This window comes from Desulfomicrobium aestuarii, assembly GCF_055385525.1.
On the sequence record NZ_AP042427.1, the window covers coordinates 2,328,892 to 2,557,169 of the forward strand.

General features: G+C 62.4%; 206 protein-coding genes, 3 tRNA genes and 4 pseudogenes (1 of these 213 running past the window's edge). 128 read left to right on the forward strand and 85 right to left on the reverse strand.

The features are described 5' to 3' along the window. The first annotated feature begins 50 nt into the window (after nt 1-50). The gene (locus tag ACZ5AC_RS10500) at nt 51-266 is read left to right on the forward strand and encodes a hypothetical protein (RefSeq protein WP_464247570.1); all 216 of its coding nucleotides are present in this window, start codon (nt 51-53) and stop codon (nt 264-266) included. Between the two features lie 71 nt (nt 267-337). Here the strand turns inward: ACZ5AC_RS10500 and ACZ5AC_RS10505 are convergent, their stop codons facing one another. Both ACZ5AC_RS10505 and ACZ5AC_RS10510 read right to left on the reverse strand, forming a co-directional pair. Beyond that, complete coding sequence (locus ACZ5AC_RS10505; protein ID WP_464247571.1) at nt 338-1,255, reverse strand: sulfite exporter TauE/SafE family protein; 918 nt, start codon at nt 1,253-1,255, stop codon at nt 338-340. Nucleotides 1,256-1,498: 243 nt separating this feature from the next. Continuing rightward, nucleotides 1,499-1,987: a thermonuclease family protein gene (locus tag ACZ5AC_RS10510; RefSeq protein WP_464247572.1), complete on the reverse strand. Its 489-nt coding sequence runs from the start codon at nt 1,985-1,987 to the stop codon at nt 1,499-1,501. A 326-nt stretch (nt 1,988-2,313) separates the two neighbouring features. Between ACZ5AC_RS10510 and ACZ5AC_RS10515 the strand changes: the two genes are divergently transcribed. After that, nucleotides 2,314-3,921 (forward strand): ATP-binding protein, encoded by a 1,608-nt coding sequence (locus ACZ5AC_RS10515; protein WP_464247573.1) that lies wholly within the window; start codon nt 2,314-2,316, stop codon nt 3,919-3,921. A gap of 218 nt (nt 3,922-4,139) precedes the next feature. Further along, nucleotides 4,140-4,412, forward strand: coding sequence for an RNA recognition motif domain-containing protein (locus tag ACZ5AC_RS10520; protein ID WP_028576770.1), 273 nt, complete (start codon nt 4,140-4,142; stop codon nt 4,410-4,412). A 176-nt stretch (nt 4,413-4,588) separates the two neighbouring features. On the opposite strand, the gene ACZ5AC_RS10525 is transcribed toward ACZ5AC_RS10520, so the two are convergent. After that, nucleotides 4,589-5,275: a response regulator transcription factor gene (locus ACZ5AC_RS10525; RefSeq protein WP_464247574.1), complete on the reverse strand. Its 687-nt coding sequence runs from the start codon at nt 5,273-5,275 to the stop codon at nt 4,589-4,591. Between the two features lie 213 nt (nt 5,276-5,488). On the opposite strand from ACZ5AC_RS10525, the gene ACZ5AC_RS10530 reads away from it, so the two are divergent. From ACZ5AC_RS10530 to ACZ5AC_RS10565, 8 genes are all read left to right on the forward strand, one after another. Beyond that, the gene (locus ACZ5AC_RS10530; RefSeq protein WP_464247575.1) at nt 5,489-5,965 is read left to right on the forward strand and encodes a cytochrome c3 family protein; all 477 of its coding nucleotides are present in this window, start codon (nt 5,489-5,491) and stop codon (nt 5,963-5,965) included. Beyond that, nucleotides 5,958-7,520: an ammonia-forming cytochrome c nitrite reductase subunit c552 gene (locus ACZ5AC_RS10535; protein WP_464247576.1), complete on the forward strand. Its 1,563-nt coding sequence runs from the start codon at nt 5,958-5,960 to the stop codon at nt 7,518-7,520. Before ACZ5AC_RS10530 ends, ACZ5AC_RS10535 begins: the two co-directional genes overlap by 8 nt. 212 nt (nt 7,521-7,732) lie before the next feature. Continuing rightward, nucleotides 7,733-8,452 (forward strand): thioredoxin-dependent peroxiredoxin, encoded by a 720-nt coding sequence (gene prxU, locus ACZ5AC_RS10540; RefSeq protein WP_464247577.1) that lies wholly within the window; start codon nt 7,733-7,735, stop codon nt 8,450-8,452. A 370-nt stretch (nt 8,453-8,822) separates the two neighbouring features. Continuing rightward, on the forward strand, nt 8,823-9,524 hold the full coding sequence (locus ACZ5AC_RS10545; RefSeq protein WP_464247578.1) for a CerR family C-terminal domain-containing protein: 702 nt from the start codon (nt 8,823-8,825) through the stop codon (nt 9,522-9,524). Beyond that, a complete protein-coding gene (locus ACZ5AC_RS10550; RefSeq protein WP_464247579.1) occupies nt 9,521-10,495 on the forward strand; it encodes an HlyD family secretion protein in 975 nt (324 codons plus the stop codon). The genes ACZ5AC_RS10545 and ACZ5AC_RS10550 overlap by 4 nt, the downstream gene beginning before the upstream one ends. A 2-nt stretch (nt 10,496-10,497) precedes the next feature. After that, nucleotides 10,498-12,213 (forward strand): ATP-binding cassette domain-containing protein, encoded by a 1,716-nt coding sequence (locus tag ACZ5AC_RS10555; protein ID WP_464247580.1) that lies wholly within the window; start codon nt 10,498-10,500, stop codon nt 12,211-12,213. Further along, on the forward strand, nt 12,210-13,337 hold the full coding sequence (locus tag ACZ5AC_RS10560; RefSeq protein ID WP_464247581.1) for an ABC transporter permease: 1,128 nt from the start codon (nt 12,210-12,212) through the stop codon (nt 13,335-13,337). Before ACZ5AC_RS10555 ends, ACZ5AC_RS10560 begins: the two co-directional genes overlap by 4 nt. Nucleotide 13,338: 1 nt before the next feature. Beyond that, on the forward strand, nt 13,339-14,451 hold the full coding sequence (locus ACZ5AC_RS10565; protein WP_464247582.1) for an ABC transporter permease: 1,113 nt from the start codon (nt 13,339-13,341) through the stop codon (nt 14,449-14,451). Nucleotides 14,452-14,511: 60 nt separating this feature from the next. On the opposite strand, the gene ACZ5AC_RS10570 is transcribed toward ACZ5AC_RS10565, so the two are convergent. The 5 genes from ACZ5AC_RS10570 to ACZ5AC_RS10590 are packed head-to-tail and all read right to left on the reverse strand — an operon-like array spanning nt 14,512 to nt 19,576. Then, a complete protein-coding gene (locus ACZ5AC_RS10570) occupies nt 14,512-15,255 on the reverse strand; it encodes a DUF2238 domain-containing protein (protein ID WP_464247583.1) in 744 nt (247 codons plus the stop codon). Continuing rightward, a complete protein-coding gene (locus ACZ5AC_RS10575; protein ID WP_464247584.1) occupies nt 15,252-17,309 on the reverse strand; it encodes a hybrid sensor histidine kinase/response regulator in 2,058 nt (685 codons plus the stop codon). The genes ACZ5AC_RS10570 and ACZ5AC_RS10575 overlap by 4 nt, the downstream gene beginning before the upstream one ends. Next, complete coding sequence (locus ACZ5AC_RS10580; RefSeq protein WP_464247585.1) at nt 17,299-17,877, reverse strand: DUF1638 domain-containing protein; 579 nt, start codon at nt 17,875-17,877, stop codon at nt 17,299-17,301. Before ACZ5AC_RS10580 ends, ACZ5AC_RS10575 begins: the two co-directional genes overlap by 11 nt. Next, the gene (locus tag ACZ5AC_RS10585) at nt 17,874-18,893 is read right to left on the reverse strand and encodes a uroporphyrinogen decarboxylase family protein (RefSeq protein WP_464247586.1); all 1,020 of its coding nucleotides are present in this window, start codon (nt 18,891-18,893) and stop codon (nt 17,874-17,876) included. The genes ACZ5AC_RS10580 and ACZ5AC_RS10585 overlap by 4 nt, the downstream gene beginning before the upstream one ends. Next, complete coding sequence (locus ACZ5AC_RS10590; RefSeq protein WP_464247587.1) at nt 18,890-19,576, reverse strand: cobalamin B12-binding domain-containing protein; 687 nt, start codon at nt 19,574-19,576, stop codon at nt 18,890-18,892. Before ACZ5AC_RS10590 ends, ACZ5AC_RS10585 begins: the two co-directional genes overlap by 4 nt. Before the next feature lie 275 nt (nt 19,577-19,851). Here ACZ5AC_RS10590 and ACZ5AC_RS10595 point away from each other — a divergent pair, with 275 nt between their 5' ends. From ACZ5AC_RS10595 to ACZ5AC_RS10610, 4 genes are read left to right on the forward strand one after another with little or no spacing between them, the layout of a single operon-like run. Continuing rightward, the gene (locus tag ACZ5AC_RS10595; protein WP_464247588.1) at nt 19,852-21,021 is read left to right on the forward strand and encodes a BMP family lipoprotein; all 1,170 of its coding nucleotides are present in this window, start codon (nt 19,852-19,854) and stop codon (nt 21,019-21,021) included. Between the two features lies 1 nt (nt 21,022). Continuing rightward, complete coding sequence (locus ACZ5AC_RS10600) at nt 21,023-22,489, forward strand: ATP-binding cassette domain-containing protein (protein ID WP_464247589.1); 1,467 nt, start codon at nt 21,023-21,025, stop codon at nt 22,487-22,489. Further along, nucleotides 22,479-23,519 carry an ABC transporter permease gene (locus ACZ5AC_RS10605; protein WP_464247590.1) on the forward strand — a complete coding sequence of 347 codons (1,041 nt, stop codon included), beginning with the start codon at nt 22,479-22,481 and terminating at the stop codon, nt 23,517-23,519. Before ACZ5AC_RS10600 ends, ACZ5AC_RS10605 begins: the two co-directional genes overlap by 11 nt. After that, complete coding sequence (locus ACZ5AC_RS10610; protein ID WP_464247591.1) at nt 23,519-24,502, forward strand: ABC transporter permease; 984 nt, start codon at nt 23,519-23,521, stop codon at nt 24,500-24,502. Before ACZ5AC_RS10605 ends, ACZ5AC_RS10610 begins: the two co-directional genes overlap by 1 nt. Nucleotides 24,503-24,552: 50 nt before the next feature. Here the strand turns inward: ACZ5AC_RS10610 and ACZ5AC_RS10615 are convergent, their stop codons facing one another. From ACZ5AC_RS10615 to ACZ5AC_RS10630, 4 genes are read right to left on the reverse strand one after another with little or no spacing between them, the layout of a single operon-like run. Further along, a complete protein-coding gene (locus ACZ5AC_RS10615; RefSeq protein ID WP_464247592.1) occupies nt 24,553-25,047 on the reverse strand; it encodes a cytochrome P460 family protein in 495 nt (164 codons plus the stop codon). Between the two features lie 52 nt (nt 25,048-25,099). Continuing rightward, on the reverse strand, nt 25,100-25,534 hold the full coding sequence (locus ACZ5AC_RS10620; RefSeq protein ID WP_464247593.1) for a cupin domain-containing protein: 435 nt from the start codon (nt 25,532-25,534) through the stop codon (nt 25,100-25,102). Between the two features lie 54 nt (nt 25,535-25,588). Next, nucleotides 25,589-26,272 (reverse strand): Crp/Fnr family transcriptional regulator, encoded by a 684-nt coding sequence (locus tag ACZ5AC_RS10625; protein ID WP_464247594.1) that lies wholly within the window; start codon nt 26,270-26,272, stop codon nt 25,589-25,591. An 11-nt stretch (nt 26,273-26,283) separates the two neighbouring features. Beyond that, the gene (locus tag ACZ5AC_RS10630; RefSeq protein ID WP_464247595.1) at nt 26,284-26,988 is read right to left on the reverse strand and encodes a class I SAM-dependent methyltransferase; all 705 of its coding nucleotides are present in this window, start codon (nt 26,986-26,988) and stop codon (nt 26,284-26,286) included. Between the two features lie 325 nt (nt 26,989-27,313). Here ACZ5AC_RS10630 and ACZ5AC_RS10635 point away from each other — a divergent pair, with 325 nt between their 5' ends. Continuing rightward, complete coding sequence (locus ACZ5AC_RS10635) at nt 27,314-28,951, forward strand: fatty acid--CoA ligase (protein ID WP_464247596.1); 1,638 nt, start codon at nt 27,314-27,316, stop codon at nt 28,949-28,951. 53 nt (nt 28,952-29,004) lie between these two features. On the opposite strand, the gene ACZ5AC_RS10640 is transcribed toward ACZ5AC_RS10635, so the two are convergent. After that, nucleotides 29,005-29,970: a GlxA family transcriptional regulator gene (locus ACZ5AC_RS10640; protein ID WP_464247597.1), complete on the reverse strand. Its 966-nt coding sequence runs from the start codon at nt 29,968-29,970 to the stop codon at nt 29,005-29,007. A 127-nt stretch (nt 29,971-30,097) separates the two neighbouring features. Here ACZ5AC_RS10640 and ACZ5AC_RS10645 point away from each other — a divergent pair, with 127 nt between their 5' ends. From ACZ5AC_RS10645 to ACZ5AC_RS10660, 4 genes are all read left to right on the forward strand, one after another. Then, nucleotides 30,098-30,622 carry a cysteine hydrolase family protein gene (locus ACZ5AC_RS10645; protein ID WP_464247598.1) on the forward strand — a complete coding sequence of 175 codons (525 nt, stop codon included), beginning with the start codon at nt 30,098-30,100 and terminating at the stop codon, nt 30,620-30,622. An 83-nt stretch (nt 30,623-30,705) separates the two neighbouring features. Continuing rightward, on the forward strand, nt 30,706-31,692 hold the full coding sequence (locus ACZ5AC_RS10650) for a zinc-dependent alcohol dehydrogenase family protein (protein ID WP_464247599.1): 987 nt from the start codon (nt 30,706-30,708) through the stop codon (nt 31,690-31,692). An 83-nt stretch (nt 31,693-31,775) separates the two neighbouring features. After that, nucleotides 31,776-32,741: a zinc metalloprotease HtpX gene (locus ACZ5AC_RS10655; RefSeq protein ID WP_464247600.1), complete on the forward strand. Its 966-nt coding sequence runs from the start codon at nt 31,776-31,778 to the stop codon at nt 32,739-32,741. Further along, complete coding sequence (locus tag ACZ5AC_RS10660; RefSeq protein WP_464247601.1) at nt 32,723-33,013, forward strand: gamma-glutamylcyclotransferase family protein; 291 nt, start codon at nt 32,723-32,725, stop codon at nt 33,011-33,013. The genes ACZ5AC_RS10655 and ACZ5AC_RS10660 overlap by 19 nt, the downstream gene beginning before the upstream one ends. An 85-nt stretch (nt 33,014-33,098) precedes the next feature. Here the strand turns inward: ACZ5AC_RS10660 and ACZ5AC_RS10665 are convergent, their stop codons facing one another. Then, entirely contained in the window at nt 33,099-33,932 is an 834-nt protein-coding gene (locus ACZ5AC_RS10665; protein WP_464247602.1) for a TIGR02285 family protein, read from the reverse strand. 200 nt (nt 33,933-34,132) lie between these two features. Here ACZ5AC_RS10665 and ACZ5AC_RS10670 point away from each other — a divergent pair, with 200 nt between their 5' ends. Continuing rightward, the gene (locus tag ACZ5AC_RS10670) at nt 34,133-35,416 is read left to right on the forward strand and encodes a 4Fe-4S dicluster domain-containing protein (RefSeq protein WP_464247603.1); all 1,284 of its coding nucleotides are present in this window, start codon (nt 34,133-34,135) and stop codon (nt 35,414-35,416) included. Between the two features lie 36 nt (nt 35,417-35,452). Here ACZ5AC_RS10670 and ACZ5AC_RS10675 read toward each other — a convergent pair whose 3' ends face one another. The 6 genes from ACZ5AC_RS10675 to metX form a co-directional block, all read right to left on the reverse strand. Then, a complete protein-coding gene (locus ACZ5AC_RS10675; protein ID WP_464247604.1) occupies nt 35,453-36,988 on the reverse strand; it encodes an MltF family protein in 1,536 nt (511 codons plus the stop codon). Nucleotides 36,989-37,024: 36 nt separating this feature from the next. After that, nucleotides 37,025-38,128, reverse strand: coding sequence for a 6-phosphofructokinase (locus tag ACZ5AC_RS10680; protein WP_464247605.1), 1,104 nt, complete (start codon nt 38,126-38,128; stop codon nt 37,025-37,027). A gap of 161 nt (nt 38,129-38,289) precedes the next feature. Then, the gene (locus tag ACZ5AC_RS10685; protein ID WP_464247606.1) at nt 38,290-38,565 is read right to left on the reverse strand and encodes a DUF4242 domain-containing protein; all 276 of its coding nucleotides are present in this window, start codon (nt 38,563-38,565) and stop codon (nt 38,290-38,292) included. Nucleotides 38,566-38,838: 273 nt separating this feature from the next. Then, a complete protein-coding gene (locus ACZ5AC_RS10690) occupies nt 38,839-40,107 on the reverse strand; it encodes an O-acetylhomoserine aminocarboxypropyltransferase/cysteine synthase family protein (protein WP_464247607.1) in 1,269 nt (422 codons plus the stop codon). Between the two features lie 38 nt (nt 40,108-40,145). Further along, the gene (gene metW / locus ACZ5AC_RS10695; RefSeq protein ID WP_464247608.1) at nt 40,146-40,778 is read right to left on the reverse strand and encodes a methionine biosynthesis protein MetW; all 633 of its coding nucleotides are present in this window, start codon (nt 40,776-40,778) and stop codon (nt 40,146-40,148) included. Further along, nucleotides 40,768-41,901, reverse strand: coding sequence for a homoserine O-acetyltransferase MetX (gene metX / locus ACZ5AC_RS10700; RefSeq protein ID WP_464247609.1), 1,134 nt, complete (start codon nt 41,899-41,901; stop codon nt 40,768-40,770). Before metX ends, metW begins: the two co-directional genes overlap by 11 nt. Nucleotides 41,902-42,048: 147 nt before the next feature. Here metX and ACZ5AC_RS10705 point away from each other — a divergent pair, with 147 nt between their 5' ends. After that, on the forward strand, nt 42,049-43,608 hold the full coding sequence (locus tag ACZ5AC_RS10705; RefSeq protein WP_464247610.1) for a glycerol-3-phosphate dehydrogenase/oxidase: 1,560 nt from the start codon (nt 42,049-42,051) through the stop codon (nt 43,606-43,608). An 80-nt stretch (nt 43,609-43,688) separates the two neighbouring features. Continuing rightward, nucleotides 43,689-44,045, forward strand: a complete 357-nt coding sequence (locus tag ACZ5AC_RS10710) for a hypothetical protein (RefSeq protein WP_464247611.1) — start codon at nt 43,689-43,691, stop codon at nt 44,043-44,045. A 124-nt stretch (nt 44,046-44,169) separates the two neighbouring features. On the opposite strand, the gene ACZ5AC_RS10715 is transcribed toward ACZ5AC_RS10710, so the two are convergent. Together ACZ5AC_RS10715 and ACZ5AC_RS10720 are read right to left on the reverse strand one after the other, a co-directional pair. Continuing rightward, entirely contained in the window at nt 44,170-45,027 is an 858-nt protein-coding gene (locus ACZ5AC_RS10715) for a glycerophosphodiester phosphodiesterase (protein WP_464247612.1), read from the reverse strand. Nucleotides 45,028-45,174: 147 nt separating this feature from the next. Continuing rightward, on the reverse strand, nt 45,175-47,010 hold the full coding sequence (locus ACZ5AC_RS10720) for an HD domain-containing phosphohydrolase (protein ID WP_464247613.1): 1,836 nt from the start codon (nt 47,008-47,010) through the stop codon (nt 45,175-45,177). A gap of 339 nt (nt 47,011-47,349) precedes the next feature. Here ACZ5AC_RS10720 and mprF point away from each other — a divergent pair, with 339 nt between their 5' ends. The 8 genes and pseudogenes from mprF to ACZ5AC_RS10760 all read left to right on the forward strand — a co-directional run bounded on the left by mprF (nt 47,350) and on the right by ACZ5AC_RS10760 (nt 57,457). After that, a complete protein-coding gene (mprF, locus tag ACZ5AC_RS10725; protein ID WP_464247614.1) occupies nt 47,350-49,884 on the forward strand; it encodes a bifunctional lysylphosphatidylglycerol flippase/synthetase MprF in 2,535 nt (844 codons plus the stop codon). Continuing rightward, nucleotides 49,881-51,266: a virulence factor family protein gene (locus ACZ5AC_RS10730; protein ID WP_464247615.1), complete on the forward strand. Its 1,386-nt coding sequence runs from the start codon at nt 49,881-49,883 to the stop codon at nt 51,264-51,266. The genes mprF and ACZ5AC_RS10730 overlap by 4 nt, the downstream gene beginning before the upstream one ends. Before the next feature lie 216 nt (nt 51,267-51,482). Further along, nucleotides 51,483-52,058 carry a class I SAM-dependent methyltransferase gene (locus tag ACZ5AC_RS10735; RefSeq protein WP_464247616.1) on the forward strand — a complete coding sequence of 192 codons (576 nt, stop codon included), beginning with the start codon at nt 51,483-51,485 and terminating at the stop codon, nt 52,056-52,058. A gap of 801 nt (nt 52,059-52,859) precedes the next feature. After that, a pseudogene (gene rmuC, locus ACZ5AC_RS10740) lies at nt 52,860-53,195 on the forward strand (DNA recombination protein RmuC); the annotation flags it as partial. Between the two features lie 116 nt (nt 53,196-53,311). After that, nucleotides 53,312-53,770 carry a DNA recombination protein RmuC gene (gene rmuC / locus ACZ5AC_RS10745; protein ID WP_464250612.1) on the forward strand — a complete coding sequence of 153 codons (459 nt, stop codon included), beginning with the start codon at nt 53,312-53,314 and terminating at the stop codon, nt 53,768-53,770. A 486-nt stretch (nt 53,771-54,256) separates the two neighbouring features. Continuing rightward, a complete protein-coding gene (gene rnk / locus ACZ5AC_RS10750) occupies nt 54,257-54,670 on the forward strand; it encodes a nucleoside diphosphate kinase regulator (RefSeq protein ID WP_464247617.1) in 414 nt (137 codons plus the stop codon). Nucleotides 54,671-54,774: 104 nt separating this feature from the next. Beyond that, on the forward strand, nt 54,775-55,842 hold the full coding sequence (locus ACZ5AC_RS10755; protein WP_464247618.1) for a lipid II:glycine glycyltransferase FemX: 1,068 nt from the start codon (nt 54,775-54,777) through the stop codon (nt 55,840-55,842). A gap of 454 nt (nt 55,843-56,296) precedes the next feature. Further along, on the forward strand, nt 56,297-57,457 hold the full coding sequence (locus ACZ5AC_RS10760; RefSeq protein ID WP_464247619.1) for a tyrosine-type recombinase/integrase: 1,161 nt from the start codon (nt 56,297-56,299) through the stop codon (nt 57,455-57,457). A gap of 342 nt (nt 57,458-57,799) precedes the next feature. Here the strand turns inward: ACZ5AC_RS10760 and ACZ5AC_RS10765 are convergent, their stop codons facing one another. Next, nucleotides 57,800-58,804 carry a zinc-binding alcohol dehydrogenase family protein gene (locus ACZ5AC_RS10765; RefSeq protein WP_464247620.1) on the reverse strand — a complete coding sequence of 335 codons (1,005 nt, stop codon included), beginning with the start codon at nt 58,802-58,804 and terminating at the stop codon, nt 57,800-57,802. A 164-nt stretch (nt 58,805-58,968) separates the two neighbouring features. Here ACZ5AC_RS10765 and ACZ5AC_RS10770 point away from each other — a divergent pair, with 164 nt between their 5' ends. Then, nucleotides 58,969-59,874 carry a LysR substrate-binding domain-containing protein gene (locus ACZ5AC_RS10770; protein ID WP_464247621.1) on the forward strand — a complete coding sequence of 302 codons (906 nt, stop codon included), beginning with the start codon at nt 58,969-58,971 and terminating at the stop codon, nt 59,872-59,874. A gap of 149 nt (nt 59,875-60,023) precedes the next feature. Here the strand turns inward: ACZ5AC_RS10770 and ACZ5AC_RS10775 are convergent, their stop codons facing one another. Further along, entirely contained in the window at nt 60,024-60,302 is a 279-nt protein-coding gene (locus ACZ5AC_RS10775; RefSeq protein ID WP_464247622.1) for a hypothetical protein, read from the reverse strand. A 375-nt stretch (nt 60,303-60,677) separates the two neighbouring features. Here ACZ5AC_RS10775 and ACZ5AC_RS10780 point away from each other — a divergent pair. After that, nucleotides 60,678-60,953: pseudogene (locus ACZ5AC_RS10780) on the forward strand (integrase core domain-containing protein); the annotation flags it as partial. Nucleotides 60,954-61,033: 80 nt separating this feature from the next. Here the strand turns inward: ACZ5AC_RS10780 and ACZ5AC_RS10785 are convergent. Together ACZ5AC_RS10785 and ACZ5AC_RS10790 are read right to left on the reverse strand one after the other, a co-directional pair. After that, nucleotides 61,034-61,516: a molybdopterin-dependent oxidoreductase gene (locus ACZ5AC_RS10785; RefSeq protein WP_464247623.1), complete on the reverse strand. Its 483-nt coding sequence runs from the start codon at nt 61,514-61,516 to the stop codon at nt 61,034-61,036. A gap of 24 nt (nt 61,517-61,540) precedes the next feature. Beyond that, nucleotides 61,541-62,386, reverse strand: a complete 846-nt coding sequence (locus ACZ5AC_RS10790; protein WP_464247624.1) for a DUF169 domain-containing protein — start codon at nt 62,384-62,386, stop codon at nt 61,541-61,543. Nucleotides 62,387-62,517: 131 nt separating this feature from the next. On the opposite strand from ACZ5AC_RS10790, the gene ACZ5AC_RS10795 reads away from it, so the two are divergent. Then, nucleotides 62,518-63,402 carry a LysR family transcriptional regulator gene (locus tag ACZ5AC_RS10795; RefSeq protein ID WP_464247625.1) on the forward strand — a complete coding sequence of 295 codons (885 nt, stop codon included), beginning with the start codon at nt 62,518-62,520 and terminating at the stop codon, nt 63,400-63,402. 55 nt (nt 63,403-63,457) lie between these two features. Here the strand turns inward: ACZ5AC_RS10795 and ACZ5AC_RS10800 are convergent, their stop codons facing one another. Next, on the reverse strand, nt 63,458-64,342 hold the full coding sequence (locus ACZ5AC_RS10800; protein ID WP_464247626.1) for an AraC family transcriptional regulator: 885 nt from the start codon (nt 64,340-64,342) through the stop codon (nt 63,458-63,460). A 169-nt stretch (nt 64,343-64,511) separates the two neighbouring features. On the opposite strand from ACZ5AC_RS10800, the gene ACZ5AC_RS10805 reads away from it, so the two are divergent. From ACZ5AC_RS10805 to istB (ACZ5AC_RS10850), 10 genes are all read left to right on the forward strand, one after another. Next, complete coding sequence (locus ACZ5AC_RS10805; RefSeq protein WP_464247627.1) at nt 64,512-65,564, forward strand: alpha/beta hydrolase; 1,053 nt, start codon at nt 64,512-64,514, stop codon at nt 65,562-65,564. Nucleotides 65,565-65,707: 143 nt separating this feature from the next. After that, a complete protein-coding gene (locus ACZ5AC_RS10810; RefSeq protein WP_464247628.1) occupies nt 65,708-66,694 on the forward strand; it encodes a Gfo/Idh/MocA family protein in 987 nt (328 codons plus the stop codon). Nucleotides 66,695-67,632: 938 nt separating this feature from the next. Further along, the gene (locus ACZ5AC_RS10815) at nt 67,633-67,824 is read left to right on the forward strand and encodes an SHOCT domain-containing protein (protein ID WP_464247629.1); all 192 of its coding nucleotides are present in this window, start codon (nt 67,633-67,635) and stop codon (nt 67,822-67,824) included. 89 nt (nt 67,825-67,913) lie between these two features. Further along, nucleotides 67,914-68,456 (forward strand): periplasmic heavy metal sensor, encoded by a 543-nt coding sequence (locus tag ACZ5AC_RS10820; RefSeq protein ID WP_464247630.1) that lies wholly within the window; start codon nt 67,914-67,916, stop codon nt 68,454-68,456. 274 nt (nt 68,457-68,730) lie between these two features. Next, the gene (locus tag ACZ5AC_RS10825) at nt 68,731-69,090 is read left to right on the forward strand and encodes a recombinase family protein (RefSeq protein ID WP_464247631.1); all 360 of its coding nucleotides are present in this window, start codon (nt 68,731-68,733) and stop codon (nt 69,088-69,090) included. Beyond that, on the forward strand, nt 69,035-69,304 hold the full coding sequence (locus ACZ5AC_RS10830) for a helix-turn-helix domain-containing protein (protein ID WP_464247632.1): 270 nt from the start codon (nt 69,035-69,037) through the stop codon (nt 69,302-69,304). Before ACZ5AC_RS10825 ends, ACZ5AC_RS10830 begins: the two co-directional genes overlap by 56 nt. 119 nt (nt 69,305-69,423) lie before the next feature. Continuing rightward, on the forward strand, nt 69,424-69,825 hold the full coding sequence (locus ACZ5AC_RS10835; protein ID WP_464247633.1) for a Ros/MucR family transcriptional regulator: 402 nt from the start codon (nt 69,424-69,426) through the stop codon (nt 69,823-69,825). Nucleotides 69,826-69,927: 102 nt separating this feature from the next. After that, entirely contained in the window at nt 69,928-70,620 is a 693-nt protein-coding gene (locus ACZ5AC_RS10840) for an SOS response-associated peptidase (RefSeq protein WP_464247634.1), read from the forward strand. A 601-nt stretch (nt 70,621-71,221) separates the two neighbouring features. Continuing rightward, complete coding sequence (istA, locus tag ACZ5AC_RS10845; RefSeq protein WP_464247635.1) at nt 71,222-72,733, forward strand: IS21 family transposase; 1,512 nt, start codon at nt 71,222-71,224, stop codon at nt 72,731-72,733. Beyond that, a complete protein-coding gene (gene istB / locus ACZ5AC_RS10850; protein WP_464247636.1) occupies nt 72,720-73,457 on the forward strand; it encodes an IS21-like element helper ATPase IstB in 738 nt (245 codons plus the stop codon). The genes istA and istB (ACZ5AC_RS10850) overlap by 14 nt, the downstream gene beginning before the upstream one ends. Nucleotides 73,458-73,495: 38 nt before the next feature. On the opposite strand, the gene ACZ5AC_RS10855 is transcribed toward istB (ACZ5AC_RS10850), so the two are convergent. The 8 genes from ACZ5AC_RS10855 to ACZ5AC_RS10890 form a co-directional block, all read right to left on the reverse strand. Beyond that, nucleotides 73,496-75,007: a cobaltochelatase CobT-related protein gene (locus ACZ5AC_RS10855; protein WP_464247637.1), complete on the reverse strand. Its 1,512-nt coding sequence runs from the start codon at nt 75,005-75,007 to the stop codon at nt 73,496-73,498. A gap of 71 nt (nt 75,008-75,078) precedes the next feature. After that, nucleotides 75,079-75,825 carry a Fic family protein gene (locus ACZ5AC_RS10860; protein WP_464247638.1) on the reverse strand — a complete coding sequence of 249 codons (747 nt, stop codon included), beginning with the start codon at nt 75,823-75,825 and terminating at the stop codon, nt 75,079-75,081. Nucleotides 75,826-75,885: 60 nt separating this feature from the next. Continuing rightward, a complete protein-coding gene (locus tag ACZ5AC_RS10865) occupies nt 75,886-76,884 on the reverse strand; it encodes a DUF3150 domain-containing protein (RefSeq protein ID WP_464247639.1) in 999 nt (332 codons plus the stop codon). Between the two features lie 40 nt (nt 76,885-76,924). After that, entirely contained in the window at nt 76,925-77,206 is a 282-nt protein-coding gene (locus tag ACZ5AC_RS10870; protein WP_464247640.1) for a hypothetical protein, read from the reverse strand. 41 nt (nt 77,207-77,247) lie between these two features. Continuing rightward, nucleotides 77,248-77,502 carry a hypothetical protein gene (locus tag ACZ5AC_RS10875; RefSeq protein ID WP_464247641.1) on the reverse strand — a complete coding sequence of 85 codons (255 nt, stop codon included), beginning with the start codon at nt 77,500-77,502 and terminating at the stop codon, nt 77,248-77,250. A 92-nt stretch (nt 77,503-77,594) separates the two neighbouring features. Further along, nucleotides 77,595-78,581 carry an AAA family ATPase gene (locus ACZ5AC_RS10880; protein ID WP_464247642.1) on the reverse strand — a complete coding sequence of 329 codons (987 nt, stop codon included), beginning with the start codon at nt 78,579-78,581 and terminating at the stop codon, nt 77,595-77,597. A gap of 76 nt (nt 78,582-78,657) precedes the next feature. Continuing rightward, nucleotides 78,658-79,854 carry a hypothetical protein gene (locus ACZ5AC_RS10885; protein WP_464247643.1) on the reverse strand — a complete coding sequence of 399 codons (1,197 nt, stop codon included), beginning with the start codon at nt 79,852-79,854 and terminating at the stop codon, nt 78,658-78,660. Between the two features lie 70 nt (nt 79,855-79,924). Next, entirely contained in the window at nt 79,925-80,593 is a 669-nt protein-coding gene (locus ACZ5AC_RS10890; RefSeq protein WP_464247644.1) for an ERF family protein, read from the reverse strand. 339 nt (nt 80,594-80,932) lie between these two features. Between ACZ5AC_RS10890 and ACZ5AC_RS10895 the strand changes: the two genes are divergently transcribed. Both ACZ5AC_RS10895 and ACZ5AC_RS10900 read left to right on the forward strand, forming a co-directional pair. Further along, nucleotides 80,933-81,331 (forward strand): hypothetical protein, encoded by a 399-nt coding sequence (locus ACZ5AC_RS10895; RefSeq protein WP_464247645.1) that lies wholly within the window; start codon nt 80,933-80,935, stop codon nt 81,329-81,331. Between the two features lie 23 nt (nt 81,332-81,354). Further along, nucleotides 81,355-82,014 carry a hypothetical protein gene (locus tag ACZ5AC_RS10900; protein ID WP_464247646.1) on the forward strand — a complete coding sequence of 220 codons (660 nt, stop codon included), beginning with the start codon at nt 81,355-81,357 and terminating at the stop codon, nt 82,012-82,014. Nucleotides 82,015-82,307: 293 nt separating this feature from the next. Here ACZ5AC_RS10900 and ACZ5AC_RS10905 read toward each other — a convergent pair whose 3' ends face one another. The 9 genes from ACZ5AC_RS10905 to ACZ5AC_RS10945 all read right to left on the reverse strand — a co-directional run bounded on the left by ACZ5AC_RS10905 (nt 82,308) and on the right by ACZ5AC_RS10945 (nt 95,720). Further along, a complete protein-coding gene (locus ACZ5AC_RS10905) occupies nt 82,308-84,536 on the reverse strand; it encodes a hypothetical protein (protein WP_464247647.1) in 2,229 nt (742 codons plus the stop codon). A 119-nt stretch (nt 84,537-84,655) separates the two neighbouring features. After that, nucleotides 84,656-85,339: a DUF6946 family protein gene (locus ACZ5AC_RS10910; RefSeq protein ID WP_464247648.1), complete on the reverse strand. Its 684-nt coding sequence runs from the start codon at nt 85,337-85,339 to the stop codon at nt 84,656-84,658. Between the two features lie 111 nt (nt 85,340-85,450). Continuing rightward, entirely contained in the window at nt 85,451-86,329 is an 879-nt protein-coding gene (locus tag ACZ5AC_RS10915; RefSeq protein WP_464247649.1) for a DnaJ domain-containing protein, read from the reverse strand. A gap of 63 nt (nt 86,330-86,392) precedes the next feature. Beyond that, on the reverse strand, nt 86,393-87,709 hold the full coding sequence (locus ACZ5AC_RS10920; RefSeq protein WP_464247650.1) for an IS5 family transposase: 1,317 nt from the start codon (nt 87,707-87,709) through the stop codon (nt 86,393-86,395). A gap of 177 nt (nt 87,710-87,886) precedes the next feature. Further along, entirely contained in the window at nt 87,887-91,063 is a 3,177-nt protein-coding gene (locus ACZ5AC_RS10925; RefSeq protein WP_464247651.1) for a type I restriction endonuclease subunit R, read from the reverse strand. A 3-nt stretch (nt 91,064-91,066) separates the two neighbouring features. Continuing rightward, nucleotides 91,067-92,047, reverse strand: a complete 981-nt coding sequence (locus ACZ5AC_RS10930; RefSeq protein WP_464247652.1) for an S-4TM family putative pore-forming effector — start codon at nt 92,045-92,047, stop codon at nt 91,067-91,069. After that, nucleotides 91,977-92,846: an SMODS domain-containing nucleotidyltransferase gene (locus ACZ5AC_RS10935; protein WP_464247653.1), complete on the reverse strand. Its 870-nt coding sequence runs from the start codon at nt 92,844-92,846 to the stop codon at nt 91,977-91,979. The genes ACZ5AC_RS10930 and ACZ5AC_RS10935 overlap by 71 nt, the downstream gene beginning before the upstream one ends. 5 nt (nt 92,847-92,851) lie before the next feature. Continuing rightward, complete coding sequence (locus ACZ5AC_RS10940) at nt 92,852-94,147, reverse strand: restriction endonuclease subunit S (protein WP_464247654.1); 1,296 nt, start codon at nt 94,145-94,147, stop codon at nt 92,852-92,854. Next, on the reverse strand, nt 94,137-95,720 hold the full coding sequence (locus ACZ5AC_RS10945; RefSeq protein WP_464247655.1) for a class I SAM-dependent DNA methyltransferase: 1,584 nt from the start codon (nt 95,718-95,720) through the stop codon (nt 94,137-94,139). Before ACZ5AC_RS10945 ends, ACZ5AC_RS10940 begins: the two co-directional genes overlap by 11 nt. A gap of 279 nt (nt 95,721-95,999) precedes the next feature. Between ACZ5AC_RS10945 and ACZ5AC_RS10950 the strand changes: the two genes are divergently transcribed. Then, nucleotides 96,000-96,827, forward strand: coding sequence for a ParB/RepB/Spo0J family partition protein (locus ACZ5AC_RS10950; protein ID WP_464247656.1), 828 nt, complete (start codon nt 96,000-96,002; stop codon nt 96,825-96,827). A gap of 611 nt (nt 96,828-97,438) precedes the next feature. Here the strand turns inward: ACZ5AC_RS10950 and ACZ5AC_RS10955 are convergent. Then, a complete protein-coding gene (locus tag ACZ5AC_RS10955; protein WP_464247657.1) occupies nt 97,439-100,240 on the reverse strand; it encodes a DUF927 domain-containing protein in 2,802 nt (933 codons plus the stop codon). A 227-nt stretch (nt 100,241-100,467) separates the two neighbouring features. Between ACZ5AC_RS10955 and ACZ5AC_RS10960 the strand changes: the two genes are divergently transcribed. The 3 genes and pseudogenes from ACZ5AC_RS10960 to ACZ5AC_RS10970 all read left to right on the forward strand — a co-directional run bounded on the left by ACZ5AC_RS10960 (nt 100,468) and on the right by ACZ5AC_RS10970 (nt 102,305). Beyond that, nucleotides 100,468-100,698, forward strand: a complete 231-nt coding sequence (locus ACZ5AC_RS10960) for a hypothetical protein (protein ID WP_464247658.1) — start codon at nt 100,468-100,470, stop codon at nt 100,696-100,698. A gap of 485 nt (nt 100,699-101,183) precedes the next feature. Further along, a pseudogene (gene istB, locus ACZ5AC_RS10965) lies at nt 101,184-101,885 on the forward strand (IS21-like element helper ATPase IstB); the annotation flags it as partial. 96 nt (nt 101,886-101,981) lie between these two features. Next, entirely contained in the window at nt 101,982-102,305 is a 324-nt protein-coding gene (locus ACZ5AC_RS10970) for an ATP-binding protein (RefSeq protein WP_464247659.1), read from the forward strand. Nucleotides 102,306-102,441: 136 nt separating this feature from the next. Here ACZ5AC_RS10970 and ACZ5AC_RS10975 read toward each other — a convergent pair whose 3' ends face one another. The 3 genes from ACZ5AC_RS10975 to ACZ5AC_RS10985 all read right to left on the reverse strand — a co-directional run bounded on the left by ACZ5AC_RS10975 (nt 102,442) and on the right by ACZ5AC_RS10985 (nt 105,436). After that, nucleotides 102,442-104,916, reverse strand: a complete 2,475-nt coding sequence (locus tag ACZ5AC_RS10975) for an AAA family ATPase (protein ID WP_464247660.1) — start codon at nt 104,914-104,916, stop codon at nt 102,442-102,444. Between the two features lie 44 nt (nt 104,917-104,960). Next, nucleotides 104,961-105,146 carry a hypothetical protein gene (locus tag ACZ5AC_RS10980; protein WP_464247661.1) on the reverse strand — a complete coding sequence of 62 codons (186 nt, stop codon included), beginning with the start codon at nt 105,144-105,146 and terminating at the stop codon, nt 104,961-104,963. 86 nt (nt 105,147-105,232) lie between these two features. Beyond that, nucleotides 105,233-105,436 (reverse strand): helix-turn-helix transcriptional regulator, encoded by a 204-nt coding sequence (locus ACZ5AC_RS10985; RefSeq protein ID WP_464247662.1) that lies wholly within the window; start codon nt 105,434-105,436, stop codon nt 105,233-105,235. A 1,008-nt stretch (nt 105,437-106,444) separates the two neighbouring features. Between ACZ5AC_RS10985 and ACZ5AC_RS10990 the strand changes: the two genes are divergently transcribed. Next, entirely contained in the window at nt 106,445-106,600 is a 156-nt protein-coding gene (locus tag ACZ5AC_RS10990; RefSeq protein ID WP_118230672.1) for a (2Fe-2S)-binding protein, read from the forward strand. Between the two features lie 152 nt (nt 106,601-106,752). Continuing rightward, complete coding sequence (locus tag ACZ5AC_RS10995; RefSeq protein ID WP_225940604.1) at nt 106,753-108,108, forward strand: transposase; 1,356 nt, start codon at nt 106,753-106,755, stop codon at nt 108,106-108,108. A gap of 487 nt (nt 108,109-108,595) precedes the next feature. On the opposite strand, the gene ACZ5AC_RS11000 is transcribed toward ACZ5AC_RS10995, so the two are convergent. Further along, entirely contained in the window at nt 108,596-109,555 is a 960-nt protein-coding gene (locus tag ACZ5AC_RS11000; protein WP_464247663.1) for a hypothetical protein, read from the reverse strand. A 219-nt stretch (nt 109,556-109,774) separates the two neighbouring features. Between ACZ5AC_RS11000 and ACZ5AC_RS11005 the strand changes: the two genes are divergently transcribed. After that, nucleotides 109,775-111,166: an IS4 family transposase gene (locus tag ACZ5AC_RS11005; protein ID WP_464247664.1), complete on the forward strand. Its 1,392-nt coding sequence runs from the start codon at nt 109,775-109,777 to the stop codon at nt 111,164-111,166. 130 nt (nt 111,167-111,296) lie between these two features. Here ACZ5AC_RS11005 and ACZ5AC_RS11010 read toward each other — a convergent pair. Continuing rightward, a tRNA-Pro gene (locus tag ACZ5AC_RS11010) sits at nt 111,297-111,373 on the reverse strand. Nucleotides 111,374-111,467: 94 nt separating this feature from the next. On the opposite strand from ACZ5AC_RS11010, the gene ACZ5AC_RS11015 reads away from it, so the two are divergent. From ACZ5AC_RS11015 to ACZ5AC_RS11055, 9 genes are all read left to right on the forward strand, one after another. Next, nucleotides 111,468-112,247: an SAM hydrolase/SAM-dependent halogenase family protein gene (locus tag ACZ5AC_RS11015; protein ID WP_464247665.1), complete on the forward strand. Its 780-nt coding sequence runs from the start codon at nt 111,468-111,470 to the stop codon at nt 112,245-112,247. Then, the gene (locus tag ACZ5AC_RS11020) at nt 112,244-112,969 is read left to right on the forward strand and encodes an adenosylcobinamide-GDP ribazoletransferase (RefSeq protein ID WP_464247666.1); all 726 of its coding nucleotides are present in this window, start codon (nt 112,244-112,246) and stop codon (nt 112,967-112,969) included. The genes ACZ5AC_RS11015 and ACZ5AC_RS11020 overlap by 4 nt, the downstream gene beginning before the upstream one ends. A 204-nt stretch (nt 112,970-113,173) precedes the next feature. After that, the gene (locus ACZ5AC_RS11025; RefSeq protein ID WP_464247667.1) at nt 113,174-114,265 is read left to right on the forward strand and encodes an NAD(P)H-dependent flavin oxidoreductase; all 1,092 of its coding nucleotides are present in this window, start codon (nt 113,174-113,176) and stop codon (nt 114,263-114,265) included. Nucleotides 114,266-114,346: 81 nt separating this feature from the next. Then, complete coding sequence (gene fliJ / locus ACZ5AC_RS11030; RefSeq protein ID WP_464247668.1) at nt 114,347-114,790, forward strand: flagellar export protein FliJ; 444 nt, start codon at nt 114,347-114,349, stop codon at nt 114,788-114,790. After that, nucleotides 114,711-115,391: a MotE family protein gene (locus tag ACZ5AC_RS11035; RefSeq protein ID WP_464247669.1), complete on the forward strand. Its 681-nt coding sequence runs from the start codon at nt 114,711-114,713 to the stop codon at nt 115,389-115,391. The genes fliJ and ACZ5AC_RS11035 overlap by 80 nt, the downstream gene beginning before the upstream one ends. Before the next feature lie 2 nt (nt 115,392-115,393). After that, entirely contained in the window at nt 115,394-116,134 is a 741-nt protein-coding gene (gene truA, locus ACZ5AC_RS11040) for a tRNA pseudouridine(38-40) synthase TruA (RefSeq protein ID WP_464247670.1), read from the forward strand. Nucleotides 116,135-116,198: 64 nt separating this feature from the next. Further along, on the forward strand, nt 116,199-117,041 hold the full coding sequence (locus ACZ5AC_RS11045) for a flagellin (RefSeq protein WP_464247671.1): 843 nt from the start codon (nt 116,199-116,201) through the stop codon (nt 117,039-117,041). 137 nt (nt 117,042-117,178) lie between these two features. Further along, nucleotides 117,179-117,781, forward strand: a complete 603-nt coding sequence (locus ACZ5AC_RS11050) for a hypothetical protein (protein ID WP_464247672.1) — start codon at nt 117,179-117,181, stop codon at nt 117,779-117,781. A 70-nt stretch (nt 117,782-117,851) separates the two neighbouring features. Continuing rightward, a complete protein-coding gene (locus ACZ5AC_RS11055; RefSeq protein ID WP_464247673.1) occupies nt 117,852-118,610 on the forward strand; it encodes a DUF4197 domain-containing protein in 759 nt (252 codons plus the stop codon). A gap of 76 nt (nt 118,611-118,686) precedes the next feature. Here the strand turns inward: ACZ5AC_RS11055 and ACZ5AC_RS11060 are convergent, their stop codons facing one another. Then, entirely contained in the window at nt 118,687-120,039 is a 1,353-nt protein-coding gene (locus ACZ5AC_RS11060; protein WP_464247674.1) for a phosphohexomutase domain-containing protein, read from the reverse strand. A 242-nt stretch (nt 120,040-120,281) separates the two neighbouring features. Here ACZ5AC_RS11060 and ACZ5AC_RS11065 point away from each other — a divergent pair, with 242 nt between their 5' ends. The 5 genes from ACZ5AC_RS11065 (at nt 120,282) to ACZ5AC_RS11085 (ending at nt 126,520) form a co-directional block, all read left to right on the forward strand. Beyond that, complete coding sequence (locus tag ACZ5AC_RS11065; RefSeq protein ID WP_464247675.1) at nt 120,282-121,490, forward strand: MFS transporter; 1,209 nt, start codon at nt 120,282-120,284, stop codon at nt 121,488-121,490. A gap of 198 nt (nt 121,491-121,688) precedes the next feature. Further along, a complete protein-coding gene (locus tag ACZ5AC_RS11070; RefSeq protein WP_464247676.1) occupies nt 121,689-124,502 on the forward strand; it encodes an FAD-binding and (Fe-S)-binding domain-containing protein in 2,814 nt (937 codons plus the stop codon). 203 nt (nt 124,503-124,705) lie between these two features. Continuing rightward, nucleotides 124,706-125,296: a peroxiredoxin family protein gene (locus ACZ5AC_RS11075; protein ID WP_464247677.1), complete on the forward strand. Its 591-nt coding sequence runs from the start codon at nt 124,706-124,708 to the stop codon at nt 125,294-125,296. Between the two features lie 4 nt (nt 125,297-125,300). Further along, entirely contained in the window at nt 125,301-125,912 is a 612-nt protein-coding gene (locus tag ACZ5AC_RS11080; RefSeq protein ID WP_464247678.1) for a peroxiredoxin, read from the forward strand. A gap of 89 nt (nt 125,913-126,001) precedes the next feature. After that, a complete protein-coding gene (locus ACZ5AC_RS11085) occupies nt 126,002-126,520 on the forward strand; it encodes a nitroreductase family protein (protein ID WP_464247679.1) in 519 nt (172 codons plus the stop codon). Nucleotides 126,521-126,682: 162 nt separating this feature from the next. Here the strand turns inward: ACZ5AC_RS11085 and ACZ5AC_RS11090 are convergent, their stop codons facing one another. Continuing rightward, nucleotides 126,683-127,693: a sigma-54 interaction domain-containing protein gene (locus tag ACZ5AC_RS11090; RefSeq protein WP_464247680.1), complete on the reverse strand. Its 1,011-nt coding sequence runs from the start codon at nt 127,691-127,693 to the stop codon at nt 126,683-126,685. A 363-nt stretch (nt 127,694-128,056) separates the two neighbouring features. On the opposite strand from ACZ5AC_RS11090, the gene ACZ5AC_RS11095 reads away from it, so the two are divergent. From ACZ5AC_RS11095 to ACZ5AC_RS11140, 10 genes are read left to right on the forward strand one after another with little or no spacing between them, the layout of a single operon-like run. Beyond that, nucleotides 128,057-129,031 carry a sulfite exporter TauE/SafE family protein gene (locus ACZ5AC_RS11095; RefSeq protein ID WP_464247681.1) on the forward strand — a complete coding sequence of 325 codons (975 nt, stop codon included), beginning with the start codon at nt 128,057-128,059 and terminating at the stop codon, nt 129,029-129,031. Between the two features lie 25 nt (nt 129,032-129,056). Further along, nucleotides 129,057-129,476: a DUF1634 domain-containing protein gene (locus ACZ5AC_RS11100; RefSeq protein ID WP_464247682.1), complete on the forward strand. Its 420-nt coding sequence runs from the start codon at nt 129,057-129,059 to the stop codon at nt 129,474-129,476. Nucleotides 129,477-129,487: 11 nt separating this feature from the next. Beyond that, entirely contained in the window at nt 129,488-130,720 is a 1,233-nt protein-coding gene (locus ACZ5AC_RS11105; protein WP_464247683.1) for a sigma-54 interaction domain-containing protein, read from the forward strand. A 3-nt stretch (nt 130,721-130,723) separates the two neighbouring features. Then, nucleotides 130,724-131,077, forward strand: a complete 354-nt coding sequence (locus tag ACZ5AC_RS11110) for a NifB/NifX family molybdenum-iron cluster-binding protein (protein ID WP_464247684.1) — start codon at nt 130,724-130,726, stop codon at nt 131,075-131,077. After that, nucleotides 131,074-132,786, forward strand: coding sequence for a sensor histidine kinase (locus ACZ5AC_RS11115; protein WP_464247685.1), 1,713 nt, complete (start codon nt 131,074-131,076; stop codon nt 132,784-132,786). Before ACZ5AC_RS11110 ends, ACZ5AC_RS11115 begins: the two co-directional genes overlap by 4 nt. Before the next feature lie 4 nt (nt 132,787-132,790). Then, a complete protein-coding gene (locus ACZ5AC_RS11120) occupies nt 132,791-133,183 on the forward strand; it encodes a response regulator (protein ID WP_464247686.1) in 393 nt (130 codons plus the stop codon). Beyond that, complete coding sequence (locus tag ACZ5AC_RS11125; RefSeq protein WP_464247687.1) at nt 133,176-133,808, forward strand: hypothetical protein; 633 nt, start codon at nt 133,176-133,178, stop codon at nt 133,806-133,808. The genes ACZ5AC_RS11120 and ACZ5AC_RS11125 overlap by 8 nt, the downstream gene beginning before the upstream one ends. A gap of 4 nt (nt 133,809-133,812) precedes the next feature. Further along, complete coding sequence (locus tag ACZ5AC_RS11130; RefSeq protein ID WP_464247688.1) at nt 133,813-134,193, forward strand: response regulator; 381 nt, start codon at nt 133,813-133,815, stop codon at nt 134,191-134,193. A gap of 6 nt (nt 134,194-134,199) precedes the next feature. After that, the gene (locus tag ACZ5AC_RS11135) at nt 134,200-135,372 is read left to right on the forward strand and encodes a sensor histidine kinase (protein ID WP_464247689.1); all 1,173 of its coding nucleotides are present in this window, start codon (nt 134,200-134,202) and stop codon (nt 135,370-135,372) included. Further along, nucleotides 135,369-135,788 carry a response regulator gene (locus ACZ5AC_RS11140; protein ID WP_464247690.1) on the forward strand — a complete coding sequence of 140 codons (420 nt, stop codon included), beginning with the start codon at nt 135,369-135,371 and terminating at the stop codon, nt 135,786-135,788. Before ACZ5AC_RS11135 ends, ACZ5AC_RS11140 begins: the two co-directional genes overlap by 4 nt. Before the next feature lie 63 nt (nt 135,789-135,851). Here ACZ5AC_RS11140 and ACZ5AC_RS11145 read toward each other — a convergent pair whose 3' ends face one another. After that, complete coding sequence (locus ACZ5AC_RS11145; RefSeq protein WP_464247691.1) at nt 135,852-136,211, reverse strand: hypothetical protein; 360 nt, start codon at nt 136,209-136,211, stop codon at nt 135,852-135,854. Nucleotides 136,212-136,387: 176 nt separating this feature from the next. Here ACZ5AC_RS11145 and tnpA point away from each other — a divergent pair, with 176 nt between their 5' ends. From tnpA to tnpC (ACZ5AC_RS11160), 3 genes are read left to right on the forward strand one after another with little or no spacing between them, the layout of a single operon-like run. Beyond that, a complete protein-coding gene (gene tnpA, locus ACZ5AC_RS11150) occupies nt 136,388-136,714 on the forward strand; it encodes an IS66 family insertion sequence element accessory protein TnpA (protein ID WP_464247386.1) in 327 nt (108 codons plus the stop codon). Continuing rightward, nucleotides 136,708-137,058, forward strand: a complete 351-nt coding sequence (tnpB, locus tag ACZ5AC_RS11155) for an IS66 family insertion sequence element accessory protein TnpB (RefSeq protein WP_464247385.1) — start codon at nt 136,708-136,710, stop codon at nt 137,056-137,058. The genes tnpA and tnpB (ACZ5AC_RS11155) overlap by 7 nt, the downstream gene beginning before the upstream one ends. Before the next feature lie 47 nt (nt 137,059-137,105). Further along, the gene (tnpC, locus tag ACZ5AC_RS11160; protein WP_464247384.1) at nt 137,106-138,665 is read left to right on the forward strand and encodes an IS66 family transposase; all 1,560 of its coding nucleotides are present in this window, start codon (nt 137,106-137,108) and stop codon (nt 138,663-138,665) included. Nucleotides 138,666-138,680: 15 nt separating this feature from the next. On the opposite strand, the gene ACZ5AC_RS11165 is transcribed toward tnpC (ACZ5AC_RS11160), so the two are convergent. The 5 genes from ACZ5AC_RS11165 to ACZ5AC_RS11185 form a co-directional block, all read right to left on the reverse strand. Further along, nucleotides 138,681-139,088, reverse strand: a complete 408-nt coding sequence (locus ACZ5AC_RS11165; protein ID WP_464247692.1) for a NifB/NifX family molybdenum-iron cluster-binding protein — start codon at nt 139,086-139,088, stop codon at nt 138,681-138,683. A gap of 13 nt (nt 139,089-139,101) precedes the next feature. Next, entirely contained in the window at nt 139,102-139,977 is an 876-nt protein-coding gene (locus tag ACZ5AC_RS11170) for an ATP-binding protein (protein WP_464247693.1), read from the reverse strand. After that, entirely contained in the window at nt 139,970-140,839 is an 870-nt protein-coding gene (locus tag ACZ5AC_RS11175) for a 4Fe-4S binding protein (protein WP_464247694.1), read from the reverse strand. Before ACZ5AC_RS11175 ends, ACZ5AC_RS11170 begins: the two co-directional genes overlap by 8 nt. Nucleotides 140,840-140,848: 9 nt before the next feature. Next, a complete protein-coding gene (locus ACZ5AC_RS11180; RefSeq protein ID WP_464247695.1) occupies nt 140,849-141,541 on the reverse strand; it encodes a NifB/NifX family molybdenum-iron cluster-binding protein in 693 nt (230 codons plus the stop codon). Nucleotides 141,542-141,685: 144 nt separating this feature from the next. Next, complete coding sequence (locus tag ACZ5AC_RS11185) at nt 141,686-142,210, reverse strand: DUF134 domain-containing protein (RefSeq protein WP_464247696.1); 525 nt, start codon at nt 142,208-142,210, stop codon at nt 141,686-141,688. A gap of 389 nt (nt 142,211-142,599) precedes the next feature. On the opposite strand from ACZ5AC_RS11185, the gene ACZ5AC_RS11190 reads away from it, so the two are divergent. The 10 genes from ACZ5AC_RS11190 to ACZ5AC_RS11235 all read left to right on the forward strand — a co-directional run bounded on the left by ACZ5AC_RS11190 (nt 142,600) and on the right by ACZ5AC_RS11235 (nt 154,295). Beyond that, complete coding sequence (locus tag ACZ5AC_RS11190) at nt 142,600-143,253, forward strand: CBS domain-containing protein (protein WP_464247697.1); 654 nt, start codon at nt 142,600-142,602, stop codon at nt 143,251-143,253. Next, nucleotides 143,240-144,034: an ABC transporter ATP-binding protein gene (locus tag ACZ5AC_RS11195; RefSeq protein WP_464247698.1), complete on the forward strand. Its 795-nt coding sequence runs from the start codon at nt 143,240-143,242 to the stop codon at nt 144,032-144,034. Before ACZ5AC_RS11190 ends, ACZ5AC_RS11195 begins: the two co-directional genes overlap by 14 nt. Further along, nucleotides 144,035-145,930: an AMP-binding protein gene (locus ACZ5AC_RS11200; protein WP_464247699.1), complete on the forward strand. Its 1,896-nt coding sequence runs from the start codon at nt 144,035-144,037 to the stop codon at nt 145,928-145,930. Between the two features lie 10 nt (nt 145,931-145,940). Continuing rightward, entirely contained in the window at nt 145,941-146,828 is an 888-nt protein-coding gene (locus ACZ5AC_RS11205; protein WP_464247700.1) for a branched-chain amino acid ABC transporter permease, read from the forward strand. Further along, entirely contained in the window at nt 146,825-147,874 is a 1,050-nt protein-coding gene (locus tag ACZ5AC_RS11210; RefSeq protein ID WP_464247701.1) for a branched-chain amino acid ABC transporter permease, read from the forward strand. Before ACZ5AC_RS11205 ends, ACZ5AC_RS11210 begins: the two co-directional genes overlap by 4 nt. Nucleotides 147,875-147,926: 52 nt before the next feature. Beyond that, nucleotides 147,927-149,084, forward strand: a complete 1,158-nt coding sequence (locus ACZ5AC_RS11215; RefSeq protein ID WP_464247702.1) for an ABC transporter substrate-binding protein — start codon at nt 147,927-147,929, stop codon at nt 149,082-149,084. A 75-nt stretch (nt 149,085-149,159) separates the two neighbouring features. Continuing rightward, nucleotides 149,160-149,957, forward strand: coding sequence for an ABC transporter ATP-binding protein (locus ACZ5AC_RS11220; protein WP_156902436.1), 798 nt, complete (start codon nt 149,160-149,162; stop codon nt 149,955-149,957). 58 nt (nt 149,958-150,015) lie between these two features. Then, nucleotides 150,016-151,272 (forward strand): phenylacetate--CoA ligase family protein, encoded by a 1,257-nt coding sequence (locus ACZ5AC_RS11225; protein ID WP_464247703.1) that lies wholly within the window; start codon nt 150,016-150,018, stop codon nt 151,270-151,272. A gap of 9 nt (nt 151,273-151,281) precedes the next feature. Then, nucleotides 151,282-152,694, forward strand: coding sequence for a sigma-54-dependent transcriptional regulator (locus ACZ5AC_RS11230; RefSeq protein ID WP_464247704.1), 1,413 nt, complete (start codon nt 151,282-151,284; stop codon nt 152,692-152,694). Continuing rightward, on the forward strand, nt 152,691-154,295 hold the full coding sequence (locus tag ACZ5AC_RS11235) for a PAS domain-containing sensor histidine kinase (RefSeq protein WP_464247705.1): 1,605 nt from the start codon (nt 152,691-152,693) through the stop codon (nt 154,293-154,295). The genes ACZ5AC_RS11230 and ACZ5AC_RS11235 overlap by 4 nt, the downstream gene beginning before the upstream one ends. A gap of 125 nt (nt 154,296-154,420) precedes the next feature. On the opposite strand, the gene ACZ5AC_RS11240 is transcribed toward ACZ5AC_RS11235, so the two are convergent. Together ACZ5AC_RS11240 and ACZ5AC_RS11245 are read right to left on the reverse strand one after the other, a co-directional pair. After that, the gene (locus ACZ5AC_RS11240; protein WP_464247706.1) at nt 154,421-154,651 is read right to left on the reverse strand and encodes a hypothetical protein; all 231 of its coding nucleotides are present in this window, start codon (nt 154,649-154,651) and stop codon (nt 154,421-154,423) included. Nucleotides 154,652-154,661: 10 nt separating this feature from the next. Beyond that, nucleotides 154,662-155,153 (reverse strand): YajQ family cyclic di-GMP-binding protein, encoded by a 492-nt coding sequence (locus tag ACZ5AC_RS11245; RefSeq protein ID WP_464247707.1) that lies wholly within the window; start codon nt 155,151-155,153, stop codon nt 154,662-154,664. Between the two features lie 299 nt (nt 155,154-155,452). Here ACZ5AC_RS11245 and ACZ5AC_RS11250 point away from each other — a divergent pair, with 299 nt between their 5' ends. The 7 genes from ACZ5AC_RS11250 (at nt 155,453) to ACZ5AC_RS11280 (ending at nt 162,367) form a co-directional block, all read left to right on the forward strand. Next, on the forward strand, nt 155,453-155,857 hold the full coding sequence (locus tag ACZ5AC_RS11250; protein ID WP_464247708.1) for a Ros/MucR family transcriptional regulator: 405 nt from the start codon (nt 155,453-155,455) through the stop codon (nt 155,855-155,857). Between the two features lie 418 nt (nt 155,858-156,275). Then, a complete protein-coding gene (locus ACZ5AC_RS11255) occupies nt 156,276-157,913 on the forward strand; it encodes a glutamate synthase-related protein (RefSeq protein WP_464247709.1) in 1,638 nt (545 codons plus the stop codon). A 107-nt stretch (nt 157,914-158,020) separates the two neighbouring features. Then, nucleotides 158,021-159,166 carry a sensor histidine kinase gene (locus ACZ5AC_RS11260; protein WP_464247710.1) on the forward strand — a complete coding sequence of 382 codons (1,146 nt, stop codon included), beginning with the start codon at nt 158,021-158,023 and terminating at the stop codon, nt 159,164-159,166. Beyond that, nucleotides 159,153-159,821 (forward strand): response regulator transcription factor, encoded by a 669-nt coding sequence (locus ACZ5AC_RS11265; RefSeq protein ID WP_464247711.1) that lies wholly within the window; start codon nt 159,153-159,155, stop codon nt 159,819-159,821. Before ACZ5AC_RS11260 ends, ACZ5AC_RS11265 begins: the two co-directional genes overlap by 14 nt. A gap of 114 nt (nt 159,822-159,935) precedes the next feature. After that, nucleotides 159,936-161,243, forward strand: coding sequence for a hemolysin family protein (locus tag ACZ5AC_RS11270; RefSeq protein WP_464247712.1), 1,308 nt, complete (start codon nt 159,936-159,938; stop codon nt 161,241-161,243). Between the two features lie 560 nt (nt 161,244-161,803). Further along, the gene (locus ACZ5AC_RS11275) at nt 161,804-162,049 is read left to right on the forward strand and encodes a type II toxin-antitoxin system CcdA family antitoxin (protein ID WP_464247713.1); all 246 of its coding nucleotides are present in this window, start codon (nt 161,804-161,806) and stop codon (nt 162,047-162,049) included. Further along, nucleotides 162,050-162,367: a CcdB family protein gene (locus ACZ5AC_RS11280; protein ID WP_464247714.1), complete on the forward strand. Its 318-nt coding sequence runs from the start codon at nt 162,050-162,052 to the stop codon at nt 162,365-162,367. It begins immediately after the preceding gene. Between the two features lie 317 nt (nt 162,368-162,684). Here the strand turns inward: ACZ5AC_RS11280 and ACZ5AC_RS11285 are convergent, their stop codons facing one another. The 9 genes from ACZ5AC_RS11285 to ACZ5AC_RS11325 form a co-directional block, all read right to left on the reverse strand. Continuing rightward, a complete protein-coding gene (locus ACZ5AC_RS11285; protein WP_464247715.1) occupies nt 162,685-162,918 on the reverse strand; it encodes a hypothetical protein in 234 nt (77 codons plus the stop codon). Then, entirely contained in the window at nt 162,918-163,664 is a 747-nt protein-coding gene (locus ACZ5AC_RS11290; protein WP_464247716.1) for an N-acyl homoserine lactonase family protein, read from the reverse strand. The genes ACZ5AC_RS11285 and ACZ5AC_RS11290 overlap by 1 nt, the downstream gene beginning before the upstream one ends. A 38-nt stretch (nt 163,665-163,702) precedes the next feature. Beyond that, nucleotides 163,703-164,542 carry an MBL fold metallo-hydrolase gene (locus ACZ5AC_RS11295; protein ID WP_464247717.1) on the reverse strand — a complete coding sequence of 280 codons (840 nt, stop codon included), beginning with the start codon at nt 164,540-164,542 and terminating at the stop codon, nt 163,703-163,705. A gap of 13 nt (nt 164,543-164,555) precedes the next feature. Then, the gene (locus ACZ5AC_RS11300; protein ID WP_464247718.1) at nt 164,556-165,485 is read right to left on the reverse strand and encodes a P-loop NTPase; all 930 of its coding nucleotides are present in this window, start codon (nt 165,483-165,485) and stop codon (nt 164,556-164,558) included. Nucleotides 165,486-165,596: 111 nt separating this feature from the next. Beyond that, a complete protein-coding gene (locus tag ACZ5AC_RS11305) occupies nt 165,597-166,100 on the reverse strand; it encodes a NifB/NifX family molybdenum-iron cluster-binding protein (protein WP_464247719.1) in 504 nt (167 codons plus the stop codon). Nucleotides 166,101-166,245: 145 nt separating this feature from the next. Beyond that, on the reverse strand, nt 166,246-167,604 hold the full coding sequence (locus tag ACZ5AC_RS11310) for a sigma-54 interaction domain-containing protein (RefSeq protein WP_464247720.1): 1,359 nt from the start codon (nt 167,602-167,604) through the stop codon (nt 166,246-166,248). A gap of 95 nt (nt 167,605-167,699) precedes the next feature. Further along, on the reverse strand, nt 167,700-168,869 hold the full coding sequence (metK, locus tag ACZ5AC_RS11315; RefSeq protein WP_464247721.1) for a methionine adenosyltransferase: 1,170 nt from the start codon (nt 168,867-168,869) through the stop codon (nt 167,700-167,702). Between the two features lie 27 nt (nt 168,870-168,896). Beyond that, nucleotides 168,897-170,318: an adenosylhomocysteinase gene (gene ahcY / locus ACZ5AC_RS11320; protein WP_464247722.1), complete on the reverse strand. Its 1,422-nt coding sequence runs from the start codon at nt 170,316-170,318 to the stop codon at nt 168,897-168,899. Nucleotides 170,319-170,348: 30 nt separating this feature from the next. After that, the gene (locus ACZ5AC_RS11325; protein WP_464247723.1) at nt 170,349-171,284 is read right to left on the reverse strand and encodes an ArsR/SmtB family transcription factor; all 936 of its coding nucleotides are present in this window, start codon (nt 171,282-171,284) and stop codon (nt 170,349-170,351) included. A gap of 140 nt (nt 171,285-171,424) precedes the next feature. Here ACZ5AC_RS11325 and ACZ5AC_RS11330 point away from each other — a divergent pair, with 140 nt between their 5' ends. From ACZ5AC_RS11330 to ACZ5AC_RS11345, 4 genes are all read left to right on the forward strand, one after another. Next, nucleotides 171,425-171,904 carry a DciA family protein gene (locus ACZ5AC_RS11330; protein ID WP_464247724.1) on the forward strand — a complete coding sequence of 160 codons (480 nt, stop codon included), beginning with the start codon at nt 171,425-171,427 and terminating at the stop codon, nt 171,902-171,904. After that, nucleotides 171,904-172,536, forward strand: coding sequence for a DUF2927 domain-containing protein (locus ACZ5AC_RS11335; protein ID WP_464247725.1), 633 nt, complete (start codon nt 171,904-171,906; stop codon nt 172,534-172,536). Before ACZ5AC_RS11330 ends, ACZ5AC_RS11335 begins: the two co-directional genes overlap by 1 nt. A gap of 59 nt (nt 172,537-172,595) precedes the next feature. Then, nucleotides 172,596-172,669 (forward strand) — tRNA-Gln (locus ACZ5AC_RS11340). A 4-nt stretch (nt 172,670-172,673) separates the two neighbouring features. Then, nucleotides 172,674-172,751: transfer RNA gene (locus ACZ5AC_RS11345), tRNA-Glu, on the forward strand. Between the two features lie 135 nt (nt 172,752-172,886). Here ACZ5AC_RS11345 and ACZ5AC_RS11350 read toward each other — a convergent pair. The 4 genes from ACZ5AC_RS11350 to ACZ5AC_RS11365 all read right to left on the reverse strand — a co-directional run bounded on the left by ACZ5AC_RS11350 (nt 172,887) and on the right by ACZ5AC_RS11365 (nt 178,701). Next, complete coding sequence (locus ACZ5AC_RS11350) at nt 172,887-176,108, reverse strand: transporter substrate-binding domain-containing protein (protein ID WP_464247726.1); 3,222 nt, start codon at nt 176,106-176,108, stop codon at nt 172,887-172,889. A 303-nt stretch (nt 176,109-176,411) separates the two neighbouring features. Next, nucleotides 176,412-177,083 (reverse strand): ABC transporter ATP-binding protein, encoded by a 672-nt coding sequence (locus ACZ5AC_RS11355; RefSeq protein ID WP_464247727.1) that lies wholly within the window; start codon nt 177,081-177,083, stop codon nt 176,412-176,414. An 8-nt stretch (nt 177,084-177,091) separates the two neighbouring features. After that, on the reverse strand, nt 177,092-178,255 hold the full coding sequence (locus ACZ5AC_RS11360; protein WP_464247728.1) for an ABC transporter permease: 1,164 nt from the start codon (nt 178,253-178,255) through the stop codon (nt 177,092-177,094). Beyond that, on the reverse strand, nt 178,252-178,701 hold the full coding sequence (locus ACZ5AC_RS11365; protein ID WP_464247729.1) for a Fe-S-containing protein: 450 nt from the start codon (nt 178,699-178,701) through the stop codon (nt 178,252-178,254). The genes ACZ5AC_RS11360 and ACZ5AC_RS11365 overlap by 4 nt, the downstream gene beginning before the upstream one ends. 258 nt (nt 178,702-178,959) lie before the next feature. Between ACZ5AC_RS11365 and ACZ5AC_RS11370 the strand changes: the two genes are divergently transcribed. The 7 genes from ACZ5AC_RS11370 to ACZ5AC_RS11400 all read left to right on the forward strand — a co-directional run bounded on the left by ACZ5AC_RS11370 (nt 178,960) and on the right by ACZ5AC_RS11400 (nt 184,663). Then, complete coding sequence (locus ACZ5AC_RS11370) at nt 178,960-179,409, forward strand: DinB family protein (RefSeq protein ID WP_464247730.1); 450 nt, start codon at nt 178,960-178,962, stop codon at nt 179,407-179,409. 1 nt (nt 179,410) lies between these two features. Beyond that, a complete protein-coding gene (locus ACZ5AC_RS11375) occupies nt 179,411-180,277 on the forward strand; it encodes a bile acid:sodium symporter family protein (protein WP_464247731.1) in 867 nt (288 codons plus the stop codon). Next, complete coding sequence (locus ACZ5AC_RS11380; RefSeq protein WP_464247732.1) at nt 180,274-181,002, forward strand: hypothetical protein; 729 nt, start codon at nt 180,274-180,276, stop codon at nt 181,000-181,002. The genes ACZ5AC_RS11375 and ACZ5AC_RS11380 overlap by 4 nt, the downstream gene beginning before the upstream one ends. Nucleotides 181,003-181,149: 147 nt before the next feature. Further along, nucleotides 181,150-182,106 carry an ABC transporter substrate-binding protein gene (locus ACZ5AC_RS11385; protein ID WP_464247733.1) on the forward strand — a complete coding sequence of 319 codons (957 nt, stop codon included), beginning with the start codon at nt 181,150-181,152 and terminating at the stop codon, nt 182,104-182,106. Continuing rightward, nucleotides 182,107-182,889, forward strand: coding sequence for an ABC transporter permease (locus tag ACZ5AC_RS11390; RefSeq protein ID WP_464247734.1), 783 nt, complete (start codon nt 182,107-182,109; stop codon nt 182,887-182,889). Next, nucleotides 182,886-183,653 carry an ABC transporter ATP-binding protein gene (locus ACZ5AC_RS11395; RefSeq protein ID WP_464247735.1) on the forward strand — a complete coding sequence of 256 codons (768 nt, stop codon included), beginning with the start codon at nt 182,886-182,888 and terminating at the stop codon, nt 183,651-183,653. The genes ACZ5AC_RS11390 and ACZ5AC_RS11395 overlap by 4 nt, the downstream gene beginning before the upstream one ends. 95 nt (nt 183,654-183,748) lie before the next feature. Then, nucleotides 183,749-184,663 carry an AEC family transporter gene (locus ACZ5AC_RS11400; protein WP_464247736.1) on the forward strand — a complete coding sequence of 305 codons (915 nt, stop codon included), beginning with the start codon at nt 183,749-183,751 and terminating at the stop codon, nt 184,661-184,663. 110 nt (nt 184,664-184,773) lie between these two features. On the opposite strand, the gene ACZ5AC_RS11405 is transcribed toward ACZ5AC_RS11400, so the two are convergent. Both ACZ5AC_RS11405 and ACZ5AC_RS11410 read right to left on the reverse strand, forming a co-directional pair. After that, the gene (locus ACZ5AC_RS11405; protein WP_464247737.1) at nt 184,774-185,346 is read right to left on the reverse strand and encodes a 2-oxoacid:acceptor oxidoreductase family protein; all 573 of its coding nucleotides are present in this window, start codon (nt 185,344-185,346) and stop codon (nt 184,774-184,776) included. Nucleotides 185,347-185,356: 10 nt separating this feature from the next. Beyond that, nucleotides 185,357-187,219 carry a thiamine pyrophosphate-dependent enzyme gene (locus ACZ5AC_RS11410; protein WP_464247738.1) on the reverse strand — a complete coding sequence of 621 codons (1,863 nt, stop codon included), beginning with the start codon at nt 187,217-187,219 and terminating at the stop codon, nt 185,357-185,359. A gap of 107 nt (nt 187,220-187,326) precedes the next feature. On the opposite strand from ACZ5AC_RS11410, the gene ACZ5AC_RS11415 reads away from it, so the two are divergent. Together ACZ5AC_RS11415 and ACZ5AC_RS11420 are read left to right on the forward strand one after the other, a co-directional pair. After that, a complete protein-coding gene (locus ACZ5AC_RS11415; protein WP_464247739.1) occupies nt 187,327-187,689 on the forward strand; it encodes a carboxymuconolactone decarboxylase family protein in 363 nt (120 codons plus the stop codon). Between the two features lie 221 nt (nt 187,690-187,910). Beyond that, nucleotides 187,911-189,182 (forward strand): ATP-binding protein, encoded by a 1,272-nt coding sequence (locus ACZ5AC_RS11420; RefSeq protein WP_464247740.1) that lies wholly within the window; start codon nt 187,911-187,913, stop codon nt 189,180-189,182. A gap of 231 nt (nt 189,183-189,413) precedes the next feature. Here ACZ5AC_RS11420 and nspC read toward each other — a convergent pair whose 3' ends face one another. Genes nspC through speA form a run of 3 tightly spaced genes read right to left on the reverse strand, consistent with a single transcriptional unit; the run spans nt 189,414 to nt 193,773 of the window. Then, nucleotides 189,414-190,583, reverse strand: a complete 1,170-nt coding sequence (gene nspC / locus ACZ5AC_RS11425; protein WP_464247741.1) for a carboxynorspermidine decarboxylase — start codon at nt 190,581-190,583, stop codon at nt 189,414-189,416. Beyond that, complete coding sequence (locus ACZ5AC_RS11430) at nt 190,583-191,773, reverse strand: saccharopine dehydrogenase family protein (RefSeq protein WP_464247742.1); 1,191 nt, start codon at nt 191,771-191,773, stop codon at nt 190,583-190,585. Before ACZ5AC_RS11430 ends, nspC begins: the two co-directional genes overlap by 1 nt. A gap of 32 nt (nt 191,774-191,805) precedes the next feature. Next, the gene (speA, locus tag ACZ5AC_RS11435) at nt 191,806-193,773 is read right to left on the reverse strand and encodes a biosynthetic arginine decarboxylase (RefSeq protein ID WP_464247743.1); all 1,968 of its coding nucleotides are present in this window, start codon (nt 193,771-193,773) and stop codon (nt 191,806-191,808) included. A gap of 203 nt (nt 193,774-193,976) precedes the next feature. Here speA and ACZ5AC_RS11440 point away from each other — a divergent pair, with 203 nt between their 5' ends. Beyond that, a complete protein-coding gene (locus ACZ5AC_RS11440) occupies nt 193,977-194,537 on the forward strand; it encodes a manganese efflux pump MntP (protein WP_464247744.1) in 561 nt (186 codons plus the stop codon). 12 nt (nt 194,538-194,549) lie between these two features. On the opposite strand, the gene ACZ5AC_RS11445 is transcribed toward ACZ5AC_RS11440, so the two are convergent. After that, entirely contained in the window at nt 194,550-195,143 is a 594-nt protein-coding gene (locus ACZ5AC_RS11445; protein ID WP_464247745.1) for a hypothetical protein, read from the reverse strand. Nucleotides 195,144-195,297: 154 nt separating this feature from the next. Between ACZ5AC_RS11445 and ACZ5AC_RS11450 the strand changes: the two genes are divergently transcribed. From ACZ5AC_RS11450 to ACZ5AC_RS11495, 10 genes are all read left to right on the forward strand, one after another. Then, complete coding sequence (locus tag ACZ5AC_RS11450; RefSeq protein WP_464247746.1) at nt 195,298-197,241, forward strand: aldehyde ferredoxin oxidoreductase family protein; 1,944 nt, start codon at nt 195,298-195,300, stop codon at nt 197,239-197,241. Between the two features lie 132 nt (nt 197,242-197,373). Then, complete coding sequence (locus ACZ5AC_RS11455) at nt 197,374-200,643, forward strand: PAS domain S-box protein (protein WP_464247747.1); 3,270 nt, start codon at nt 197,374-197,376, stop codon at nt 200,641-200,643. Between the two features lie 77 nt (nt 200,644-200,720). Beyond that, nucleotides 200,721-201,809 carry an HD-GYP domain-containing protein gene (locus tag ACZ5AC_RS11460; protein ID WP_464247748.1) on the forward strand — a complete coding sequence of 363 codons (1,089 nt, stop codon included), beginning with the start codon at nt 200,721-200,723 and terminating at the stop codon, nt 201,807-201,809. A gap of 25 nt (nt 201,810-201,834) precedes the next feature. Then, complete coding sequence (locus ACZ5AC_RS11465) at nt 201,835-202,971, forward strand: FIST signal transduction protein (protein WP_464247749.1); 1,137 nt, start codon at nt 201,835-201,837, stop codon at nt 202,969-202,971. Between the two features lies 1 nt (nt 202,972). Continuing rightward, the gene (locus ACZ5AC_RS11470; protein ID WP_464247750.1) at nt 202,973-206,440 is read left to right on the forward strand and encodes an EAL domain-containing protein; all 3,468 of its coding nucleotides are present in this window, start codon (nt 202,973-202,975) and stop codon (nt 206,438-206,440) included. Next, complete coding sequence (locus ACZ5AC_RS11475) at nt 206,437-207,180, forward strand: UPF0280 family protein (protein ID WP_464247751.1); 744 nt, start codon at nt 206,437-206,439, stop codon at nt 207,178-207,180. Before ACZ5AC_RS11470 ends, ACZ5AC_RS11475 begins: the two co-directional genes overlap by 4 nt. A 439-nt stretch (nt 207,181-207,619) precedes the next feature. Beyond that, nucleotides 207,620-210,271 (forward strand): hypothetical protein, encoded by a 2,652-nt coding sequence (locus tag ACZ5AC_RS11480; RefSeq protein WP_464247752.1) that lies wholly within the window; start codon nt 207,620-207,622, stop codon nt 210,269-210,271. Nucleotide 210,272: 1 nt separating this feature from the next. Beyond that, entirely contained in the window at nt 210,273-210,473 is a 201-nt protein-coding gene (locus ACZ5AC_RS11485; protein ID WP_043775889.1) for a YnbE family lipoprotein, read from the forward strand. 10 nt (nt 210,474-210,483) lie between these two features. Then, complete coding sequence (locus ACZ5AC_RS11490) at nt 210,484-210,855, forward strand: YdbL family probable chaperone protein (RefSeq protein WP_464247753.1); 372 nt, start codon at nt 210,484-210,486, stop codon at nt 210,853-210,855. 209 nt (nt 210,856-211,064) lie between these two features. Further along, on the forward strand, nt 211,065-211,940 hold the full coding sequence (locus tag ACZ5AC_RS11495) for a DMT family transporter (RefSeq protein ID WP_464247754.1): 876 nt from the start codon (nt 211,065-211,067) through the stop codon (nt 211,938-211,940). An 83-nt stretch (nt 211,941-212,023) separates the two neighbouring features. Here ACZ5AC_RS11495 and ACZ5AC_RS11500 read toward each other — a convergent pair. Next, a pseudogene (locus ACZ5AC_RS11500) lies at nt 212,024-212,305 on the reverse strand ((Fe-S)-binding protein); the annotation flags it as partial. Between the two features lie 274 nt (nt 212,306-212,579). Between ACZ5AC_RS11500 and ACZ5AC_RS11505 the strand changes: the two are divergent. Next, the gene (locus ACZ5AC_RS11505; RefSeq protein ID WP_464247755.1) at nt 212,580-215,432 is read left to right on the forward strand and encodes a PAS domain S-box protein; all 2,853 of its coding nucleotides are present in this window, start codon (nt 212,580-212,582) and stop codon (nt 215,430-215,432) included. Here ACZ5AC_RS11505 and ACZ5AC_RS11510 read toward each other — a convergent pair. The 3 genes from ACZ5AC_RS11510 to ACZ5AC_RS11520 form a co-directional block, all read right to left on the reverse strand. Further along, nucleotides 215,395-215,913 (reverse strand): PaaI family thioesterase, encoded by a 519-nt coding sequence (locus tag ACZ5AC_RS11510; protein WP_464247756.1) that lies wholly within the window; start codon nt 215,911-215,913, stop codon nt 215,395-215,397. The two genes, ACZ5AC_RS11505 and ACZ5AC_RS11510, sit on opposite strands and share 38 nt — an antisense overlap. Before the next feature lie 85 nt (nt 215,914-215,998). Beyond that, nucleotides 215,999-216,265: a hypothetical protein gene (locus ACZ5AC_RS11515; RefSeq protein ID WP_464247757.1), complete on the reverse strand. Its 267-nt coding sequence runs from the start codon at nt 216,263-216,265 to the stop codon at nt 215,999-216,001. Nucleotides 216,266-216,352: 87 nt separating this feature from the next. Next, nucleotides 216,353-217,714, reverse strand: a complete 1,362-nt coding sequence (locus tag ACZ5AC_RS11520; protein ID WP_464247758.1) for an MFS transporter — start codon at nt 217,712-217,714, stop codon at nt 216,353-216,355. 149 nt (nt 217,715-217,863) lie between these two features. Between ACZ5AC_RS11520 and ACZ5AC_RS11525 the strand changes: the two genes are divergently transcribed. The 6 genes from ACZ5AC_RS11525 (at nt 217,864) to ACZ5AC_RS11550 (ending at nt 226,120) form a co-directional block, all read left to right on the forward strand. Continuing rightward, nucleotides 217,864-218,784 carry a bifunctional enoyl-CoA hydratase/phosphate acetyltransferase gene (locus ACZ5AC_RS11525; protein WP_464247759.1) on the forward strand — a complete coding sequence of 307 codons (921 nt, stop codon included), beginning with the start codon at nt 217,864-217,866 and terminating at the stop codon, nt 218,782-218,784. Continuing rightward, the gene (buk, locus tag ACZ5AC_RS11530) at nt 218,781-219,854 is read left to right on the forward strand and encodes a butyrate kinase (RefSeq protein WP_464247760.1); all 1,074 of its coding nucleotides are present in this window, start codon (nt 218,781-218,783) and stop codon (nt 219,852-219,854) included. Before ACZ5AC_RS11525 ends, buk begins: the two co-directional genes overlap by 4 nt. A 90-nt stretch (nt 219,855-219,944) precedes the next feature. Continuing rightward, nucleotides 219,945-220,340 (forward strand): bacteriohemerythrin, encoded by a 396-nt coding sequence (locus ACZ5AC_RS11535; RefSeq protein ID WP_464247761.1) that lies wholly within the window; start codon nt 219,945-219,947, stop codon nt 220,338-220,340. A gap of 102 nt (nt 220,341-220,442) precedes the next feature. Continuing rightward, nucleotides 220,443-221,834 (forward strand): efflux transporter outer membrane subunit, encoded by a 1,392-nt coding sequence (locus tag ACZ5AC_RS11540; RefSeq protein WP_464247762.1) that lies wholly within the window; start codon nt 220,443-220,445, stop codon nt 221,832-221,834. Continuing rightward, on the forward strand, nt 221,831-223,018 hold the full coding sequence (locus tag ACZ5AC_RS11545) for an efflux RND transporter periplasmic adaptor subunit (RefSeq protein WP_464247763.1): 1,188 nt from the start codon (nt 221,831-221,833) through the stop codon (nt 223,016-223,018). The genes ACZ5AC_RS11540 and ACZ5AC_RS11545 overlap by 4 nt, the downstream gene beginning before the upstream one ends. A gap of 3 nt (nt 223,019-223,021) precedes the next feature. Then, nucleotides 223,022-226,120 carry an efflux RND transporter permease subunit gene (locus ACZ5AC_RS11550; protein WP_464247764.1) on the forward strand — a complete coding sequence of 1,033 codons (3,099 nt, stop codon included), beginning with the start codon at nt 223,022-223,024 and terminating at the stop codon, nt 226,118-226,120. 469 nt (nt 226,121-226,589) lie between these two features. Here ACZ5AC_RS11550 and tnpC (ACZ5AC_RS11555) read toward each other — a convergent pair whose 3' ends face one another. Then, entirely contained in the window at nt 226,590-228,149 is a 1,560-nt protein-coding gene (gene tnpC / locus ACZ5AC_RS11555) for an IS66 family transposase (protein WP_464247384.1), read from the reverse strand. 47 nt (nt 228,150-228,196) lie between these two features. After that, a protein-coding gene (gene tnpB, locus ACZ5AC_RS11560; RefSeq protein ID WP_464247385.1) for an IS66 family insertion sequence element accessory protein TnpB crosses the window boundary here: on the reverse strand, nt 228,197-228,278 show its final stretch. Its footprint extends 269 nt past the window's final position; 82 of the gene's 351 nt are visible here — the last part of the coding sequence; its start codon lies off the right edge, out of view; it ends in the stop codon at nt 228,197-228,199.

Consider the following 228,278-nt stretch of genomic DNA (forward strand, 5'->3'; position numbering starts at 1 on the left):
TGAGAACATATTTTCACTATAACAAATACCACTTCAACCAGGGAGGCCCCATGAGCAGCTTTATTTTTGTACGTGAAAGACGCAAGGTCGAAAAGGGCGAAAAGCGCCCCCGCTTCCGCGTGGTCGGCACCACCGGCGATATCAAGATTCACGCGGAGCACGCCCGCAAATGCGAACTGGATGAGATCGCCCGGGTCAGCGGCGCGCGGATCGTCTATTTGCCGAGCAACGGGGATGGAAAGGAAGGTATGAAAAAGTCGGAATAAAAATGTCTCTGAGCCTGAGGCGGCCGAACCCGTCAGGCTCGGCCGCCTCCCAAACTGTATCTATTGGAAGTCTAAACGAAGAAACCGGCAACGTACTTGAGAGCCGTGCCAAGGATGATGACCGAGAGCATGGTCTTGATCAGACGAGCCGGGACGTGCTTTTGCAGGCGGGCTCCGCAGTACATTCCGCACATCCCGCCCAGGCCGAAGAGGAAGCCCAGCCCCCAATCGGGGGCGACGGACTGCCCGGCGTGAAAAATCGCCAGGATTTGGTAGAAAGCCACTCCGGCCACCGACGTGACCAAGGTGCCCATGAGAGCCGCGCCGGCCACGGTATAAACCGGCAGACCGCAGATGGACACGAAGAACGGCGCAACGATGGAACCTCCGCCGATACCGTACACGCCGCCAACCACGCCGACGACGAGGCTCATGACGAAGATGGTGGCGGTCGAAGTGGTGTAGGTTTCGCCCGCGAATTCGTAACTAATCCGCTTCATGGAACATTCGCGGATCGTGACCTGCCCTGCCGCCGCCGAGCCTTTGGAGTCCTTCACGGCCTGACGGAAGGTGCTCTCCGACTTTTTCTCCTTTCCCTTGATCAGATCACGGACCATGCGCGCCCCGATGTAGGCCAGCACCAGTCCGGCAAAGACCTTGAAGCTCTTCGGGTCCGGCAGATAGCTGACCCGGATCACCGCGCCGAGGATGACCCCGGGCAGGGTGCCGAGGATCACTGCCCAGGTCAGGGGCCAGACCATGCGTTTTTCCTTGAGATATCGATAAACTCCGCTGGGGATGGCTACGATGTTGAAAACCTGGTTCGTGGCGCTGACCGAAGGTGCCGTATAGCCCAGAAATGACATCTGGAAGGGCAGGAGAAGAAACGCTCCGGACACCCCGCCCATGGAGGTGAAGAGGGACACGACGAACGCGGCCAGTGGCGGAAGCCAGGGAGACACGTCTATTCCGGCTGTTGCGAAGTACATGTGCATCCTCCAACTTGTTAAAATTTGCAGTTCACCTGTCGTACTGGTTACCGTCCCGGGAATGGCAGTCACATTTCAAGCGATCCGGACCAGAACACGGGCATTGAGACACTTTTTTATTTTTTATCGTGTCAATATTTCACACACCCGATCATTGCTTGTCAAGACATGGCCAAATCAAAAAATCGTTCAGGCCGCCATGACAGCCCGAACGATTTTTGAATGAGGAAGCCAGCTCCTACGCTAAAAAATCGGGCAGCTCGGCGGCAGGTCCGGCACGCGCCCCCGGTCCAGGTACTGCTGAAGACCGTGCCACAGGCCCGCCCTGCCTTCCCTGGCCGCGACCTGCACGCCCATCCATTTTTCACAGGACGGAGACAGCCCGACCGGGTTGCTGACCCATGCGTACCCGGCCCGAACCATCTCTTCGTTGACGCTCATGCCGTCGATCCAGACCAGGCTGCGCATGCGGCCCAGCAGATCGCGCCCCACGTTGATGACGTGCACCGTCTTGTTCTGCACCAGCCCTGCAAAATACTGCGCACATTCATTGCCGAAATACTGGGACTTGCGCGGCGCCTCCACTCCGTACAAATGAATGCGTACGGTTTTCCCGTTGCAATTCATCACCTCTACAGTGTCGCCGTCCAAGACCTTGACGACTTGCCCCTGCCATGCGTCGACCCGTCCCGGCATGAGAATCAGCATGGCCAGCAGAAAACCCGTGAACACCACTGCACGCAGTACAACCCAGGGGCTCAAAGAAGAGGCTTGAGAGAGGCTTCCGATCATTCCTGAATGCCGAGTGATTCTGCTCACTTCACCCCCGAGCGATTTCGCCAAATTTTTGTCAAATTCATATGGATAAAAACACGAAACATCACAAACACATCAGACTGCTTCACCACAACGGGACGCTGTATTTTCTGCATCCCGACTGCAAACTCTTCCCGCCGACATGTTCGGAACGGCTCTTTGCAAACAACGGACCGAAACGAATGCCCGGGCATTGACGAACAGACGCTTCTCGGATCATTTGCATGGCCGGAGGGCTCACCATGCGCGCATTCAAGGGCTCGTTGCAGCTCAAGTTCGTTTCTGCCATCATCTGCATCGTCGTCCCGCTGCTGGGGATCATCTTCTTCTGGCAGGCCATGGCCGAGGAACGGCAGGCCTGGACCCAGATGATCAACCAGGCCCGCGTCCTGACCCAGCAGATCATCCTGACCAGACAGTGGGTGTCCGACAGCCAGGGCGTCTTCATCCGCCAGGACTCCCCCGGCGCCCGGGGCGGCGCGGGATTCTACTCCGACCTGCTTGAGACGGAGCGCGGCACCCTGCAGCGCTTCACCCCGTCCATGGTCACCAAACGCCTCTCCCTCTACTCCCTGGACCAGAACCTCTACCGCTTCCGGCTGGCGGGACTGGCGCCCATGAACCCGGAAAACCGCCCCGACGAGTTCGAATTGGCGGCCATCCAGAGCTTCGCCCAGGCCGGAAGCCGGGAGTATTACGTCCTCGACCGGCACAACGGGGAGGCCGTGTTCCAGTACTCCGCCCCCCTCTTCGTCGACGAGGCATGCCTGTCCTGCCACAAGAACTACACGCGCGGCACCATCAGCGGGTGCCTGAGCATCTACCTGCCGGCCCAGCACGTGCTCGATTCCCTCAGCCGCAGCAGGTCCCAACTCTTCCTCTCCGCCCTGGCCCTGATCGTGCTGACGGTCATGACCCTCTATTTCCTGGTCCGGCACCTGGTCTTGAGGCCCCTGGGACGGCTGGAAGCCATGGCCGACGGAATCAGTCGCGGCAAATTCCCCGGAGAGATGCACATCGGCAGCGGCGACGAGATGGACCGCCTGGGCCGGGCCCTGCAGGACATGAGCGGCAAGCTGGAGGAGGGCCGGAGCAGACTGGAGGAGAAGGTGCGCAGCGCCACGGGCGAACTGGCCAAGGCCAACGATGAACTGAAAACCCTGGACCGCCTCAAGACGGAATTCCTGGCCACCATGTCCCACGAGCTGCGCTCGCCCCTGACCTCCATCCGCGGCGGGCTCGACTACCTGCGGCGCACCGAGACCGCCGCCGACAGGCAGGACTACCTGCAGATAATGGACAAGAACCTCCGCCGCCTGGTGCATCTGGTCACGGACATCTTCGACATCACGCGCATCGAGGCGGACAAGGTGCAGTGGAACTTCATGAATGGGGATTTGTCCGAGCTTATTGGGGAGGTAATTGATATATTATCTCAGCAAGCAGAGGAACGCAACGTACACATGCGCCTCCCCGCAGCGGAACCCATGCGCGCGTGCATGGACATGGAGCGCATCGAACAGGTCCTCGTCAACCTCACGGAAAACGCCATCAAGTATTCCCCTCCTGGCGGAACGGTGGCCTTCGATCTCGTCCGCGCAGGAGGCGAAATTCATGTGCGGGTCACGGACCAGGGACCCGGCGTCCCGCCCGAGGACAGAGAGGCCATTTTCAAGAAGTTCCACACGGCGCCGTCGTCGGGCCGGGGGGAGAAGCCGGGGGGAACGGGACTCGGCCTGGCCATCTGCAGCCAGATCGTGCGCGCCCACGGCGGGAGGATCTGGGTCGAGGACGGCGCCGGCGGCGGAAGCGTCTTCACCTTCACCCTTCCGGAAACCTGCGAAGGATGATCCCGGCCAACGACAGTAGAGAACGCCGAGAAAATTTATCTGTTTTGGAGAAAGAAATATGTTGACTTCGGACACGGCCCAAACTAGGGACAACAGACTTTGTGCGCGGACGGAGTACTTGGCCCAAACCGACTTCCGCCTTCGCCATCCTGCTGGCAGCTGTTTGCAGCGGGAAAAGAGTACTTCTCTATTTACTTTTTTTCTTTGAGGTTATTGTCTTGGCTAAGAACATCTATGTTGGTAATCTGCCCTGGTCCACCACCGATGCCGATCTGCGGAACATGTTTTCCCAGCACGGTGAAGTCACTTCCGCCCACGTCATCGAAGACCGTGAGACCGGCCGTTCCCGTGGCTTCGGCTTCGTCGAGATGGACGAAGAAGGCGCCCGCAAGGCCATCCAGGCCCTGAACGGCGCTGACATGCAGGGCCGCGCCCTGAAGGTCAACGAGGCCCAGCCGCGCGAAAGCCGCCCGTCCCGTCCCCGTTACTAAGCCGCATCATCAGATCACGAAGAAGCCCGTCCCCGACGGGCTTTTTTTTGCCCGCCGCACACCCGGAATCCGATTCCCGGCCCCCTCTTTTCCAGCCTCTCCACAGTTCACGGGCGCCAGACGCCACGACCCTCCAAAGACATCGCGGCTGTCCGGCCCGAAGCGGACCTTCACCCCTATGTCGTCTCGAATCTGTACCCCACCCCGGGGATGGTCAGGATGAGCCGCGGCGTCTGGGGATTTTCCTCGATCTTCTTGCGCAGGCGCTGCACGTGCACGTCCACGGCCCGGCTGTTGGAATAGAGCTTGGAGTCCGCCCAGTTCTGGCCCTGGATGAAATCGCGCGACAGGGTCTCCCCGGCGTGGGAGACGAAAAGCTCCAGCAGGGCGAACTCCGTCCTGGTCAGGCCGACCTCCCGGCCGTGGATGGTGGCCGTGTGGTCGCGGTAGTTCAGGCAAACCTCGCCTGAACGGCACGGGGCCGCGGGCTCGCTGCGCCGCACGCGCCGCAGGACGGTCCGGATGCGGGCCGAGAGTTCCAGGGCGTTGAACGGCTTGACCAGGTAGTCGTCGGCGCCGCACTCGAGGCCGAGCAGCTTGTCGGCCACCGTGTCGCGGGCCGAGAGCATGATGACCGGGACATCGCTGTCCCGGCGCAGGATCTGGCAGACCTTGATGCCGTCGATATCGGGCAGGCCGAGGTCCAGCAGGACAAGATCCGGCGCCTGCGCTTCCACCGCCGCCAGGCCGGCGCCGCCGCTCGACGCGCTCCGCACGGCAAAGCCGTCGAGTTCAAGGTTGGCGGTCACGGTCTTGACGATGTCCTGGTCGTCATCGATGATGAGAATGCTCTGACGTGTCATGAAAACCCTTGAGAATCCGAACCGTTGAAGATTCAGGCCCGCCGACCGGCAGCCTCCGGCCATGTCCGATACACATGTTTCAATTTCGTTACAACTTTAACTCCCAAAACGGGATTTTTTGTGGTATCGAGCCTACATATTTGAAGCCCGACCAAGCTGGATGTGGTCGGGCACAGTGAAGGACCCGGTTCACGCACCTGTACAGGAGGGAGTATGACCCAAAAGAAAGATGCATCCCGTGGACGCGGATGGCGGCTCGCACTGCCCCCGGCCATCGCGGGCATCGTGGTAACGGTCGGGGCCGCCCTGGCCATGACAGCCACGGATCAGGCCATGTTCTGCGGCAGCTGCCACTCCATGGCCGAAGCGGCGCTGACGCACAAGAGATCCGTGCACGCCGAACTGGCCTGCAACGAATGCCACGCCCCGCACAACATCGTCGCCAAGATCCCGTTCAAGACCAAGGAAGGCACCAGGGACATCCTGGCCACCGTCACGAGCCAGATCCCCGACCTCATCCATCCCGGCGAGGAAACCAAGGCCGTGACCCAGGACAATTGCCAGCGCTGCCACAGCGCGACCACGTCCACCGTGGTCATGCAGAGCAAGAAGTTCTGCACGGACTGCCACCGTCACGTTCCCCACACTCCGAAAATCCCCGTAGCCAAAAGGAGCGCCGCCGATGCGTAGCACCAGAACACTTTTCATCATGCTGGCCGTGGGCATGTCCCTGGCCCTGGCCGCCTGTTCCGATGTTTCGGAACCCCAGCCTCCCGTCTTCAAGACCCAGCTCAAATCCGAAGAAATCAAGAACTCCGCCTTCAAGGCCGAGTTCCCGCTGCATTACGAAACCTTCCTGCGCAACAACGAGTCTGAGATCATGACCGAGTACGGCGGGTCAGTGGCCTACAACAAGCACGACGGCGTCAACCCCCTGCCTGAAGGCTACAAGCACGCCCAGCCCTACCTGAAGAACCTCTGGCTCGGCTACCCCTTCAGCTACGAATACAGGGCCGCGCGCGGGCACACCTACGCCATGAAGGACATCCTGCACATCGACCGGCTGAACCGCTACGACGAGAAGGCCGGCCTGCCCTCCACCTGCTGGAACTGCAAGACAGCCAAGATGAACGACTGGGTCAAGGAATACGGCGACGATTTCTGGGCCAAGGACTTCAACCAGTTCCGCGAGTCCGTCGATTTGGACGACAACACCATCGGCTGCGCCAACTGCCACGATCCGGCCAACATGGAGCTGCGCCTCTATTCCGTGCCGCTGCAGGACCACCTCAAGGCCGAAGGAAAGGACTTCAAGACACTGCCCCGCAACGAGCAGCGCGCCCTGATGTGCGGCCAGTGCCACGTCGAGTACTATTTCCAGGACAAGAGCTTCGGAGCGGCCAAGAAGCCCGTCTTCCCCTGGGCTCAGGGCAAGAACCCCGAAGACATGTTCGAATACTACAAGACCCACGGCGAATACAACGCCACCGGCTTCGAAGGGAACTTCGTCGATTGGGTCCACCCCGTGTCCAAGACCCCCATGCTCAAGGCCCAGCACCCCGAGTACGAGATGTGGGGTGACGGCACCCACGGCGCGGCCGGCGTGTCCTGCGCCGACTGCCACATGAGCTACACCCGTCTCGACGGCAAGAAGAAGTTGTCCAACCACCAGTGGACTTCGCCCCTCAAGGATCCGGACATGAAGGCCTGCCGCCAGTGCCATACGGACAAGACCCCGGATTTCCTCAAGCAGCGCGTCATCTTCAGTCAGAAGAAGGTCTGGGACCAGCTCATGATCGCCCAGGACATCTCGGTCAAGGCCCACGAGGCCATCCGCATGGCGTCCGAGTTTGAAGGCGAAAAGCCCGCCAACTACGACCAGCTCATGATCGACGCCCGCCAGATGTGCCGCAAAGGCCAGTTCTTCTGGGACTATGTGTCCGCCGAGAACAGCGCCGGCTTCCACAACCCGTCCAAGGCCCTGGATACCCTGGCCAAGTCCCAGCAGTACAGCCAGAAGGCCGTTGACCTCGCCATCCAGGCGGCCGCCTTCACCACGGCCCAGGCCCTGTCCAAGGACATCAAGGAACTGGTGCCTCCGATCATGAAACACAGCCGCGAACTGCAGATGGACCCTGAGCACATGGCCAGCCACGAGTGGTTCAAGTATCTGAAGGTCACGCCCAAGGCCGAAAAGATCTGGGAAGGCAACAAGCGCCTCGTCCCCAAGCCCGCCGCAAGCTGACAGCGGCCTGTCCGCGCAACTCACAACGGGACTCCGGCTCACGCCGGGGTCCCGTTCCTTTTTGCAGGCCGTGCCACTGGCGGGCCGCACGCACGACCCGCAACATTTTCCGCATCCCCTTGTCCTTTTCCCCCAAACAGGGTAATAAATATCTATGACTCTCGTTAAAAACTATCGTTATCATCAATAGCTTCAACCCGGAGGTCCGGCACATGGCAGAAGAAGTGGCAGCAGGCTGCACACGTCCCGCGGTCGAAGTGGAACAGGCACCGGCGGAAGCCCCGCAACCGGCGACAACCCAAGCACAAGGAGCGCGTCCGATGATCCAGGTAGGAAAGAAGGCCCCCGATTTCTCGGCCCCGGCGTATTTCAACGGGGGATTCGTCAACATCAAGCTGTCCGACTACCTAGGGAAATGGGTGGTCCTGTGCTTCTACCCAGGTGACTTCACCTTTGTCTGAGCGACCGAAATCTCGGCGGTCGCCGAGAAGCACGCGGAATTCGTCAAGCTGGGCGTGCAGGTCCTGTCCGCGAGCACGGACAGCATGTTCGTGCACAAGATGTGGGTCGACAACGAACTCTCGAAAATGATCACGGCCAAGACCGTGCCCTTCCCCATGCTGTCCGACGGCGGCGGCGGACTCGGCAGGATGTACGGCATCTACGACGAAGCCGGCGGCGTGGACGTGCGCGGCCGCTTCCTCATCGACCCGGACGGCGTCGTGCAGGCCTACGAGGTCCTGACTCCGCCCGTGGGCCGCAACGTCAACGAAACCCTGCGCCAGATTCAGGCCTTCCAGCTGGTCCGCGAGAGCAAAGGCACCCAGGCCACGCCTTCGGGCTGGCGCCCCGGCAAGCAGACCCTCAAGCCCGGTCCCGGCCTGGTCGGCAAGGTCTGGGAAGTCTGGACCGTGGACAAGGCCTTCGACTGACCCCGACACCTCCCTTCAACACGAAGCGCCCGCTACTCCGGGCGTTTCGTGTTCCCAGCCATCTTCATCTCCTTACGATCAACGAGCAGATCAAGCGGGCCCGTCGGTTCCGAGGCTGGGCCGTCGACTGTCCGACTGAGCCAAGGCATCGTTTGTTTTCCCGTCGCGAACCGCCCGAAGAGCAGATCTCGCTCCGGCAGGGGCGACGGGAAAACATTACGAGGCCGGCGATGGAGTTTCGACGGCCCAGCCCCGGAACCGACAGGCCCGCGGCCGCGCTGGCACAACACCCTCTTCAACAAACTTCGCATCTCACCAATATCAATCAATCGATTGATTAACACCCCCAATCGGTTTATAAACTATCCGCATGAACATCGACCTCCTTCACGAAACCACGCCCAGCCGGGCCGACACGGCCAAGGCCAGGCTGCTCGAAGCCGGCCTGCAGTGCTTCGCCGACCGCGGCCCCGACGGCGTGACCATCCGCGAGATCGCCCGCCTGGCCGGTCAGAACTCGGCGTCCATCGCCTACTACTTCGGCGGCAAGGAAGGCCTCTACCTCGCCGTGCTCGAAGCCGTCACGCGCTTCTTCCGATCCCAGGTCATGGAGGCGCAATCCGCCTGGGACGGGCAGCAGGATGCCGCCCTCAGCCGCGGTCAGGCCGTGGGCCTGCTCAAGCGCATCCAGCGCGCCTTCGCCCTGGGCATCCTGACCGACGCCAAGGCCGCCCAGTTCGCCCTGCTCATGGTCCGGGAGCAGACCCAGCCCACCTCCGCCTTCGAGGACCTGTACCGCGAGACCGTGGAACCCCTGCACCGCGTCCTGTCCCACATCCTGGCCCGCGTCACGGGCGACGACCCAGAGTCTCCCCGGGCGGTGCTGCGGGCCCACGCCCTGATCGGGCAGCTGCAGTCCTTCGTCATGGCCCGCGAGACGCTGCTGCGGCGCATGGGCTGGGACGGGTACGACGCCGCCCGTGCGGCCGAAGTGGCCGACATGCTCTCCGAAAACTTCGACATATTCGTGGCCGGCCTGCAAGCTGAGGCCCGTGAGGATACCCGCGCATGAAACGCATCGTCATCGCCCTGCTGCTCCTGGGCGCCGCCGCCGGCGGATGGTACGCCTGGAACGAATTGTCCGCGAAGGGCGACGCAGCGCCCGCCTTCCACGGCAACGTCGACATCCGCGAGGTGCGGCTGGGATTCCGGGTCGGCGGCAGGGTCGCCCAGGTCCTGAAGGAGGAAGGCGACCCCGCGGCTGCCGGGGAGGTCGTGGCCCGCCTCGACGCACAGCCCTACGAGAATGCCGTGAATCAGGCCGGGGCCCTGGTCGGGCAACTCGCCGCCCGCCTGGAGGAGCTCGAGAACGGCAGCCGCCCCGAGGAGATCGACCGGGCGAGGAAAAACTTGGCCGAAGCCGACGCGGCCCTGCGCAACGCCCGTCTCGTCTTCGAGCGCCAGCGCCGGCTCGTGGACGACGGGGCCGTGGCGCGGCAGGATTTCGATACCGCGAGCGCCGCCTTCCAGTCGGCCCAGGCGCGCCACGGAGCGGCCAGAGCGGCCCTGGATCTGCTCGAGGCGGGTGCACGCAGCGAACAGATTGCGCAGGCCGGGGCGGCCCTGGAAGCGGCCCGCGCCGCCCTGGCCCAGGCACGCATCCAACTGGCCGACACGGCCCTGGCCGCGCCCGAGGCAGGCGTGGTCCTGACCAGGGCCGTGGAGCCGGGAAGCATGGTCCAGGCCGGAAGCACGGCCCTGACCGTGAGCCTGGCCGAACCGGTCCGCGTGCGGGCCTACGCGCCCGAGCCCCTGCTCGGTCTGGTGCAGCCGGGCCGCCAGGTACTGATCTTCACGGACTCGCGCCGCGAGCCCTACCATGGGCAGATCGGCGACGTGTCCCCGAGGGCCGAGTTCACGCCCAAATCCGTGGAAACCGAAGAGTTGCGCACGGCCCTGGTCTACCGCTTCCGGGCCGTGGTGCGCGACGCGGACCGGCTGCTGCGCCAGGGCATGCCCGTGACGGTGCGGCTGGCGGAGTGACCATGGACGCCGCGACCCTGTCCGGCCTGACCAAGACCTTCAAGGGTCTCGCCGCCCCTGCCCTCTCGGACGTCTCCGGAACCGTTCGGTCAGGCGTCGTCACGGGCGTGGCCGGTCCCGACGGCGCCGGCAAGACCACGCTCATGCGTCTGATGGCGGGACTCCTTCGGCCCGACAGCGGCAGCCTGTCCGTCCTCGGCCGCGACCCTTCGACCCAGGGCGGAAACCTGCGCCTGCGGGTCGGGTACATGCCCCAGAAATTCGGGCTGTACGAAGACCTCTCGGTCCTCGAAAACCTGACGCTGCACGCGGACCTGCGAAACGTCACGGGAGACGCGCGGCGGGAAACCTTCGCCCGCCTGCTGTCCTTCACGGACCTCGCACCCTTCACCTCGCGCCTGGCCGGAAAGCTCTCGGGCGGCATGAAGCAGAAGCTCGGCCTGGCCTGCGCCCTGCTCGGCACGCCGGAACTCCTGCTCCTGGACGAACCCGGCGTGGGCGTGGACCCCATCTCCCGGCGCGAGCTGTGGCGGATGGTACGCGCGCTGGCCGGCCAGGGCATCGCCGTGGTCTGGAGCACGTCCTACCTGGACGAGGCCGAGGCCTGCGACGAGGTGCTGCTCCTGAACCAGGGCAGGCTGCTGTTCGCGGGGAGGCCGGCGGACCTGACCGGCAGGATGCGCGGCCGCTGCCTGCACCTCCGCGGCGTGTCGGGCCGCAGGCGCCGGGCCCTGTCGGCCCTGCTGCGCCGGCCGGAGGTGACCGACGGCGTCATCCAGGGCGCGAACCTGCGCATCGTGCTCAAGGAAAACGCGGCCCGGCCCGACCCGGCGGCCGCGGGCATAGAGGGGCGACCGGAGTGGAAGGAGGTCACCCCGCGCTTCGAGGACGCCTTCATCGATCTTTTGGGCGGCGGACCGGGAGGCGAGTCGGCCCTGGCCAACGCCGCGAACCCGCGACCGGACAGCCGCAAAAGTCTCATCGTGGCCGAGGACCTGACCAAGATGTTCGGGGATTTCGCCGCCACGGACCGGGTCAGCTTCGCCGTGCGCCAGGGCGAAATTTTCGGGCTGCTGGGTCCCAACGGCGCGGGCAAGTCGACGACGTTCAAGATGATGTGCGGGCTGCTGACGCCCACATCGGGCCGGGCCGAGGTCATGGGCATCGACCTGCGCCGCAGCCCGTCCCGGGCCAGGCAGCGCCTGGGGTACATGGCCCAGAAGTTCTCCCTCTACGGCAAGCTCACGGTCCGCCGGAACCTGGAGTTCTTCTCGGGCGTGTACGGGCTGTCCCGCTCCGTCGGGCGCCGCGCCGTGGAATCCATGATCGACTCCTTTCACCTGCAGCCCTTCCTGGACTCCGTCACCGAAGACCTGTCCCTGGGCTACAAGCAGCGCATCGCACTGGCCTGCGCCTGCATGCACGAACCGGACATCCTCTTCCTGGACGAGCCAACCTCGGGCGTCGACCCCGTGACCCGGCGCGAGTTCTGGAACCACATCAACGGGCTGGTGGAGAAAGGCGTGACCATCATGGTCACCACGCATTTCATGGACGAGGCCGAATACTGCGACCGCATCGGCCTCGTGCACCACGGCCGCCTCATCGCCCTGGCACCGCCCGACGACCTCAAGGCCGCGGCGGCCTCGACCGACCTGCCGGACCCGACCATGGAGGACGCCTTCATCGAACTCATCAACCGGCAGGAGGCGTCATGAGTCCCGTTTCCCCACGCAGGCTCAAGGCCCTGTGCGTCAAGGAGACACGCCAGATCCTGCGCGACCCGAGCAGCGGCATCATCGCCTTTGTCCTGCCGCTCATGCTCCTGGTCATCTTCGGCTACGGCATCAACCTCGACGCCAGCCGCATCCGTCTGGGCCTGAGCGTCGAGGACGGCGGCCAGGCCGCAGCCTCCTTCGCCGCCCAGCTGACGGGTTCGACCTACTTCGAGGTCTTCCCCGGCTCCCGGCCGGAACTCGACGCCATGCTGGAAGAGGGGCGCATCCGCGGCTACGCGGTCCTGGCCCGGGACTTCTCCCGCCTGCTGGAGGAAGGGCGGGACACGGCGCCCATCCAGATCGTGACCGACGGCGCCGAGCCCAACACGGCCAGCCTCATCGAGGCGTTCATGCGCAACGCCTGGCAGGACTGGCGCCAGGCCAGGGCCAGGGATCTCGGCCAAGACATCGCCCAGGGAGCGGACATCCGGGTGCGCTACTGGTTCAACCCCGCTGCCGTCAGCCGCCACTACCTCATCCCCGGGTCCATCACCATCATCATGACCGTCATCGGCGCCATGCTGACCTCCCTGGTGGTGGCCAGGGAGTGGGAGCGCGGGACCATGGAGGCGCTCCTGGCCTCGCCCGTGACCAGGACCGAACTGCTGCTCTCGAAGCTCCTGCCCTACTACGTGCTGGGCATGATCTCCATGGCCGTGGTGGCCCTGGCTGCCGTGCACTTCATGGGCGTGCCCTTCCGGGGCTCGGTCCCGGCCCTCGTCGTGGTGACCTCGGTCTTCCTGCTCAGCATGCTGGGCGTGGGCCTGCTGATCTCGTCGGTCATGCGCAACCAGTTCGACAGCGCCCAGACCACGCTGAACGCCGCCTTCCTCCCGGCCGTCATGCTCTCGGGCGCGTTCTTCGTCATCGCCAGCATGCCCGCGCCCCTGCGCGCCCTGACCTACCTGTTGCCGCCGCGCTACCTGGTCACGTCGCTGCAGACCATCTTCCTGGCCGGGGACGTGTGGGAGGTCCTCGTCCCCGACATCCTCTTCATGACCGGCACGAGCGTCCTCTTCCTGGCCCTGGCCGCCCTCAAGACCGCCCGCAGGCTGGACGAATGACATGAGCTGGGCCACGCGCATCCTGGCGCTCATCCGCAAGGAACTGCAGATCCTCCTGGCCGACCCCCAAAGCCGCAAGCTGGTGGTCATCCCGGTCCTGCTGCAGGTCATCCTCTTTCCACTGGCCGCAACCCTGGAGGTCAGGAACAACACCCTGGCCGTCCTCGATGAGGACGGAGGCCAGGCCGCCGCGGAACTGACCCAACGCTTCGCCCGCGCCCGGGCCTTCACGAGCGTCATCCACCTCGCCGGCGCCGGGCAGACCGCCGCGGTCATCGACAGCCAGAAGGCCATCGCCGTGGTCCGCTTCGGGCCGGACTTCTCACGCAAGGCGGCCCTGGGGGAGGCCGCACCCATGCAGCTCATCCTGGACGGGCGCAGGTCCAACAGCAGCCAGATCGCGGCCGGCTACATCCAGGACATCACCACGACATACTTCAACGAGCGCGCCGGGAACCAGGGCCGGCCTCCCGCCTCGGAGCTGGTCGTGCGGCACCGCTACAACCCGAACCTCGAATACCGCTGGTTCATCCTGCCGAGCCTGGTGGCCATCATCCTGACCGTCAGCGCCCTCATCCTCACGGCCCTTTCCATGGCCCGGGAGCGCGAGCACGGCACCCTCGAACAGCTCCTCGTCTCGCCCCTGACCCCGGAGATGATCATGCTCGGCAAGGCCTCGGCCGTCCTGCTGGTGGGGATCTTCCAGGCCTCGGTCATCATCGCCGCCGCCGTCCTCGTCTACGGCGTGCCCCTCTCGGGCTCCCTGGCCCTCATCTACGGCAGCGCCGTGTTCTACTTCGCGGCCCTTGCGGGTGTGGGGTTCTTCATCAGCGCCCTTTGCTCCACCCAGCAGCAGGCCTTCCTGGGCTCCTTCGCCTTCATCATGCCGGCCATCCTGCTTTCGGGCTACGCATCCCCCGTGGAGAACATGCCCGTCTGGCTGCAGCAGGCCACCTGGATCAACCCCATCCGGCACTTCATGGTCATCACCAAGAGCATATTCCTCAAGGACGTGCCCGCGGCCTTCGTCTTGGAGAGCGCCATCCCCCTGGCAGTCATCGCGGCGTTCACGCTGAGCGCAGCGGTGCTCATCTTCCGCAGGCGCTTCGGCTGAGCGGGGGCGTAAAAAAACCGGGCACAGGGCCCGGTTCGCGTTCCATCTTGGGGCGGGAGGCTACTTTTTCCCGCCGTCATCTTCCAACATTCTCGCGATCTCGTCCTCGCCCAGAGGCTCGGGGTGCTTGATGTCCAGGCTCCGGGACCACTCCCGGGCGAAGTCCTTCTGCAGGCGCATGTTGAGGCCCATGGTCAGACCCATGGCGATGAGGGCCCCGAGGCTGGCCAGGAGCATGTCCTTGTGCGCGTCCCAGACGTCGCCCTGGGTGCCCAGGTAGGCCGCGCCGAGCTCGCCGCCGAAGACCTCGGCCGCCGCCCACTCGATGAGTTCGTAGAGCATGGACGTGGACATGGCGAAATCCAGAGGCAGAAAATACCCCCAGAACCCGTCGGCGTTGGCGATGCGGAAGTAGATCTCGCGGATGGGGTAGGCCAGGAGCAGGCCGTATGAGAAATGCACGATGCGGTCGAAATTGTTGCGCTCCCAGCCCACCAGCTCGTTGAAGGTCGTGCCGAAGGCGGCCTGGAACCAGGCGTCGTAGGGCACTTCGGAGTAGGTGTAGTGCGCCCCGATCTCGTGGATGCCCAGGAAGATGAAGATGAGGGTGTAGGAAATCCGGGAGAACGGGAATTTTCCGGCGGACCAGAACAGGAAGACGAAGAAAACGAGGACCAGGACGTTCTCCAGCATCCAGTCCGTGCGGTGAAGCGGGCTGACGGCCAGGACGGCGAACTCGATGCAGAACAGGGCCGTCAGGAAGAGGAAATAGGACTGGTGCGGGATGGTTCTGATCCATTTCATGCGGTCTTCTCCGGATCGGCGGTTTCACCGGGGGACACCTCGGCGATGACGCGGGCCAGGGCGTCCATGTCCACGGGCTTGGAAAGGTAGGCGGTCATGCCTTCGGCCAGGAAGCGTTCCCGGTCCCCGGCCATGGCGTGGCCGGTCAGGGCGACGACGGGTATGTCGGCCGGGATGTCCGGGTGGACGCGGGCGCGGATGTGGTGGGTCGCCTCCAGGCCGTCCATGACCGGCATCTGGATATCCATGAGCACGAGGTCGAAGCTTTCGCGCTGCAGGATGTCGAGGGCCGCGCGGCCGTTGTCGGCCACCGTCGGGATGTGGCCGAGCTTGCCGAGCATCCTGGTCAGGGCCAGCTGGTTGATGCGATCGTCCTCGGCCACCAGAATGCGCCTACCGCTGACCGGGGACACGGACGCCTCCTCGCGCACCGGGCGGACACTGCCTCCGGCCATGAGCGGAACGGCCACCTCGATGGTCGTGCCCCGGCCGGGGGCGCTCTTCATGGCGATCCGCCCTCCCAGCATGTCCACCAGGCGCCTGACGATGGCCAGGCCCAGGCCCACGCCGCCGTGGGAGCGCACCGACGACCCGTCGACCTGGGTGAACGGTTGGAAAATGTCGCTCTGGCGCTCTCGGGGGATGCCCACGCCCGTGTCCGCCACGGAAAAAACGACCGTCATGCCGGAGGCCCCGTCCTCCCGCCGGGCCGAGATCCGGATGCTCCCCTTGGACGTGAATTTCACCGCGTTGCCCACCAGATTGAACAGGATCTGCCGCAGCCTCCCCTCGTCCCCGACGACATGGGAGGGAATGGCGTCGTCGATCTCGAAGGACAGCTCCAGCCCCTTGGCCTTGGCCGAAATGGCGAAGAGGTCCCGCACGGAGTCCCGCAGGTCGGCGAAATGAAACTCCGCCGTCTCCAGTTGCAGCTTGCCCGCCTCGATGCGCGACAGGTCGAGGATGTCGTTCAGAAGCTGGGTCAGGCGGCGGGAGGAACGGATGGCCGTGAAGACGGAGTTCTTCTGGTCCTCGTCCAGATGGGTGCGGCTCAGCAGCTGCAGCATGCCGAGGATGCCGTTCAGGGGGGTGCGAATCTCGTGGCTCATGTTGGCCAGAAACTCGGACTTGGCGCGGTTGGAGGCCTCGGCCTCCTGCCTGGCCCTGGCCAGGTCCGAAACGTCCGTGAGGACGCTGACGTACCCGGCGACATCACCTCGGCTGGTCTTGAGAGGCGCTCTGGTGGCCAGCATGCGCCGCATGCACCCGTCGTCGAGGAGGCATTCGAGCGTCGTCTGCTCCGCCGGCTCCACCGGAGCAGGCTCGATCACGAAGGACGACCCGAAAAGGATCTCCGGCTCGCCGACCAGCTCCTGCTCGGACCGGCCGACAAGGGAGCTGTAGGCGGGATTGCAGCGCAGAATGCGACCGTTCGCGTCCTGGACGGAAACCGGGTTGGGCAGGCCCGAGAGTAGCGACGAGAGAAAGGCATGCTGCTCCTCCAGGCGGTCCCGGGCTGCGCGCAGTTCCTCGGTGCGCTTCGCCACGGCCAGTTCCAGGTCGCGATACTGGTCGGCCTGGCGCATGATCAGAGCCAGGAGGGACGACAGGCGGTTCAGGCTGCGCACGATGATCTCGATGCCCGTCGTGTCCATGAGTCCGAGCAGCACCAGGGCCCCCACCATGTCCACGCCCACGCGGAGCGGGACCACGACGGACTCTCCAAGGCCCAGCGCCCGCAGGAGCTCGCCGGTCGGGCCCGGGTCCTTGGGGCTTGCGATCATGGCCTGGGGAGACGCGTGGCTCAGATGGATGAGCCGGTCGACCTCGGGCCTGAGCACCAGCTCCGCGTGCCGGCCCGGGCGGACGGCAAGGATGCCGTGCGGTGCGTGGTGTCCATGGCAGGCGGCCACGGCCACGGCACGGACCCCGAGAAGCTCACGGATCTGGTCAGCCACATGCTCGGCGCAGCGCACCGGGTCGTTGGCATGTTCCAGGGTGCCCACGGCCAGGTCGGTGAAAAGGTGGTAGTACGCGGGGGAATCAGCCTGCACGGATCTCCTCCAGAACGTCGGCGATGCTCTCCTCCAGGCGGGAGAGCCCCGTCTCGCGCACGGACATGGGCAGCCCGAGTTCGCGTGCGATCTCGTCCAGGGTGTCGCGCGGCACGGGGACGACACCCGTGTCCAGATAGATGAAGCGGTCGTGGACCTCGCGCAGCATCTCCTCCACGCCGCGCCCTCCCGCAAACCCCAGCTCGCGCTCGAAGACGGCCCGCCAGCGCCTGGTCCATTCCGGCAGGAAGAAGAACGCGCCGGCCTTGCGCAGTCGCCTGTAGTCCTCGCGGCCGAGGATGATCTCGCAGCAGTTGATGCCGCGGGTCTTGGTGAAGCCCGGCCGGCGGCAGAGCTCGACGATGCGCGGCGTGCAGTCGCCGTAGATGAAGAGCACCCTTTCCGGCCGACGGACCTCCAGAAGCTCGTCGATCCTGTCCTGCAGTTCACCGGGCCGCATGTGCAGCATGGAGTCGAGAAAAACCGGCCGCAGGCCCGGAAACTTCGGGCCCAGGGCCCGCAGCTCCTCCCGGAAGATGCCGCAGGTCACGGCCAGGACGTCCGTCACGTCACGGCTCCCGCGTCCAGGACGGCCTGGCGCACGGCCCGCAGGGTATCCGGATTCGTGTCGAAGGGCACGTCCGCGTGGCCCGAGGCCAGGATGAAGGCCCGGTCGCCGGCCCTCTCGGCCAGAATTTCCGAAGCCAGGGCCCGTGCCGCCTCCGGGGCGGTGCGCACCAGAGCCGGACCGCTCATGTTGCCCAGGATGAGCCGCCCTGGGCCCAGAATCTCGCGGGCGCGGGACAGGCTGTCGCGGGGGTCCATGACGAAACCCGGCACGTTGGGCAGGTCCGCGAAAAGACGGAGATGATCCTCGATGCGGTTGCCTCCGTGATGAAAGACGACTGGTCCGCGGCACAGGCCGAAGCAGCGGGCCAGGGCGGGCAGGATGGATTTTTCGAGCAGCCCCGGGGTGACCAGCCGCAGATTGGCGAACATGACGGGCGAGGCCACGAAGGTCGCGCCGGCGTCGAACAGGGCTGCGGTCAGGCGCAGGAAATGGTCTTCGGACAAGTCCATGAGGGCTGCGGCGCGTTCGGGGTCGAACAGCAGGATTTCGAGCCAGGTCTCGATGCCCAGCAGCATGGCCGGCAGGTCCACGGGGGCCGTGACCACGGCGCAGACGGGCTTGTCCGCCCCGAACTCCCCGGCCAGCAGGCGCGCGGCCTCCACGAGGTAGCCCACCCCCGGATCGAGCAGCAGACCCTCGCCCAGGGGTTCGGCCAGATCCGGGTCGCGGAACGGGGGTTTGCGCACGTTGGGCGCGAAGCGGTCCAGCCAGACCTCCTCGCCGCCGTAGGCCAGGGCCTCGAAAGGCAGGACGAACGGTGTGAAGAGAATGTCCGGGTCCAGCAGGCGCACCACTTCCCGCTGGCCTTCGAGGTATCGCCGCGGCACGGTGAAGTATTCCCGCACCGGGCAGCCCGTGAGGCGCGCGCCGTAGAGGCTCAGGGTCAGGGTGAAGGCCCTGCGGTCCGCCGGTTCGCCGCCCAGGGCGCAGAGGACGCGTTCCAGGCTGGTCATGTCCCCTCCCCTTCGGGCCCGCCGGCCCAGAGTCGATCGAAGAGCGCCGGGGCCTGGATGGCGCTGGCCGCGGTGCCGTCGCCGCCGACCTCCCGCACGAGCTCGGGCCGCAGCTTGAAGACGGCCCCGCCCACGGCCAGACGGATTCGCCCGGAAAGGCCCCGGGAGTCGAGTTCCGCCCGCACGGCCCGGATGTTTTCCGCCGTGGTCAGCATCATGGCCGAAACGCCGATGACCCGCGACCCGTGTTCTAGGGCCGCGTCGACAAAGGCCGCAGGCGACACGTCGTTGCCCAGGTCGACGACCTTCCACCCGGCGGCGCGCAGAAAGACGCCCACCATCTTGCGCCCGAGAGAGTGATAGTCGTCCTCGACGTTGCCGAGGATGACGGGGCCCTTGACGTCGAGCCGCAGATCGCCATGGGACGAGGCCGCGGCCAGCAGGACGTCCTCGGCGATCTTCCCGGCCACGTAGCCCTGGGCCAGGGAAATGCGCTCCCGGGACCAGTCCTCGCCCACGCGCTGCAGGACCGGCTCCAGCAGGTCGTTGACCGCGGCCTGGAACCCGCGCCCCCGGGCGAACCCGAGCAGCATCGCCACGGCCCCCTCGCGCTCGGCGTCGAGCATGAGGGAGAACAGGTCCTGCCTGAGTTTCTCGATGTCCGTCGTGTTTCCGCCCTTCATGTCCCCCTCCCGAGGTCGCTGGCATGTCGTGTGGATTGATCATATTTCCGGCGAGTTGGCAACGACGAACGCATCTTTTCCCGCCCCCTGCCCCGGCAATTTTCCATGCCTGAGCAGGCTGCGCCGCCTGTTGACTTCGCGGCCCATGGTGGCAAAGTCGGGGTTTACTTTTCCGGCCCGCACACCTATTTGACCCGGCTTCCGCAGGCGTCCGGCCGCGCGGAAGCCCACATCCCGGCACGGCCCCGCCGCGCCCGCACCCTTCGGAGGAAAGCATGAAGCGTCTGCTGGTTTCCCTGGGGCTTTCGGCCCTGCTCCTGTGTCCGTCCATGGTCATGGCGAAAGACCTGACCATCGGCCTCATCCTGGTCGGCCCCTATAACGACAAGGGCTACAGCCAGGCCCAGTACGAGGGCGGCAAGTATGTCGAGGAGAAGCTCCCCGGCGCCAAGCTCATCTACCTGGACAAGGTCAACCCGGCCGACCGACCCGGCCTGACCATCCCGCAGGTCGTCGACGACCTGGTCGAGAAGGGCGCGGACCTGATCATCGCCGGCTCCGACGACATGAAGGACGGCATCCGTGAGGCCGCAAGCCTCCACCCGGACAAGACCTTCATCCACATCTCCGGCGACGACGTACTGACCGGCAAGGCCCCGGCCAACCTGGGCAACCTCTTCGGACGCATGGAGTACGGCAAGATGATGGCCGGCTTCGCCGCCGCCCTGACCTCCAAGACCGGCAAGATCGCCTACCTGGGCCCGCTGATCAACGAGGAGACCCGCCGCCTGGCCGCCTCCGCCTTCCTGGGCGCGCGCTACGCCTGGACCGAGGTGCTCGGGCATAAGGCCGAGGACCTGCAGTTCAAGGTCAGCTGGATCGGCTTCTGGTTCAACATCCCCGGCGTGACCACGGACCCGACCCAGGTCGCCACGTCCTTCTTCGACGGCGGCTACGATGTGGTCATCTCCGGCATCGACACCCCCGAGGCCGTGACCGTGGCCCGTCAGAAGCGCGACCAGGGCCGCGACGCCTGGGCCATCCCCTACGACTACGCCAAGGCCTGCGAGGGCCAGGGCCCGACCTGCATCGGCGTGCCCTACTTCAACTGGGGCCCGGACTTCCTTCGCCAGGCCAAGGCCGTGCAGGGCGGCACGTGGAAGCAGGATTTCGAATGGGTCGCCCCCCACTGGGCCGACATCAACGACCACGACGCCTCCATTGTCGGCTTCATGGCCGGCGAAGGCCTGAGCGCCGAGAACAAGGCCAGGCTCGACGCCTTCGTCGCCGACCTCGGCGCCAAGAAGGTCAACCTGTTCAAGGGCCCGCTCAACTTCCAGGACGGCTCCGTCTTCCTGAAGGAAGGGCAGGAGGCCGCGGACGAGCAGGTCTGGTCCCTGCCGCAGCTGCTGCAGGGCATGGAAGGGCAGTCCAGCGCCAAGTAAGATGATCGTCCTCACCGACATCGCCAAGCAGTACGGCCGGGTCAGGGCCAACGACTCCATCAGCCTGACCCTGGAACCCGGCCGCATCTACGCCCTGGTGGGCGAGAACGGGGCCGGCAAGAGCACGCTCATGCGCATCCTTGCCGGCCACACCGTTCCCGACTCCGGGACCATCGCCGTGCGCGGCGCGTCCCACGCCAGGCTGACCCCTGCCCTGGCCGCGAGCCTGGGCGTGGGCATGCTCTACCAGGACCCCCTCGACTTTCCTGCCCTCCCCGTCTGGGAGAACTTCCGCCTGGGCGGCACGGCCCGCACCAGGGCCCAGGTGGTCGACAAGCTGGGCGAACTGTCCAACCACCTGGGCGTCTGCTTCCTGCCGGACGAGCCCATCGCCTCCCTGACCGTGGGCGAGCGCCAGCTGCTGGAACTCCTGCGCCTGCTGGACCTCGGCGCCACGACGCTCATCCTCGACGAACCCACCACCGGCATCACCCCCGAGCAGAAGCGCAGCCTCTTCGGCCTGCTGACCCGCCTGGCCCGCGAGGAGAACCACACGGTGGTGCTCGTGACCCACAAGCTTTCCGAGGCCCTGGAGATGGCCGACGCCATCTTCGTCATGCGCCAGGGCCGCCTCGTGTCGCGCCTGGAGACGCCCTGCGGCGAGGACGAGCTGGTGCGTCTCATGTTCGGCGAGGCCGTGGACCGGGCCGGGGACGTCCCGCCCGTGTCCGCCCCGCAGACGCGGCGGATGGTCCTGGACCGGGCCGTCTTCGCCGGGCCCAAGTACCATCTGGGCCCCCTGAACATCGCGGCCGCACCGGGCGAGATGATCGGCCTGGCCGGCCTCGACGGCAGCGGGCAGGAGCTCTTCCTGCGCGGCCTGTGCGGCCTGGACCGCCTGGCCGAGGGCGGGCTTGAGCTCGACGGCCGCCGCTTCGAGCGCAACGACTTCAAGACGCTGCACAAGGCCGGCGTGCACTTCGTCCCGGCCGACCGCATGAGCCAGGCCCTCTTCCCGGACCTGTCCATCCGCGAGCACATCCTCCTGGCCTTCCCGGACCAGGCCGGCCGCCTGGAGGACTTCCGGCGCGAACAGTGCGAGGGCCGCTTCAACCTGCGCGCCCACCCCGACACCCCGGCCAAGTCCCTCTCGGGCGGCAACCAGCAACGCCTCCTCCTGTCCCTGATCCCCGACGGCGCCCCCCTCCTGCTCATGGAGCACCCCACGCGCGGCCTGGACGCCGGCTCCTCCCTGCAGGTCTGGGAGCACCTGCGCGAGCGCTGCCGTGACGGCGCGACGATCTTCTTCTTTTCCCCGGACCTCGACGAGGTCATCGAACACAGTCACCGGGTCCTGGTCTTCTACGACCGCATGCTCGTGGCTGACGTGCCGCGCGCCCAGGCCACGGTCGAGACCCTGGGCGCCCTCATGGCCGGCAAGAACCTGGAGGCATGGCATGCCGCGTAGTTCCTGGCTGGAGCAAACCCTGTGGATGCTGGCCGCCCCGGCCCTGGCCCTGGCCCTGACGGTCCTCGTGGCCCTGCCCTCGGGCGCGCCGCCCCTGCAGACGCTGCAGGTCCTGCTCCTGGGAGGACTCGGGTCCATGTCCAAGTTCGGCCAGGTGCTGACGGTCTTCGTGCCCCTCATGCTCTGCGCGGCCGGCCTGCTCGTGCCCTTTACGGCGCGGCTGTGGAACATCGGCATCGAGGGGCAGGTCGTGCTCGGCGCCATCTTCTGCACCGGGGCCCTCATGCCCTTCGACCAGGGCGGCCCCGCGCACATCGCCCTGGCCCTGGCGGCCGGGATGCTCGGCGGGGCGCTGTGGGCCCTGCTGGCGGGGGTGCTGAAGACGTGGGGGCGGGTGCACGAGATCTTTTCGGGCCTGGGCCTCAATTTCGTGGCCATGGGCCTGACCATCTGGCTCATCTTCGGACCCTGGAAGCGCCCCGGCGTGGCCTCCATGAGCGGCACCGAGACACTCGACATGTCCCTGTGGCTGGACCGCATGGGCCGCCTGGCCTCCAGCTGGACGGCCCTGGCACTGGCCGCGGCCGCGCTGATGATGGTCGCCGTCCTGCTGACGCGCACCCAGTGGGGCCTGGGCCTGAAGGCCGTGGGGCAGAACCCCAAGGCCGCGCGCCTCTTCGACCTGAGCCCCAGACGGCGCATGCTGCAGGCCTTCGCCCTGTGCGGGGCCCTGGGCGGCCTGGCCGGGGCCGTGCAGGTCCTGGGCGTGTACCACCGCCTGCTGCCGAGCATTTCCTCGGGCTACGGCTACACGGCCCTGCTGGTGGGCATGATGGCGTCCTTCCGCATCCTGCCCGTGCCCTTCATCTGCCTCTTCTTCGCCGTGCTGAACGTCGGCTCCATCCAGCTGCCGCTGCAGCTGAACCTGGACTCGTCCTTCAGCGGCGTCATCCAGGGCCTCATGGTCCTGTCCGTGTTCATGACCCAGGGCCTGCGCGCCTGGCTCATCCGCCGCCGGGAGGGATGCTGATGCACGAGTTCGCCCTCGTCCTGGCCGGGATACTCCTGGCCGGCGCGCCCCTGGTCCTGGCGACCCTGGGCGAGACCATCACCGAGAAGGCCGGGGTCATCAACCTGTCCCTGGACGGGTCCATGCTGCTGTCGGCCATGGCCGCCTTCGCCCTGGCCTCGGCCACGGGCAGCCCCTGGACCGGCGCCCTGGGCGGCATGGCCGTGGGCGCAGCCGCAGCCGCCATCCTGGGCCTGACCAACATCTATCTCGGGCAGTCACAGCTGGCCGTGGGCTTCATCCTGACCCTGCTGTGCCGCGATCTGGCCTATTTCCTGGGGCATTCCTACTCCCGCCAGCCCGGACCGACCTTCGGCCTCTGGGGCATCCCCGGCCTGTCGGACACGCCCGTGCTGGACGCCCTGCTCGGACGGCAGTCGCCGGTGGTGGCCCTGAGCCTGGCGGCCATCGTGCTGTGCTGGTGGTGGATGTACAAGACGGTCGGCGGCATGCGCCTGCGGGCCGTGGGCGAATCGCCGCGGGCCGCCTTCGGCCGCGGCATCCGCGTGCGGCTGACGCGGCTCGCGGCCTGCCTGATCGGCGGGGCGCTGGTCGGCCTGGCGGGCGCGGCCTATTCCCTGGCCGTGAAGCCCGGCTGGGGGCGGCCCCAGGGCTGCGAGGGCGCGGGCTGGATCGCCCTGGCCATCGTCATCTTCGGCGGCTGGCACCCGGTGCGGGCGGCCATCGGCGCCTACTTCTTCGCGGCCCTGCAGGTCTCGGGCATCTACCTGCAGGAGCTCTTCCCCTCGGTCCCGGCCCAGGTCTTCCAGGTGGCGCCCTTCCCCATGATGATCCTGACGCTTCTGGCCGTGAACCTCGGCCGCGTGTCCTTCGTGCAGGACATGATGCGACGCTACCCCTTCCTGAAACGCTTCTCGGGCAGCTGGCCCATCACGTCGCCCGCGGCGTTGGGGCAGGACTTCGATCCGAAGAAGGGGCTGTAGCTCGATACGGGCAGAGGAGATTTCGCCCGTTCGCACGCCTCCCCTTTCGCTCAGTCCTTCGGAAACACCGCCGGATGGGTGAAGACCCAGTCCCGGTCCTGCACCGGGGTATGGCAGGACGTGCAGACTTCGGGCCCCTTGTCGAAGGGCTTCTGCTCCATGCCCAGCCAGCGCCCCCAACCCCAGCCGTAGGTCTGGGCGTACTTCTTCGAGTCCTTGAACATGAACTCGGCGTGGACCAGGTCGCTCGGAACCTTGGCCTCGGACCACGCGTCCAGGGAGGCCGCCTTCCAGACCACCTTGCCCAGGACCGCGCCGTCGGGCCAGGGGTTGGTCTGCCCGGCGCGGGCCGCCTTCACGGCCACGTCGTTGCCGACGATGAGGCGGACCGTGTCGTTGTCCGTGCGATGGGCCACCGAGATGGCCGCCCAGTCCTGCCATCCGGCCGGGTATTCGATGCCGTGGGACGGGGCCGGCCCATCCGCGAAGGCCATCGGGATGCACGCCGCCAACGCCGACATCAGCAGAAAAATGACCGTTCTCATCACGCTCCTCCTTCGGCTACCGCAGCCGACACGCCCCCGGGCAGGGCCTATGCTATTTCACTTCCAGCTTCTCCGTCAGCGTCATGCCCTTCGCCCCTGCGTAGAACACGACGAGCTTCACGACCCCGCTGCCGACGTTCCGCCCCGTGTGCGTCACATCGACGACTTCGGCCAGGAGGTCGCCCGCCTTCAGGAGCTTCTGCCGCCCGTCCTGCAGCGTGACCTCGAGTTCCCCTTCGATGACCATGGCGAAGGACGGGACGGAGTGCCTGTGCCACCCGGTTTCCTGCCCCGGGTCGACCTCGATGAGCATACCCGTCACTTCCGCCTGCCCCTTGGGGTATTCGATCTGCTTCCCGTCCCAGCTCGAATCCGTCCGCAGCCCGAGGGTGGAACGGACGCCGGGCGCCGGGTCCAGGCAGTATGCGGGACTCCAGACGGTCAGCAGCACCGCCAGCATGAACGTCGCTTTGAATGTCAGTCGCATCGTTTCTCCATCGTTGATCGTGTTCGCAGCGAACCCGCCGAGAGCGGCAGTCGTCTACAGCCGCGTCCCGCCCTCGGCCAGGCTCTTGAGCCGTTCCATGTCCAGGATGCTGATCTCCTTGCCCTGGACCTCGATGAGGCCTTCCTGGCTCATCTTCCCGAGCACTCGCGAGAGGGTCTCCTGGGACGTGCCGAGGATGTTGGACAGGACGCCCTTGGTCACGTTCAGCTTGACCCGGGCCGAGACGGGCTTCAGGGACTGCTGGTGCACGAGGTAGGTGGCCAGGCGCTGGGGAATCTCCTTCAGGGACAGGTTCTCGATGAGGACCGTGAACTCGCGCAGCCGCCTGGACAGAACGGCCAGCATGTTCATGGCCAGGGACGGGCTCTCGCGGTAGAGTTCGATGAGCTTTTTGCGCGGGAAAAAGAAGAGGCTGGCCTTGGTCAGGGCCTGGGCGTTGGCCGGGTAGGTCATCCCGGCGAAGACCGGCACCTCGCCCACGGGGTCGCCCTGTCCCAGGATGTGCAGGATCTGCTCGCGGCCGTCGAAGGACATCTTGAAGACCTTCACCTGCCCGCCGGCCACCACGTAGAAGCCGACCCCCTCCCTGCCCTCCTGGAAGAGCATGTCGCCCTTGTCGAACTCGCGCAGTTCGCCGATGCCTTCCAGCCGCCGCAGTTCCTCCTCGGGCAGGCCGCGAAAGAGCGTGCTCTGCCCCATGATCGTCATGAAATCCATCCGTACCGTCCTTATCTGGTGAAAACGAAGATGTTGGCGGAGAACACGTCGGGGTCGAACCCGCTGCCGGCGTAGTCCGAGACGTGTTCGACCAGCCGGAAGCCCCGCGCCTCGTGACCGGCGACGATGTCGGCCGACGGCAGGGGGTGCAGGCGCACCTGGTCGTCGAAGACCCGTCTGCCCTCGATGTCCAGGCCCGTGCGGAAAGTCAGGCTTTCCGGGGTGATGTCCTCGTAGGCGCGGTGGAAGACCGCGCCCTCCATGACCTTGGGCGGGAAGACGAAGGAAGGCAGGCCCAGGACGTAATCCCAGTTCATGACCTGCACGATCCAGACCCCGTCCGGCAGCAGGCGTTCGGCCACGTCCTCGACGCAGGACCAGAAGCGGCCCTGCGGCAGGTGGGCCGCCGTGTTCCCGATGCAGTAGATCATGCTCCAGGGCCCGCCCAGGGTCCTGAACTCCGCCATGTCCAGGACATGGAACTCGGTCTCCGGAGCTCGCGTCCTGGCCTGGGAGACCATGGCCTGGTCCAGGTCCAGGCCAACGGCCTGGATGCCGTCGCGGGTGAAGGCGGAGCAGTAGTCGCCCGTGCCGCAGCCCAGATCCAGCACCGGCCCGCCCCGGTCGCCAAGGTGGTGGTTCAGGAAGGCGTAGACGCCGGGGCTGAAGGGAAAGATGCGGTCGTACCACTCGGCGAACTTGGAATACATGGACATGGCGGCCTCCTTGTCGTGAACGCGAATCAGAACACCTTGATATGTCCGAGCCGTCCCAAGGTCCAGCCCGGAGAGGAAGTTCGATGGCACGGCCTCCTCCCGGTCGTGGCGAAAAAACACCCCGTACGTTGTGGGAAAACAACAGACGAACGATCCACCAACGACGGCTTCCCGAATCGACTTCATAACCATCCGTTATGCAAGGTTTTCAAATAAAATCGCGGCCCGGCAGCCAAATTGCAATCCGGTTCATGCTTCTGTATTGCCCGTGAACAACACACTGAACAATCACACAACAAAACTGAGCACAGGAACAACACCGCACATGAACACCCAGATGAACGCAAGCCAGCAACTCCTCATCAAGAACATCCTCCAGGCCCCCATCCAGGACGATCCGAACCAGGAGATCGTCTACGCAGGGACTCTCCGCTTCACCTACGCGCAGTTCCGCGAACGCGTGGCCCGTCTGGCCTCGGCCCTCATGGCCCAGGGCGTAGGCCCCGGCGACACCGTGGCCGTCATGGACTACGACAGCCACCGCTACCTGGAGTGCTACTTCGCCATCCCCATGATCGGCGCGGTCCTGCACACCATCAACATCCGCCTCTCGCCCGAGCAGATGGTTTACACCATCGGCCACGCCGAGGACGACGTCATCCTCGTCAATTCCGACTTCCTGCCCCTGCTGGAGCAGATCCGGGGCCGGCTCGACACGGTGGAGAAGTTCATTCTGCTGACCGACGGTGGCGACGCGCCCGCCACCTCGTTGCCCCTGGCCGGCGAGTACGAGGCGCTCCTGGCGGCAAGCGCCCCCCTGGCCGACTTCCCGGACTTCGACGAGAACACCCGCGCCACGACATTCTACACCACGGGCACCACGGGCCTGCCCAAGGGCGTCTACTTCAGCCACCGCCAGCTCGTGCTGCACACCCTCGGAGGTCTCGCCGCCCTGGGCTCAAACGCCACCCAGGGGCGCTTCCACCGCGAGGACGTGTACATGCCCATCACGCCCATGTTCCACGTCCACGCCTGGGGCATTCCCTACATGGCCACCATGCTCGGCGTGAAGCAGGTCTACCCCGGCAAGTACATCCCGGAGGCCCTGGCCCGGCTCATCGCCACTGAGAAGGTCACCTTCAGCCACTGCGTGCCGACCATCATGCACATGCTCCTGACGGACCCCAAGTGCGCCCAGTACGACCTCTCTCGCTGGCGGGTGGTCATCGGCGGCGCGGCCATGCCCAAGTCGGTCTGCGCCGCGGCCCTGGACCGCGGCATCGACGTCTTCGCCGGGTACGGCATGTCCGAGACCTGCCCCATCCTGAGCCTCTCCCATCTTTCCGACGCCGAACTTGCGCTTGACCGCGACGCCCAGATCGCCCTGCGCACCCGCACGGGCAAGTCCCTGCCCATGGTGCGGCTGCGGCTGGTGGACGAGGAGGGGCGCGAGGTACCAAGCGACGACAAGACGCCCGGCGCCCTGCAGGTTCGCGCCCCGTGGCTGACGGCCTCCTACCTGAAGGACGAGAGCAACTCCAAAAGGCTGTGGACCGACGGGTGGCTCAACACGGGCGACGTGGCCTGCCGCAACGCCGAGGGCAGCCTGCGCATCACGGACCGCACCAAGGACGTCATCAAGGTCGGCGGCGAGTGGGTCAGCTCCCTGGAGATGGAGGACATCATCCTCCAGCACCCCGACGTGGCCGAGGCCGCGGTCATCGGCCGGCCCGACCTGCGCTGGGGAGAGACGCCGCTGGCGCTGGTGGTGCCCAAGCCGGGCGCAGCCCCGCAGGAGAAGGAGATCGTCCAGCACGTCAAGGGCTTCGTGGACAGAGGCGTGCTGCCCAAGGAAGCCGTGCTCCTGCGGGCGCGCCTGGTGGACGCCATCGCCAGGACGAGCGTGGGCAAGACCAACAAGGTGGCCATGCGCGAAACGTATCTGAAGGACAACGAGGACTAGACGCGCAACGCGCTTTCATTCGGGGCCTTCCTGCGGCGCAGGGAGGCCCTTTGTCATTCCGGGCCGCCTGACAGGCCGAAACGCCGCCTGTATGCGCCCGGCGACAGCCCCGTCAGTTCCCGAAAGGCCTTGAAAAAGGCCGTCGCGTCGGCATATCCCACCATGGACGAGATTTCGCCCGTCGACTCGCCGCCCGTTTCCAGCAGGCGTTTGGCCCGCTCGATGCGTACTGCCTGCAGATATTGGGCGGGGGTGCGGCCCACGGCCCTGCGGAAGCGTCGCAGCAGGGTTCGCCCGGTCAGGTGCGCGGCCGCAGCCACTTCGCCGATCCTCACGGGTCGGGCGTAGTTGTCCTCCATCCAGCGCCGCGCCGCCGCCACGGCCTCGTCCCCGGCGGAAGGCAGGGACAGCAGGCTCATGTACGGGGTCTGACGAATCCGGCCGGGGTCGAGAAGAAGCGTCCTGGCGCAGGACAAGGCCGCCTCCGGCGATACGTGGCGGGCGACGAGGTGCAGGGCCAGATCGAAGTAGGCCGTCACGCCGCCGGCGCAAATGTAGTCGCCGCCGTCCACGAGCATGCGGTCCGGCTCCAGGGCGACGTCGGGGTAACGGGCGGCGAAGGCCTGCGCCAGCCCCCAGTGGGTGGTGGCCGGACGCCCTCGGAGGATGCCTGCCTCGGCCAGGAAGAACACGCCTGCGCAGGCCCCGCAGGCCACGGCCCCGGAAGCGTGCGCCCGACCGACCCACGAGGCCGGCGCTGCATCCGGTTCCGTCAGGCCGAAGGCCGGAGGGACGTAGACGATGTCCCACTGCCCCAGATCCGGTCCAGCGTCGCCGAGGGCGGCGTCCGCCTGCAGCAGGGCACCGGCGAAACAGCGCACCGGTACGCCGTCGGCGCTCAGCACGGCGGTCTCGAACACCTCCCGTCCCGAAGCCAGATTGGCCACGGCCAGCGTATCGGAAAATCCGTGCACGCCCGAGGCGAGGCACGAGTCGTAAGCCAGGATTCCCACACGCATGACGCCCTCCCGATTGTCGATTCAGGCAATTTTTTTGTCCAATCCGACCATTCCGTCAAGCCATTCCAGCCACTATGTTTCCGACATGCGCGGCGAAGGTCGCCGTGCCGAAAACACGGAGGCATCCATGAACGCATCGCACAAGGCCCTCATCGTCATCGACCTGCAGAACGACTATTTCCCGGGCGGGGCTTTTCCCCTCTGGAACGCCGACGCAACCCTCGGCAACGTTCTGGGCGCCATGAGGACGGCGCGGGAGGTCGGACTACCTGTCATCCTCGTGCAGCACGTGGCCGACGCCACCAAAGGCCTCGCGCCGTTCTTCAACGCCGGCACCACGGGAGTGGAACTGCACCAGGAGGTCAGGGCGGCGGCGCCGGACGCGCAGGTCGTAATCAAGGCGAACGCGGACGCCTTCCTCGGAACGGGACTGGAGGGAATTCTGAAAGCATGCGGGACGGAAGAGATCCTCGTCTGCGGCATGATGACCCAGAACTGCGTGACCCACACGGCCATCTCCAAGGCGGCGGAAAAGTACCGGGTGTCTGTGCTGGCGGACTGCTGCACCACGGTCAGCGAGATGATCCACCTCATCGCCCTGAACGCCCTGGCCCCCAGGGTCGCGGTTGTCGCTGTGGCTGAGGCGCTGTGACCTGACCAGCCCAGCATGAAAAACACTTTCTCTGCGCCGCCACTTGGGAGTATTGTGCATGCAACTCGACATGGGAGGAAACCATGAAAGCGCAACTCCTGCATACATACGGCGAAACTCCTGACTTCCGTCAGGGCGAAATCGACGTCCCCGCCCTCAAGCCCGGCCACGTGCTGGTGCGGGTGGCCGCCACCAGTGTGAACCCCATCGACATCAAGATGCGGGTCATGCGGCCGGCCTTCGCACCGCCCCTGCCCGCCGTCCTGGGCATGGACGTGGCCGGCGTGGTGGAGGCCGTCGGCGAGGGCGTGGACGATTTGTGGCCCGGCGACGAGGTCTTCGGCTGCGCCGGCGGCATCACCGACATGCCCGGGGCCCTGGCCGAGTTCATGCTTTGCGACGCGCGGCTGATAGCCCCCAAGCCGACGAACCTGACCATGGAGGAGGCCGCCGTCCTGCCGCTGGTGACCATCACCGCTTGGCAGGCTCTCTTCGACCGGGCGCGGGTTACGCCGGGACAGTACGTGCTCGTCCATGCCGGGGCCGGAGGCGTGGGGCATGTGGCCGTGCAGCTGGCCAAGGCCGCGGGTGCCCGTGTGGCGGCCACCGTATCCTCGACGCAGAAGGCGAATCTGGCCAGGGAATTGGGCGCCGACAAGGTCATCGACTACCGCCAGGAGAAGCCCGAAGCATACGTGGCCAGACTGACGGACGGCAGGGGTTTCGACATCGTCTTCGACACCGTGGGCGGGGCCAATCTGGACGCCTCCTTCGCCGCGGCCGCGCCAGGCGGCACCGTGGTTTCCACCAACACGCGCTCCACCCACGACCTCTCGCCCATGCACGCGGGGGGCCTGACCCTGTCCGTGGTCTTCATGCTTCTACCGCTGCTCACCGGCCAAGGCCGCGAGGCCCACGGGGAAATCATGCGTCAGGCCGCGAGGCTGGCTTCCGCCGGCAGGCTGCGCCCCCATCTCGGGCACACCCTCTCGTGGCGGGACATCGCCAAGGCGCACGAGCTCGTGGCCTCAGGCCGGACCATGGGCAAGGTCGCGGTGCGGATCGACTGACGGCGCGGGTGCGCCCCTTGTTCCAGGCGGAATCGTGCTTATCAAAACCCGTTGACCGGCACCTCAAACAACGGAGAACCCCCATGCGCGCCGCCTCCATCGATCCCGCCCGCTTCTCCTCCCACCGCGGCCTGAACCGCCTGCAGACCCTGCTCCTGCTCGGCCTCATGACGGGTTATGCCGGCTTTGTCGGCTGGATGCTCTGGGGGCCGGACGGACTGTGGTTTCTTGTGATCTGGGGCGCGTTCCTGCTCCTCTTCTCCCCGCAGCTCTCGGCCCGCTGGGTGCTCAGGATGTACGGGGCCCGCGCCGTGCCGCCGGACCAGGCGCCCGAGTACCACCAGGCCCTGTCCGTACTGGCGGGACGCGTCGGCCTTCCCGGGCCGCCGTCCCTGTGGTGGGTGCCGAGCCCCATGGTCAACGCCTTCGCCGTAGGCAGCCGCGACGCATCGGCCATCGCCGTGACCGACGGTCTGCTGCGCACCCTCTCGCCGCGCGAACTCGTGGCCGTCCTGGCCCACGAGACTGCCCACATCGCCCACGGCGACCTCTTCGTCATGGGCCTGGCCGACGTCATCTCGCGCATCACCTCGGCCATGAGCTTCGTAGGTCTCGTACTCATCTTCATGTCCCTGCCCCAGGCCCTGGCCGGCGGCGACGTGGACTGGTGGCCCCTCATCCTTCTGGCCGCCGCCCCGCAGGTCAGCCTCCTGGCCCAGCTCGGCCTTTCCCGCACCCGCGAGTTCGACGCGGACCTGACGGCCGCCCGCCTGACCGACGACCCCGACGGGCTGGCTTCGGCCCTGCTCAAGCTGGAACGGGTCCAGAACGGCTTTCTGCGCCGCATCTTCTTCCCCGGCCGGGGCCTGCCCGAACCGTCCTGGCTGCGCACCCACCCGACCACCGAGGAGCGCGTCCGGCGCCTGCGCGACCTGCGGCCGGAACGGACGCCAGGCGCCTGGGGCGGCTACTCCTTCGAACCGCCCTCCTTCCCCCACGTCCGCCTGCGGCAGAGACCGCGCGGGGGTTGGTGGGGGTACTGGTACTGACCGTGGACCGTCTCTTCGTCTACGGCACCCTCATGGCCCCTCTGACCTGCCGAGGCCTGCTGGGCCGCACTCCGTACTGCGAACCCGCCGAACTCGAGGGGCATGAACGACGCGCGGTGCGCCACACCACCTACCCGGCCATCGTCGCAAAGGACGGCGCGACCGTTCGCGGCCTGGCGCTGCAAGAATTGTCCGAGGCGGAATTATACGCCCTCGACGAGTATGAAGGGGATGAATGCGAACGAATCCCTGTCACCATACGGGTCAGGTAGAGAAACTCGAAAGCCTGGGTCTACATCTGGACGGTCGGGGAAGAAAGCCTGGAACCGGCGGGCCGAACCTCGGAGAACTTCCGCGTCAGCGGGACTGCGCAAATTCGCCGTACATGGCCCGGTAGTCTTCGACGGCCCCGGCGGGCAGCCAGTGCTCGAAGGCCCGGCGGTACTCCGGCGTGTTCCTGTGCCGCTCCAGCACGGCGTTGACACGCCCGATCATTTCCGTCCCCCAGGTGGTGCGCGGCGCGGCGACGCGGCCGACGACCGGGACCAGGGCCTCGCTCAGGGGCACGAGGGAGAAGGCGTTCTCCCTGCCCTTCATGCGCGCCACATACGTGGCCTCGAACGGGAAGGCGAGCACCCCGTCCACCCTGCCCCGCTGGAGCATGTCCAGCAGGCTGCCCAGAAGGTTGGAGCCCGTATGGGCCACGATGCGCGACGGGTCGGGCGCGGTCCGCAGCACGGAGTCCACCTCGGGGCCGTAGGACCTGTCCACAGCCACGCCAAGAATCTTCCCGGACACGAAATCGCGCAGTGAGACGCGGCCGCCCTGCCCGACGCCCGCCGAACCGGCCCGGACCACGAGACAGACCGGGGGGACCAGCACGCACGGCATGGAATACTGCATGATGGCGTTCCGCTCCGGGTTGGGGATGATCCCCACCGCCAGGACCTTCTCCCCCTGCTTCATCCAGTTCATGGTTCGGCTCAGGTTGGCGGTCAGGACATGGTGATCCAGATCCGGCATCTCGCGCCTCATGAGATCGTGGATCATGTCCGAAGGCCCCTGACCAACGTACGGCCCTTCGACGATGCGCAGGGGGGGGAAATCCGCGTGCATCCAGGTCACGGCGTCGGCTGCGCCCTCGGCGGCCGGAGACGCGCCCGGCAGGCCGAGGCAGAGGATGACGAGCACCACTTTGCATAAATTCGACAACATAGACAAAATGTAAGACAAATCGGCGCGAACTTCAACACTCTTGCGCCGCGTATGACATTCGCGTTTCGAACGCCCCGGATGCGCAAGCGGCGACCCAGGGCCGGAATTGCCGAATTTTCGCTTTATTCGACGGCCCGACAGGCTTATGATCCGGGAAACTCCACGGAGAAGCCGCCATGTCGCACCACTCGCACCGTTTTGGATACGCGGAGCTCACCGACCGCCTGAACCGCTGCCCCCAGGGCGCCCCGCCCTCCGAATCCCTGCACAAGATCCTTAAAATTCTCTTTTCCGAGCGCGAGGCCGAGCTCATCGCCCTGCTGCCCATCAGGCCCTTCACGGCCGAAAAGGCGGCCGAGGTCTGGAAGATGGACCTGACGCAGGCCAGAAACATCCTCGACGACCTGGCCGGACGGGCCATGCTCGTCGACGTCGAAGGCGAGGACGGCCGCACGACCTACATCCTGCCCCCGCCCATGGCCGGCTTCTTCGAATTTTCGATGATGCGCACGCGCGGCGACATCGACCAGAAGGCCCTGGCGGAACTCTTCTACCAGTACCTGAACGTCGAGGAGGACTTCGTCAGGGCCCTCTTTGCCGACGGCGAGACCCAACTCGGCCGCGTCTTCGTGCAGGAGCCCATGCTCTCGACCGAAAACGCCATGCACGTGCTCGATTACGAGCGGGCCAGCGAGGTCATCCGCACGGCCTCCCACCGGGCCATCAGCACCTGCTACTGCCGGCACAAGATGCAGCACGTGGGCCGGGACTGCGACGCGCCCAAGGACATCTGCATGACCTTCAACACCTCGGCCGCGTCCCTGGCACGCCACGGCCACGCCCGCCCGGTGGACACGGCCGAGTGCCTGGACCTGCTGGACCGGGCCCAGGAGCACGGCCTGGTGCAGTTCGGGGAAAACGTACGCGAGCGGGTCAACTTCATCTGCAACTGCTGCGGCTGCTGCTGCGAGGCCATGATCGCGGCCCGCAAGTTCGGCAGTCTCCACCCCGTGCACACCACCAACTTCCTGCCCGCGGTGGACGAAAACGCCTGCAACGGCTGCGGCAAATGCGCGGCGGCCTGCCCAGTTGAAGCCATGGGCACCGTGTCGGCCAACGATCCCAGACAACCCAAACGCAAGAAGGCCCGGGTGGACGAAAGCATCTGCCTGGGCTGCGGCGTGTGCGTGCGCGCCTGTCCGGACAAGGCCCTGTCCCTCAAGCCGCGGGAGAAGCGCGTCATCACGCCTCTCAATTCCGTGCACCGCACCGTGGTCATGGCCCTGGAGCGCGGCAAGCTCCAGCACCTCTTCTTCGACAACCGCGTGCTCTGGAACCACCGCGCCCTGGCCGCGGTGCTGGGCGTGATCCTGAAGCTCCCGCCCATCAAGCAGGCCATGGCCACGAGCCAGGTCAAGTCGCGATTCATGGAGTACCTGGTGCGGAAATTCCCGGTCTGAAGACCTGCGCGTCCCGACGTACGAAATTGCCCGGCGTCACAGCGAACGCAGACGGTGCCTGGCCCGCTCCCTCTCCTCGGCCCTCTCGATGACCGTCCGGTAGGCCAAGTAATACTTGTAGATGTTGCCCACGTAGCGGACCGTCTCCTGGCCCGTGACCTTGCCGGCGGCGACCTCCACGTTGGCGAACCACTGGTTCGGGTCCAGGCCCATGTCCGCCGTCAGGCGGCGCATGCGCGCCATGTTGCCCGGACCTGCGTTGTACCCGGCGAAGGCGAAGAGCATGCGGTTCAGGGGGCTGATGGCCGGGTCGTCGTAGTACGTGTCGATGAGGTGACGGTAGTATTTGGCCCCGGCGTGGATGTTGGTCTCCAGCCGCCGGATGTCGGGGAGGTTGATGGGCGGTCCGGCCGCGGTGCTCGGCAGAAGCTGCATGACACCCACGGCGCCCATGGGGCTGCGCGCATTCTGGTCGAGACGGGACTCCTGGTAGCCCTGGGCCGCGAGGAGCAGGAAGTCCAGGCCGTACTGACTGCCGTACATGCGGAAATACTTCACGGCCGCCTCGAAGCGGCGCATGTCCTCGCTGTCCTTGGCGTTGCGCAGGTAGCCGGACTTGATGAAGTACTTGCGGTTCAGGAAGGCCAGATCCTTCGAAGGGCGGTAATGCTTCACGAAATCGTTGATCAGCCCCAGCAGTTGCGGGTTGTCCTTGCGCACCGCCCAGGCCAGGCGCTGGCCCTGTGCCGCCACGAGATCGTCGCGGACGCGGATGCCCGGCAGCACCTCGCTCCACAGCCGGGCCCGGTACCCGTCGACCACGGTCAGGGGCAGAAGCCCGGCGCCGACCATCTCCATGATGTCCTCGCTCTCCAGACTCTCGTCCGCCGGGCGGATGTCGACCGGCGGCAGGCCCTGAGACTCCAGACGCGCGTTCAGCCCCTGCAACGTCTCGAAATAGCTGCTGGAGCGGCGCACGTAGACCTCCTTCCCCGAAAGGTCCTCGATGCTCCCAAGCTCGGGCGATTCCGGCCCCGAGACCACGACCTCGCGGACATCCGAGACCCAGGGCTCCGAAAAGGCCACCAGTTCCTCGCGGCCTGGGGTGATGGACAGGCTGGCCACGGCGATGTCCCCTCGGCCAGCATTCAGGGCCGAGATCAACTCGTCCCGCCGCACGGGGATGCAGACGACATGGACGGGGTACTTGCGGGTCTTGAGGTGCATGTTGAGCCACTTTTCGAAAGCATGTGCCACCTCGGCCGTGAACCCCTTGGTCACGGCGCCGTCGAGGTAGTAGTTCGTGCGGCTGTAGGTGACCAGGATGCGGATGTAGCGGCGCGTGCGCATCCCGTCGAGGTCGCCGCGCCAGGGGGTGTTCAGGTACTTGAACAGGGCGGCGTCCTGCCGCTCCTGCTCGGCCGCAGCCGTGGCGTTCTGGGCGTCGGCCCATGCGGCCGCCGGAAAAAGCGGGACCAAGCACAGGACCAGCGCCCATAAGACCAGGCGGCATGCACTCCATCCACGGGACAGGGCGTGCGGGCCGGCAGCCTTCATTGCCGGGAAAGACATGAGTTCAACCTCCAGCCGGGATGCGGGAGCATCGAGTTACATGGCCCCGCGCCCAAGGTTCACGCCCGTGGCCTCGGCCGTGCGGATGAGCTGGTGGTCCAGGGGCACGGTGCGGCACAGGCCGGCCAGTTCCGAGAGGGGGACGAGCACGATGTCCGGCGTCTTCAGGGCGACCATGGTCCCGAAATCGCCGCGAGCCGCCGCGTCCACGGCCGCCGCGCCCAGGCGCGTGCCAAGCACCCGGTCGAAGGTCGTGGGCGAGCCGCCGCGCTGAATGTGGCCCAGGACCGTGGTCCGCACTTCGAGCGGGATGCGCTCCCGGATCTGGTTGGCCAGGTGGAAGCCGATGCCGCCCAGCTGCTCCACGCCCTGCAGGCGGCCGGCGGCCGAACCCTGGGTGATGCGCTGGCCGCCCTCCTCGCGGGCCCCTTCGGCCACCATGATGATGCTGAACGGGCTCTTGCCGCGGATGCGGTGCTGGATCTTGGTCACCACGTTGTCGAGGTTGTAGGGAATCTCGGGAATGAGGATGATGTGCGCGCCCCCGGCCAGCCCCGACTCCAGGGCGATCCAGCCGGCGTTGCGGCCCATGACCTCGAGGATCATGACCCGGTCGTGGCTGCGGCCGGTGGTGTGCAGCCGGTCCATGGCGTCGCAGGCCACCTGCACGGCCGTCTGGAAGCCGAAGGTGTAGTCCGTGCCTTCGAGGTCGTTGTCGATGGTCTTGGGGATGCCGACCACGGGCATGCCCATCTGCTGAAACTTGTGCGCCAGTTCCAGGGTGCCCTCGCCGCCGACCACGAACAGGCAGTCGAGGCCGAGCATCCTGAAGGTGTCCATGGCCTGTTCGGACAGGTCGCTGACGGTGATCTGCCCTTCCTCGTCGAACTCGCGGTAGGCGAAGGGGTTGCCCTTGTTGGTCGTGCCCAAGATCGTCCCGCCCAGGGTCAGAATGTCCTTGGTGTTCCCGGTGGTCAGCTTCATGGTGCGGCCGAAGATGAGACCGTCGAAGCCGTTCTCGAGCCCCAGCACCTCTGCGCCGTACTGGATGATGGCCGTGCGGGTCACGGCCCGGATGACGGCGTTGAGACCGGAGCAGTCGCCCCCGCCCGTCAGGATACCTACGCGTTTCAAGGCCATGATTCCTCCTGGAAGATGCGATGATTACATGATTTTTCCCCTACACCGGGCCGCTTTGCGCGTCCATCCCTCGAAATCCCCGAAACGTCGAGGGCCTGCCGGCATCATGCCGGCAGGCCCTCTGGTTTTTGATCAGTTGAGCGCGGTTCCGGACCCGCGCTTTATCCTTCAGACGTCGTCGGGTCGATGACGGTCTTGACCTCGGTTACGCTGTTGGCCGGGAAGCCGCCGCGGGTGGCGTGCTCGCGTACGGCCGCCTCGTTCTCGGCGATGTACACGCAGTAGATCTTGTCCGGCGTGACGAAGCTCTCCACCCACTGGATGGACGGGCCCATCTCCCTGAGCACGCCGCAGGAATGCTGGGAGATGCCCTTCAGGGTCTCGGCGGACATGCTGCCCGCGCCGGGAATCTCGCGCTCGATGATGTACTTCGGCATACAGTCTCCTTCCGGTTAGAGGACCGTGGCGGGTGAATGCGGTACGCGTCGCCACAGGAATTATCCGCGGAGGTGGTACTTTCAAATATGTGTCCAACACGAGTCATGATCTGGAAAATCATGGTGTTGCGTGCCGGTGACACCACATCGAAGGGCCCGAATGGGCCCATATCGACACAATCTCAGCTGAATTCCGTATCAAAATGATCCACAAATACGCGACACGGGAGCAAACCGCGCCAAGCCTGCGCCGTCAGCGGGAGCGCGTAGCCATCAGGCCAGGGCCTGATCCAGGTCGGCCAGAATGTCGTCGATGTGCTCGATGCCCACGGACAGGCGCACCAGGTCCGGCGTGATGCCGGCCGCGGCCTGTTCGGCCTCGGACAGCTGCGAGTGCGTGGTGCTGGCCGGGTGAATGGCCAGGGACTTGGCGTCGCCGACGTTGGCCAAATGCGAGAACAGGCCCAGGCGGTCGATGAAGCGCCGCCCGGCGTCGAGGCCGCCCTGCACGCCGAAGACGACCATGCCGCCGCTGCCGCGCGGGAACATGGTCTTGGCCAGCTGGTGGGACGGGTCGCCCGGCAGGCCGGGATAGCGCACCCAGGACACCTTGGGGTGGGCCGACAGGAAATCGGCCACCTGCAGGGCGTTCTCGCTGTGCCGTTCCATACGCAGGGCCAGGGTCTCCAGGCCCTGCAGGAAGATCCAGCAGTTGTCGGGCGACAGACACGCGCCGAGGTTTCTGAGCGGCACAAGGCGCATGCGCATGATGAAGGCCAGGGGATTCAACTCGCCCAGGTCGCGGGCGTAGCGCAGGCCGTGGTAGGACGGGTCGGGCTCGTTGAAGAGGGCGAACTTGGGGTCGGTCCAGTCGAAGGTCCCGCCGTCGACCACCGCCCCGCCGATGGCCGTGCCGTGCCCGCCGATCCACTTGGTCAGCGAATGCACGACGATGTCCGCCCCGTATTCCAGCGGCCGGAACAGGTACGGGGTGACGAAGGTCGCATCCACCACCAAGGGTAACCTGTGTTCGTGGGCGATGGCCGCCAGGGCCTCGATGTTGGCCACGTCCAGGGCCGGGTTGCCGATGACCTCGGTGTAGATGAGTCTGGTGCGCTCGTTGATGGCCGCGCGCACCGCCGCAGGGTCGTGGATGTCGACGAAGCGCGTGGTGATGCCGGCGTCGGGCAGGATGGACGCGAACATGGTGTGCGTGCCGCCGTAGAGGGTCGAGGACGAGACGAGCTCGTCGCCCTGACGGCAGATGTTGATGACCGTGTAGTGGATGGCCGCCGTGCCCGAGGCCAGGGCCAGGGCCGCCTTGCCGCCCTCGAGCATGGCCAGGCGCGTCTCCAGGGCTTCCTGGGTGGGGCTGCCGAGGCGCGTGTAGATGTGCCCGAGCTGGCGCAGGGCGAAGAGGTCGGCGGCGTGGTCCGCGTTCTTGAACAGATAGGCCGAGGTGCGGTGCACGGGCACGGCGCGGGAGCCCGTGGCGTCCGGGGCGTACCCTGCGTGCAGGGCCTTGGTCTCGAATCGTTGCATGTTTCCTCCTGTCCGGGCCGAGCCCGGGGGCCGCGTCCTCACGCGGCGGTTATCATGAAAATTCCGTATGACGCCAGCAGGTTGGGCCAGAAGCGCACCTGTCTGGCCCCGCCGTCCGCGGCCGGGTTCACGGCCAGGGAGCGGGTGATGGCGAAGGGTACGGCCCGGGAATAGGCCTTGAAATCCTCCAGGCTCAGCACGCGGATGTTGGGCGTGTTGTACCACTGGTACGGCAGCTCCGGCGTTACGGGCACGTGGCCCGAGAAGGCCATCTGCAGGCGGACCTGCAGGCAGCAGAAATTGGGGAAGCTGACGATGCCCCGCCGCCCGACCCGCAGCATCTGGTTCAGCAGTTCCGTGGGCTTGTAGGCCTGCTGCAGGGTCTGGGACACGACCACGTAGTCGAAGGCATTGTCCGGGAAGCCGGGGAGCTCCGTGTTGATGTCGCCGTGGATGACCGAAAGCCCCTGGGCGACGCAGGACACGACCTCGTCCTCGTCGTGCTCGATGCCCAGGCCCTTGACCCCCTTGGTGTCGCGCAGGTGGCGCAGGAGCCGGCCGTCGGCGCAGCCCAGGTCCAGCACGCGGCTGCCCGGCTCGATCCACGAGGCCACGATGCGCAGGTCGAAGCGCAGGTCCGGCGCGGCGTCCGCGCAGCGTTCAGCAGCCATGGAGCCCTCCCAGGAAGCCGCGGATGACGGTCTCCAGCCGCTCGTCGGGCAGCAGGAAGGCGTCGTGCCCCCACGGCGCGGTGATTTCGCAGAAGCTGACGTCCCGCCCCAGGGCCTTCAGCACGTCCACCACCTGGCGCGACTGGTAGGTCGGGTAGAGCCAGTCCGAGGTGAAGGACACGAGCAGGAAGCGGGCCGCGGTCCCGGCCAGGGCTCGCCTGGCGGGGCTTTCGGGGTTGCCCAGGTCCAGGTCGAAATAGTCGGCGGCCTTGGTCACGTAGAGGAAGGCGTTGGCGTCGAAGCGCTCCACGAATTTTTTGCCCTGGTGGTGCAGGTAGCTCTCGACCTGGAAATCGCCCTCGAAATTGAAGGCGAAGGCCCCGCCGCGCAGCTCGCGGCCGAACTTCACGTGCATGGACTCGTCCGAAAGGTAGGTGATGTGCCCGATCATTCGCGCCACGGCCAGCCCCAGGTCCGGCCGCACGCCGTCGTAATAGTCGCCGTTCTTCCAGTTGGGGTCGCTCATGATGGACTGCCGGGCCACCTCGTTGAAGGCGATGGCCTGGGCCGAGTGGCGGCTCGTGGTGGCCAGGGCGATGATCCCGTCCACCATCTCCGGGTAACTGGCCGCCCACTGCAGGGTCTGCATGCCGCCGAGGGACCCGCCGACCACGGCCCGCAGGCGCTCGACGCCGAGATGACGAACGAGCTCGCGCTGGGCGCGGACCATGTCGGGGATGGTCACGATGGGGAAATCCAGGCCCCAGTAGCGTCCCGTGGCTGGGTTGATGGAGGACGGGCCGCAGGAGCCCATGCAACTGCCGATGACGTTGGAGCAGATGACGAAGTGCCGGTCGGTGTCGATGGGCTTGCCCGGACCGACATAGTGCTCCCACCAGCCGGGCCTGTCGTCGCCGGCATGGTAGCCGGCCACGTGGGCGTCGCCCGTCAGGGCGTGGCAGATGAGCACGGCGTTGGAGCGGTCGGCGTTCAGCTCGCCGTAGGTCTCGTAGGCCAGGGACACGGGCCCCAGGCCCACTCCGCTGTCCAGGGTCATGGCGTGGGGCGGGTGGGCGAAGGTGAAGGACTGGGTGCGGACAATGCCGACGGTGGGTTGGGTCATCAGGTTCTCCGTTGGGCGGGCGGGATGCCCGCAAACCGAACATCTATGAACACCCGCCTCGAGGTCAAGGCCGGGAACGGCGCCGCGCCGTCTGGCCCTCGGCGCTCAGACGTGTTACGGAGCGCGAAAGCAACCACCGGAGGTCCCATGCTCAGAACCGACCTGCTCGAACAGCTCGACACACCCACCCCGTGGGACATGATCATCATCGGCGGCGGGGCCACGGGCCTGGGCTGCGGCGTGGACGCGGCCAGCCGCGGCTACCGCGTCCTGCTCCTGGAGGAGCGCGACTTCGCCCAAGGCACGTCCAGCCGCTCCACCAAGCTCGTTCACGGCGGCGTGCGCTACCTGCAGCAGGGCAACGTGGCCCTGGTCATGGACGCCCTGCACGAGCGCGGCGTGCTGCTCAGAAACGCCCCCCACCTCGTCTCCAACCAGGCCTTCGTCGTGCCGGACTACGCCTGGTGGGAGCGGCCCTTCTACGGCATCGGCCTCAAGCTCTACGACATGCTGGCCGGCAAGCTCGGCTTCGGCCGTTCGCGCATCCTCTCGCGGGCCAAGACCCTGAACATGATCCCCAACCTCGAACCCACGGACCTGCGCGGCGGGGTCATCTACTACGACGGCCAGTTCGACGACGCGCGCCTGGCCGTCACCCTGGCCCGGACCATGGAGGACCTGGGAGGCCTGCCCGTCAACCACATGGGCGTCACGGGCCTGCTCAAGGACGAGAACGGCCAGGTCTGCGGCGTGGAGGCCACGGACTCCCTGACCGGGGACATTCGCCACCTGCGGGCCAAGGTCGTCGTCAACGCCACGGGCATCTTCGTGGACTCGGTCATGCGCCTGGACGACGCCGCGGCCCCGCCCCTCATCGCCCCGTCCCAGGGCATCCACCTGGTCCTGGACAAGTCCTTCTCACCAGGCGACACGGCCATCATGGTCCCGCACACCGACGACGGCCGCGTCATCTTCCTCGTGCCCTGGCACGGCCGCGTCCTGGTCGGGACCACGGACACGGCCCTGGACGCCCCCGCGGCCGAGCCCCGGCCCCTGGACGAGGAGATTGAGTTCCTGCTGGAGCACGCCGGCCGCTACCTGACGCGCGACCCGAGGCGCAGCGACGTGCTGAGCGTGTTCACCGGCATCCGGCCCCTCATCCGGGCCCAGGGCACCGACCGCACGGCGTCCCTGTCCCGCGACCATCACCTGACCATCTCCCAGAGCGGCCTGGTGACCATCGCCGGCGGCAAGTGGACCACGTACCGCAAGATGGGCGAGGACACGGTGACCCAGGCCGCGCGCCTGGCCGGACTGCCGTCGCGCTCGTGCAAGACCGAGAACCTGCCCCTGCACGGCTGGATGAACGGCCTGGACCCCCGTGACCACCTCTCGGTCTACGGCAGCGACATCGAGGACATCCGCGAACTGATCCGCCACGACCCGGACCTTGGCCGGCCTTTGCACTACAAGCTACCCTACCTGAAGGCCGAGGTGGTCTGGGCCGTGCGCCGCGAGTGGGCCATGACCCTGTCCGACGTGCTGCGCCACCGCACCCGCGCCATCGTGCTGGATGCGGCAGTGAGCATGGAGATCGCCCCCGACGTGGCCGCCGTCATGGCCCGGGAACTGGGGCGCGACGCAGAGTGGGTCGAGGAGCAGGTCCGCGCCTACCGCGAACTGGCCAGAAGCTGCCTGGCCGAGTGACGTTGCGCCGCAACGTCGGCACGAAATCGGCTGAAACTGCCCGCGCGCCCCGCACGGGCGTATGATGAAAGGAGAAGACCATGAAGATGCTGCACGCGGCCCTGGCGGCCGTCCTCGTGCTCCTGCTCGCGGGCTGCTTCGGCGAGCCCTCGGAAACCGATATCCGCGCGGCCCTGGAGAGAAACATCGCCAGACACAGCGAATCCCTGAACCAAACGACCCAGATGTTCGGTGGCGCAGGCCAGTTTCTCACGGACATGATCGGCAAGGCCGAGATCCACTCCGTGAAGAAGATCGGTTGCGTGGCGGCCAAGGACGCGCCGGGCTACGTCTGCGACGTGGAACTGGACATGACCGTACCCCTGACGGGCCGCAAGAAGGACATGACCACCGCCCGCTTCGTCAAGGGCCCGGACGGCTGGGTGGTTGCGGAGTAGATAAAGAAGGCTGTTTGGACGATATGGACGGTATGGACGAGATGGACCCGATGGACAGGGCCCTGCCCGGTGCCTTTGGGGGCGTCCATAGCGTCCATAAGGTCCTTTCAGTCCACTTCGTCCATCATTCCTGCCCCTTCCCCCTCAGCAAGGCCAGCGCCCTGGCCGGAAAATCCGTAATGATGCCCGCGGCGCCCTCGGCGGCCAGGCGGAGCATGTCCTCCGGGCGGTTCACGGTGTAGGCGTTGACGTCGAAGCCGGCCTCCCGGAAGGCGGCCGCTCGCCCTGGGGCCAGGGTCCGCACGCAGGGGTTCAGGGCCGCGGCGCCCAGGTCCCGCAGGCCGGCCAGGATGTCCGCCACGGGCGCGGCCGTGGCCTTTTCGTCCAGCAGCAGGCCCACGGGCACCTCCGGGCACAGCTCGCGGAAGAGCTCCAGCGAGGCCCGGCGGAAGGACGAGACGAGCACCTTGTCACCGCCCAGGCCCGACTCCCGGATCAGCCGCACCGTCTCGTAGACCAGCAGGGCGTCGTCACCGCCCAGCATGTCCTTGATCTCGACGTTCACGGCCAGTCCCGCGCCGCGGGTCCATTCCAGGGCCTCGGCCAGGGTCGGGACGCGTTCCCCGGCGAAGGCGGCCAGTTCCTGCGGCGAAACCTCGCCGGCGGCCACTGTGCCGAAAGGATCGCGCCCGACGAACCAGCTCCCGGCGTCCAGGGAGCGGAGTTGCGCCAGGGTCAGCCGGTCAGCGCGGTGGTCGGCCCGGCCGGGCATGTCCGGCCGCCGGGCGATGTCGGTGACGCGCCGCAGGCCCTGGTCGTGGGCGACCACCACGGCGCCGTCCAGGGTCAGGCGAACGTCCAGCTCCCAGCCGAAGGCGCCCTGGGCCAGGGCTGCCCTGGCCGCGGCCAGCGTGTTTTCCGGGGCTACGCTGCGCGCCCCGCGATGGGCCCAGACTTTGGGAAGGGGAAATGGGTGTGGCATGCAAAGCTCCTGATAGGGGCAAGAATAATGGACAAAATGGACGGCATGGACCTTATGGACGAAATGGACGCCCCCGAAAGGCGCTGGCCATGACCCTGTCCACCAGGTCCATCTCGTCCATAACGTCCATTTCGTCCATCCCGTCCTTCACAAGCCCAACCCTTTTTCCTTGCGCAGCGGGCAGACCACCTTGCCGGTTATGTCCTGTCCGTGCCGGTCCTCGCTGTCGTCCGAAAGGCGGTGCCCGATGGCCTCGATTTCGTCCAGATTCTCGAAGAAGAGATCCACGATCCTGGGGTCGAACATGCCGCCGCGCTCGCGGCGGATGAAGTCCAGGACCTTCTCCTTCGGCCAGGCCTGCTTGTAGACCCGCCCGAGGGACAGGGCGTCGTAGACGTCGGCCAGGGCGCAGATGCGTGCGGGCAGGCTGATCTCATCGCCTTTCAGGCCGCAGGGGTAGCCGGTGCCGTCCCAGCGCTCGTGGTGCTGCAGGGCGATGGTCCGCGCCGCGGCCATGAGCTTGCGGTCCGAAGTGTGCAGGATGCGCTGGCCGATGACGGTGTGGTGCTTGATGCTCTCGTACTCGTCGTCGCTGAGCGTTCCGGGCTTGTTGAGGATGGAGTCCGGGATGCCGATCTTGCCGATATCGTGCATGGGCGCCGCGGCCTCGAGGATGAGGATCTCCTCGGGGCCGAGGCCGTACTTCTCGCCCAGCAGGGCCGAATAGGCGGCCACCCGCCGCACGTGGTTGGCCGTCTCCTGGGAGCGCGATTCGATGACCTCGCCCAGGGTGGTCAGCATTTCGCGCTGGGTCTCGATCATCTCGCGGTTGAGGGTCATGATCTCGGCGTTGCCCCGGTTGATCCTGCGCTGCTTGATGACATTCAGGACCAGGAGCGCGATGATCACACCAAGCACGGCGATGACGCCCAGAGCCGACAGGATGACCTCGCGATGCATCTCGAAAAAGGACAGGGGGCGGTTCAGCACGACCGCGCCCGGCGGCAGGGCATCGGCAGGGATGGAGAAACGCGACAGCGCTGCGAAATCGTAGGTGTGCCGGTTCACCTCCTGCAGCCCGCTGTAGGCGTGCGGGGGGTTCTTCCCGGCCAGGCGGTCCAGCAGGGTCGCTGCGGCCTTGTGGCCGTGCCCGAAGGCGCTGGTCACGCACCCGCCGACCACGCCCGTGCCCATCTGGAAGTCCCAGGCCACGTAGACCGGCACGGGCGAGGCTGCGGCCAGGACCCGCGGGACGTCACCGGCCGCAAAAACCTCCCCCGCCGCGTCCTGGAAATAGACCAGCAGGTAGATGATCTCCCCCTTGGCCCGCTCCCTGGCGAAATCCTCGAGCTGCGCCCTGGTCATGGGCGGCGCCACGTCCACCTCGACCTGTCCGGACAAAGCCCTGGCCTGTTCCAGAAACTCGCGCAGGATGGACTTGCCCGTGAGGGTGTCGTCGATGACGACATGGACCTTCCGCGTCCCGGGGTTCTGCCTGAGGGCCGCGCCGAGCGTCTCCACGTGCGCCAGCCTCTCGACGATGATGTTCATGTCCTCGGCGCCCGACGGCACTGACTTCAGGTCGTTGATGCCGCAGGCTGCCACGGGTGTGCCGGGGAACAGCTCCGCCCGGTGCCGGACCGTGAAGTCCATGGCGTGGTCGTCGGTCAGGATGATCCCGTCGAACCGCTCCCCGGCGTACTTCTCGCGGAAAAGCTCCAGCAGCCGGGCCTGGTACTCGGGCGAGTCGTGATGCTTGGCGTCCATGTGCTCCACGCGCCAACGCGCCCGGACCTCCGGCGAGTCCAGGACCGAGACGATCCCCGCCTGCATGTCCCGCGTCCAGGCGTAGTCCGGGGCGTAGGAGTGGATGACGAGCACACGGGGGCCGTCCTGCCCCGCCGCAGACGCCGCGACAGGCGCCACTCCGGCGACGAGGAAGGCCAGAAACACTGCCAAGCGGATGCACGATCGGATGTCCATGATGTCTGCCTAACACCCGGCTGCGGTGGGGGGCAAGCGGTTCGAGGAGTCCATATCCGTGTTCGAAACACCGCGCTGCTGCGTCTCGAATACTCGGACCGTGCCCGCCAGGACGCGGACCGGACATCGCCCCGACATGGCCGTTTACAGAATCCCGGACTCCCCTTATGGGAGCTGTGCCTTGGTCGGTGGGCTTTCGCGCAACCGTGAAAATCCGGCGTTCCCATCCCTGTTCGTCACGTCCGTTTCCAGCCTCGGACCCCGGAACGTTTCGACCCAACTCCAGAGCAAAACACCAAAAGCGTCATCCGGCTCGGGTGACGCAGCGGAGCAGCATCCATGAATTTTCGTTCCGTCTCTTTCTGGGGACCGGTGGTCTCCGTGGTGCTCATCGCGGCGGCCCTGCGTTTCCTGAACCAGGAACTCAGCCACGTCAGCGTCGACCAGATCTGGTCCGCCCTGTCCTCCATCCCGCGCCGGGGCATCGGTCTCGCCCTGGCCCTGGCCGTGCTCAACTACGTGGTCCTGGCCGGGTACGAGCTCTTCGCCTGCCGCTACGCCGGGGTGCCCCAGCCCTTCAGGCGCATCGCCATCTCGTCCTTCATCGGCAACGCCTTCGCCAACACCCTGGGCTTCTCCTTCCTCTCGGGGAGTTCCATCAAGTTCCGCCTCTACGCAGCCTGGGGCCTGTCCACGGCCGACGTGGGGCGTATCACCATCTTCACCACCGCGAGCCTCTGGCTCGGCCTGGTGGGTCTGGGGGGGCTGGCCCTGCTGCTGAGTCCCGAAGCCGCCCGCACCCTGGCCCTGGGCGGCGACATCCTGGGTGCGGTCCTGACGGCCGTGCCGCTGCTGTACATCCTTCTGTCGACCCGCTGGCGCTCGCCCGTCTCGATCCTCGGCTTCCAGATCCCGGCCCCTGGCACGGCCACGGCGGCGGTTCAGGTGCTCTTCTCGGTCCTGGACTGGGGCCTGTCCGGCCTGATCCTCTACGTGCTGCTGCCGGGCGACCCGGGACTGACGGTCTTCTTCACCCGCTTCATGCTGGCCCAGCTGGCCGGCGTGGTCAGCCAGGCCCCCGGCGGGGTGGGCGTCTTCGAAACGGCCTTCATGCTGCTCACGCCCGACGCCGCGGACAACGGCGGCCTGTTCGCCGCCCTGCTGGCCTTCCGCTGCATCTACTACATCCTGCCGCTGCTGCTGGCGGCCCTGACCCTGGCCGTGCGCGAAGCCCTGGAAACCGTCCCGGTCCTGCGTCTCCTGGCCCACGCCGGCGTGCGCGGCAGCGCGACCCTGGTGCCCCAGGCCCTGGCCGCCCTGACCTTCGCCTCGGGGGCCGTGCTGCTTCTGTCCGGCGCCACGCCGTCCCTGGCCGGCAGGCTGCAGTGGCTGATGGAGCACCTGCCGGGTTCGGTAGTGGGCGGGTCGCACCTCATGGGCAGCGTCATCGGCATGTGCCTGCTCTTCCTGGCCCGCGGCATCCAGCGCCGCCTGGACGTGGCCTTCCACCTGACGGCGGTCATGCTGGCCCTCGGGATGCTCGCCGCCCTGCTGCGCGGCGGCGACTACGAGGAAGCCATCGTCCTCGGCGTCGCCCTGACGCTGCTCGTGGCCAACCGCGCGCGCTTCTCCCGCCATTCGAGCATGTTCTCGGACCGCTTCACCCCAGGCTGGATCGTGGCCATGGCCCTGGTCCTGACCGCCACCACGGCCCTTGCCGCCACGTCCTGGAAGCTCGGCGGCCAGGCCGACGATTTCTGGCTGACCCTGACCACGGACGGCTCCGTGCCCGACGTGGTCCGCGCCTGGGCCGGGGCCGGCACTGCCGGACTGTGCCTGGCCTTCATGCGCCTGCTGGCCCCGGCGCCCTATCGCCCCGCGCCCGTGAGCCCCGAAGACGAGGAATGCGTGCGGGGCATCGTGGCCCGTGCCCCGCACACCCGCGCCAACCTGGCCCTGCTGGGCGACAAGACCTTTCTCTTCAGTCAAAGCCGCGAGTCCTTCCTCATGTTCGGCGTCACCGGACGGACCTGGGTGACCATGGGCCCGCCCGTGGGCCGCGAGGACGAAGCCCAGGAGCTCATCTGGCAGTTCCGCGAAACCTGCGACCGCCACTGCGGGCGCCCCGTCTTCTACGGCGTGCCCCAGGACCGGCTGCACCTCTTCTGGGACACGGGCCTGAACCTGCTGAAGATCGGCGAGGAGGCCATCGTCGACCTGCCGTCCTTCCACCTGAACGGCGCGTCCCGGCAGGGGCTGCGCTACAAGAAGAACAACCTGGAGAAGAACGGCTGCGTCTTCGAGGTCATCCCGCCGGAAGGGTTCGAGGGCATCGGCGGCGAACTCCGCGCCGTGTCCGACGCCTGGCTGTCCCTCAAGAACGCCCGCGAAAAAGGGTTCTCCCTGGGGCGCTTCGACGCCGACTACCTGGCCCGCTTCCATACGGCGGTTGTCCGCCGGGAAGGCCGCATCCTGGCCTTCGGCAACGTCTGGACGGGCGGCAGGACCGAACTGGCCATCGACCTCATGCGCTTCGTGCACGGCGCGCCGCGCGGCGTCATGGACTACCTGCTCTTCATGCTCATGTTCTGGGGCCAGCAGCAGGGCTTCACGCGCTTCAACCTCGGCGTCTCGCCCTTCTCGGGCCTGGAGACCCACGCCCTGGCCCCGACCTGGAACAAAGTCGGCAACTTCCTCTACTCCCACGCCGAGGATTTCTACAACTTCCGGGGCCTGCGCGCCTTCAAGGAGAAGTTCGGGCCCGCCTGGGAGCCGAACTACCTGCTGGCCCCGGGCGGCCTGGCCCTGCCCGGAATCCTGACCGAGGTGGCCGCGCTGGTGGCAGGCGGCGTGCGCGGGATGGTGGGCAAATGAAGGGCCTGATCCGACTCGTCGTTTTCCTGGCGCTCCTGTCCCAGTCAGGACAGGGCCTGGCCGGCACGCTGGCCTTCGGTCCCTTCGGAGAACTGATCCTGCGCGGCCGTCAGACGGACCCGGCCATGGTAGTCATCGTGCTCTCCGACGGCTCGGGCTGGGGCGAAACCGAGGAGGAGCTGGCCAGGGTCGCCGGAGAGGCCGGGGCCCTGGTGGCGGGCGTGGACGTGAAGCGCTACTTCGAAAACGTGGCGCGGGAGAACTACGAGCCCAACGTGTCCTTCGAGCTCGAATCCATGAGCAAATACGTACAGAAGAGCCTGGGCCTGCCGCGGCTCACGGCCCCGCTGCTCGTCGGACACGGCGCCGGCGCCGGCATCGTCTACGCGAGCCTCGCGCAGGCGCCCGCGGGGACGTTCCCGACCGGCGTGAGCCTCGGCTTCAGGCCGGAACTGAAACTGGCGCAGCCCTTCGGCGTCGGCAGGGGGCTGACGTGGACGCGAACGGCCGGGGGCGTGCGCTACGAGCCCTTCGCCAAGGCGGATCTGCCCTGGACCGTCGTTCAGGCCCAGAAGGACCCGGTCTTTCCGGAAGCCGCCCTGCGCGACTTCATCGGCGATCTGGGCGGCGTGCGGTCAATGATCCTGCCCGGCGCGGCCGGTTATGGCGACACGGCGGCGTGGCGCGATATCATCGGCAAAACCCTGACGGACCACGCACAGGCTTCGCCCGGCCGGCTCAGCGAGGGGCAAGGCGACGTCGACGATCTGCCACTCGTGGAGGTGCCCGCCAAAGGACAGGCCTCGGACACCCTGGCCGTGTTCGTCACGGGCGACGGCGGCTGGGCCGGCATCGACAAGGACATCGCGGCCAACCTGGCGAAAAGCGGAATCGGCGTCGTGGGCCTCGACTCCATGAAGTACTTCTGGACCAAACGCACGCCCGAGGGCGCCGGCGCGGACCTGGCGCGGATCATGCGCCACTACCTCGCGGCCCGAGGCGCGAGGCGCGTCATCCTCATCGGCTTCTCCCTGGGGGCCGACGCCCTGCCGCCCATGGTCAACAACCTGCCGCCCGACCTGCGCGGGACCGTCCGCCAGATTTCCCTGCTGGCTCCGAGCAGGTTCGTGGAGCTGGAGTTCCATGTCTCGGACTGGCTCCACGACGACGAGGCCGCCCAGGACATCGCCCTGCTCCCCGAGGTCCGCAGGCTCGCGCCCATTCCCCTGCTCTGCCTTTACGGCCAGGAGGAAAAATCCTCCCTCTGCCACGAACTGAGCCCCGACGAGGCCACCATCGTCGCGCTCCCAGGTTCCCATCACTTCAACGGGGACTACGCCCGCGTCGCGGCCCTCATCCTGGAACACCTGCGGAAGTTCTGAGTCCTCGGGACCAGGCGACGCCCCGACCTCCGGTCGTTGACGGGTTTTGCGCGAAGCGGTTCAGGCTGCACGCAACCGTTCCGTCGCCATGAACCGCGCCCGCCCGGTTCCTGCTGACTTTTTCCGCCAAGGGCGCTACAACGGCTCAACCGACGCGGGCTTCGCGTCCCGAAAACACGGCGTGGCACAGGCACCGCCGCAACCCCGACCGACGCCATGACCGACTTCTACGAATCCAACGCCCGGGCGTACTTCGAGCGCACCAACCGCATCGACCCCTCGCCCATCCTCGAACCGCTGCTGCCCTACCTGCGGCCGGGCGGCGCCATCCTCGACATCGGCTGCGGCTCGGGCCGCGACCTCAAATGGTTCAAGGCGCGGGGCTTCGACCCAACGGGCCTGGAGCGCTCCCCGTCCCTGGCCGTCCTGGCCAGCGACCACTCGGCCTGCCCCGTGACCATGATCGACCTCTTCGACTACAACCCGCCCATGCACTACGACTGCATCCTGCTCATCGGCACCCTGGTCCACCTGCCCAAGCCGGAATTCCCCAGGGCCATGAGCAAGGCCAAGCGCATGCTCAAGGCCGGCGGCATCATGTACGTCAGCATGAAGGCCTGGGGAGGCAGCGAGGAAGCGGGGGACGGCAGGGTCTTCCAGCTCTGGTCCGACTCGGAGCTGCGCCGCGAGTTCGACCGGGCGGGGCTGCGCGTGCTGGAGCACACCCGCAGCCGGTCCCTGCTGGGCAACCGGGACGTCTGGCTCGGGTACATCCTCCGCGCCGACAACTGAACCGGATTTCCGTCGCCTGCGGACAACCCTGCGCGGCCTGCGCATCCCCGAACGTTGGCGCCCTGCCGACGCCTCTCCGGCGCGAGATGAGCCGGAAGGCGCCTTGACGCGTCCGGCTTTTTCAGTTCCATCCATCCCCGCGAAACCAAAGAACGTCCGCAGCGCTCACCCCCCCATATCGAGGCCACCATGAACGAACTGCTCCTCTACGGTCCCGTAGCCCTGCCCGCCATGGGCATTGTCCTGCTCGTCGCCGTCCTGTTCCGGGTGTCGCGCAGCGCCCTGCTCGTGAACGCCCGGCTCGACGCCTTCGAGAAATCCCTGGAGATGACGCGGCTGCTGCTGCGCGAGGAAGTCGCCCAGGGACGCGACGAATCCGGGCGGCTGCTGGCCGAGCTGCGCCGGGAGCTGGCCGGACACATCCGGGAAGCGGGCGGGAACCTGCTGCAGCGCGTGTCCGACGGGCACTGCGCCCAGGGACGGCAGTTCGACGCGCTGGCCGCGCATTTCGGCGACTTCTCGCGGGCGAGCCTGGAGCAGCTGGCCCGCCTGGAGCAGCGCTCCGCCGGGAACGCCAAGGCCCTGCGCGAGGAGGTCGTCGCCACGCTGACGCGCATCTCCGAGACCGCAACACGCACCATGGGCGACATCGGCGAGGCGCAGGATGCCCGGCTGAACGCCATGGCGGCGGCCATGAACCAGCTGTCCGAAACCAACGCCGCCAGGCTCGAAACCGTCCGCGCCACCGTGGAGGAGCGGCTGCGTCTGCTCCAGGCCGACAACGCCAGTCAGCTCGAAAGCATGCGCCAGACCGTCGACGAAAAGCTCCAGGGCACCCTGGAGAAGCGGCTCGGCGAATCCTTCCGTCAGGTCAGCGAACGGCTCGAACAGGTCCACAAGGGCCTGGGCGAGATGCAGACCCTGGCCACGGGCGTGGGCGACCTGAAGAAGGTCCTGACCAACGTCAAGACGCGTGGCACCTGGGGCGAGGTCCAGCTCGGCGCCCTGCTGGAGCAGGTCCTGAACGCCGAGCAGTACGTCCGAAACGCCTCCACCCGCGACGGCGCCGAGCGCGTTGAGTTCGCCATAAAGTTGCCCGGCCAGGACGGCGAGACCCCCGTGCTCCTGCCCATCGACGCCAAGTTCCCGGTGGAGGACTACCAGCGTCTCCTCGACGCCCAGGAGCGGGCAGACGCCGAGGGCATCGAGGCTGCAGGCAGCTCGAAACCCGGGTCAAGGCCTGCGCCCGGGACATCCGCGACAAGTACGTCAACCCGCCCGCCAGCACGGACTTCGGCATCCTCTTCCTGCCCATCGAGGGCCTCTTCGCCGAGGTCATCCGCCGTCCCGGCCTGGCCGAGGGCATCCAGCGCGACTGCCGGGTCGTCATCGCCGGTCCCACCACCCTGTGGTCCATCCTGAACAGCCTGCAGATGGGCTTCCGCACCCTGGCCATCCAGAAACGCTCCGGCGAGGTCTGGACCCTGCTCGGAGCGGTCAAGACGGAATGGTCCAAGTACGGAGAAGTCCTGGACGCCGTGCAGAAACGCATCCACCAGGCCTCCGAAACCATCGAAAAGGCGAAGGTCCGCACGCGCGCCATCGGCCGCAAGCTCAGGGACGTCCAGGAACTGCCGGCCGAAGCGTCTTCGACGCTGCTTTCGCTGGCCATGGACGAAGAGGATGGGGAGGCCATGCCGGAAATGCAGTGAGGAACCACGCGCAGGGGACCTCTCCCTCCGACGATCGGCGGGCGCTCAACCCTCGGAGGACGCATGCGTGCGGCAATCCGTCCGGACCCGAACCCGGCCTGACGGGATTGTGGTCTGCCCTGTTGGGAGGTCTTTCCGACTTGGGGCTTGCATGAAAGCAAAGAGCGAGCTATAGGGCGGTTTGTTTTGAAGTTGGTGATCCCAGGGAAGCATTCCGGAACGGCGGAATGCTTCCTGTTTTTTTGTACCGTTCAGACCCGCAAGGCATTTTCCTTCAGGAGCAGTCATGTCCCAGTGCATCAAATTCAACCGCGCAGCCGAGGCCCTCAAGCTGCGTCGCCCTGTGGACACCTGACCACGCCCTGAAAATCCTGGTGTATTACATGGGGGGCGTGTCGAAGGCATGCCCCCTCTTTTTTTTCCGCCCCCTGCATCCCGCACGGCCGGGCCCGAACCTTTTGCAGCACATGCGCCCAGGAGGTGACCATGAGCACGAAACCCGAAATCATCATTACGACCCAGGACGCCGAACGCCTGGAGATTCTTCTGGACTCCCTGTCCTCCGTAGCCTTCCCGGCCAAGGCAGGATTGGCGGAGGAACTCGATCGCGCAGTCAGGGTGGACCCGAGGCAGGTCCCCCCGACGGTGGTGACCATGAATTCCACCGTCAGGTTCGAAATGCAGCCGTCGGGCACGGAGCGTTGCCTGAAGCTCGTCTACCCCGGCACGCGCGACAACGACGAGGAGACGGTCTCCATCCTCGCCCCGGTGGGCAGCGCGCTGCTGGGCCTGTCCGAGGGCGACGAGATGCCCTGGCCCCGGCCCGGCGGGGGGACGCTGCGTCTTGTCATCAAGGAGGTCGTGGACCAGCCGGAGCGCTCGGGTAACTACGATCTCTGAAATCACGGAGCGCCGGAGCCCGGCGCACGTCTCGTTTTCAGGGGGGGGCGCCGGCCCCCCTTTTTGCTTGCCAACCCTCAACACCGCCACGAACGGAGGATGACATGGTGGATCTCTCGTCAAAGACAACGGCCGCGCTGCTGCCGACGGATATTCTGTTCCAGACTCCCTACTGGGCGCAGGTCAAGTCCCGCCTCGGTCTGAGGCCCCGCGCCTTCGACATCGCCACGAGCGGGCCGGGAGGCGACGTGCTCGTGCTGCTCAAGCCCCTCGGGGACAAGACGGTGGCCATCGTGCCCCAGGGCCCCGAACATGCGCCGGAGCAGGAGGAGTACGGGACCTTCATCGAAAAATTCTCCCTGGCCCTGGCCAGGCACCTGGAACCGGACGTGGCCTTCATCCGCTACGACCTGCCCTGGATCTCCCCTTATTCCGACGAACTGCAAGAGGGCGGACGGACGGCATTCCCCGAAGCCAGGGTGCGCGAGATGCGGATGAACATGGGCACGCAGCACTGGAACATCCGCAAGTCCTTCGAGGACCTGACCGTGGCCAGTTCCCTGGTGGTGGACATCGGGGGAAGCGAGGACGCCATTCTCGAAGGCATGAAGCCCAAGACCCGCTACAATATCGGCCTTGCGCAGCGCAAAGGGGTCACGGTGCAGACCGTAGGCCGGGAAAACCTGCCGGAATTTTACGCCCTCTATTGCCAGACGGCCCGGCGCAACGGGTTCACACCAGGCCCATTCAATCATTTCAGCGCCTTGTTCCAGGGCCTAGCCACATCGTCGGACCATTCCGAACTGGTCTTCCTGCTCGCCCGGCACGGACAGGACACCCTGGCCGGCGCCATCGTCGGCATCTCCGGCAAGGCCGCGAACTTTCTCTACGGCGCGTCGGCGAACACGAAGCGAAACCTCATGGCCCCGAGCCTCATGCACTGGACAGCCATGCGCCACGCCCGCGAACGAGGCTGCACGACCTACGAAATGGGTGCTGTCTCGCCCGGAGTGGACCCGTCCCACCCTTTCTACGGTCTGTACCGCTTCAAGACCGGCTTCGGCGGCCGCATCGAATACCGCTGCGGTTCCTGGGACTTCCCCCTGGACCAGGACGCCTACAGAGAGTTCAGCAACGCCGAGCGGCTGTACAGGAGCGGACGCGACGCCTGATACTGCAACGCTGGATGGCACGAAATCGAATTAATGGAATGGACTCTACGCAAAAGACAAATCTTTACGGAATTATCACACGCTGCTGAAAGACAACACTTGCCTGTTAGAGTTTCGATACACGGTATGAGTATATGTCAATGTAACAAAGAAAAGATTGGCTTTAAGCTTGTAACGAAAAAAAGGCTTACAGGGGAAATACTCCTGTAAGCCTTTACTTTTCCTGGTCGGGGCGACTGGACTCGAACCAGCGGCCCTCGGTTCCCAAAACCTAATCCTACCATTTTCACCTATTTGCACCACTTTGCATTATTTATTATTTTTCGGATAGTTATATCAAGTCGACGTTCATTGACTTTTCTCATTTTTCACCTAATTTCACCTCTAATGTTGGGCATAGTGTTGGGCAGACGATCCTCGGTTTAAGCCCGCTAGCCCTTGGTTTGGAGGAAAAATGCCATCACGAAAACGCGAAAAAACGCGCTATCCGGGCGTCTATTACGTCATCGGCACTGGTGCGGACGGAAAACCGGAACGAGTCTATTACATCGTATACCGCAGGGATGGGAAACTAATCGAAGAGAAAGCTGGTTACCAAGGCCGCGACGACATGACCGAAGCAAGGGCTGCTCGCTTAAGGGCTGAGCGCATAGATGGAAAGTCCGACTCGAACAAAATCCGTCGCAACAAAATCAAAGCAGAGAAAGAGGCGGACGACAATCGTTGGACGCTCTCCAAATTGTGGGCTGAGTACAAGAAAAGTAAAGTTGATTTTAAAGGAATCAAGACAGACGAGAGCAGATTCATACGCTACCTCGAAGTTCCTTTCGGGCACAAGGAGCCTGACGAAATTGCTCCGCTCGATGTGGATAGGGTTCGAGTAATGATGCTCAAATCAAAGAGTCCGCAGACTGTTAAAAACACACTTGAATTATTTAGACGTATTATTAATTTTGGCGTTAGAATGCACTTATGCTCTCGCTTGCCTTTTACCATTGTGTTTCCAAAAACAGATAATCACAAAACTGAAGATCTAACGCCAGATGAAATGGAACGTCTGTTCAAGGCAATTGCTGAAGATACGAACATACAAGCAGCAGGAATAATGAAAGCAGCCCTTTTTACAGGGATGCGCCGTGGAGAAATATTCAAGCTGAAATGGTCTGATTTAGATTTCGAAAAAGATTTCATTTTTATCCGCGATCCCAAAGGCGGAAAGGACCAGCGGATCCCAATGAACGAAGCGGCCAGGCAACTGTTTCAGGACCACCCCAGAACAGGCAGTGAATTTGTCTTCCCAGGCCGCAATGGCGGCTTGAGAAAAGATGTCAAACATCAAACAGCCCGAATAAAACGTCGCGCCGGACTTCCTGAAGATTTTCGAGCTCTGCATGGACTCAGGCATGTATACGCGTCAATGTTAGCGAGCTCTGGTCAAGTTGATATATATACACTACAAAAGCTATTGACGCACAAATCTCCACAGATGACACAGCGCTACGCACATCTTCGCGATGAAGCTCTAAAACGAGCAGCTGAAGTGGCAGGAAATTTATTTGCAAATATTGAAAAGCAAAATACTTCGATCGATGTTGAAAATCCAAAAACTGCATAATTCGAAAAAGCCGCTACAGATGTTTCTGTAGCGGCTTTATAATTGGTGTCGAAGGGGGCATTGGCAATTTTCGACACTACTATCTGATTTTATTTACCATCAAGCCAGTGCTTCACTCGGTCTGTGTAACAGTTTGCGGCATGATCTTTCCAGCTCTCCCCTGCCCTCTCTTTGGTGTTTTCCCTGGCCAGATGTCAAGGCAACACGATTCCTAGTCATCCAGATCGGCACTCTCTGGAGCGAGAGGGGGAGACACCTCAATTTTTGAGAGGTATTCGTAAACAGGCGCGTTCGCTCTCCTCAGAAAGGTAACAACGACCATCCACCTGTTCACGCTCCTTTTCAAAACACAATCACCTGCTTCCCGACCATCTTCCCCGTCCGTTGCTGCAGATGCGCCGCTTGCACGGATTCCGCACTCAAACCTTCAATGGTCTTGGCCAGCGTAGTGCGCACTCGACCTGCATCAATCAGCCTCGAAACAGTCTCCAGAATCATGCCCTGCCGGTCCATATCAGCCGTCTTGAACATGGAGCGCGTATACATAAATTCCCAGCACAGGCGCACGCTTTTCTGCTTGAAAACCCTGATATCAAGGGCTGCGTCCGGATCATCGATCATGCAGATACGCCCCTGCGGCGCAATGACCTGACTCATGGCTTGCCAGTGTTCTTCCAGATGGGTGGTGCAATAGATGGCGTCCACGCTGGATATACCTTCCGCAGTAAGACGCTCGGCCAGATTATCCCGCCCAATGACGGCGGACGCGCCAAGATCCCGACACCACTGTGCCGAATCCGGCCGCCCGGCCGTGGCAATAACGGTCATACCTGCCCATCTGGCCAGCTGAATGATCATGGAGCCAACCCCACCCGCGCCACCAATAACCAGAAGCGTCATGCCCGCGTTGGCACCTTCTGCTGCCGCAAAGCCCAGACGGTCGAACAGCCCTTCCCAGGCCGTCAGGGTGGTCAGCGGCAGACTGGCGGCCTGCGCCACCGCAAGACTGACCGGAGCCGGACCGACCAGACGCTCGTCAACCAGCTGATACTCGGCATTACTGCCATCGCGTGTCAGATCCCCGGCGTAGTACACACGGTCACCGGGTTTGAATTTGGTACCTTTTGGCCCCACGGCCTCCACGATTCCGCAGGCATCCCAGCCCAGAATACGCGCAGCATCTGCAGGCATGCGTTCAAAGACCTTGGTATCCACAGGATTAACGGCCGAAGCCTGAATCTTGACCAGAATATCGCGCCCTTCAGCGTGGGGGATGGTTCTCTCTTCCTCGGAAAACGCTCCGGCATCCGCCGGATTCTGTCCGCCATGCGCAACGATCACTTTCATAAGTCCTCCAAAGTTTATCTCGGTGTAGCAGAAACCGCCAAGCCGGTACAGATTGCTGGTGGCAACGGCATGCGCCGTGTTTTGATGATCGTATACATACGTCCGATAAAACAGAGAAATTAATTATTATTGCAACATTCATAAGCAACCATTATTAAAAAATCATGAAACAACCTGATCTGGAAATCAATCTCTTGCGCACCTTTGTCGCCCTGGCCGAAACCGGCAGCTTCACGCAGGCCGGAGATATTCTGGGGCGGACCCAGTCTGCGGTCAGCCAACAGATACACCGCCTGGAAGATATTATCGGCAAAGCACTTTTTAGCCGAACGAGCCGGATCGTTGCTTTGACCATAGACGGCGAACAACTGTTGCCGCATGCCCACGCCATCATCGCACTCAATGATGAGGCTATCCGATCCGTGAAAGCCCCGCCCTTGGCAGGATTGTTGCGGCTCGGAATTTCGGAAGACTTCATCCCCCGTCAATTGCCGTTGCTGCTTGCTCAGTTTGCCCGCGCTCATCCCGGTGTACGGTTGGAACTGCGGACAGGCTTGAGTACGGCACTGGTCGAAACGCTGAACCTCGGCGAACTCGATCTGGTCATTGCCAAGCGGGACGCCCAGCCGCAAGCAGGTCGGGTCATCTGGCGTGAACCCTTGATCTGGATGGCCGCAAAAGGCTTCAAGGTTGGTCAAACGGATCAACTGCCGCTGATTCTTTTGCCGACGCCCTGCTCCTATCGCAGGATCATGCTCGACTTGCTTCGAGCAGCCGAACGACCATGGCGCATCAGCTGCACGGCGCACAGCATCGTGGGGTTGCAGGCAGCCGTTCAGGGTGGACTCGGAGTGTCTATTTTGGGGAAATCGTTTCTGGGCGCAGAACTTGCGGAATTACCGGAGGAATGCAATTTGCCTGCGCTGCCCGATACGGAAATAGCCGTGTTTGGCGAAGAAGGAGCGCGAGTGGAGCTGGCGGACTATCTGGTCCAATTTCTGCTGAGCGCACTGGAAAAGATGAATCCGACAAATAGAAACGCACTGAAGTTGGTGCGTAACGTTGGCTAGGAACGGCCCTACTGTATCAACAATTCCGGACTGTATTCAAAATGCATGGTATCGTAATGATACCATTTTCCTCTCTAGATAAAACCGTGTTTCTCGAATATACGTACGATTTCATAAGGAATACGGTATTTGTAAGAAATGGGGCCAGCTCATTTTTCCTTTGCCCAGCGCCAATAATCGGAATTCTTCACATCAATATCCATGGCAATACCGAAACTGTGCGCACTTAATCCCTCGGTTCCGGCAATGTTGCGCCATTCGCATGTTCCGTCTACGAAACTGACGTATTGTTTCAATGCTTCCGGCAGAGCTTTCAAATCCACAACAACTTTGGAAATTTGCTCGTTGACCCCATTTATACAGGTCATGAGCAGGCTTCTGGTTCGTCCTCCGCTGATCCACGGCACTTCGACCAGTTTCTCTTTCACTTCCTCGGGCGTTGAGCCATACATCTTCTTGAAAAGGCCAGATTGCGAACCCGATCGGGATCGGCGTTGCCTACAGGTGCCGTCGATTCGCCAAGGGGATAGATCATAAAGAGTTGATCCTTGAGATCGGGATTGGAAAGAAGCGCGTTAAAATTTTGAGGAGTCTTCCTACACCTCCCACACGACCTCCCTTGAGCACACACTAAACAGGACGACGCCCAGGCAAACCCACGGCAGGCAAGGGTTTCCAATTACCCCTGGCTTAACTCTGCTAGTCCCGACCCCTTCAAACGCAAATGATTAGGGAGCAGAGAATGATGAAGAAGACGAGACGGAAGCATTCAGCCGAGTTCAAGGCCAAGGTGGTCTTGACCGCGATGGTCGGCGCAGGAGTCTCTGAATCTGGCGCTGATTGAGCCTGAGAAGTCATGGCAGAACGGTTTGAACGAGAGTTTTAACGGCAAATTTCGAGACGAGTGTCTGTCGATGGAATGGTTCCGGTGTCGGACTGAGGCGCGGGTTGTAATCGATGAATGGAGGCGGCACTACAACTCCGTTCGTCCGCACTCAAGCCTCAACAACATGACGCCCGAACATTTCTGTCGGCAGTATGGTAAAAACTTGAACCGTGGGGAAACCCTCAAGAATTGAGTGGTCCGAAGTTTCCCGGCAGGTCACCCTCAGGGTATATCTATCAGTATCCTGGAAGGCTGCACGGAGACCGCATAAATTTAACTACCCGGGGGTATTTCGCTGCCCATGACCATGCCTCCGTACGTGGCATACTCCGTGGCGTAGCTGGGGCACATGCAGATGGTGTTCACCCCGCAGGTGTTGGGGGAGCCGAACAGGTTGAAGAATCTCCGGCAATCCCAGTGATACGTCCTCTTGGTGCCGTGCGTGAACGCGAGGGTTTCGGCCCCGTGCTTTTCCTTCAAGCCGGCGAGTTTTTCGGCAACTTCATCCAGAGCCTGGTCCCAGGTGATGCGCTGCCACTTCCCTTCGCCCCGTTTACCGACTCTCTTCAGCGGGTGGTTGAGCCGGTCAGGGTGGTAAATGTGATCGAGCATCAACCGGCCGCGTTCGCAGAGTACCCCGCGAGAAATCGGGTGGTCCGGATCGCCGGTAATTTTGACGACCTTGCCGTTATCAATATGCAGCAGCATGCCGCATCGTGGATGGCAAAGGCCGCAATAGCTTCTGCGAATTTCCATTGTCCAAGCCTCCTGTAAAAAGCTTTATTCCTCTTCGCCCCAGGCCTTGACGCTGCGGGCAACCTTCTTGCGCACGCCCGACCAGTCCGTCTCATGCGTGAACATGGACTCCGGCAGGGCGGCCAGCATCTTGGAATACAGGCTAAAAGGAACCGTGAAGGTCAGTTCGTCGGTCTTCATGAATTTCCGGGCCGAGGGGTCGAACCCGCCGAGCACGGCTTTTTCCAGGCCCTGCTCCTGGTAGTAGAGGGGCCAGCCGATCATGTTGGTGCAGCCGGCGCCGAAGGGGGACATCACGCAGTCCATGTCGCCCGTGGCAAAGATGGTCTGGGTGAAGAGTCCGGTCAGGACTTCGGGCCGGGCGAAAAAGATGACGAATTCGGGCTCCGCGCCGTCCGTAAACTGGGAAAGGGGCTTAAAAATGCAATATTTGGCCGGTGCCTTGCGCGGGTTCACCTTCTCCATGAACGCCCGCATGGCGTCGGGGCTCGGCATGTACCGCTCGCCGTGTAGGGGTGTGCCCGGAAAACCCGTTGACACGTAGTGCTCAATGAAGCGCAGATGGGGCTTCATCATGGAGCAGTAGTACACGCCGCCCGGACATCCGTACTCTTCGGTGGAAATAAACGCCGCCCCCTTCTTTTTGCGGGCCAGCCAGACATTGCCCATGACGCAGGAGAAGGTCTTCATGACCTCCTGCATGTCCAGCTCCCGGCGGTCTTCCAGTTCGCGCGAGATGGGCGTGCCCGTCTTCGGGCCGTATGCGTTGTCCGGCTTCGTGTCGGCATAGTAGACGCCGAACGGCTCTTCGGCCAGTCCGAGATGGTTCAAAAAGGCAGCGGTACCGTCGAGTATGGCTTGCATCGTCATGGTGTCCTCCTGTTCATGGAAAATCCGCAGAGCAGCGGAAGTATTGCCGTAGACCACGACTTTTCATACCATGCTCATCTGTAAAATAAACACGACTAACAGAAAACTCTTTTCCACGAACGGGCATAATTATGCAGGAATTTCTCAATGACGTACCACTTCTGGTCGAAGTGGCCAGGCAAAAAAGTTTCACCAAAGCCTCGGAAATACTGGGTATCGGAGCCTCAACTCTGTCGAGACGCATCAAATTGCTGGAGGAAAGGATGGGAGCTCGGCTCTTTTACCGGGACACGCGCAACGTCGAACTGACCGACAATGGCCGGCTTTTGCTTGAGCGCTGCGAATTCCTCATGGAGGAAGCGCAGAAGACATACGATTCTCTGGTCAGGAACATGCAGCAGGCGTCCGGCCTGATCCGCGTCTGCATGTTCCGGGACCTGTACGACCGGCACATGAAAAAAGCCCTGCTGAAGTTTGCCGATATGTGGCCGGACATCCGGCTGCATTTGACCTGTGTGGAGCACCCGGTTGACATGCGCACGGATCCTTATGACGTGGCCTTTCTCATCGGCCCGTCCATCGCCGAACCGCTGGTAGCCAGGAAACTCATGACCATCGAGCCGTTTCTGTACGCCGCCCCCAGTCTGTTCGATCGCTATCCCGTGCCAGCCGAACCCATGGACCTGCACAAGGTACCCTGCATCGTGCTGCAGCGATTCGGACGCCGCTGGGCCATGCACAACAACCAGCGGCATGTAACCATTGAGGTAGAACCCCTTTACTCGTTCAGTTCCGTGGACATGTGCCTCGACTTCGCCCTGGCCGGGCACGGCGTCATGCTGCTCAGAAGACAGGAAGGTGAACCGCATGAAAAGGCGGGACGGCTGGTCAAAGTGCTCCCGGAATGGAGCGGCGGCTTCGAGCACGACGTGCACATGGTCACGGGCAGCAGCCAGCACCCCCGGAGGCTCCGCCTGTTTCTGGACCATATCCGGGATTTTTATACCGCGCTTTAGAAGCAGTCTGCACCATTATCGAGACTAGCGTGCAGACCAGCAGTACGCACCTCTCTCACGCCGACTTCAATTCCCGCATCATCTCCGCCGGGCTCAGCCCGTAATGGCGCTTGAACTCGCGGCTGAACTGCGACGGGCTCTCGTAGCCCACCGCATCGGCCGCCAGATAGGCCTTCATGTTCTTCTGCACGATCAGGTCCCGGGCCCGGGCCAGCCTGATTTTCTTGAGGTACTGCAGGGGCGAGTTGGCCGTGACCTCCTTGAAGGTCTTGTGGAAGGCCGAGACGCTCATGTTGGCCGTATGCGCAAGCTGCTGCACGTCGATTTTTTCCGAATACTTGCCTTCCATGATGCTGATGACCCGCGCCATCTCCGAAAATGCGCCGGTGCTGCGGGCCAGGGCGTGGAGCACCGGCGCCTGGCGGCCGCACAGTGCCCGGTAGTAGATCTCCCGGACCAGCCCGGGAGCCAGGATCCTGGCGACCTGCTCCGTGCGCAAGGCCTTCATGAGCTTGATGGCCGCATCCTTCATGTCCGCATTCATGGGAGACGGCCCGATGGCCAGCGATACCGCGTTGTCGGGCAGCGCGGCCACGTGATCGTGCAGTCCCATCTGACTGATCAGATCATTGAGCTGGCCCATATCGATGTCGATGAACAGGCCCAGCAAGGGATTCTCCGGGCTGGGGAAAGATTCGCACTCAAACGGCATGGAGACCGAGGTCACGAGGTAATTGTCCACATCGTAGCGGAAGGCCTGGCCTCCCAGGTAGGCCACCTTGTGCCCCGAAGCGACGATGCAGATCCCCGGATTGTACAGCATCGGCCTGCGGGCGACGTGCTTCGTATCCTTGAAAAAACGGACCCCCGGGAGCATCGACTCCACGGCATCGCCATCAACTGTCGCCATATCCTGAAGTAAATCAATCAGATTACACATTTTCAAATCCTCCGTTCGTTCATGGCTCTTATGAACACCATTCCCTGATCCAGTTCAATAGGAACAAGCAAAGAAAAGAGAAATGGGCAAGGTTTAGAGAGAAATGTGCGTTCACGACGGGCTGGAGTCTCCTTAAAAGGTTCTCATCAACCACCTGGAGGAAGCCACAATGAAATCCAACACGTTTGTGACCAAAATGATGACGACCATGATGTCCGTGCTGACTCTGGTCCTGATTACCAACCCTGCCCATGCGGAGGACTCCATGACCTGGGACAAGACATTCAAACTGAGCGAAAAAGTAACGCATGAAAAGGTATCGTACCCCAACCGGTACGGCATAGCTGTGTCTGCCGACATGTACCTGCCGAAAGATATTGACACATCCAAAAAATATCCGGCCCTCGTCGTGGGTACTCCCTACGGCGGCGTCAAGGAACAGGGCGCGGGCATCTATGCGCAGAACATGGCGGAGCGCGGCTTCGTGGCCATCGCCTTCGACGAGTCCTTCAACGGAGAAAGCGGCGGCCAGCCCCGTCACATCTCCTCTCCCGAAATCTTCTCCGAGGATTTCAGTGCGGGCGTGGATTTCCTGGGCACCCGTCCCTTTGTGGACAGGAACAGGATCGGCGCCATCGGCATCTGCGGCAGCAGCGCATTCGCTCTCAAGGCGGCGCAGGTCGACCATCGCATCAAGGCCATCGCCACCTCGAGCTTGTACGACATGAGCCGCGTCATCCGCAACGGCTGGCAGGATTCCATGACCGCCGAGGAACGCAGCCAGATGTTCGACGCACTCGGCGAGCAGCGCTGGAAGGATTTTGAAAACGGCAGTCCGATGCTGCCCGAGGGCTTCCCGGCCGAAGCGGTCAATGCCATTCCCGAAGGTCTGGACCCGATCATGAGCGAATTCTGGGAGTACTACGCCATGCCGCGCGGGCACCACCCCCGTTCTCACGGCCCGTTCACGGCCACCAGCAACCTGGCTTTCGCAAACTTCCCGCTGCTGAACTACATCGACACGGTTTCGCCCCGCCCGATCCTGTTCATCATGGGCGAGAAGGCGCACTCCCGCTACTTCACCGAGGACGCCTTCAAGATGGCCAAGGAGCCCAAGGAGCTGCTCATCGTTCCCGGTGCCAGGCACATCGACCTGTACGACCGGGTGGACATGATCCCCTTCGACAACCTGCAGGATTTCTTCACCAAGGCTCTGAAGTAGCCGAGCTCATCCCCGCCGTCACGCCGATGATGAGCGTGCGGCTGGTGCGGCATTCCCCTGACCGTTCAGTCGGGGAATGCCGCCTCCCCCGTGCAGAGTCGAACGTGCCGATCCGACGGGGGCAAAACAACAAGGAGACAGATATGAGCAAGATCAAAGTAGGCTTTATCGGTCTGAACCCGGACAGCCACTGGGCGTCGACCGCGCATATTCCGGCCCTCGAATCCCTTTCCGATGATTTCGAGGTCACGGGTGTCGCCAACTCTACCTTCGAGAGCGCGCAACGGACAACCAAGGCGCTCCATCTGAAACACGCTTTCGCAACGCCCCAGGAACTGGTTTCGTCCGACGAGATCGATCTGGTCGTGGTCACGGTCAAGGTGCCCTACCACTTTGGCCTGGTCTCCGCCGCGCTCAATGCGGGCAAGCATGTGCATTGCGAATGGCCTCTGGGGAACGGTCTGGAAGAAGCCTACAAGCTGACTGCCCTGGCCAGGGAAAAAGGCGTCGTCGCCACGGTGGGGACGCAGATGCGTGCGGCCGTCGAAGTGAAGTACCTGCAACAACTGATCGCCGACGGGTATGTCGGCGAGGTGCTCTCGACGACCCTGGTCGCCGACGCCGGCGGATGGGGGCCTGAAACGGTCGCCGATCTCGCCTACCTCAACAACAAGTCCAAGGGCGCGACCATGCTGACCATTCCGTTCGGACATACCCTGGCCAGCCTGCAGGACGTGCTCGGCGGTTTCGCCAGCATCTCCGGCCGCATGGTCAGGCGACGCGACACGGTGCATGTGACCGATACGGACGCGACAATCCCCTCCACCACGGAGGACCAGATCATGGTCAACGGCGTGCTCCGGAGCGGGGCCGCAAGCACGTCCTCGCGCTCCAGCACCTCGTCCCGCCCTTCCAGTTCGGCCATGAGCCCTCCCCAGTTCACGCTCCCGAGACCGGCCAGAGCCCCCCCCTCGATCTCCGCGACCGGCTTCCCGATGAGGGTGGCCGCAGCCGCATTGGCCAGCATGACTCGCCCTTCGGGATTGGTGGTCAGGAGCCCCAGAGGCAGGCACGTCACAACCTCTGAGGCGAAGGCCTGCGTGTCCTTCAGAAGGCGGCGTGAACGTTGATAATGTTCGGCCCAGAACAGCGCCGCGAACCCGCCCGCGCCGATAAGCACAGTCAGCACGCCAATGATGGCGCTGGTGCGGAGTTCGTCGGCCATGGCCGAATTGAAGGGGCGCACATCCTGCCCAAGGAAAATGATCGCCGGTCCTTCCTCCTTCGCACCGTTTCCAACTCCCCCATGGCGGAAGCCGGCCGTGGGGCCACACCACATGGCGGGGTGGACACCCGGGAGTGGTGAAAATTTCTTGTAGACCTCGAAAACTTCTTGTCCGTCGTCGACTGTCAGGAAGCGACCCTTACGTCCCTCTTCCGGATATATCACGTCCCGGAATTCCTGAGGATGAAGGTTCGAACCAATACGTGTCGCATCGTTGTGGGCCAGAATCATCCCATGCTCGTCGGTCACCGCCAGGTAGACGATGCCGTGCTGCTTGGCAGTCTCCTCCACCATGGATTGGAAATACCCGGGGCCACCATGCATCCCCATCCCTATTCGTGTCCCCGCCTCCAAAGCCCAGAATAGGGCATCGGCATGGTCCAGTAAGTTCGCCATCATGTGCGCCCTAGTGCGCTGGAGATTGCGAGCCGAGAATAGCACGACCGCGAGTCCCAGAATCACAACAAAACCTGCCATCAGCCAGGGCGCTGTGCGCTTTCGTTTCGCAAAGCCTGAAAACGTGTTCATTGGTCACCTCGCATCAACACCTGTAACCGTTTTACCCATGTTGTCCAGTTCGGTGTCACATGTTTACCCGCACAGTCTGACACCAAACGCGCATCTGGAATGTCTCAAAACGAATATAATCTTTAATATCAAATTATTAAGTCATTCTTGCTCTTCTGGCACGCTGATTGCCTTTACCACATCATATCGAGACGAAAAATATCGGAGGAACTCATCATGTGGAATTGCGGAACACTGCCCTGGTTCGGAGGATGGATGGTCGGCCATTTCCTGTGGGGGATCCTGGTCGCGACAGGCCTCGGAATGCTTCTCTGGGCAGCATTCAAGCCACGGAGAACATCGGGCTCTTCGGCGGACAGAGCCGACTCCTTGGAGATACTTAAGCTCCGGCTGGCAAAGGGGGAAATCAGCATCGAAGAGTACAACACGTTGAAATCCATCCTCTGAACGGACACTGCCATAAACATTGATCCATAGACAAAACCAAGCCCCTTTCGGGCGAAAACACAACCAAATTACTATCTAGGAGAACTGTCATGAAAACGAACCGCAACCTTATCGTCACTGTCCTGACCCTGGCCTTCATCACTGCCTTCGCTGGCCTCGCATCCGCTCAGGGGCAGGGAATGATGGGTGGCATGGGCAACATGAGCCCGGAGAAACACGCGACGATGCAAAAGCTTCACGCCGATTTCGACGCAGCCACGGCCGACCTGAACAAACAGCTCTTTGCCAAGGAGTCCGAACTCAACGCCGCGCTCTACGCGGACAAGCCTGACGAGAAGAAGGTCGACACCCTGACCAAGGAGATCGGTGATCTGAACGCCAAGATCTATGCCGAACGGGTCAAGATGCACAAGGCTATGGCCAAGGAAGGCATCGTGCCCGGAAAAGGACACGGCATGATGGACGGCAAGGGCGGCTGCCAGATGATGGGTGGCGGGATGAACCACGGCCAGGCGGGTGGAGGAATGCAGCACGGCAAGATGGGCGGCATGCAGCATAACACGCCAGGCAACGGCACCACCGACCAATCTCCCGCAGGTCACTCTGGACACGGCGCCCCGACTCAGCAGTAACACGACTGCGCCAAACACGGCGCACTCAAGCATAGATAATGCCCCCGAGTATGAACTAACTCGGGGGCATTATCGTTTTCAATTATCATAACAAGCATACCCTTTCTGGGCACAGCTATGGGCACGCGAAATCGTGCCCATAACTATTTATTTTTGACGTTTTGGGCACACTCATTGTTTACATCTAGATCTTTTTTGGGCACGCTCAGCCCATAAAACGCCAATTTCAATTCCGAGGATGCCGATGAAGGGACGTCACGTAGGGTATGTCAGGGTGAGCACGCACGACCAGAATACAGTCCGTCAGCTGGCCGATTGCAAGGTCGATTTTTGGAAGATCTATGAAGAGAAGGCGTCCGGGAAGAATACAGACAGGCCAGAACTCCAGGACTGCCTCTCGCGCCTGGATGAAGGCGACACCTTGTGGATCCACTCCATCGACAGGCTCGCCCGCAGCCTCCAGGATTTGCAAAACATTATCAGTCAGCTGATTGCAAAAGGCGTCACCGTAAAATTCGTGAAGGAAAATCTGACATTCACCCGGGATAACCACGACCCGTTCACCAAGTTGCTTTTCGATGTCCTGGGCAGCTTCGCGGAATTCGAGCAATATCCTGCGGGAGCGTCAACGTGAGGGCATCGAGAAAGCCAAAGCAGCGGGAAAATATGCCCATGGGAAAGGCGGCAGAAAGAAAAGCGTGGACCGGGTCAAGGTGCGCACCCTGAGAGAACAAGGCATATCGTTTCGCAAGATCGCTGAACAACTCGGGTTTAGTCTCTCCAGTGTTCAGCGTGTCATTTACGGCGAACAGCAGCTACCTACTCCGGCGGTAAATATTGAGGCATGACGAATCTGCTACGCATGTATTCCTTGTGAAAAATTAATTTTTCTGCGCGACAATTGACATAGGTACGATTTGTGCTTGAGTATTGCCTACATAATTATCCCAACTAATCAGGAGTCTCCATGGAAGATTATCTCAAGCAAGCAATCGAAATCGTCAAAGCCCAGGCATCTGTCCGCAACATGAACGAGGAAGAGATCACGTCCATGATCAAATCCTTGGCTGTAAGCATTCGCGGAGTAGCGGAAGGTGTCGCGCCTGCCGTTGAAACTGAAGCCGCTGTCGATCCCAAAAATGCTATCCGGGAAAAAAGCGTCATCTGCTGTGAGTGCGGAAAGTCGTTCAAAGTTTTGACAAAGCGCCACCTGGCTACACACGGCCTCACTCCGGAACAGTACAAGGAAAAATATGGCTACAAGAAAGGCACTTCCCTAGTGGCGAAATCCCTTGCCCGTGACCGTCGCAAGACCATGCAGGGCATGAAGCTCTGGGAGAAACGCAAGAAGGCTCCCAAGGCCGAATAAGTTGCTTCATCAGGCCGGCCTCCCCTCTCCAAGGGTGCCGGCCTCTTGCTCCCTATCATCGGCGGATACTGCCTCTGCTGAACCCAAGCGCACGAGATAACCATGTGCGGACGATTCTCCCTTCCGGACGAAGCAGCGGTTTCACGTATCCTGAAAATTGACCGCTGGAATTGGCATTGGCCGGAGCCACTCTTCAATGTGGCTCCGACAACCCGTGTGCCCATGGTCTTCAGGGCCGATGACGCTTTGCTCGAATTGAACGGCGCGCGTTGGGGGCTCATTCCCCATTGGTGGAAGAAAGAGGCGCCGCCTTCCCTGACCTTCAATGCCAGGTCCGAAGAGGCTGCCGTGAAGCCGACCTGGCGTCACAGTCTGCGCAGGTTGCGCTGCCTGATGCTGGCACGCGGATGGTACGAGTGGAATGAAAAGGAACTGGTCAGAAGCGCCTCGGGCCGGCAGGTGAAGCAGCCCTACTATATCTGCGCACCGAATGCGGAAGCCATCGCCTTCGCCGGGCTTTGGGCCATCTGGACAGGTCAGGACGGCACTCAGGTGCTGTCCTGCGCCTTGCTCTCCAAGGCGGCAGCGCCGGGCATCGTTCATATCCATGACCGCATGCCCGTGGTCCTCAAGCCGGAACACTTCGACGCCTGGCTGGACCCGAGCACACCCGGGCCGGACGTCCAGGAGATCGTCGCCGACTCATGGAACGACTTCGACAGCTACCCCGTAAGCACCAAGGTCAACAACACGCGCAACGACTTTCCGGAACTGCTCGTGCCGCTCAAAGCCTGACTTTTCTGCACATAATGCATCCGTACCTGTTCTCGACCTACTGATTACGAAGACCCAACACCCGACTTCGCAACCTCCTCACTTTATGGCAACAACCTAAAATTGTTGCCATATTTTTTACCCATTGAGTCTGGTTTTTCCAGACAAAAGCATATTTTGGAACAAAAGTCCCACCCGATTCCCACCCAGACGGTACATAAAATTGGTTTTGAGCTTTTGATTGAGACGAGGATTATGTCAGCACAAATAAACCACCGCAAGCTCGTTCCAACACCTCCTCCTGCAGCAAGGGACGTGGGCGCGACTATCGGCAAGGGAGGAAACCGACGGAGGTAGTGTGCGGGATCTTCAGCAAAAAGAAAGACCATGGCATGTGTGGGTTGTACCACCAATCCACAACTCCGGGAGGAGTCTGCCATGGTCAGGAAGAATTCTATCGTATCGGCGTCTGAACTGAAAGGGCTTCTTGAAGGCGAACAGGATGTGTGAATCGGCATGGAATAATGACCCACCTCTCCCAGTAATCGGCATCGAAAATTGACCCACCCCGGCAAGCCCTTCAAGGTCGTTCGACTGAACACCATGGAGGGAAGATGAGGAGATGCTGACGGTGGAGACGATACGCAAGATCAAGCTGGCCCATGGTCGAGACGGCAAGACCATTGGGCAGATAGTCAAAGACTTCCATTTGAGCCGGAACACGGTCCGCAAGGTCCTCAGGTCCGACGCGACCAGGTTTGAATACCATCGCACGGTCCAGCCCATGCCGAGAATGGAAGGGTTCACGGGCTGGATCGTTGAGCAGTTGGAGCACGACTCACGACAACCCAAGAAGTACCGACGAACTGCGAAGGTCCTGTATGAGCAGCTTCAGGGACGAGGCTACGAGGGCGGCTACGACGCCGTGAGACGGTTCATGCGACGCTGGCGGGAGGAGGCGGGACTCAAGGCGCCGGATGCCTACGTGCCGCTGGAGTTCGCGCCGGGGCAGGCCTACCAGTTCGACTGGAGCCATGAGCAACTGGAGATCGGCGGGCTGCCCATGGCCGTCAAGGTGTCGCACATGCGCCTGTGCCATAGCCGTTTCCCCTTCTGCCAAGGCTTTCCCCGCGAGACCATGGAGATGGTCTTCGAAGCCCATAACCGCGGCTTCGACTTCTTTGGCGGCGCATGCGGCCGCGGCATCTACGACAACATGACCACGGCCGTGTCGAAAGTGCTGCGCGGCAAGCTCCGGGAACTCAACCCGCGCTTCGAAGAGTTGTGCGCCCATTACCTCGTCGAGCCGATCATGTGCACGCCTGCGGCCGGCTGGGAAAAGGGGCAGGTAGAGAACTCGGTCGGGCTCATGCGCAAACGCTTTCTGGCGGGTCGCACGAAGTTTGCCAGCATCGAGGAGCTCAACGAATACCTGCTTGAGCGGGCCGTGGGTTGGGCCAAGAGCCAACAGCACCCGGAACTGCGCGACAAGACGGTTTGGGAAGTCTTTGAAGCAGAGCGTGAGATGTTGATCCGGCCACCCAAGGATTTCGATGGCTACCGCCTGGAACATTGCCGGGTGTCTTCGACCTGTCTGGTGCACTTCGACCGCAACCGCTACAGCGTGCCGTGCGAGGCGGCCGGCAAGGTCGTGCAGGTCAAGGCCTACGCGGGAAGGCTCAAGGTCGTGGAAGGCGGCAGGCTGATCGCCGAGCACAAGCGGGAGTTCGGCCGCGACAAGACCGTCTACGATCCTTGGCACTACGTCCCTCTGCTTGACCGCAAGCCAGGGGCGCTGCGCAACGGCGCCCCGTTCACGTCGTGGGCACTGCCCGAGGCCATCGAGCGGGTCCGCGAGGTCTTGCGACGTTACGACGACTGGGACCGTCAGTTCGCCGGGATTCTCACAGCCGTTCCGAGCCATGGCCTCGATGTGGTCGCAGAAGCCTGCCGGATGGCGCTGAGCCAGCGCACCGTGAGCAAGGACGCAGTTCTGAGCATCCTCAACCGTCAGCAGGACGACGAACTTGCGTCAGAGGTCAGCATCCCCTCGCGTCTGGAACTCGGATGCATGCCTGTTGCCGACTGCGCTCGCTACGACCGCCTTCTGCGGGGTGCGTATGCTGCGCAATGACGTACTGGTCATGCTCAAGGAACTGGGCCTGAACGGGGCTCACAGCGCCTACGACGAACTGCTTGAGCAAGGTCGCAGAACCGGCTCGACACCGGAGAAGATCCTGCTCGCGCTGCTCCGGGCGGAGAAGGCCGAGCGGCACATGCGCAGCATCCGGTACAGGCTGGGAATCGCCAAGTTTCCCGTGATGAAGGATCTGGAGGGCTTCGACTTCCCGTCCTCGACGGTGAGCGAGGACAGGATCAGGACGCTGTGCCAGGGTGGCTTCATGGAGGCGCGGACAAACGTCGTCTTCGTCGGCGGCACGGGCACCGGCAAGACGCATCTGAGCGTCGCCATCGGCACCCAGTGCATCCGCAACGGGGCACGAGTGCGCTTCTTTAACCTGCTGGACCTGGTCAACAAGCTTGAACGGGAGAAGGCTGAAGGTAAGGCCGGACGCCTGGCCGACACCCTCGCCCGCTTCGACCTGATCATCCTGGACGAGCTTGGCTACCTGCCGTTCTCCAGGTCCAGCGGGCAGTTGCTCTTCCATCTGCTGTCAAAGCTTTACGAGCAGACGTCGGTGATGATCACCACCAACCTGAGCTTTGGCGAATGGTCACAGGTCTTCGGGGACGCCAAGATGACGACGGCGCTGCTGGACCGCGTCACCCATCACTGTGAGATCATCGAGACAGGAAACGAGAGCTGGAGACTGAGGCAAAGGACGTCCTGCCAGTAGCACTGATGCGGTCATCGCACAGCCCTCTGGCAGGATGCTTACAGACACGCCCGGAGGGGGTCAAAATTGGACGCCGATGGTGGGTCATTATTCGATGCTGTTTGACAGTGCACCTTCTGGCCGTGCGCGATAATGGGAGCGACAGTCGAATAGGATCCGTTTGTTAATTGCGAACTGGGAAAGGCGGTCACGGCAACATTAATCTTCGATGCATCCAGGGCCGAAGCGACAGCGTAGCAGGCCTGGCAGGCCAGACGAATCCTGCGCACCATGGACCCGGAGCAGTCGAGCAGGATGTGCACGGCGGTATCAATCCCTGCCCGCTCGGCCTTGATCCGAAACACCCGAGGATCCGAGACAGTCAGACGATGAAGTTGACCGGTATCCAATCGCCCTCTTCTCCCGCTTGAAGCCCTGGAAAGGACCTTGGTTTGCAGGAGTCCCTGCAGCCTGGTCCGTAGTGCCATGGACGCCTGCGTTGCCTCCTGAACATCGTCTACGGAAAGTGGGCCTGCATTTTTTGTCGTCGGAACGGCTACGGTGACGGCGCTATCTTTCGACCGACTCGAATTGACCTGCAGGGCCTCAGCCAGGATATCCCCTAGGCTTTGCGGGAGGGCATTCTCTCCAGCCCCGAGCAGATCTAGAAGGTGATCCCGAGCCTCCTCCCCGATTTCACCGGGGTCATCTAAGCGATCATGTCTTGAGAAATCCCCTTGGTCGGTAGAGGACGAGTAGTCCTCTACTGGCGATTCTTCTTGGGCATCTTCATCAGATAAAGAGCCCTCAGTTTCCGAAGGATTTTCCTGCTTCTGTTGATTATTGCCAACTTCTCCACTGCCTGAACTAGTTGAGGCCGGTGACTTTTCTTCGCCTTGGGTTTGCTGTTCTTCGGGGTCGACCCGGTCGGTCGGCTCCGGCCGTGTGGAAGGATTCGCGAACTGATCCAGAATGCGCACAATTTCTCGGGCGAAGCCGATAGCGTCCTGGGTCGAACGACAATTGGTTCGAACCGCCTTCAGCACGCGTTCGATCTTTGGCCTTACCCCCGCAAAGTCCCTGTCCAGCTGTCCAGCCAGAGTGTCCCGCTTGTTGGACAACGCCTGGACATCCCAGGACCGAACTTCGAGCAGCAGCCAATTGAGGATATTCACTGCAGGCTGAACAGGCTCGTCCCTTTGTTCCGAACCAAAGATATGCGCGATGAGCCAATCGAAGTTCTGGCGGCACCCTGGAAATATGGACGCGAGTTTGTGTTCGACGCGGTAATCTTCAAGGGTGTTCCACACGTGCTTTTCTAATGATGTGAGATTGGCATCCTGCAGGGCCTTGAAATCCGTGTCCCGGACATGGCTGGCTTCATGGTCCAAAAATCCACGAGCCAATGCCAAGAGCGTATCGGGAACATCGCTCGGCAAGGATGGCAGACGAATAACCGTGCCGTCCGTATAGGCGTCAGCACCTCCTATCTCGACCTTCACCCCGTATTTTCTGCCGAGCACGCTTGCCACCAATGGCAGCGAGCGCATCACGGCTCTTGTGTCGATCATCAGCCCTCCAAATGCGAAAAGCCCCGGAGCTTGTGACTCCAGGGCTTTTCGTTCGTTGTTGTGTTTACCGGCTAGGCTATGCCGAGCAGATACCAGTATGGGTCGAAACTTTGCGCGACCAGCTGGCCAAGCTGCTGAACAAATGGACCGTAATTCGTATCCTTCCCCGCCTTGTCCAAATTCTCGTAATAGGCGGCCCGATCCTCCACCGGGATGATGACGGTCGGAAATCCTGCCCGCATGAGTTCTAGGTTCATAGCGAGCCGGGAGGTCCTGCCGTTTCCGTCCCGGAAGGGGTGGATGATGACCAGGTCGGCATGAACCCTGGCCGCCCTTTCCACCGGATGAAGGCTCTTGGCCTCGCCACGGTACCAATCGAAAAAGCGCTGCATGCGCTCGCCGACATGGAGGTGATCAGGTGGGGTATGTCCAGCGCCGGAGATGATGACGTTGCAGCCGCGATAGCGTCCTGCCTCGTTGTCGATCCCCCGCAGGACAAGCTGATGCAGCTCCTTCAATATGCGCTCGTCAAGTGGAACGTTCTCCTGCACCAGGCCTTCCAAGTAGGTGATAGCGTCGGCATGGTTGATGGCTTCGAGGTGATGCCGCAGCGATTTGCCGCCAATGGTCAACCCATCCTCCAGTACCACCTTGGTCTCCATTAGGGTCAGCGTGTTCCCCTCAATGGCGTTGGAATGATAGGTGTACCTCAGCACCATATCCTCGCGCAGATTCCGGACAAGTTCCGGAGCGAGAGGACGATGAGCGTCGAGCTTGGACTTCAGGGCGTCCAGAGTGGCAAAGGCGTCATGGTGCATGGCATATCCTTTTTGGCTTTCGGATTTGGTAAACGCGTTGCTCTTCCATGTCCAGCGGACCTACCACAACCCGCAGCTGGGCAGCACAGGCTGCATGGGTATGTCCCGAAAGATCGGCGGCACATCGTCCACCGTGGGCACGATGCCCAACTCCTCCTGGACATCCAACTCCGGCATCTCCCTCTGCCCTTCGACCAGGATGGCCAAAACGTCTGTGGAGGTCGTCCCGTTCATGATTTTCTGTCCATGCTCAATGAGGGCGTCCGTATCCCGCAGCAGGGACACCAGGCCTTGCAGCATGATCAGGTTCGCCCCTTCGATCTTTCCGCGTTTGGGCAGGTGTTCGAACGCGGTATGAATGAGGTCAGCAACCGGAGAAACACGAGGCTCGACAAAGCTCAGACCTGAGAGCTTCTGATGAATAGTCCGCAAGGGCGAGAGGGCCTTGCGCGTGATCTCCATTTTCCCGGCAAAACATTTGTGCCAGGCTTCCGTGGCAGCCTTGGACACTTCCCCGAAAAGAGTTTGCCCCAGACCTTCCACTTCATCCTTGATACCGACCATGACCGGATCTGCAGGATCGGGAGGGACGATGCGATAAAGCCTCCAGAGGAAACCCATGCGACTGCGCACATAGTCGGCACTGACCGTGGAATCAAAGATGATCTGCTCCCAGCCCGGATGCTTGGCGATCCATTCGCGCACGGATTCGTCATAGCGGGCCAGGAAATCCTCTTTGGCTGTGTTGAAGTCGTGCAGGATCTGTTCAAGTTCTGTCACGATGGCGTCTGCCTGGCTCTCGGGGATAGCCCAACCGCCAAGGAAGCGGACCCCATGCCTGTCCAAGAGGCTCACGGCCCTTGCCTTCAAGGTCCCGAAGACCCGCAGGGCTTCCGGATCGCAAACCCTCTTGCTGCCCAGGGACGCCAGGTCCTCAGGGGGAAGCGTGGCCCCGGCAAAATCCTCGGGGCTCAGTTTCTTGCGTGCTGTCCAGATGTTCACCTCAAGGTGCAGGGCCAGCAGGCTGTCCAAGACCTTGATGTCGGTGTGCGTGTTCATGCTCTTCTCCTCAAATGAAAAGAGCGCCTGGTGTGGCGCCCTAGTTTCCGTTCACAATGATGAAATCCTGCCGATCGATCTTGACCAGCACCCTGTGCCACATCTCCTGGATGGGGCATTCGTTCTTGCACTCCCGGCTCTTGATGGTGCGGGTGACGCTCCTCTCAAAGGGCGTGCCGTCGGAACCTCCGAGCCACATGCTAATGATCAGGCCCGGGACATTGACCTCGGCCTTCCAGTGATAGCGGAATCCCGTCTCGGGGACCTGCTTGGCCAGTTCGATGGACTGGCGAAAGGGGAAATCTGGGTGAGCTATATCCATATAAATGCTCTCTTTGGTTATGTTGGTTTTCAAAATGTGACTCAGCAGAGGCGGTATCCTTCGTGGATCTTGGCCAGAGCCCTATCCATCATCTCCTGCACCGGATTACTCCTGGCGCATCTGGTCAGGTCCAGGACCCGACCTTGTCCGGCGGTGCTGAGCCTTCCCCACTGCAGAGCCAGACCGCTTGGATGAGCGACGGCTTTCCAGAACTTGCCGCCATGGGGCGTGGATTTTTCCAGGAGAACGGATGGAGGGTGGGCGCAGTTGGTCAGATAGGAGGGATTGGCAACCATGGCTTGAAGGACCGAGGTCATGGCCTGGCGCACTTTGGTCAGGTCATCGGGAGTGGTCGCATCTTTTTGTGTTTCAGCAGCTGCACTCCTCTTTACTCCCCCATGGACTGCGGAAAGACGCGCTGAGCGAGCTCGTGGAGCATGGCCCTGGTTTCCCTGGTGGCGCGAAAGCCAAGCGCCCGGTCCAGGGCGTATGTCACAGGCTGGACACCCTGCCGGGACAGGGGCTGAAATCGCACGGTCAGGTCGGCCCAGCGAAGAAGGGTCCGGGTCGAGAACGTGACCTCGATGGTGTTGGCGATCCCAACGCCGGCTTCACCCATGAAGAGCCGGCGAACCTCGTTGGCGTACTCGACCATTTTCTTGCGGATCGTCTCGGGAAGTTTCGGACAGCATCCGCCCAGGAGTTTCTCCTCGGCATCGCGAGCAGGATAGCCCATTTCGCACAGCCAAAAGCGATCGAGAAAGGCGAGGTTCTGCCGAAGCGTTCCTTGATACAGGCCCGTCTCGTCGGATCCGCCGTTGGTGTTGGCCGTGGCTGCGAAACGAAACATGGGGTGCGGAATGATGAGTTCGCCGCCATTCTCGGCGATGCAAAGCGCCTCACCATCAAGAACGCCGTTCAGGCCTGTGGCGGTTGCCGGTTCGAGAAGGTCGAGCTCATTGAGGAGGAACAATCCCCCGAACTTCATGGCCAAGGCCAGGGGGCCGTATTCAAATTCCATGCTGCCGTTGCGGACCGACAGGTGCCCCACCAGATCAGGGAACTCCAGGCGGCTGTGCCCAGTGACCTCGAAGACGGGATAGTTGAGCCTGGAGGCGAGTTGCTTGATGGCGCTCGTTTTCCCACTACCTGTGGGACCGAAGACATACAGCGGGTCAGAAATGTTCATGAGCCAGACCGCGATGTCACGGCTTGTCTCGTGGAAGATGTAGCCGGGATCCGGCGTCGGCGTGTAGCTGCAGGGGCTGGCATAGCCCCGGATGATCCTGCCCGAAGGGCTCCCGCTGAAGACTGTGCCTGCATCCAGTTCCACGGCCTGGAGTTTTTCGAGTTCGTCGTGAATGGTGTTGGTCATGCTTTGCTCCATAAAATAGAGATCCCGGCCGCCCTGTTACGGGTAGCCGGGATCTGCTGGTTGATAATGTTCCGAACTACGATCGCATGTTGATCCTGCTGACGGTCAGCCGGTCAAAGGGCTTTCCCTCCGACTCGCACCTGGCGATTATCGCGTCCGTCTTCTCCTCGCCAAGGACAGCCAAGAGTTCCAAACGTAATTGCTCCTTGTTCAGGGTACGCCTGCCATTTTGAGCCGAGACCCGGAACCGATGTCTTCCTGCGTTGATCCAAGATCCGCCGACATCGCTCAAGGCATAGGCGGTCCTGAGCCCATCCTCGATTTCCGATATCTCGACTTCAAGCTCGCCCTGCCTGGCCTTCAAATCCTTGAGCCGTTCCAGCGTGTCGCTCCACTGCGGCTGGTCGAGTCCATCGAATTTCGGACAATCGGCGTTGAATTCGCACCACGAGCAGAGAGGATGGAACCCTTGGGCAGTTGCCAGGCCGTCGAGTCCGGCCCCACTTACCTTCGACGCGTCGAATTCGAGCCATAACTCTTCGGCTTTATTCAGGCAGAGGGCCAGCATGGTGTCCTCTGACAGGTATGGTCCAAATGCCTTGGCATCCGACATGGAGAGGCAGAGCACCCAGGCCTCGATGTCGACCTCTGATGGATGGACTGGCATCTCGACGCCAAACTTCTCCCGGCAGATCTGTGGAAACGTGAACCCGGAACCGCCCTGCTTCTCCAGCTCGCCATGGACGCCAAATGCCGGTTGGTCCCAAAGTGAATGCAGAAGCCCGACCTGGCCGTAGACCTGAGTTTCGTACGAAGAATACAGTGTTGCCGGGATATTTTCGCAGCTTTTCAGCTCCAGAATCCTGACCGTGGGCTGTCCTACTGTACTTGCGAATACGAAGTCCAAGTGCGCCCGGATTGGCACCCCGTGGTGGCTCGTCACGATTTCGAGTTGTTCGATCACGGGCAGGCGTTGTTGCCTGAAGATCTGGGCAATACCTGCTTCGAACCAGTGGCCGCGCTGCAGGCGCAGTTGCCTGGCTAGCAGCGACGGAAGGTCGTGCTGATGGACAAGTTTTTCGCCATTCCCGAAGAGCTTGCGCCCAACCGCTGCACGAGGGCACTCTAGGGCGCGACCTATGTCCGACATGCCGATGTACTGGCTTCGGTCTCCCAATGATGACGCGGTTCTTTGAGCCGACGTTTCCACAAGCCCCCTGGCTATAAGCGCCATGAGCCCTTGAGTCCTCTCCTCATGAATTTGTGCTGGCATTGCCTCCCCTCCAAAATGACGAAGGCTGCTCCAATCGGGCAGCCTTCGCCTGGGTTTTGTGTTTTGATTGTCATGATGCCTGAGCATATTTCCACCACACTTTCCGCTGAGGATTCCATTTGAAGCCCGCGCCGGCCAGGAGTTCCTTTTTGGCTTGGGTGTTGCCGGTGGCCACGATGCAGACCTGCCCGTCAGTAGCGGTGATCTCCTGGTAGGTGATGCCGTCGAGCTTGGGGAGTTGGGTGGGTTGTGGTGGATTCGGCGGATGAACAGAAATTCCCGAGTCTTGCATCGAGGGAGACTTTTTCTGACGATGCCCGCCCTTGCCGGAATCCTTGGGCAAATTCCCGTCCGTGTCCTCTTCGGTCACAATGCCGAGCATGGCGGAAATGGAGTAACGCCGGATGTAGGTCATGGCGATGCCAAGTCCCTGCGGATCGCTCTTCGGCAAGGGGACAACCGCGTGTGAGGACTGCCATTGACCGGACTCAGCATGGACCAGCTTGGTCACAAGGCCGAGATGGCCAGGCTCCGAAGGCACTGGATACTGGGTAAGCCAGATGCCGTTGCTCAGCAGGGCTTCACGGCATGAATCCATGACGCTGTTAAGGGTGGCGTAGTTGGAATGGGTGAAAGGGTTGAGGCGGTCCTTGGTCGCAGGCTGCAAGATGCGCTGCACCTGGATCAAGGCTTTGGCCAACTTGGTTGTTTCGGGTGAGCAGTAATTTTGGTCGTTCATAATCTCTCCTTTGTCGAAGAATAGCCCTGCCAACATTTATCAAGGGGCTTCAAAGGAGTGATATATACCTTAAATAATTTGAATAACAAATCATAGAGATGAACTGGAAGACAATCAGACGTCCCTGATACTGTCCACCCTCTCTAATATGTTGCTAGCCACGCGCTTCGAAACCATCCTGGAAAACTTATCGGGCGCCTAAACCGCCATTCAAAAATTAATTACATATGCTGGATAGTTGGAGCTAATTTTCTTAAAATAATCTTAAAAGATCTTATTTATCTTGACGAGGGGACTGAAAAATCCTAGAGGTTATCTATCAAATCAAGGAGGCCCCTTATGAACGACTTCGTCTATGTGCCAATGCCGCTGGATTTATACAAAGAAGTACTTGAGCGTTCACCGAATGCCCCACACACGTTAATTCAAAACGTTGTGGAGGACTTTCTTGAAAGAACAGATGTTGAGTATGATCCTATTGAACGGACCGGTATTTATTGGGACAAGCTTTTTTTGCCAGACGGGACAAGAATAAGAACAAAACGTTTCAATCAGGTTTTTGAAGGCGAAATTAAAAATGATAAAATTATTTGGGATGGCAAAAGCTACAATTCTGTCTCTCAGGTGATTAACGCTATGAGAGGAAATACAATGAACAATGCTTGGCTTTTTGCTGAATTAAAAAGGCCAACAGATGTCACATGGATACTTGCAGATAATTTAAGAACCAAAAAATAATAACTTTATATACAGGTGGGAATATGAGCGAATATCGATTAACAAGCATTTGCAGTTCTCAATGGGATATGGCGATATATATTCATCTAAATATATTAGGAAAAATATACTCCAAGGATATAAAATCACCATTCACGATTAACGACCTGATGGAAAATAGTCTTTTAAATCTCGATAAATATATACTACCGTTATTTGGACCAAATAGAAATAATAGCACTCCGCGAGCCACTCTTCAAAACAGGCTTAATAATTTATTCAAAAATGGATTTATCGATAGAGTACCCTACGAATATTGTTTTTTAACCAAAAAAGGGGAGCAAGAAGCGATCCGTGTATACAATGAATTCATTAGGTATTTTTCTGAAGCAGATATTTTTATATCGAGTATTGAAAACAAATTCATCAATTCAAATATTGATGATTTTAATGAATTCTTTTTCAACATAGACAATGCATATAAAATTCTTGTCAAATTTGAAATCATCACCCAAGAAACTGCAGAAACGAACTTAAGAATTCTTAACGAAAGAAAATCAAGAATAATGTCATCTAAAAATGACGAAATTTCATCAATACAGAAAAACAGAGAAGAACTAATCAATAACAATGCCAATCTTCTTGAAAAATTAGGCTTGACAAAACAGCAGGCATTAAAAATTGCAACAAAGAAGCAAGCATAATCATAATAATTAGCAGGACGTACCATGAAAACATCAAGACACGCAAACAAACGAATCCAGCAACGCGGAATACCCTCATCGGCCATAGATCTTGCGTTATTATTCAGCACTCCAAATTTTAATAAAGGAAAAGGGTCGCTATCGTACACCTTAACTAGCAAAAATATAGCTGAAGCACGCACTTATATTGGAAGATTAATGAATGATCTGGATCATCTCAAGAACAGAACAATTGTTACAGACGAATCCACTTCAATGATCATCACTGTGTACTAAAACAATCAAAATATGATTTAAATATCCTTTATTACAGATAAATCTAAAATTTTATCAATGTCACAGGTTAATGCTAAAACATACACGTTTTCTGCATTCATCGTATAAATTTTGTTAATAAAAAAATGCAAATCTTCGAGAGAGTCTAATATATCAACACACAGTATAACTATAGATTGATTCGGAAAAATATCTTCACCTAAAACATAATCAGGAATAATTTCAAAATTAATTATAGAATTATTAATATATTCTTTCCAAAAATAAATCGAAAAATCTTGTGTATACTCATCAGCCATTTCAATTTTTTCTTTTAATTTTTTAAGACAATAATTTATTTTTTTAGTTTTATTTATTGAACTACAAGATATAATCCAAAATTTCTTTTTTCTTGAATTAAATTCTTCTTCTAAATCGTCTTGTTCATACAGATAGCTTTCTTCGTCATAATCTAAATTTTTCTCAACATATTCATTCGAGCCTGAATATGTTAAATATTCCTCTCCAGGCTCTAATTCATACATTATATCACAAGGGCACGGATAAACACCCGATGGATTATTAGACCTCTCGCGATAGGCTAATTCGGATCTTGCGGGATAATAATCCCTTTTATCATGAACGTCATAATTACTATCGATAATTAACGATATAGAATAATTTAAAAAATCAGCAATAAAATTTTGACTATTATTTATGAGCGACTCTGCAGACACTGAAGATATGTATTTCAAATCAATTTCATCTAAAAAAATTTTAGATGAAGGAAGCCTGCTCAGTATATATATGTTTAATTTATATAAATAAACAAATTTTATATTAGAAAATGAACTATCGTAAAACTCTAATGCTTCCTTAAACGAGCACCAGTCTTGGTGACGATCATAAAAATCTATCAAAGATAACCGTCTCTCGGTAAAATTTATCTTATTAATAATTGTTTCGTAATATTTTTCCAAACCAAATAAATTGTAAAATAGTAAAAAGTATTTACATTTACATATTATTAAATTGTTTTCACACTCGAATTTTGATATACTAATTTTATTAAGTTGTTCTAGTAACGAAAAACGCTTATGACGCTCTTCAGCTGACCATCTTTTTACAATATCATTAATCCGAAAATTTAAATCTGTATATTCGAAAAATCCCCCCCCCCACTCTGAAAATTGAATTTTAAATATTAAATCTGATATAAAAATATCACTCTTTGCAACTATATGTGCAACAGAAACATAAAATTTGTCAGTCAAATACCATTGGTTAAATGACTCTGGCAAACAATCATGTAAAGCAGCAACATGCGCAACAGAAATGCCTTCATTGTCAGCCAGCCACCATTTGTCAAAAAAATCTGGTAACACTTTGTGTGCAGCTGCGACATGAGCGACCGTTACACCATCGTTGCCAGCCAACTCCCATTGATCAAACGAAGGTGGCAACGTCCCATACTTAGCTGCGTTGTGAGCTACAGTTACTCCACTACTATCTGCTAAAAACCATAAATGAAATGAAGATGGCAATGTTCCATATTTCGCTGCAGTATGCGCAACCAATACGCCTTCATTGTCTGTCAAGCCCCATTGATCAAACGAAGGTGGCAATGTCCCATACTTAGCTGCAACGTGAGCTACTGTTACTCCTTTGTTGTCTGCTAAATACCATTGATTAAACGAACCTGGTAAATTTTTATATTCAGCTGCTATATGAGCGACTGTAGACATATCATCATCAGCTAGATTCCACATATCAAAATCTATCGGCAGTGATGCATGCTTAGCTCCGACATGCGCAACCGTAACTCCTTTATTGTCAGCGATATTCCATTGACCAAATGAAACAGGTAGCGTTTTATATCTAGCTGCAACATGAGCTACCGTTTCCCCTATACTATCAGCCAAGCTCCATAGTTCAAAATAAATTGGCAATGTCCCATTTTCAGCAGCTATATGAGCAACTGTTACTCCTTCCTTATTTGCCAATAACCACTGATTAAAATTTTTAGGCAACGTTTTATATTTAGCTGCAACATGAGCAACTGTGTTGCCTGCGTTATCAGATATGAACCATTTATCAAAATTATCAGGAAGATTATTATACTTTGCTGCAGCATGAGCCAATATTAAACCTGAGCTATCAACCAAATCCCACATTTCATAATCTTTTGATAGTATCTTTCCTACTTTTGTATTGACCTGATAAAAAATTTTGTTGATTTGCCTTTGGTCTAAATTATAATTGTTCATGTTTTTATAACCAGTATAAATTTAATTTTTTAATCCGTTTTTCAAATCAATAAATTATTCTAAACACATACAATTATATTTTATTCATAGTTAAAGATATTTAAATCTAAATATTATATTCAACTTTCAAGAAATTTTGGATCTCCGGCAACCCAAACCCCAAAAATCGGAATACGCGAGGTCGCCCCAAGGCGTTGAACTGCGCCCATTTGAGCATCAACCCCAAACAATTTCATGAAAGATTGATAATCCCTCCAACCTGCTTTTTTGGGGCTGAAGGAGTGGATCACCAATACTGCAGCGGCAGCTCTGTATTGTTCTCCAACAATGATAGCCGATGCGGCTCTGTGCAGGAGTTGATATCGAACCAGTGCGGGAGGGCTAGATTCAAGCCCGAGCGTACGTGAAAGGAATTCCAGGCGTGTCTTTTTCCCGGCAGAGGCATCCTTTCGCCATGCCTCTACGGTTGGACCAAAGGATTCATTCACTTTGCCTTCCACCATGACAACGACCGCCCCTGCTACGGAACGCGCGAGAACGAAAATATCATTTTGGGATGCCCTAACACCGCCGGGCAAGCAGACCTTGAATTCGGGAACTGCGAGGATCGGAGTCAATTCTGCCAGCAAATGCTCATTGCTTATCGCAAATGGCTGCGCCACTTCAGGCGGAAATGCATCTGAAGCTTCCCAACAATGCGCCAAAGTCCGAGCTGAATAGCCGCGTTTCCATTGCTTGACTGGGTCGGCCAACAGATCTTTCCAGTCCTGAGGACCAGACGTAAACGCGAGGATACGGGACATATTTGATTTCTCCAGACGTCCGCTACGTCTTCTTGATGCAACTAGATTGCGTTGCTATCACCAGTCATCCGCTGAACAGCAACATAACCACATCAACAAAGCATCTTTCAACTAATCCATACAAAGAGTATTGCTAACCCAAGCAATGAAATTTATTTTTTTATCAAATTTTAAAATTTGACCATACGGTGTCTTAATCTTAATTGTTTCAGCATGTAAATCTTCAACAGGATTATACCCTAGTAATTTTGCCAATTCTAAAGCCTGTTCGTAAAGTTTTTCTTTTTTAAAAGCATCTTTTAATTTTATTAAATCGTTTTTATACTTTTTTATATAAATATCATCCCCATTAAAAGAGCATATATCAAATTCTTTTTGAATAGCAGAAATTATCAAATTAGGATCTACACCATCTCCCATAACATCAACAATATTATTTAGCTTTTTTGCAGCCTCTCTATGACCATATCGAATAAGATTTTTTGCAAATTTTATTATTTCATTATTCAATCCAAAATATCTTTGCAAAAAAGTATTTTCCATACTTCTTGCTATTTCTTTTCGATTATTATAATTTTTAGTTTCGATCATAGTTGTTACAAATGCGAATGCTAATGCAGTCGATGTTCTTGAGAGCATTTTTCTAAACTCCTGCAGATCAGGAAATACAAGACATGCTAAATTCCATTTTTCTTCAACTTCAGACAAAGCACTGTTAAATGCCTCATTCTGATCGCTAGAATCACCATTTGAAAAATCAGCATACCTGTCATTATTTCTTGATTCATCATATTCAGAACGCCGAACAGGGTCTTTTAATATAGAGTATGCTTCATTGATTTTAACCATCCTTTGGTGTGCTTCATTCGGATCGCCTCTCCACTTATCAGGGTGATAACGCTGCGCTAAAGCACGATATGCTGCAAAAATAACAACGTCTTCTGCATTTGGCATGACGCCAAGAACAGCATAGTAATCAACTTGATGCATTTATAAATATCCCTTATTAACTATTTGAATTAGTCGATCCTGAAAAACTGTTAAAACGCCACGTCAGGCACAGGCCTGTCCGGGCTGAACATTGGGCCGAAGTATGTGCCCAAGGAATTTGAGGCACAAAAAATACAGAATCCGGATGAACTTCCGGAAATTGAACGCAGCACAGGCCATGAACAGATTCACGGAGTCGCCGACCTGGCCTTTGAGATAATTGCGCAGCATCCTGTGGTCGTTTTTGAGGTGGCCGATGATTGGCTCGATGGCCGCACGCCGACGGAACCGTTCTCTGGCTTGACGTTTGTCGGAAGCTGTTTTCGTCCGATTGCCTGACTCGGGGATTTCGATGCTGGTCACGCCGATCTTGTGCTTGCCGCGGTAGCCACGGTCACAGATCGCCATGGTCGGCCGTTGCCCCACGATGCTTTCGACTTGAGACAGAACCGCAGGCAGCGTGTGACCGTCGAAAGGATTGTCCTGGAAGGACAGGGCACCGACGATGATGCCGCTGGTCTTGGTCACGGTCACGGATGCCTTGGCACCGAATTCGTATTTCTTGTGGGCCTTGCCTTTGCTGATGCAGGACACTCCGGGTTCGTGGAGGCTGTAGATCTTGCCTGAGTCGGATCTCTGCTGGCGCTGCACGCGATCGTAAAGGTCCAAGGCCTGCTGATGGATGGTCAGCGCTTCTTGAGAAAGCTTGCGTTTCAGTTCGCGGACCAGGATGCCGGCGATGGTCCGCAAACGCCTGATTGCCCGCTGGGATTCGCCCTGTCTGCGACCTTTTGATTTGAACCGGATGGTCCGCAGCAGCGACTTGATTTCACGCTGGTAGCTGCGCCGGAGTTTGACGTCTTCCAGCTTGGCCATGGTGTGGCACCGCGTCACAATTTTGGTCAGGAGCTTGGCATCCGTGGGAAAGGTGATGTTCTTTTCCTGCACGGTTGAGTCCACAACGACCTCGGCTTCTTTGGCCCTGTCACCGTGGAGGGTCACGGAAACCTCGAAGATCTTGCGGACTCCGTCTTCTCCGATGCGGCGTCGGAAATAGGTCAGCTCTGACGGATCACAGGGCAGCTTCCAGGTGAACCGTTGCTGGCCGCAGAAGGCCTGGAAATACGGGTTCTGGACCCAAGCCTCGACAACGCGCTCATCACTCAAGTTTTCAAGCTGCTTGAGAATGAGGAGACCGACCATCAATCGGACAGGTTTTCCGGGGCGACCGGAAGCAGCATAAAGTGGTCGGAAGTTGTCCTCGAACACCTGCCACGGGATGACCTTGGCCAATCCGAGAAGGTGGTTTCGAGGATCAAGTTGATCAAGCAGATCCGGGCAAAGGAAGCTGCGCTGGCGGTCCGATTTTTTGGGCTGCATCGTTGATAACCTCGGAGTGATTTCGACCAGAAAAATGCATTTTTTACTGCATTACTGGTTATTCGAAATACGTTATTTCCGAGTAAATTTCAATTAATTTCAGTTCGTTGTCACATTTTCAGGGTCGACGAATTATATAAAAATCCCGATTAGACAGACTCAAAAACACTCAATCCACTATGCCGCCCACTCCTTGCACAACAACTCCGCCTGCATCAGCACAGTCTTCACCGCCTCTGCCTGAAGATCCGGCGGATAGCCGTATTTGTTCAGGATGCGCTTGACCATCACGCGAATCTTTGCCCGCGCCCCTTCTCGTAGCGTCCAATCAATAGTCACACTCTTGCGGATCAGTGTGATGAGTTCAGTAGCGATGACCTTCAACTTGTCGTCACCCATGGCCGTCACGGCGGACTCGTTGACGGCGAGTGCGTCGTAAAACGCAATCTCGTCATCCGTCAGCCCGAGATTCTCACCCCGCTTTGTCGCGGATTCCATTTCCTTGGCCAGCGTTATGAGCTCTTCGATAACCTCCATCGTTGAGATAGCACGGTTATGATAGGCGTTGAGCGTCTTCTTGAGCTTTTCGCTGAAAACCTGGCTCTGAACAATGTTCCGCTTGGAACGGACCTTTAGCTCATCCTTGAGAAGTTTTTCCAGCAGTTCGGCGGCGACGTTCTTGTGCTTGAGGCCGCGCACTTCGGCAAGGAATTGGTCGCTCAGGATGGATATGTCGGGCCTCGGGAGTCCAGCTGCGGTGAATACGTCGATGACCTGGCCTTCGGTGGTGATGGCTTTGGAGACGAGCTGGCGGATGGCCGCGTCGACCTGCTCGGGGGTCTTGCGGTTGGTACCGCTTTGTTTGTTCAGCGCGGCTTGCAAGGCCTGGAAGAAGGAAACGTCTTCGCGAATCTCCGTTGCTTCATCGCTCGCGGCGCAAAGGGCGAAGGCGCGGGAAAGTTCGGTTACCACCTGCACCCAGCGTTTCTTGCCGTCTTCCTGACTCAGGATGTGCTCCTGACCGGCAGGGATGAGGGCCAGGCGTTCGGCGGGTTTGCCGGTGGTCCATGATTCCCAATTGAAACCGTGCATGATGTCGCAGGCAATATTGTGCTTTTCCAGCATCACGGCGATAGCCTGCCTGGTGTCAAACGTCGGGTCACCCTTGCCGCCGCTCTCCGTGTAATTGGCCAAAGCATGCTTGAGCTGATCGGCAAGCCCCAGATAATCCACCACCAGGCCACCCGGCTTGTCACGAAAGACGCGGTTCACGCGGGCGATGGCCTGCATGAGGCCGTGCCCCTGCATGGGCTTGTCGGCATACATGGTGTGCAGACATGGCGCGTCAAAACCAGTCAGCCACATGTCGCGCACGATCACGATCCGGAAGGGGTCTTTACTGTCCTTGAAACGGTTAGCCAGCTTGCGGCGCTTTTCCTTGTTGCGGATATGCGGCTGCCAGTCCGGACCGTCTTCGGCACTGCCGGTCATCACCACCTTGACCACACAGTCTTTGCCTTTCTCGACCTCGATGTCGTCATTTGTGGCGCTGGCCCAGTCTGGCCGAAGCTTGATGAGCGCCTCGTAAAAATCCACGCAGATGCGGCGGCTCATGCACACGATCATGGCCTTGCCGTCCATGGCCTCCACGCGCTTCTCGAAATGCGCCACCAGATCGGCGGCGATAAGCGCGACACGCTTCGGATCTCCCACCAACGCTTCCAGCGCTGCCCACTTGGACTTGAGTTTTTCCTTCCTCGTCTCTTCTTCGCCTTCGGTGATCTCTTCAAAATCCGCGTCGAGCGTCGGCAGTTCGCTGGCGTTCAGGCCAAGCTTGGAGATGCGGCTCTCGTAGTAAATCGGCACAGTGGCCTTGTCGGCAACGGCACGCTGGATGTCGTAGATGGAAATGTAATCGCCAAAGACCGCCCGCGTGTTCGCGTCCGTTTTCTCGATGGGCGTGCCGGTGAAACCGATGAAGGAGGCGTTTGGCAAAGCGTCCCGCATATGCCGGGCCAGACCGTCGATAAGATCGTACTGGCTGCGGTGCGCTTCGTCTGCAATAACGATGATGTTCCGGCGCTCGCTCAGGCAGGGCATGCGCTCTCCCCGCTCGGGAAGAAATTTTTGGATCGTGGTGAAGACCACTCCCCCGCTCGCCACAGCCAGCAATTCGCGCATCTTCTCACGATTCACAGCCTGTACTGGCGTCTGGCCAAGAATGTCGTGGCAACGCTGAAATTGGCCGAAAAGCTGGTCATCAAGATCGTTGCGGTCGGTCAAGACCACCAGGGTCGGATTCTGCATCGCGCTCTCGCGGATCACGCGGGCGGCAAAGAACAGCATGGTGAAACTCTTGCCGCTGCCCTGCGTGTGCCAGACAACTCCCGCACGCCGATCGCCCGGCTTGCCACCATACATGCGACCCGCCCAATACGTGCCCGCGCTCTCGCTGAGCGTTGCGTTCTTTCCCGCGAAATCATGTGGAGTGAGCGAAGCGCGAATGGTCTCTTCCACCGCCGCGTTCACGGCGTGGAACTGATGGTAACCCGCGATGATCTTGTGGAGTGCCCCGGAGTCCGGATCCTCTTCGAAAACAATGAAATGCTGGAGCAGATCAAGAAACCTCTGCCGCTCGAACACCCCGCGCACCAGCACTTCCAGTTCAAGAGCCGACTTCGGAGCATCAGTTTCTCCGTCAATGGTACGCCAGACCTTGAACCATTCCTGATTGGCCGTCAGCGAGCCCATGCGGGCCTGCAAGCCGTCACTCACCACAAGCAGTGCGTTGTAATGCAGCAGCGAGGGAATTTGCGCCTTGTAGGTTTGGAGCTGAGCGTAAGCGCTCCAAATCGTCGCATCCTCATCCGCAGCGTTCTTGAGTTCGATCAGCCCCATCGGCAACCCGTTGACGAAGATCACGATATCGGGCCTGCGGTTATGCTGGCCTTCGATGACCGTGAACTGGTTCACCGCCAGCCAGTCATTGGCCTGCACATCTTCAAAATTTACCAATCGCGCATGGTCACCCGCGATGCTGCCATCGGACCGCGAATACTCCACCGGCACTCCGTCACGGAGCATTTTGTGAAACGCGCGATTCGTCTGCGTGAGGGATGGCGTTGCCACCAGTAAAACCTTGCGTACGGCATCTTCCCGCGCCTCTTCGGGCATGGCCGGGTTCAGAAGTCGAATAGCATCACGCAGACGTGCACCAAGAACCACATCACCAAACGAATCCCGCTCCGCCGCCGATTCACCGGGCGCGAGCATCGGGCCATGCATTGCAGCATAGCCCAGTTCCCCGAACCATTGGAGGGTAGCGTCTTCGATGAGGGATTCGTTGAAGGTCATAAGCTATGTGATTTTGAGTGCAACTTTCGCCTCGGCAACGTAATGGTCAGCAGCATGATTCATACTCACTTCGTATTCATTCCTAAGACGCTTAAAAATGAAGTCTAAAACCGGCGGAGCCTTTCGGCGGTTCTCCAGAATCTCATCCTGCAGGTTTCGCGACATCTCAGTGAGTATTGAGTTTGATTGCCCTGATAGGGCTGCTTTCCAAATTGTGCCGCAATGGTCTTTGAGCTTGTCTAGTCGGTCTGCTGCTTCCCGCTGCTCAGTGAATTGTCGTAGAGCAATTAAGAGAGCAGGAGCCAGAGGAAGAACTCCTTTTAGCAGAAGCGCCTCTAGCGAGGCGCCAGCGCTCAATGCAAGGTAGCAGATTACGACGAAAACAGAAAACACAATTCCCGCGATCCATGCCGCATAATGCCGTCTCTGTGTAGAGTCCCACCAGCAGTTTGATCTCTGACAGATAATTCTACCAACATGAAGAGGTAGCTCGTCCGCTCGCGGTGAGTACCAATTCTTGAGCGTTGGCATCGTGTCCCCCCATTTCTCGTATTTCGAGGACTGAGCTTTCACCAGTTCGGGATCTGGGCGCCTCCCTGCTTTTAGGTCGTTCCACTTTAAATGAAGCACATCGCAGTCGAAAGCCTCCTGAATTCTAGCCGCCGCTCCTCTAAGTGACTTTTGCCACGGTGTAAGCCAGAAAAGGTCACACAAGGCAAGAAGCACACCCCACGACGCAACGTAAACTTTGAAGTCCGGGCACAACAAAACAAAAGCAGCACCAGAAATTGCAACAGGACCACCCATAACTACCTGCCAACCGAAAATATATTTCGCTATAGCGTATAGTTGCCTCTGTGCCGCAAGGCGTTGAATTTGCTTATCCGTATTCTGTGTTTCTGCAATCATAATTTCAGTAGTAAGTTGGAAACTCATCGTGGTAGAGCAATCGCCACCAATCAAAGGCCTCTTGAATTTTTCCATTCGTGACAGCCGTCCGCGCCTTATCGGCCCGTATGTATGCCATCAATAGTTTTGACAGGGCATCCTCACGGGCAGCATCGCTCTTACACGCAGGAATGTATCCCGAAACGCCCATCGGATCTTGCATGGATGCCAATTGGCTATCCATCAGCATTTTCAGAATATTCCGAACATCGATATCGTAAACTATCATCTTCTCGTCAGAAGCATATTTCGCAACGCGCAGTTCTAGATAAAACGAAGAGATTGGGACAGCGCGGAAGAACTTCCAAGCCTTCAAGAACCTGATCAGCGGCTTCACTTTACCGCCAAGTTTTTCGTCTACGGCGCGCACGTAAGCATTGTGGGCGTCGGGACTTGCCTTCATCCAGCCGCCAGCACAGTCGGCAATACCATAAACTTTAAACCCGTTCGATTCACCAACGTGGTATGCAGGGACGATCTCCGTAATTTCTGATTTTCTGGTTCCAAAAGGAAGCACAACAGCAGGACAACTAACCGCAACTCCCGTATTTGGAAAACGTTTGTCCAATGCATTTCGAACTTTTACGAGCGTGGATGTTGAAACCTGCGTAAGCTGATCTGTCGGCAAACATGCTAGATAATCCACGTCACTGTATCTTGAAATGCTCGTCCAGTTACCGAAAGAACCTATTCGAACAAATCTCTTCAATCCAAAGTTATTTTTGAGACACGCCTCGATTGACGCTCGGTGATTTTTTGCTGCGTCTGACTCCGTCTTCTGAGGCTTCAACTTCGACAGAAAGTCTTCAAATCCTTGTTCGATCGTCCTAGGCATAGCTGTTACTCGTTTACTTCCGTTGTGAGTTCCCCACTCAGCAGCTTCGGCAACAGCATGTCGCGCAGGGTGGCGAGAGTGCGGGATTCGTAGAGGTTGACGTGGATGCGGTCGAGCATCGGTTGAATATTGCGAGTGAAGGCTGCAGCGATGGGTTTTGGCGGCAGTGCGACTTTAAAGGAACTAATGTCGCCCCAGTTTGTGCGCGGCATCTTGGTTCCTGTGGATGCGAGGTCGGCAAATTGAATCAGCTCATCGCTACTTGCGTGCCCGAGTAGGAAACCAAACCACTCCGGGTTCATCGGTGCGAGGACGAGGATGTCAGTAGAGCAAACGCCGTCGAACGGTGCAACGCCGACTTTGTGAAAATAGGGCCTCAGCTTGCCGAAGAGAATTTCACCCTTCTTGAAAGCGGACTTGCCGCTCGCCACATCGGCGGAGTCGTCCCAATCGCCTAGGGCGATGCAACGGCGCGGCATGTGTTCCAATGCTATGTAGGGAGTGTTCGGTGCGATGTCGCTGGGCTGGACGCCGCGCCGAAAGTTTGTGCCAATGTCGCCAAGTTTCCCAGCCGTCCATCCTTTAGGGATGTGCCCGACCTCCGATTCTTCAAACGAATCCGGAAACAACGCGGCCGTGGGCTCATCCATTCCCACAGGTTTGCGGCCATCAAGTTTGGCACGGACTGAATCGAAATCCACAAACCAACTCTGGAACAGCGCCCGCGCCATCGCCTCCAGCGTCGCGTTCATCCGCCGGTTCAACTCGATCTTGTCGTCCAGCGCTCCAAGCACCGCCGCGATGGCTTTTTGCTCGGCGAGGGGTGGGAGCGTGATGGAAAGGCGGCGTTGGTCGGTGAGGCTCAGATACGGAGCCATGTCCGTGGACGCCTTCATGGCTGACAACTGTTCGATGAACTCAACGCCTTGGGACCAGTAGCGAAGGAAACCACCGCACAACCTCTCAGCGTCGCGGCTTCTCCAATAACTGAGATGCGGCGAATAAACGAATGGTGGAAGTCGGTCGGTCACATATGAAGTGCGCCCGGTGCTGTTTCCTTTCGTCGTGATGATCGTGTCGCCAACCTTTGACATCTTCGAGCGCACTTTGCTTGCAAGGTGATCGTGGAAGTGCTCAACACCCGTGAAGTCGATGTGGCTATCAGTGACATGACCGGCACGAAGGAAAATTGGGCCGATGCCACCAAGCTCGTTGTTCTGAGCGCGGTAGCCGTCGCCGATTTCCAGCAGACCCTCATCGAGGAGTTGCTGGAATGTCACTTCTCGCCTTTCACCCGCCATAACCCAACCCCTTCAAATTTGCCTTAATAGCCAACTCCAATTTCGCGGAATCCTCGAGCTGAGCATGAAGTTCCGCCACCAACCGCTTCATCTTCTCCTCAAAAGGCTCACCATCATCTTCAACCGCTTCAGCCCCAACATAACGTCCCGGCGTAAGCACAAAACCATGCGCGGCAATTTCGGCTGACGTTGCGGATTTACAGAAACCGGCGATGTCTTCGTATTCGGTTGCGCCGTTGTCTCCTCGCCAGCGGTGATAGGTACCGGCGATTTTCTCCAAATCGGCGTCGGTCAGCTCGCGGTGGACGCGGTCGATGAGGGTGCCGAGTTTTCTGGCGTCTATGAACAAGGTGTGTTTGCGGCGGTCGCGGAAGCCGCGTTTGGTGTCGGCTCCTTTGTTTTTTGTCAGGAACCACAAACAGACCGGAATTTGCGTGCTGTAGAAGAGCTGGCCGGGCAGGGCCACCATGCAGTCCACCAGGTCGGCTTCGATCAGGGCGCGGCGGATATCGCCCTCTCCTGACTGGTTGGAAGACATGCTGCCATTGGCCAGGACAAAACCGGCCATGCCCAGAGGAGCAAGATGATGAATAAAGTGCTGCACCCAGGCAAAGTTGGCGTTGCCTTTAGGCGGGATGCCGAACTGCCAGCGCACGTCATCGTCCTTTCGGAACCAATCCGAATCATTGAAGGGCGGATTGGCAAGAACATAGTCGGCTCGCAGGTCGGGATGCAGGTCTCGGCGAAATGTGTCGGCGTGCTCAGGGCCGAAATCGGCTTCGATGCCGCGCAGGGCCAGGTTCATGACGGCAAGACGCCTGGTGGTTGAGTTGCTCTCCTGTCCGTAAATGCTGATGTCCCCAACCTTGCCGCCGTGGGCTTCCACGAATTTCTCGGACTGCACAAACATGCCGCCGGACCCGCAGCAAGGGTCATAAATGCGCCCTTTGTACGGCGCGAGCATCTCGACCAGACAGCGCACGACGCAGGATGGTGTGTAGAACTGACCACCGTTCTTGCCCTCGGCGCTGGCAAAGCGGGTCAGGAAATACTCGTACACGCGCCCGAGCAGATCAACGGAACGGTGCGTCTGTTCGCCCTCGCTGGCTGCCGTGAGTGTGATGGTGGCGATCAGGTCGATGAGTTCGCCAAGTCTGTGCTTGTCGAGACCGGGCCGGGCGTAATCCTTGGGCAGCACGCCTTTGAGGCGCGGATTGTCACGCTCGATGGCGACCATGGCATCATCCACGATCTTGCCAATGGTAGGCTGCTTGGCGTTGGCCTGAAGATGAGACCAGCGGGCATCCGCCGGAACCCAAAAGACGTTCTCGGCCTTGTACTCATCCGGATCTTCGGGATTCGCGCCTTCGTAATCGCCCTCACCGGCGATTAGCTTTGCTCGGTGCTCTTCAAAAGTGTCTGAAATATATTTTAGAAAGATCAGTCCAAGGACAACGTGCTTGTACTCCGCTGCGTCCATGTTGTTGCGCAGCTTGTCGGCAGCGAGCCAGAGCTTGGCCTCGAAACCAAGATTGGCTGTGGGTTTGGTGTCATTTTTTTTGGGACGAGCCATGAATACAATTCTCCAGGAAAATTATCACAGAATTACAATACGATATGGATCAACAAGAGGACCGGCCTCTTGGCGATAAAACTTTCAAGCCCATAGCGCACAGAGAGCGTATGACACAAGACATAATTTCGGGCAGTTGCAGACTTTTTATCGCACCGGATCGACTATTTCAAACATCGTACCCGAGGCACCCAACAAATATTGTCGAATTAGCAATAATTGCGTATTTGCGATATCAACACCAAATAATACCCAATGCCTCATCTTGAAGGAGTCGCCATGGGAACCTTTGAACTCGGAACGCTCTACAATCTCGCACTGAGCAAACTGACTCCAAATCCTGATCAGCCCAGAAAAGTCTTCTCAGATGATGAAATCAACATGCTCGCAGAGTCGATCAAGGAGAATGGGCTCCTCCAGCCCATCCTGGTCAAAGAACTGGAAGATGGACAACTCATCATCGTATCTGGAGAACGCCGATTCAGAGCTCATGAGCAACTGAAGCTTGAATCAATACCAGCGTGGTTCACGACCGGAGACCCTGAAGAGCTTGCCCTCGTTGAAAATCTGGTCCGAGAGGATCTGTCAGCGATGGAAACTGCGGAGGCTCTCAAAAAACTTGCTAACAGATTTGAAAACAGGACTCTCGATGATATTGGAAAAATAATTGGTAAGCGCAAGAGCACTGTCTCCGAAATCTTGTCGCTCAACGACCTTTCCGAAAACATTCGAAAGACAATTCGTGGGGACAAACGGTTTGCCCTCCGTGAACTGAAAAAAATTGCGACCTACAAGACCCCGAAAGCGCAAGAGAAACTCTTCGCTGCCTATAAAGCGAAAATTGAAGCCGAATCTCTGGAAAAGGCAACCCGAGTCAGATCAAAAGGTGCAGATCTTCACATTAAAAAAATTACGTCCATCCAGGACTACTTCAAGAAGATGGCCGCCGATGATAAAGTCTTGGAATTGAGTTCACTGCGAGAACAACTGATCAACCTCAAAGATGACATCGAAACAATATTGAATAATCTTAGTCAATTAACTTCAAAATTCGACGCGTCGAACGTCCAAGAGGCACCCGCAAAGCCCAAAAAGAAGAAAAAATAGTTTTTTGCACATATCCTGATTGCGGACCATAAAAGACATATTCAAGCATTTGGTTGAGCCCATTGGGGGCAAGGAAGGCTGGTAGGTGATCGCGTCCTACCAGCCTTTCAATTTTATCAACGTGCTCAAACTATTCAGCCTCAGTAACATCTATCTGAATTAACCAAATTGTATTGAGCATCATCGGATCTTAATTATTCATTGGCCCAAGTTAGATCGGTAATTTTCTGTGCGTCTTGTGCGACACAAGTGGCTCTGTCTGGCAAAAAATCCCGATTTTTCTTGCAAATATTCACTCGCACAAACGCACAAAACGCACAGACGTTTTTTCCCGAAACATTATCCATACTCCACAAAAGACCTTGAGCCTTAAACTTATTCATACTCGAATGATGAATGTGTTAATACACTTTACTAATCATCATCTATGCTTGATAAAAATTTACTACAAAATAAACATGCTTTGTCATTACCACTCCTCCATTTTATCAAACAGCAAAAATAGCCTGTGCGTTTTGTGCGTCTGTGCGACATAAAAAAACCTGATAAAATCAGGCTATTTCAATATTACACAGCTTCAAACTCGCACAAAACGCACAAACTCAACTTTATCAAAATAAATCATCCAGAACTAACGACGACGCTTCAACGCTAAGAGTCGACTCTTGATCAACTTTTTCCTCCCAGGCGCTAGGAATGAAGGTGAGCCCTCGACAATTAGTACCATCAATAGACTTCGTTTCGCGAATAGTACCATCGTTCTTAAGTTCAATCCATCTTCGCTTACTCAACTCTTCTAAGACAGGCTTTCTATTGACGCCCCGAAGAATTTCATTGAAAACTGCATTCAACATCAAATAGCGCTTACCACCAGATTTATCCTCCCAAGAATAGCCCGCTTTTCTCGTACGCGTATCTGTCTTTGCATAACGAATTGGAACATACCGTTGTTCTCCTTCAACTGCAAAATGATCTTGAATTCTCCTGAGTACTTTATAGACTTCTAGATCCCCAATACAGTCACGCTGGCTTAGCCAGATTTTAAACCAGTGAGCAGCAGATTTCCATACATCTTCTTTCTCGTAAGGAAAAATTCCGCATCCGATGGCAAATTCACCAGCGCTTGCGATCAATGCAAACTTGCGACACACGCGACGTACTTGGCCAGAAGCACCTTCAGGACTATTTTTCTCTACAAATTTCTGCGCTTGTTCACAGATAAGGGCGACGTTTTGCATCTTCTCAGATGGGCTTGAACCACAAAATGCCGTCAAAAATGCGCGCAGTGGACTACCGTAATACTTCTGGCAACTGCTTCCAAGGTCATCGCTCAAACGCGCGCTATCATCATACCCATGTTTATTTTGGTAGAGATCCTGCCCAATCCCAGCGTCAATGGGCAGATCGATAACCCTGACCTGTTGTCCAACATGAACGGTGTATTTACCCGTCTCCTGAATCTTATCATTAATTGTAAGCTCCCCAGTGGAAAGAAAGTTAAGCAACCAATTGCCAATGTTACGGGCGGAAGCATCTGATTTCATTCGAGCCTTCCCCTGACCATTAGCGAGCATATAAGGAATTTGAGCAATAGTTTCCGCTGAAGCTTGCCCTATCTCATCAAGGACCAAGAGATTGTCATCGTGCAAGACAGCTGTGTTTTCAATTGCATTATGAGTACTGTTCCATTGTCTCATAAAACCTTTATGGCCTCCCCCACCACAAACACTCCCGGCAACATGGGCGGCAGTCGACTTTCCAGCTGAGGATGAACCGAAAATATGGATACCGCCACCTTCGAAGCCACATGGCCTCAGCAATGGTCCGGTCAACGCATAACTCGTCAGCAGAACAAGCAGAGAGTTGTCCCTACAATATTTGCCTACATGGTCTTTCCATTCATCAAGTGAACCAGAAACCTGATGAAGGCTCGTCAGATTGCTTTCAAAATATATTTCCTCATCGAATGGACTCCCTAAAATCTGGTCAGGTAGCACATATGCGTCTCCCTGCCAACCGACCTTGCTAAATCGGAGAAACAACTGGCCCGCCGGAGCATTTGCTTGCAGATATTCCATGAATAAGGACTGCGCCTTTGGGGCATTAGAAAACTCAACGCCATTATCTGCAAGAAGCGCCCTCACGGTGTCACCACGCCCCACACAATCTCGCATGTTGATGATAATCTTTTTTTCCACTCCGTCTGGCGCCTTAACTTCAACGAGCCTCGACCACTCCAGTGATTCCGGAGTACGAAGCTTCCCTAATATTTTCAGAGGACTACAGATGAATTGCCCAGCAACTGAGCTTTCTTTGTCTGCACCATAGTACACTCCGTCTTCTTCAAGAGAAAAAGCAGATGCAGCCTGGGAGATTATCGCCTGTTGCCTCATCCAAAGATATCGTGGACTCCCAACGTTACAATTTTTGCCACAGTTATGAAGTTCTTTTAAATACGAACAAGGTAGATCATTAGATTGGCGCTCACAGTGCCGAATCTTATCTTCTGTCTCCTTTTCAGAATAATTGGGATATCCTTGGCTGAAGAAGTGGACGATCGGTTTGGCTTCAGGGCCAAAACCCATCAATATCTTAACCATAGCCCACCATTCCGGCTCTGAGAGGGCCTGCCTATTGTTCCAGCAGTGTGCGATAAATCCACAATCCAGCAGTGAATCTAAGCCCAGTCTCGCTCCACGACGTCTACTCAGGATATTCCTAATGCTCAAAACAGAAGAATATAATTGCTCCATCGCTGAAGATCTCTCGGGCGGATCCGCCACAACTGGAAAATCCAATCTCGGTGTATCTGCCATAGCGAGTAGATGCTTAGCATCATATTTCATTAATTCGTCAGATGTGACTGGGACCTTGTAACGCCCGTTAGCCCTTCTAATATTTTCACGCCGTAAAAGCCGTCCCTTACCCATATTGTACATTTGTAAATCCAGAATTTTGGCGCAATCATGATCACTCCATGTCCGCATGATAAATTTTACCATTTCTTTATATATGAGTGGCAAATATGGGTGCCCGTCCTCTGCGCCAAATATTTCCGCTGGAATTTCCACATGGCACCCTTTTCCTCCGGATATCCAGTACTTTAAGCTATATGGATTAACACCATACGTCCCAAGAAGTGTTCCCCAAACTAAATCTCTTGTGAAGTTAACTGCTATCTCAGGATCTAATTTGTAATCAATATCCAAAAATAGAGGGCCAAATCGAATCGGCTCTGGCTTTCCATCTGCTGGCTCGTAACTGAACGATGTCGTACTGAAAGCGGTATATCCATCCTCCAACGCTTGCTTACGAGCATCTTCACTGTCCGGAATAACTTTCCAAGAATTGTCTCTTCCTTCAACTCTGTCAGCATACCCTGCATACATAATTCTCATTTCTTGACTTTCCATTGCATAACTCCCGTATTGAAATATTCACACTAGTGAGCGATAAATTGCGAATAGTGATCAATAGTGCGCATATTATATCATATTATTTTTAAATTTTTTTTACGTTTTAAATATTTTATGACACAGGAGATTAGCCATAGCTTCATGTAATAAACAACAAATTTGCCATTATAATATGCATTATACATGACTTTATGCCATTTATTAACTTAATGTCAGGAGGAAACATGCATCAAGATATGATGTTTTTTGTAGAAAAAATCAGCCAGTCATTGCCGCCAATATTTACACGTAGTGTAGCTGTCAGCAATCTCGGGGGACTACTCGGTGCCAAAACGCTGGCAAACATCGACAATAGAGGGGAAGGGCCAACATCAAAAATCAGAATGGGTAAAAAAGTTCTTTACGAGCGTGACTCCTTTATTGAGTGGTTAAAGCAATATTACAAACTATCATGAATAGTGAGACACGAGGCCAGCTCGTGTCTCACCTAGAGCGCCTAGTGAACAAACCTGTTTTAAAAGCGTAGGTCCCAGGCAGATTGAGACAAATGGATTTTCACAAATAAATTTTCGACGTAGGCAATGGTGCCAACACGAGCCCTACCCCTCACAAAGTAACTAGCTTATCATTATGAAATTATTGAGCTTAATATTTTTGACATAATTTTTTCCCTGATTTTCAGCGAAAACCCAGCGCATTCCCAGAGAAGAGGCGGCGCAAGCCCTGTCCATTTCAGAGCAAAGCTCGCCTATAGGCTACAATCCACGGGTGATCAGCGGAGCAAATGAGGCGCAATCTCACCGCAAAACATCATAAGCCAACAGTAATCAGAGAAAGACTTCAGCCCCTGTCCTGCGGCACCGGCAAGAACCATCTGCGCAGAACACGTGAAAACGGCCTGGTCGTGCATTCGAAAACGGCCACCTCGAACACTCTGATCGCGGCACAGGAAAAGAGTAGCTGCGTTGACTAGTTGGAGACCACCCTCAGGAGTGAACACGACCTGCGCCAGGGACGGTCACGGCAGACCATGGCTAGGCTCGCCGGATTTCCGTCCATCAAAACGCTGGACGACTACGACTTCAATTTTGCCACGAGGGCGCCGAGACAGCGTTTGCTGGAGCTTTCCAGCCTGGCATTCGTGCACCGCAAGCAGAACATCATCTTCCTCGGGCCAAGCGGGACAGGAAAGACGCACTTGGCCATCGCTCTGGGCTATCTGGCCACGCAGTGCGGCATCAAGTTCCGCTTCATGTCTGCGGCGGATCTGATGCTTCATCTGGAGAGCGCACAACGGCAGGGGCGCTACAATGCTTGCCTCAAGTGGAGCGTCCTCGGCCCGAGGCTGCTGATTATCGACGAGATCGGCTAACTCCCGTTCAGCGAGACTCAAGCGAATCTGATCTTCCAGGTCATAGCCAAACGATATGAGTCGGACTCGGTCATCCTGACGTCGAATTTGAGCTTTGGGGAATGGAAACAAGCCTTCGGTAGCAATACCGCGCTGACATCGGCAACGCTGGCCAGGCTTCTGCACCATGCCCATGTCGTTCAGATTCGCGGGGACAGTTACAGACTCAAGGACAAGCGTAAGTCCGGAATCATCGGTCAGCAGATTCCGGCCATGCAGGCAGAGGATTAGGCTGGGTGGGTCAGATTTAAGTTGCCGAAAATCGGCAAGAGTGGGTCACATTTCAAATTCCGTTGACACTTGGGCCTGCTCGCCTCGGATCGGGCCGTGGACACTTACGAGCGCAAGCTGGCCGCGCTGACCAAGGCGGATCTGCTCATCATCAACGACTTCGGCCTCAAGCCCATGCGCCCCAGGCAGGACGAGGACTTCCATGACGTCATCACGGATCGCTACGATCGGCGGCCGACAATCATCACCAGCAATCTGGATTACTCGGAGTGGAACGACGCCTTCCACAACAAGCTGCTGGGCGCGGCCACCTGTCGAACGAATCATGCACGGCACCTATCAGGTCGTTCTGGTCGGCAAGAGCTACAGGACACCTCACAAGGATCTTTCCCCTTGCAGAGGCTACTCATAAACACATAACCAGACGAGGTCGTCCGAGCGAAAAATCACGCGCAACGGAAATCCAGCATTACTGGATGCAAAAAAAAGAGGGCGCCCCGTACGCAGAGGCACCCTGTTTTTTTGCAGAATGGTGATCTATAATGCGACACAGACTCTATACACAACGATAATACGTAGCCTTGCCAACGCCTTCTTGTTTGACCAAATTAAGCTCGACAAGTTTCCGAAGTATTCGACCTATTTTATCGGTTTTGAAGCCGGTCACAGCCTCCAATTCAACTCGTGTATACTTCTTTCCTTTGAGAGAGGCATACACCTTTTCCTCGTCTGGAGTCAGATTGTGCATTATCGCCATATCCTCAGGAGCTGGTTTTGCAGAGTTATCATCGGACTCAGCACGTACATTTGCTGGCAGCGGTTCTATTGTTGGAACCAAATCGCCTTCGATGTGTTTCCATACCCCGCCTTTAGGGAGATGATAAATTGCAGATTTTCGCTCAAGGAGGGTAGCAGCTTTGCATTCTTCGAAAGTTATCTTCGTAACAGGACCACCCGCATTACAGGCGCTTTCAAGTTCAGGGCTTAAGGGCTTCTGGTCCACCAGTTGTTCCCGGCCATCCAGCCTGATAACATTTTGAGACTGGCTTTTAAGTTCGGACGGCCCCATATAAGTTGTTTCATCTTTGCCGGAGTGATGAATAATAATTACCGCAATACCAGCTTCTTGTAATTTGTGAATGAACGAGAAGAGGTTCCTGACATTACCTTTTACAACATCAGGAGCCAAAGCAAGTATGTTATCGATAACGAGAACTTGCGCTTTCATCTCTATAAGATCTGAAATAATTTCTGCAGCGCAGGCATCATCAAGAATATTAATCTCTGAGGATGGTGGCAAAACGCGCAGATTTTGCCTTATAAGCTCTTGTGCTTCTGAATTACCCTGTACAAGTTGCAAGCATCGATCTTTGAAGTCTACTCCGCCAACTTCACCGTCTAAGTAAGCAACCAAACGTTTTGATATCGAATATATCCCAAATGCATCGGCACCAGTCGTAATTGCCTTCACTAACTGGAGAGCAAACCAACTCTTCCCTGCATTGGAAGCTCCCCAAATAAATGTCAGATACCAAGCTGTGATCAGATCGTCCCATGTAGGGATGTCTGCCTGCTCATGTCCGTCAGGCAGATCGTCAATAGACAAAAACCTGATTTTCTTCTTAACATTACGAACGTCATCCTGCCCAGCACTGACCAAACCGTTATCCTTCAGCCATTCCGGATAATCCGAGGATGGAATGGATCTTTCCAGTAGGCCAAGAGCGAACTTCGATGGCAGTTCAATATCCTCAATACGCACAGATTGAGCCCACAGATCCTTTTTCCACCGTGCGCGAATAGTGGACTCAGCGGCAACAGGATCTCCACCTGCTCTGACAGGCCAAGGGTAAATACTCACCGTTGCCCCGGCCTTTTCGCAACGGTCTGCAAACCTAGAAGCACTTACCAGCGATTCCTGATTGAACCCAGGAACAAGCACAACGTGGTGCCCGGCCGTATCACTTAGATCCAAGGCTTCGAAAGCACTTGAATCTCCAAAGTATCCAGAAATAATGATCCCTTCCAGTTCAAGCAGAGACGATTCACGCGCAATACGCCTGAACTCCATTGCAACCGCCATGTCCATGCAGATAATTATAGTTGCACTTTCATGAATAGCCATCTCTGCACGAGAATACAGCCAAGCTGGAACTGGAGTTGTACCAATTTCGAGAACATAACTGCCGTCCTTTTGAACGCGATTAGCTATCAAGAAGAATTTATTCGTTGAGCATGCCTTGTCCATGTATAAGCAAACGGCCTGTTCCTTCATCCCGCGATAATCGTTCTGATAGTCAATATATTTGAGCAGGTATAGCTGCCCCTCGATCACAAGTTGTTTAGGAATTAGCTCCTTTATTTGTGAGTTATGTACTGTAATGATCGAACCTAGTTCTTTTTTTACAGGAAATGTATGAAAGCAGTATTCAGGTTTCAATCCGAGGAGATATCCAACAATCAGCGCAGCTTTACACCTACTTCGTTCTATAATCGTAATCGCCAGGTCAATGATCCCCACAGATTCCGTAACGCTAGCTGATTTCATCCGCCTTACATAATCCCATGCTTGAGCAGTTCCAACTCCTATTTTTTCCAAAAATAAAATGCGAAATGCATCGCTGAGCATAGAAAATACAATTTCAATCAGAGCAAAGAAGATTCTCCTCTTTAAGTCCGAGATAAGATCTGACGGCAATTGCGCAGCATCGACTTTCTCCACCAGCTTGGAAACGTGTGGCGCCATGCGTGGCTTATCTGCACTCGAAGGCATAAAGCTTGGACTTGGAAAGCAAAAATTGCTTGCTGGAGCAGCGGGCGTTACTTCACCAAAACGATGGGTTGTTGCTGGCGAGCTACTATCCCAACGACTTCCTGGCTTCGGCTCAGACACCGAACTGCTTATAGGCTCCGTATCAATAACCTCGTCCGTCGACCCTTGGCACCGCTTTCCACCTATATTGAATAAACGCGTCACGGGCCGGCCTGTCTTGACTGACCGCTCCATATCGGCCAATATATCATTACCCATAATGACTCCTCTTCATGGGCTGGGATTTTCCCAGCCCATGAAATTTACTTTTCAGGAATAATTGTGATTTCAAAACGAGGCACTACAACAGGAACGATAGAGACCTTGAATTCTTTTATCTTAGCGAGTACTTCCTGTGAACTACCAAGAGCCTTCACAATCTCTTGAACTATTCTCTGAGCATCACAATTATGATTGCTCATGCCATCAGAATATTCCTCTAAACTCATACGTCACTCCTTAATGAATGAATTTCATGTTATCAGTACATTACGAATAATTTTAATTTCTCATATTCAACCCCCAATATAATTATTTATATAACTAATTCAATTTTATGGGAATTCATATACTCTATTACGTCTGACAATGCGTAACGAACTGATCTTCCTATTTTTGCATATTTGATCCCTTTTCTCTTATGTCTATTCTTTTGCAATGTAGACAGGCTCAACCCTATCAAGATTGACACCTGTTTTTCAGTGAGCCAAACCTCTTCCGAGCTATTCTGCTTATCCATTCTTGACACCCCTTCAATATTCCTCAGTTGGACCCGCGATTAAACTTCATCTTCATTTTGGCTCCGTCTCTAGCATGCATAAAATACCCGGCCCAGCCGATTATCCGGAAAACACTAATCGTAATTTCAGCCGTTACCGCTCGAAATATTGGTGATTTCCATTGAACGGACCCAACAGTAAATTTTCCATTTTTTTGGATTTTTAAAAAAAATCAGGACGAGGGGAGGGAGGGAACTGACACAACTAACTGAGCTATCTTCACTTTAGCGGACACACCAACTACCCTAATGGGAACGAGAGGTGTGTTCATGAGGAGTCATCGCAAGTACGATCCTGATTTCAAGCGAGAGGCAGTCCGTCTGGTTATCGAAACGGCATGGGAATCCGCGAGGTCAAACGCAGCCTCAACATAACGCATGACGTCTTGAAAGGCTGGGTGCAGAAGCAACGAGACCACCAAGGCGAAAGCCTTCGCGGGCGGTCATGCACCCGAGTCGCCAGAAGCCGAACTGAAGCGTCTCCGAAAAGAGAACGAACGACTCCAGCTAGAGCGTGACATTTTACAAAAAGCAGTGGCCATCTTCTCGACGGACCCGCATCGATATTCGGGTTCATAACCGATCACCGTTCGATGTACGGAGTGAAGGAGATGTGCCGCGTGTTTGGAGTGTCTCTGAGCCGTTACTATGCTCAACTCATTCCAGGAGGGAGCAAGCGGCAGCGCGAAGATCATCGTCTTCTTGTTTCAATCAAGACGTCCCTTGACGGCAGCGAGAGAACCTATGGTGCGGACTGTATTTGTCGGGAACTACGCGAGCAAGGCACGAACGGAAATCTTAGTTTGTGCGAAGGGCTTGGCGTGTCCAGGGGAAAGAACTCTGTCTAACAGCATGTTGAAAAATTCCTTCCGACGTCAGAGCCAAAAATTGACATCGCCGTCATCCTGGCCGTAATCAATTCAGAGAAAATCATGCATTCATCGGAAAATTTCTTTAAGGAGTTTGATTATGTCAGAACTCGTATGCTATTGTTTTGGCTATACATCCGAAGATATTGAGCAGGATGTTATTCAAAACGGAAAATCTACAATTTTTGAACGTATCATGAACGAAAAAAAGGCTGGTGGGTGCCAGTGTGCTGAAAAGAATCCGAAAGGTCGCTGATGTCTTTCAGACGTTCGTCAGTTGGCGGACCAAATTTTAAACAAGACAAGCATTTTACAAAATTTTAACAAATGATTTTTTTATATACGAAACTATTTATATATTGAAAAAATCTCAAAAATATAGAAGGTTGCCATGAACAAGGAGCTGTTATGGGACTTGGCAACCAGAGTGATGACCAGAGTCAGGTGTTTGTCATGTGTGCGGATTTACCGCGCTCACCTGGACACGTTTTTTATGACCGCTTGCAGTCGGTCTTGATCAAGGGCGGCTTTGACCGTTTTGTCGAGAAGCTCTGTGAGCCGTATTATGCGTCTGGTCCCGGCAGGAAATCCATTCCTCCAGGTCGATATTTCAGGATGCACTTGGTTGGCTATTTTGAAGGTATCGAGAGCGAGCGCGGGCTTGAGTGGCGGTGTTCCGACTCCTTGTCGCTGCGAAAGTTCCTACGACTCTCCCTGACCCAGAGGGTTCCGGACCACTCCAGCCTGAGCAGAATCCGCCAACGGTTGCCCCTGGAAGTCCATCAGGAAGTATTCGGCTGGGTGTTGCAGGCGTTGACCAAGTCCGGCCTGGTAGTTGGGGAGCGCCTTGGTATCGATGCTTCGACCATGGAAGCCAACGCGGCCATGCGTTCGATCGTGCGCCGGGATACAGGAGAAACGTACCAGCAGATGCTTGAGCGCATCGCCAAGGACAGCGGGATCAAGACGCCGACCCGTGAAGAGTTGGCCCGCATGGATCGCAAGCGCAAGGGCAAAAAGCTTTCGAACAAGGACTGGAAGTCGGAGAGCGACGAGGACGCGCGGATTACCAAGATGAAGGATGGCCGCACCCACCTCGCCTACAAGCCCGAACACGCCGTGGACCTGGACACCGGAGCGATTGTCTCCGCCGATATCCACAAGGCCGACCAGGGGGACACGACGACGATCGGCAAGACGCTCGAATCCGCCAGGAAGAATCTTTCCGACATCGGTTGTACGCCGATAAGCACGGCTCCGACGGAGGTCATTGCGGACAAAGGCTACCATTCTCGGGAAGTAGTGAAAGAACTGGATAGCGGAGTTTGGAAGACGAGGATCGCCGAGCCGAAGGCGAACGGGTTGTTCAACTGGAAAGGTGACCATGAGGCACGGCGGGCCGTTTACAATAACCGCGCCCGGCTGAAGTCAGCCAAAGGGCGCGAGTTGGCAAAACGACGAACGGAATTGGTCGAGCGAAGTTTTCAGCATGTGCTCGATCGTGGAGGCATGCGACGAACGCACCTTCGAGGGCAGGAAAACGTCCACAAACGATATCTCCTGTGCGTGGCCGGGTTCAATCTCGGCCTGCTGATGCGCCAGTTGATAGGTTTCGGGACCCCGAAGGGGTATTTTTACCTCAATTCAGCGCAAATTTTTGTTTTTGCTTGGGGATGGATGGTCGTTTCGATGATTTTTGTCGAGATGAGGAGCGAGACCGGCGAAGAATTCGTCGGAGCGCAGATTACCGTAGAGCGGTGTTAATCATGAATAAATCAACGGGCTGCTAAGCGCCGCGATGCTTGTCCTCGATCGTCAGCGTATACGGGAAGGCGTCTATAAAAATACGGGGATAGGCGGTGGGCACCGAGTACTGATCCGATTGACCTTAGTAGCGATCTCAAACAAACTCAGAGACAATCCGTGGACAACATCAGCAGCGACCTTGACACAATCAGGCCGCAGCACCTCTTCATAACGTACCCACGCGGAGAATCAACGCAGCGCTCAAATATTGAATGACTTAAGAACTACATTCTCTTAACGAAGCACTTAGACCGCTTATGACTGACATAACTCAGAAATATATGTAAACACCCTTTACAGCTATTTATTCTGATCCGTGGCGATCGAGGTGGCAGGCAGCATGTGTGGACTAAGTCCTGTCTTGCGATTGGGGAATGATTTGGCATAGGCGCCTCGGAAATAGCAAGGAACAATTTGCCTTATTATGAGTTTCAACACGTAATTATCAATCATCATATCTTAAAAATTGAATTTTAGATGCGAATTTTTTTCTAATTTTAGCGGGCTTAGAAGTAGAATAAATATTTGAATTTAAAATAGCCTTACAGGCATTCGCATAACTATCTCTATAATATCGCACACAAGCTACTTTATCCACACAATAACTACATGATTCAATACACTGAATGCCTTCTCTGTATATTAAATTTTTTTCTCGCATCCTTAATATAGCTTCTTCAAATTCACACCCATACAACCTCTTTAAGTCCCAAATCAATATACCCGCAGATCGACTATATATTGTTCTAAAATTCTTATTTATATCGTTCTTTGAAGCTTGTATCAAAATATTTCTATCCGAATCGGATGTTTTGAGCCCTAATCTGCGTTTATGCAATATGAGAGCTACTGCAGCATTAGATACCAGAAATTCTGAATCTTGATTATTATCTGAAACATCTATAATCATTGCTATTTTATTAATCTGCTCATCATATTTAAATTCATACCCTACATTAGATACGTTTTTGCAAAAAATAATTTCAACATCAGGATGGAATTTATCTTGAACAATATAACTCAAAACTTGATAAAAATTTCTAGGGCAAACTAAATCAAATACAGAAATTTTATATTTTAATGTTAATTTGTAAGCTCTCTTTATCCATGAATTAAAAAATGCTTCATCTTTATCTTCAACAATATTATAAAAATCATATATTATCTTATTATTAATTTTTTGTTCATAGTTTATTAAAACTTGTCTCGATTTAGACAAAGCCTTTTTATAATCATTGTCATTAATACTTACATATTCATTAAATTTATCAAGTATAAAATCAACATCCTTTTTATCGGCATATTCTTCAAAATGTCTTTTGCAATACTCAGAAATGAAAAAATTAGTTTCTGCTACAGCAGGATCAACACAAGGGAATTCAAATAAATCAGAATTTTTTTTCATATCGCATACCTACACAATTTTATTATATCCTACTAACAATTTACCTAAATGCGCTTCCTACCTCAACAAAAAATATTAAACTCGACTTTCGGGGTTGTTAGCAAAGTCGCTGAAAAAGAAATCTATCCGGAATAATTGAATATTTCGATTGAGGGAATCCCCCTTCTGTAGTAGTTCTTTTGTTACCACACACAAGAACGTCAAAAAAAGGATTCCCGCATGCAAACTACAAATAATGCCATCGATTTGCAACTCATTAAAAACGAGTGTGAGAGCAGAATCGATTCGTTTTTCAGTCAGTTCGGAATTGCGACCATTGCGCGAAATTCAAGCATCAAGAAAGCAAGAGGATATTCTGCTTTGACTATTCTTCTGAACATCTTTGTTCTTCCGTTTATCGGAAAGAATATCTATCGAAGCATCGTCATCAATCCAAAAAGCGATGTCGGAAAAGATGCCATCTATGAGTTCATGCGCTCAAGCAATTTCGGTTGGAGACGATTCTTGCTCAAACTGGCCTTTGGCATTCATGAATTCATTGACGGGTTGACCAGTAAAGATCGCGAATCCGTGCTTATTCTCGATGATTCCACCATTGAGCGCCCCAGATCGAAGAAGGTTGAACTGCTGGCCAAAGTTCATGACCATACGACTGGGCGATTCCTCAAGGGTTTCAAGTTGCTCACCCTGGCATGGTCCGATGGATCGACCCTGTTGCCTCTCGACTTTGTGCTGCGCTCTTCTGCGAACAAAAATCAACGATACCAGGAGGTTTCTAAAGATCTTGATAAGAGATCATGCGGCGCACGGCGGCGCCAGGAGGCTGTGACCAAATCCACGGAACTGATCGAACCCATGATCGAGCGCGCACTGAAAGCTGGCATCAAGGCCAAGTTCCTGCTCATGGACAGTTGGTTCGCCATGCCTGCCCTGATTTCCGAGGTTTGCAAGCACATCCCCGTCATCTGCATGGTCAAGCGCACTCCCAAGGTCCACTACATCTTCGAAGGACAGGTGGTGGACGTGACGCAGATTTACAGCCAGATCCGAAAACGTAGAGGCAGGGCCAAGATCCTGGCCAACGCACAGGTTGAGTTCAAGGGCGGCCTCAAAGCCAAACTCGTCTTCGTGCGGAACAAGCACAAGAGAGACTGGCTGGTCTTGCTTACCACTGACCTCATCCTTGCCGATGAAGACGTTGTCCGCATTTACGGCAAGCGCTGGGACATCGAAGTGTTCTTCCGCACGGCCAAGCAGCACTTGGAATTGGAGAAAGGCTGCCAGGGCCGGGACTTCGACGCTCTCATTGCTCACACGACCATCGTGATGACCCGATACATCTTCCTGAGCATCGAGAAACGCAGGACGGAAGATCCAAGAACCCTCGGCCTGCTGTTCCATCGTTGCTGCGAGGAGGCCGAGGACTGCACTCTTGTCAAAGCACTGTGCCAAATCCTAGGCATCACCCTGGAAAACCTAAAGAAGCTTGGCGAAGCTCAGAGCCAGGCAGAACGCATACTGCTTGAGGCATTTCAAGAAGGAATGCGGAGTTTGGGGCGCAATTTCGATTATATCTTCAATGAACAAAGGTTGTTAGCTGCTAATGGCTAACCCCGAAAGTCGAGTATTAAATCTAACCACCGCTTGATTCAGCACGAGTCGCAGTGTTGGGCATAGTGTTGGGCAGATAATAATTGACGAAAAAAAGGGCTCGGATTTACATCCAAGCCCTTGATTTCACTGGTCGGGGCGACTGGATTCGAACCAGCGGCCCTCGGTTCCCAAAACCGATGCGCTACCAAACTGCGCTACGCCCCGAAGAGCGCAGTTTCTACACAGCCGCGCTTTGCACTGTCAACAGCTTTCTGGCTTGGCTGGACAGGGGTGGGGCTTGGCCGTATGAGCTTGCTGCATGATTCCCCCCATTGTTTTGCTCACGGATTTCGGCCTTGCGGACCCCTATGTCGGGCAGATGAAGGGGGCTCTCCTGCGTCTGGCGCCTGCGGCTCCCGTCGTCGATCTCTGCCATGAAGTCCGGCAGCACTGCATCCTGCAGGCCGGCTTTCTTCTTGAGACCAGTCGGCCCCACTTCCCGGACGACAGCATCTTTCTGGCCGTAGTCGACCCTGGAGTCGGCTCGGAGCGGTCCATTCTCCTGGCACGACAGGGCCGACAGCTTTTTCTGGCCCCGGACAACGGGCTGCTGTCCTTCCTGCATGGCCAGAAAGCATCCTGGTGGCGTGCGGATGCAGACGCCTCCAATGCCAGCCGCACCTTTCACGGCCGGGACGTCTTCGCGCCCCTGGCCGCGCGGCTGGCCCTCGGGGCCGACCCCAGTTCACTGGGGCGGTCCATCGACCCCGCCGAGGTCGTGCGCCTTGAACAGACCTGGGCCGAGTCCGGCGACGGGTGCCTGGATTGTGCCGTGCTGCATGTGGACCGCTTCGGCAACTGTCTGCTCAACCTGCGCATCGAGGCCATGCCCGCCCGAGGCCGGACCTGGATGCTGGACGACGGCCGCACTGTCTCCAGAGTCACGACCTACGCCGACCTCGCGCCGGGCCAGGTCGGGCTGCTGGCGGGCAGCCAGGGCGTCATGGAGTTGGCCGTGAACGGCGGTTCGTGCGCCGGCCTCCTCGGTTTCCTGCCCGGCCGGACATTCCGACTGACCTGCACGGAACGGCGCCCATGAATCCGCTGCACGACTTCCTCGTCGCCCTGACCTTCCTGACCCGGCTGGGCCGGGCCCGCATCACCTCCAACGAGGAGATCAGCCGCTCCATGGGTATGTACCCCCTGGTCGGGGCGCTCATCGGCCTCGCCCTCGCCCTGGCCTCCCTGCTGCCTTTCACGACATGGGTCCTGGCCTGGGTCCTGACGGGCCTGAACCTGTGGATCACCCGAGGCCTGCACTGGGACGGCTGGGCCGACCTCTGGGACGGCTGGGGCAGCGGCGCCACGGGGGAGCGGTTCTGGACCGTCGTCAAGGACAGCCGTATCGGGGCCTTCGGGGTCATGGGGCTCGTGCTGGGCCTCGGGGCCCAGACGGCGCTGTTCGAGCGCGCCCTTGCCCTCGGGGCCTGGAGCGCCCTGCTCTTCGCCCCGGTCTTCGGCCGACTGTGCTGCCTGGCCCTGGCCCGGGCGGGGCGAGCCTTCGGGCGACCGGGGCTGGGGCAAAACGCCCTGCAGGGGGCGACGCTCTCAGCCCTGGCCGTGGGCGGCCTCACCGCCGCAGCCGCGGCCCTGACCCTGCCCGCAGGCCATGTCGTGTCCGCAGCCTTCATCGCCATCGCGCCCCTGGCAGGTCTGCTGTCTCTCGCCCGCCGCGAGGGCGCGATGAACGGCGATTTTCTGGGCGCGGCGATCATCGCCGGGGAAATCTGCGCACTCCTGCCTCTCGCATTCCATTTCTGAGCAAAAGCCGAACTCAAAACGCTGCCGAAATCCCGTGTTTTCACGTAGAATTCAGCCATAATAGCTACGCATATCAATGGATTGTCCGGTTCATTGACCCCTGTTTTTTTTTCGCGTAGCAGCCCATGGACGCCGCGATTAAGTGCCCGCTCAAGGCATTCCCGTTTCCAGGGCCGCGCGGCGAAATCCATACAGGAGATCACAATGGACTTTCCACAACTCAAGATCGGCGATCTTGTTGCAAAAATCCCCATCATCCAGGGCGGCATGGGTGTCGGCATATCCCTTTCGGGGCTGGCCTCGGCCGTGGCCAAGGAAGGGGGCATCGGCGTCATCGCCGGCGCCATGATCGGCATGGGCGAGCCGGACATCGGCTCCAACTACCGCGAGGCCAACATGCGCGCACTGGCCAACGAACTGCGCAAGGCCCGCGAAAAGACCAGCGGCATCCTGGGCGTGAACATCATGGTCGCCCTGACCAACTTCGGCGACCTGGTCAAGACCTCCATCAAGGAAGGCGCGGACGTCATCTTCGCCGGCGCGGGGCTTCCCCTGGACCTGCCCTCCTATCTCGTGGACGGCGCCAAGACCAAGCTCGTGCCCATCATCTCCTCGGCCCGCGCCGCGACCATCATCTGCAAGAAGTGGATGTCGAAGTTCGACTACCTGCCCGACGCCTTCGTGGTCGAAGGCCCCAAGGCCGGCGGACATCTGGGCTTCAAACCCGAACAGATCGACGACCCCGAGTTCTCCCTCGAAAAGACCGTGCCCGAAGTCGTCGAGGCGGTGAAGGAGTTCGAAAGCAAGGCCGGCCGCCCCATTCCGGTCATCGCCGCCGGCGGCGTCTGGGACGGCGCGGACATCTACAAGTTCATGCAGCTCGGAGCCTCCGGCGTGCAGATGGGCACCCGCTTCGTGGCCACGCACGAGTGCGACGCGGACATCAAGTTCAAGGAGTCCTACGTCAATGCCAAGGAAGAGGACATCCAGATCATCAAAAGCCCCGTGGGCCTGCCCGGCCGCGCGGTGGACGGACCGTTCCTGCAGGACGTGAAGGCGGGCCTCAAGAAGCCCTTCAAGTGCCCCTTCCACTGCATCAGTTCCTGCGACTACACCAAGAGCCCCTACTGCATCGCCCTGGCCCTGGTGAACGCCAAGAAGGGCCTGTTGAAGCACGGTTTCGCCTTTGCCGGCGCCAACGCCTACCGGGTCAGCGCCATCGTCTCCGTGAAGGAGCTGATCGAGTCCCTGCGTCAGGGCTACATCGAAGCCGCCACTGCGGCCGGCGCGGCCTAGCCGACGCCAAGACCGACCACCGCAAAGCCCGGCCCGCGCCGGGCTTTCTTTTTTGCGCACGCTTCTTGCTTGGACCCGGCCATGGCGCGCCCTTTCGTTTTCAAGCTCGAAAAAGTCCTGGAGTTCCGGACACAGTTGGAGGACCAGGCGAAACTGGCCCTGAGCAAGGCCCTGCAGGACATGCAGGAACAGGCCGCGCGCGTCGAAAGGCTGGAAAAGGACTTGGCGTCGTGCCTCGAGGAGATGAGCCGGATCAAACAGATGACGCAGCCCGAGCTGTGGCTGTGGTCCGGTTGGCGCAACCGTCTGGAACTTGACAAAAAACAGGCGCAGGCCAAACTGGCCGGACTTGAGCGGCTGGTCGAGGAACGGCGCCGCGATCTCGTGGCCAAGGCCAAGGACCGCAAACTCCTGGAGAAACTCCGGGCCAAACAGGCAGTCAGACATGGGCAGGAAGAACAGCGAAAAGAACAGAGCGCATTCGACGAAACAGCCACCCTCCGCTTCGGGCGCGCGCCTTATTAGGCTGATCCAGGCCACGGTCGTCCTGGCCGCGGTCAAGCTGGCGGCCATCGGCATGCTGTGGATGCCGGCGTCTGAACCGGACAGCCTGCTGCTGCAGCCCGTGGCCATACGCCCGGCCATGGCCCAGGCACCGCCCGCCCCGGCCGCAACGCCTGCGCCGCCTGCGGAGAATTCGGCAAACGCCGACAGTCAGGCGGAAAACGCGACCAACGCCGTGCCGGCGACGGACGAGGAGCGGGCCCAGGCCCTGAACGCACGCGAACAGGCCCTGGACAGGAAGGAGGCCGAACTGAAGGCCCTGGAGGCGGAGCTCGACGGAAAACTCGAGAACCTGCGCGCCCTGGAAGTTCGGATGCAGAAACTCATCGATTCCGCCGGCACCATCCAGGACGAGAAGATGGCGCACTTGGTCGACGTCTACTCCAACATGAAGCCCAAGCAGGCGGCGCAGGTCCTCGAAACCCTGGAGGAGAGCATCGCCGTCAGAATCCTGGCAGGCATGAGCGGCCGCAAGGCAGGCGAAATCCTGTCCTCGGTGCGCCCGGATCGGGCCGCCTTCCTGTCCGAGGCCCTGACCCGCCTGCAGACCGGAACCGACTGACCATGCCGCGCATCCGCCTGACCGTGGCCTACATCGGCACGCGCTACCTGGGCTGGCAGATTCAGGGCCGGGGGGCGACCATCCAAGGCGTCCTGGAGGAAAAGCTTTCGCGCATCTGCGAGGAACCGGTCCGGGTGCACGGTTCGGGGCGCACGGACAGCGGCGTTCACGCCCTCGGTCAGGTGGCCCATTTCGACGCGCCCGACTCCAAGGCCCGCATCCCCTGGCAAAAGGCGCTCAATTCCATGCTCCCGGACGACATCGCCATCATCAACGCGCGCGAGGCCGAGCCCGGCTTCCACGCCCGCTTTTCGGTCCGCTCCAAGCGCTACGCCTACACCCTGTGGACCGAGCCGGACTTCACCCTGCCCCAGCGCGCGCCCTTCGTCTGGCCCGTGCGGCACCTCGACCTGACGGCCATGGACCGGGCCGCGGCCTTCCTGGCCGGGACACACGATTTCGCCGCCTTCCAGAACGCCGGCACCGAGGTCAAGGGCACGGTCCGCACCCTGGAGCCCATCCGCCGCGAGCCGGGCCTTCACCCGTGCGAATGGGCCTTTCGCTTCCAGGCCGACGGGTTCCTGAAGCAGATGGTCCGCAACCTCATGGGCATCCTGGTCGAGGTCGGCCGCGGCGGCATGAGCCCGGAAGAGGCCAGGGCCGTCCTGGAAAGCCGCGACCGGCGCCTGGCCCCGGCCACGGCCCCCCCGCAGGGGCTGACCCTGGAAGAGGTTATCTACTAAACAAAAACCGGGAACGGCCGAATACATTCGAAACGCCCCTGTCTGTAGCCCGAGGGAGAACGCCGTGGCCCTGACCGACCTGGAAAGACTTTTCGTCTACACCACCGCCAACCAGATCTGGCAGCAGGACCTGCTCATGAATGCCTACTTCCAGGGCTCGAGCGTGGGCGCCAACCTGCGCGAGATGGTCCTGGGCCGGCCGGCGGTCAAGCCCCTGACCAACCCCTACGACCAGGCCATCACCGGCCGCCTGCGCGCCGACAGCGCCACCATCCGGCAGGGTGCGCGCAACGTGAAGGAGGCCGCCTCCATGGTCGGCATCGCGGCCGAGGCCGTGGGCACCATCAAAAGCACCCTGGAGCAGATGGAAAGCATCGCCCGGCAGGTCAAGGACGGCGACCTGACCTACTCCGCTTCCGTGGCCGCGGAATACGACGCCCTGCGCGACAAGATCGTCGGCGTCGTCGAGTCCACGCTCTACAACGGCATCGCCCTCCTCGACAGCGGCCAGTGGGGGACGGAGCAGATCGATTCGTCCGGCAACGTGCACATCCAGTCCAACCTGAGCGGCAGCCCGCAGTACGGCGGCTTCGACGTGACCTTCCGGGCCCTGGACACGGTGCCCTGGTCCACCGCCCTTTCGGGCACGGACCTGAACAACGCGGCCACCCTGCAGACCCAGCTGGACAGGCTGTCGGGCTACATCGGCGACATGACCACCCAGGAATCGCTCTACGCCGAACGCGAAAGCGGTCTCGCCTACCAGGCCACTGCCCTCGAATCCCAGGCTGACCTGCTGGACCAGGCCGTGGAGGCCCGCCGCCAGTCGCCGACCCTGTCCCTAGAGGAAATCCTGGTGCGCCTGCTGCTGCGGGACACGGGGACGCTCATGGACGAAATCAGCTGACTCCGGCATCGGACATTTTTTCCGCCCTGCCTTGCTCCTGCATCTCTTTGCGTCTACAATGCCAGCAAAACCAGTTTTTCCGGCGGAAGGCGCTGCAGTTTCCCTCGCAACGCCCATGCGCCCCGGAGGATTTGATCATGTCCATCCGAACCATCCGAATTATGCTGGCCGGCCTGTTCGTCCTGGCGCTGACCGTGTGCCCGGGCGCGCCGTCTGAGGCGCAGCCGAAGGCCGAGGATGACCTTTCCTTCAGCATCTACGGCGGGGTCATGACCAACGGCGACTGGATCGAGGCCGTCTCCGGCCAGGCAGGCCTGGAAGATTCCTACCTCCTGGCCGGCGCTGCGGGCTGGACCTTCTACCGTCCGGCCAACCGGATGTGGTCCCTGGAACTGGAAGCCAACGTTGCCAGACATTTCGGCATCCAGGATCACTTCGAACTCAACGCCCCGGTCCTGAACGCCCGTTGGGAGGCCTTCCCCTGGGACAGTGCCCTGGACACCAGCCTGGCCTTCGGCATCGGGCCGTCCTTCGCCACGACCACGCCGGAGTACGAACGGATCAGGAAGGGTGACAGCGACCCGGTGATGCTCTTCTGGCACATCGAGGCCGCCTTCGGGCTGCCGGGCTCCCCCTGGTCCACTTTTTTCCGCCTGCACCACCGCTCGACAGGCTACGGGATGTTCGCGGACGATGGCGGGAGCAACATCCTGAGCCTAGGCCTGCGCTACGAATTCTGACGCGGGCGTTCACCGACCGGGCCTGGGACAGGAAAAGGTCCGGCCACCCGTCACAACCAAAGGAGACACCATGTCGAAACGCACCCTTCTTCCCGCATTTCTGGGCCTGGCGGCCATCGGCGCGATTTTGCTGCTCGGATCGGAGTCGGTCCGGGCCCAGGGCGACCTGCTGCAGAAAGGACTGGAATTGGTAAAGCCAAGTGGATCAAGTTCTTCAGCCGGGTCCCTGACCCAGGGCGAGATGGGCGACGGCCTCAAGGAGGCCCTGCGGGTCGGCACCGAGACCGTTGTCGCGCAGCTCGGGAAAACCGACGGCTTCAACGCGGACAAGGCCATCCACATCCCCCTGCCGGGACAGCTGGCCACGGTGCAGAAGGCCCTCAAGGCGGCCGGCTATTCGAGCCTCGTCGACGACCTGGAACTGAAGCTCAACCGCGCCGCCGAGCAGGCCACTCCCAAGGCCAAGGCCCTCTTCGTCGACGCCATCGCGGCCATGACCATCCAGGACGCCCAGAAGATCCTGAACGGCCCCGACGACGCGGCCACCCAGTACTTCCGCAAGTCCATGGGGCCGGGCCTGGCCACGGAGATGAAGCCCATCGTCGACGCCACCCTGGCCGAGGCCGGGGCGGTGCAGGCCTACGACGCCATGATGGGCCAGTACAAGGCCCTGCCCTTCATGCCCGACGCCAAGGCCAACCTGACGGACTACGTGGTAGAGAAGGGCATGGACGGCATCTTCCACTACGTGGCCAAGGAGGAGGCCGCCATCCGCACCAACCCGGCCGCGAGAACCACGGACCTGCTGAAAAAGGTCTTCGGCAAGTAGCCAAAACAACGTGAGGGCGAAGCCCCCCGGCCTCGCCCTCACCCGCCCCGGGCACCCCCAGGTCCATCACGTCCACTCAGTCCATCCCGTCCACAACCCCCAGAATTTCCTTTGTCTTTTCCTCCATGAGCGCCCTGTCCCCGCGCGACTCCACATTGAGGCGCAGCACGGGTTCGGTGTTGGAGGAGCGCAGGTTGAAGCGCCAGTCGGCGAACTCCAGGCTCAGGCCGTCGGTCGTGTCGCGGATCAGGGCTCCCGCGCCGAAGCGCGCCTCCACGGCGGCGATGGCGGCCTTGGCGTCCGCGACCCTGCGGTTGATCTCGCCGCTGGCCGGGAAGGCGCGCATGGCGTCGTCGACCAGTTCGGCCAGGGACTTGCCCGTCAGGCAGACCAGTTCGGCCACCAGCAGCCAGGGGATCATCCCTGAGTCGCAGTAGGCGAAGTCGCGGAAATAGTGGTGGGCGCTCATCTCGCCGCCGTAGACCGCGTCTTCCAGGCGCATGCGCTCCTTGATGAAGGCGTGGCCGGTCTTGGACATGATGGGCCGTCCCCCGGCCGCGCTGACGGCGGCCATGGTGTTCCAGGTCAGGCGCGGGTCGTGGATGATGCCGGCGCCCGGGTGCTTGCGGGCGAAGGCCTCGCCCAGCAGGCCGACGAGGTAGTAGCCCTCGATGAAGCGGCCGGTTCCGTCGAAGAAGAAGCAGCGGTCGAAGTCCCCGTCCCAGGCCAGGCCCAGGTCCGCGCCCGTCTCGACCACGGCGCGGGCGGTCATGTCGCGGCATTCCGGCAGGAGCGGGTTGGGTACGCCGTTCGGGAAATTGCCGTCGGCCTCGTGCAGGATTTTATGGAAGGCGAAGGGCAGCATGGGCTCCAGCAGGTCGACGACGGCCCCGGCCCCGCCGTTGCCCGCGTTGACCACGATGGACAGAGGCCGCAGGGCCGACCGGTCGATGTAGGACAGCAGGTGGTCGCGGTAGCGCTCCCGTACGTCCAGAGACTGTTCACGGCCGATGCGCTCGGCCGCCGGGAACTCGCCGGACGCCGCCAGATCGCGGATGGCGAAGAGGCCCGTGTCGCCGCTTATGGGCCTCGAGTCCTCGCGCACGAACTTCATGCCGTTGTAGTCCTTGGGGTTGTGGCTGGCCGTGACCATGATGCCGCCGTCCATGCGCTGATCGAAGACGGCGAAGTAGACCTCCTCGGTGCCGCACTCGCCCAGGGCGTAGACGTCCACGCCGGACTCGAAGAGCCCGCGGGTCAGTGCCGCGGCCATGGCCGGGCTGGACAGGCGGATGTCGTGGCCGACCACCACGCGGGACGGCTTGAGCCAGGTGGCGTAGGCCCGGCCGATGCGCCAGGCAAGGTTCTCGTCCAGTTCGTCGGGCACGCGGCCGCGGATGTCGTAGGCTTTGAAGCAGGAAAGGTTCATGCGTCGGCTCCTCGGATAGTGTATGGTCGGGCCGTCAGCGGCCGGGATCATGGCTAACGGGGCGGAGGCGGCTTGATCAAGAAAAAAGAGCGAATCCCCCTGACCGTCATCGCGAGCGCAGCGCGGCGATCCGTCCCCACATCACCTGCCAGCGGACCGCCTCAAGTCTGCCGGTTGACTTTTCCCCGGATCGCGCCTTTTCTCTCCTCCGTCGAACCGCATCCGCAACCCCCGGAACCACCATGCATCCTTCAGCCTGGACCACCCTGACCCGCCCCCTGCGGCACCGCAACTTCCGCCTCTTCGCCTCGGGGCAGATCATCTCCCTCGTCGGCACCTGGGTCCAGAACGTGTCCGAGGCCTGGCTCGTGTACCGGCTGACGGGATCGAGCGCCGCCCTGGGCCTGGTTCGCTTCGCGGGGCTGGCGCCCATCTTCGTCCTGGCCCTGGTGGGCGGGGACTGGGCCGACCGCGCCAACCGCCGCGCCATCCTCATCGGGACCCAGACCGCGGCCATGATCCTGGCCTTCATCCTGGCCGCCCTGTGCTTCACGGAACAGGCCCGGGTCTGGATCATCGTCCTGCTGGCGGCCATGCTCGGAGTGGTCAACGCCATCGACAACCCCACCCGCCAGTCCTTCGTGGTCGAGATGGTCGGCAAGGAGGACCTGCCCAGCGCCATCGGCTTCAACTCCTCCATGTTCCACACGGCCCGCATCATCGGCCCCGGCGTGGCCGGGGCGCTGCTGGCCACCGTCGGGGAGGCCTGGTGCTTCACCCTGAACGGCCTGTCCTTCCTGGCCGTCATCGCCTGCCTGGCCCTCATGCGCCTGCCCGACACGCCCAGGCCCGCGCCGCAGGGGCAATTCCTGTCCCGCATCAAGGCGGGCGTCGCCTTTGCCTGGACGAACCCTGCCATCCGCAGCCTCCTGGCCCTGGTGGCCGTGACCAGCCTCTTCGGCTCCTCCTTTCTGGTGCTCATGCCCGTGGTGGCCCGGGAAGTCCTCGGGCGCGGGGCCGACGGCTACAGCCTGCTCATGACCGCCGCCGGGGTGGGCAGCCTCATGGGCGCCCTCATCCTGACCATGCGCAGGAACACGGGTCTGTGGGCCTTGCGGTCCGTGGCCTCCCTGGCCTTCGGCCTGACGCTGGTCCTCTTCTCGTTCTCGACGGTCTTCTGGCTGTCGATCCTGCTGGCAGTGCCCGCGGGGCTGTTCATGATCCTGCTCATGGCCACGTCCAACACCCTGGTGCAGACCCTCACACCCGACGAGATGCGCGGCCGGGTCATGGCCCTTTTCGCCATGATGTTCATGGGCATGTCGCCCTTCGGCTCCCTCGGAGCGGGTCTGACGGCCGAGTTCATCGGCGTCGGGCCTACCCTGGGCCTGTGCGGCGCGGTCTGCCTCGCCGCCGGGATCCTCCTGGGACGCAGACCCCGGGACAACTGATCCCGCAATACTTCCCTCCTCCTGCGGCAGACGCGACCGTCCCCGCCGCGATGCGCGTCTCCGCCCCATAGCCGCGCCCAATCCGGGCGATTCCGTCCGCTATCCGGTTTTCTTCACCACAAAACATGTTTTCGGCTTGTGGACAGCCGTAAAATCGGATATATTTATTAAGAATTATTCTCATAATACGGAGGTCCCATGCTCGATTCCAAGTACCGGAAATTCCGGGACGCAGTGGCCGCTTTCGTGCCGGCCGAGCGTATCATCACCGACCCTTTGCGTCTGCTGGCCTACGGCACGGACGCGAGCTTCTACCGGCTCATCCCAAAGATCGTCATCAACGTGGAGTCCGAGGGCGAAGTGGCCCGCATCCTGCGGCTGGCCCACAAGGACGGCATCGAGGTGACCTTCCGCGCGGCCGGCACCAGCCTCTCGGGCCAGGCGGTCACGGACTCGGTACTGCTGCGCCTGGGAGAGGGGTGGCTGGGCTGCCGCATCTACGACAACGCCCGCCGCATCGACCTGGAGCCGGGCATCATCGGCGCCCACGCCAACCGCTCCCTGGCCCCCTTCGGCAAGAAGATCGGACCGGACCCTGCCTCCATCGACTCCTGCAAGATCGGCGGCATCCTGGCCAACAACGCCAGCGGCATGTGCTGCGGCGTGGCCGAGAACAGCTACAAGACCCTTGAGGAGCTGCGACTGGTCTTCGCCGACGGGACCATTCTGGACACGGGGGACGACGCCTCCAGGCGCGCCTTCCGGGAAAAGCACCCCGAGATCATCGGGGGGCTTGAGGACCTGCGCCGCCAGGTCATGGCCGCGCCTGAACTTGAAGCGCGCATCCGGCACAAGTTCAAGATCAAGAACACCACCGGCTACAGCCTGAACGCCCTGGTGGACTTCGAGGACCCCTTCGACATCCTCAAGCACCTCATCGTCGGCTCCGAAGGGACCCTGGCCTTCGTCTCCCGGGTGACCTACCGCACCGTCATCGAGCACGCCCACAAGGCCTCGGCCCTGATGCTCTTCCCGGACATCCGCACGGCCTGCGAGGCGACCATCATCCTCAAGAAGCAGCCCGTGGCCGCCGTGGAACTCATGGACCGCCCGGCCCTGCGCTCGGTCCAGGACAAGGACGGCATGCCGCCCTACCTGAAGGAACTGAGCGACACGGCCGCCGCCCTGCTGGTCGAGACGAGGGCCGAGGACAAGGCGGCCCTCGACGCCCAGATCGCGACCATCAAGGCGGCCCTGTCCGACGTGCCCATGGTCCGGGACATCGAGTTCACGCCCGTGCCCCAGGAGTTCGCCAAGCTGTGGAACATCCGCAAGGGCCTCTTCCCGGCCGTGGGCTCAGTGCGCGCCACCGGCACCACGGTCATCATCGAGGACGTGGCCTTCCCCATCGAACGCCTGGCCGACGCGACCCTGGAACTGCAGGGACTGCTGGAGAAATACGGGTACTCAGAGGCCATCATCTTCGGCCACGCCCTGGAGGGGAACCTGCACTTCGTCTTCACCCAGGACTTCGGCGACCCCAAGGAGGTCGAGCGCTACAGCAACCTCATGGACGACGTGACGGCCATGGTCGTGGACCGCTACGACGGGTCCCTCAAGGCCGAGCACGGCACGGGCCGCAACATGGCGCCCTTCGTGGAGATGGAGTGGGGCAAGGACGCGTACCGCCTCATGCAGGACATCAAGCGCATCTTCGACCCCAAGGGGCTTTTGAACCCCGGCGTCATCCTGAACCCCGACCCCAAGGCGCATCTCAAGGATCTGAAGCCCCTGCCCGCGGCCCACGAACTGGTGGACAAGTGCATCGAGTGCGGGTTCTGCGAGCCCATCTGCCCGTCCAAGCACATCACCCTCACGCCGCGCCAGCGCATAACGAGCTGGCGCGAGATCCAGCGGCTGCGGAACATCCCGGAGAAAAGCGCGGAACTCGCCAAGCTGCTCAAGGCCTACGGCTACCAGGGCGACGGCACCTGCGCCACGGACGGGCTGTGCGGCACGCGCTGCCCCGTGGGCATCGACACGGGCAAGATGACCAAGGCCCTGCGGGCCGAGCACGCCACCGGCCGCCAGAAGAAGGCCGCCGACTGGGTGGGCGGGCATTTCGAGGGCGTGGCCCGGACCGTCTCGGGCGTGCTGACCACCGTGGACGCCGTCCACGCCGTGGCCGGGACGCGCTTCATGGACGCCTCCTCCGAGGCCCTGCACCGCGCCTCGCTGAAGCGCATCCCGCGCTGGAACGCGCAGATGCCCAAAGGGCTGGGACGCATCAAGGCCGAAGCCGTCGACGAGGCCAACCCCCTGAAGGTGGTCTATTTCCCGAGCTGCATCGCCCGCAACATGGGGCCGGCACGGGGCGAGAAGATCGCGTCCCTGCCCGAGGTCACGGTGCGGCTGCTGCGCAAGGCCGGGTACGAGGTCATCTTCCCCAAGGGCATGGGCGGGCTGTGCTGCGGGCAGGCCTTCGAGAGCAAGGGTTTCGTGGCCCAGGCCGACGCCAAGAGCGCCCAGCTGGAGGAAGCACTGCTGGAGGCCACCCGCGGCGGCGAGCTGCCGGTGCTGTGCGACACGAGCCCGTGCCTCAAGCGCATGCAGGAAGTCCTGGACCCGCGCCTCAAGCTCTACGACCCGGCCGTCTTCGTGCTCGAATTCCTGCAGGACAAGCTCTCCTTCGTGCGCAAGGACAAGCGCGTGGCCCTGCACGTGACGTGCACGTCGCGCAAGATGGGACTCGAAGGGAAGCTCCTGGAGCTGGCCGGGAAGTGCGCCGCCAAGGTGGTCGTGCCGGAGGACGTATTCTGTTGCGGCTTCGCCGGGGACAAGGGCTTTTCCGTGCCGGAGCTCAACGCCTCGGCCCTGAAGACCCTGGCCGACAAGGTCCAGGACTGCACCGAAGGCTACTCCACCAGCCGGACCTGCGAGGTCGGCCTGGCCCTGCACGGCAAGATCCCCTACCGCTCCATCCTCTACCTTGTGGACGAGTGCACCGCATGACCCGAAACGCCCCGCAGGCTCCTGCCTGCGGGGCGTTCCGCGCTTTCTTCCTGTGCCGGAACGCGAGCATTAGAACACCGGTTGCGGGCCGTATGCCGGCCTGTTACAGATGAGCATCCTGTTTTCTGCGTACGAGCCGCAGCGGCATACGCACAACCATCTGCAGCGGCCCGCTTCGGGCCCGTTCCTTCACGGAGTCCATCATGCGCCTCGGCATCATTCTGCTCGGACTGCTCCTTTCCTTCCTTGCTGGAAGCGGGCTGGCCATGGAAGCGTCGGAAAGCCCCTCCTCGCACCCCCTGCCTGCGGGCAGCGTCATGCCCGACCTGCAGCTGCAGGGCGAACTGGCCCCCGAGCACCTCAAGCACCTGGGATTTGCCGGCCAGGGGCCCCACAGTCTTTCCAACATCCGGGCGAAAACCGTCATTCTCGTGGCCTTCAGCATGTACTGCCCCCACTGCCAGCGCGAAGCGCCGATCCTCAACGAGTTGAACGCCCTGATCAAAAGCCGCGGGCTGGCCGAGGACGTGAAGCTCATCGGCGTAGGCATCGGCAATTCGGATTTCGAGGTGAAGGTTTTCCGGGACAAGTACGCCGTGACCTTCCCCCTGTTCTCGGACCCCGATTTCAAGGTCAACAAGGAAATCGGCGAAGTCGGCACGCCCTTCTTCTATGTCCTCGACCTCGATGCCCAGAAGAAGGAAATCATCGTTGCGGACACCCTGCTCGGCCGCATGGAATCCGCCGCCGCGTTTCTGGACCATGCCCTGAAAGCGAGCAAAGCCGGGAGGTAGACCCATGTCACGACATATGTTCCCCTTCCTTCTCGCCGCGGTTCTTCTCTGCGGCGCACCGCTTTCCGCCATGGCCCAGGGCCCTGGCATCCCCAAGGCCCATCTCTTTGAGGTGGGCGAACTCAAGCCCCTGGACAGCACCCTGAAGGTCAAGGTTGGGGACCCGGCCCCGGACTTCAGCCTGCCGACCATCGACGGAGGCACGGTCAGCCTGGCCCAGTTCCGCGGGAAGAAAAACGTGGCCCTGTCCTTCGTGCCGGCGGCCTGGACCCCGGTCTGCTCGGGGCAGTGGCCCGGCTACAACATCGTGCAGGACCTCTTCGACCAGACGGACACGCAGCTCATCGGCGTGAGCGTGGACAACGTGCCGACCCTGCACGCCTGGGTCCAGGAAATGGGCGGCGTGTGGTTCCCGGTGGCCTCGGACTTCTTCCCCCACGGCGAAGTGGCCGACGCCCTGGGCATCCTGCGCTCGACGGGCGAGGCCGAACGGTCGCTGTTTCTGATCGATAAGCAGGGCATCATCCGCTACATCGACGTGCACGACATCAACTCCCGGCCCGATCTGGGCCCCCTGGTCAAGGCCATGCAGGAGCTCAAGAACGCACAGAACTGACGGGCACGACGCATTCCCCGTCAACGGACACGCTGTTTCAACTCTGGAAGACGGGCCCGGCCACGCAACCTGCAGCACGGAGAAACATCATGGAACTTCTCGACGCAATCCACACACGGCGCAGCATCCGCAAATACACCGACACGCCCGTGGACGAAGTGATGATCGAAACCATCCTCCGCGCCGGCATGGCCGCGCCTTCGGCCGGCAACCAGCAGCCGTGGCATTTCATCGTGATCACGGACAGGGCGCGGCTCGAAGCGATTCCCGCTTTCCACCCCTACGCCAAGATGGTCGCCCAGGCCCCCTTGGCCATCCTCGCCTGCGGCGACCCCGACGGCAAAAAATGGCCGACCTTCTGGGTCCAGGACCTGAGCGCCGCCACCCAGAACATGCTCCTGGCCGCCCGCGGCCTGGGGCTCGGAACCGTGTGGGTCGGCATCTATCCGGAGCAGGACCGCATGGACGGCTTCCGCAGGCTCTTCGGCCTCCCCGACAACATCCACCCCTTCTCCCTCGTCCCCGTGGGCTGGCCCGCAACGCCCTTCGAGGCCCTGGACCGCTTCCGGCCGGAGCTCGTGCACCGGGAGACATGGGGCGGAAAATGACGAAAACGCCCCGGACCTCATCATGGTCCGGGGCGCTCCCCCGCCACCCCGCTCATCGATCGGCAAAAAATTGCCGCACATGTTTCCGGGGCGCCTAAATGGTTCCCCTCCCCCCTGAAGGATATCCGGGAAACCGCCCACAATTTCCAGCCAGGCAGAAATTCAGTTCAGCTTGAGTTCGTACTCGGCCAGCTTGTAGCGCAGGGTGCGCGGGCTGACGGCCAGGATCTCGGCCAATCTCGCCTTGCTGCCTCCGGCCTCGGCCCAGGCGCGGACGATGGCCTCCACTTCGGCCTGGCGCACCGCGGCCTCCAGCGTCACCACGCCCTGGCTGCGGTCGACGGCAGGCAGGCCCGTGGCCAGGCGCATTTCCAGGGGCAGGTGCGAGGGTTCGATCAGGGGGTCGGAGCACAGCAGGACCAGGCGCTCGGTCAAGTTGCGCAGTTCGCGCACGTTGCCCGGCCAGGGATAGTCGCACAGCGCGTCCAGGGTGGCGGGAGCCAGGCGCACGCCCGGCTTGTGGTAGCGGTGGCGGTACATGGCCAGGAAATACTCGGCCAGGGGCGGGATGTCGTCGACCCGCTCGCGCAGGGGCGGCAGGGTCACGGGGATGACGTTGAGGCGATAGTAGAGGTCGGCCCGGAACTCGGCGGCCGCGACCATCTTGTGCAGCACGCGGTTGGTGGCGGCCACGATGCGGGCGTCGAAGGGCAGAGGCCTCTCCCCGCCCAGGCGGCGGAAGGTCTTCTCCTCGAGCACGCGCAGGAAGTCGACCTGGTTGGCCGGCGGGATCTCGCCCACCTCATCCAGGAAGAGGGTCCCGTCGGCAGCCAGTTCGAAGCTGCCCTTGCGCTGGCGCTGGGCCCCGGTGAAGGCCCCTGCCTCGTGGCCGAAAAACTTGTCGGCGAAAAGCTCCCCCTTGAGCACGCCGCAGTTGACCGGAACGAAAGGCTTGGCGCGCCGCCCCGAGAGTTGGTGCACGAGGCGGGCGAAGAGCTCCTTGCCCGTGCCGGACTCGCCGTAGACCAGGATGGTGGCATCGGAGCCGGCCACCTGCGTGGCCAGGCGGTAAAGGTCGCGCATGCTCCTGGACTGGATGACGAACTTGCCGAGCCCCTCCTCCGTGCCGAGCTCCAGGACCTGCGCCTCGGACGGGGCGACCGCTTCCGGCAATTTTTTGCCAGCCCTTTTCCGACCCTTGGCACCGGTCTGAGCCAGGCCATATTCCTGAATTTTCATCGCCCTGCACACTCCGCTTCGAGCCAAGACACCCCACGCCGCCGTACGTCGCGACGCCATTCCCGTATGCCCGAATTTTGAGAAAAAAGGCACAATCTTGCCGAATGCGGCAATAATTTGCCGATTATCTCCATCCCCGAATCACGTCAACCCTTCGTCCGTCTCGATTTCCCCGCTGGCATGGTCCTTGCCCTGAAAGGAGGCCGGATGCGTTGGGCATCGTGCCGCAGGACACTTTTTTCATAATGTACTTCAAGGAAACGTGTAAACGGGAGCGAAACTGGGATGAAACTGAACATGACGTTGATGCGAATTCTGGGAGGGACCGCACTGGCTCTTCTCCTGTTGGTCACTTTGGCTTGGGCGAGCAACAACACCGAACTGGCGAACGAGGCTGCGAAGCAGATGGCCGAGGCCACAGGCGGCCCCTCGGGACTTCCCTGGTGGGCCTGGCCGACGATCCTGCTCTTCTTCTGCTTCGTGCTGGGCATCATCGCCGTGCTGGCCGGCGTCGGCGGCGGCGTGCTCTTCGTGCCCCTGGTCAGCGGGTTTTTCCCCTTCCACCTCGACTTCGTGCGCGGCGCGGGCCTGCTCGTCGCCCTGGCCGGCGCCCTGGCCGCCGGACCGGGCCTGCTGAAGCGAAACCTCGCCAGCCTGCGCCTGGCCCTGCCCGTGGCGCTGATCGCCTCCAGCTGCGCCATCGTCGGCGCCTTCCTGGGCCTGGCCCTGCCGGGCAACGTGGTCCAGATCTGCCTGGGCGGCACCATCATGGGCATCGCCATCCTCCTGCTGACCTCCAAGAACACGGCCCGTCCCGTGGTCACCAAGCAGGACGCCCTGGGCCTGGCTCTGGGCATCCAGGGCGCCTACATGGAGGCCAACGGCGAGATCGTCGAGTGGAAGACCCACCGCACCCTGCCGGGCCTGCTGCTTTTCATCATCATCGGCATCATGGCCGGCATGTTCGGCCTCGGCGCCGGCTGGGCCAACGTCCCGGTCCTGAACCTGCTCATGGGCGCCCCGCTGAAGGTCGCCGTCGGCACCAGCAAGTTCCTGCTGTCCATCACCGACACCTCCGCCGCCTGGGTCTACCTGAACCAGGGCTGCGTCATCCCCCTCATGGCCATCCCCTCCATCATCGGCCTGATGATGGGCTCCTTCGTGGGCGTGCGTCTGCTGGCCAAGGCCAAGCCGGCCTTCATCCGCTACATGGTCATCGGCGTCCTGCTCTTCGCGGGCGGCAAGGCGCTGGCCAAGGGCCTGGGCTTCTAACCATCAGCATTCAAGGAGAACAACCATGAATAGACCCGACACCAATGCGCCGGCCGAACAGATCACCTACGCCAACATCCTTTTTTACGGATGTTGGAGCGGCTTGGCTCTCATGATCTTGACGTATATAGTCTATGTCACCGGCATCCTGGATCCGTACGTCTCCATGGAACTGGTGACCAAGTTCTGGTCCCAGCCAGTTGGTGAATACCTGACCCAGAACAACGTTCCGACCGGCTGGGGCTGGGCCACGCTGCTAGGCAAGGGCGATTTCCTGAACTTTCTCGGGATTGCGCTCCTGGGCGGCCTGACCATCGTCTGCTACATTCCGGTCATCTTTGCGTACCTGAAGAAAAAGGACATGGCCTTCGCCGTCATTTCCATCCTGGAAGTCATCGTGCTTTGTTTCGCGGCGTCCGGCATCATCGGGGGCGGCGCTCACTAAGGGAGACCTGCGTGCTCAAACGGATTGAAGACCTGATCGGGACCGATTGCCCGGACCTGCCCGCCCTGCTCGACGGACTGCCCATGGGCATCGTCATGCTGGATGAAGGCGGCCGCGTGCTCATGCTCAACAAGGCCCTGGAGGCCCTGACCGGCTACAGCCGGGATGAGGTGCGCGGCCTGCCCTGCCGGCATGTGCTGCGCAGCCGCGCCTGCGTCCAGGGCTGCCCCCACGGGCGCGAAGAGGGGCCCGGCTCCGGCGTCGAGACCGACTGCATCAACCGCCACCGCCGCAAGATTCCCATCCGCATCACGCCCGTACACGTCAGCGACGGCAACAACCGCCCCGTCTGCGTCCTCGACGTGGTCGAGGACCTGACGGCCCTGCGCGAGACCGAGGCTCGTCTGTCCCAGGCCACAGGGCAGGGGCAGATCGTCGGGCGCAGCCAGGCCATGGAAAAGCTCCTTCGCCTCGTGCCGGTCATCGCCCAGCACGACTCGCCGGTGCTCATCACCGGCGAGACCGGCACGGGCAAGGACCTCCTGGCCGAATCCGTGCACAAGGCCTCCCCGCGCTCGCGGGAGCCCTTCGTACGCTTCAGCTGCGGTCCCATGCCCGAGGAACTCCTGGACGCCGAGCTTTTTGGACGCGTCCTGGACAACTCCGGTGAACTCAAGCCCGGCCGCTTCCAGCAGGCCCACGGCGGGACCCTCTACCTCTCGGAAATCGCCGACCTGCCCCTGTCTCACCAGAGCAGGCTGGTGCGCTTCCTGGACGAGGGCACGGTCCTGCCCGTGGGGGCCTCCAAGCCCGTGCGCGTCAACGCCCGGCTCATGGCCTCCACGGCCGAGTCGCCGGACAAGCTGGTCCAGGACGGCCGCCTGCGGGAAGATCTCTTCCACCGCATCTCGGCCATCAGGCTGCACCTGCCGCGCCTGCGGGAGCGCGGCGAAGACCTCGGCTTCCTGCTGCACCACTTCCTGGGGCAGTATGCGGCCCGCTTCAAGAAGAACATCACCGGCATCAGCCCCAAGGCCGTGCGCATCCTGCGCGAGCACGAGTTCCCGGGGAACGTGCGCGAACTCAGGAACATCATGGAATTCGCGGCCATGGTCTGCACCGGCGAAACGATCCGGACGGAGCACCTGCCGGTCCACCTGGCGGGCCACCTCGACGCCGCAACCACGCCCCGCGTCGCGGACAAGGCCCGCAAGACGGGCCGCAAGAACACGGAGGAGCGGTAAGCCATGGAACGTCGCGTACTGATCACCGTCTCCAGGGACGAAATCGCCCCCCGCTTCGACCTGACCACGGAAGCTCTGCTCCTGAACATCGCCGAGAACGGCGAGATCGTGACGCGCAGGTCCTTCCTTCTGGCCCACGCCTCGGGGGACGAACTCTGCGACCTGGCCCTCTCGCGCGACATCGGCACCATCGTCTGCGGCGGCATCGAAGACGAGTACTACCACTACCTGCGCTGGAAGCGCATCGACGTCATCGATTCCGTCATGGGCCCCCTTGAGCGCGTCGTCGCGAGCCTGGCCTCGGGCCGTCTCAAGGCCGGCGACATCCTCTACGAGCGGGCCGGGGAGCCGGCATGAAGAACATCCTCTCCTCCACCCTGGACACCATCAAGACCGACATGGGTGCGGATATAAACTCGCCCGGGCGCTACAGCATGCTGCGGCGCAAGATCGTCTCCCTCATGGCCCTGGTCACCCTGCTGCCGCTCCTGTCCCTGGCCGGCATCAACTATTACGAGCACCAGAACACCATGACGGCCGAGGTGCAGGCGCCCATGCGGGCCCTGCTGGGCAAGGCCAAGCACTCCTTCGAGCTCTTCCTGGCCGAACGCACCTCGGCCGTGAGCTTCATCGCCTCGGCCTACGATTTCGAGGAACTGTCCGACGACGCCAACCTGCAGCGCATCTTCCAGGTCATGCGCCGCGAGTTCACCGGCTTCGTCGATCTCGGCCTCATCGACGCCTCGGGCAGGCAGGTCAGCTATTCCGGCCCCTACGACCTCGTGGGACGCAATTATTCCGAGCAGGCCTGGTTCCAGCAGGTGCAGTTCAAGGGCACCTACGTCAGCGACGTCTTTCTCGGCTTCCGCAAGTTCCCCCACGTGGTCATCGCTGTCCGCCACACCACGGAAAGCGGCCAATCCTGGGTGCTGAGGGCCACCCTGGACACCATGCACTTCGACCGTATCCTGGGCGCCATGGGCCTGGGGCCGGACAGCGACGCCTTCCTCGTCAACCGCGCGGGCGTCCTCCAGACCGAGTCGCGCCGCTTCGGCAAGGTGCTCGACAAGCTGCCCTTCCAGCTGCCGCCCACGAATTTCGAGTCGAACGTCCAGTCCATGCAGGCCGGCGGGCAGAACTTCTTCGTCGCCACGGCCTTCATCTCCGACACGGACTTCGCCCTGGTCTCGGTCAAGCCCAAGCCGACGGCCTTCAGCACATGGTACACGGTCCGCATCGACCTGCTCTTCATCTTCGTTTCGGGCGTGATCATCATTTTCCTGGCCGTGTACCGCATCACGAGCCTCCTCATCTCGCGGCTGCAGGAGAGCGATGAGCAGCGTCTGGGCGCCATCCACCAGATGGAGCACTCCCAGAAGCTGTCCTCCATCGGACGCCTGGCGGCCGGCGTGGCCCACGAGATCAACAACCCGCTGGCCATCATCAACGAGAAGGCCGGACTCATGCGCGACATCATGAACCTGCGCCCGGACTTCCCGGACAAGGACAAATTCGCCCGCCAGATCGAGGCCATCCTGCGCTCCGTGGACCGCTGCCGCGGCATCACCCACCGCATGCTCGGCTTCGCCAAACGCATGGACGTCAAGATCGAGGTCCTGGACGTGAACGCCGTGCTGATCGAGACGCTGGGCTTCCTGGAGCGCGAGGCGCAGTACCGCAACATCGAACTCGTGCGCGACCTCTCCCCGGACCTGCCGAGCATCCCCACGGACCACGGCCAGATACAGCAGGTCTTCCTGAACATTCTGAACAACTCCATGGCCGCCGTGGCGGACGGCGGGAGGATCGTTCTCAGGACGTGGAACGAGGACGATCGCTTCGTCGGCGTGTCCATCGAGGACAACGGCTGCGGCATGTCCGAGGAAACCGTGAAGAACATGTTCGAGCCCTTCTTCACCACCAAGAAAGAAAAAGGCACGGGTCTCGGGATGTCCATCACCTACGGCATCGTCAAACGCCTGGGCGGCGAGATCAAGGTCAGGAGCGCGCTGAGCGAGGGCACGACCATGACCATCCTGCTGCCGAAAAACTCCCTGGAAGGTTAAGATTATGGATATGAGCGCGTGGAACATACTGCTCGTGGATGACGAGGTCGAATTCATCAGCACCCTGGCCGAACGCCTGGAGATCCGGGGCATCGATGCACGGGTGGTCTACGATGGCGAGGCCGCCCTCAAGGCCGTGGCCGAGAACGAGCCGCAGGTCATGGTCCTCGACGTCATGATGCCGGGCATCAAGGGCCTCGACGTACTGCAGCGGGTCAAGGAGGAGCACCCCAAGGTGCAGGTCATCCTGCTCACGGGCCAGGGCAAGACGCGCGACGGCATCGAGGGCATGCGCTACGGCGCCTTCGCCTACATGATGAAGCCCCTGGATCTGGAAGAGCTCATCGCCACGCTCGGCGAGGCCATGAAGGCCTCCCAAGGAACACCCAATGCCTGAAATCGCGCCCGAAGCACGCTTCATGGGGACCGTCACGGCCCTGACCATGCACGAGATGCAGAACATCCTGGCCATCATCCGCGAGTCTGCCGGCCTCATGGGCGACATCCTGAAGGTCAACGCCAGGGTGGACTTCAAGCACAGGCCCAACATGGAACGCACCCTGGAGCACATCGCCACCCACGTGGACCGGGGCAAGGGGCTCCTGGAGGCGACGAGCAGGCTGGCCCACTCCCCGGACGACGACCTCCTCGACGGGTGCGACCTGGCCGTCTACGCGCGCACCGTAGCCCTGCTGTCGGAGCGACTGGTGCGCCTGAGGGGCGCCGCGGTCGACTTTACGCCGGCCTCTTCCGCCCTGCCCGTGGCCGTGGGGGCCCTGCGTGTCCTCATGGCCGGCTACAGGGCGGTGCAATGGGCCGTCGGGGGCGGCGTAAAGGACGGGGTGGTGCGCATGAACGTCGAAGCGGGTCAGGAATACCATGTCCTGAGCCTGCTCCCCCCCCAGGGTGTGCAGCAGGACCGCGAGGGCCTGCCGGTTCTGGCCTCCCTCCTGGAGGAAGGCCGCGTGGAGTGGGACGGAGCGAGGTTGCGCCTGTTCTTTCCGGTCCGCAAGCAGGGGTGAAGCCATGGACCAAACGAACATTCTTCTCATCGACGACGAGGAAGCCTTCGTGACCACGCTGCAGGAGCGCCTCGAGATGCGCGGCTTCTCCCCGCGCGTGGCGCTGGACGGCGAAGCCGGTCTGGAGATGATCGCCCAGGACCCGCCGGACGTGGTCGTGCTGGACCTGCGCATGCCCGGCATGAGCGGCATCGAGGTCCTGCGGCGCATCCGCAAGGGCTGGCCGGGCCTGCCCGTGATCATGCTCAGCGGACACGGTTCGGACCAGGACTTCGAGTCCTGCGTGAACCTCGGGGCGGCACTGTACCACAAGAAACCCCTGGACATCAACGTGCTGCTGGAAAGCATCCGCACCGTGACCCAGGGCAGCCTCCCGCACAGGTAGACGTCCATGGTCCATGTCCTGGTAGTCGACGACGAGCGCGATTTCGCCGATTTGGTGGCCGAACGCCTCCGCGCGCGGGGCATGGAGGTCCAGACGGCCTACAGCGGCCCCGAGGCCCTGGAGGCGGCCCGCGCCTCGTCCCCGGAGGTCGTCGTCCTGGACATCACCATGCCGGGCATGAGCGGGCTGGAGGCCCTGGACGCCCTCAAGGCGGAGAAACCGTCGCCGGAAGTCATCCTGCTCACGGCCGACTCGACCCTGGGCACGGCCGTGGCCGGCATGAAGGGGGGGGCCCGGGACTACCTCCTCAAGCCCACGGACATCGACACCCTCGTGGCGGCCATCGGCGAAGCCGAAGGAAGAAGGATGGAGGCGCTGTCGCGGCAGCGCATGGCCGAGACGGCCAAGCTGGCCGCCCTGGGCGAACTGGCCACGGGCGTGGCCCACGAGATCAACAACCCCCTGCAGGTCATGCTCAACGAGGCCGGCTGGGTCGAGGAGATGATCCAGGACTCGCCCATGGAGGCAGGGAACCGGCGGGATATCCTGGAATCCCTGGAGCTCATCCGCCGGCAGGCCAGCAGGTGCAAGGCCATCACCTCCAAGCTGCTGACCCTGCGTTGCGCCGTGGATTCCCGGGGAGCCGTAGCGGACCTGCCCACGCTGGTGCGAGGCCTTCTAGAGGCGCGGCAAGGCCGGCTCGAAGCCCTGGGCATCCGGGTGCAGGAGCGCTGGGCCGATGGAATCGCACAGCTGCGGCTGCCCTCATCGGAATGGGAGCAGGTCATGGCCAATCTGATCGACAACGCCCTCGACGCCGTGGAGGCCATGAAAGCGGCGGATCCCGAAGGGCACGACGCGCCCGTCCTGACCCTGACGGGAGACTTCCGGGACGGCGGTCTGGAGGTCGCAGTCCGGGACACGGGCTGCGGCATCGAGGAGCATCTGCTGACGCGAATTTTCGAACCCTTTTTCTCCACCAAGGAGGTGGGCAAGGGGATTGGATTGGGGCTGGCAATCTGCCACGGCATCATCGAGGCCATGGGAGGGAGCATCACCGTGCGCAGCTCCCCTGGGCACGGGTCGATCTTCACCATAAGGGCGCCCATGGCCGTGCATGCGCGCAACGAAAACAACGGGCCGGGAAGTCCGGCATCTGCCAAGGAGGAGAAAATATGAACAAGATGAAGCTGCTGATCGTGGACGACGAGAAGGATCTGTGCCGGATCCTCGCCGACCGTCTGAATATCCTGTACGGCATTTCCCCGGACGTGGCCCACACCGGCGACGATGCCCTGGAAATGGTCAAGAAGGGTAACTACGACGTCGTGGTCCTGGACATCGAGATGCCCGGCATCGACGGCATCGAGACCCTGAAGCGCATCAAGGAGATCAACTCCAAGATCCAGGTCGTCCTCTTCACCGGCCACGGCAGCGAGGAGACCCGACGCATGGGCGAGGTCCTGGGCGCCTTCAGCTACGTAGACAAGATCGACGGCCTGCCCAAGCTCGCCCCCATGATCGAAGGCGCCTTCCGTCTGCGCAAGGTCCTCGAGGACACCTACGCCGACGCGGCCATGAACGAGTACAACTAGTCGCATGAACGCGGAAAGGGCGGCCCGCGCCGCCCTTTCCGCCCGTCTTTCGAGTCTCTCCTTTCAGCCCAGGCCATACAGCAGGCAAAGCCTGTCCATGGCCCTGACCCCGTCGTCCCACGAAGGACATGCGGGCACGGAGCAGAGCACGCCCAATCCCTCGCTGTGCTCGTGGAAGTCCTCCTCGCCCATGTCCGTGACGACCACGGTGTTGAGCATGGCGTTGACGCGCAGCAGGTCCAGCAAGAACTTCCTGTAGTCCATGCCGGACATCATGGCGTCGACCACCACAAGCTGCCACGGCGACGCCGGGGCCCTGTCCAGCACATCGGCGGCCGAAGCCGTCCATTCGACATCCTTTCCCAAGCCCCGGGCGAACTCGCCCAGAGCCTCCCTGCGGTCGGTGATGATGACCACGTGCATGTCGTCTCCGTACGTACTTGAGTGCAGGGCCGGGCGGCCCGTCGCCGGAAACCGCCCGGCCCGGAGGATGGCTAGTGACCGCCGCCGCAGGTGTACTCCTGTAAGCGCTCATTAGAGCCCATCTTCCAATAATTTCAAGCCATGAGATAAAGGACCTTCAATCCAAGGAGGTCCTCATGAAATCTCGCATCCGCCAGAACCGTGCTGCCCGATGGCTCGCTCATGTTGAACAGTGGCGGCAAAGCGGCATGGGCAAGACTGCGTATTGCACGGCGCACGGCCTGAATTTCAGCTCATTCCGGTACTGGCTGCGCAAATCGCGTTCGGCATCAGTGGATGTGCCTGCCTTGCCGCCCGCAATCGTCCCTCTCCCGTTCACCCTGGCCCTGAAGGCTCCGTCCATCGGACTGCTTGTCGGCAACTGTTACGCCCTGGATATTCCTGCCGACTTCGACGAAGCTATGCTGACCAGACTTCTGTCCGTCCTGGAACCCCGATGCTGAGGATGCCTGCGGCCAAGGTCTATCTTGCTCCCGGCACCACGGACATGCGGGCCGGTATCGACAGGCTGAGCATGACGGTCCAGGGCATCCTTGATCTGGACCCTTTCTCTGGGCACCTCTTCGTCTTCTGCAACCGCAGGCGCGACGCCATCAAGGTGCTGCACTGGGATCGCAACGGCTTCTGCCTCTGGCACAAGCGTCTGGAGAAGCATCGATTCTGTTGGCCCGAGCGAGTGTCTGAGGTCATGAACATCACCCCTCAACAGCTCGGCTGGCTCCTTGATGGACTCACCCTCACGCCGCAAGGAGCGCATCAAAGGCTGCATTACAAATCGGTTCTGTAGCAATAAAATCCTTGCTATTTCAATATATTATTGCTAAGTGCGCTTACATGGGAGACATCGAAAATCTTCCCGATGACGTCGGGCAACTCAAGCATTTGGTCTGGGATTACTACCAGCAAAACCGCCATCTTCAGGACCGCGTGGCCCTGTTGCAGGCCGCGCTGTATGCTCCCAAGTCCGAAAAATCCAAGGACCTCTTCCAGGGCATCCTGCCTCTGCCTTTGGCCAGGATCGCCGAGGTGAAGCCCAAGCCCGCGGAAGTGCCCGTCGTCGAAGTCCCGGCCCACACCAGGGCCAAGCGGGGACGTAAGCCCCTGCCGGACAGTCTGCCGCGCATCGAGATCACTCACGATTTGCCCGAGGACCAGAAAGTCTGCGCCTGCGGGGCCTGCCTGAAGCGCATCGGCGAAGAGGTCTCCGAGAAGCTCGACTACGTCCCGGCCGTCATGCAGGTGGAGCGCCATATCAGGCCCAAGTATGCCTGCCCGGCCTGTGACGGCGAGGAGGGCATGCCGGTGGTGCGTATCGCGCCCATGCCGCCGCAGATTATCCCCAAGGGCATCGCTACGCCGAACCTCCTGGCGCAGGTCATTACCGCCAAGTTCGTCGATGCCATGCCGTTCTACCGCCAGACCAAGCAGTTTGCCCGCCTGGGCGTGGACATCCCGCGCCATTCCATGTCCGGATGGGCCATGGCCGTGGCCAAGGCGCTGGAGCCATTCGGAGCACTGTTCCGGGCGGAGATCCGCTCCGGGCCGGTCATCAACATGGACGAAACCACCCTGCAAGTCCTCAAGGAACCGGGACGATCCGATACGTCCACGTCATACCTGTGGCTCTTCCGTGGCGGAAACCCCAAGCGGCCGACCGTGGTCTATCGCTACGACCCGACCAGGTCGGGCTCCGTCCCCAAGGAATATCTGGGCGATTACAAGGGCTACATCCAGACCGACGGCTACTCCGGATACCAGGCTCTCGGCGAGTCGGACGACATCATCCACGTCGGCTGCATGGCCCACATCCGTCGTAAGTTCGTCGACGTCCAGAAGGCGACCTCGAAGAAGATCATGCACGGGACAGCCAAGGAAATCCTGGATCTCATCGGCCTGCTCTACAAGGTCGAGCACAATATCAAAGAGCTGGAGCCGGAGGAAAAGGTCGCCAACCGCAGGGAGCAGGCCGTTCCCATCCTCGACGCGATACGGGCCATCCTTGATGAGCGTATCGACCACGTCCCGCCCAAGAGCCTGCTCGGGCAGGCCATGACCTACGCCCGCAACCAGTGGAGCCGGGCCGTGCGCTACGTGGACTGCGGATTGCTCACGCCCGACAACAACGCGGCCGAGAACGCCATCCGCCCCGTGGCCCTGGGCCGGAAGAACTGGCTCTTTGCCGGCGTCCCCAAGGGTGCAGACGCCAGCGCCATGCTCTTTTCCCTGGTGGAAACCGCCAAGGCCAACGAGATCGAGCCCCAAGCTTACCTGAAATTCCTCTTCGAACGCTTTCCCGCAGCGCAGTCCACGGCAGTCATAAAGGCGCTCATGCCGCAGCACGTGGACAGATCCCTTCTCCCAAGCCTCCCCAAGCCCAAGCCGCGCAAGAAATAGAACTCCTCCCTGTCCCTATCGCATATCAGATACACCCGTGAAAGATGCGGATGTCTGAGCGCTTACGTACTCCTGGGTGAAGCGGACCAGGGCGCCCTTGAGGAGCGCGTCGACGGCCGTTCCCACGTTCGGCGCGCCGGCGCCGTAGAAGACGTCGATGCCGACCTGGTTGAAGCCCATGAGCGGGCGCATGCCCATGCCGCCGGCGATGAGCAGGTTGACGCCATTGCCGGCCAGGTGCTGGACCGGGGCCATGCAGCCGCCCTGGACGTGCGGGACGTTGGGCAGGGTGCTGACCTCGGCGATCTGCCCGTTCACCACGTCGATGATCGTGTACAGGTCGCAATGCCCGAAATGGGCCCCGACCTCCGCCTCAAGCCCCCCGGGATGCGCCGAGGGGACAGCGATTCTCGCCTTTTTCATACGTTCTCCTTGATCAGTTTGCATTCAAAAGCCCTTGGATGACCGTCCAGGCGTCGCGCACCCGGCGGCCGAAATCTTCGTCTTCCAGTTCCGTGACCGCCTTGCGCGCGACCATGGCCCCTGTGACCACGGTGTCGTGGGGCAGCCGGGCGGCCAGCGCGTAGCCCCTGGCGCGGCAGAGTTCCTCGATGGCGGCCGTATGGTCCGGGTTCAGGTCGTGCTTGTTGACGATGACCGCCACCCTGATGCGGAAATGTTCGCACAGGGCCGCCACGCGCTCCAGGTCGTGCAGCCCCGACGGTGTCGGTTCGGTCACGACCACGGCCAGGTTCGCCTGGGACAGGGAGCTGATGACCGGGCAGCCGATGCCCGGCGAACCGTCGCACAGGATCAGGTCCCGGCCCATCTCCCCGGCCAGCTTGCGGGCCTCCTTCTTCAGCTCGCTGACCAGGCGTCCTGAATTCTCCTGTCCGGGGAAGAGCTGGGCATGGACCATGGGGCCGAAGCGGGTGTCGCTGACGTAGCGCGTCCCGCAGTGCCTGGGCGGGAAATCGATGGCCCCTTCCGGGCAGAAGGCCACGCAAACCTTGCAGCCCTCGCAGCGCAGGGGGTCGATGCGGTACCTGCCGTCATGCTCCAGCACCGCGCCGAAACGGCACATGTCCTGGCATGTCCCGCAGCCTATGCACCTTTCAGGGTCGATGACCGCCTCGTGGCCGGAATGGAAGTCCTCCCTGCGCACCACATGGGGGTCCAGGAGCAGGTGCAGGTCCGGGGCGTCCACGTCCAGGTCGCAGATGACCTTGTTCTCGGCCAGGTGGGCGAAGGCCGCGGTGATGGACGTCTTGCCCGTGCCGCCCTTGCCGCTGATGACGACGATCTCACGCATGGACGCCCTCCTCGGCCCGCTGTTTCAAGGCCCGGCACAGGGCCGCGAACCGCTCGCCCATCGCCCCGTCCAGTTCCGCCAGGACGAGCCCTCTGGAATAGTGTTCAGCGATGTCCCGCCGGTACGGGATTTCCGTCACGATGGGCAGGCCGCGCTCCCGGCAGTACTCGTAGACGCGTCCGTCGCCCAATCCGGCGCGGTTGACGACCACGGCCACGGGCTTGCCCAGGGGCGTGAACGCCTCCACGGCCAGGGAGAAGTCGTAGAAGCCGAAGGGTGTGGGCTCGGTCACAAGGACGATGACGTCGCTGTCGGTCACGGCGCTCATGGCCGGGCAGCTCACGCCGGGAGGGGCGTCTATGACGATGTCGGCCCCGACGGGCGCGGCTTCGCGGACCATGGCCGCGCGGACGTGGCGCATGAGCGGCGGGCTCATGGCCTCGCCGATGCGCAGCCGGCCCGTCAGACACGGGATGGCCCCCCTGGCCACGCCGCGCTCCACGACGCCGAGTTCGCGAGTGGTCACGCCGATGGCCCCTTCAGGGCAGACGGCCATGCACCCGCCGCAGCCGTGGCACATCTCCGGAAAGGTCAGGATGGCCCGGCCCATGACCGAAATGGCCTTGAACTGGCACAGCTCGGCGCACTTGCGGCAGTAGGTGCACTTCCCCTCGTCCACGTCCGGCACCTCCAGGGTGACGGTTTCGATGCCGCTCAATTTCGGCTTGAGGAACAGGTGCAGGTTGGGCTCCTCCACGTCGAGATCGACGGCCACCAGGGGCCCCGGCCACTTTGTCGCCAGGGACGCGGCGACCGTGGTCTTGCCCGTCCCCCCCTTGCCGCTCGCTACTGCAACGATCATGGCTCTCCCCTATTTGTTCGGGGCGTCGGCGAACTCGACCTGGCCCGACCTGTACCGCTCAAGGGCCTCGGCCACGGTCATGTCGTCCAGGTTCTGGCCGACCTTGACCCCGGCCGCCTTCAATGCGGCGAAGGCCTTGGGCCCCACGTAACCGGTCAAAAGCACGCCAGCGCCTGCCTGGACGATGTTCTCGGCGGCCTGGATGCCGGCCCCGTGGCTCATGGCCTGGGACCCGCCGTTGTCGACATAGGTCGTGGCCATGGTTTCAAGATCTACGACGACGAAACCGCCGGCCCGGCCGAAACGCGGATCGACCCGGTCGGTCAGTTTGGGGCCTTCGCTGGTGATGGCTATCTTGGTCATGACGATATCCTTGCTGCGGACCGCAAACCGGTCCCGGTTGAAATTCGCGCAGGGCACCTGCGCGTCATTGGCGATGTGCAGGGCCAGACCCTCGACCAGGGCCCGGGCCACGACCCGCCTGGCGTCGCCCAGGATGCGTCCGAACGTGTGCCTGGACACGTGCATCCGGGTCGCGCCCTCCTCCATGCTCAGCCCCTGGTAATCTGCCAGGCGCAGGGCCTCGAAGCCGTCCATGGGCATGTATACCTCGGCCAGATCAGCCAGCGGGACGCCCTGGGGCTTGAAGCAGCAGGCCTTGGGACACCCCGCGATGCGGCGGCATTTTCTCGGTCGTGGCACAGATCCTCCATTTTGCTCAAATGAGCGTTTATTCCTCGGTTTTTCCCGTGTCAACACCTGCCGCGGGAGAATCCGCCGCGCCGTCGGTCAGACAGGACCCGTCGCGCCTCGCACGTCCCAGCCCGCCTCCGGCCTGTCCGCCCCCTACGCCTTCGGCTCCGGCGCCCGGACGCTGTCCGCGGCAACCGCCGCCCCGTCCTGCGCCCCCCTGACCGCGTCCGCAACCGCCCTGGCCTCGGCCTCCGCCGCCCTGGCCCCGTCCTGCTCCACCTTGTCCTCTCTGTCCCGGCATGATCGTCCTCCTCGAGCCCGGCCGCCGCCGCAGACCTGCGACCGCGCGCACTGCGGCTCCAAAATGTCCTGTTCATTTCCATTGGTCACGGCGTGCTCCACGTCGACTTCGATGCGGATGGCCCAGCCGCGCGACAGCGCCCTGGCCACCTGCCCCCGGGCCTCGCCCAGGATGCGGCACAGCGTGGGGCGGGAAACCTGCATGCGGGCGGCCGCCTCCTCCTGGCTCAGGCCCTCCCCGTCCACCAGGCGCAAGGCCTCGAACCCGTCCAGGCCGAGCACCACGCCGTACAGCTGCGACATGGGCACCCCCTGGGGCTTGAACACCGTCACCTCGGGCACGTCGGCCACGAACCTGCACTTTCTCCTGCGTCCCACCGAACCTCCTCAATTTGAAATTATGTTCAAAATAATCCTGCCGAACAGACCTGTCAACATCATCGGAAAATTTTGCGCTGCAAGAAAAATTGCTTGTGCAACTTAATTTGCCATACATCGTCTCCCCCGCGGCGGCCCGCCGCGCCGGGAGTGGTTTCTTCACTGACAACTTTTATTGCATGACAAACGCATAATTCAGCGCATGACGCGGTCGCGCCAATTTCGTCCGGGCGCAGACACGGCGGGGCGAGAAGAGTAACACACCGAAATACAATTTCAATTCAGGACGCAAAAAACTTTTTCCACCGGCACCCCCATGTCTCGATTCATTCTGGCACGAACCTTTCTTAATGACGATCGGAACCACCACCCCGAGAAAAGGAGCAACCATGTTTGTCGGGCTCAAAATGCTCAAGAATTTCGTCGCCATGCCCCCCGACGCCCTGGCCGAGGACGCCCAGCGCCTCATGGACGAGCAGCAGCTGTGGATGCTGTTCGTGGTCAGGGACGGGAAGCTTGCCGGATACGTGCGCACCGAGGACATCAACGCGGCCATGCCCTCCCTCATGACCGGGCTGGACAAGCACGAGATCAACTACCTGCTGTCCAAGCTGACCGTGGGGCGCATCATGCGCAAGGATATCGTCACCGTCACCCCCGAGACCGAGATCGAGACCGCGGCCATGCTCATGCACGCCAAGAACCTGGCTGGCCTGGCCGTGGTCGACGCCGACGGGGACCTCATCGGCTACATCAACCGCACCATCATGCTCGAGGTGCTGGCCGAGGAGATGGGCTACGGCCAGGGCGGCTCGCGCATCGTCTTCGAGGTCGTGGACCGGCCCGGCGTGCTGAAGGAGGTGGCGGGCATCATCGACTCACTCGGCTACTCCATCATCTCCACCGGCACCTTCACCCACGCCGACCGCCGCATGGTCGTCATCCGCGTGGACACGCCCAACCCCTCGTCCATCGCGGCGGCGCTGCAGAAGGCCGGGTACGACGTGGTCGGCCCCGAGGATTTCAAGCATGAATGGCAGTAGTCCCCTGCTCGAGGTGCAGGAGGTCAGCCTGACCTTCAAGAACGTGGCCGCCCTGTCCAGGGTCACCTGCCGCGTGGACAAGGGCAGCATCACCTCCCTCATCGGGCCCAACGGCGCGGGCAAGACGAGCATGCTCAACTGCATCTCGGGCCGCTACACCCCGACCAAGGGCAGGATCAACATGGACGGCCGAGAGCTGACCGGCGTGCCGGCCCACAAGCGCACGGGCTTCGGCCTGGCCCGGACCTTCCAGAACATCGCCCTGTTCCGCGGCCTGTCGGTCCTGGACAACCTCATGGTCGGCCGCCACTCGCGCCTCGGTTACGGCATCCTGGCCTCCATCCTCTACCTGGGCAAGGCCCGCCGCGAGGAGGACCGCCACCGGCAGCGCGTGGAGGAGATCATCGATTTCCTGAACCTCTCCCCCTACCGCCACACCGTCGCCGGGCACCTGCCCTACGGCGTGCAGAAGAAGGTCGAGCTGGGCAGGGCCCTGGCCGCCGAGCCGCAGCTCCTGCTCCTGGACGAGCCCATGGCCGGCATGAACCTGGAGGAGACCGAGGACATGGCCCGCTCCATCCTCGACATCAACGAGGAGTGGGGCGTGACCGTCTTTCTGGTCGAGCACGACATGGGCGTGGTCATGGACATCTCGGACCACGTCATCGTCCTCGACTTCGGCCGGGTCCTGGCCAGCGGCACGCCCCAGGCCGTCCAGACCAACCCCAAGGTCGTCAGCGCCTACCTCGGCGACGAAGACGGCCTCTACAAGGGAAGATAGATGAGCGCGCCGTACGAAACCACCCTCCCCAAGCTCCTCCTGGACAACAGCCGCCGACGTCCCGGCCGCACGGCCCTGCGCGAGAAGAGCTACGGCATCTGGCAGCCCTTTTCCTACAGGCAGTACCTGGACATCACGGCCGAGTTCGCAGCGGGCCTCAAAGCCCTGGGCCTGGGCCGCGGCGACGTCGTCGTCATCATCGGCGACAACCGCCCCGAGTGGCTGTGGGCGCAGCTGGCCATCCAGGGCCTGGGCGGCGTGTCCCTGGGCCTCTACCAAGACTCGCCCGGCGAGGAGATCGGCTACGTCTTCGAGCTGTCGGGCGCGCGCCTGGTCGTGGCCGAGGACCAGGAGCAGGTCGACAAGATCCTGTCCATCCGGGGCGCCCTGCCGCTCCTTGAGCACATCGTCTACCACGACCCCAAGGGCCTCGTGGGCTACGACGCTCCGGGCCTCAAGAGCTTCGACGACGTGCGCGCCCTGGGCCGCGACCGGGCCGGGGAATTCGAGGCCTGGGTCGACGCCGTCTCACCCGACGACACGGCGCTGATCGCCACCACCTCGGGTTCCACGGGCCGGCCCAAGCTGGCCATGCTCTCGCACCGGAACCTCCTGTCCATGGCCTGGAACCTGGGCCTCTCGGACCCCAAGCGCGAGACCGACGAGTTCGTGTCCTTCCTGCCCCTGGCCTGGATGGGCGAGCAGATGATGGCCGTGTCCTCGGCCCTGCTGTTCGGCTTCTGCGTCAACTTCCCCGAGGAGCCCGACACGGTGCAGGAGAACATCCGCGAGATCGGGCCGCACCTCATCTTCTCGCCGCCGCGCGTGTGGGAGAACATGGCCGCCAAGGTGCGGGTACGCATCATGGAGACCACGCGCTTCAAGCGCTTCCTCTTCAACCTGTGCATGCCCGTGGGCATGAGGTACGCCGGTACCGTGCTGCGCGGCGAGACGCCGTCACCGGGCCTGCGGCTGGCAAACAAGCTGGCCGACTGGGGCCTGTTTCGCGCCCTGCGCGACCGCCTGGGCTTCACGCGCGTGCGCTCGGCTTCCACGGGCGGCGCGCCCCTGGGGCCCGACACCTTCACCTTCTTCCACGCCCTGGGCGTCAACCTGAAGCAGATCTACGGCCAGACCGAGATCGCCGGCATCTCCTGCATCCACCGCGACGGCGCCGTCAGCTTCGACACCGTGGGCGAGCCCATCGCCGGGACCGAGATCCGCATCTCGGACGAGGGCGAGATCCTGTCCAGAAGCCCCGCCGTGTTCCAGGGCTACCTGGGCAACGACGCGGCCACGGCCGAGACGGTCACCGACGGCTGGCTGCACTCGGGCGATGCCGGGTACTTCAAGGACAACGGCCAGCTGGTCATCATCGACCGCCTGTCCGACGTCATGACCACGGCCGCTGGCGTGCGCTTCTCGCCGCAGTTCATCGAGAACAAGATCAAGTTCTCGACCTACGTGCAGGAAGCCGTGGTCCTGGGCCACGGGCGGGACTTCATCGCGGCCATCGTCTGCCTGGACGGCGACATCGCCGGCCGCTGGGCCGAGGCGAAAGGCCTGACCTACACCACCTACCAGGACCTGGCGTCCAGGCCCGAGCTCTACGACCTCATCGAGGCCGAAATCCGGGGCATCAACCAGGCCCTGCAGCCCGGCACCGAGGTGCGCCGCTTCGCCCTGCTCTTCAAGGAGCTCGACGCCGACGACGGCGAACTGACCCGCACCAGGAAGATCCGGCGCAAGGTCATCGGCGAGCGCTACGCCGAGCTCATCGCGGCGCTCTACGACGGCACCGGCGCCACGGACCTGTGCATCGCCATCACCTACCAGGACGGCTCCCGCCGCGAGATGACGGGCAGCATCTGCATCCGCGACGTCGGACGCGCGTGAGGAACGGACAATGGAATACTATCTCCAGCTCATCATAAACGGCCTCGTGGTCGGCTCCATCTACAGCCTGGTGGCCCTGGGATTTGTCATCATCTTCAAGGCCACCAAGGTCGTGAACTTCGCCCAGGGCGAACTGGTCATGGTCGGGGCCTACGTCTGCTTCGCCCTGACGGTGCAGTTCCAGCTGCCCTTCCTGGCCTCCTTCCTGCTGACCCTGGCCTTCTCCATCGTCCTGGCCACGGCCGTGGAGCGCCTCATCCTGCGGCCGCTCATCGGCGAGCCCATCATCTCGGTCGTCATGGTCACCATCGGCCTGTCGTCCATGCTCAAGTCCTTCGTGCAGATGGTCTGGGGCACGCAGATCCAGGTCTTCCCGGCCATCCTGCCCCAGGAGCCCTACATGCTCCTGGGCCTGCCCATCGCGCCGGTCTACGTCGCGGCCTTCGGGCTCTCGGCGCTGCTCTTCGGGGTCTTCAGCCTGTTCTTCAAGTTCTCGTCCCTGGGGATAGCCATGCGCGCCACGGCCTTCGACCAGCAGGCGGCCCAATCCATGGGCATCGGCATCAAGTCCATCTTCGCCCTGTCCTGGTGCATCGCGGCCGTGGTTTCGAGCATCGGCGGCATCATCCTCGGCAACATCAACGGCATCAACGCCCAGCTCGGGCACCTGGGCCTCAAGGTCTTCCCGGCCGTGATCCTGGGCGGCCTGGACAGCCTGCTGGGCGCGGCCCTGGGGGGGCTGATCATCGGGGTGCTTGAGAACATCTGCGAAGGCGCGGCCAAGGACCTCCTGGGCCTGGGCGGCTTCAAGGAGGTGGCCTCCTTCCTGATCCTCGTCGTCATCCTCATGGTCAAGCCCTACGGACTCTTCGGAACCAAGGAGATCGAACGCGTATGAGCATGCACAAGTGCGGCCTCTTCTACACGACCTACGCCGCCGAGGACGGGCTGTTCCGCTCGCGGTTCCAGAAGCTCTGCCTGGGCCTCTTCCTCGCGGCCATGCTGGCGGTTCCCCAGCTGGTGGACTCCTACGCCGTGTCCATCCTGAACCTCATCCTCATCGCCGTCATCGGCGCCGTGTCCCTGAACCTGCTGACGGGCATGTGCGGCCAGATGTCCCTGGGCCACGGGGCCTTCGTCGGCGTGGGCGCCTACGGCGCGGCCATCCTGTCCAACGCGGGCGCGCCCTTCGTCGCCGCGCTCCTGGGCGGCGGGGCCGTATCGGCCTTGGTCGGCATGGTCTTCGGCATCCCGTCCCTGCGCCTCAAGGGCATCTACCTGGCCATCTCGACCCTGGCCGCCCAGCTCATCCTCGAATACGTCTTCCTGCACGCGTCCTCCCTGACCGGCGGCGCCAACGGCCTGCCCGTCAGTCCACCGCAGATCCTGGGCTTCGCCTTCGACACCGACGCGCGCATCTTCTACCTCATCCTGGCCGTGACGGCCCTGTGCGTCCTGGCCGTGACCAACGTCAGCCGCACCCGCCACGGCCGCGCCTTCGTGGCCATCCGCGACTACCACCAGTCGGCCGAGAACGTCGGCGTGAACCTGTTCGCCTTCAAGCTGCAGGCCTTTGGCCTGAGCTCCTTCCTGGCCGGCGTCGCGGGCGGGCTGTGGTCGCACTACACCATGTACATAACCCCAGAGCAGTTCTCCATGGGGCTGTCCATCAGCTACCTGGCCATGATCATCATCGGCGGCATGGGCTCCGTCATCGGCTCCATCTTCGGGGCCGTGTTCATCACCCTGCTGCCGGAGATGCTGAACCTGCTCGTATCGTCCCTGGGGGGCATCCCCCCGGACCTGAGCGCCGTCATCGTGCCCATGAAGGAAGGGGTCTTCGGGCTGATGCTGGTGCTCTTCCTCATCTTCGAACCCGAAGGCCTGGCCCGCAAGTGGCGGCTGACCAAGGCCTACTGGAAGCTGTACCCCTTTGCATACTGACGCGCCGGCAATGACAAGCCGGGGAAACCTTTTGCCGCATCCGGAGTAACCCATGAAAAAGCTTCTGCTTCTGACCGTCCTGGCCCTCGTCGCCACCGTGGCAACCGCATCGGCCGCCTACAAGGTCGGCGTGCTGTCCGACCTGACCGGCCCGACCTCGAGCGTCGGCACGCCCTACGCCGAAGGCATCAAGGCTTACGTGGCCTGGCTGAACGAGAACGGCGGCATCGGCGGCGAGCCCGTGGAGCTCATCCAGGTCGACTACGCCTACAACGTGCAGCAGGCCCTGGCCGCATACAAGCGCTTCACCTCCGAGGGCATCGTGGCCATGCAGGGCTGGGGCACGGGCGACACCGAGGCTCTGGTCAAGTTCGTGGCCAAGGACAAGATCCCGGTCTTCTCGGCCTCCTACTCGGCCCATCTCATGGACCCTGCCAAGGCGCCCTACAACTTCACCGCCGCCGCGGACTACTCGACCATGGGCCGCGCGGGCCTGAACTACCTGCGCGAAACCTGGAAGGATTCCCGCGCGCCGAAGCTGGCCTTCATCTTCCCCGACAACCCCTACGGCACCGCGCCCATCCCGGCCATGGAAGAGTACGCCAAGGAACTGGGCTTCGAGATCGTCGGCAAGGAAAACGTGGACCTCAAGGCCATCGACGCCACCCCACAGCTCCTGAGCCTCAAGAAGGCCGAGCCCGACTTCGTCTGGACCGGCGGCACCACGCCTTCCACGGCCGTCATCATGAAGGACGCCCAGAAGCTCGGCATGACCTGCACCTTCTTCAGCAACATCTGGAGCAGCGACGAGAACATCTTCAAGCTGGCCGGCGACGCGGCGACCGGCCACTTCGGCCTGCAGGGCGCGGCCATCTACGGCCAGCCCTCGGCCGGCATGGACCTGATCCGCAAGCTGACCAAGGACGAGCCGCAGATGACCCACTACGTGCGCGGCTTCGTCTCGGCCATGGTCATGTGCGAAGGCATGAAGATGGCCAAGACGAAAGGCGAGGTCACGGGCGAGAGCATCAAGGCGGCCCTGGAGACCATGCGCGACTTCGACCCCATGGGCCTGGCCCCGGCCGTCAGCTACTTCTCCGACGACCACCGGCCGAACCTCTCGGTGAACGTCTGCACCTTCAAGGGCGGCAAGCTCGAATTCGTGAAGACCACGGTCCTCGAGCGCAAGAAGGAATGGCTCGGACTCTAACGAAAACCGGGGCGAGGGCGCCCGGCGCCCCCGCCCGTGCGAAACGAATTCCGTAACGCGGAACTGAAGGCATCCATGAACATCCTCCAAGTCATGAACCTGGAAGTGGTCTACAACGATGTGGTCCTGGTCTTGAAAGGCCTGTCCCTGGACGTGGCCGCCGGCAGCATCACCACGCTCCTGGGCGCCAACGGCGCGGGCAAGTCCACGACGCTCAAGGCCGTCTCGGGCCTTTTGGCCGGGGAAAACGGCAAGGTCACGTCCGGGTCGGTCCTGTACGACGGCGTCGACACGGTGCGCCTGAGCCCTGAGAAGCTGGTCCGGGCTGGCGTCTTCCAGGTCATGGAAGGCCGGCGCATCTTCGAGGACCTCACGGTGGAGGAGAACCTGCGCTGCGGGGCCTACACCCAGCCCGCGCGCCTTTTTGCGCACAACGCCGAAAAAGTGTATTCGTACTTCCCGAGGCTGCGGGAACGCCGCCACCAGCTGGCCGGCTACATGTCCGGCGGCGAGCAGCAGATGCTGGCCATCGGGCGCGCGGTCATGGCCTGCCCCAAGCTCCTGCTCCTGGACGAGCCGTCCCTGGGCCTGGCGCCCCTGCTGGTGGAGGAGATCTTCGACATCGTGCGGCGGATCAACAAAACCGAGGGCGTGAGCGTCCTGCTGGTCGAGCAGAACGCGCGCATGGCCCTGTCCCTGGCGGACTACGGCTACATCATGGAGAACGGGCGCATCGTCATGGACGGCAAAGGCGAGGACCTGCTGCGCAACCCCGACGTGCAGGAGTTCTACCTGGGCCTCGGGCACGGCGGCGAGAAGCGCAGCTACCACGACGTCAAGCACTACCGTCGCCGCAAGCGCTGGCTGGGCTGAGGCGGATCATCGGAGCATCAGGAACGTTCCCCCAACACACCCCACTTTCGGAGTGCCCATGGACAGAACACAGGGTTTCTACGACGAGCACGAGACGGAATCGGAAGCCCTCAGGGCCAACCGGCAATGGCAGGCCTTGCGGGCAGTGGTGTCCAGGGCGGCTTCCTTCGACGGCGAGTTCCGCGAGCGCCTGGGGGCCGCGAGCATCGTGCCCGACGAGATCCGTTCCCTGGAAGACTTCACCTCCATCCCCGTCCTGCGCAAGAAGGACCTCTCCCGACTGCAGCGCGAGAAGGGCCTGTCCTGGTTCCTGTCCTGCGCGCCCGGCGAGCTGTCGCGCATCTACCAGTCGCCGGGTCCCATCTACGACCCCGAGGGCCGCTCCCCCGACTACTGGGGCTGGGCCCAGGCCTTCTACGCCGCGGGCTTCCGCGCCGGGGACCTGGTGCAGATGACCTTCAGCTACCACCTCACGCCCGCCGGCCTCATGCTGGAAGAGCCCCTGCGCGCCCTGGGCTGCGCCGTGATTCCGGCCGGACCCGGCAACACGGCCGTCCAGCTCCAGCTCATGGAGGAACTGCCCGTGACGGGCTTCGTGGGCATGACCAGCTTCCTGAAGACTCTGGGCGAGAAGGCCATGGAGAAGGGCCTCGACCCGAAGAGGGATTTCCGGCTCCGGGTGGCCATGGTCGCCGCCGAACGCCTGCCCGAGAGCCTGCGCAAGGAGGTCCAGGACATGTTCGGCATGGTCGTCCGCCAGGGCTACGGCACGGCCGACGTGGGCTGCATCGCCTACGAGTGCATGGCCCTGGGCGGCATGCACCTGGCCGAGCGCTGCTTCGTGGAGATCTGCGACCCGGCCACGGGCCGGCCAGTGCCTGCGGGCGAGATGGGCGAGGTCGTGGTCACGCCCTTCACCCTGGACTACCCCCTGGTGCGCCTGGCCACGGGCGACCTCTCGCGCCTGTCCGAGGCCCCCTGCGTCTGCGGCCGCACGGCCCCCAAGCTCATGGGCATCCTCGGCCGCGTCGACGACACGGCCAAGGTGCGCGGCCAGTTCATCTACCCGTCCCAGGTGGCGCAGGCCATGCGCGGCTTCCCGCAGATCCTGCGGCATCAGGTCGTGGTCGGCAATGCGGGGGGCAAGGACAGCCTGGTCCTGCGCATCGAGACCAACGGCCCCGTGGATACCGCTGCCGTCGCCGCGGCCTTCCAGGAGACGGCCAAGCTCCGGCCCGCGGTGACGGTCCTGGGCCTGGGCGAAACGATCCCCGAAGGGTCCCCGGCCCTCGTGGACGAACGCTCGTACGAGTAGGGCACGCACATGAGCAAATACCCAACCAATCCCGTGCTGCTCGTCGACGACGAGGAGACCTGGCTGCGGTCCTTTTCCCTGGCGCTCAAATCCCACGGCATCGACAACATCATCTGCTGCCAGGACAGCTCCGAGGTGCCCTCCATCCTCTCCTCGACCGAAGTGGAGGTCATGGCCGTGGACCTGGCCATGCCCGGCATGTCCGGCGAGGAGCTCATCGTCGAGGTCGGCAGGACCCACCCGGACGTCCCGGTGCTGGTCATCACCGGCATGGGCCAGGTGGAGACGGCCGTGCAGTGCATCAAGCGCGGGGCCTTCGACTTCTTCGTCAAGACCAACGACAAGAGCAGCCTCGTCTCGGGCATCCGCCACGCCATCGAGATCCGGGAACTGCGCCGCGAGAACAGCGGCCTGCGCACGCGCTTCCTGCAGGACACCCTGGAGCGCCCCGAGGCCTTCGCGCCCATCGTGACCTGCTCCAAGGCCATGCGCTCCATCTTCCAGTACATCGAGGCCATCGCGCGCAGCACCCAGCCCGTGCTCATCACCGGGGAGTCCGGCGTGGGCAAGGAGCTGGTGGCCAAGGTCATCCACAGCCTGAGCGGCCGCCAGGGCGAGTTCATTCCCGTCAACGTGGCCGGCCTCGACGACAACATCTTCGCCGACACCCTCTTCGGCCACAAGAAGGGCGCCTTCACGGGCGCGGACCGGGCCAGGCCGGGGCTGGTCGAGAACGCCAAGGCCGGAACCCTCTTCCTGGACGAAATCGGCGACCTGCCCCACGCCTCGCAGGTCAAGCTGCTGCGCCTGGTGCAGGAGCGAGAGTACCTGCCCATCGGCTCCGACGTGACGCGCAAGACCGACGCGCGCATCATCGCCGCCACCAACGTGGACCCGGCGGCGCTGGGCGAGTCCGAACGCTTCCGCGCGGATCTCTACTACCGCCTGCGGGCCCACCACGTGCATCTGCCGCCCCTGCGCGAGCGGCGCGAGGACATCCCCCTGCTCGTGGACCACTTCCTGCGCCAGGCCTGTCAGCAGCGCCGCAAGCCCGTGGCCCCGCCCGAGCTCTTCCCGCTTCTCATGGGCTACCCCTTTCCGGGCAACATCCGCGAGCTGCAGTTCCTGATCCTCGACGCCGTCAGCTGCACCACGGGCGAGACCCTGGACATCGGTCGCATCAGGGAGCACGTGGCCGCGCACCACGGCGATGCGCCCGCGGCCGGGCCCGGCGAAGGGGCCGGCGTGCAGTTCGGGCCGGAACTGCCGACCTTGAAGCGCGTCTGCGCGGAGCTGGTCATGGAGGCCATGCGCCGCACGGGCGGCAACCAGGCCATGGCCGCCGGCATGCTCGGCGTGTCCCGCCAGGCCCTGAACAAGCGCCTGAACAAGCTCCTCATGGCCAGCGAGGACGACGAGTGAACGGCCGCGAGGACCTCCTGGCCAGGCTGCGCGAACTGGAACGGGCCAACCGGGCCCTGACCCGGGAGCTGCACGACCTGCGCGCCCTCATGGACACGCCCCTCAACGTCATGCTCTTTTCCCTGGACCTGAACTACAACTACATCGCCTTCAACCAGGCCCACCGCGAATTCGTCAAACACAACTGGAACCTCGACATCCACCCGGGCATGCACGTCTTCGACATCCTCGACCCCGAGGAACGCGCCACGTCGCGACGCAACTTCGACCGCGTGCTGAAGGGCGAGTCCTACATCCTGCGCCGCAGATACCGCCGACCCAAAGGGGAGATCGGCTTCTACCAGAACACCTACGTGCCCCTGGTGCGCGGCGGGGAGATCCTGGGGGCCGTGGTCTTCGCCCACGACATCACGGAATGGAGCGAACGGGAGGAGGAAGGCAGGAAATACCGGGCCATCTTCGAGAAGGCCCTGGAGGGCATCTACCGCTCCACGGCCCAGGGCCGCTTCCTGGAGGCCAACCGCGAGATGGCGCGCATCCTGGGCTACGACTCGCCCGAGGACCTCATGGCCTCGGTCACCAACATCGGACGCCAGCTCTACTGCGACCCCGACGACCGGGAGCGGGTCTTTTCCGTCATCCGCCGCGACGGCGTCATCAAGGATTTCGAGACGCGCATGCGCCGCAAGGACGGCAGCGAGATCTGGGTGGAGTTCAACGCCAGAAGCGAAAAGGACGACCAGGGCCGCACGGCCTTCATCGAGGGCAAGCTCACGGACATCACGGCCAGGAAGGACGCCGAGCGCAAGGCGGAGCTCAGGAGCCAGAAGATGATCCAGGCCGACAAGATGGCGTCGCTGGGCGTGCTGGTGGCGGGCGTGGCCCACGAGATCAACAACCCCAACAGCTTCCTGACCCTCAACCTGCCGCTTCTGCGCGACGTGTGGGCCGACGCCCTGCACGTCCTGGACGAATACAAGGAGGAGCACGGGGACTTCGTCCTCGGCGGGCTCGAATACTCGGAGCTCAGGCAGCAGATGCCGCTGCTGCTGCAGGGCATGGTCGACGGCTCCGGGCGCATCAAGGACATCGTCTCGCGCCTGAAGGACTACTCCCGCCAGCGTCCCGAGGGCGAGCGGGAATCCACGGACCTGAACAACGTGGTGGCCGGGGCCCTGGCCTTCGTGCGCCACAAGCTCAAGAGCGCGGCCCCCGGCTACCTGGTGCGGCTGGCCCCGGAACCGGCCCTGGTGGAGGCCGACCCCCAGCGCCTGATCCAGGTCCTCATCAACCTCCTGGTCAACGCCTGCGAGGCCGTGCCCGCCGCGGGCGGCGAGATCACGGTGCAGGTCCTGTCGAATATCGGCGAGAACCGGGCCTGGGCCGGGGTGGAGGTGCGCGACAACGGCTGCGGCATCGCCCCCCTGGACCTCAAGTACATCCAGGACCCCTTCTTCACCACCAAGCGCGAGCAGGGCGGCACGGGCCTGGGCCTGTCCATCTCCTCGGCCATCATGCACGAGCACGGCGGACGGCTGGAGTTCTCGTCGCAGCCCGGCTCAGGCACGACCGTGCGCATGCTCCTGCCCATGACGCGGTAGGGAGCGCCATCCCCCCTTTCTCAGTCATGGGCCGAAAGAGAAAAAAGGCATGAATCCCCGCCTTCGCGGCGATGACGCGAAGTCAGGAGGCCATGCCTCTTCCCGAACGCCTTCGGAAGCGAAACCTACTGGCTCTTCTGGATCCCGCTCTCCTTCACCGCGGCGCTGCCCATGGTGAAGTCGATGATGCCCGAAACGAGATAGCCCAGGGCCACCAGTACCAGCAGGGCCAGGGCGAGTTTCATGGTCTGCTTGGGCTGCTTCCAGAGCATGAGCGCGACCACGGCGGCGACGCCGAGTCCGGCGAGGGGGTTGGCCGTGAGCCATCCCCAGATGCCCATCAGGAAATCGTGCATACTGACTCCGCTACTTCTTCATGTTCACGTACTGCAGGGGCAGTTCGAAATTCGCGTTCTTGAGCAAGGCGATGACGGCCTGCAAGTCGTCGATCTGCTTGCCCGTGATCCGCACCTGCTCGTCCTGGATGGCGGCCTGGACCTTCAGCTTGCTGTCCTTGATGAGCTTCACGAGCTTGCGCGCGTTGTCCTTGTCGATGCCGTCGTGCAGCTTGATCTCCTGCTTGAGCTGGCCCCGCGATGTCTTCTCGGGCTCGCCGAACTCCATGGACTTGGGGTCCACCTTGCGCCGCACGAAATGGGAGATGAGCATGTCCCGGATGGCCCGGATCTTCATGTCGTCGCCAGTGACCAGGGAGATGACCTTGGTCTTCCGGTTGAACTCCATTTCCGTGATCACGCCGCGGAAGTCGTACCGGGTTTCCACCTCCTTGCGCACGTTGTTCACCGCATTGTCCACTTCCTGCAGATCGAGTTCGCTCACAATATCAAACGACGGCATTACACCCTCCCTTCGTCAAGATGTTCATTTTTCCTACCTTCAGCTGAACCAAAAAAAACAGATCCGTCAAGTTCTCCCCGCCCCTGTATTCACCGGAATGCACTTGCAATTTCAGAAAAACACCTGCCCAGATCCCGCGCATCCCGGGGCGTCCCGGGACCACCGGGAAGACCGCAAAAAGAGACTCAATAGATTACAAAGAAAGCATTTGACTTTCGCAGAATCCCTACTATGTATGAAGGTACTTTGATCGATTGGCTACATCATCGATAACGACCCTATATACGTATGGAGTAAAAATGGAAGACTATCTCAAGCAGGCAATAGAAATCGTAAAGGCCCAGGCTTCCGTCCGCAACATGAACGAGGACGAAATCACCTCCATGATCCGCTCGCTGGCGCAGAACATCCGCGGCGTGGCCGAAGGCGTTGCTCCCGTGGTTGAAGGCGAACCCGCCGTCGACCCCAAGAACGCCATCCGCGAAAAGAGCGTCATCTGCTGCGAGTGCGGCAAGTCCTTCAAGGTACTGACCAAGCGCCACTTGGCGACCCACGGCCTGACCCCTGAAGAGTACAGGGAAAAGTACGGCTACAAGAAGGGCACCTCACTGGTCGCCAAGTCCCTGGCCCGCGACCGCCGCAAGACCATGCAGGGCATGAAACTCTGGGAAAAGCGCAAGAAGGCGCCCAAGAGCCAGGAATAGTTCCACTCGAAACCCTCTCCCGAGAGGGTTTTTTTTGGCCCGGTGAAAGCCGGCCCGCCCTTCCCAGCCTCCCCCCCGCCAACCCGACACAACATGCTCTCGGACACGCGTCGGCAGATGCGTCAGGCGTCAAATCGCCACTTCAAGCCCCTGAATTTGGGAAAAATTCCCAAATTCAGGGAAAAATTCCCAACACTCTTCGTCAAACAACCCAAAGAAAAAGGGGCTGTTCCTATCGACACAAACCAGCTCCAACCATAGATAATCTATTGAATTTCTCCTGACCCTACCGCCGCGCGTCCTGCCGGACGCGCCGTTGCGCAGCGTCACTATGCAGGACCGGACGGTCTTCGTGGTGACGTCCATATTTTTGGGTCGAAGAAACATTATCCACATCTGCACACGGGAGACGAAAAAAATGATCCAATGGCCCAAAAGCAATGACGTTCTCGGCACCACCAACCGCGGCAACCCGGCCGAATCCGGCCTCTGCACGCTCTGCCGCTCTGACTGCGCCGGCAAGTGCGAAACCTGGATGTCCTGCCTCAAAGGTCGGCACATGCTCTACCCCCGGGATTTCGGTGCCGTAACCGCCGGCAGCGCCAACACCTGCCACGTGGGCGTGAGCTACAACTCCCTGCGCATCCAGGGCTTCAGCTATGGCGCAAACGGCGTCGCTCCCGGCCGGACCACCAACCCCGACGACTGCCTCTTCACCAACGTCTCCCTGGAGACCTCCTTCGGCGCCAAGGAAAAGACCAAGGTCCGCATGCCGCTCATGACCGGCGCCCTGGGCTCGACCTTCATCGCCGCCAAATACTGGGACTCCTTCGCCGCGGGCTGCGCCCTGGTCGGCATCCCCATCGTCATCGGCGAGAACGTTGTCGGCGTTGACCGCGAATCGAGCATGGCGAACGGCCGCATCGAGAAGTCCCCCGAGCTGGACCGCCGCATCGAAATCTACAACCGCTACTCCGACGGCTACGGCACCATGATCGTGCAATTGAACGTCGAGGACGCGCGCAACGGCGTGGCCGAATACGTCATCGGCAAGTACGGCAGCAAGGTCTGCATCGAGCTCAAGTGGGGCCAGGGCGCCAAGAACATCGGCGGCGAGATCGAGGTCAAGAGCCTGGACTACGCCCTGTTCCTCAAGAAGCGCGGCTACCTCGTGGACCCGGACCCGGAGCTGCCCGAAGTGCAGGAAGCCTTCAAGGCCGGCGGCATCAAGGGCTTCGCCCGCCACAGCCGCCTGGGCTACACCGACCTGCCCTCCGCCGACGCCGTGCACCAGAACTTCATGGAGACCGTGGCCTACCTGCGTAAGCTCGGCTTCACCAAGATCTCGCTCAAGACCGGCTCCTACGGCATGGAAGCCCTGGCCATGGCCATCAAGTACGCCACCGAGGCCGGCCTCGACCTGCTGACCATCGACGGCTCCGGCGGCGGCACGGGCATGAGTCCCTGGAACATGATGGAGACCTGGGGCGTGCCGTCCATCCTGCTGCACTCCAAGGCCGTTGAATACGGCAACATCCTGGCCGCCAAGGGACAGAAGGTCGTGGACATGTCCTTCGCCGGCGGCCTGGCCCGCGAGGACCACATCTTCAAGGCCCTGGCCCTGGGCGCCCCCTTCGTCAAACTGATCTGCATGGGCCGCACCCTGATGATCCCCGGCTTCCTGGGCTCCAACATCGAGGGCGCCCTGAACCCCGAGCGCAAGGAAAAGATCTCGGGCAACTGGGACAGCCTGCCCAAGACCGTCAAGGACATCGGCGAGACGCCCGAACAGATCTTCGCCGGCTACGAGAGCCTCAAGGCCAAGATCGGCGCCGACGAGATGAAGACCGTGCCCTACGGCGCCATCGCCGCCTGGACCCTGGCCGACAAGCTCGGCGCGGGCCTGCAGCAGCTCCTGGCCGGTGCGCGCAAGTTCTCCGTGACGGAGATCTCCCGCGACGACATCGTCTCCGGCAACCGCGAAACGGCCCAGGAGACGGGCATCCGCTTCATCACCGACGTCCAGGACGAGATCGCCCGCAAGATCCTGTCCTGACGATGACACCCGGGGGCGGACCGGCCGAGGGCCGGCCCCGCCCCTGGCCCACCGCCCCATCCTGTGCTACAGGGCCACACGCGGCCGACGGCCAGGAGTAGCCAAGCATGACCCTCCAGACAGACATCACCGAAGAGTTTCCCATCTCCCGCGAGTCCTGGCAGGACTTCGTCGCCCAGCGCCGCAGGACCGAGAGCGCGTTGCTCGAGCGCATCAAGGAGCTCAACTGCCTCTACGGCATCACCCGCATGGCCCAGCGCGCGGACCAGCCCCTGGACGAACTGCTGACGGGCATCGCCGGCCTCGTCCCGGCATCCTGGCAATTCCCGGACATCGCCTGCGCCGCCATCCGCCTGGGCGAGAAAACGCACAGCTCGGCCAACTACCGCCCCACGCCGTGGCGGCAGACGAGCCCCGTCGTCATCGGCGGGGAGAGCTGCGGCGAGGTCGAGGTCTGCTACCTCGAAGAGCGGCCCCCAAGCGACGAAGGACCCTTCCTGCGCGAGGAGCGCAACCTCATCGACGCCGTGTCCGACCTGGTCGGGCGCATCGTGGCCCAGCGCCGGGCCGAGGAACGCATGCGCGCCCTGTCCCGGGAACTCATCATGGCCCAGGAGAACGAGCGCCAGCGCATCGCCCGCGAACTCCACGACCACCTGGCCCAGGACCTCTCCCTGGCCAAGGCCGACCTGGAGCGCATCCACTGCTCCCTGTCCGCCGAAGGCCCCTGCCGGGCGCAGACCGCGGCCATCGCCGACAGGCTGGCCGCAGCCATCCGCGGCATCCGCGACCTGGCCTACGGCCTGCTGCCGCCGGGCCTGACGGAGCTCGGCCTGGTCGAGACCGTCCTGGCCCACTGCGAGGACTTCTCCCTGCGGCACGGCATCGTCGTCGACGTCTTTGCCGACGGACTGACAGGTGTGGACTTCGATTTCGACACCCAGATCAACATCTACCGCCTCATCCAGGAAGCCCTGAACAACGTGCGCAAGCACGCCCGGGCCAGCCGCGCCGTCATCCGCATGCTGGGCGCCTATCCGAGCCTCATCGTGCGCATCGAGGACGACGGCTGCGGCATGGACCTCGAAAGCTGCCAGGCCCAGGCCGGCCGGAACCGGCGCATGGGGCTGTGGAGCATGCGCGAGCGGGTCAGGCTCCTGGGCGGCACCATCAGCTTCAAGTCAAAACCCGGCCAGGGCCTGCAGATCCGCATCGAAACCCCGCTGAACCGGAGCACCCGTGAGCACCCTTAAGCGCATCCTCATCGTCGACGACCACCCTCTGTACCGCGACGGCCTGCGGGCCCGCCTCAGCGCCAGGCCGGACTTCAGCGTCGTCGGGGAGGCCGGGACCAGCGCCGAGGGGCTGCGCATGGCCAAGGAGTTCGCCCCGGACCTGGCCGTCGTCGACATCTCCCTGCCCGACGGCAGCGGCATCGAACTGACCCGAGAGATGCGCGCCGTCCGCCCGGACATGCCCGTGCTCATCGTCAGCATGCACGCCAAGCTCGACTTCATCGCCGCCGCCTTCCAGGCCGGGGCAAGCGGCTACATGTCCAAGGAATCCGGGGGCGAGGGCATCCTGCAGGCCATCGACACCGTCCTGGCCGGCGGCCAGTACCTCGACGGTTCCCTCTCGCCCACTGTCCTGCGGCGCCTGAGCGACATCTCGGGCCGCAAGGCCAAGACCGTGGACGCCTCCTACGGCACCCTGTCCCTGCGCGAACAGCAGGTCATGCGCCTGCTGGCCGAGGGGCTCACGCCCGAGGACATCGCGGCCAAGCTCTTCGTTTCCCGCAAGACCGTCCTCAACCACCGCTATGCCATCATGACCAAGCTCGGCATCAAGAGCCCCATGGCCTTCGTGCGGCACGCCGCGCGCCTGGGCCTCATCGACATCGACGAATAGCGCATATTTCGGCGATACGCCCATTTGCTTCTTTACCCTGGCGGCGGACCGTTGTTAGGGATGGACCGTCGCGCACCCGCGCGGCAGACTGCCAGTGTTCATCAAGGATATTTCATGCTCGGCTCTTTGCTCTACCTCTCTCTCGTGTTCGCCCTGGTGCTGGCCAACGGCTTTTTCGTGGCCTCGGAGTTCGCCCTGGTGGGCGTGCGGCGCTCCCGCGTCGCCACCCTTGCCGCCGAAGGCAACAAAAAGGCCGTGCGGCTCCTGCGCCTCATCGACAACCTGAACGCCTACATCTCGGCCACACAGCTCGGCATCACCCTGGCATCCCTTGGTCTGGGCTGGATCGGCGAGCCCGCCGTCGCGGACCTGCTCAACCCCCTGCTCGAAGGGCGGGTGCCCCCGGCCGTCCTGCACTCCATCTCCTTCGCCGTGGCCTTCAGCCTGATCACCTTCATGCACATCGTCCTGGGCGAACTGGCGCCCAAGACCATCGCCCTGGAAATGGCCGAAAAAACGGCCCTGGCCATCGCCCTGCCCATGGAGATCTTCTACCGCGCCTTCCACTGGCCCATCCGCCTTTTGGACTGGTCCGGAACCCGCACCGTGCGCATGCTCGGCTTCACGCCCAGCGCCGGCCACGGCTCGGTCTACACCGAGGACGAGCTGCGCATGCTCATCGACGCCACCTACGCCCACGGCCAGGTCGAGGAGGAGAAGCGCCGCCTCATCCGCCGCGCCTTCGACTTCAACACCACCGAGGCCTGCGAGGCCATGATCCCGCGCTCGGAGATCGCCGCCCTGCCCGTGGACTCCACCCTGGACGAAGCCCTGGCCGCCTTCCGCATCCACGGCTACTCCCGGCTGCCCGTCTACGGCCAGGACCTCGACGACATGGTCGGCGTCCTCTACCGCCAGGACATGGAACCCTTCATGGCCCGCGAGCCAGGCCTGGTCTTCTCCATGACCGCCCTGCTCCACCCGCCCACCTTCGTCCCGTCGGGCAAGCGCCTCGGCAGCCTGCTGCGCCAGATGCAGGCCACGCGCACCCACCTCGTCTTCGTCATGGACGAATACGGCGGGCTCGAAGGCCTCGTCACCCTGGAGGACGTGCTGGAGGAGATCGTCGGCGAGATCAACGACGAGTACGACGAGGAGGTCCGCTCCCAGATCGTGCGCGACGGCGCGGCCTTCATCCTCGACGGCATGCTCGCCGTGCGCGACGCCAACCGCAAGCTGAAGCTCCGCCTGCCCGAGGACGAAGCCTACACCACCGTGGCCGGCTTCCTCCTGGCCCAGGCCGGCCGCGTCCTGGAACCCGGCGACGAGGTGCCCCTCAAGGAAGGCGTATTCAAGGTGGAAAGGGTGGAACGCCGCCGCATCGTGCGCATCCGGTTCACGCCGGCGCCTGGCGGTGATTGAGAAAGGGGAGATTGGGAATGCCTCCGGCGGGCAGGGGGCCCGCCCCCTGCACCCCGTGCATGTTTTCGTGCTATCTTGTCATCCATTCCGACCACGGCGCAATGACTGAACATCTCGTCCGCCCGAAGCGCAAGCCAAAGCGGGTCGGGGCGTTTCGGGCCGGGGTCGCCGACTGTCCGACTGATCCAGGCATCGTTTGCTTCCCCGCTGCCCGCACACTCAAAGCGCACAACGATGCACTTCGCTACTCCGCCGCCCGAAGCGCAAACCGAAGTCCCCGCACGCAGCGGGGAAACATTACGAGGCCGGAGAAGAAGTTTCGGCGGCCCCGGCCCGGAACGCCCCGGCCCGCGGCCGCACGGGGACAGCCCTTGGCACGCTCACGCAATTTTAATGTATTTTCAAGATGTTGAAAGGCATGGATTCCCGCCTTCGCGGGAATGACGCTGCGGCAGGCATTCAAGCAACTGAACCCGCCCTGGAATATTTCTCCCCCGCTCCTTGCCCCCCAATCTATATGCGCATATATTATCCACATACTGCACACAGGAGACATGCGCATGAATCTCGCCTATGACACGCAGGCCCCAAAGAAACCAACCAACGTCAGCATCAACAGCGATCTGCTGGCCAAGGCCAAGGCATTGAAAATCAATGTTTCCGCGACCCTTGAAGCGGCCCTGGCCGATATCGTCGCGGCCCGTCGGCGTGAATTGTGGACAGAGGAAAACAAGGCGGCCATCGAGGCGTACAACCGGCTGGTCGAAGAAGCCGGCGTGGCCTGTGACGGCATGCGGAGTTTTTAGATGGCGCAGTTCACGGTTTACGCAAATCCGAACAGCTCCACCCGCACGACCTACCCATACCTGCTGGATATCCAGTCCGACCTTCTGGACGACCTGCGCACAACCGTCGTCATCCCCATGTCTCCGATCCGCCTGGCCGGCAAGGCCGCCATCTCCAGGCTTTGCCCCGTGCTGGAAATAAACGGCGAACCATACGTCGCGCTCACGCAGCAACTGGCCGCCGTGGACAGAAAAGCCCTCGGCAAGAAAATCTGCGATCTCGGCCGCTATCGATCAGACATCATCGCCGCTCTGGATTTCATCATTTCAGGCATCTGAACCCCGTTCTCCGGAACAGGACATTCTCTTCCGACTGACGACATAACGGCTACACAACTCACCCTCCCGAAGCGCAACCCGGAGCGGGTCGGGGTGTTTCGGGCCGGGGCCGGCGACTGTCCGACTGATCCAGGCATCGTTTGCTTCCCCGCTGCCCTCACGCTCGAAGCGCACAACGATGCTCTTCGCTACTCCGCCACCCGAAGCGAAAACCGAAGTCCCCGCACGCAGCGGGGAAGCATTACGAGGCCGGAGAAGGAGTTTCGGCGGCCCCGGCCCGAAACGTCCCGGCCCGCGGCCGCCCTGCCCCCATCCCTCTAAATGTCGATCTTGGTCCCCGAATACGTGAACGCGTTCCTGTTCATCTTGATGAACGTCCCCTTGTCGATGCCCACGGCCTTGCCGCACTCGCACCAGACCTTGCCGTCGCGCTCCTCCAGGAACCAGACCTTTTCGATCCTCTCGCGATGGCACCTCAGCACCTCGCCCGGCCCCAGCTTGCGATAGCGCCACAGCTTCCTGCGGCAGGCGGCGCACTTGATGACGAGCATTATTCCGGCACCGTCTCCATGGACGCCCACTTGGGCTCGTGCAGGGGCAGGACGTGGTCGGCCAGGGTCTTGGCCCGGACCAGGGTCTCGTAGGCCAGGTAGGGATTCACGTTGGTGCCGGGCGGGATGACCTCCATCTCCATGGCGGTCACGGACTTGGGCGGGTGGAGGTTCTCCAGGATGGTGCAGAAGCCGCAGATCAGGACGCTCCCCTTGTCCGTCTCCACGCGCACGGACATGCCGCCCTCGGTGTGGGCCGGGGTGTGGATCATGGTGATGCCGGGCGCGATCTCCGTGTCGCCCGTCAGGGCCACGACCTGGCCGTTCTCCTCCACTTCCTCGATGTAGTCCTCCAGGTAGCGGAAATCCAGCGGGTGCGGGTCGTGGATGCGCTCCAGTTCCTTCTCGTGGACGTAGATCTTCGCGTTGACGCACTTGGCGTCGTTCTCGCAGTGGTCGTTGTGCAGGTGGGTGTGCAGGATGATGTCGATGTCCTCCGGGACAAGGCCGTACTTCGCCAGCCCTTCCTCGAAGCCGTAAATCTTCCCGCCGATGGCCTTCTCCCGTTCCTCGGAGACCACGGGGCGCATCTCGCCCGTGTCCACGAGGATCTTTTTGTCCCCGCCCTCCAGGTACCAGCAGTAGATGGGTATGGTGTAGGGCGTGCCGTAGTCGTGCTGATACGTCATCATGCCCTTGTCGAAGACCTTTGTGCCCATGACGATGGGGTGGATGCGGTAGGTCATGCGTTCCTCCTTGTGAATGGGGCCGGACGGCCGCCCTCTCAGAGGTCGGCCGTGTCCAGGCGGAAACCCGAATACCCCGTGTGCACCTCGCAGTCCAGGTGGTCCGCCAGCCAGGCCGCGGCGGCCTCGCCCGTGCAGTGGCAGGGCACGAGAAGCCCCACGCGCATGTCCCGCAGGGCGCGGGCCGTCTTCTCCAGGCGCTCCGGGGTGGCCGCGCCGAGGTGCAGACCGCCGATGACGGCCCGGATGCGCCCCTCGCCCGTGACCTCGCGCAGGTGCATGAGGGTGTTGACCAGCCCCGCGTGGCAGCAGCCCGTACAGACCACGAGGCCCTTGTCCGTGGCGATCCACAGGGACTGGTCGTCGTTTATGGGGTCGGGGCGGTGGCCAAAGGGGTCGAAGAAGAACGGACCGCCCGTGTCCTCGAAGTCCGTGCGCCGCGGGATGAAGCCGCTGAGCCCCATGCCCCCGCCAAGCGGCACGGATTCGCCGCTCCAGCGCAGGCGGTCCACGGACAGAGCGTTCAGGGCGCGCATGGCCGCCACGGGCATGCGGATGTCGCGGGCCTCACCGTCCCGGATGCTGTAGCGCGGCTCGGTCACCCCGGAGTGGCAGTACAGCCTGGCGTGCGGCGCCGAGGACAGGACGAGGGGCACCGCGCCGGTGTGGTCGTAATGACCGTGGCTCAGGGCCAGGATGTCCGTGCGGCCCAGATCGACGCCCAGGGCGCGCGCGTTTTCGGCCAGGGCAGGGCCCTGGCCGGTGTCCAGCAGAATGCGCCTGTCTCCGGCGTCGATCCACAGGGCGTAGCCGTGCTCCTCCACGCACCCGAAACCGGCCCGGTTGTCGACGAGCACCGTAAGTTCAGCCCGTGTCATGGCGCCTCCCCTCTCAAGCCTGCGGCGCCGGGGCGGGCAGGTTCAACAGCGGGGCGACCACGGAACGCATGAGCTCCGCCGTGGGGCTCGACGCGTGGTGCAGGACGAAGGCCTGCCCCAGATCCCCGGCCTCGGCCACGGACGGGTCGATGGGGATGGAGCCCAGGAAGGGCACGCCCATGTCGTCGGCCATCCGCTTCCCGCCGCCCGAGCGCAGGATGTGCGTGACCTCGCCGCACTTGGGGCAGACGAAGCCGCTCATGTTCTCGACCACGCCCAGGACCTTCATGCCGACCTGGGCGCAGAAGGTGATGGACTTGCGCACGTCCATGGCCGCGACCCGCTGCGGCGTGGTCACGACCACGGCGCCGTCGATGGGGTTGATGAGCTGGCACACGGACAGGGGCTCGTCGCCCGTGCCGGGAGGCGCGTCGATGATCAGGTAGTCGAGGTCGCCCCAGGCCACGTCCTTCAGGAACTGCTTGATGACCCCGCCCTTGACAGGGCCGCGCCAGATCACGGCGTCGTCGGGGTCGCGCAGCAGGAAGCCCATGGACATGACCTTGAGGTGCCCGAGTTCCACGGGAACCAGGCCCTCGGGCCCCTGGTCGATGGTCGCGCCCTCCAGACCGAGCATGGTCGGGACGCTGGGACCGTGGATGTCCACGTCCAGCAGGCCGACCTTCCTGCCGGCCAGCATGAGGCCCATGGCCAGGTTCACGGCCACGGTGCTCTTGCCCACCCCGCCCTTGCCGGACATGACCATGATCCTGTGCTCGATGCGGCACAGGCGGGCCTGCAGGGCCCTGCGCTCCTGAAAATCCTGATCCGTCTCGTTCAACTGCCGCCTGGCCGCCGAGCACGAGGAATCCGTGCACGAATCGCACGTCGACGCCTTGGAACGGGCCGCACCGGATGCGGCGCTCTTCTCCGTGTTGTCCATCAAGTATCTCCGAAAAGGCTGTTGGTGATCATCCACATATCCTCCCGGCCGCGAGCCGCGCGCTGCGCGCCGGGAGGCGTCCATTTCGATATCAAGCCGGTCCCACTCCCGTCACGTTCCGGGCACACCGCTGCCGCCCTGCCCCCGGCCGCCCCTGCGTGCATGCCGGCGCTGACCGCCGGGGCAGGCATCGGAAGCGTCTTCGGAGACGACGAGGACCGGACTTCCCACATGTCGAGGCCCGAAGCCGGCCGCACGGCTCTCCCCCGCTCCCCGGCCGCGCCCCGCGCCGCGGCATCCGGGCATGGCGAAGGTCTCGTCGAGCCGCCCATGCTCCCATGCGGCCACGACCCGCTCCAGGTCGCCGGCCACGAAGCCCACCACGGCGATGCCCCGGGCCGCCAGGGCCTCGGACATGGTCCGGGAGATGGCCCCGCAGATGAGGGTGCCGACGTTCAGCACGCAGAGTTCCTCGGCCCTGTGCAGCGGCTCGGAGCACTGCAGCAGATGCTCCTCGTGCGCCCCGGCGCCGTCCCCGAGAACGAGGATCTCGCCTCCGATGTCGAAGACCGGGGCGATGCGATGCTGCCAATGATGGACTGCGATGCGGGTCATGGGGTTCCTCTCTGCGCCGGGGCAGAGCATGGAGCGTGCCGGAAGAGGCCGGGCGGACGGACAGGGCGGGCCGGGGGGTGCGGGCGGACGGGACAGGAGCGGGGTTGCAACGGCGCACCACAAGACGCGCCAGGGTTGCGCGCGGCTACCGTCGGGGGGTGGAGCGGCCGTCGCGTACGGGCAGTTCCATGCCCAGGCGCTTCATGCGCCGAAAGAGCGTGGTCTTGTGGATGCCCAGATCCCGCGCCGCGGCCAGGCGGTTGAAGCCGACCCTCTCCAGGGCGGTCCGGATGGCCTGCCGGTCCAGGAGGTCGTGCACGGACTGATGCCCGCCCAAATGGGGCACCGTGGCCGTCAGCTCCTCGGGCAGATGGATGATGTCGATGCGACCGTCGCCGCAGAGCACGAAGGCGCGCTCGATGCAGTTCTCGAGTTCGCGGATGTTGCCCGGCCAGTCGTGGGCCAGAAGCAGCGACAGGGCCTCGGGGCTCATGCCGGGGACGCAGCGGTTCTGGAGGCGGTTGAAGCGGCGGATGAACTGCTCGGCCAGCAGGCCGATGTCGTCCTTGCGCTCGCGCAGGGGAGGGAGTTCCAGGCGGATGACGTTGATGCGGTAGTAGAGGTCCTCGCGGAAGGCCCCCGCGCGGATGAGGTCCGGCAGGCTGCGGTTGGTGGCCACGACGACGCGGGCGTCGGTGGACTCGGTGCGCGAGGAGCCCAGGGGCTCGAAGGTCCTCTCCTGCAGCACGCGCAGGAGGCGCACCTGCAGGGCAGGGCTTATTTCGCCGATCTCGTCCAGGAAGATGGTCCCGCCGCGGGCCTGGGCGAAGCGGCCGAGGCGGTCGCGCACGGCGCCGGTGTAGGCTCCGGCCTTGGCCCCGAAGAGTTCGGATTCGAGCAGCGCGTCGGGCAGGGCCGCGCAGTTCACGGCCACGAAGGGCCCCTCGCTGTGGGCGCTCAGGGAATGGATGGTGCGGGCGAAAAGTTCCTTGCCCGTGCCCGTCTCGCCGGTGATGAGGACCGTGCTGGGGCTGGCCGCCAGGGCCGGCAGGACCTCGAACAGACGATGCATGCGCGGGCTGCGGCTGAAGAGCTCACCCACGTGGCAGCGCCCTTCGAGTTCGCGCTTCAGGGCGTCGACCTCGGACAGGTCGCGGAAGGTCTCGGCGCCGCCCATGACCCGCCCGGACTCGTTGCGGAAGACCGCAGTGGACACGCTGATGGGCACGCGCTCGCCCTGGGCCGTGATGATGTACCCGCAGGTGCCGATGTGCGGGCGCCCGCTCGCCAGTGTGGCCTGCAGGGGGCACTGCGCTCCGCACAGGCTGGAGCGGAAGACCTCGGAGCACAGGCGCCCCAGGGCCTCGGCGCGCGGCACGCCGGTGATCTCCTCGGCGGCGCGGTTGAAGGAGGTGATGCGCCAGTCGAGGTCCACGGTGAAGACGCCGTCGGAGATGCTCTCCAGAATGGCGTCGGTGGGCGTATCGTGTTTGGGGATGGCCATGGCCTGTCATGTTCCCTGACGCGGCCCTCGGTCAAGTGCCCGAAAAAAAAGCGGGGCGGAATCTCTCCCGCCCCGCCTTCGTCCGCAAACCCGGCCTAGACCTTGGCGGCCGTCTTCAGGTCATCGATGGCATCGGTCACTTCCCACGGGAAGATGAAGTCCTCCCGGCCGAAGTGGCCGTAGCAGGCGCTCTTCTTGTAGATGGGCTGGATGAGGTTCAGGCGCTTGATGATGAAGTAGGGGCGCAGGTCGAAGACCTCGCGCACGGCCTTGGTCAGCACCTCGTCGGGCACCACGCCCGTGCCGCCCGTGGTGACGAGCACCGAGACCGGCTCGGCCACGCCGATGGCGTAGGCGATCTGCACTTCGCAGGTCCCGGCCAGGCCGGCGGCCACGATGTTCTTGGCCACGTAGCGGGCCATGTAGGCGCCGGAGCGGTCGACCTTGGACGGGTCCTTGCCCGAGAAGGCGCCGCCGCCGTGGTTGCCCATGCCGCCGTAGGTGTCGTTGATGATCTTGCGGCCCGTCAGGCCGCAGTCGGCCAGGGGGCCGCCGGCCACGAAGCGGCCAGTGGTGTTGATGTAGATGCGGGTGTTCTCGTCCATCATGTCCGCAGGCATGACCTTGTAGATGACCTCGCGCTTGATGCCCTCGACGATCTCTTCATAGGTCACTTCCGGGGTGTGCTGGGAGGACACGACCACGTTGTCGATACGCACGGGCTTGCCCTTGCGGTATTCCACCGAAACCTGGGTCTTACCGTCGGGGCGCAGGAAATTGAGCGCTCCGCTCTTGCGCACTTCGGCCAGCTTGCGGCTCAGCCCGTGGGCGTAATAGATGGGCGCGGGCATGAGGGTTTTGGTCTCGTCCGTGGCGTAGCCGAACATCATGCCCTGGTCGCCGGCGCCCTGGTCCTCGGGCTTGGCGCGGTCAACGCCCATGGCGATGTCCGGGGACTGCTTGTCGATGGACGACAGCACGGCGCAGGTGTTGGCGTCGAAGCCCATGTCGGAGCTGACATAACCGATCTCGCGCACCGTGGAGCGCACGATTTCGGGCAGGTCGGCGTAGGCCTCGGTGGTGATCTCGCCGGCGATGATGGCCATGCCGGTGGTGACGAGGGTCTCGCAGGCCACGCGGGAGCGCGGGTCCTGGGCCAGGAGGCAGTCGAGGACGGCGTCGGAGATCTGGTCGGCGATCTTGTCCGGGTGGCCTTCGGTCACGGATTCGGAAGTGAACAGATAGTGGTCGGCATTGAGAATCATGGGAATCTCCTTGTCATGTGGAGTTGATTAGTAACGGTAATGGTCGGGCTTGTAGGGGCCGTTCACGGACACGCCGATGTAATCGGCCTGCTCGCTGGACAGGGTTTCGAGTTCCACGCCCAGGCGGGCGAGGTGCAGGCGCGCCACCTCCTCGTCCAGGACCTTGGGCAGGGTCATGACCTGCGGGGGGTACGTGTTTTTGGCCAGGTCGAGCTGGGCCAGGACCTGGTTGGTGAAGGAGTTGGACATGACGAAGCTCGGGTGGCCCGTGGCGCAGCCGAGGTTCACCAGGCGCCCCTCGGCAAGGACGATGAGGCTCTTGCCCGAGGGCAGGACCCACTTGTCGACCTGGGGCTTGATGGTGATCTTTGTGCATCCTGGCGTATTCTCCAGGAAGCCCATGTCGATCTCGTTGTCGAAGTGGCCGATGTTGCAGATGATGGCCTCGTCCTTCATGGCCAGCATGTGCTCACCGCGGATGACGTGGTAGTTGCCCGTGGCCGTGACGAAGATGTCGGCCTCCTGGCAGCCCCTGGCCATGGTCGTGACCTCGTAGCCTTCCATGGCCGCCTGCAGGGCGCAGATGGGGTCGATCTCGGTCACCAGCACTCGGGCGCCGAAGCCGCGCATGGACTGGGCGCATCCCTTGCCCACGTCGCCGTAGCCGCAGACCAGGACGACCTTGCCCGCTACCATGATGTCCGTGGCGCGCTTGATGCCGTCGGCCAAGGACTCGCGACAGCCGTAGAGGTTGTCGAACTTGGACTTGGTCACGGAGTCGTTGACGTTGAAGGCCGGGAAAAGCAGTTCGCCGCTCTTGGCCATCTGGTAGAGGCGGTGCACGCCGGTGGTCGTCTCCTCTGACACGCCGCGGATGCGGGCGGCGATCTTCGTCCACTTCTGCGGGTCGGTCTTGGCGCTGACGATGAGGCGGTCAAGCACGCAGCGGAACTCCTTGTTGTCCGTCTCGCGGGACAGCAGGGACGGGTCCTTCTCGACCTTCACGCCCTCGTGCACCAGGAGCGTCGCGTCGCCGCCGTCGTCGACGATGAGGTCGGGGCCGGTGCCGTCGGGCCAGGTCAGGGCCATCTCCGTGCACCACCAGTACTCTTCCAGGCTCTCGCCCTTCCAGGCGAAGACCTTGGCCAGGCCCTCGGCCACCACGGCGGCCGCGGCGTGGTCCTGGGTCGAGAAGATGTTGCAGGACGCCCAGCGCACGTCGGCGCCCAGGGCATTGAGGGTCTTGATGAGCATGGCCGTCTGGATGGTCATGTGCAGGCTGCCGGTCACGCGCAGGCCTTTAAGGGGCTTGGCATCGCCGTACTTGTCGATCAGCGCCATGAGTCCGGGCATCTCGCGCTCGGACAGCTGCATTTCCTTGCTGCCCCACTCGGCCAGGCCCATGTCGGCGACCTTGTATTCCAGAGCGGGATCGATGGGTAACGTCATGTTGTCTCCTTTCTTTCGTGACAAACGGTATTATACGGAAAATTCCTCGCGCCGGGCCGTGATGACCATGAGCGTCAGGCCCAGGTTCACGGGGTGGCGCTCGCAGGACAGCTCCTGGAAGCCGGCCCGCTCCAGCCAGGAGCGCAGGTCATCGGGCGCGAAGCCCAGCCAGCGGTCGCCGTAGCCGGTGCGCAGGGCCTCGTTGTCGTGGAGCAGGAAATCGGCCAGCACGGCGCGGCCTCCGGGCCGCACCACCCTGCCCATCTCGGCCACCCCGGCCTGGGGCGAGGCAAGATGGTGCAGGACCAGGGACATGACGGCCGCGTCGGCCTCGCCGTCGCGCAGGGGCAGGTGCTCCAGGTCGCCGATGCGCAGGCTGACCTCCGGCCCCTCGGGCAGGAGCTTGGCCGCGGCGTCGAGCATGCGCGCCGAGTTGTCCACGCCGATGACGCAGTCGGCGGCCCCGGCCAGATGCCCGAGCAGGAGACCGGGACCGCAGCCCAGGTCCACCACCGTGCCCAGCTGGCGGCCCGAGGATTCGAGACTGCCCAGAATGGCCTGGCCCAGCTCGAAGTCGCCGAGCATCTCGCGGCTCAGGCGCTTCCAGTCAGAGGCCACGCCGTCGAAGAAACGGGTCGTGGAGCGGCGGCGCTCGCTCAGGACCTGCGCGGCCGCGTCGAGGTCGGCCTTGTGCTCCGGCAGACCGGCCAGGCCCTCCAGCACGGCCGTCAGCAGCGCCCGCGAGCCGTTGGAGGCGCTTGCGCTGTAGAAGGCCCACAGGCCGTGCCGCTGACACCCCACCAACCCCGCGTCCATGAGGATCTTCAGGTGCCGGGAGATGCGCGACTGCCCCATGTCCATGACCTGCACGATCTCTCCCACATTGAGCTCGTGACGGGCCAGGACGCCCAAGAGGCGAAGCCTCGTCTCGTCGGCCAGGGCCTTGGTCTGGGTCAGGAGTTTCATGGTGTCCGGTGGTGTGCTGCTGCGTGTTTTCACTAAGTATCTACATCAAGATATTTTGATATAGCATCGCCTACATGCCATCGGGGCAAAGGTCAAGAACCGGCCTTGCCTGGGGGTATCAAGATGGATAGGCAGAAAGGATGCGCGAACGACAGAAAAGAACCTGCTCGGCCTCGGAGGCCCTGGACCGGGTCCTGGGCACGCCCGAGGCGGCCCTGGAACTGGCCATCGCCCGCCTGTGGCGGCACTGGCCCGAAATCCTGGGGCCCGAGATCGCGGGAATGATCCGCCCCCTGGGGCACCGCAAGGAGACCATGATCCTCGGCGCGACCAACTCCATGGTCATGCAGGAGTTCTCCTTCTTTGCCGGGAGCATCCTGGAGAAGGCCAACGCCTTCCTCGGCACGGCCTACTTCCAGAAGGTGACCATCGAACTCATGGCCGGCCGCCCGGCACTGGACGAGTCCCTGCTGCCGCCCGCCCCGCCGGCGCCCAAGGCTGCGCGGCCGGAGCCCATCGGCAACCTGCTACCATGCATGGACCCGTCCTCGCCCGTCACGGCCTGCTACCGCGCCTATGTCCGTCATTTCAGGCCTGACCTCGTCACCCCGGAGGAATGATGCGCGCTACCCTTTTCGTCACGATCCTGACGCTGCTGCTCATCCCGGCCCCGTCCCTGGCCGACGAAGCGATCCTGCGCGACTATATCCCAAGCGGAGTCATCACGCGCTTCGAGAATCCTGTCGAATACTGGATCGGAGGGGAGGACAGGCTGGAGGGCACATATTATGTCGACACGGTCGTGAGCGAACTGCGCGGCATTCTTCCGAGGCTCGCGTTCCGGGAGGTGTCGTCGCGAAACCAGGCCAACGTCCGCATCTACCTGACGGACTCGTCCGAGGAATGGCAGGCCGTCGTGACCAGCAGCGCCGAAGGCGCGGCCGGCTGGCAGGAACTCGGACAGTACATCCGCGGCTTCACGCGACTGGTCGCCTCGCCGACCGGGGCCATCCGGCGGGCCGACATCGTTCTGCACCTCGACTTCCAGACCTCGGGGGGACAGAAGCTGTGGATCGTGCGCCACGAATTCATGCACGCACTCGGGGTCATGGCCCACCCCAAGGCCACCCCGGACTCGGTCCTCAACTCCATGCAGGCCCAGGAGGACAAGAACGGCAGGTTCTCCCAGTCCGACATCCTGGTCCTGCGGACCATGTACGACCCGCGGCTGCCAGCCGGGGGAACTTGGTAGACGACACACATCGCATCTTGACAGCTTCGGGCTCTTTCCCTAAGGAAGCTTTTCCTTGCTGGGCGATCGTTCAACGGCAGGACAGCGGACTCTGACTCCGTCAATCTTAGTTCGAATCTAAGTCGCCCAGCCACCGCGTCCCCATCGTCTAGCTAGGTCCAGGACACCGGCCTTTCACGCCGATAACAGGGGTTCAAATCCCCTTGGGGACGCCAAACGACCATAACGGGTTCATCCCGCCCCCCCGGAGGTTCCGGGAAATACACTCCAAGCCCCTGGCGAAAGCCCGGGGCTTTTTTTGTATCCCGGCCAGCCGGAACCCGGACGCGGCAGGATCTTTGCCCCCTCTCTCACCCCTCTTCTTGCCGGTCATGCCGATCAGCGACTGCACCTGGCTGTGCGCCTGCAATTCTCTTCGACCCGGCCAGCGTCTCGCCCATCACGTGCAGGAGGCCCTCGATCTTCACGGGCTTGGCCGCATATCCGTCCATCCCGGCGGCCAGGAACTTCTCCCTGTCTCCGTCCATGGCGTAGGCCGTCAGGGCGACGATGGGGACGTCCTTCTTCGGGCCGAGAGCTGCTGATTCACGGATGAGGCGGGTCGCTTCGATTCCGTTCATGACGGGCATCTGGATGTCCATGAGGACGCAGTCGATGTCGTTTGCGGCCAGCAGTTCAAACGCCTGTCTGCCGTTTTCGGCCGGCAGCACCGTGTGGCCGGACTTTTCCAGCAGCTTCCGGGTGGTGAGACGGTTGGAAGCGTCGTCCTCGACGAGGAGGACGCGCAGGCTGTCACCTCTCCCCGGGCGGGAAGTTTCGGCTGCGTCCGATGAAGCATCCCCATGAATTGCGAAGGGCAGGGTCACATGCACGCTCGTGCCTTTGCCGGGGGCGCTCTCAATGGTGATGGTTCCGCCCATGAGTTCAACCAGCCTTTGCACGATGGACAGGCCCAGCCCTGCACCCTGGTAATTGCGCGTAAAGGAGTTCTCGACCTGCCGGAACGGCTCGAAAATGTCGCGCAGCCTGTCCTCGGCGATGCCGATGCCCGTATCCGTGACGCAAAAATGCACGCCACAGGCATCGTCCGCCCTGGCGGAGAGCGTCGCGACGTTCAAGGCGACCCTGCCACGCTCCGTAAATTTGATGGCGTTGCCCACCAGATTGAAGAGTACCTGGCGCACCCGCATTTCGTCTCCGACCAGGACTTCGGGCATGCCCGGGGCAAGGGTGCATTCCAGGGCCACGCCCTTCTTTCTGGCCGTGACGGCGAAAAGTCCGGACACGGAATCAATGACGTCCTGAACCCTGAAGGGCGCCTTGCGAATCTCCATCTTGCCCGCCTCCACCCTGGAGAGGTCGAGGATGTCCGACAGGAGTCTGGTCAGGCGGTTGCCGGCTTCCGTGGCCATATGGATGTAGCTGGCCTGTTCGGCGTCGAGAGGGGTGGTCTCCATGAGCTGGAGCATGCCCATGAGCCCGTTGATGGGGGTGCGTATCTCGTGGCTCATGTTGGCCAGAAATTCGCTTTTCGCCTGGTTGGCGGCCTCCGCCTGCGTCTTTGCATGCAGCAGGGCTTCCTCAGTCCGTTTTTGATCCGTGATGTCCCGAAACTCCGTAACCCGGACATTTCTCCCCTTGTACGGAATGTTGCGCGCTTCGAGGCGGACTGGGTATTCTTCCCCGTTCTTGCGGACTCCTGTCGCCTCATAGGGACTTTCGTCCCCGGGCAGGATCTTGCTCATGACCAGGTCGCGCGATTTTTCGGATATCAGCATGAGGCCGTCCATCCCGATCAGTTCATCCGTGGAGTAGCCGGTGATGTCGGAGAGCCCCTGATTGCAGTCCAGGATGACGCCCTTGTCGTGAATGGTGATGCCGCCGAAGGAAGCGTTGTGCAGGACCTTGAAGCGCTCCTCGCTTTCGCGGAGTTCCCCTGTCCTCATTTTGACCTGCCTGCGCAGCGTCCACGACCAGAGGAAAAAACCGAGCAGCAGGAGGAGAAGCGGCACCAGGACCATGGCGAGTTTGCGCAGGATGGTGACAAAGGACAGGGTCGGCGCCTCGTAAACGCCCATCCATTTTTCGTGCAGACGACGGTACTCGCCGGAATCCTTGAGAACCCGCAGCCCCTCGCTGAACTGCGCCAGAAGCGCCGCATGCCCTTTGGGCACGGCATAGCAGTAATCCAGCGAAAGAAACGAATTCTGGCCCAGCTGCAGATTTGTCCAGCCGCGCGCCTTGATGATGTGCAGGGCGATGATGCGGGGGACCAGGGCGCAGTCGTACTTCCCCTCGGCCAGTTCCCGCAGCATGTCCTCCTGGGTCTCCACGGCGGACACCCGGGACGCCAAGCCTTGTTCCAGGAGATATTCGTGGCTGACGTCTCCGTTCTGGACGGCGACGTTCTTGTCCTTGAGATCGTCGAGTGAAACCGGTGGATCGATTTCCCCGCGTCGCGCCACGACGACGTAATTGTTCACCGAGTGCGGCTGGGTGAAGTCGAATTTTCGGTCCCGCTCCGCAGAATAGAACATGCCCTGAACCGCGTCGATTTCGCCCCGCTCCAGATCGTGCAGCACGCCGGTCCAGGGCCCGAGACGGATTTCGACGTCAAGCCCCATCTCCTTGGCGATCATCCGGGTGAGTTCGACATTGAAACCGGCCGGGTTCCCGTATTCATCCAGATATTCGAACGGCGGATAGCGATGATCGCCGCCCACGACGATGCGGCGGTCCTTCGGCAACTCCAGGGCGGCGAACCACCGGGAGTGAAGACGGCGATAGGTCCCGTCGGCGATGACGATGGCGAGCCCTTCGTTCAGCAGGGCCAGCATGCGGCTGTCGCCTTTTTTGACGGCGAAGCAGAAGTCCTGGCGAAAGTCCTCGATGGGCTTGTCGACGATCCGCAGGTTCTCAAGCCCGGTTTGCGGGATGAGACGCAGCGCCACCAGGCGTTGCACGACCACGGCGTCGTGACGCCCCTGGGACAATTCGTGCAGGGCTTGCTCAAAGGTGGGGGTGGTCGTGATCAGTATGCCGCGGTCTTCACGACGCAGGAACTCCTCGGCGTTGTCGCCCTGCATGACAGCCACGCGATGTCCCCGGAGATCGGCCAGGTCATTGATATCCTCCGTCCCGGAGTGCACCACGATGGCCCCGTGCAGGGTCATGTAGGGCACCGTGAAATCGAAGAACTCTTCGCGCTCGGGCGTGCGGCCGACCAGGGGCAAGGCCTGCACCTCGCCCCTTTCCAGCAGGCCCTTTACCTCGGCCCAGGGTCCCGTCCGGAAGGTGACGTCGCGCCCCATGGCGGCCAGGGCGGCACGCAGAAGTTCCACGGAAAAACCGTCGGCGCGGCCCGATTTATCGACAATGGAAAAAGGAGGGTAATCTATCTCGGCGGCCGAGATGACGGGCGAGGATGGTGCGGATGCGATGGCAGTTTGCGGCTCTTGCAGGGAGAGAACAAGCAGTATGAACGTCAACAATGTAACGACGCGGCCCCGCCATCGGACATGAACGTCCGAACGGTCCGATTCGCTGGCCACAAAAAGAATTCGGTCACTCATTTTTTCCGGGACACCTTGGGGTATTGGCCACCACAGTCTGACACCCTTGTGGACGAATTCGGTCAAAATCTCAAGGCATGCATGGAGATTGACTTGAATTTGACTATGGTTGGCACAAAAACCAGGAGGTCGCAGACAGAACACCAGGACCGGAAAAGGCGCGGCCACGAAGGCCTTCCGAGGGGTGAACCCAATACCAGGTCACGAACCAAAAACTTTTGGTTCTTCGACAGTTGTTACAAAAATCATGAAGCCGCCGGACCCCAAGCTGAAAAACCCGTGACGTGTTGGCGGCGGAACGCTTCACGCACCTTCGACCACCAACCCGTCGGCCATGCGCACCACCCTGTCGGCGCGGCTGGCATAGGATTCGTCGTGGGTGACCATGACGATGGACAGGCCGTCACCCTTCAGCCCTTCCAACAGCGAGATGACGGCCTCCCCGGTGGTCTTGTCCAGGTTGCCGGTGGGCTCGTCGGCGAAGAGGATCTTCGAGTCCTTGACCAGGGCGCGGGCGATGGCCACGCGCTGCTGCTCGCCGCCGGACAGGTGCCCCGGCAGCTTGCCGCCCTTGCCGGCCAGTCCCACCCGCTCCAGGCAGTCCTCGGCCCTGGCCCGCTCCCGGTTCCCCACCCGTCCCAGGCCCGTCATGAAGGGCAGCAGCACGTTCTCGCGGGCCGTCAGGTACGGCAGCAGATAATGGAACTGGAAGACCACGGCGAAATCGCGGTTGCGCAGCCTGTTCAGCCGCTCGGGCGAAAAGGCGGTCACGTTCTCGCCGCCGTAGAGGACCTCGCCGCCGTCCGGCGCCAGGAGGGTGGAGAGGACGTTCAGAAACGTCGTCTTGCCGGAGCCCGAGCGTCCGACGATGCTGACGAACTCCCCTGCCCCGACGGTCAGACTGACGCCGCGCAGGGCCGGGGCGGCGACCCCTTCGGAGGTGAAGGTCTTGGTGATGTCTTTGGCTTCAAGCATTGCGTGCCTCACAGGGATATGAGCGCCGTGGACGGCTCGATGGAGGCGGCCTTCCACGACGGGAAGAAGGCGGCCAGGACGGAGACTCCGACGATGAGGGCACAGGTCAGCAGAAGGTGCCCGGCGTGCATGGCCGCCTCGGCTTCCTGGGCCATTCCCAGGAGGTCCAGGACCTCGACGCTCAGGAAGAAGCCGCCGAAATACCCGACGACCCCTGCCGCCAGGCCGATGAGCGCCGCCTCGAAGCAGAACACGCCGAAGATCCCGGAGCGTGAAAAGCCCAGTGAGCGCAGCAGCCCGATCTCGCGGATCCGCTCGTTGACCGAGGAGAGCATGGTCGCGCCGACCATGCAGCAGGCGATGAAGAGGATGACCAGGCTGACGGTCAGAATCAGGTGCTCGACGAAATGAACCGAGTACATGCGCTGCTTGACGATGGACTGCATGGCCTGGATCTCCGTGTCGGGGAGCTTTTCCTCCAGCTGGCGCACGATGTCCTCGATGGGGCAGCCCGCGCACAGGGCGGCCACCTCCACGAAGCTGACCTTGCCCTCCTGCCCGAAGGCCGCCTGGGCGAAACCCAGATCCGCGAAGATGACGGAGTCGTCGTCGCTGCCCGTGGGGTCGAGGATGCCGGAGACCACCGCCGGCCGCCCGGCCAGTTCGAACCCGTCCCCGACCTTCAGGCCGAGCCGGGCCGCAGCCTTGGAGCCGGCCAGAACGCCGTTCTCCACGGACGGAAAATCGCCCTGCATGGACCAGTAGCCCTTGAGAACCTTCTCGCGCTCGAAGCGCACCCCGACCACGCCCACGGCCACGTCGCCGATCCTGGCCATGGACACGAGCTTGGGCGCCACGACGCTGATGCGGTCGCGGTAGCCGATGGACAGGATGCGCTCCTCCACGTCGGCCTCGCGCAGGTCCGTCATGCCCATGAGCATGTCGCCGAGGGAGAACCCGCCGTAGCTCACGGTCAGCTTCTCGCTCCTGGGCGTGACCAGGATGTTGGCGCCGAAGGCCGTCAACTTCTTTTCGAGGGAATGGCCCACTTCCCGCGAGACGTAGTTGAGGGAGACGATCGCCACCACGCTCAGTGTGAAGACCGTGAACAGAAGCGACGTCTTGAGCCACTTCTTGCGCATGGTCCGCAGGGGGATGGTCAGGATGTTCACTTGAAGAACCCCGTCCCCTCTGCCAGGTCGGCCACGGCGATGACCACGCTGCCGCCCTCGACCCGGTGCGTCAGGGGCGCCGGATTGCAGCCGCCCTTGACGTCGCCGATGCGCGAGGAGTGGAAGCGCATGCCGCAGTTGTTGCAGATCATGAACTCCTTGTCCTGGGAGTACCCCTTCTTGGCGTGGTAGCAGACGTCGCAGGCGTCGAAGGCCGCCCGCAGCCGGTCGCCGCTCTGGAGCAGGAAGAACTTCAGCTCAGCGCCTTCGCCCGAAAAACTGAAGTGATGGGCCTTGCCGTCGGACACCTCGGATACGGGGATCCTGATCTCGCCCCCCTGGGCCTCCACGGTCTTGGGACCGGAAAAAAAGCCCATAAGGGCAAAGGAGTGGGTAGCGGCCAACGACAGCAGAAGAGCGACAATCACGGCAGAAGCTGTTTTCATCAGTATACCTCGAAAAATCGGATTGATTTGATCCGAAATTGCGCAAGCATGGAACATGCCAAACAAAAACCTTGTCATTCCGGAATGATGGCCCCAGCAATGTGCAAAATTCGACACATCGCTACGATCACAGACACGAGCCGCTGCACATGTGCACAAACATGCCGCTGCATGAAGGGGCCGGAAAGGCCGACCATTTCCCCTTGAACCGGCCCCGCCTCCCGCGCTATTCGTCCTTGCACGAAACAAGGAGCACGCATGGACACCGCCACATTCAGAGCCCGGATCGACACCTTCGAAGCCCTCATGCAGGACAGCGCGCATCTGGCGGACATCCGCCTGGCCCCGGACAAATGGACCCTCAAGGAGATGGTCGCCCATCTCGTGGACTCCGCGTCCAACAACCACCAGCGCTTCGTGCGCCTGCAGCTCGAACCCGTCCTCGTCTTCCCCAAGTACGACGCCGAGCAGTGGCGGACCGTGACCGGCATCGGCACCTTCGGCTACGCCGATGTTCTGGCCCTGTGGAAAAGCTACAACCTGCTTCTGCTGCACCTCATCGAAGGGGTGAACCCGGCCGCCCTGAACCATGTCTGGCGGAAGGAGGACGGGGACGTCACCCTGGAAGCCCTGATCCGCGACTACTTCGATCACATGGAGCTGCACCGGAAGCTGTTCGCCGAGCGCGCCGCAGAACTGGGAGGATAGGGTGGACGCCCTGCTCCCCAAAGCGCTGAGCTTGACGCTGGCGGTTTTCCTGATCGGCAGCCTGCTCGAGGTGGGCCTCAAGCTCGATGTCGGGGCCGCCTTGCGGGCCTTGCGCAACGTGCGCTTCATGGCCCTGAGCGTCGTCTGGGGCTATGCGCTCTGCCCTGCCCTGGCCTGGGCCCTGACCAAGGTCATGCCGCTGCCCCAGGCCTACGCCGACGGGATGCTCTTCCTGAGCATGGCGCCCTGCGCGCCGTTCTTCCCGATGGCTGCGCAGAAGGCGAAGGGGGACCTGGCATACATGGCCGCCTTCACTCTGCTGACGTCCGTCTGCACCGTGATCTACATGCCCCTCGTCACCCCGTGGCTGGTCAGCGGCCTGGCCGCCGACGCCTGGCTCATCGCCAGGCCGCTCATCTTCCTCATCCTGGCCCCGATGATCCTCGGGGCCGCCCTGCGGCTCGCCAACCGGACTCTGGCGGAAAAAATCCACCCCGTCTGCCGCAAGGCCACCCTCGTCTCCATAGTCTTCATGCTCGGGCTCGTCCTGTGGATCTACCGGGCGGATCTCGCGGCCATGGTCGGCACATGGGCCATCGCCACCCAGTTCCTGTTCTACTCCTCGGTCACGGCCGCCAGCTACCTCTCTGCCTCCGGACTGCCGCATTCCCAGAAGAGCGTCCTCGCCCTGGGCGTCTCCACCCGCAACATCGGCGCCGCCATCGCCCCGCTGCTGGCCATTGCCGGCACGGACCCCCGGACCATCGCCATGGCCGTCATGGCGGTGCCCGTCACCGTTTTCTGCGCCTTCGGCGCCGCCCCGCTGCTGGCCCGCCTCCAACCCGCGGAAGGGAAAGCCGGGTCATGAACGCCCGGAAGCTCCAAGAATCCGCGGCCGAACCCCGGACACGCGCCAGCCTCGCAAACGACTGCCGCCTGGTCCTGATCCTCGGCACCGACGCCTCAGGCAAGGATCACGTGGCCCGTCTGGTCATGCGGCATCTGCAGAGGGCGGGAATTTTTCTCGAAAAACGGCGCGGCTGGCTCTCGGCCCCGGCCTGCGCGGCCGACTCCTCGGAGCATAAGGGGCCCGGCCGCCTGTTCGCCGAGAGGCTCTTCCTGCGCATCTACCCCTTCATCGCCTGGGCACTGCCGACGGCGCTGACCCTGTGCATCCTGGCGGACGTCCTGATCTACCGGCTCCTGCGCCGCAGGCCGGTCATGGTCGTCAGCCACACGGCCCTGCGCCTGCTGGCCTTCCACATGGGCCACGACGACGCCTTCCGCATGCCCGCCCACCTCGGGAAAGCCCTGGCGACGCTGCGCGGCCAGGGGCTGCAGACCCTGTTCGTAACCACGGAGAGGCATGTGCGTCTGGGACGCATTCAAGACCGCATCCGGCGGGACAAGGTCGACCATTTCGACCTCTACATGGCCAGGCGGCCCCGTCACGGGGAGCGCGTCACGGACGCCCTGGAGCGCATCGCCGTGGACTTCCTGCACGCGCACACGATCCGCAACGACGCACACGGGGACGCCCACATCGCCCTGGCCCTGCACGAAATCTGGCCCGTAGGTCGCTCTTACCTCTGAGCACGGCACCCGCCGGGCCATCGCATACCTCCCTGCGATCTCCTTTCATGACGGCATGTTGCAGCTGCGCAGCCGCTAATTTTTGCTGCTGCAATCATTGACGAAACGATCGATTTTCGTTTTTAGTTTTCTCCGGAGGAAATACCAATGCACAAAATTCTCATCGCTCTCTGCCTGGCCCTGACCGCCACCTGCTCCTTTGCCGCCGACACGCCCGTGACCGTGGCCCACGCCACCTGGGTCGGCTACGGCCCCCTGCACATCGCCAAGGAACTCGGCTACTTCAAGGAACAGGGCCTCGACGTGAACCTGACCATCATCGAGGACGAGTCGCAGTACGCGGCCGCCCTGGCCTCGGGCAACATCGACGGCCTGGGCAACGTCATCGACCGCGAGGTCATCCACTTCGCCAAGGGCACCCCCGAGACCGTCATCTTCGCCATGGACGAGTCCACGGGCGGCGACGGCGTGGTCGCCGCAGGCGGCATCAAGACCGTGGCCGACCTCAAGGGCAGGACCGTGGCCCTGGACAAGTCGTCCACCTCGTACTTTTTCTTCCTGTCCATCCTGGAAAAGAACGGCGTGAAGGAGGACGAAGTGAACATCCAGGAGATGGGCGCGTCCGACGCCGGCGCGGCCTTCGTGGCCGGCAAGGTCGACGCCGCCGTGACCTGGGAGCCCTGGCTGACCAACGCGGGCCAGCGCGAGGGCGGCCACGTGCTGATTTCCAGCCGCGAGATGCCGGGAACCATCGTCGACGTCTTCGTCATGAACGACAATTTTATGGCCAAGCACCCCGAGGCCCCGGCCAAGATGGCCAGAGCCTGGTTCAAGGCCATCGAATGGTACAAGGCCAACCCGGCCAAGGGCGACGAGATCATGGCCAAGGCCTTCGGCCTGTCCGCCGCCGAAGTGGCCGACATGGCCAAGGGCGTGACCTTCAAGGGCGCGGCCGAGAACCTGGCTTTCGTCAAGCCGGGCCAGGGACTCTACGCGGTGGCCGACCGGGCCATCCGCTTCTGGAAGGAGAAGGGCATCATCGAGAAGGACGTCACTGCGGCCGATTTCGTGACGGACAAATACGTCGTCGAAGGCGCCAAGTAGGTGTCGACGCGGCCCAAGGCCAGTCCCGCCCACCGTGCGGGGCTGGCCATCCTTTCCTTCGCCGCGGTGCTGGCTGCCTGGTCCGCGGCCTCCTACGGCGGACTGGTCAAGGAGCTCTTCCTGCCCAAGCCCCACAGCGTGCTGCTGGCCTTCGCCGACATGCAGCGCGACGGGATCCTGCTGTCCTACACCTGGGACAGCGTGTACCGCGTCATGGTCGGGTGGTCCCTGGCCGTGGCCGCGGCTGTGCCGCTGGGCCTCTTCATCGCCACGTCGAGGCGCGGGGCGGCCGTGTGCGCGCCGCTCATCGAATTTGCCCGCTACCTGCCGGTGGTGGCCCTGGTGCCCCTGACCCTCCTGTATTTCGGCATCGGCGACGGGCAAAAGTTCGCCATCATCTTCCTGGGCACCTTCTTCCAGCTCGCGCTCATGGTCGCCGACAGCGTGGCCGCCGTGCCCCGCGACCTGGGCCGGGCCGCAGCCACCCTGGGCGCGAGCCGGGCCCAGATCTACCGCATGGTCCTGCTGCCCGGCGCCCTGCCCGGCATCATGGACGACCTGCGCATCACCGTGGGATGGGCCTGGACCTACCTCGTGGTGGCCGAACTGGTGGCCGCCAACTCGGGGCTGGGGTACATGATCCTGCGCGCCCAGCGCTTCCTGGCCATCGACCGCATCTTCGCCGGGCTGGTCCTCATCGGCCTGCTGGGCCTGGCCACGGACTGGCTGTTCAAGGCCGCCGCGCGGCTGTGCGTGCCGTGGAGCGAGAAGGTGGACGCATGAGCGCGCTGCTGGAGATCAGGGCTCTGCGCAAGGATTTCTCCGGGGCGGCCGGACCCGTCACGGCCCTGGAGGGGATCGACCTCGACGTGGCCGAGGGGGAACTGGCCGTCATCGTCGGGCCGTCGGGGTGCGGCAAGTCCACGCTGCTGAACATCTTGGCCGGCCTCGAACACGGCACGGGCGGGGAGGCCCGCATCGACGGGCGCCCCATCACCGGACCGGGCGCGGACAGGGGCATGGTCTTCCAGTCCTACACGCTTTTCCCCTGGCTGTCCGTGCGGGAAAACGTGGAGTTCGGCCTGCGAATCAAGGGCGTGCCCAAGGGCGAGCGGGCCGAAACCGCCCGGCGCTATCTCGGGCTGGTGGGCCTGGCCGACTTCGAGAACGCCCTGCCCAAGGAGCTGTCCGGCGGCATGAAGCAGCGCGTGGCCATCGCCCGCGTGCTGGCCAACCAGCCGCGCATGCTGCTCATGGACGAGCCCTTCGGCGCCCTGGACGCCCAGACCCGCCTCGTGCTGCAGGAACTGCTGCTCGGGATCCGCGCCCAGGAGCGCAGCACGGTCCTCTTCATCACCCACGACATCGACGAGGCCATCCTGCTGGCCGACAACGTCTACGTCATGTCGCGCCGGCCAGGACGGCTCAAGGCGCGCATCCCCGTGGACATCCCGCGGCCGCGCGACCACCGGGTCACGGTCAGCGCCGATTTTGCGGCCGTAAAGGCACGCATCATGGAGCTGCTCTGGGAGGAGATCACGGCCTGACGACTTTGCAACCGCGCAGACCTGAACATCTGCGCGCCGTTGCGGTTCGAGGGAGAGACCCTGCGGTTCAGGGTGCGATCTTTGGGAGGTGATACATGGACGTTCTGCAGACCATCACACCGATTTTTCTCCTGATCCTGACCGGCTTCGCGCTGCGCAGGGCCTCCTTCCCAAGCCAGGAGTTCTGGCCCCAGGCCGAACGCCTGACCTACTACGTGCTTTTCCCGGCCCTGCTCATCGACAAGCTGACCTCCATGCACGCCGGGCAGCACTCCCTGCTGGCCATGGCCGTGAGCCTCGTCGCCGCCATATGCGTCGTCGCCGCCGCGCTCATGGCCGTCCGCCCCCGGCTGCAGAGCGACGGCCCGGCCTTCACCTCCATTTTCCAGGGGGCCATCCGGCCCAACACCTACGTCGGCCTTTCGGCCGCGGGCGGCCTGTTCGGCGACGAGGGTCTGTCCCTCTCGGCCGTGGCCCTTATGACCATCATCCCCACCGTCAACGTGCTCTGCGTGCTGGTCCTGACCCGCCACGGGCGAAACACGCAGGCGCGCGGCCTGCGCGACACGCTGGTGCAACTCGGGCGCAACCCGCTCATTCTGGCCTGCGCCGCGGGCTTCGCCCTGCACGGTGCGGACGTCGCCCTGCCCGCCATGGTGCAGGAGGGGCTGCACATCCTCGGCAGCGCATCCCTGCCCCTGGGCCTGCTGGCCGTGGGCGCGGGTCTGTCCTTTTCCGCCGCCCTGAACGGTTGGAAGGACATCATCTCCAGTTCGTTCTGCAAACTGCTCGCCCTGCCCCTGCTGGCCTTCGCCGCAGGCAGGGCGCTCGGCCTTGCGGGCACGCCCTTGGGCATCTGCCTTGTCTTCACCGCCGTGCCGGTCTCGGTCTCGTCCTACATCCTGGCCCGGGTCCTGGGCGGAGACCACGACCGCATGGCCGCCATCATCACCGTGCAGACCATCGCGGCGCTCCTCTCCATGCCCCTGGTGCTGGGCCTGCTGCTCTGAGAGCCGGCCCCCGGGACAAGGGCCCGCAGCCCCCGGAAAAAACAACGCGGGAACCCGACCGTCCGTCGGGTTCCCGCGTCAAGCCGCATCCGATCGCCCGCGCCGCGGTGTTATCCCGCGGCCCTGAACAACCCCAGGTTCGCCTCCAGGGCCGCCCCCTTGAGCAGGTCGTCCATGGCCCGTTCGTAATGCTCTCCCTCCACTCCGGGGATCAGGCTTAGCTTGTTCACGGCCGAGAGCACGGCGACGTTCTGCATGCGCGGGTCTTTGATGTCCGGGCTCGTCACGGCGTGGACCGTGATGGAGCGTGCGGCCGCTGCCCGGGCGACGTCCTCGGCGCTCACCTCGGCGGCCGTCCCGAGGCGCACGGGCAGGGGCTGCAGCACGGTGTCGTAGTAGGCCAGAGTCCCGCCGTCGCGCAGGGCGGTCTGCATGGCCCGCAGGGCCTCGTGGCGCTCCAGGCCGATGGCCAGGTCCGCCTCCCCGGCGGGGATGAGGGGGCTGTGGGCCGAGGCGCCCAGGCGGATCTGGGACACGACGATGCCGCCGCGCTGGGCCAGACCGTGGGTGTCGACGGCCTTGGCCGCGTGGCCGGCGTGGTCCGCGGCGCGCAGGATGATCTCGCTCAAGAGGCCGATGCCCTGGCCGCCGACGCCGCAAAGATAGATATTGAATATGTTCATGAGGCGCTCCTTAGCGGATGATGGCCTTGCTGGGACAGGTCTGCATGCACGAGCCGTCGCCGATGCACAGTTCCGGGTTCACGGTCACGCTGCCGTCGGCGGCCAGGGTGAAGCTCGGGCAGGCGAAGTCCTGCACGCAGACGTGGGCGCGGGTGCAGAGGTCCTGATCGATGGTCACGTGCCGGTCCACGTAGCCGCTCTTGCGGCGCTGGTTGCGGGTGAAGAGCAGCATGCAGGGGTGGCGGGCGATGACCACGCTGAAGGCGTCCACGTCCAGGGCCTGACGCATGAGGTCCGTCAGTTCGGCCTTCTTGTAGGTGTCGGTCTCGAAGATGTGCTTGACCCCGAGCCCTTCGAGGAGCTGCCGCACCGGGATGGCGTCGGTCGGCTCGTTGAAGTTGCGCCCGGACCCGGCGTGGTCCTGGTGCCCGGTCATGGCCGTGGTGCCGTTCTCCATTAGCACCAGAGTCAGGTTGTGCCGGTTGAAGATCGCGTTGACGATGCCCGGCAGCCCGGCGTGGTAGAAGGTCGAGTCGCCCAGGAAGGCCACGACCTTGCGCGTGTCGTTGAAGAGGGTCAGGCCGGCGCCCATGCTCGTGGACGCGCCCATGCACAGGAGCACTTCCCCCATGCGGTACGGCTCCATGAAGCCCAGGGTGTGGCAGCCGATATCGGCCACGGTGATGGTCCCTTCGGGCAGGGCCTTCTTTATGGCGTGAAATGCGCTGCGATGGCCGCAGCCCGGACACATCTGGGCCGGGCGTGTGGGAACTGGGGCCAGCGGCTCGGCCGCCGCCTCTCGGGCCGGGAACATGTCGGGCCAGGTGCGGTGCAGGATGTCCCGGACCTTGTCCGCCGTGTACTCGCCCACCCAATCCTCGTCGTCGGCCTTGCCGATGACCCGGGCGGCCAGGCCCCGGTCGTAGGCCAGGGCCTTGATGTCCTTCTCCAGGGTGTCGTCCAGCTCCTCCAGCACCTTCACCTCGGCGTGGCTCTGCAGAAAGTCGGCGATGACGCGCGACGGCATGGGGTACGGCATGGCCAGCTTGAGCACGTCGGGCCGGCTCGGGAGCCCTTCCAGGGCGTCGGCCACGGACAGGGCGACCATGCCCGAAAGGATGATGCCGCGCGGGTTTCCGTCGCCCGTGACCGTGTGCAGACCGCGCTCGTCCACCCAGCGCTCGGCCTTCCTGAGGTTCTCCAGGGCCGTGCGCTTCTTGGGGAAGACGGCGGCCGTGAGGGGGATGTACGGGCCGTTGGCCGCGTCGAAGCGCGGGTTGCTTTCGAAGGCTTGCGGCTCCCAGCCGGCGAAGGCGACCTTCTCCTTGGCGTGGCAGACGTGGGTCGTCAGGCGCAGGATGACCGGGCGGCACAGGGTGCGGGCCAGAGCCGCGGCCTCCTTGTAGTAGGCGTAGACCTCGGCCGGGTTGGCCGGCTCCAGAAGCGGCGTGTAGCTCATGGCCGCGTAGTGGCGGTTGTCCTGCTCGTTCTGGGAAGAGTTGGCGCCGGGGTCGTCGCCCAGCACCACGACCATGCCGCCGATGAGGTTCAGGAGCGACAGCTGCACAAAGGCGTCCGCCGCCACGTTCAGCCCCACGCTCTTGAAGAAGACCGTCGACAGGTAGCCGTTCAGGGCCGCGCCCAGGGCGACCTCCGTGGCCACCTTCTCGTTGGTCGAGAATTCGAAATAAAAGGGCCGCTTCTCCGGCGCGATGGACTGGATCGCCGTGGCGATCTCCGGCGTCGGCGAACCGGGATAGGACGCGACCACGCGCGTCCCGGCCTCGACCATGGCCCGCACCAGGGCCGTGTTGCCCATGACGATCTCCGAAAAAGGCGTCCGGGTCAGGAGCATTTCACCCATGTACTTCATGTGCTTCCTCGCTGTAGGGAGGTTTCGGACCCCCGAAACGGAAATCCTGACATTCATACTGCCTACCCCACACGGAAGCGGGAGGCAATGACCATGCGGAGGAAACCATGTCCGACCTGACCTTCACGAAGATCGAGCAGAGCATCAAGGACCGCAAGCGCCTGCACCTGACGTTCCTCAAGAACGTCAAGACCTACGCCCCATTCCTGGAACTGGAGGAAAAGGCATTTGCCGACGGCGCCCTGGACCGCAAGACCAAGGAGCTCATGGCCCTGTCCATCTCCATCGTCACCAAGTGCGAACCGTGCATGGAATGGCACCTGGACCAGGCCATGCAGCACGGAGCCACGGACCAGGAGATCTACGAGACCATAGACGTGGCCGTCGAAATGGGCGGCGGCCAGGCCGGGGCCTACGCGCGCTTCGTGCTCAAGGCCATGGAGTATTTCAAGGGGAGGCGGGAGGAATGAGCGGTCCAGACCGTCGGAATCCTGAAACCAAGATTTCTGCACCGGAAAGGGGGCAAATGCCGGCTTTTTTCAGCCTCGCTGAAACCTGACGTATAATAATTCAATTATCTTAATTTATTCAATTTATATCATAACCTCTGCTTTCAAACTGGCAATTGGACGAACATAAACTGACAATTGGACGATATAAAATTTGCAATTGGACGGACGACAATCTACATATGGACGCCATGGAATCGACAGACCTCTATCCACGCTTCATCCGCCCCCGCCTGCTGGAGGCACTCGCCGATGCTCCGGTCGTGCTGATCCATGGCCCCCGTCAGTGCGGCAAGACGACGCTGGCCCGACAGGCGGGCGAGGATGCGAGCTTTGCCTATCTGAGCTTTGACGACGACGTGCAACGCGCCGCCGCGCAGAGCGATCCTGTGGGCTACGTCGCCGATCTTCCGAAGCGGGTGATCCTGGACGAAATACAGCGCGTGCCGGAACTGTTCACGGCGCTGAAGGCGGCCGTGGACGCCCGGCGGGAGGCCGGCCGTTTCATCCTGACCGGCTCGGCCAACGTTCTCCTGATTCCCCGTCTGGCGGATTCGCTGGCCGGAAGGATGGAGATACTCAGACTCCACCCGCTGGCCCAGGCGGAACTCTCCGGAAAAAACCCGGAATTCCTGACCGCGTTACTGCAAGGACGATTCAAGGCAGGCATCAAAGGACGGCGTCTGGGCCGGGATCTGGCCGAACGCGTGGCCGCCGGAGGCTATCCGCCCCCCTTGAAGCGCGCTACGGCCAAGCGCAGAGCCGCCTGGTACCGCGATTACGCCGAAACCCTGGTCCAGCGGGACATCCGCGATCTGGCCCGCATCAGCCAAATGGACGCCCTGCCCCGCCTGCTGACACTGGCGGCCGGACAAACGGCCCGCCTGCTGAACGTGTCGGACCTGGCCGCGCCCTTCCAGGTCAGCCGAAGCACGATCCGCGAGTACGTGACCTTGCTGTCGCGGATATTCCTCCTGGAAGAACTGCCTCCCTGGCACAGCAACCGTCTCAGCCGGCTCATCAAGACCCCGAAGCTGCACCTCGGAGACACGGGCCTGGCCTGCGCCCTGCTCGGCCTGGACGCCGATGCCCTCTGGAACGACCGCGCTGTGTTTGGCCAGATTCTGGAAACCTTCATCTATCAGGAACTGAGGCGCCAGGCCAGCTGGCTGGATGACGCAGTCTCGTTCAGCCATTTCCGGGACAAGGATAAGTCGGAAGTGGATATCGTGCTGGAATGCGGGGGGCGGATCGCGGGGGTCGAGGTAAAGGCGTCATCGACGGTGACCGGCGACGATTTCAAAGGCCTGCGCAAACTTCAGCAGGCCGTGGAAAACCGTTTTGCAGCCGGCATCGTGATGTACGACGGCGAGGCGGTCGTGCCCTTCGGGAATCAACTGTGTGCCGTACCAATCTGTAGCCTGTGGGCTTCAACACGGCCATCGCAGCAATAAATTGGCGGACCACCCAAAAATGACTCGCGATAATTGCCTGATATAAAAAATAAAAACAGCACACTACCATTCCACTCAACGGATTGAGTAAAAATACTCACTCATTGAGCAAAATTATTTCAACGAGCGTATTCTTCTATTTTATAGGTGGTTACGCCACGAACCGGCCATGAAAAAACGGGAGCCCGGATGATCCGGACTCCCGTTTTTTGTACAATTTTCCAGAGGCTTTCAGGACAACCGGCCCTTGAAATCCTCGTAACCGAAGCTCCGCACCACGCGCATGGAACCGTCCTCGGGTTCGAAGACCGCGATGCTTGGCAGCTGGATGCCGTTGAAGGTGTTGGTCTTGACCATGGAGTAGTGGGCCATGTCCGTGAAGACCAGACGGTCGCCGGGGACCAGCGGCCGGTCGAAGGAGTATTCTCCGGCTACGTCTCCGGCCAGGCAGGACAGGCCGCCCAGGCGGCAGGTCCAGGGCTTCTCGCCGGGCAGGCCGGAGCCGACGATGTGCGGGCGGTACGGCATCTCCAGCACGTCGGGCATGTGCGCCGGGACGGACGCGTCCATGATGACGATGGGCATGTCTGCCTCGGTCACGTCGAGGACGGTCGAGACCAGGTAGCCCGTGTTCAGGGCCACGGCCTCGCCGGGTTCCAGGTAGACCTGAACGCCGTGGCGCTGCTTGAAGTCGTTTATCAGCCGGCACAGGAGGTCCGTGTCGTAGTCGGGGCGGGTGATGTGGTGGCCGCCGCCGAAATTGACGTACCGCATGCGCGGGAAGAACTCCCCGAAGCCCTTTTCGGCGGCCGCGATGGTCCGCTCCAGGCAGTCGGCGTTCTGTTCGCACAGGTTGTGCCAGTGCAGGCCCGTGACCCCTTCGAGCAGGTCGGGCCGGAAGTCCCTGCGCCGGATGCCCAGGCGCGAGCCCGTCGAACACGGGTCGTAGATGGGCACCGCGCCCTCGGAATGCTCGGGGTTGATGCGCACGCCCAGTTCGATCTCCCGGCCGAGCCGCTTGGCCTCCTCGGCGATCAGGCCCCGGAAGGCCTCCAGCTGGCGGAAGGAGTTGAAGACGATGTGGTCGGCCGTGGTGCACAGATCGAAGATGTCGGCCTGGGAGTAGCCGGCCGCGAAGGCGTGCACCTCGCGGCCGAACTCCTCGCGGCCGAGCCTGGCCTCATGCGGAGAACTGGCGCAGACCCCGTCGAGCACCTGCCGCAGGACCGGGAAGACGCTCCACATGGCGAAGCCCTTGAGCGCCAGCAGGATCTTGCAGCCCGTGCGATCCTTGACCCCGGCCAGGACGTCCAGATTGCGCCGGATGAGCCCCAGGTCGACCACGAAGGACGGCGTGGCGACCTGGCGCGTGTCGAAGCGGTACGCGGTACGGCCGTCCATCACAGGTCGACCACCACCCAGGGCAGGCCGTGGATGTTGAGCTTCTCCATGAACGGGTCCGGGTCGAGCTGCTCCATGTTGAAGACGCCCGCGCCGCGCCACTTTCCGGTCAGCATCATCATGGCCCCGATCATGGCCGGCACGCCCGTGGTGTAGGAGATGGCCTGGGAGCCGACCTCGCGGTAGGCCTCCTCGTGGCTGCAGATGTTGTAGATGTAGACCTTTCTCTCCTTGCCGTCCTTGACGCCCTTCATGACGCAGCCGATGCAGGTCCGCCCCTTGGTCAGGGGCCCCAGGGAGCCCGGCTCGGGCAGCACGGCCTTCAGGAACTGCAGGGGCACGATCTTCTGGCCCTGGTAGTCCACGGGCTCGATGGAGGTCATGCCGATGTTTTCCAGCACCTTCAGGTGGTTGAGGTAGTTCTGGGAGAAGGTCATCCAGAAGCGGGCGCGCTTCAGGCCCCGGATGTTCTGCACCAGGGATTCCAGCTCCTCGTGGTACATGAGGTAGCAGTCCTTGGGGCCGATGCCCTCGGGGAAGTCGTAGCTCATGCGCCAGGACAGGGGGTCGGTCTCGACCCACTCGCCCCGCTCCCAGTAGCGGCCGCGCTGGGTGATCTCGCGGATGTTGATCTCGGGGTTGAAATTGGTGGCGAAGGGCTGGCCGTGGTCGCCCGCGTTGCAGTCGATGATGTCGAGCTCGTGGATCTCGTCGAAGAGGTGCTTCTGGGCGTAGGCGCAGTAGACGTTGGTCACGCCGGGGTCGAAGCCCGAGCCCAGAAGGGCCATGAGCCCCTTCTCCTTGAAGCGCTCCTGGTAGGCCCACTGCCACTTGTATTCGAATTTGGCCTCGTCGAGGGGCTCGTAGTTGGCCGTGTCGAGGTAGTCCACGCCGGTTTCGAGGCAGGCGTCCATGAGGGCCAGGTCCTGGTACGGCAGGGCCACGTTCAGGACCAGCTTGGGCTGAAACTTTTTGATGAGGGCCACGGTCTCGGCCACGTTGTCGGCGTCGAGGGCGGCCGTCTGGATGGTGCGTCCGGTCCTTTCCTTCACCGACGCGGCGATGGCGTCGCACTTGGACTTGGTCCGGCTGGCCAGCATGATCTCGCTGAAGACTTCGGGCGCCTGGGCGCACTTGTGGGCCACCACATGGCCGACGCCGCCGGCGCCGATGATGAGCACTTTGGACATGGCGATCCTCCTTCAATAAGGCATGGTTCGAATTACACGCCGGCCGTGGGGCCGCTCGCGCACACATCGGGATTGTCGCAATCCCGGCCCTCGTTCAGATAGGTGTAGCCGCGCAGGCCGCGCTCATAGGCGCGCATGATCATGAAGCGCTCCTGGGGGCTGATCTTGCCCTCGCGGACGCCCTGCTCGGCCACCTTGCGGAAGTTCTCCAGGACCTGCTTGGGTTCGAACTCGACGTAGGACAGCACGTCGGCCACGCTGTCGCCCTCGAGCTCGCGGATGAAATCGTAGGTGCCGTCCTCGTTGATGCGCACGCTGACGACGTTGGTGTCGCCGAAGAGGTTGTGCAGGTCGCCCAGGGTCTCCTGATAGGCGCCGACCAGGAACGCGCCCAGATGATAGGGCTCGCACGGCTTGACCGAGTGCAGCTCCAGCACGCGCTTGACGCCGTGGATGTCGATGAAGCTGTCGAGCTTGCCGTCGCTGTCACAGGTGATGTCGGCCAGGATGGCCTGCTCCGTGGGCAGCTCGTCCAGCCGGTGCACGGGCATGATGGGGAAGAGGTGGCCGATGGCCCAGGCGTCGGGCAGGGACTGGAACACGCTCATGTTGCAGTAGTAGATGCTGGCCAGGGCCAGGTCCACGTCCTTCAGGGCCGAGGGCGGGTTCTTCATCTCGGGCAGCTTCTCGGCGATGGCGCGGATGACGGCCCAGAAGATGGTGTCGGACAGGGCGCGCTGGCGCAGGCTGCACTGGCCCAGGCGGAAGAGCTGCCGGATCTGGTCGCGGTAGTAGATGGCGTCGTTGTAGCACTCCTGCAGGTTCTTCAGGGACAGGGAGTTGTAGACCTCAAGCAGATTGTGCACGGCCTCGGGGTCGTCCTCGTCCAGGGTCTTGGGCACCGGGCGCTTCTCCAGAAGGCTCACGTCCAGCACGTTGAAGAGCAGCACCGAGTAGTAGGCCACGGTGGCGCGGCCGGACTCGGTGATGATGTGCGGGTGGGGCAGTTCGTGCTCGTCCACCGTGGCCATGACGGACTCGACGATGTCCGTGCAGTACTCTTCGAGTGTGTAGTTGCGGCTGCTGGCGTAGTTGGTGTGCGATCCGTCGTAGTCCACGGCCAGGCCGCCGCCCAGGTCCAGAAAGCCCATGGCGCAGCCTTCCTTGGCCAGCTCGGCGTACATGCGCGCTGCCTCGTGCACGGCGGTGCGGATGTCGCGGATGTTGGGGATCTGGGAGCCCAGGTGGAAATGCAGCAGCTGCACGCAGTCGAGCATGTCGCGGGAGCGCATGAGGTCCAGCACGTCCACGACCTCGGCCGTGGACAGCCCGAAGATGGACAGGTCGCCGGCCGACTCGGCCCAGTGGCCGCCGGCCTGGGTCGAGACCTTGATGCGCACGCCGATGCGCGGCTTGATGCCGAGGATCCTGGCGCGGTCGAGGATGAGGGGCAGTTCGCTCGGCATCTCCAGGACCAGGAAGCAGAGGAAACCCATCTTGCCGGCGTAGAGGGCCAGGTCGATGTAGTCCTGATCCTTGTAGCCGTTGCAGACCAGGCAGGCCTTGGGGTTCTTCAGGAAGGACAGGGCCGCGATGAGCTCGGCCTTGCTGCCGACCTCGTAGCCGTGGTTGTAGCGGTCGCCGACCTTGGAGATCTCCTCGAAGACCTGCTGCTGCTGGTTGACCTTCACGGGGTAGACACCGCGGAACTCGCCGCCGTACTGCAGGTCCGTGATGGCCTTGGCGAAGGAGTCGTGCAGCAGGGAAATCTGGGCGTCGAGGAGGTTCTCGATGCGCAGCAGCACCGGCAGGCCCAGGCCGCGTTCCTGCAGGCCGCTGATGATGGACGGGATCGGCACGCAGACGTCCTTGCCCGGGAACGGCGTGATGCCCATCTTTCCGTCGGGCGTGATCCTGAAATAGCCGCCGCCCCAGTTGTCCACGCCGTAGAGCTCCGAAGAGCGCTCAACCGTCCATTTTTCGAGAGTCCGAGATCGCATCGATGTCCTCCGCCTTCATACCATAGAATATGCAGGCCACGGCGAGAACCTGGCCAGCGCACCCCTCTAAACGCGAGGGGTCCCGTCGTCAATAAAACTTGTGCGGGCACGCAATTTCCGCCGCAAACCCGCAAAAAGGTCCTGGCCTTGGGCGCGGGCCTGGGCTATCTGCCTTGTGCCTACTTCATCACCGGGAGTCCCGCATGTCTTTTCTCGAACTGATGGCCGTGGCCGTGGCCCTGGCCATGGACGCCTTCGCCGTGGCCATCGCCGCCGGCGTGGCCCTCAAGGTCGTGACCCGCCGCCAGACCTTCCGCCTAGCCTGGCACTTCGGCCTGTTCCAGGCCGCCATGCCCGTCATCGGCTGGTTCGGCGGCCTGATGGTGCGCGACTACTTCCTGCGCTTCGGGCACTGGATCGCCTTCGCCCTGCTCCTCTATATCGGAGGACACATGCTCTGGGAAGGTCTGCATCACGACGAGGACGACACGTGTCAGGACCCCACCGTGGGGTCCCGGCTCATCATGCTCTCTGTGGCCACGAGCATCGACGCCCTGGCCGTGGGCTTCACCCTGGCCATGCTCGCGGTGCCCATCTGGTTCCCGGCGGCCGTCATCGGCGTGGTGGCCCTGTGCTTCACGGCCGCCGGCCTGCACCTGGGCATGCTGCTCGGCTGCCAGACCCGCCTCGGACAGCGCGCGGAAGTGCTCGGAGGCGTCGTGCTCCTGGGCATCGGCGCCAAGATCCTGTGGCAGGCCCTGTGAGGCGGACGGGGGCTAGTCCTTCCTGATGTCGTCGAAGTCCTTCCTGATGTCCTTCAGTTCACGCCTGTAGCCCTCGGCGTCGCCGTAGTCCACGAAGCGGTCGTAGCGCGAGTGGGTGCTTTTCGGCAGGCGCGAGTGCCGGATGGGGCACCAGTACTGCTCCGTACGGCCGGCGATCTCGCGCAGGTAGCCCATGAGGCCGTTGAAGTAGCCGCAGTACATGCAGTTGCACTTCTCCACCCAGTTCAGATACTTGAGCTTGTGCCTGTCGATGACGATGTAGTCGCTGCGCCGGACCATGGGGATGCCGTAGACCGGAAAGCAGATCAGCTGATACAGCATGACGAACACATCCAGAAACATCGCCGGGATGAGCGCGAACCAGATGATCGGTATGGTCAGAACCTTGAACACGCCCGATTCGTAGGCGTAGGCCGTCCAGCGGATGAGCAGGGCGCGGTGCGCCTCCTGCACCTCGCGGCTGAAACGGACCTTCTTCTTCTCGACGGTGTAGCGGAACTCCTCCTGCTTGGCGGCCAGTTCCTGACGCAGCTGCTGCTCCAGTTCGTCCATTCTGGAGCGAATTTCCCTGAACGTGTCTCTCATCACATCTCCTTTTTGGTGTGCAGACTGGTCTATACGCTCCGGCCCATCCCCACAACCCGCGAAGCGGGACCTTCCAACCTCCCGTCCATCTAGGCAGGGCGCCTGCGCTCTGGTATGGTTGCATCGCCGCCAACATTTTTCCCAGGAGGCCCGCATGAACGGCTGGACCGCACGGACCATCGACATCGACCTGACCGCCATGACGGTACGCACGCCCCCCCTCGACCGGGAACTGGCCCTCTCCTTTCTCGGGGGACGGGGCCTCAACTCCAAGATTCTCTTCGACCGCGTCCCCCCCGGAATCGACCCCCTCGCCCCGGAAAACGTGTACTGCATCGCCCCCGGCCCCCTGTCCGGGACGATACTGGGCATGACCAGCCGCATGGAGGTCTCCACCCTCTCTCCCTATTCGGGCATCCTGGGCGACGGCAACGCCGGCGAGCGCTTCGCCTCGGTCATGAAACACGCCCGGGCCGACCAGATCATCATCACGGGGCGAGCCAAGGCCCCCTGCTACCTCTTGGTCACGCCGGACTCGGCCGAACTTCTCGACGCCCGCGACCTCTGGGGCAAGGACACCTGGCAGACCACGGACCTGCTCCTGGCCAGACACGGGTCGAAGGCCTCGGTGGCCTGCATCGGCCAGGCCGGGGAAAACCTGGTGCGTTTCGCCTCGACCATCGTCGACAAGTACGCCTCGGCCGCCCGGGGCAGCGGCGCGGTCCTGGGTTCCAAGAACCTCAAGGCCGTGGTGGTCCTGGGCGACCACCGCGTGACACTGGCCGACCCCGAGACGTTCAAGGAACTGGCAAAACTCGACAGGGAATACTTCGCCAAAGACGAATTCCAGCGCAACGTGGCCAGCCGCTACGGCTCGCATCACGGCGTGGTCAACTGGCGGCCGGGTTTCCGAAACTACGGGAAGTACCTGGAGCCCGAAGAGATTCCCCGGCAGCTGCGCCCCGAAGCCTGGAAAGAGTTCGAAACCGGCCGCACGGGCTGCGGCAACTGCCCCGTGCGCTGCAAGAACGTCTACGAGATCCCATCGGGCGCGAGAAAGGGCGAGCACGGCGAGGCCCTGGAATACGAGTCCATCTTCTGCATGGGCACCAACTGCGGCGTAACGGACCCCGTGGCCATCATGGAGATGAGCAATCTCGGCGACATCTACGGGCTCGACGTCATTCCGCTGGGCAACGCCATGGCCCTGGCCAAGGACCTCTTCGCCCGCGGCATCCTGACCCGCGAACGGACCGGCGGCCTGGACCTGTCCTGGGACAACGTCGCCGACCAGGTGGAACTCGTGCACCTCACGGCTCTGCGCGAGGGCTTCGGCAACCTCCTGGCCGAAGGCATGCTGTCCATGGCCAAAATCATCGGGCCCGCGGCCCTGCTATACTGCTACCACGTCAAGGGCCTGAGCCGCGGCCCCTACCCGGCCGGCCTCTTCGCCCTGGCCCACGCCACCTCGACGCGCGGGGCCGATCATCTGCGCGGCCGCAGCTGGGCCTACGGCGAGAACGACCCGGACCTGTACCCGAAACTGCAGGCCTCGGGCGCCATGCACGCCGACATGGACGACCCGGTCGAGGCCATCATCCTGTCCGAACGGGTCTGCACCCTGGCCGACAGCGTGGGCCGCTGCAAGGGCGCGGTCAACTCCTGGGCCAACGCCCTGCCCCTGGCCTGGAAGGAGCCCCTCTTCGGCGGCCTGGCCCGCCTGCTGACGGCCGCCACGGGAGAAGCGTTCGACGAGGAGGGGCTCATCCGCGCCGCGGACCGCATCTACACCCTGGAAAAAGCCTTCAACGCGCGCCAGGGCATCACGCGGGTCCACGACGCCATACCCCTCAACCCCGACCTGTTCGGCCCCGAGGACATGAAACGGGAAAAGGCCAGGCACAACGCCATGCTGGACCGCTACTACGCGCGCCAGGGACAGGACCCCGTCACGGGCATTCCCACCCGGGAACGCATGGTGGAGCTGGGACTCGCCGCGGAGGCGGCCAGGCTTCACGGGGAAGGCCCCTATCCCGAGTGGACGGGGCCGACGCTCTGGCCGCAGGAGAAATACCCGCACGGCGGACAGAGGGCCTGAACGGGCGGCGCAGCAGCGTCTCACCCCTCAAGGGTTTGAAAAAGAACCAATTCTTGCATCGGTGCAGGGGATGGTGTTACACGCTCCCAAGACCGGCTGATCCGCAACGCATTCCGAACATGGGACGGGTTCATGCGACTTCTCTGCACCATTCTGCTCCTGCTGGCCCTGACCGGCACGGCATCTGCGGCCCCGTCGCTGAACCTGACCATCGAGGAGCGCGCCTGGCTCGCCAGGAACAGGGACAACCTGGTCCTGTCCTACGACCGGACCTTCCCGCCCATCGAATTCGAGTCCCCCGACGGATCGTTCTCCGGACTGAGCTCCGAGCTCATCGCCCACATCGAGGAACGCCTCGGCATCACCTTCCGCAAGCAGGCCCTTCCCTGGGAGGACGTCCTGAAAGGTCTGCAGGACGGGAACACGGCCCTGGCGCCGGCCATGATGCAGACGCCGCAGCGGGCCGGTTTCGTCCTGTTCACACCTCCCTACGCGAGCCTTCCCCTGGTCATCGTCACCTCGCGAAACATGGCCAGGACCCTGAGCATGAACAATCTCGACGGGCTTCGCGTGGCGGTCGTGCGCGGCTATGCTTCGGGCGACATCGTGCGTTCCTCGAACTTCGGCCGCTACAAGGTCTTCGAGGTCGACAACATTCCGGAGGGGCTGCGCGACGTCGCCTTCGGCGCCGTGGACGCCTTCGTGGAAAGCCTGGCCGTGGTCGCGTGGCACATCCAGAAGCAGGGCCTCTCCAACCTCAAGGTCGCCGGCGACATCGGCCTGAACCAGGACCTGTCCATCGGGATCAGCCGCAGATATCCCCTCCTGGCCAGCTCCATATCCAAAGTGCTCGATTCGTTGAGCGAAAAGGAAAAGCAGGCCATGACGGAGCGCTGGATCAGGCTCCCGTCGAACTTCATGGACCCGGTGACGCGCAGGGTCCTGTCCTTCGCGGCCCTCACCGCCGTCGTCACGGTCCTCGTGCTGGCGGGGCTGGCCTGGATCCTGAGCCGCAAGCTGCGCAGGAAGGTGTCCGAACTGCAGAGCACCGAAACGGCCCTTCTGGATCAGGTCGGACGTTTCCGCCTGGCCATGGAAGCCACCCAGGCAGGATACTGGGAGTACTTCCCGGCCGAGGAGCGCGAGGAGCACAGCCCCGAGTGGCACAGCATGCTCGGCTATCCGGCGCGGCAGACGTCCGGATCCCTGGAAAACTGGCGCAACCTGATCCACCCCAGCGACAGGAACGACGCCGCGGATGCCTTTTCGGGCTACATCCGGGACGGCGGACGGGGCATGTACGAGGCCGAATACCGCCTGCGCGCCCAGGACGGCTCCTGGCGCTGGATTCTGGCCAAGGGCCGGACCGTGGCCTGGGACGAACTGGGCCGCCCCAAGCGCATCATCGGCCTGAACATCGACATCGACAAAACCCGGCAGGCCCAGGCGAAAATGGAGAGGTTCCAGGCCCTGAACAAGGCCCTGCTGGAGCAGACCACGCAGTTCATCGGCCTGCTGAACCTGCATGGCCGTCTCCTCTCGGCCAACAGAAGCGCCCTCGAATGGGTCGGCGTCGACGCCGAGCGGGTCATCGGCAAGCCTTTCTGGGAGGGGCCGTGGTGGCCGGACAGGGCAGAGGCCGAAGCATTGCTCCGTCAAGTCATCGAACGCGTCCGAGACGGCGAGACGATCCGCCGCGAGATCACGCACGTCGATGCCGCCGGGCGGGAAGCCTTCTTCGACTTCACGGCATCGCCCTTCCGGGACGAAAACGGCAGGGTCGTCAACATCATCGTCGAAGCCAGGGACATCTCCGAACTCAAACACAAGCAGCAAGCCGTCGAGGAGAGCGAGCGGCGCTTCCGGACCATCTTCGAGAGTTCGCCATATTCCATCGTCATCAACCGCCTCTCCGACGGCCGGTACATGGATGCCAACACCGTTTTTCTCGAACGGCTGAACATCAGGCGCGAGGAACTGCTCAAGCTCTCACCCGAGGAAATCGGCAGCTTCCCCGATGAGCACCGGAAGGAGATCATGCTCGCCGTCGGCGCCAGGCAGACCCTGCACAACCTGGAGACGACGACCGTGCGGCCCGACGGCAGGACCATTCACCTGCTCTACTCCGGCGGCTTCATCACCCTGGGCGGCGAGGACTGCATCCTGTCCATGACCGTGGACATCACCGAACTCAAGGAGGCCCAGGAGGCCCTGCGGCGATCGGAGGAAATGTTCTCGCGCCTCTTCCACCTCTCGCCCGACATCATCACGCTGGCCAGATTCAGCGATGGCATCCTGCTGGAGGTCAACGAGGCCTTCAGCGCCCTCACCGGATTCAGCCGGGAGGAGGCCATCGGACACAGTACCTTGGACATCGGCCTCTTCGCCGTTCCCGGACGACGCGCGGAATTCGTCGAAATCCTCGCCCGCGACGGACAGGTCGACAACTTCGAGTTCGACATGCGGCACCGCGAAGGACACATCCTGCACGTCTCCGTGTCGGCCAGGGTCGTGCCCGTGGCCGACACGCACTGCATCCTGGCCATTTCCCGCGACATCACCCACCTGCGGGCCATGCAGGAGACCATGGTCCAGTCCGAGAAGATGCTTTCCCTGGGCGGCATCGCGGCAGGCATCGCCCACGAGATCAACAACCCCCTGGGCATCGTCCTGCAGGCGGTGCAGACCATCGCCCTGCGCACCCGCTCGGACTTCCCGAAAAACATCGAAGCGGCGGCCAGGATCGGCGTGGACATCAAACAGGTCGAGCGCTACCTGACTGAACGCAAGATCGACGTCTTCATCCGCGACATCCAGGGCGCGGCCGTGCGCGCCGCGGAGATCATCCGCCACATGCTCGACTTCAGCCGGCGCAGCGAGTCCAGGCGTTCCGTCTGCGACGTCGCGACCGTCGTCGAAAACGCCCTGCGCCTGGCTTCCAGCGACTACGACCTGAAGAAGAACTACGATTTCAAGTCCATCGAGATCATCAAGGACATCCCGGCGGATCTGCCCGGCTGCGAATGCACGGAAACGGAGATCGAGCAGGTGCTTTTGAACCTCCTGCGCAACGCGGCCCAGGCCATGGCCGAGGCCGAGCCCCCCACCAAGTCCCCGCGCATCGCCATCCGGGCCCGGGTCGAGGGAGAGTCCCTCCGGATCGACATCGCCGACAACGGACCGGGCATCCCCCCCGAGCACCGCAAGCGCATCTTCGAACCCTTCTTCACGACCAAGGCTTCGGGCGCAGGCACGGGTCTCGGGCTGTCCGTGTCGTACTTCATCATCACCAAGGGTCACGGCGGGCGGATGCGCGTCTCCTGCCCGCCCGAGGGGGGCACCGTCTTCACCCTGGAACTGCCCTGTCTGGCCCGCTCCGAAGAAGCCGCCGCGGGGTCCTAGACGAGTGGACTACATTCAACGTATCGGGTCACGAATATGTATGACATTTTCCGTATGCCATATAAGTGGGAATGCGTATGAACATCCTGGTCATCGATGACGAAGAAGGCCTGCGCCGCTCCCTGTGCGCCTACCTTGAGGACTTGGGGTACGATGCCCTGGACGCAGGCAACGGGCTCGAAGGCCTCAAGGTCATGCGCGCGCACATGCCGAATCTGGCCGCGGTCATCGTGGACCTGAACATGCCGGTCCTCGACGGCTACGGGTTCCTGCGCCATGCCAGGGAAGAGGCGCCGGAGCTGCCCATCGTCGTACTCTCGGGCGTCGGCGTGGTCGACGACGCCCTGCAAGCCGTGCGGCTCGGGGCCTGGGACTTCCTGACCAAGCCCCTGCACAATTTCAGCATCCTGGAGCACACCCTGAACAAGGTCACGGAAAAGGCCAGGCTCATCAGGGAAAACCGGGAGTACCAGACCAACCTCGAGGAACTCGTGCGGCAGCGCACGGCCGAACTTGAACGGACCCGCAGGCAGATCATGCACCGCCTGAGCCGGGCGGCAGAGTACAAGGACAACGAGACCGGACACCACGTCATCCGAGTCGGCGAGATAGCCGCGGTCCTGGCCGAAGCCCTGGGACTCGACGCTGAGAGCTGCGACAACCTGCGCGACTGCGCGCCCCTGCACGACATCGGCAAGATCGGGGTGCCCGACGAAGTGCTGCTCAAGCCGGGCAAGCTCGACCCCGATGAATGGAAGATCATGCAGCGGCACTGCATCTTCGGCTGCGAAATACTGGGCCCCCTGACGAGCAAGGAGGAGGCCCACGCCAGCTGCGAGAACTGGGCTGTCAAGGGGCCGGAAGGCAACGAGCTCCTCGACCTGGCGCGCATGCTGGCCCTGCTGCACCACGAACGCTGGGACGGCACAGGCTACCCCTTTGGCCTGGTCGGGGAGGCCATCCCCCTGGAGGCGCGCATCGTGGCCGTGGTCGACACCTACGACGCTCTGGCCAGCGAACGGCCCTACAAGAAAGCCTTTCCCGAGGAAAAATGCCTGGCGATCATCAGGGAGAGCTCGGGCTCCCATTTCGACCCGCAGGTGGTCGAAGCGTTTTTCAGGAACACCGAACGCATCAGGTCCATCCGCTCCAAATGGAACGACTAGGCCCTGCGCAACCCGGACGAACGCCATGAAGATCACCCAATTCCACATGAGCAATGCCGGGGGCCGGCTCATATGCCCCTTGAACGGGACGCTCCCGGAAAGGCCCCTCGCCCTTGTCTTCTGGTCCGACACGGACGAGCGGGATGTCCAGGACGCGGCGAGGATGCTGCGCGATTCATGCGGCGGGCCGGTCATCGTGGGCTGTTCCGCGGGCGGAGCCATCCAGGGCGGCCAGCTCCTTGAAAACGCCCTGAGCGCCACCCTCGTCGCGTTCGAGCACACCCGCTTCGAAACCGTCGCGGCCATGGCCGCCGATCATGCCGACAACCGCGCCCTCGGTCGCCATCTCGGCGCCGCCCTGGGCCACGAAGGTCTGGCCCATGTCTTTGTTCTGTCCGACGGCCTGTCCATCAACGGATGCGCCCTCTCTGCCGGGCTGGCGGAGGCGCTGCCGCCCCACGTCGGCGTGACCGGCGGGCTGGCGGGCGACGGGGAGCGCTTCGAGCGCACGACCCTGCTGCACGGCTGCGACATCTTTTCGGACGGCGTCATCTGCATCGGGTTCTACGGCGACAGGCTCCGCGTGGGCCAGGGCACGCGCGGCGGCTGGGTGCCTTTCGGGCCCGAGAGGCTCATCACGGCCTCCCACGACAACGTCCTGCTGGAGATCGACGGCGAGTCGGCCCTGGATCTCTATGAACGCTACCTCGGCAAGCACGCCAAAAACCTCCCTGCCAGCGGGCACCTCTTCCCGCTGAACCTGCGCGAGGCAGGCAGCTCAATCTGGGTGGTTCGCACCATCCTGGGGCTCGACCGGGAGCGCAAGGCCCTCTTCTTCGGCGGCGACGTCCCGCTGGGCAGCACGGTGCGCCTCATGCGCGGCAGCATAGACAATCTGCTCGACGGCGCCGAGGAGGCCGGAAGGATGGCCCGTGCGGGCGACGGCGCATCCCTGGCGATCCTGGTCAGCTGCGTCGGGCGCAAGATGCTCCTCAAGCAGTTCACGGAGGAGGAAATCGAGGCGGTGGCCGAGGCTCTGGGGCCCGAGGCGACCCTGACGGGCTTTTATTCCTACGGCGAAATCGCCCGCGGGATCGAGGGGGAACCCTGCTGCCTGCACAACCAGACCATGATGGTCACCGTCCTCCAGGAGATCTGCTGACATGCACCGTCTCCTCCAGCGACAGCTCAAGCGGGCCCGCCTGAACGAGGCAGAGATGCCCGCAGACATCGGGGCCTTCGTGCGCCTCGTGGACGAGGCCTATGGCCATTTCGACGACGAACGGGAGATCCTCGACAGGTCCCTCGAGATCAGCTCCGCTGAGCTCGTGCAGCGCAACGCCCTCATGCGCGCCGTGTTCATGGCCCTGCCGGACGTCTTCCTGTGGGTCACCCGCGACGGCTTGATCAAGGATTGCCGGGGCGGCGTATGGCCTCTTTTCGGCCTGGAACGGGTCGACCTGTTCAAAAGGAAGGTGACCGAGATTCCCCAAGTGGCCGACGCGGACGCGTTCTCCAGGGCGTTGCGCAAGATGGAGCACACATCGTTCCACCAGACCGAGTACGCCCTCCAGTCAGGCGGCCGCACCCGATATTACGAGGCCCGCTTCGCCAACCTCGAACGCGACATCATCCTCATCCTCATCCGCGAGATTTCCGACCGCGTCCTGGCCGAAGAGGCCCTGCGCGGAGCCCAGCAGCGCCTGGACCACATCATCGAGTTCCTGCCCGACCCCACCCTGGTGGTCGATGTGGAGCACCGCGTCATCGCCTGGAACAGGGCCATCGAGACCATGACGGGCCTGCCCAAGGAGCGGATCCTCGGCAAATCCGAATACGCGTACGCAGTCCCCTTCTACGGTCAGCCCCGCCCCATCCTCCTGGACTTCATCGGCAAGGACCCCAGCCGGGACTATCCCATGTACCGGCACGAAGGGAGCACGGACGAAGGGTTGGCCACGGAAGTCCATGTTCCGGAGCTGTATGGCGGCAGGGGGGCCTTCGTCTGGGCCAAGGCCACGCCGCTCCTCGACCGCGATGGAAACATCGTCGGGGCCATCCAGACCATCCGCGACATCACCGAACGCAAGAGGACGGAACTGACCACGCAGGTCCTGTACCTGATCTCCACCGCAGCAAGCACGCCCATGGCCGACGAGGAGCTCTTCGCCCGCGTTTTCGCCATCCTCTCCGAGCATCTCGGAGCAAGGGTCATGTACGTGTCGTTGCTGGTGGAAAACGGGGCCGTCCAGACCTACCCCTTTTTCCAGCACCAGAGCCAGGCCCGGCCCGACACCCTCAGGATTCTCTCGGGCCTCGCCGCCGAGGCCAGACAGTCGTCCGAGGGCCGCCTGACCACCATCCCCGACGAAGAGAATGAAGAGGTGCCCGGGCTCATCCGCTGGTTCGCAGCCCCGCTGCGCTACGGCGAGCAGGTCCTGGGCTCCGTGGTCGTCCAGATCGTCGAGGACAATCTCCGGTTTGCCGGCCAGGATTCGCCGGTGCTTGCCTCGATGTCCGACCATCTGGCCATGGCCATCTCCCGCAACGCCACGGAAAAGGCCCTGCGCGAAAGCGAAAAGAAGCACCGGTCCATCTTCGAGAACGCCACCGAGGGCATCTTCCAGATTTCCCTGGACCACGACCTGCTGAGCGCGAATCCGGCCATGGCGCGGATCTTCGGGCACGACAGCGTCGAGGAGCTCATGGCCCGCGCCCAAGGGTTCCTCCGCCAGGCCCTGGGCTCGGACGACCGCGTCCGGCTGCTCAGCCAGGTCCTGCAACAGGACACGGTGCAGAATTTCGAGGTGGGCACCGAAAAGGCCGACGGAAGCCGGATCTGGGTTTCCCTGAACATCCGGACGGTCAGGCGCCGCGACGGGTCCATCATGCATCTGGAGGGTTCGGTGCACGACATTACCATGCGCAAGGAGGCGGAGCGCAGGCTGGACATCCAGAAGAGCCTCTTCAGGCAGCTCTTCGACAACTCCCCCCAGGGCATCCTGCTCCTGGGCAAGGACGGCTCACCCATGGACCTGAACCCGAGCTTCACCAGCCTCTTCGGGTTCACCAGGGACGACCTCCACTCCCTCTTCGAGGTCCTGCTGCCTCCCGACAGCCTGGAGGAGAGCTTCACCTTTCTCTCGGCGGTCCTGGGCGGCACGCCCGTCAACACCGAAACCGCGCGCAGGACCAAGGACGGCCGCACCATCCCAGTGTCCATGCTCGGCTACCCCTACGTCCTGGACGGGGCCATCTCCGGAGCCTTCTTCATCTTCGGCGACATATCCGAGCGCAAGCGCTACGAGGCTCAGCTGACCCAGCAGGCCCTGCGCGACAACCTGACGGAACTGCCCAACCGCATCCTATTCCTGGAGCGCCTGAACCGGGCCATGACGCGCCAGCGCCGCAATTCGGAGTACCGTTTCGCCGTGCTCATGATCGACCTGGACAGCTTCAAGCGCGTCAACGACACCCTGGGCCACCAGGCCGGCGACCACCTGCTGCAGGAGGTGGCCAAGCGCCTGACGGCCTGCCTGCGCAGCATGGACACAGTGGCCCGCATGGGAGGGGACGAGTTCGCCGTGCTGCTCGAAGACTTCCAGAGCAACCAGGAGGCCATCGGCATCACCCGCCGCCTGCTGCAGGCCATCCGGCAACCCATGGACATCCAGGACCACGAGATCCAGGTCAGCGCCTCGGTCGGCGTCGTCCTGCAGACCGGGCGCTACACCTCGCCCAACGACCTGCTGCGCGACGCGGACATCAGCATGTACCGCTCCAAGGAGCTGGGGAAAAACCAGTTCAAGGTCTTCAGCAAGAGCATGTACGAACATGTGGTGCGCACGGTCCAGCTGGAGAACGACCTCCGCCAGGCCCTGGCCGAGGACGAGTTCGAACTCTATTTCCAGCCCATCTTCGACTTGGCCGGGAACCGACTGAGCGGCTTCGAGGCATTGCTGCGCTGGAACCACCCCGAGCGCGGCACTCTGGCTCCCGGGGCCTTCATCCACGTGGCCGAGGAGGCGGGTCTGATCACCGACCTGGGCACCTGGGTCCTCAACCACGGCTGCAGGACCCTGGCGCAGTGGCATGAGCGCTTCGACGGGATCGAGGTGAGCCTCTCCCTGAACCTTTCCCCCCGCGACCTCCTCCAGCCGTCGCTCATCCCCATGCTGGCGGAACTGCTGCACGAGACGGGCCTCGACGCCAGGCACATCAAGCTCGAAATCACCGAGACGGCGGTCATGGAAAACCCCGAGATCGCCACGGCCAGGCTGGAGAGGCTGCAGAAGATGGGCTTCCAGGTGGCCATGGACGACTTCGGGACAGGCTACTCATCCCTGTCCTACCTGCAGAAGCTGCCCATCGACATCCTCAAGATCGACCGGTCCTTCGTGCAGACCATGCTCGAAAACCCCAACAACCTTGAGATCATCAAGGCCATCATCGGCCTGGGCAAGATCCTGGAGCTGCACATCGTGGCCGAGGGGGTGGAGACTCCGGAGCAGTTGACCGCCCTGCAGGCCCTGGGCTGCGACCTGGCACAGGGCTACCTGCTGGGCAAACCCATGCCGCGGGAACAGGCCGAAGCCCTGCTCTCCGGGGGCGGCGCCGGCCCGACGGCATGAACCGGCCCCGCGTCCACCGCTCCCCGTTTCGCGCCTACCGCGCGGACCAGCGGCCGGACCTCGTGAGCTTCCAGATCGTCATCGAGGAGACGGACCTCTGGGTAGCCGCCCACGAGGACCTCTCTGTCCCCATGGCCGACCATGTGCGCCTGCTGCGCGGACAGATCCGGACCTACGCGGCCATCCACCCAGAATTCCTGCCGTCCCTGACACCCCTGAAGGCGGCGCCCGGCGCCCCGGAGATCATCCGGCGCATGTGCCGGGCCGGTGAACTGACGGGCGTGGGCCCCATGGCCGCCGTGGCCGGGACCGTGGCCCAGATGGTCGCGGAAAAGTTCTGCCGGGAATCGCCGGACCTGCTCGTCGAGAACGGCGGCGACACGTACCTGTTTTCCACCCGCGACCGCCACATCGGCATCCTGAGCATGCCCGAGGAGGACATGCGCGTGTGCGTGCACGTCCCGGCCAAGGAATTCCCCTGCTCCTTCTGCGCCTCCTCGGCCACCATCGGCCATTCCCTGAGCTTCGGGAAGGCCGACCTCGTGGTCACGCGCTCCTGCGACGCAGCCCTGGCCGACGCCGCGGCCACGGCCCTGGCCAACGCCCTGAAGGGCGCCGAAGCCATGGGCCGGGTCCTGGACATGGCCCGGAACTGGGAAGGCATCGGCCTTGACGGTGTCTTCGCCCAGTGCGAGGGCCGGATCGGGGTGTGGGGAAAGATGGAGCTGTCCGTGCTCTAGCCTCAACGCTGAGGCTGACGCCGCGCCCTGCCGGGCGCACCAAAAAATACGCCCCGCTTCGATTCGAAGCGGGGCGTTGCGCGTAAACGTATTTGTTTGTCCTAATCTGTCAGTTCTGTCTGTTTCCAGTAAATTCGGCTGTGAACCTTCAATACCTTCGGAGCGCTGGTGACGGTCTCACCGTCTGGATCGCCTGGGCTGTCGGACTTCTCCCGCCTCTTCAGGCCTGCCCTTTCGCTCCCTTTACGCCTCTGACTCGTCTGTATGGCCCAATGGTCTTCCCTCCGTTGAGGTTGGTCCAGTCGTCTTTGATTCCCATATATATCCTGACGAACCCTCTGTCCAGAGAAGAGACCCGATTCGCGCATATTTTCCATGAAGGAGCCTCCGTTGCCCACCGGCGCTTTGCCTTTGCGCTGCGCTCTGGTAGACGGTCGCCATGACGACGGACCCAGCCCGAAACGAGACCCGGCCGCGCCCGGCCCGCCTTCTGCGCGGGGCGGCGGTGGCGCTGTGCCTCTTCGCGGTGGTCACGACCTTGCTGTGTGCCGCCATCTGGGCCGCGCTGCCCCGGCTGGCCGAAACCCTGCTCCTCCCTGCGGCCGCCGAAAGGCTGGGCATTTCCGGCCTCGAAGCCGACATCCGCCGCATCGGTCTGAGCGGACTGGACCTGGGAACCATCACCCTCGGTCCGGATACAGGCCTCGACGTCGCGGCCGTGCAGGCGGACTGGAGTCTGGCCGGCCTCGCCAGAGGCCGCGCCGACAGGGTGCGGATCATGGGGCTGCGCGTCTCGGTCACGGAAGAAAACGGAGCCTGGAAGGTGCGCGGCCTGACCAGCGCCACCGGAGCGACCGAATCCGGCTCCTCCTTCCTGCCGCAGATCGGTGCGTTCTCCGTGGACGGGGTCGTGGAACTCGACGGCCAGGCCATGGACCTCCGCCTCCCCTTCCGCCTGGACGGAAGCTTGGACAAGGACGGGCTCGCGGTCCTGGAGGCTCGCACAGAACTGGCCGGACAGGAACTGCGCCTCACCGTCCGGGCCGACCTCGCCCGCAGGGATGTCCGCCTGACCTGCGCCCTCCCTCCCGCCTCCCTGGCGGCACTGGCCAGCCTGGTGCCCGGACTGCGCGACATCCCCGTGAGCGGAACCCTGGAAGCCCTGGCCGATGCGGCCCTGCCCCCCGAGGGCCCCCCGCAGGCGCAGGCCCGCCTCGACCTGCGTTCGGCGCAGGCCGCGCCCGACCAAGTCCGCATCGTCCAGGACGGCGAAACATCCCTGCGTCTCGACTGGCGCGAAAGGCCGGGGCTCACCCTCGAGCCCGTCCTCCTGCGCGCGCCGCTGCCGCTGGTCCTCACGGTCAGCGACATCGGCATGGACCTGGGAGCCGGCGCCCTGGACTGCGGCTGGGAACTGACCCTGCCGGCCGTACCCGGGCTGAACCTCGCGTCGGCCGTGCGTCTGGCCGGAACCGCCTCGGGCCGGCGAATGCCCCACGGCTGGGACCTGCGTTCAAGAGGCCGGCTCGACGCCGTCCAGACCTCTCTGGAAAACGACCCTGACCTCAAGGCGACCCTTGAAGCGGGCACCATGGACCTCGCAGCGTCGATATCCGAAGGTGGCGCCCGCATCTACGCCTTCTTCGACCTCGGACGTCTGCAGGCGGCGCGCGGCGATTTCAAGGGCAGCCTGTCGGGGCTCGGTCTGGTCTGCAACGCAACGGCCGACGCCGAAGGCGTGAACGGCACCTTGTCCCTGTCCGGAGGCCGCCTGGAGGCCCGGCGCCCGGGCCTGACCCTGAACACGACCCGCCTGGAGGGCGCCTGCGGCTTCGCGCTCGGTGCGAAGACGAAGCTGAGCGGGAGCATCTCCGCGGGGATCAATGCCGGAAGCGGCGACGCGACGGCCTCCATGACCCTGCGCTTGCCCCTGGCCTGGCCGGAGCCGGCGACGGAGGCCGGCAGCCTGTCCGCGGACCTTCGCCTGAAGAAGAGGTCCGTGGCAATAATTTCATCGCGCGTCGTGCAAAACCTGCGCGGTCTGGTCCTCGACGGGTCCCTGTCCGTGCCGCCGCTGACCGTGCGGGCATCCCTCAAGGGGCGTGCGGACCTGGCCGACCCCCGCGCGTCGTGGCTGGAGGCCAGGGCCGACCAGACCGTGACCCTGCCGGGCGACCTGCCCCGCTTCGTCCCGGCCCTGGCGACCCTGGAGGGCAGGACCCGGCTGCAGGCCTCGGCCAGACTCGATCTCGAGCGAGGGACTGCGGCCCTCCCGGCCGCCCTGAAGCTTACGGACATCTCGCTGACCCACGGCAAGACCAAGGCGGCCCTAAGCGGCGGCGCCCTGGCCATCGCCTTTTCCGACGCGCTGACCGCGCGCTCGGACCCCGATCAGCGCATGACCTTCGAACGCCTTCAACTCGGCTCGATCATCCTGGAAAAGGGCGACGTCCGCTACCAGGTCGAGGCCCCGCACAGCGTCCTGGTGGAGGGATGCAGCTTCCGCTGGGCGGGCGGACGCATCGGCACCCAGGCCTTCCGCGTCAACCCGAGCGTGGAGGACTACACCGTGGAGATGTACTGCGACCGGGTGGAGCTTCCCAAGGCCCTGGAGCAGCTCGGCATGACCCGGGCCAGCGGCGGCGGCACGGCCAACGGACGCATCCCCGTGCGCTGGGCCGGGGGGAAGCTGACCTTCGACAACGGCTTCCTCTATTCCACTCCCGGCGAAAAGGGGGTACTGCGCATCGAGGGCACGGAAATCCTGACCGCCGGGGTGCCGCCGGGCACCCCCCAATACGGCCAGCTGGACCTGGCGTCCGAGGCCCTGAAGGATTTCGGGTACGAGTGGGCCAAGGTGACCATGAACACCGCGGGCGACGAGCTCGTCGTCGCGCTGCAGCTCGACGGCAAGCCCGAAATGCCCCTGCCTTTCGTCTATGACCGCGAATTCGGGGGCTTCGCCAGGGTTTCGGCCAGCTCCCCCGGCTCGGTATTCCAGGGCATCCGGCTGGACGTGAACTTCCGGCTCCCCCTGGACCAGCTCTTGCAATACAGACAGCTCCTGGAACTGATCAACAACGGAGGTTGACGTGCGAACCCCACTCCTGGCCCTGGCCGCGATGCTCCTCCTGCAGGGCGCCTGCAGCACCCGCCACGAGGTGCAGATGGCGCCCGTGGAGGTCAAACCCATCCACATCACCATCGACGTGAACGTGCGGGTCCAGAAGGACCTGGAAGATTTCTTCGGCGACATCGACAAGGCCGAGGAGAAACTCAACACGAACAACTGACGGAGAGACCATGCACACACCTAAATTCCTCATCACGACGATCCTGGCGGCGCTGGCCGTCCTTCTGCTGGCCCAGGCCGGACTGGCCGACGACATCAAGGACCGCATGAAGGCCCGTCTGCCGGTCATCACCGAACTCAAGGCCCAGGGCCTTCTCGGCGAGAACAACAAGGGGTTCCTTGAGTTCCGGGGCGGGCAGCAACCCAAGGCCGACGTCGTGCAGGCCGAAAACGCCGACCGAGCGGCCGTCTACGCGGCCATCGCCCAACGCCAGAAAACAACGCCCGAGTTCGTAGGCCAGGCCCGGGCTGCCCAAATCGCCGAGAAGGAGCCGGCCGGCTTCTGGGTCCAGGACGCGGGCGGGGCCTGGAAGAGGAAGTGAGGGGGAGAGTGGACGGGAAGGACTGACACGGACTGACACGGACCGATAAGCCCACCGCGACCTCAAGGGCCCGTGTTCGTCCATGACGTCCACTTCGTCCATGCCGTCCATCCCCAGCCCCCAGCCTTGACGCCCTGGTTTCCCGCCGGTACAGCCTGCCGCTGGACCGCGGCCATTCCCGCCTGCGGCCGCCTCAACCAGGACCTGTCATGAACTCCCGCACCACCCGCGCCAACATCCTTCTTCTGCTGACCGCCATGATCTGGGGCGCGGCCTTCGTGGCGCAGCGCGTGGGCATGGACCACATGGGCCCCCTGACCTTCAACGCCGTTCGCTTCGCCCTCGGCGCGGCGGCCCTGCTACCGCTCATCGCCTTCCTGGACAAAAAGCGCACCGTGGCGCCGCCGCCCTTCGCCACCCTGCTCAAAGGCGGCGTCCTCATGGGCCTGGCCCTGTTCCTGGGCGCCTGGCTGCAGCAATTCGGACTGTGCTACACAACGGCCGGCAAGGCCGGGTTCATCACCGGGCTCTACGTCGTCTTCGTGCCGATCATCGGCATCTTTCTCGGCCAGCGCTACGGCACGGGCACCTGGGCCGGGGCGGGGCTGGCCATCGCGGGCATGTACCTGCTGAGCGTGACCGAGTCCTTTTCCATGGACAAGGGCGACGCCCTGGTGCTCATGTCCGCCTTCTTCTGGGGCATCCATGTTCTGCTGGTGGGCAGGCTGACCCAGGGCATCAAGACCGTGGACGCCGTCAGGCTGGCCGCCATCCAGTTCGCCACCTGCAGCCTCATCAGCTTCGCCGGGGCGGCCGCCACCGAGGACATCACCCTGGCCGGGCTGCGGGCCGGAGCCATCCCCATCCTCTACGGCGGCCTGATGAGCGTCGGCGTGGCCTACACCCTGCAGGTCGTGGCCCAGCGCGACGCCCGCCCGGCCCCGGCGGCCATCATCCTGAGTCTCGAAGCGGTGTTCGCGGCCCTGACGGGCTGGCTGATGCTGGGCGAAATCCTGACCACGCAGGCCGTTATCGGCTGCGCCCTCATGCTCTGCGGCATGATCTGGTCCCAGGCCAGACCCTGACGAAGGCAGCGCCCGCGCCCACAGCAAAGCGGCCGTCTCCCCTGCGGGAAACGGCCGCTTTCGTTTTGACCGGATGACCGCCCCTAGACCGCTATCTCGGGGTGGAAGACGTTGACCTCCTTCAGGTCGTCGCCCAGGTAGGTACGCTCGTTGGGCCCCAGGACACCCAGGGACAGACAGATGAGCGTCCACAGGTGCACCACGCCGTAGTGCCCCCCGTAGTGTTCGCTCAGTTCGTGGATCTGGGCGTGGCAGTTGTGGCAGGCGGCGACGCAGTAGTCGGCCTTGGTGGCCTTGATCTGCTCGTCCTTGACCCGTCCGTAGGCCAGGCGCTGGTCCCTGAACCCCGACTGAAGGAAACCGCCGAACTGGCTGGTCGAGTCCCGATTCATGAGCGACAGCATGAGGCATATTCCGCAGTCATGCCAGGTGCGAGACCGTGTCCTGCAATTCGTCTTCCTCGAACACCTTGAGCCACGCGGTCTGGTCCAGGCTCAGTCCCGACGGTATTGATGATCGCTCCCTCTCGCTGACACGTCCGGATTGCGCGGCCCAGGTTGTCATCACCTGCAATAGATGCCATTGTTCCCCAATAGTTCGGTTCAACGCCGCATTCTCAACCCCCAAACAGGATGCACCATGGACAGCCTGTGGGAAGTGCCTTTCGCGACGGCCCTGCAGCCCCTCATCGACGCATCTCCGGAAGCGATCTTCCTCATGGCCCCCGACGGACGCATACTGGCGGCCAACGCCGCCATGGGCAGACGGGTGCATGCCCGCGCCGCGGAACTGATCGGCAGGAATGTCTTTGATCTCGTCGACCCCGAGTCCGCCGCACGTCGCAGAGCCCACGTCGACACGGTCCTGACCACGGGCAGGCCCGTCGTCTTCCGCGACGAGCGCCTCGGAAAATGCACGGAACACCACCTCCACCCCGTGCCGGATGCGGCCGGCCGGACGGCCTTCGTGGCGGTCTACGCCAGGGATGTCTCGGAAAGCGGCCTCGTCGAAGAGGAGCGCCTCAAGAACGAGGCCATCCTGCGGGAAAGCCAGGCCCTGGCTCATGTCGGAGGATGGGAATGGGACGTGGACCGAAAGCGGATGTACTGGAGCGAGGAGACGTTCAACATTCACGACGTGCCCCCGGAAAAGCGTGAGCAGGGCTCACCAGGCCTCATCCGCAGGAGCATCGAGTGTTACCGGCCCGAGGACAGGGAGACCATCGCAGCCGCCTTCCGCGCCTGCGTCGAGGAGGGTCGGCCCTACGACCTCGAATTCCCCTTCACGTCCTTCGCGGGGCGGAGCCTCTGGATCCGGACCACGGCCCGACCGGTTTGGGAGAACGGGCGTGTGTACAGGGTCGTGGGCAACATCATGGACATCACGGCCCGCAAGAAGTCCCAGGGCCTGCTGGAGTCCCGCGTCCGCCTGAGCGAACTGTCGCTGACCTTGGACACCAAGGCCCTGCTGGGAGCCTTCGTCGACGAGGCCGAATCCCTGACCGGCAGCCGCATCGGCTTTGTCCATTTCGTAGTCGAGGAACAGGCGACGCTGTCCCTGCAGACCTGGTCCTCGAGCACCCTCGAGCATTTCTGCACGGCCGCCGGCGAGGGCCTGCACTACCCCGTCGCACAGGCCGGCGTCTGGGTCGACGCCGTGCGGCAGCGCAAGGCCGTCATCCACAACGACTACGCCAGCCTCCCCCACCGCAGGGGCCTGCCGCCCGGGCACGCCCCCCTGGTCCGCGAACTGGTGGTCCCCATCTTCCAGGGCGGCCGCATCGTGGCCGTCTTCGGCGTCGGCAACAAGGACGAGGACTACGACGAGCGGGACATCGAACTGGTCTCGACCCTGGGCGGCATGGCCTGGGACATTCTCTCACGCGCGAAGAGCGAGGAGGCCCTGCGCCAGAGCGAGGAGTACCTTCAGGCGGTCTTCCGCGCAGCCCCCGTGGGCATCGGCGTGGTCAGGAACAGGGTTCTGACCCGCGTCAACGAACGGATCTGCGAAATGACCGGCTACAGCCAGGAGGAGCTCCTGGGGCAGAGCGCGCGCATGCTCTACCCCAGCCAGGAGGACTTCGACTTCGTGGGGCGGGAGAAATACCGGCAGATTCGGGAGAAAGGCACGGGAGAGCTGGAAACCCGCTGGCAACGGAAAGACGGGAGCGTCATTGACGTCCTCATGGCGTCCACCCCACTGGACAGGAGCAACCTCTCCGTCGGGGTCACCTTCACGGCCCTGGACATCACCGAACGCAAACGGATTCAGGCCGAGCTGGTCCAGGCCAACCTCGACCTGTCCGAAACAACGGCCAGGGCCACGGATCTCGCGGCTCAGAGCGAAGCGGCGAACAAGGCCAAGAGCGAGTTCCTGGCCAACATGAGCCACGAGATCCGCACTCCGCTCAACGGGGTGCTGGGCATGCTGCAGCTCATCGAAACGACCGACCTGGACCCGGAGCAGCGCGATTACGTGCGCACGGCCATCACGTCCTCGACCCGGTTGACGCGGCTGCTTTCGGACATCCTCGACATTTCGCGCATCGAATCGGGCAAGCTCGTGCTCTCTGAGACCGAATTCGAAGTCTCGGCGCTCAAGGGCTCGGTCCTCGAACTCTTCGCGCCCATCGCACGGAAAAAGAAGCTCGACCTCCTCTTCCGCCTGGATCCTGGCGTGCCCAGGCACCTCATCGGAGACGAGACGCGCCTGCGCCAGATCCTCTTCAACCTCGTGGGCAACGCCATGAAGTTCACGCAACGGGGCGCGGTCAGCGTGGAGATCTCCCCGCTCCGGCCCCGCTCCGCCTCCGAATGCCGCATACTGCTGTGCGTGAACGACACCGGCGCGGGCATCCCGGAGAACCGGATCAAGGACATCTTCGAGCCGTTCGTCCAGGTCGACGGGTCCTACGTGCGCGAGCACCAGGGGGCCGGCCTTGGCCTGTCCATCGTGCGGCGCCTGGTGCGGATGATGCGCGGGGAACTGTCTCTGGACTCGACCCTCGGCGAAGGGACGACCATCTGCCTTTCCCTTCCGCTGCGCGTGCCGCAGGGCAGGATGCCCGCAGCCCAGGACGGACAGGCAGAGGAATGCCTGCAGCCGGCCTGCCGGATCATCCTGGCCGAGGACGACGAGGTCAACCTCTGGGCCGGTCGGAAGATTCTCGAAAAACTCGGGCACAGCGTGACGCCGGCCGCCAACGGCCAGGAGGTGCTGGACCACCTGGCCCGGCAGGATTTCGACCTGATCTTCATGGACATCCAGATGCCCGTCATGGACGGGGTCGAGGCGACCAGGGCCATCCGGCAGGACGTGAGCCTGGGGGCCAGGTCCTCCATCCCCATCATCGCCATGACGGCCTACGCCATGACCGGGGACAGGGAGGTCTTCCTCGCGGCAGGCATGAACGACTACCTGGCCAAGCCCGTTCAGATGGACGGAATACGGCAGGTCATCGCGCGGGTTCTGGGAAACGTCCCCCGGGCCTGAACCCCTCCCCGGCCTGCCGAAGAGTGGCCGTCACTCCGGGGCCATGGTTCGGGGCATGGGCGCGGCGACCACCTGCCCCCTGGCGCGCAGCTCGTCCAGGGCCAGTATCTCCATCCACGACGACCTTCCTGCCCCGCCGCTCGACGACCCTGGCCCGCAGCGTCAGCTCCGGGCCCAGGGGCGTGGGCCGCAGAAAATCCACATGCAGCGACGCCGTCACGTAACGCTGCGGCCCCTCGCCTTCCCCGGCCGAGGCCGCGGCCGCAGTGGCCACGCCGTGGCAGTCCACCAGCGACGCCAGGAGCCCGCCGTAGACATAGCCGGGCAGGGCGATGTGCTCGGGCCGGGGCGTGAAGCTGGCCAGGCCCTCCTCGCCGTCCCAGCGGGAGGCGATGTGCAGGCCCTTGTCGTTGTTTCTGCCGCAGCCGTAACAGTGGCTGAGGTCGTCGGGGTACTGGTGCTGGATGGGGATGCCGGGCATGAAGGGTCTCCCTGGAATGGAACAGGTCCTATGGAGCACGCGGCAACCATAGGACCTCTCCAAGAATGACGGGGGGCGTTTCACATCACTTTTTCTGCGTCGAAAGCCAGCCGACGATGGACGCCTGCTCCTCGGCGCCCACGGCCGGGGCGTTCGGTTTGGCCAGCATCCGGGCCACGGTGGTCGACCACGCGGCCTGGTCCTTGACGCCGATGGCCGCCCGCACACGGCCCAAGTCATGGCATTTCGTACAGGTTGACTGGACCAGCGCCTCGCCGTCGGCCGCAAAGGCCCATACGGACACCAGGCACACGGCTACGGCGATCGCCATCGACAGGCAGCATCTGCGCATCTCGTTTCCTCCGGTTGTGGTTCATGAGTCTGATCGCTTCTACACCGGAACGGATCCCGAAGGCAAACGCCGGTCGCCCCGGAGGCGTCAGCCCTTGCGGAGCCGACCCAGGGAGCAGAACACGCCGATGACGCACAGCGCCGCGCAGACGGCGAAGATGACGTGCATGCTGACCAGAAACTGCGGGACGGTCTCGGGGCCGACCTGCCGCCCGTGCAGCAGGAAGCCGAAGACCACCGTGGCGATGCCCATGGACAGGGACATGCCGAAAGTGCGCATGGTCGCCACCAGGCTGGAGGCGATGCTGTAGTGCCTGGGCTCGACGCTGCCCATGATCACGCTCATGTTGGGCGAGGCGAAGAGCGCGAAACCCAGCCCCAGAAGCGCCAGGACGCCCCCGATGGCCCACAGGGAGGTGTCCGCGCCCACGCCGACCATGCACAGGAGACCGAGGGCGCAGAGGCCCATGCCCAGACTGGCCATGCCCGCCGCGTTGAACCTGTCCGAAAGGGTCCCCGCCAGGGGGGAAAGCAGGCTCTGCACCACGGGCTGGACCACGAGCAGGAACCCGGCGTTCATGGGCGAAAAGCCCTTGACCACCTGCAGGTAGAGGCTCAGCAGGAAGCCCACGGCGAAGGTGCCGGCGTAGTTGATGAGGGTCGCCAGGCTCGTCAGCAGAAAGACGCGGTTGGACGTGAACAGGGACAGTTCCAGCAGGGGGTGGACGGCGCGCTTGGAGCGCAGCACGAACAACAGGCCCAGGGAAGCCGCCCCCGCGAGCAGGGGGAGCCCCTGGGCGGGCCTGGCCAGTCCCGTCAGGCCGTTGACGAAGCAGACCACGAAGAGCGCGTAGTAGAGGCTCCCGAGGGCATCGAAACGCTCCCCTTCCGCCGGCCGCCACTCGCCCTCGATGCGCATGGCCAGCAGCCAGCAGACCAGACCCGGGGGCAGGCTCAGGAAAAAGACGCTGCGCCACCCCGCGAGGTCGGTCATCAGCCCGCCCACCAGCGGGCCCACCGACAGGCCGAGATAGACGCAGGCCACCAGCACGCCCATGACCTTGCCGCGTTCGCTCTTCGGGTAGATATCCGTCACGATGGCCACGCCCGTGGTCAGGATCATGGCCGCACCCACGCCCTGCACGATGCGCAGGGCCACGAGGCTGGCCACGGACCAGGCCAGGGAGGCGCACACGGAAAAAACGACGAAGGCCGCGGTGCCCCAGACGAAGGTCCGCCTGCGCCCCCAGATGTCGGCCAGGCGCCCGACAGGCAGCAGGATGGCGGCCAGGGCCAGGATGTAGCTGCCGGCCACCCAGCTCAGTTCCACGGCCGTGGCCTGAAGCTCGATCTGCACCACGGGCAGGGTGATGCCCACCGCGGACATCATGAACGGGACGAGAAAGCTGGCCATGGACCCGGCGACCAGGGCGGCGGTTCTGCTCTGCATGTTTCCTCCGAATGTCGGGTCTGGTTAGCCTTCCCCCGCCCGCGGGGCAAGTCCGGCAACCGAACGCGCACCCGTCGCAAAATCGGTTGCGCCAGCCCCTTGTTTTCATCCAATCGATGATCTATCGGCAAAGCTCGCAAGGAGGCGAGATGCTCACATCGATGCAACAGATCCGCGACAAGGCCCTGACCCTGCCCGTCCAGACCGTGGCCGTGGCCTGCGCCCACGACACCGAGGCCCTGAAGGCCGTGGCCGAGGCCCACGCCCTGGGCCTGGCCCGTTTCATCCTGGTCGGGGAGACCGACAAGATCCGCGCCCTTGCCGACGGGATGGGGCTCGACCTTTCCGACTTCGAACTCGTTGACGCCCGCGGCGAGGCAGCCGGGGCCGCGGCCACGGTGCAGGTCGTGGCCTCGGGGCGGGCCCGGATCCTGCTCAAGGGGTTCGTGGACTCCTCCGTCCTCTTCAGGGCCGTGCTGGACCGCGACGCGGGACTGCGCAACGGGAGCACCGTCAGCCACACCGTGGTCATGGACGTGCCCGGCTTCGACAAGCTCTACCTCCTGACCGACGCGGCCATGATCATCAAGCCCGACCTCGAAACCAAGCGCCAGATCGTGCTCAACGCCGTGAAGGTGGCCCGCGCCCTGGGCAACCCGGACCCCGTGGTCGGCGTGCTGTGCGAGTCCGAGAAGGTCAACCCGAAGATGCCGGCCACCATGGACGCCCAGGCCCTGGTCGAGATGAACCGCGACGGCCGCCTGCCGGGATGCCGCGTCGGCGGCCCCTACGCCCTGGACAACGCCATCAGCGAGCGAGCCGCCCGCCACAAGGGCATGGACGACCCCCTGGCCGGTAAGGCCGACATCCTCCTGGCCCCGGACCTGGCCGCGGGCAACATCTTCTACAAGAGCCTCATGTACTTCGCCCGCGCCCGCTCCGCCGGGGTGGTCATGGGCACCAAGGCCCCGGTGCTCCTCAACTCCCGGGCCGACTCCCATGAGACCAAGATCAACGCCGTGGCCCTGGGCGTGCTCATGGCCGCGGCAAAGGCGGAGGGCGTCGCGTGACCCCGCGCATCCTGGCCATCAATCCCGGCTCAACGTCCACCAAGATCGCGGTCTTCGCAGGCGACGAACCCGTCTTCGTCGAGACCATCCGCCACGACGCCGTGGAACTGGCATCCTTCGGGAACGTCATGGACCAGGAAGCGTACCGGCGGGACCTCATCCTCGCCGCCCTGCACCGCCACGGCCTCGCAATCGCCGACCTGGCGGCCGTCATCGGCCGCGGCGGACTCATGCGGCCCATCGCCGGCGGCACCTACGCCGTGAACGAGGCCATGCTGGACGACCTGCGCTCATGCCGCTTCGGCACCCATGCCTCCAACCTCGGAGCCATCCTGGCCCGAGACCTGGCGGGCGAGGCCGGCATTCCCGCCCTCATCGCCGACCCGGTGGTCGTGGACGAACTGGGCCCCCTGGCCCGCTATTCCGGCCACCCGGACATTTCCCGGCGCAGCATCTTTCACGCCCTGAACCACAAGGCCGTGGCCAGGGTGGCGGCGGCCGAACTGGGGCGCCCCTACGAGGACCTGCGCCTGATCGTGGCCCACATGGGCGGAGGCGTGTCCGTGGGCGCCCACGACCGCGGGCGCGTGGTCGACGTCAACAACGCCCTGGACGGCGATGGTCCCTTCTCGCCCGAACGCAGCGGCGGCCTGCCCGCCGGGGCCGTGGTCGGCTGGTGCTTCGCACCCGGGGCCGAAGAGGCTGAAATTCGGCGCAGGATCACGGGCCGCGGCGGCTTCCTGGCCTATCTGGGCACGGCCGACGGTTTGGAGATCGACCGGAGAGTGGCTGAGGGAGACGACAAGGCCCGAGAAGTGCGCGAAGCCATGGCCTATCAGGTGGCCAAGGAGATCGGGAGCATGGCCGCCGTGCTCGAAGGCCGCCTCGACGCCGTCATCCTCACGGGCGGTCTCGCTCACGACAAGGTGCTGGTCGACCTCATCTCCCGGCGGGTCTCGTTTCTGGCCAGGGTCGTGGTCCATGCAGGCGAGGACGAGATGGGCGCCCTGGCCCGGGCCGCCCTGCGCGCCCTGGCAGATCCCGGGACGATCCTGATCTATCCGGCCTGAGCTCTTATCGATATTTCCCCCTTTCCCCCAATACGGATCTGCGTTAGGAATTCTTCTCGAATACTCCCCCCTCCCATTCAGGAGCACAGCATGACCGCGAAGATCACATGGGATTCATCCTTCGAAACCGGCATCAGCGAGGTGGACGCCCAGCACCTGCGCCTGGTCGAGATCATCAATTCCCTTGTCGACGCCATCGGCCACGCCGACAAGAACACCCTCAAGGGCATCGTCGAGCAGCTCAAGGAGTACGCGCAGTACCATTTCCGGACCGAAGAGGAGATCATGGAGGAGTCGAACTATGCCGGACTCGCCGAGCACCGCGACGAACACGCCATGTTCGTGGACCAGATCCTGCTCTTCGACCTCGACGTCATCCTGGCGTCCGAGGGCCTGGCCTGGGACATGCTCCACTTCCTGCGCGGGTGGCTGACCAATCACATCCTCGTCGTCGACAAACGGTTTTCGGTGCAGCTGCAGGCATAGCGACCTTTTCGCCCCGATGATCCATCCGCCCTCAGCCCGCTCCGGTCCCGGCCCCGGATACGGCTTTCCCCAGGACTGCCCGTCCCATCCGGAGCACGCCCCATGAGACTGCTGTTTCTTATCCTGCTTCTGACCGGCTGCCGCGCCTTCACACCCGACCCGGCTCCGCAGCCTCTCCTGCCGCAGACCCACCGCGTGGAAGCCGGCGACCATACCGTCCCCGAAGCGTGGTGGCGGGAACTCGGCAGCCCCGAACTAGACGCTCTCATTGACGAGGCCTTCCGCTCGGCCCCGGATCTGCGCACGGCCCTGGCCAGGCTGGACCAGGCCCGGGCCGCCGCGTCCAGAACGGGCGCCGCGCTGTGGCCGTCCGTGACCGGCGACGGCGACGCGGCCCGCAACTGGTCCAAGGCCAGGCAGCGGAACGTGGTCGAGGCTGACGCCTACGGCCTGGGCCTGGCCGCGAGCTACGAGCTGGACCTCTGGGGCAGGGTCAGGTCCCTGCGCAACGCCGACACCCTGGAGGCCGAAGCCAGCCGCGAGGATCTGCGCACCGTGGCTCTGTCACTGAGCGGCGAGATCGCCGAGGCCTGGGTGTCCCTGTGCTCGGCCCGTGAGCAGCTGGCCGTGCTGGGCGCGCAGCAGCGCACCAACGCCGACATCGAGTCCACCCTGAGCCTTCGTTTCGCCAACTCCCTGGCTTCGGCCCTGGACGTCCTGCAGCAGCGCGAGGCCGTGGCCGAGAACACCACGCGCATCGTCGCCGTGCAGGCCGAGACGGCGCGCCTGGAAAACAGGCTGCACCTGCTTCTGGGCAAGGCCCCGGGAAGCCTCGACCTCTCCGCCGCCGCCCGCCTGCCGCAGCCCTTGCCCTTCCCCGACACGGGCCTGCCTGCCGACCTGCTACGCGACAGGCCCGACATCCGCGCCTCCTGGCGGCGGCTGCAGGAAGCGGGATGGGATGTGGCGGCGGCCAGGGCCGACCGCATGCCGGCCCTGCGCCTGACCGGCCGCTTCGAGCAGAACGGGGACGACGTGAAACGCATTTTCGACAACTGGCTGGCCAACCTGGCCGCGTCCCTGACGGCGCCCATCTTCGACGGGGGCGCCCGCGCGGCCGAGGTCGAGCGCCAGCAGGCCATTCGGGCCGAACGGCTGGCGGCATACGAAAAAGCCGTCTTTACGGCCCTGTCCGAGGTGGACACTGGCGTAAGCGACGTGCTCAAGCAGTCCGACCTCATCGACGCCCTGGACCTCCAGCTCGAGGCCGCGCGCTCGGCCCTGCAGAGCGCAAGGGTCCGCTACCAGAACGGCGTTCTCGAATACGACACCGTGCTATCCCTGCTGCTCAAGGTCCAAAGCCTCGAACGCGGCAGAATCCAGGCCAAGGCATCCCTGCTGAACTTCCAGACCGGCCTGTGCCGGGCCCTGGGCAGAGGCTGGAGGCAGGCCTTCCCCGACCAGCCCGCAACCACGGAACCGGACGCGTCATGATCATTCCCGAGTGCGACAGCTCAACGCCCCTGTCATCCAAGGCCAGGATCGTCATCTTTCTCCTGGCCGTTCTCGTCATCGGCACCGGAGTCTTCACCGCCGTCCGCTTCATCCAGACCCGGCCCAAGCCGCCCCAGCGCCCGCCCGCGGCCATCGCGCCATTGGTCGAGGTCATGACCGCGCAGACCGGGCCCGAGACGGTCGTGGTCCGCGCCATGGGGACCGTGGTCCCGTCGCGCCAGACGTTCATCCGGCCCGAAGTGTCCGGCGTGGTGCGGGAGGTGTCCTCGGATTTCCTGCCCGGCGCCACCGTGAAGGCCGGAGCGCCGTTCCTGCGCCTGGAAGCCGAGGACTTCCGCCTGGCCGTGAGCGCCCGTCAGGCCGACCTGGACAGCGCCCGTGCGGCCCTCGATCTCGAACTCGGCTACCAGGAAGTCGCGCGGCACGAACTGGAACTGCTGCAGAAATCCGGCAAGACCCTCGAAGACCCGAACCTGGCCCTGCGCAAACCGCAGCTGGCCCAGGCCAGGGCCAGGGTCCTGCAGGCCGAGACGGCCCTCGACCAGGCCAGGCTCGACCTGAAGCGAACGACCGTGACCGCCCCTTTCACGGCCCTGGTGCTCGACAAGCAGGTGGAGATCGGGTCCAGAGTCGGGCCGACCGACACCCTGGCCACCCTGGTCGACGCAAGCGAGTACTGGGTCGAGACGACCCTTCCCGTGGACCGTCTGCCCTGGGTCTTCCTGCCCGAGAAGGGCAGGCCCGGCTCCACCGTGCTGGTCCGCTCCCGGGCCAGCGGCGCAGAGCGCGAGGGGCGCATCCTGCGCCTGCGCGGCGACCTGGAGGACCAGGGCCGCCTGGCCCGCGTGCTGGTCAGCCTGCCGCGCCCCCTGGAGACAACGCCCGCGCCCATCCTGCTGGGCGAGTACGTCCGGCTGGACATCGAGGGCAAACGCCTCGATCAGGTCGTGCGCCTGCCGCGCTCGGCGCTGCGCGAAAACGACACGGTCTGGGCCGTTCAGAACGGCACCCTGGACATCCGGTCCGTGGCCGTGGCCTGGCGCGACACCGAAACCGTGCTGGTGGCAGGCGGACTTGCGGCGGGCGACGTCATCGTGACCAGCGAACTGGCCACGCCCATCCAGGACATGCCACTGACCCTGGCCCGGGACGCGGGAAACTGAGCCATGCGAGACAGGATACAGCACGGCGCCATCGCCTGGATGGCTTCCAACCCGGTGGCCGCCAACCTGATCATGCTCGTCTGCCTGGTCGGCGGCTTCATTATGAGCACCCAGATCAAGCAGGAGGTCTTTCCGGAGTTCGAGTCCGACATCGTGACCGTTACGGTGCCCTACCCCGGCGCGAGCCCCGAGGAAGTGGAGAAGGGCATCATCCTGGCCATCGAGGAACGGGTCACGGGCCTGGACGGCGTCAAGAAGGTCACGTCCTCCTCCGTGGAGGGCGCGGGCACGGTCACGATCGAAGCCCTGGCCGGGGCCGATGTCGAGCGCCTGGCCCAGGACGTCAAGAGCGAGGTGGACCGCATCACCTCCTTTCCCGAGGACGCCGAGACCCCGGCCGTGGTCATCGCCTCCAACCGGCGCCAGACCATGTCCGTGGCCGTGTACGGAGACATGGACGAACGGGTGCTGCGCGAAGTGGCCGAGACCGTGCGCGACGAACTCCTCCAGGACCCGGAGATCACCCAGGTGGACCTGAGCGGCGTCCGCAACCTGGAAATCGCCGTCGAGATCCCCGAGGAAAAGCTGCGCGCCCACGGCCTGACCCTGCGGCAGGTGGCCGACATCATCGGCCGCTCGGCCCTGGAACTCCCCGGCGGCAGCGTCAAGACCGACCAGGGCGAAATCCTGGTCCGGGTCAAGGACCGGCGCGACCTGGGCACCGAATTCGCATCCCTGCCCATCGTCACCACGCCCGAAGGTTCCGTTGTCCGCCTGGAGGACCTGGGCACCGTGGCCGACGGCTTCGAGGACACGGACCTCTACGCCCGCTTCAACGGCCAGCCGGCCGTGCTGCTGAACATCTTCCGCGTGGGGGACCAGACGCCCATCTCCGTGTCCGATGCGGTGCAGCGGCACATGGAACGGCTGGAGCGCATGCTGCCGCCCGGCGTGCAGCTGGCCAAACGCAACGACAGCTCCGACATCTTTCGTCAGCGCATGGACCTGCTGACCCGCAACGGCATCATGGGTCTGGCCCTGGTCTTCCTGCTCCTGGCCCTCTTCTTGGAGATCCGCCTGGCCTTCTGGGTCAGCATGGGCATCCCCATCTCCATCATGGGGTCGTTCCTGGTGCTGCCAGCCTTCGGTGTGAGCTTCAACATGGTCTCCATGTTCGCCTTCATCATCACGCTGGGCATCGTGGTCGACGACGCCATCGTGGTCGGCGAGAACGTCTACCAGCAGAAGGAGCGCGGCCTGCCCAATCTCAAGGCCGCAACCAGGGGCGCGCGCAACGTCGTGGTGCCGGTGACCTTCTCGGTCCTGACCAACGTCGTGGCCTTCCTGCCCATGTTCTTCGTGCCCGGCACCATGGGCAAGGTCTTCTGGGCCGTCCCGGCCGTGGTGGTCAGCGTCTTTCTCATCTCCCTGGTGGAGAGCCTCTTCGTCCTTCCGGCCCACCTCGGGCACCAGAAGTCCGGCGGGAAATCATGGTTCAGCGTCGTGAACAAGGCGCAGGCCCGTTTCAGCGCCGGATTCCTGAACGCGGTCAGGACGTTCATCGCCCCCCTGCTGCTGTGGACCATCCGACTGCGCTACCTGACCCTGGCCATGGCCGTGGCCGTGCTGGCCGGGACGGTGGGCTACGTGGCCAGCGGGCGCATGGGCATGGTCATGTTCCCGCGGATCGAGTCCGACTTCGCCTACGTCGAGGTGGCCATGCCCTTCGGCGCCCCGGTGGCCAGGACCGAGGCGGCCGTGGACCGCATGGTCCGCGTGGCCCGCGAACTGGCCGACGAGAACGGGGGCGAGGCGTTGGTGGAGGGCATCTACTCCCAGGTCGGGACGGGCAACGGCGGCCACGAGGGCTCGGTACGGGTGTTCCTGACGCCGCCGGAGCAGCGGCCGCTGCCCACCGCGGAATTCACCCGTCTCTGGCGGGAGCGCGTGGGGCCCATCGCCGGGGCCGAGTACGTCAAGTTCGAGGCGGACCGCGGCGGTCCGGGTTCCGGGGCGGCGCTGACAGTGGAGCTCTCCCACCGCTCCACGGACACCCTTGAACGGGCCGGCCAGGAACTGGCCCAGGCCCTGACCAAGTACGCCCAGGTCTCGGACATCGATGACGGCTTTTCCGCAGGCAAGGTACAGCTCGACGTGCGCATCCGGCCCGAGGGGCGCAGCCTGGGGCTGACCTCCCAGGACGTGGCCCGGCAGATCCGCTCCGCGTTTTTCGGGGCCGAGGCCCTGCGCCAGCAGCGCGGCCGCAACGAGATCAAGGTCATGGTCCGCCTGCCCAAGGACCAGCGCATCTCCCTGCAGAACATCGAGGACTTCCTGGTCCGCACGCCGGCAGGCACGGACGTGCCCCTGCGGGAAGTGGCCGACGTGGCCACGGGCCGCTCCTACACCAGCATCGACAGGAGGGACGGACGCCGCGTCATCTCCGTCACGGCCGACGTGAATCCGCCCTCCGAGGCGGCGGGCATCCAGGACGTCCTCAAGGACACGTACCTGCCGCAACTGCGGGACCGCTACCAGGGACTGGAATTCAGCTTCGAAGGGCAGCAGGCCGACATCCAGGAAGGCGTCAAGGCCTTGCTCTTCGGCCTGGGCATGGCCAATCTCTGCATTTTCGCCCTGCTGGCCGTGCCGCTGAAGAGCTACGTCCAGCCGCTGATCATCATGTCGAGCATCCCCTTCGGCATCGTCGGGGCCGTCTTCGGGCATCTGCTCATGGGCTACAGCCTGAGCCTCGTCTCCCTCTTCGGCATCGTCGCCCTCACGGGCGTGGTGGTCAACGACTCCCTGGTGCTCATCGACTGCGCCAACGGCAAGCGCCGGCTCGGCGAGGCGGCCCTCAGTTCCATTCACGGAGCGGCCCTGGAGCGCTTCAGGCCCATCCTGCTGACCACGGTCACGACCTTCGGGGGGCTCGCGCCCATGATCTGGGAAACGTCGCGGCAGGCGCGTTTCCTCATCCCCATGGCGCTGTCCCTGGGGTTCGGCATCGTCTTCGCGACGTTCATCACTCTCGGGATCGTACCCTCGCTGTACATGGTCCTCGAGGACATCAAGCGCTTCGGGCGGCGCCTGCGCGCATAGGAGGCGGAAATGGAAATCGGGGTGTTCATCGTGCTGGCCGCAGCCGGCGCCGCGCTGGCCTGGTTCTGGATGGACGGGGTGGTCAGCGGGGAACGGCGCATGGGTCACAGGCCCTGAGGGGCGCGGCAGCCTCTTCCGGAGGAAGAGAACAAGGAAGAAAAGACTTCGATTAGCGACAGAAATTGAACAATACGTAAGAGATGGATCCCCGCCTTCGCGGGAATGACGCCGTGATGGTGCATGAGGAGGGTGCTTAAAAAGAATCCAAGATTGCCGCACTGCAGGGGTGTAATCCCCGCGGAGGCGGAGATCCATGCCTTGCCCGCCTTTTCAAAGAACCACGGATTTGGCGCCCTTTCAAGGCTCCGCGCGAAATCGCGCCCCCCTCTTCGATGCCTCTCCCGTAAGCGCTCAGACATCCGCATCTTTCACGGGTGTATCTGATATGCGATAGGGACAGGGAGGAGTTCTATTTCTTGCGCGGCTTGGGCTTGGGGAGGCTTGGGAGAAGGGATCTGTCCACGTGCTGCGGCATGAGCGCCTTTATGACTGCCGTGGACTGCGCTGCGGGAAAGCGTTCGAAGAGGAATTTCAGGTAAGCTTGGGGCTCGATCTCGTTGGCCTTGGCGGTTTCCACCAGGGAAAAGAGCATGGCGCTGGCGTCTGCACCCTTGGGGACGCCGGCAAAGAGCCAGTTCTTCCGGCCCAGGGCCACGGGGCGGATGGCGTTCTCGGCCGCGTTGTTGTCGGGCGTGAGCAATCCGCAGTCCACGTAGCGCACGGCCCGGCTCCACTGGTTGCGGGCGTAGGTCATGGCCTGCCCGAGCAGGCTCTTGGGCGGGACGTGGTCGATACGCTCATCAAGGATGGCCCGTATCGCGTCGAGGATGGGAACGGCCTGCTCCCTGCGGTTGGCGACCTTTTCCTCCGGCTCCAGCTCTTTGATATTGTGCTCGACCTTGTAGAGCAGGCCGATGAGATCCAGGATTTCCTTGGCTGTCCCGTGCATGATCTTCTTCGAGGTCGCCTTCTGGACGTCGACGAACTTACGACGGATGTGGGCCATGCAGCCGACGTGGATGATGTCGTCCGACTCGCCGAGAGCCTGGTATCCGGAGTAGCCGTCGGTCTGGATGTAGCCCTTGTAATCGCCCAGATATTCCTTGGGGACGGAGCCCGACCTGGTCGGGTCGTAGCGATAGACCACGGTCGGCCGCTTGGGGTTTCCGCCACGGAAGAGCCACAGGTATGACGTGGACGTATCGGATCGTCCCGGTTCCTTGAGGACTTGCAGGGTGGTTTCGTCCATGTTGATGACCGGCCCGGAGCGGATCTCCGCCCGGAACAGTGCTCCGAATGGCTCCAGCGCCTTGGCCACGGCCATGGCCCATCCGGACATGGAATGGCGCGGGATGTCCACGCCCAGGCGGGCAAACTGCTTGGTCTGGCGGTAGAACGGCATGGCATCGACGAACTTGGCGGTAATGACCTGCGCCAGGAGGTTCGGCGTAGCGATGCCCTTGGGGATAATCTGCGGCGGCATGGGCGCGATACGCACCACCGGCATGCCCTCCTCGCCGTCACAGGCCGGGCAGGCATACTTGGGCCTGATATGGCGCTCCACCTGCATGACGGCCGGGACGTAGTCGAGCTTCTCGGAGACCTCTTCGCCGATGCGCTTCAGGCAGGCCCCGCAGGCGCAGACTTTCTGGTCCTCGGGCAAATCGTGAGTGATCTCGATGCGCGGCAGACTGTCCGGCAGGGGCTTACGTCCCCGCTTGGCCCTGGTGTGGGCCGGGACTTCGACGACGGGCACTTCCGCGGGCTTGGGCTTCACCTCGGCGATCCTGGCCAAAGGCAGAGGCAGGATGCCCTGGAAGAGGTCCTTGGATTTTTCGGACTTGGGAGCATACAGCGCGGCCTGCAACAGGGCCACGCGGTCCTGAAGATGGCGGTTTTGCTGGTAGTAATCCCAGACCAAATGCTTGAGTTGCCCGACGTCATCGGGAAGATTTTCGATGTCTCCCATGTAAGCGCACTTAGCAATAATATATTGAAATAGCAAGGATTTTATTGCTACAGAACCGATTTGTAATGCAGCCTTTGATGCGCTCCTTGCGGCGTGAGGGTGAGTCCATCAAGGAGCCAGCCGAGCTGT

Coding starts and splice junctions, on each gene's coding strand:
- ACZ5AC_RS10955 (WP_464247657.1), bottom strand. CDS start 100,240: ATGGAAAGTCAAGAAATGAGAATTATGTATGCAGGGTATGCTGACAGA.
- ACZ5AC_RS10555 (WP_464247580.1), top strand. CDS start 10,498: ATGGACGCCGCGACCCTGTCCGGCCTGACCAAGACCTTCAAGGGTCTC.
- ACZ5AC_RS11005 (WP_464247664.1), top strand. CDS start 109,775: ATGCAAACTACAAATAATGCCATCGATTTGCAACTCATTAAAAACGAG.
- ACZ5AC_RS10910 (WP_464247648.1), bottom strand. CDS start 85,339: ATGTCCCGTATCCTCGCGTTTACGTCTGGTCCTCAGGACTGGAAAGAT.
- ACZ5AC_RS11205 (WP_464247700.1), top strand. CDS start 145,941: ATGGAATACTATCTCCAGCTCATCATAAACGGCCTCGTGGTCGGCTCC.
- metX (WP_464247609.1), bottom strand. CDS start 41,901: ATGACCCAACCCACCGTCGGCATTGTCCGCACCCAGTCCTTCACCTTC.
- ACZ5AC_RS11480 (WP_464247752.1), top strand. CDS start 207,620: ATGACGACGGACCCAGCCCGAAACGAGACCCGGCCGCGCCCGGCCCGC.
- ACZ5AC_RS11440 (WP_464247744.1), top strand. CDS start 193,977: ATGTCTTTTCTCGAACTGATGGCCGTGGCCGTGGCCCTGGCCATGGAC.
- ACZ5AC_RS10990 (WP_118230672.1), top strand. CDS start 106,445: ATGTCAGAACTCGTATGCTATTGTTTTGGCTATACATCCGAAGATATT.
- ACZ5AC_RS10705 (WP_464247610.1), top strand. CDS start 42,049: ATGCTCAGAACCGACCTGCTCGAACAGCTCGACACACCCACCCCGTGG.
- istA (WP_464247635.1), top strand. CDS start 71,222: ATGCTGACGGTGGAGACGATACGCAAGATCAAGCTGGCCCATGGTCGA.
- ACZ5AC_RS10645 (WP_464247598.1), top strand. CDS start 30,098: ATGAACGCATCGCACAAGGCCCTCATCGTCATCGACCTGCAGAACGAC.
- ACZ5AC_RS10890 (WP_464247644.1), bottom strand. CDS start 80,593: ATGAACGACCAAAATTACTGCTCACCCGAAACAACCAAGTTGGCCAAA.
- ACZ5AC_RS10585 (WP_464247586.1), bottom strand. CDS start 18,893: ATGACCAGCCTGGAACGCGTCCTCTGCGCCCTGGGCGGCGAACCGGCG.
- ACZ5AC_RS11305 (WP_464247719.1), bottom strand. CDS start 166,100: ATGACCCGCATCGCAGTCCATCATTGGCAGCATCGCATCGCCCCGGTC.
- ACZ5AC_RS10535 (WP_464247576.1), top strand. CDS start 5,958: ATGCGTAGCACCAGAACACTTTTCATCATGCTGGCCGTGGGCATGTCC.
- ACZ5AC_RS10675 (WP_464247604.1), bottom strand. CDS start 36,988: ATGTCTTTCCCGGCAATGAAGGCTGCCGGCCCGCACGCCCTGTCCCGT.
- ACZ5AC_RS11065 (WP_464247675.1), top strand. CDS start 120,282: ATGCATCCTTCAGCCTGGACCACCCTGACCCGCCCCCTGCGGCACCGC.
- ACZ5AC_RS11140 (WP_464247690.1), top strand. CDS start 135,369: ATGAACAAGATGAAGCTGCTGATCGTGGACGACGAGAAGGATCTGTGC.
- ACZ5AC_RS11545 (WP_464247763.1), top strand. CDS start 221,831: ATGATCATTCCCGAGTGCGACAGCTCAACGCCCCTGTCATCCAAGGCC.
- ACZ5AC_RS10570 (WP_464247583.1), bottom strand. CDS start 15,255: ATGAAATGGATCAGAACCATCCCGCACCAGTCCTATTTCCTCTTCCTG.
- ACZ5AC_RS11325 (WP_464247723.1), bottom strand. CDS start 171,284: ATGAAACTCCTGACCCAGACCAAGGCCCTGGCCGACGAGACGAGGCTT.
- ACZ5AC_RS11285 (WP_464247715.1), bottom strand. CDS start 162,918: ATGCTCGTCATCAAGTGCGCCGCCTGCCGCAGGAAGCTGTGGCGCTAT.
- ACZ5AC_RS10945 (WP_464247655.1), bottom strand. CDS start 95,720: ATGGCTCGTCCCAAAAAAAATGACACCAAACCCACAGCCAATCTTGGT.
- metW (WP_464247608.1), bottom strand. CDS start 40,778: ATGGCTGCTGAACGCTGCGCGGACGCCGCGCCGGACCTGCGCTTCGAC.
- ACZ5AC_RS11405 (WP_464247737.1), bottom strand. CDS start 185,346: ATGAACATATTCAATATCTATCTTTGCGGCGTCGGCGGCCAGGGCATC.
- ACZ5AC_RS10620 (WP_464247593.1), bottom strand. CDS start 25,534: ATGCGACTGACATTCAAAGCGACGTTCATGCTGGCGGTGCTGCTGACC.
- tnpA (WP_464247386.1), top strand. CDS start 136,388: ATGAAATCTCGCATCCGCCAGAACCGTGCTGCCCGATGGCTCGCTCAT.
- ACZ5AC_RS11370 (WP_464247730.1), top strand. CDS start 178,960: ATGGACACCGCCACATTCAGAGCCCGGATCGACACCTTCGAAGCCCTC.
- ACZ5AC_RS11215 (WP_464247702.1), top strand. CDS start 147,927: ATGAAAAAGCTTCTGCTTCTGACCGTCCTGGCCCTCGTCGCCACCGTG.
- ACZ5AC_RS11410 (WP_464247738.1), bottom strand. CDS start 187,219: ATGAAGTACATGGGTGAAATGCTCCTGACCCGGACGCCTTTTTCGGAG.
- ACZ5AC_RS11260 (WP_464247710.1), top strand. CDS start 158,021: ATGACCCTCCAGACAGACATCACCGAAGAGTTTCCCATCTCCCGCGAG.
- ACZ5AC_RS11200 (WP_464247699.1), top strand. CDS start 144,035: ATGAGCGCGCCGTACGAAACCACCCTCCCCAAGCTCCTCCTGGACAAC.
- ACZ5AC_RS11495 (WP_464247754.1), top strand. CDS start 211,065: ATGAACTCCCGCACCACCCGCGCCAACATCCTTCTTCTGCTGACCGCC.
- ACZ5AC_RS10940 (WP_464247654.1), bottom strand. CDS start 94,147: ATGGCGGGTGAAAGGCGAGAAGTGACATTCCAGCAACTCCTCGATGAG.
- ACZ5AC_RS10530 (WP_464247575.1), top strand. CDS start 5,489: ATGACCCAAAAGAAAGATGCATCCCGTGGACGCGGATGGCGGCTCGCA.
- ACZ5AC_RS11130 (WP_464247688.1), top strand. CDS start 133,813: ATGGACCAAACGAACATTCTTCTCATCGACGACGAGGAAGCCTTCGTG.
- ACZ5AC_RS11085 (WP_464247679.1), top strand. CDS start 126,002: ATGGAACTTCTCGACGCAATCCACACACGGCGCAGCATCCGCAAATAC.
- fliJ (WP_464247668.1), top strand. CDS start 114,347: ATGGCGCGCCCTTTCGTTTTCAAGCTCGAAAAAGTCCTGGAGTTCCGG.
- ACZ5AC_RS11190 (WP_464247697.1), top strand. CDS start 142,600: ATGTTTGTCGGGCTCAAAATGCTCAAGAATTTCGTCGCCATGCCCCCC.
- ACZ5AC_RS11300 (WP_464247718.1), bottom strand. CDS start 165,485: ATGGACAACACGGAGAAGAGCGCCGCATCCGGTGCGGCCCGTTCCAAG.
- ACZ5AC_RS10720 (WP_464247613.1), bottom strand. CDS start 47,010: ATGGACATCCGATCGTGCATCCGCTTGGCAGTGTTTCTGGCCTTCCTC.
- ACZ5AC_RS10560 (WP_464247581.1), top strand. CDS start 12,210: ATGAGTCCCGTTTCCCCACGCAGGCTCAAGGCCCTGTGCGTCAAGGAG.
- ACZ5AC_RS10655 (WP_464247600.1), top strand. CDS start 31,776: ATGCGCGCCGCCTCCATCGATCCCGCCCGCTTCTCCTCCCACCGCGGC.
- ACZ5AC_RS10820 (WP_464247630.1), top strand. CDS start 67,914: ATGAAAACGAACCGCAACCTTATCGTCACTGTCCTGACCCTGGCCTTC.
- ACZ5AC_RS11515 (WP_464247757.1), bottom strand. CDS start 216,265: ATGCGCAGATGCTGCCTGTCGATGGCGATCGCCGTAGCCGTGTGCCTG.
- ACZ5AC_RS11450 (WP_464247746.1), top strand. CDS start 195,298: ATGAACGGCTGGACCGCACGGACCATCGACATCGACCTGACCGCCATG.
- ACZ5AC_RS11470 (WP_464247750.1), top strand. CDS start 202,973: ATGCACCGTCTCCTCCAGCGACAGCTCAAGCGGGCCCGCCTGAACGAG.
- ACZ5AC_RS10770 (WP_464247621.1), top strand. CDS start 58,969: ATGAAACAACCTGATCTGGAAATCAATCTCTTGCGCACCTTTGTCGCC.
- ACZ5AC_RS11050 (WP_464247672.1), top strand. CDS start 117,179: ATGTCCATCCGAACCATCCGAATTATGCTGGCCGGCCTGTTCGTCCTG.
- ACZ5AC_RS10795 (WP_464247625.1), top strand. CDS start 62,518: ATGCAGGAATTTCTCAATGACGTACCACTTCTGGTCGAAGTGGCCAGG.
- ACZ5AC_RS10690 (WP_464247607.1), bottom strand. CDS start 40,107: ATGCAACGATTCGAGACCAAGGCCCTGCACGCAGGGTACGCCCCGGAC.
- ACZ5AC_RS11055 (WP_464247673.1), top strand. CDS start 117,852: ATGTCGAAACGCACCCTTCTTCCCGCATTTCTGGGCCTGGCGGCCATC.
- ACZ5AC_RS11230 (WP_464247704.1), top strand. CDS start 151,282: ATGAGCAAATACCCAACCAATCCCGTGCTGCTCGTCGACGACGAGGAG.
- istB (WP_464247636.1), top strand. CDS start 72,720: ATGCTGCGCAATGACGTACTGGTCATGCTCAAGGAACTGGGCCTGAAC.
- ACZ5AC_RS11295 (WP_464247717.1), bottom strand. CDS start 164,542: ATGACACGGGCTGAACTTACGGTGCTCGTCGACAACCGGGCCGGTTTC.
- ACZ5AC_RS11135 (WP_464247689.1), top strand. CDS start 134,200: ATGGTCCATGTCCTGGTAGTCGACGACGAGCGCGATTTCGCCGATTTG.
- truA (WP_464247670.1), top strand. CDS start 115,394: ATGCCGCGCATCCGCCTGACCGTGGCCTACATCGGCACGCGCTACCTG.
- ACZ5AC_RS11290 (WP_464247716.1), bottom strand. CDS start 163,664: ATGACCTACCGCATCCACCCCATCGTCATGGGCACAAAGGTCTTCGAC.
- ACZ5AC_RS11255 (WP_464247709.1), top strand. CDS start 156,276: ATGATCCAATGGCCCAAAAGCAATGACGTTCTCGGCACCACCAACCGC.
- ACZ5AC_RS11250 (WP_464247708.1), top strand. CDS start 155,453: ATGGAAGACTATCTCAAGCAGGCAATAGAAATCGTAAAGGCCCAGGCT.
- ACZ5AC_RS11445 (WP_464247745.1), bottom strand. CDS start 195,143: ATGAGAGACACGTTCAGGGAAATTCGCTCCAGAATGGACGAACTGGAG.
- ACZ5AC_RS10830 (WP_464247632.1), top strand. CDS start 69,035: ATGTCCTGGGCAGCTTCGCGGAATTCGAGCAATATCCTGCGGGAGCGT.
- ACZ5AC_RS11465 (WP_464247749.1), top strand. CDS start 201,835: ATGAAGATCACCCAATTCCACATGAGCAATGCCGGGGGCCGGCTCATA.
- ACZ5AC_RS10625 (WP_464247594.1), bottom strand. CDS start 26,272: ATGGATTTCATGACGATCATGGGGCAGAGCACGCTCTTTCGCGGCCTG.
- ACZ5AC_RS11195 (WP_464247698.1), top strand. CDS start 143,240: ATGAATGGCAGTAGTCCCCTGCTCGAGGTGCAGGAGGTCAGCCTGACC.
- ACZ5AC_RS10920 (WP_464247650.1), bottom strand. CDS start 87,709: ATGCAGCCCAAAAAATCGGACCGCCAGCGCAGCTTCCTTTGCCCGGAT.
- ACZ5AC_RS10870 (WP_464247640.1), bottom strand. CDS start 77,206: ATGGATATAGCTCACCCAGATTTCCCCTTTCGCCAGTCCATCGAACTG.
- ACZ5AC_RS11210 (WP_464247701.1), top strand. CDS start 146,825: ATGAGCATGCACAAGTGCGGCCTCTTCTACACGACCTACGCCGCCGAG.
- ACZ5AC_RS10640 (WP_464247597.1), bottom strand. CDS start 29,970: ATGCGTGTGGGAATCCTGGCTTACGACTCGTGCCTCGCCTCGGGCGTG.
- ACZ5AC_RS11240 (WP_464247706.1), bottom strand. CDS start 154,651: ATGCACGATTTCCTGATGGGCATCTGGGGATGGCTCACGGCCAACCCC.
- ACZ5AC_RS11020 (WP_464247666.1), top strand. CDS start 112,244: ATGAATCCGCTGCACGACTTCCTCGTCGCCCTGACCTTCCTGACCCGG.
- ACZ5AC_RS11400 (WP_464247736.1), top strand. CDS start 183,749: ATGGACGTTCTGCAGACCATCACACCGATTTTTCTCCTGATCCTGACC.
- ACZ5AC_RS10755 (WP_464247618.1), top strand. CDS start 54,775: ATGGTGGATCTCTCGTCAAAGACAACGGCCGCGCTGCTGCCGACGGAT.
- ACZ5AC_RS11490 (WP_464247753.1), top strand. CDS start 210,484: ATGCACACACCTAAATTCCTCATCACGACGATCCTGGCGGCGCTGGCC.
- ACZ5AC_RS10595 (WP_464247588.1), top strand. CDS start 19,852: ATGAAGCGTCTGCTGGTTTCCCTGGGGCTTTCGGCCCTGCTCCTGTGT.
- ACZ5AC_RS11165 (WP_464247692.1), bottom strand. CDS start 139,088: ATGAAAAAGGCGAGAATCGCTGTCCCCTCGGCGCATCCCGGGGGGCTT.
- ACZ5AC_RS10765 (WP_464247620.1), bottom strand. CDS start 58,804: ATGAAAGTGATCGTTGCGCATGGCGGACAGAATCCGGCGGATGCCGGA.
- speA (WP_464247743.1), bottom strand. CDS start 193,773: ATGCGATCTCGGACTCTCGAAAAATGGACGGTTGAGCGCTCTTCGGAG.
- ACZ5AC_RS10835 (WP_464247633.1), top strand. CDS start 69,424: ATGGAAGATTATCTCAAGCAAGCAATCGAAATCGTCAAAGCCCAGGCA.
- ACZ5AC_RS10810 (WP_464247628.1), top strand. CDS start 65,708: ATGAGCAAGATCAAAGTAGGCTTTATCGGTCTGAACCCGGACAGCCAC.
- ACZ5AC_RS10610 (WP_464247591.1), top strand. CDS start 23,519: ATGCACGAGTTCGCCCTCGTCCTGGCCGGGATACTCCTGGCCGGCGCG.
- ACZ5AC_RS11095 (WP_464247681.1), top strand. CDS start 128,057: ATGACGTTGATGCGAATTCTGGGAGGGACCGCACTGGCTCTTCTCCTG.
- tnpB (WP_464247385.1), top strand. CDS start 136,708: ATGCTGAGGATGCCTGCGGCCAAGGTCTATCTTGCTCCCGGCACCACG.
- ACZ5AC_RS11540 (WP_464247762.1), top strand. CDS start 220,443: ATGAGACTGCTGTTTCTTATCCTGCTTCTGACCGGCTGCCGCGCCTTC.
- ACZ5AC_RS11460 (WP_464247748.1), top strand. CDS start 200,721: ATGAACATCCTGGTCATCGATGACGAAGAAGGCCTGCGCCGCTCCCTG.
- ACZ5AC_RS10650 (WP_464247599.1), top strand. CDS start 30,706: ATGAAAGCGCAACTCCTGCATACATACGGCGAAACTCCTGACTTCCGT.
- ACZ5AC_RS11520 (WP_464247758.1), bottom strand. CDS start 217,714: ATGCAGAGCAGAACCGCCGCCCTGGTCGCCGGGTCCATGGCCAGCTTT.
- ACZ5AC_RS10895 (WP_464247645.1), top strand. CDS start 80,933: ATGAACGACTTCGTCTATGTGCCAATGCCGCTGGATTTATACAAAGAA.
- ACZ5AC_RS11330 (WP_464247724.1), top strand. CDS start 171,425: ATGCGCGAACGACAGAAAAGAACCTGCTCGGCCTCGGAGGCCCTGGAC.
- ACZ5AC_RS11395 (WP_464247735.1), top strand. CDS start 182,886: ATGAGCGCGCTGCTGGAGATCAGGGCTCTGCGCAAGGATTTCTCCGGG.
- ACZ5AC_RS11145 (WP_464247691.1), bottom strand. CDS start 136,211: ATGCACGTGGTCATCATCACCGACCGCAGGGAGGCTCTGGGCGAGTTC.
- ACZ5AC_RS10760 (WP_464247619.1), top strand. CDS start 56,297: ATGCCATCACGAAAACGCGAAAAAACGCGCTATCCGGGCGTCTATTAC.
- ACZ5AC_RS10615 (WP_464247592.1), bottom strand. CDS start 25,047: ATGAGAACGGTCATTTTTCTGCTGATGTCGGCGTTGGCGGCGTGCATC.
- ACZ5AC_RS10925 (WP_464247651.1), bottom strand. CDS start 91,063: ATGACCTTCAACGAATCCCTCATCGAAGACGCTACCCTCCAATGGTTC.
- ACZ5AC_RS11070 (WP_464247676.1), top strand. CDS start 121,689: ATGCTCGATTCCAAGTACCGGAAATTCCGGGACGCAGTGGCCGCTTTC.
- ACZ5AC_RS10605 (WP_464247590.1), top strand. CDS start 22,479: ATGCCGCGTAGTTCCTGGCTGGAGCAAACCCTGTGGATGCTGGCCGCC.
- ACZ5AC_RS11280 (WP_464247714.1), top strand. CDS start 162,050: ATGGCGCAGTTCACGGTTTACGCAAATCCGAACAGCTCCACCCGCACG.
- ACZ5AC_RS10515 (WP_464247573.1), top strand. CDS start 2,314: ATGCGCGCATTCAAGGGCTCGTTGCAGCTCAAGTTCGTTTCTGCCATC.
- ACZ5AC_RS11075 (WP_464247677.1), top strand. CDS start 124,706: ATGCGCCTCGGCATCATTCTGCTCGGACTGCTCCTTTCCTTCCTTGCT.
- ACZ5AC_RS11245 (WP_464247707.1), bottom strand. CDS start 155,153: ATGCCGTCGTTTGATATTGTGAGCGAACTCGATCTGCAGGAAGTGGAC.
- ACZ5AC_RS11475 (WP_464247751.1), top strand. CDS start 206,437: ATGAACCGGCCCCGCGTCCACCGCTCCCCGTTTCGCGCCTACCGCGCG.
- ACZ5AC_RS11455 (WP_464247747.1), top strand. CDS start 197,374: ATGCGACTTCTCTGCACCATTCTGCTCCTGCTGGCCCTGACCGGCACG.
- ACZ5AC_RS11225 (WP_464247703.1), top strand. CDS start 150,016: ATGGACAGAACACAGGGTTTCTACGACGAGCACGAGACGGAATCGGAA.
- rnk (WP_464247617.1), top strand. CDS start 54,257: ATGAGCACGAAACCCGAAATCATCATTACGACCCAGGACGCCGAACGC.
- ACZ5AC_RS10800 (WP_464247626.1), bottom strand. CDS start 64,342: ATGTGTAATCTGATTGATTTACTTCAGGATATGGCGACAGTTGATGGC.
- ACZ5AC_RS11535 (WP_464247761.1), top strand. CDS start 219,945: ATGACCGCGAAGATCACATGGGATTCATCCTTCGAAACCGGCATCAGC.
- ACZ5AC_RS11310 (WP_464247720.1), bottom strand. CDS start 167,604: ATGGCCATCCCCAAACACGATACGCCCACCGACGCCATTCTGGAGAGC.
- ACZ5AC_RS10880 (WP_464247642.1), bottom strand. CDS start 78,581: ATGACCAACACCATTCACGACGAACTCGAAAAACTCCAGGCCGTGGAA.
- ACZ5AC_RS10670 (WP_464247603.1), top strand. CDS start 34,133: ATGTCGCACCACTCGCACCGTTTTGGATACGCGGAGCTCACCGACCGC.
- ACZ5AC_RS11550 (WP_464247764.1), top strand. CDS start 223,022: ATGCGAGACAGGATACAGCACGGCGCCATCGCCTGGATGGCTTCCAAC.
- ACZ5AC_RS11175 (WP_464247694.1), bottom strand. CDS start 140,839: ATGATCGTTGCAGTAGCGAGCGGCAAGGGGGGGACGGGCAAGACCACG.
- ACZ5AC_RS11115 (WP_464247685.1), top strand. CDS start 131,074: ATGAAGAACATCCTCTCCTCCACCCTGGACACCATCAAGACCGACATG.
- ACZ5AC_RS11270 (WP_464247712.1), top strand. CDS start 159,936: ATGCTCGGCTCTTTGCTCTACCTCTCTCTCGTGTTCGCCCTGGTGCTG.
- ACZ5AC_RS11025 (WP_464247667.1), top strand. CDS start 113,174: ATGGACTTTCCACAACTCAAGATCGGCGATCTTGTTGCAAAAATCCCC.
- ACZ5AC_RS11035 (WP_464247669.1), top strand. CDS start 114,711: ATGGGCAGGAAGAACAGCGAAAAGAACAGAGCGCATTCGACGAAACAG.
- ACZ5AC_RS10840 (WP_464247634.1), top strand. CDS start 69,928: ATGTGCGGACGATTCTCCCTTCCGGACGAAGCAGCGGTTTCACGTATC.
- ACZ5AC_RS10960 (WP_464247658.1), top strand. CDS start 100,468: ATGCATCAAGATATGATGTTTTTTGTAGAAAAAATCAGCCAGTCATTG.
- ACZ5AC_RS11080 (WP_464247678.1), top strand. CDS start 125,301: ATGTCACGACATATGTTCCCCTTCCTTCTCGCCGCGGTTCTTCTCTGC.
- ACZ5AC_RS11420 (WP_464247740.1), top strand. CDS start 187,911: ATGGACGCCATGGAATCGACAGACCTCTATCCACGCTTCATCCGCCCC.
- ACZ5AC_RS10635 (WP_464247596.1), top strand. CDS start 27,314: ATGAACACCCAGATGAACGCAAGCCAGCAACTCCTCATCAAGAACATC.
- ACZ5AC_RS10885 (WP_464247643.1), bottom strand. CDS start 79,854: ATGCCAGCACAAATTCATGAGGAGAGGACTCAAGGGCTCATGGCGCTT.
- ACZ5AC_RS10565 (WP_464247582.1), top strand. CDS start 13,339: ATGAGCTGGGCCACGCGCATCCTGGCGCTCATCCGCAAGGAACTGCAG.
- ACZ5AC_RS10950 (WP_464247656.1), top strand. CDS start 96,000: ATGGGAACCTTTGAACTCGGAACGCTCTACAATCTCGCACTGAGCAAA.
- ACZ5AC_RS10680 (WP_464247605.1), bottom strand. CDS start 38,128: ATGGCCTTGAAACGCGTAGGTATCCTGACGGGCGGGGGCGACTGCTCC.
- ACZ5AC_RS10590 (WP_464247587.1), bottom strand. CDS start 19,576: ATGAAGGGCGGAAACACGACGGACATCGAGAAACTCAGGCAGGACCTG.
- ACZ5AC_RS11110 (WP_464247684.1), top strand. CDS start 130,724: ATGGAACGTCGCGTACTGATCACCGTCTCCAGGGACGAAATCGCCCCC.
- ACZ5AC_RS11380 (WP_464247732.1), top strand. CDS start 180,274: ATGAACGCCCGGAAGCTCCAAGAATCCGCGGCCGAACCCCGGACACGC.
- ACZ5AC_RS10905 (WP_464247647.1), bottom strand. CDS start 84,536: ATGAACAATTATAATTTAGACCAAAGGCAAATCAACAAAATTTTTTAT.
- ACZ5AC_RS10505 (WP_464247571.1), bottom strand. CDS start 1,255: ATGTACTTCGCAACAGCCGGAATAGACGTGTCTCCCTGGCTTCCGCCA.
- ACZ5AC_RS10630 (WP_464247595.1), bottom strand. CDS start 26,988: ATGTCCATGTATTCCAAGTTCGCCGAGTGGTACGACCGCATCTTTCCC.
- ACZ5AC_RS11060 (WP_464247674.1), bottom strand. CDS start 120,039: ATGAACCTTTCCTGCTTCAAAGCCTACGACATCCGCGGCCGCGTGCCC.
- ACZ5AC_RS10815 (WP_464247629.1), top strand. CDS start 67,633: ATGGTCGGCCATTTCCTGTGGGGGATCCTGGTCGCGACAGGCCTCGGA.
- ACZ5AC_RS10935 (WP_464247653.1), bottom strand. CDS start 92,846: ATGCCTAGGACGATCGAACAAGGATTTGAAGACTTTCTGTCGAAGTTG.
- ACZ5AC_RS11505 (WP_464247755.1), top strand. CDS start 212,580: ATGGACAGCCTGTGGGAAGTGCCTTTCGCGACGGCCCTGCAGCCCCTC.
- ACZ5AC_RS10715 (WP_464247612.1), bottom strand. CDS start 45,027: ATGCCACACCCATTTCCCCTTCCCAAAGTCTGGGCCCATCGCGGGGCG.
- ACZ5AC_RS11220 (WP_156902436.1), top strand. CDS start 149,160: ATGAACATCCTCCAAGTCATGAACCTGGAAGTGGTCTACAACGATGTG.
- ACZ5AC_RS10600 (WP_464247589.1), top strand. CDS start 21,023: ATGATCGTCCTCACCGACATCGCCAAGCAGTACGGCCGGGTCAGGGCC.
- ACZ5AC_RS10860 (WP_464247638.1), bottom strand. CDS start 75,825: ATGCACCATGACGCCTTTGCCACTCTGGACGCCCTGAAGTCCAAGCTC.
- tnpC (WP_464247384.1), bottom strand. CDS start 228,149: ATGGGAGACATCGAAAATCTTCCCGATGACGTCGGGCAACTCAAGCAT.
- ACZ5AC_RS10915 (WP_464247649.1), bottom strand. CDS start 86,329: ATGCATCAAGTTGATTACTATGCTGTTCTTGGCGTCATGCCAAATGCA.
- tnpC (WP_464247384.1), top strand. CDS start 137,106: ATGGGAGACATCGAAAATCTTCCCGATGACGTCGGGCAACTCAAGCAT.
- ACZ5AC_RS10900 (WP_464247646.1), top strand. CDS start 81,355: ATGAGCGAATATCGATTAACAAGCATTTGCAGTTCTCAATGGGATATG.
- ACZ5AC_RS10500 (WP_464247570.1), top strand. CDS start 51: ATGAGCAGCTTTATTTTTGTACGTGAAAGACGCAAGGTCGAAAAGGGC.
- ACZ5AC_RS10735 (WP_464247616.1), top strand. CDS start 51,483: ATGACCGACTTCTACGAATCCAACGCCCGGGCGTACTTCGAGCGCACC.
- ACZ5AC_RS10875 (WP_464247641.1), bottom strand. CDS start 77,502: ATGGTTGCCAATCCCTCCTATCTGACCAACTGCGCCCACCCTCCATCC.
- ACZ5AC_RS10685 (WP_464247606.1), bottom strand. CDS start 38,565: ATGCCGAAGTACATCATCGAGCGCGAGATTCCCGGCGCGGGCAGCATG.
- ACZ5AC_RS11335 (WP_464247725.1), top strand. CDS start 171,904: ATGCGCGCTACCCTTTTCGTCACGATCCTGACGCTGCTGCTCATCCCG.
- ACZ5AC_RS11365 (WP_464247729.1), bottom strand. CDS start 178,701: ATGAAAACAGCTTCTGCCGTGATTGTCGCTCTTCTGCTGTCGTTGGCC.
- ACZ5AC_RS11125 (WP_464247687.1), top strand. CDS start 133,176: ATGCCTGAAATCGCGCCCGAAGCACGCTTCATGGGGACCGTCACGGCC.
- ACZ5AC_RS11100 (WP_464247682.1), top strand. CDS start 129,057: ATGAATAGACCCGACACCAATGCGCCGGCCGAACAGATCACCTACGCC.
- ACZ5AC_RS10855 (WP_464247637.1), bottom strand. CDS start 75,007: ATGATCGACACAAGAGCCGTGATGCGCTCGCTGCCATTGGTGGCAAGC.
- ACZ5AC_RS11355 (WP_464247727.1), bottom strand. CDS start 177,083: ATGCTTGAAGCCAAAGACATCACCAAGACCTTCACCTCCGAAGGGGTC.
- ahcY (WP_464247722.1), bottom strand. CDS start 170,318: ATGACGTTACCCATCGATCCCGCTCTGGAATACAAGGTCGCCGACATG.
- ACZ5AC_RS11350 (WP_464247726.1), bottom strand. CDS start 176,108: ATGAGTGACCGAATTCTTTTTGTGGCCAGCGAATCGGACCGTTCGGAC.
- ACZ5AC_RS11525 (WP_464247759.1), top strand. CDS start 217,864: ATGCTCACATCGATGCAACAGATCCGCGACAAGGCCCTGACCCTGCCC.
- ACZ5AC_RS10790 (WP_464247624.1), bottom strand. CDS start 62,386: ATGACGATGCAAGCCATACTCGACGGTACCGCTGCCTTTTTGAACCAT.
- ACZ5AC_RS10985 (WP_464247662.1), bottom strand. CDS start 105,436: ATGGATAAGCAGAATAGCTCGGAAGAGGTTTGGCTCACTGAAAAACAG.
- ACZ5AC_RS10545 (WP_464247578.1), top strand. CDS start 8,823: ATGAACATCGACCTCCTTCACGAAACCACGCCCAGCCGGGCCGACACG.
- ACZ5AC_RS10805 (WP_464247627.1), top strand. CDS start 64,512: ATGAAATCCAACACGTTTGTGACCAAAATGATGACGACCATGATGTCC.
- ACZ5AC_RS10785 (WP_464247623.1), bottom strand. CDS start 61,516: ATGGAAATTCGCAGAAGCTATTGCGGCCTTTGCCATCCACGATGCGGC.
- mprF (WP_464247614.1), top strand. CDS start 47,350: ATGAATTTTCGTTCCGTCTCTTTCTGGGGACCGGTGGTCTCCGTGGTG.
- ACZ5AC_RS11120 (WP_464247686.1), top strand. CDS start 132,791: ATGGATATGAGCGCGTGGAACATACTGCTCGTGGATGACGAGGTCGAA.
- ACZ5AC_RS11000 (WP_464247663.1), bottom strand. CDS start 109,555: ATGAAAAAAAATTCTGATTTATTTGAATTCCCTTGTGTTGATCCTGCT.
- ACZ5AC_RS11430 (WP_464247742.1), bottom strand. CDS start 191,773: ATGTCCAAAGTGCTCATCATCGGCGCCGGCGGCGTCGGCCATGTGGTG.
- ACZ5AC_RS10995 (WP_225940604.1), top strand. CDS start 106,753: ATGGGACTTGGCAACCAGAGTGATGACCAGAGTCAGGTGTTTGTCATG.
- ACZ5AC_RS11275 (WP_464247713.1), top strand. CDS start 161,804: ATGAATCTCGCCTATGACACGCAGGCCCCAAAGAAACCAACCAACGTC.
- ACZ5AC_RS10930 (WP_464247652.1), bottom strand. CDS start 92,047: ATGGAAAAATTCAAGAGGCCTTTGATTGGTGGCGATTGCTCTACCACG.
- metK (WP_464247721.1), bottom strand. CDS start 168,869: ATGATTCTCAATGCCGACCACTATCTGTTCACTTCCGAATCCGTGACC.
- ACZ5AC_RS10525 (WP_464247574.1), bottom strand. CDS start 5,275: ATGACACGTCAGAGCATTCTCATCATCGATGACGACCAGGACATCGTC.
- ACZ5AC_RS11015 (WP_464247665.1), top strand. CDS start 111,468: ATGATTCCCCCCATTGTTTTGCTCACGGATTTCGGCCTTGCGGACCCC.
- ACZ5AC_RS11510 (WP_464247756.1), bottom strand. CDS start 215,913: ATGCCCGGCATCCCCATCCAGCACCAGTACCCCGACGACCTCAGCCAC.
- ACZ5AC_RS10550 (WP_464247579.1), top strand. CDS start 9,521: ATGAAACGCATCGTCATCGCCCTGCTGCTCCTGGGCGCCGCCGCCGGC.
- nspC (WP_464247741.1), bottom strand. CDS start 190,583: ATGGACGGCCGTACCGCGTACCGCTTCGACACGCGCCAGGTCGCCACG.
- ACZ5AC_RS10975 (WP_464247660.1), bottom strand. CDS start 104,916: ATGGGTAATGATATATTGGCCGATATGGAGCGGTCAGTCAAGACAGGC.
- ACZ5AC_RS10730 (WP_464247615.1), top strand. CDS start 49,881: ATGAAGGGCCTGATCCGACTCGTCGTTTTCCTGGCGCTCCTGTCCCAG.
- ACZ5AC_RS10865 (WP_464247639.1), bottom strand. CDS start 76,884: ATGAACACGCACACCGACATCAAGGTCTTGGACAGCCTGCTGGCCCTG.
- ACZ5AC_RS10980 (WP_464247661.1), bottom strand. CDS start 105,146: ATGAGTTTAGAGGAATATTCTGATGGCATGAGCAATCATAATTGTGAT.
- ACZ5AC_RS11385 (WP_464247733.1), top strand. CDS start 181,150: ATGCACAAAATTCTCATCGCTCTCTGCCTGGCCCTGACCGCCACCTGC.
- ACZ5AC_RS11415 (WP_464247739.1), top strand. CDS start 187,327: ATGTCCGACCTGACCTTCACGAAGATCGAGCAGAGCATCAAGGACCGC.
- ACZ5AC_RS11170 (WP_464247693.1), bottom strand. CDS start 139,977: ATGCGTGAGATCGTCGTCATCAGCGGCAAGGGCGGCACGGGCAAGACG.
- ACZ5AC_RS10710 (WP_464247611.1), top strand. CDS start 43,689: ATGAAGATGCTGCACGCGGCCCTGGCGGCCGTCCTCGTGCTCCTGCTC.